The following is a 230,686-nucleotide window of genomic DNA, read 5'->3' on the forward strand; positions in this document are numbered from 1 at the left end:
GGGGTTCCTGGTACCGGCTGAGTTCAGCCGGGCATTCCGGGCGGCGTACGGCCTGACGCCCACGGAATTCCGTTACCAGGCCGCACGCGAGCAAAGTCTGCGCTGAGCCACAAGTGACCTTGCACTGGTCCACAAGCTGCCCTCAGCACCCGGAGCCATGATGTAAGCGCACGACGCGATGACCCCGAACGACGAAGGAGGGACCGAGATGTCCATCAGGCAATGTGTTGCCACGGCTGCCGCCGCGTTGGCTTTCGGAGCGGGCGGGCTGCTCGTCACGGCCGGCCCGGCTTCCGCTTCCACCTCGGCCGTGTATACGTGCAATCCGCCGACGTACATGACGGGCAGCGGTGGGCATGCCGGCGCCTCGCTCCAGTGCTTCGGAACCAGCTCCAACGACCTGTTCAACGTCGCTGTCACCTGCCGGAAGCCCGACGGATACGAGTACCGGCACGACGGGCCCATCGTCCGGAGCGGTGAGACCTCGACCGTGTGGTGTGACCTCAACGCCAGAATCGTCCATCTCGCCTATGTGCGCTGGTAAGGCCCGGCCACGATTCCTGGAGCTGACGGTGGCAGGGCAGCGGGGCTTCCGTCCGCATGGATGCTGCACAATCTGTGTCTCGACTGCCCGGCATGTCGATGCGGGAGCTTGAGCGCAAGTACGGCGTGACGTGGCGGACGGTGCGGAAGGCGTTGGACTCGGCCTGGCCGGAGCCGCGCAAGAAGCTCCCGCCCCGGGCCTCCTCCCTGGATCCGTTCAAACCGATGATCGACGAGATCCTGCGATCGGATCTGGATGCGCCGCCGAACGCGAGGAGAAGAACAGCGTCGCCATTGCCTCCAACGAGTCCTTCGGCGGTCGGACCAAGACGTTCACTGACCCCCGCCTTTGCGCGGCCATCGTCGACCGCCTCACCTTCAACGGCACCATCATCGAGACCGGCACCGACTCCTATCGCCTTGCCACTACCCGGGCACGAGTCGAGGCATCGGCCGGCTGACTACCTGATCCGGGCCACGAGCATGGAGACTCTGACATCTTCGATGAACCGCTGGTCCGGCGGAAGTGACTGCCGGATGCCCTCGGCGAATGCCGGCCGGTCGTCCGCTCCGGGCAGCTCATCTGCGGGGACAGCAGAGTAAACCCCGCCGATGAGCTCGTCGAAGCTCAGCTCATCGCGATATTCGATCACGACCTCCCGCACACCTTCGAAGCCGGCGGACTCCAGCGCCTGCGCATAGCGAAGCCGGTCTCGCGCGGCGGTGCCGCAGGACGCCTCCAGCTTGGTGTCGAAATGGTGTTCCAGAAAGCCCCGCAGTGAGCGTGACCAATCGCTGTCCTGCAAACCACAGCGGCGTCCCGTTAGAGACCACGGCGACACCTCCCCCGGAGCGGAACAGCGGCGACAGCGCACGGAAGAGTGCCTCGTGTTGCATCCAGTGGAGCGCCTGCCCAATGACCGCCATCGCCAACGACCGCTGTCCCATCAGCTCGCCGAGCGCAGGAACGTCGGTGTCCGCGCCGAGGATCCACGTCGCGTTTTGGACGCCCTGTCTCACGGCTGCTTCCCTCGCGAGCCGAAGCATGTCCGGCTCGGGATCCATGCCGATGACCGAGCGGACCCGGGAGGCAAGCGGGACGGCCAGCTGACCAGTGCCGCACCCTAGGTCGAGCACGATGTCGTCCCTGTTCAGTGCGAATGCCGTTTGCAGCGCGTCGAGAGCCTGAGGCGGATAACCACGCCGGAACTTCGCGTAGTACTCGGCAACGTCACCGCTGAACCCCACAGTCATGGCATCACCTTGCCCAAGCGCGGGCACCGGAGACAGGCTCCCGGCGCACCGATCGCTACCGGCTGAAACCAGAGGTGAACCGCGGGATTGCCGACACAACCACCGTCCGCCGGATCCAGGCGCCGTCACATCTCATCGACATCTCACCGCGTCAAGATCAAGAAATGCCGCTCAAACCCATCAACAAACGCTGTCCGAAGCAATCCACGAAGCCAGACACCTCAGCGTCCGCAGCAGAACAGCTCTGAGCCTCGCGCTGGAGACCGTCGTGCCGGCCAGGCTTCACCGACGGCACGGCTGCGGGCCCTGATACAGGGACAGGCCAAGGTGTGACGTAATCGAGCCTGACGTCCTGCTGTCCGCTGATGGGCCCGGCAGCCACTGATTCCGCTGGAAGCGTCGCGGTCAGGACCGCCGCTGCCGAGGCAGCGGAAAGCAACAGTTCCCATCCAGTACCAGTCAGAATTTGCACGCGCCCCACACCACGGCGCGTCGACGGACGCACCATTGGGCGGGCTGACTTCGCCGTGCACTGCTGAAGCCCGATGGCGGCTCCCCCGGGGGTACGCAGTGCCCCGATCAAGCCGTGCGGAACGCCCGCCGTTCACTCGCGACCATCAGACTGGCGAATCAGCTGTCCAGCAGGAAGCCCAACACCCCCCGGAGATCGGCAGGTTCGCTGTAGTGCACGCCGGTCATCCCGAGCCCGGCTGCGGCTTCGATGTTCTCAAGCCGATCATCCACAAAGAGGCACCGGTTCATGGGGATACCCGCATGCTTGGCCGCGATCTCGTAGATCTTCTGGTCCGGCTTGGCCACCCCCACCCGCGCACTGCTGACGACGTGGTCTGCGAAATCCGCCAGGCCCAGCGACGCCAGGTCGTCCTCCAGTTCCACGGTCGCGTTGGTCACCAGCACCAAGGGCATGTGCGCCCGCACCTGAAGGAGCAAGCCCACCACAACGTCGTCGGCCCAGAATGGCGCCTTGGCGAGCGCCGTACCCAGCTCGCGCGCCTGGGCCTCCGGCACCTGTCCCGCGAGGCCGGCCACGATGGACTCCACCCACTGCTGCTTGGTGATCGCGCCGAGGAGCAGCGGCAGGTCTGTCTCCGGTGCAAAGGCCACCCTCTCGGTGGTGCCCTCCGCCAGCCCCGCACCACGCTCCAGGCTTGCCAGCTCCGTCGTGTCGTAGAAGCGGATCACGTTGTCGAGGTCGCACAGCACTGCATCGAAGGGCCTGCTGGAGATCTTGGAAGTCGTCACTGCCTCTGGATAACACAGCGACAAGTAGGCAGTCGTGGTCCCAGGTGATTGTCCCTGATTTGCGAACCGGAGCACGTCAGATGCGACGGAGGCGAAAGCCGCGTGAGGCGGGAGGCGAGGTAAAGCGGCTGCTGTCCCGTGTCATCGAACATTGATCTTTTGCCATCGAAGATTGATCAGATGCCTTCGGGGCAACGCGCACTGTGCGGGAGCCCCCACTGGACGACCGGTGGGAGCTCCCGCCACGGGTGGGAGCCCAAGAGGGCTCGTCAGCCGATCGGCACCACATGCTCGGCCTGCGGTCCCTTGGGTCCCTGGGTGACTTGGAAGTCGACCCTGGCGCCCTCGGCCAGCTCCTTGAAGCCGGTCGGAACCCTGCCCAGCTGAGTCCGTCCGCCCCCGGCGCGGATGCCCGGCGCATGCGTTCCCGGGCGGCTCGCTTCAGGTGTACCGGCGCGATCAGGAACGGCATCAGAGAATGGGGCGCGACAGAGCGGGAGTTGGGCGCTACAGTGAAGGAAGCCTGGGTGGCTGGAACGATCCCGCCCTTCCTTTGAGAGCCGCTTCCCAACACGCGCGGCTCGGGGGAGCTGGAACGACGGCCTCACCCAGGCGTTGTCATGTCAGCGGCCACGTTTGTCCTCCCACAGCTCCACGTGCAGCCGAGGGCTGAGATTCCAGCCGCAGGCCAGGGCCTCTTCCGCGATCGTCCGCATCCCCTGTCGCACCATGTCGGCCGAGGTCCCCTCGGGCATCACCCAGATCTCGTCCATCGCGAACCGCTCGGGGAGGTCGGCGATCTCCTTGAACTCCGCCAGCTCACTCACGACGAATGTGAACCGGGCCTTGCCGGAGCTAGCGAACGCTGCCAGGGCCGCAGGGACGACCCGCTGAATCTCCCGGCCGCCGGCGGCGACCAGCTTCGGAGAGACGTTGAAGGCGGTCACGGTCGCCACGAGGTCCTCGCTCGGGATCAGAGTGCCGTTCGTCTCGATCTCGATCTCGTAGCCCTCCGCGTGCAGCATGGCCACCAAACGCTCCAGTCCGAGCCGCTGGAGCAGCGGCTCGCCGCCCGTGATCACGACGAGCCGGACCGTGTGGGCCTTCACCCACGCCATCAGGTCGTCCAGCAAGACCCGGCGCCGGATCTTTGGATCCTGCGGGTCGTGCATCTTGAAGTCCCAGGTGTAGGCGGTGTCACAGGCCCACCGAGCCCCGGGGCCTTGGCCGCAGGACAGGTTGCAGTGGCTGAGGCGGATGAACAGGGCCTGTCGGCCGAGCGAGGGCCCCTCGCCCTGGAACGTCGGCCCGAACGTGTCAGCGATGAACAGCCCGCGATCGTCCACGGCCTGGTGGTCGAGTAAGTGGAGCACTCCCCCGTTCACGGCCGGATCACCTCGAATTCCGCCCACGACGACGGGGTTTCCGACACGCGCACCTTCTCCAGGCGCCCCTCGATCTCCGGCTCGATGTGCTCCACAAACCACTCGGCGAGGTGCTGCGCGAGGTTCTCCGACGTCGGCTCGACCGGCAGCACTTCGTTGAGCGACCGGTGATCCAGATGACTGTGCGCGACCGCGAGCCTTGCGATCTGCGGCGCGATGGGGCGACTGGAAGTGAGGAACTGCGGGACGAGCGTGAGATGGACCGAGGCCGCCTTCGGATTGAGGACGTTGGACCATAGTCCCTGCCCGAAGCCCCAAGGCGTGCCCACGGCAAGCGCCATCGCACCTGTCTCGTTACTTCGATGCCGCGACGCGCTGAACGCCAGGTGGTCACGCCCAACCAGATATCCCGGCCAACGGCCCAAGAACCCACCCCGCGCCCTTTAAAAGATCACATCATAAGCCGACTGGTGATTCGAGGCGGAACCGCGGGTCGACGCCAGGTGGCAGGCCGGTCGACGAGGGCTGCCGGTGTCCACCCTCCCACCTCGATAAACTGCCCGCGAAACCGCCCCGCCCCGGCGTCGTCCAGCAGAGGAGACCACACATGCCGGCAGACGAGCCGCCCGTCTCCGCTGGCCCTGCGAGAAGCGCTCCGCCGCCTGCCCGCCAGGTCCTCTCCGACAGCGTCTACGAGGACATCAAGACCATGGTCATGGACCATGAGATCGCCCCCGGCGCCCGGGTCAGCATCGAGGCCCTGGCCCGTGCGCTCGACGTGTCCCCGACCCCGGTCCGCGAGGCGCTGGCCAGGCTGGAGGCCGACGGCCTTGTCGTCAAGCGCTCCCTGTCCGGCTACCGGGCGACGGAGCTGCTGACCCGGCAGGGCGTCGAGGAGCTGTTCGAGATGCGGCTGCTCCTGGAACCGCGTGCCGCGGCGCTGGCCGCCCTGCACGCCGACGAGTCGCAACTGGACGCCTTGGAGGAGATCCAGGAGGCCATGCAGTCCCAGCCGGGGCCCGCCGGACCCTACGCTGCCTACCGCGAATTCGCCGTACTGGATCAGAGGTTCCATGACGCGGTCGCCCAGGCCGCGCACCGGCCCCTGCTCGCGGACGCGGTCGAGCGTCTCCACGCCCACCTGCACATCTTCCGCCTGAGCAGTCTGCCCCAGGCCGACGACCCCACCGCGGCGGAGCATGATCGGGTCGTTCGGGCGATACTGCGCCGCAGCGCCGACCGGGCCGCCGAAGCCATGGCGGACCATCTGAACCACAGCCTCCGGCGCCAGCTCGACCGGTTCACACAGCAGTGACCGGCCGGCCGGCGCCGCGGGCGGTCAGCGGGAGTCCGGCAACCGGTACACCCGCCGCGCGGTCCCGGACCAGACGGCGTCCCGTTCAGACGCGGTGAGGGCCGCCGTAAGCTCCCCGGTGAGGGCGACCACCTCGCCGTAGCCGGCGGCGAGTTCGCACACGGGCCAGTCCGAGCCGAACATCAGGCGCCGCGGGCCGAAGGCGTTGAGCACTGTGTCGGCGTACGGCCGGAGGCCGGCGACAGTCCACGCACTCCAGTCGGCCTCCGTCACCATGCCGGACAGCTTGCAGACGGTGTTCGGCAGCTCGGCGAGCTCCCGCACGTGATCCGCCCACGGTGAGAGCTCTCCCGACGCGATCGGCGGCTTGCCGAGATGGTCCAGAACAAAGGTCAGCTCGGGCACGGCCGCTGCCGCGCGCGTCGCTGCCGGCAGCTGGTGCTCCAGCACGACCAGGTCGTACACGAGCCCGGCCGCCGCCACCGCGCGCAGCCCGCGCAGCACCTCCGGACGGGTCAGCCACTCGGTGTCCGTCTCCGCCTGGACCTGATGGCGGACACCGCGGAGGAACTCCCCGCCGGGCAGCGAACGCAGCCGGGCCAGTTCATCGGCCACGCCGACCGAGGTCAGATCGGTCCACCCGACCACCGCCCCGATCAGCTCGCTGTCCGACGCGAGAGCGAGGAACTCCGGGGTCTCCTCGGCAAGGGTGACGGTCTGGACGAGGACCGTCGAGGTCACGCCGACCGCACGGGCACGCGCCTCCAGCTCCGGCAGGAGGAACGAGCGCCGCAGTGGAGCGAGGTCCGGGCCAGTGATCCACGCCTGGTCGCGTACGCCGAGGTCCCATAGGTGATGGTGGGCGTCGACGAGGGTCATGATGTTCTCCTCTCGGGGACCGGCACGCCGGCCGCCAGCAGCCCCTGGCGTCGCAGAGCCTCCCACACACCGTCCGGCAGAAAGCGATGGAACTGCTCGGCCGCGTCGCGGACTTGGCCGGCCGAGCGTGCGCCGACGAGAACGGACGCGACCGCCGGGTGCCCGAAGGGGAAGCGGAGAGCCGCCGCCCGCAGCGGTACTCCCTGTGACTCCGTGACGTCCTGCATCCGCAGCGCCCGGCGCACCACGCTGTCCGGGGCTTCGGCATAGTCGTAGGTGGCACCGGGCACGGGGGCCGCCAGCAGACCGGAGTTGAACACACCGCCGACGATCACGCTCGTGCCGGCTGTCGACGCGGCGGGCAGCAGCTCATCGAGCGCGCCCTGATCGAGCAGGGTGTACCGCCCGGCGCACAGCACGGCGTCGACATCGGTGTCCCTGACGAAACGTGCCAGCATCCGGGTCTGGTTCATGCCGACACCGATAGCCCTCACGACACCCTGAGCGCGTAGGTCCTCCAGCGCCGGGTATGCCTCGCGGAACGCCTGCTCCTCGTGGTCGTCGGGGTCGTGGAGGAGGACCAGGTCGACCCGGTCGAGGCCAAGGCGGGTGAGGCTGTCCGCAAGGGACCGGCGGACACCGTCGGCGCTGAAGTCCCAGCGGCGGCGGTGGGTGGCCGGGACCGCGAAGCCGTGGGACCGGTCGTCTCCGCCGCCGTCGTACGGTTCGAGTACCCGACCCACCTTGGTGGACAGCGTGTAGCTGTCCCGGGGCTTCGAACGCAGTACCGCGCCGAGCCGGCGCTCCGACAGGCCCAGGCCGTAGTGCGGGGCTGTGTCGAAGTACCGGATGCCGGCATCCCAGGCGGCCTCCACCGCGGCCGCCGCCTCCTCCTCGCCCACGTCCTCGTACAGGCCGGCCACAGCGGCGCCGCCGAAGCCGAGGGCCGTGACGAACACGGCGCCGCGGCCGAGGGTGTGGCCTGGCAGCACCGGACCGCCGGCCCCGGAACCGACGCTCATCACCGGGCCTCCGGGCGCAGCCGCAGCCCTTGCATCCCGCCGTCGACCGCCAGGGCGGTGCCGGTGACGGACGCCGCGGCGGGGCTCGCCAGGTAGACGATCGCGGCGGCGATCTCGTCGGCCGTGACGAGCCGCCCCATGGGCTGGCGCGCGTTGAGCGCCGCGCGCTCGGCGGCCGGGTCCGCCGCCTGGTCGAGGAGGCGGCCGACCCATGGCGTGTCCGCGGTACCGGGATTGACGCAGTTGACCCGGATGCCCTCTCGGACATGGTCCGCCGCCATGGCCAGGGTCAGGGACAGGACCGCTCCCTTGCTCGCGCTGTACAGGGCCCGCTGCGGCAGTCCGGCCGTCGCCGCGATCGAACAGGTGTTGACGACGGCGGCATGTACGGAGGCGCGCAGATGCGGCAGGGCCGCCCGGGTGGTGCGGACCATGCCGAGGACGTTGGTGTCGAGGACCCTGTGCCACTGGGCATCGTCGTTGTCCTCGACCGTCCCCACCGCGCCGATGCCGGCGTTGTTGACCAGGATGTCGATGCCGCGGAGGTCCGTGGCCGCCGCGGCCACCGCGGACCGTACGGACGCGTCGTCGGAGACGTCGGCGGTGTACGCGCGCAGTGGCTTGTCGATCGTGGACGGGTCGAGGTCCAGCACGGCGACGTCGGCGCCGCGTGCGGCCAGCAGGTCCGCGGTGGCCCGGCCGATGCCCGACGCGCCACCGGTGACCAGAGCCCTGAATCCGGACAGGTCGCTCATCGGTGTATCTCCATTCGCCCGCTGACGGCTCGCGCGGCACGATCCGTGGTCCGGAAGCCGCCGTCCGGGTATCGGTAGGTGTCGATCGACGCGGCACGCATCTCCGACGAGAAGCCGGGGAGAGTGGGGGCCGCGTTGTGCCCGTCCTTCATGATCACGGGGTCTGTGACGTGCTCGTGCAGGTGGTCCACATTCTCGATCACCCGGTCCTCCGTTGTCCCGGACAGCGCCACGACGTCGAACATGGACGGGGGACGGACGAGTTCGCACAGCCGACCCGCCGACGTTGATGCGCGGGGCCCGGTTCGTGATCACGTGTGCCCTCACGCGTCCGCGAATATCTGCCGCTGTCGGCCGAGACCGTCGATCTCGAGTACGACCGTGTCACCGGCCCGCAGATAGGGGGTGTCCGGCAGACCGAGGGCCACGCCGGCAGGCGTTCCCGTGTTGATGACGTCACCGGGTTCCAGCACCATGTACTGGCTCAGGTACCAGACGAGGTACGCCACCGGGAAGATCATGTTCTTGGTGGTGCCGTCCTGCCGCGGTATGCCGTTGACGCTCAGGCGCAGACCGAGGCCCTGCGGGTCGGGCACCTCGTCGGCCGTCACCAGCCACGGGCCGAGCGGGTTGAAGGTCTCGCAGGACTTGCCGAGGTCCCACTGCGGGGACAGCTCCAACTGGAAGGCGCGCTCGGAGACGTCGTGGCTGACCGCGTAGCCGGCGATGATGTCCGCGGCATCGGCGGGGCCGTCCAGGTAGCGGGCGCGGCGACCGATCACCACCGCGAGCTCCACCTCCCAGTCGGTCTTCCGCGAACCGCGCGGGACGAGAACGGTGTCGTAGGGGCCGACGACCGTGCCGGGGTCCTTCATGAAGACCACCGGCCGCTCCGGGACGACGGCCCCGGTCTCCTCGGCGTGGTCGCGGTAGTTGAGGCCGACGCAGACCACCTTCCCAGGGCGGGCGACGGGCGCGCCGACACGCGCCTCCGTCGTGTCCTTGGCGGGCAGCGTGCCGGCCCGCAGGGCCGCGGCGACCCGGTCGACGCCGCCGGCGGCCAGGAACGGGCCGTCGATGTCATCGGTGAGCCCGGTGAGGTCGTAGGTGTGTTGGTCGTGGAGGACGGCCGGGCGCTCCTCGCCCGGCGCGCCCAGGCGCAGCAGTTTCACGTGGTTCTCCTTGCGGTCGCGGCGCGCGGGTCTGTAGGGGATCGCGGCAGGGGGCGAGGGGGCATGAGCTCACTTCATGAGGAAGACCTGTTCCATGGAGGCCCACCACTCGCCGGGCGCTGCCTCCTCGACCGGCTCCTGGCAGGGAGAGGTGAGCCGCCACCACTCCTGGGTGGCCGGGTCCCCGGCCATCAGGGCGAGGTCAGCCGCGAGGTCCTCCCCGTGGTACTCGAAGTAGCCGAACAGCCGGTCGCCGAGCAGGTGGATCGAGTAGTTGGCGATGTGACACCGCCGCAGCCGGTCGAGGACGGCCTCCGGCACGGCGCGGTGCAGCCGCCGGTACTCGTCCGCCTTCTCGGGCCGGATCCGGACGACCTGCGCGACGCGCATCATGAGGAGGCCCCTTCGGCGGGGACCACCGCGTCGTCGTGGTCGTGGATGATGCGGATGATCCGGCCGCTCATCCGGTCGTAGTCGTGGTCGTTGTCCACCTCGCCGCGGATGCGGTGGTCGGCCATCACCACGACCCGGTCTGCCAGCGTGACCATCTCGGCCAGATCGCTGCTGATCAGCAGAATGGGGAGACCGCCGCGGGCCAGCTCCCAGATCAGTTCGTGGAAGGCGTGCTTGGTGCGCACGTCCACGCCGACGGTCGGTTCGTCGACGACCAGGAGCCGGGTGTCGGCCGCGAGCCATTTCGACAGGCTGACCTTCTGCTGGTTGCCGCCGGACAGTTCGCCCGCGTTCTGCGCGAGGCCGGAGATCCGGATGCCGAGGCGTTCGACGAGGTCCTGCGCGACGTCCCGTTCGCGGCGGGAGGAGATGTACCCAAGCGCCTTTGCCAGCTTCTGCCACACCGTCACGGTGATGTTGCGGAGAATGGGCTGCTCCAGGAAGACGCCCTCCTCCTTGCGGTTCTCGGTCAGATAGCCGATGCCGTACTGGTGCAGCGCCTGGCGGGGCGAACCGATCTTCGCGCGCTTGCCGTGCACCCGGACGTGGCCGCCGGTGATCCGGTCGAGGCCGAGGACTGCCTTGACCAGTTCGCTGCGGCCCGCGCCGACGAGACCATACAGGCCGACGATCTCGCCAGGCCGTACGTCGAGCGAGATGTCCCGGTGGCCCGAGGCCGTCGAAACTCCGGTCAGGGAGAGCGCCGGCATCGCGGACGTGTCCACGGGGCGCGGGGGCATGGCGGTCACCGCGTGGGCGCGGCCGACCATGAGGGTGACCACGTCGTCCTGGGTGTACTCGGCGAGCGGTGCCGACTCCAGCACCGAGCGGCCGTCGCGCAGGACGGTGACGGTGTCACAGATTGTGAAGACCTCTTCCAGCTTGTGACTGACGAAGACGACGCAGGTGCCGCGCGCCGTGAGCCGCCGGACGACGTCGAAGAGGCGTTCGGCCTCCTGTGGTGAGAGGGACGCGGTCGGCTCGTCGAGCAGGAGGACCCGGCTCTCGGTGTGGAGAGCCTTGGCGATCTCGACCAACTGCTGCTGAGCCACCGACAGTTCCCGCACCGGGCGGTGCGGATCGATGTCGAGGCCGAGTTCGGCCAGGCAGCGCCGGGCGGGAGCGGTCATCGCCTCCCGGTCGACGAGCCCGCGGCGCGAGGGCGGGTTCTGCAGGGTGATGTTCTCCGCGACGGAGAAGCCCGGGATCAGGTTGCGCTCCTGGTGGACGACACCGATGCCGGCGTGGGCGGCGTCGAGCGGGGAGTGAAGGCGGAGCTCCCGGCCGGCCTGGAGGAGCCTGCCGCCGTCGGGGGCGTGCACACCGGTGATCACCTTGATGAGGGTCGACTTGCCGGCCCCGTTCTCACCCAGCAGGGCGTGTACGGACCCTGCCGTCAGCCGCAGGCCGACGCCGTCGAGGGCGCGTACGCCGGGGAAGACCTTGACGATGTCGTCGCATTCCAGCAGGACGTCGTTCATCGTGCTCCTCCCGTCGGCGCGAGCGCGGTGGCGGGTCCGGTGCCGTCCGCCGGTGGTGCGGGGGGCGGGCCGCCGGTCGCCTTGCCCTTCTTCTCGAGGTGGCTCTGGTGGATGCGGCCGCCCACGACGGTGCCGAGGACGACCACGCCGATGAGGAAGTTGACCCAGCTCGGGTCGAGGGAGAACTGGGCGCGGGCGGTGTCGATGAGGCGCATGACGAAGGCGGCGAGCACGGTGCCGAATACCGCCACGGAGCCGCCGGTCAGCGCCACGCCGCCGATGATGGGCGCCGCGAAGCTGGGCAGGAGCCAGTCGCCGCCCACACTGCGGTTGACGCCGGGCAGCGAGGCGGTGGCGGTCAGCGCGGCGATGCCGATGAGCAGTCCGGACAGGGTATGGGCGAGCACGATCTGCCGGTCGGTGGAGATGCCCGACAGCCGGGCAGCGAGCGGGTTGCCGCCGGCCGCCAGCAGGCGTCGTCCCACGACGGTACGGCGTATGAACGCCGCGAGCAGTGCGGCGGCGGCGAGGGCCGTCACGAAGACGAGCGGGATGTTGAGCGGTGCCGCGCGGCCGAGGTCTCGCAGCGCGGCGGAGTACTCGTCGATGGTGCGGGTGCCGGACAGCCGGTACTGGGCGCCCAGCAGGATCGTCATGGTGCCGAGCGTGACGATGAAGCCGTTGATCCGGGTGGCGATGATGAACACGCCCGTGAGCAGGCCGATCAGGGTGGCGGTCAGGACACCGATCAGGACGGCGAGTCCGGCGGGTACGCCGGTGTCGGCCATGAGGACGCCCATCAGGCAGGCGCTGAAGCCACCGAGCGCGCCGACCGAAAGATTGAGCTGCCCCACACACAGAGCGACCATCTGAGCGAGCCCGATGAGGATGGGGGTAGCAACGTACTGCAGGAACGTACGGACGGAGGGGCCTTCGAAGAAGGACCCGGACGATGCGATGCCGAGGACGACGCAGCCCGCGACGACCACGCCCAGCAGGGTCGCTGTCGTGGAGCGGGAGTAGCGGCGCAGTGCGGGCAGAGCCGCCGCTCTCCGGTCCTGGAGCCTGGTCATGTGGAACGCACCACCTTGCGGTAGGACACGACGGTGCGTACCCGGTCGGCGGACAGGGCCAGGAGCAGGACGCAGCCGAGGTAGATGTTCAGGCTTTCGAGGCCGACACCGAGCAGGTCGAGGCCCTTGCGGATGACACCGACCAGCGCGGTGCCCAGCAGGGCGCCGACGACGGAGACGACGCCGCCGGTGAGCAGGGTCCCGCCGAGGACCGCTCCGAGGAACGAGGGGAGCATGAAGTCCTCGCCGATGGAGGCGCGGAACGTTCCGGTGCCGACGGCCGCCATGAATCCGGCCAGCGCCGCGAGCAGACCCGACAGGGCGTGCGCGAGGATGATCCTGCGGCCGGTGGGGATTCCGGACAGCTCGGCGGCGTTCGGGTTGGCGCCGGTGAGCAGCAGTTCACGTCCCATGCGGGTACGGGTGTAGAGGAAGCCGAGGCCGATGACGGCGAGCAGGGTGAACTGGGCGATCTGGGGGACGGCCGGCGAGCCGCAGACCGGCCCGAGGCAGATATCGGCGAGCGAGGCCGACCGGAGTTCCGTGAGCCCGTCGGGACGGGTGGTGAACGCCGCGTTCTCGGTGAGCGCGGAGTACAGCAGGGAGACCAGTCCGAGGAGGGCGAAGTCCATCGCCAGGGTCACCACAAACGAACTCACCCCGGCCCGGGCGATGATCCACCCGGTCAGCGCGCCGATGGCGCAGCCCGCCAGCAGGCACAGCACCAGGCCCATCGGCAGCGACAGCCCGAGCCGGTCGTAGCCGAAGCCGGCGAACAACGCGCCGAAGGCGGCCATGCGCCCGACGGCGAGGTTCATATGTCCGACGGACAGCACCACCATCTGCGCCAGGGCCACCACGGTCAGGGTGGCGATGTCCCGGAGCAGCGGGAAGAGTACGAGGCGCTCGTCGAAGAACGCGGGCCGGAGCAGACCGAATACGGCCGCGAGCGCGACGATCAGCACGAGCAGCCCCAGCCGCTGGTTGACCCAGAACGGCAGCCGGTGCGGGGGGCGCGCGCCGTCGGTGGGGCGGTCGGTCTCGCTCGCACGCGGAGCGGAAGCCGTCTTCATGACACCCTCCGGTCGTCGATGGCGTCCATGTCCCAGTCGACGCCGATGCCCGGCTCGTCCGGGGCCACGGCCAGGCCGTCTCGTACGGTCATCTCGGTACGGGTGACCGCGCGCAGCTGCGGGATGTACTCCACGTATGCGCCGTTGGCGACCGCCGCTACCAGGCTGACGTGCAGTTCCATCAGGAAGTGCGGACAGATCTGCACGTTGAAGGTCTCCGCGAGGTGGGCGACCTTCAGCCACGGGGTGATCCCTCCGACGCGCGCCACATCCACCTGCACCACGGAGGCGGCCCCGGATTCCAGGTAGGAACGGAACTGCATCGGCGCGTACATCGACTCGCCGACCGCGATGGGGATCCCGGTCGACCGGGCGAGCCGGGCGTGGCCGCTGATGTCGTCCGCGGGCATGGGTTCCTCGAACCAGTACGGGTCGTACGGTTCGAGGGCGGCGGCCAGCCGCACCGCGGAGGGCAGCGACTGAGACTGGTTGGCGTCGGTCATGATGTGCAGGTGCGGCCCGACGGCCTCCCGTACCGCCCGCAGGCGTTCGGCGTCCTCGGCGACGTGCGGCTTGCCCACCTTGATCTTGACGCCGGAGAACCGGGCCTGCTGCGCGGCGCGGGCCGACTCGACCAGTTCCTCGGTGGACAGGTGGAGCCAGCCGCCCTCGGTGTCGTACACCGGTATCTCCTGGCGGTGGCCGCCGGCGAGCCGCCATAGCGGCTCGCCCGCCCGCTTGCAGCGCAGGTCCCACAGGGCCGTGTCGATCGCGGCGAGCGCGAGCGAGGTGATCGCTCCCGTGCTCGTAGCGCGGGTGGCGCCGAACAGCTCCCGCCACAGCCCCTCCACGTTGCGCGCGTCCTTGCCGGCGAGAAGCGGCAGGAGGTGGTCGCGCAGCAGGGCCAGTACGGAGCTGCCGCCGGTGCCGATCGTGTAGGCGTAGCCGGTTCCTTCGACGCCGTCCGTCGTCGTCAGGGTGACGAGGACCGTCTCCTGTTTGACAAACGACTGCACCGCGTCCGTGCGGTCGGTCTCCACAGCGATGTCGGCCAGCAGGGCCGTCGCTCTCGTGATGATGGTCATGGGGCGTGTGCTGACTTTCTGTCAGGGTGCCGCGGACGCGGTCAGCCGCAGGAGAGGTACTCGTCGGCGAACTTCTTCTTCAGCTGCGCGGTCTTGGCCTTGCGCGCGTCGTCGTAGTCGGCGACGTTCTTCTTCGTGACAACGAAGGAGCCGGAGTCGATGGTCACTCCCGGCTGCTTCATCGTGCACTGCTTGCTCTGCAACAGGGCCAGTACCCAGGCGCCGATGTCGGCCTGACCCACGGGGTTCTGCACCACCGTGGCGCTGACGGAGCCGTTCTTGACCGAAGAGAGGATCTTGGCGTCGTCGTCGATCGCCACGACCTTGGCCTTCGACCCGGACTCGCGGACGGCCTCGGCCGCGGCGACCGCCGGGTTGTAGGAGGTGCTGACGATGCCCTGGATCTGCGGCCCCTTGGAGGCGATCAGATCGGAGACGGCCTTCTGCGCGGTCTGGAGGTCCTTGTCGATGTCGGTGATGGTCTGCAGCAAGGTCACCTTGCCGCCGGTCTCCTGCACCGCCTTCTTGACGCCCTTGATGCGGCGCTGCGTGTTGGCGTCGACGTTGTTGCCCGTCAGGTGGACGAGCCGGCCCTGTCCGCCCATCGCGTCGATGGTGGCCCTGGCCGCCTTGTAGGCGGCCAGCTCCACGTCCGTGGAGAGGCAGAAGTCGGCCGCGTTCTTGCCGCCGGCGGGACAGGAGGCAAGGGAGGCCACCGCGAAGCCCTGGGACTTGAGGTCGGCGAAGGTGGTGTTGATGTCGGTCGGAGAGACGCCGAAGATGCCGAAGGCGTTGTAGCCGCGCGCGGCGAGGGTCGACAGCAGGTCGTTCTGCTTCTGCTGGTCCCACTCGGCGGTCTCGTCGAAGGTGACGTCGCCCAGTCCCAGCCTCTTCTTCGCGTCGGCGCCCGCCCGCTTCCAGGGCTGGAAGTAGGGGTGCGCGCCGCCAGGGACGAGGGCGATCTTGACGCCGGAGCCGTCGGCGAGCTCGGCGGTGCCCCCGCCCCGCTTGGCGGGGGCGTTGCCGGCCGGGCCGGTGTCGCCCGAGTTCTTCACGGTGCACGCGGAAGCGGCGACGAGGACGAGGAAGGTGGCGGCGGCCGTGAGGACGGATCTGTGCTGAGTCATGAGGTACTGCCCCACTCGAATCAAATAGGATTCCGTTGGTTGGAGATGCTGAGGGAGGTACGGGCGGCTCGTCAAGGGGTGGGGGACGACCATCGAGATAAGTTGTTTACCTGGGATGATCGTGGGCGATCACATGGGTGCCACTCCTCGTGACACCAAGATATTGAATCGTAAAGTTGCGATCACATAGGATTTTGCCCTACGAGGGGAGATCACACCATGCCGCTGGATACCGGTACGGACGGCGGAACCGCGCCCCCTGACGTGCCGCGTGGTGCCGCGCCCACGCGGCGGGAAGTGCTGACCGACGGCGTCTACGAGGCAGTGAAGACCATGGTGATGGACCATGCCATCCAGCCGGGCGCCAGAGTCGGCATCGAAGCCCTGTCCCGTTCCCTCGGTGTCTCGCCGACACCGGTGCGCGAGGCCCTGGCCCGCCTGGAATCGGACGGGCTGGTCGTCAAACGCTCACTCTCGGGCTACCGCGCCACCGAACTCCTCGACCGCCGGGGCGTGGAGGAGCTGTTCGAGATGCGGCTGTTGCTGGAGCCGAGAGCGGCGGCCCTCGCGGCCGAACGCGTCGGAGACAGCGACCTGGACCGGATCGAAGCGCTGGTGGAGGAGATGCAGGGCTTGCCCGACAAGGGCGAGAGCTACGCCGTCTACGGCCGCTTCGCGGCGCTCGACCAGCGATTCCACGACGCACTCGCCGCGGCGTCCGGCCACACGATGCTCGCGGCCGCCGTGGAACGGCTCCACACGCACCTGCACCTGTTCCGGCTGAGCCCGGTCACCGGTGGCAGCCCCGCCACGGTCGTGGAGCACGGCAGGATCCTGCGAGCGCTGCTCCGGCACCATCCCGAGCGCGCCGCACAAGCCATGCGGCAGCACCTCGAGCTCAGCCTCGAGCGGCACCTCGGCCGTTACCGGACGGACGGCTCCTGAGCGGCTCCTCGCCCGCCGGCCCCGGTTCATGCCGTCGACGACCGGGACACGTTCATCCGGCGGCCACAGAGCCGCTCCACGCGCCGGCACGCGCGCCCTCTCCGTCGACCGGAAGCCGTCGGATGGTGCGAAGTCGTGGGCAACCGCCGGACACGGCCCTTACCTTGAGGCCATGGCAGACGATCAGCACCATGTGGCCGTGGACCACGGCGTCGAGATTCCCGCCCCTGCCGATGGCGAGGTCTGGGCAGTCGGAGCGGTCATCCTCAACCAGGACGGCAAAGCCTTCGCCCAGAAACGCAGCCCCGATCGGCGGCTCTTCCCTGACTGCTGGGACATCGTCGGCGGCCACGTCGAGCCCGGCGAGTCCCTGATGGACACCCTCGCCCGGGAAGTCGAAGAGGAGACCGGCTGGCGCCTGCGCCGGGTACGACGCCTGCTCGGGATCGCCACCTGGACCGGCGACGACGGGGACGGCACACGCCGGGAGGCCGACTACCTCGTCGAAGTCGACGGCGACCTGGACCACCCCGCCCTGGAATGGTCCAAGCACACCGCCTACGGCTGGTTCGGGCCTGAGGACCTCTCCCGGCTCAAGGAGAACCGAGCCCCCGGTGAATACCTCATCCACGACCTGATCGCGAAGGCTCACACGTAGACCGGTGGGCAGCCTCACGTTCGGACAGATCCGGGCAGTCGGACCTCCGTGCTCGCTCAGCCGGCGTGAAGGATCCGAAAGCGATCGGGTTCCGCCGGATCTCGATCAACGACCTGGATGGGCGCCCAAGCCCATTGCCACACGGCCTCGCCGCCCACTGCCGCCGGCACCCCACCCTCGAGGCTCTCGGCCGCGCCGTGCTCGCCGATGCCGCCGACCCCTCACCCCGCGACGACATCGCCCTCCTGCTCGTCAGCACGCGCGCCCTGGCACCAGACGCCATCGCCACGTGGGAATTCCCCGCAGAACCCACCGCCGTTGCCCGCGCCCGCGACGCCGCCACTCGCCAACTGACCTCCTGGGGGCTCGATGAGGCTGCCTTCGCCACCGAACTCATCGTCAGCGAACTGGTCACCAACGCCATCCGCTACGCCGGCGGCCCGATCGGCCTGCGCCTCATCCATGACGAGGTACTCGTCTGCGAGGTGACCGACCCCAGCAACTCCCAGCCCCGCCTGCGTCGCGCCCACACTACCGACGAAGGCGGTCGCGGCCTGTTCCTCGTCGCCCAGCTCGCCCAACGCTGGGGCAGCCGTTACGGCCAGTCCGGCAAGACGATCTGGGCCGAACAACGGCTGGCCGGGCGGGCGTGAAAGCCGCAAGCGCTGATCGCCACACCGAGAGAAGTGCTGCCGAGCCGCGGACCGCGCCGCGCTGTCATCAGATCCCTTCCCGGTGGTTCGCGACGAATGACGTAGAGGCGGTGGGACATGCCTCCGGGCGAGCCCGGTCATTAGCGAGATACACGGGATCTCACCGCTCTGTAGCGTCGAACGCGTCGCCATCGCGGACGTGCGGTGGCCATGAGTGGCGCTGGGAGGAGATGATCGACGTGGCGTCGAGGTGGCGGCCCCCTCCACGGGAAGCGGCCGAACTGCTCTTCAATACCAGGGTGAAGTAGTCGTTCTGGCCCGGCACTCTGCGGTCAGGACGACAATGCCACGTCGACGAGCGGATCCAGATCGCCGGCCACCGTACATATTTCTCCGTGCTGGACTCCTCGCCCTGTCTGTGCTTGGGCGGCGGCATCAGGATCACACCCTCACTGCCGGTCATCGCCCGGGTGCGCCCGCAGGGGCGCCGACTGGTTCCCCAGGCTCTTCGAATCCCGCTTCGCTCTCTCCCCCGGCGGCGGCAGGACCGCCGAGAAAGGTCAGGACAGCAGCAATGGCTGACGACAAGCATCCTTCTGTTGTGGTGATCAGCGCCCACTCCGGCGACTTCGTATGGCGCGCCGGCGGCGCGCTGGCTCTCTACGCCGAACGCGGCCACGACGTGCGGATCGTATGCCTGAGCTACGGCGAGCGCGGCGAATCACAAGGCCTGTGGAAGCAGGAGGGCATGACCCTGGAGAAGGCCAAGGAGAGCCGGCGCGCGGAGGCCGAGGCTGCCGCCGCTGCCCTCGGGGCGTCTATCACCTTCCTCGACCTGGGCGACTATCCGCTGCGGATCGATGACGCCGCGCTGGACCGGATCGTCGCCGAGATGCGCGCGGCACAGCCCGAGGTGCTGCTCACCCACGTCGCCTCCGACCCCTACAACCGCGACCACAACGCCGCACACGAGGCCACGCTGCTTGCCCGGCAGGTCGCGCAGGCTGCCGGGCACGACCGCACCACCGACCCGATCGGCGCCCCCCAGATCCTGCAATTCGAGCCGCACCAGCCCGAGCAGTGCGGCTTCGTGCCGAACTTGCTCCTGGACATCACGCCGGTCTTCGACCGCAAGCGCAAGGCCATGGAGTGCATGCGCGCCCAGTCACACCTCGTGCGGTACTACACCGACCTCGGTCTGCGCCGCGGTGTGCAGGCGGTCCGTAACGGCGGCGCGAAGTCGATCGTGCAGGCCGAGGCATATCAGCGGGTCTTTCCCATCGTCGGGGACGAACTCCGGTGAGCCGGCGCACCAGCGGGCACGTCATCGTCCGCACGAGCCGGGGACCGTCCAGCGAGGTCGTGGCGTCCCTGGCCAAAAGCGGCGTTGCCACCGCCCACGAGGCGTACGGCAGACGGGGGTTGCTCGGACCAGAGCTGCGGCCGATCTATCCTGGCGCGCGCATCGCGGGCCGCGCCGTAACCGTGCTCTCACACCCGGGCGACAACCTGATGATCCACGCCTCCATCGAGCAGTGCCGTGCCGGCGATGTCTTGGTGGTCGCCACCACTTCGCGGTCGACCGACGGCATGTTCGGGGAACTGTTCGCCACCCAACTCCACCACCGCGGAGTCCTCGGCCTGGTCACCGACGCCGGGGTCCGCGACGTCGCCGACCTCACCGCGATGGGCTTCCCCGTCTGGTCCCGCGCGGTGCACGCACAAGGCACTGCGAAGGCTGTTCCGGGCTCGGTGAACGTGCCAGTGGTGGTCGCCGGGCACCTGGTCAACCCCGGCGACATCATCCTCGCCGACGACGACGGCGTGCTGTGCATCCCGCTCGCCGATGGCGAGGCGGTCGTCGAGGCAAGCGCCCGCCGCGAGGCGAACGAGGAGGCCAAGCGCCGCCGCTTCCGCCAAGGGGAGTTGGGACTCGACATCTACCACATGCGACCGCTCCTTGAGCAGCTCGGTGTGCGCTACGTCGACGCCGACGACGAGCCCGACCCCGACACCGCCCCCACGGAGGATTGCTGATGAGCACGTTCGTCCTCGTCCATGGTGCCTGGCACGGCGGCTGGGTCTGGCAGCGGGTGGTCCCCGCACTGCGAGCCGCCGGGCACGAGGTGTACACCCCCACCCTGACGGGTCTGTCCGACCGCGCCCACCTGCTCAACCCACAGGTCGGGCTGTCCACCCACGTCCAGGACATCGTCGCCCTTCTCGAGACGCACGACGCCCGCGATGTCGTCCTGGTCGGGCACAGCTATGCCGGACAGGTGATCACCGGCGTGGCCGACCGCGTCCCCGAGCGGCTGGCCAAGCGCATCCATCTCGACGCCTTCGTCGGCGACGACGGCGACGCCGCCATCGACTTGCTGCCCACCACAGTCGCCGGCCACTACCGCGAGTCCGTCGCGGGCCCCGGGTACGGCTGGCTGATACCCGTCCGCTCTCTGGAGAAGCTCGGCGTCACCGATGAAGCGGACGTCGACTGGCTCACCCCGCGGCTGACCCCGCACCCGTGGCTGACCTACACCGAGCCACTGCGGCTGACGGGGAAAGGTGAGCACGTCCCGGCCGCGTTCATCGAATGCGTGGACTGGATGCGCGTGTTCACACCGCAAGCGGAGAAGGCCGCTGCCCGAGGCTGGCCGACCCACGAAGTCGCCACCGGCCACGAGGCCATGGTCACCGCTCCCGACGAGTTGGCTGCCGTGCTGCTCGACGTCGCCGCTGCCTGATCCGAGAGGGATGAAACACATGGAGTTTCTGGTCCGCGCGGAGAATCTGCTCCCGAACGACACCCCGGACGACGTCCGCGACCAGCTCAAGAAGGCTGAGCGAGCGAGGGCGATGGAACTACGCGAGGGGGGCGTCCTCAAGCGGCTCTGGCGAGTGCCCGGCCGCAACGCCACCATCGGGCTCTACGCGGCCGAGGATCCGGCCGCCCTGCACGACGCGCTCACTTCGTTGCCGATGTGGAAGTGGATGGACGTGTCCGTCGAGGCGCTGGCGACCCATCCCCAGGAGAAGAAGGAGTGAGCACCCTCGTACATCGCCGCACATGCACGGATCGTCACGTGACGGTCCCCGGATGGTCCGCGAGCTGGGCGAGCACCGGATCACAGTCAACGCGGTGATGCCACCGCCCCTCGGTGCCGGTCCGGTCTTTCCGGGACCGGCATCCGCGGTTTCGGAGGCCGCAGCTGCCGCGGGCCGGCAGCTGCGCCGTGATGGCTGTCATGGCTCACCGCGCACAGGGCGTGGCCTCACGTCAAGGCCGCACGCACCGAGCGCTCCACTGCGGCGGCACGCTCGGTGAGGGGATCGACCTGTTCCAGCACACCAAGGAGGTCGGAGCGGACCTTCTCGTCGCGGATGCCGCCGAGGTTGATCTCGACGTTGAGCCGGGCCGTGGTGGCGGCGGCCCGCGCCGCCTCGCCGGCCGCGGCAACGTCGGTGATGACGTTGGGGTTCGCAACCGGCAGCAGGGCCTCGGCGAGCGACACCAGCGAGCGGGCGACTCGGATCACCTCGGCCGGCGGGCCCGCGGCCGCGGCCAGCGCGGCGGCGATCGCCGTGGACCGTCGTTCCTTGTCCTGCGGGGTAGCACGCGGCATTCCGTATGCCCCGGTCACCGCGGTGAACGCCGTGGCATCTTCGGAGGCGAGTCGCAACGCAGCGGCGCGTTCGGCCTCCGCCACGTCGATGATGCCGGCAACGAGGTCCGCGTCATCGGAGTACTTTTTGCCCGTGGTGTACCGGGCCACCATGCTGAGCAGCGCCGCGGCCTGTGCTGCGTGCAGGGCCGCGGTGGCCCCGCCGCCCGGGGCCGGAACCCGGGCGGCGAGGGCGTCGAGGAACTGTCCGATCGGCTGCCGGGCGAAATCGCCGGTCTTGGCGTCGTGTGCGGTCATGAGAAGACGACAGTCCGGTTAGCGACGACCATGATGCGGTTCTCGCTGTGCCAGCGGACGGCGCGTGCCAGCGCGCGGCTCTCCGCCTCGCGGCCGCGCGCCGCGAGCTGGTCGGGGCTGAGCGAGTGGTCGACGCGGATGAGTTCCTGCTCGATGATCGGCCCCTCGTCCAGGTCGGCAGTGACGTAGTGCGCGGTTGCCCCGATGAACTTGACGCCGCGCGCGTGAGCCTGGTGGTAGGGCTTGGCGCCCTTGAAGCTCGGCAGCATCGAGTGGTGGATGTTGATGGCCCGGCCCTCCAGCTGCCTGCACAGGCCATCGGAAAGAATCTGCATGTAGCGGGCCAGGACGACGAGATCGACGTGCTCGTCCCGCACCAGGTCCAGGAGGGCGGCCTCGGCCTGCGGTCTGGTCTCCTTCGTCATCGGAATGTGCCGGAACGGCACTCCGAAGCTGTCGGCGATGCGGCCGAGATCGGGGTGGTTGGACACGACAGCGACGATGTCGAGGTTCAACTCACCAATGGAGTTGCGGAAGAGCAGGTCGTTCAGGCAGTGGGCGAACTTGCTCACCATGATGACCGTGCGCAGGCGCCGTGTGGCGTCGGTCAGTTGCCAGGTCATGCCGAACCTGTCGGCGAGAACCTGGACCCCATGGCCGAGATCGTCGAAGTCCAGCGGGGAGCCGTCGATGTGCGCGAACTCCACCCGCATGAAGAAGGAGCCGCTGATAGCACTGCCGAACTGCTGGCTCTGCACGATCGTGCACTTCTCCCGCACCAGCAGTTCGGTGACCGCGTGGACGATGCCCGGGGTATCGGGGCAGGAGAGCAGCAGGACGCCGTGCTGGGCGCCGGTGGGTGAATTCATGACGCCTCCACGAGTGAATCGGTCGGTTCGGGCAAGGCCGACGTGTCGCCGGCCGGGTGCTGGGCGAGGAGTCGGGCGGCAAGCACCGTGTTGCGCATCAGCCACACGTCGGTCACGGGACCTACACCTCCGGGAACGGGGGTGATGGCTCGGACCCGCGGTGCCACAGAGGCGTAGTCGACGTCTCCGACCATGTGCACCCGCCCGTCAGGGCCGGTCTGCGGGTTGATCCCGACGTCGATCACCACCGCGTTCTCGCTGACATGCTCGGCCTTGATCAGTCCGGCCTTGCCCGCGGCGACGATCAGGACGTCGGCCCGACGTGTGTGCCGCCCGATTCCGGTTGTCCGGTCGGCCCACTCGTCGATGGACTCGACGGTGGCCTGTCGCTCGTAGCCCAGTGAGATGGCCGGCTTGCCCACATTGTTGGAGCGCCCGACGACCACGATCAGCGAACGGTGGTAGAAGTCGGCACGGTCCTCCCCGGCCAGGTCCAGCCAGGTGTCAAGCAGGTGGAAGACCGAGGCTGCCGTGGAGGGGACGAATCGCGGCACGCCGAGGGCGAGAAGGCCCGCGTTTTCCGGGTGCACTGCCTCAATGTCGTTGCGCGGGTCGATCGCCTGGAACACTGCGGCCTCGTCGATGTGAGCCGGCAGTGGGCGCAGAATGAGGATGCCGGACACCGCGGGGTCGTCGTTCAACACCTCGACCAGGGCGATCAGTTCGTCCTGCGAGGTGCCGGTGGGCAGCGGATGCGGCTGGTAGGGCACGCCGAGTCCGTCGGCGAGACGACGGAGCCGGCGTTCGTAGGCGGCCGATCCGTAGTCGTCGCCAACGAGGATGGTGGCCAGTCCGAAGGCCGCTCCCTCCTCCCTCAGACACGACACGTCCGCCGACAGGCTCTCCTTGAGTACGCGGGCGCAGGCACGCCCGTCGATCACCTGGGCACTCATGGGTGGTGCAACTCCTCGATATGGAAGCCCACGGGCCGGTCGGTGGGTGTTGCGGTGGCACGACCGGCCCATGGGACGAGGGGGAACGCCGGACACCGGCGTGATGTCAGGGCAGGCGGGCGAGCCAGGCCTGACGCCAGGCTTCGGTGCTGTCCAGGTCGTTGAAGGTGAACACGTGGAAGCCCTGCAGGTTGTTGTCGCCCTGCACGAACGCCGGTGTCAGCTTCTCGATCAGCTTGTTCGGGCTGTAGCCGCCGGGCAGGAAGAAGCGCCAGAACATGTTCTGTTGCTTCTTCAGGAACCGTGCGGACTGTCCGAGCCCGAGACTCGCCGACACCCGGATCAGCTTCTGCCGGCTGATGGCCCCGGGGATGCCGACCCGGATCGGCAGCGTGATGCCGCGAGAGCGCACCGAGCGGGCCCACCGGATCGTGGTGTCGGCGTCGAAGCAGAGTTGGGTGATGGCCTGCGTGGCATACGGCTCCTTGTCCTTCAGAGCCTGCTCGATCAGTTCGTCACCGATCAGGCCGTGCCCTTCGGGGTAGCCACCGATACCGACCCACGAGAAGGAATGGCCGGCGGCCCGCAGTCCCCGGAGCAGACTCAGCGCATCCGGGAAATCCCCGGTCGGCTCGGCGGCGTCGCCACCGATGCAGAAGAGGCGGTCGATACCGCTGTCGCTCAACTGCTCCACGATGTCCACCAGGTGCGCCTGGTCGCGCACCAGCCGCGCGGCGATATGGGGCGCGGCTTGGTACCCCTGCTTGGTCAGCGAGGCGGCCAGGGCTATGGTCGGCCCGAGTCCCTTCGCCTCGGTGGTCGTCACCGTGAGCGCCACGTCCGTAGGTACGTGGGCGAGAACCTTCTCCTCCGCGCTCTTGAAGGGCAGGACCTCGTAGGTGGCGGTGCGCAGCGCATGGGCCAGGGCCGCCTTGGCGTTCCTCGGGAGAGCGCTCTTCTCCGTTGCCAGCGTCATGTCACTTGCCCCGGTAGCTGGTGCGAGCGAACTGGACGTAGGGGACGGGGGCGACGGTGGCCCGGATCTCCCAGAGCCGGTGTTCTTCGACCTGTGGCTTCGCCGAGTTCGGCTGCTCGCCCCAGACGACGGTGACCTCGGTCCCGGGCGTGGCGTGCTCCTTGGCGATGGTGGCCAGGGAGACCATGGCCCGCTCGTTGGCGAGGTAGCCGCAGTCCAGTGAAATGCCGATCTGCTCGCCGTTCAGCAGAACCTTGTCCTCCTGATGCAGCGCGTAGCGGATCTTGGGCAGGTCGAAGTACTTGGCTCCCGGGCCCTCGCCGAGCAGCGACCCCATCGCGGCGGTGACGTCGTCATTGTTCCAGACGAGGGTGACCTTCGTGCGCGGCGGATTCTCGGCCAGCTCCTCAAGTGCCGCGCGGCCGATGAAGTCGTGGTCGAACTTGACGTTGCGGTCGTAGCCGATGTCGTAGGGGGTCAGGTAGTAGTCGGCGATGTCGTCCGAGTCCATGCTGCCGCCGATGGCGCCAACGGCGCCGGCCGACAGCCACTCCCGGTACTCCTTGAGCAGCGGGTCGTCGCCGAAGATCGCGGGGATCGGCGCCGGGACCCAGCCCGATTCGAGATTGGCAACCGAGTACGCCTTCGCTCCCGCACGGACAAGGCCGTGGGCCTTCCCGGCCTCCAACAGGGCATCGAGGACGGCCTCACCCTCCTCCCAGGGCCCGAACAACTCGAAGCCCGGTTGGCCGGCCATGCCATGGCGCAGGCCGCGGACGGTACGGCCGGCGATGGAGAAATCAGCCATGTTGAAGAACTTGGTCGGCGGCAGCGGCCGTCCGGTGGCCAGTTCGAGGACCGCCGCAGCGGTGGGACCCTGAAGTTCGTAGCGGTAGAACTTCGGCGGGCCGGAGGGCCGGACGGCGGAGTTGTCGTCGCGCTCGGCAGTGACCTCGTAGTCCCCGCGCTCGACGTGGAACTCTACCCAGTCGATCACCATCGGGTGCCCGACGAGGTCGAACAGCTCCTCCTCGAGGTGGAACAGGATCGCATCGCCGATCAACTGACCGTCTGGGTTCACTGCCACGAACTGCTTGGCCTTGTTCACCCCGAAGTTGGCGAAGCTGTTCACGCCCAGGTCGCTGAGCAGCTTCAGCGCGTCGGGGCCCCCGAGGAACAGGTCGGTCATATGGTGCGACTGATCAAGGAGCGCGCAGGACTCCACCCAGGCACGCTGCTCGGAGCGCCAGTTGGTGAACTCAGGCGCGACGGGGAAGGTGTGGGCGCGCGCGGCGGTGTTGCGCAGCAGCTCGACCGGATTCCCGACGCGGGCGATGGCCGCCGCCAGACTCTCAACAGTCATGATGCAGAAGAACCTTTCCTCGGGGTGGTGTGGGTCGGGGCGCACCGCCTGCGAGCCGCCGCAGCAGCGTCGCCGGGCTTGGCTCCGGGCCTACTACGACGCTAGGAACGCGGCCTTGATCAGAGATCACGCGGATGACCGGACATGCCCTCGGCGAGCGTCGCGCCCCCAGCAGGACAAGTGACGTAGTCGCGCACCCGAGAGGCCGGACTACGACAGATGACTCGCCCCGACGCCGACGGAAGACGGTGTGCCACTGCGCGATACGCCGATCCAAAGGGGTCTGGGGAACAGGCAGCATCGAATGCGCGGCGACGCCGCATCCGGCCTTGTGAGAAGGCGGATCCCGACGGTGGAAGGCGGCCCGATGCCACACGTCTCCAGCTCGTGGGCCCGGTTCGACGACCTGGTCTCGGGTACCGCCCAGCTCTTCGGACCGGTCGAACAGGAACTCGTCGCGATGCGCTCCGAAGAAGTCATCGAGGTGCTCGACGCCGTCGGGCGCCTGGCGGCAGCAGGCCGGTGGGCCTTCGGATTCGTCGCCTACGAGGCCGCGCCGGGCCTGGATGCGGGGCTTGTCGTGCGCGAACCCGTCGAGGGCCTGCCGCTCGCCTGGTTCGGCATCACCGATGCCCCTCGGAAAGTTCCGGTCGTGGACCACGAGGCCGGGCCGGCCGCCATGGCCGGACCGTGGCAGCCGGCGTGGGACGAGCCCACGCACGCGCGGGCCGTTCAGCAGGTCAAGGCTCACATCGCGGCGGGCGAGACCTACCAGTGCAACCTGACGACCCGGCTGACCGGCCCCGTACGGGGCGAGCCGGTGCAGCTGTACCGGAACCTCGCGCTCGGGCAGCGTGGCGCGTACAACGCCTATCTGGACACCGGCCGCTTCGTGGTGGCCAGCGCGAGTCCCGAGCTGTTCTTCGAGACACGAGGCACCCGGATCCTGATGCGCCCCATGAAGGGAACCGCCGCCCGGGGACGGACCACTGGTGAGGACACCAACGTCGTGGAACGGCTGCTGTCAAGCCCCAAGGAACGGGCCGAGAACGTCATGATCGTCGACCTCGTCCGGAACGACCTCGCCCGCATCGCCGTACCGGGCTCGGTGACGGTTCCCTCTCTGGTGCGCGCCGAGCGCTATGAGACCGTCCACCAGCTCACCTCCGACGTCACCGCTGAACTTGGCGCTGATGTCGGGCTGACCGACGTCTTCCGTGCCCTGTTCCCGTGCGGATCGGTCACCGGGGCACCGAAGGCGCGGACCATGGACCTCATCGCCGAGGTCGAGGACAGCCCGCGCGGGGTCTACTGCGGGGCGATCGGCGTCGTCGCACCCCCGGACCAACCCGGTGCGCGCTTCTCGGCCCGGTTCTCTGTAGCGATCCGCACCCTGCTGCTCGACCGTAGGACTGGCGTCACGGGTTACGGAACGGGTGGCGGCATCACGTGGGGCTCCGAGCCCGCCGCGGAGTACAGCGAACTGCTGGCGAAGGCCCACGTACTCGATGCCCGCCCGGAGGAGTTCCATCTGATCGAGACGTTCCGCCACCGGGCCGGAAGCGGTCCACGGTCGTTCGACAGGCATCTCGCGCGCGCGGCGGACTCGGCTGCGTACTTCGGGTTCGCCTTCGATGCGGCGGCGGTGCGCGAAGCAGTGGCCGAACGCCTGGCCGGAGAGGGGGACGCGCGGGTACGGCTGATGCTGTTCCGCGATGGCGGTGCTGTCGTCGACGTCGCGGACCTGCCCGCCGCGGACCGCCACCCGGTCCGGCTCGCCATCGATTCGGAGCCCGTGGACTCGACGCGGTGCTGGCCACATCACAAGACGAGCCGGCGACAGCCCTACACCTCCCGGCTCGCGCGTCATCCGCGGGCCGACGACGTGGTGCTGGTCAATGAACGGGGTGAGCTCACCGAGGCGTGCACGGCCAACCTCGTGGTCCGGCTCGACAACGCCTGGTGGACTCCCCCGCTCGGCGGCGGCTGCCTCCCTGGAGTCGAACGCGGACGACTGGTCGAGACGGGCTGCCTGCGCGAACGGACTCTCCATCCGGCCGACCTGTTCCGAGCCGAAGGGATAGCCCTGGTCAGCTCCCTGCGCGGGTGGCGGCCCGCAACGGTCCTGTCCGGCGGCGTCCTGCTCGCCGACCCACCCCGGCACAGGAGACTCGCATGACCGATCGCGGGCACCTCGCACGACCGGACCGCCGTGCTGCTCACGGGCAGCGTCGGCACATCCGGTCAGGCACGCTCGCTGCCGGCCGACCGGGCTTGCCACAGGACGGAGACCACACGAACCGCGTCGGCTGAGGCGGCCACGTCATGCACGCGGACCCCCCATGCGCCGGCCCGCGCAGCGACCACGCTCGTGGCGAGCGTCGCGGCATCCCGATCGAGCACAGGCCGACCGGGTCCGTCACCGTACAGGGCGTCGCTCAGAAAGCGCTTCCTGGATGCGCCGACGAGCACGGGGAAGCCCAGACGGAGCAGGTCGTCGAGGTGGGCGAGCAGGAGCCAGTTCTGCTCGCCCCGCTTTGCGAAACCGAGCCCCGGATCAAGAATCAGCCGGTCCGGGCGAACTCCGGCCTCGACGGCATCGTCCACCCGCAGGAGCAGCTCGGCCGCGACCTCGCGCACGACGTCGTCGTACATGGCCGTCGCGTACATGTCCCGGCTCGGTCCACGTGAGTGATTGAGCACCCACGGCACCTCGGCGGCCGCCACGACCCGGGCCATGGCGGGATCGGCCAGGCCGCCGCTGACGTCGTTGACCAGCACCGCACCCGCGGCCACGGCTGCCTCGGCGACCGCGGCCCGCGTGGTGTCGATGCTGACCGGCACCCTGGCCGCCGCCAGTTCACGCACGACGGGAATCACCCGCCGCAGTTCGTCCGCGGCATCCACGCGGCCGGCTCCCGGGCGAGTGGACTCCCCGCCGACGTCGACGTAGTCGGCGCCGGCGTCCCGGAGCGCAAGCCCGTGCGTCACCGCCGAATCCGTCGTGGTGTACAAGCCACCGTCGGAGAACGAATCCGGGGTGACGTTGACGACCCCCATCACTCGGCACCGTTCGGTGGGGACGTCCCCTTCTCCGGCGGTGCCCCGCAGCCGCTCAAGACTTTCCATGGACATCGGCCGACTTCCTTCATGCATCGGGGCGAGGTGGAGATGTGGCCGATCAGGTCGGCTGTGCGGTCCGGTTGTCGAACAGCGCGAGACCGGCCGCGGTGTTGGACGCGGGCACGTGGTAGGCCGAATGGACCTTGCGGACCTCGGCGTTCAGCGCTCCGCGCATGACCAGCCACATGATCAGCTCGATACCCTCCGAGCCGGCCTGGCGGATGTACTCCTCGCGGCTCAGCGCGGCCAGCTTCTCCGGATCCTTCTCGATCGCCTCGAGGAACATATGGTCGAAGGTGGGGTTGATGAACCCGGACCGTGCGCCCGCGAGTTGGTGCGACATCCCACCGGTGCCGAGGATGCCGACCGTCCTCGCGCCGTCGTAGCCCGCGATCGCACGGCCGAGGGCCTTGCCGAGCGCGTAACAGCGCGCAGCGGTCGGCTGCGGGTAGCGGATGACGTTCACCATGATCGGGATGACCGGGCAGGGCCACGCCTCGCCGGGCTCCGGCGTCCAGACCGACAGAGGCACCGTGAAGCCGTGGTCGACGTCGAGTTCCGAGAAGACCGTCAGGTCGAAGCCCTCGTCCATCAGCTGCTGCAGAATGTGGAAGGAGAACTCGGGATCCCCGACGACGTCCGGCACCGAACGACGGCCGAAGCCCTCGTCCGCCACCCGGTACCTCTCGGCCGTGCCGATGGCGAACGTCGGGACGATGTCGAGGTCGACTGCGTTGGCGTGGTCGTTGTAGACCAGGATCGCGATGTCCGGCGTGTGCTCCGCGAGCCACTCCCTCGCCGGCTGGTACCCCTCGAACAGCGGCTCCCACACCGGGTCCGCGGTCATGCCCCGATCCATCGCGGCGCCGATGGACGGCACATGCGACGTCGCCAGCCCCCAGATCACCTCAGACATCGGTCCGCCCTCCCGCCAGCATCGCGGCCTTGAACTCCGCCTCGGACATCCCGCTGAACACACCGCCGAGGTACTGCAGCGACAGCCCGTCCATCATGGCGAGCTTGTAGATGTAGAAGATGCTCCCGCCGAGGTCGAGCATGGCCTGCCAGTCACGACCGAGAATCGCGGTGGTCTGCGCTTCGGAGAGTCCGAACTTCCGGCAGTACGCGGCTTCGTCCGCGCGGAATTCCCGACGGGCGTTCCCTTCCCGAAGGGACATGAACAGCTTGTTCATGTGGTGCCCTCGGCGGCTCGTTGGACCGTCGAAGACGTAGGTCCCCGGCAGGTCCGGCCTGATCCGGCTCGTCATGTGGTGTGCTCCCTGGCTCGGGCCTCGCGACACGTCGTCGGCGGTCTGCTCCGACGGTAGAGCGTTCGACCCCACCGTCCATGGCACAGTTGTCGCGACTTCCAGGCGGCGAGCTGGCGAAGGCTGTGCGGGACAAATGACGTACGGCGGCCCCCCCCTACGTCAAATGACCCGCAGACACTGACCGTCCTGGCTGTTCCGCTTGCGCCATTTCTCGCTGCCGACGCAGCGGATTGCTCCCTAGCGTCGAATTTCGGAAGAACCGCCACTTCAGAACGGGTAGCCCAATGAGTGCCAAAAACCTTCAGGACGTGTTGGACCAGGCAGGCAACACCGTAGAGCTGCTCCGAAACTCTCAGCTCGGGACCTACATCTACCCGGTCGTGCCCGCCGAGTTCAGCAATTTCCGCCGGGAAGCGATCGCCTGGCAGAAGACCGCGGTGCTGTTCGACCAGTCGCACCACATGGTCAACCTGTGGGTGTCCGGCCCCGACGCGCTGAGGTTGTTCACCGACACCGGCATCAACAGCACCGCGAAGTTCCCGGTCGACTCGGCCAAGCAGTTCGTCCCGGTCTCCCCCGAGGGCGGCGTGATCGGCGACGGCATCCTGTTCCGGCTGGCCGAGGAGGAGTTCGTCTTCGTCGGACGGGCTCCCGTCGCCAACTGGCTGAGGTTCACCGCAGAACGGGGCTACAACGTCGACATCGGATACGACGACCGCTCCCCGTCGCGTCCCTACGGCAAGCAGGTCACCCGTGACGTCTGGCGTTTCCAGATTCAGGGTCCTCGCGCCTGGGACGTGATCGAGAAGGTCAACGGCGGCCCCGTCGAGCAGGTCAAATTCTTCAAGATGGGCTACATGAACATCGCCGGTGAGCGCATCCGCACTCTGCGCCACGGCATGGCCGGAGCGCCCGGACTGGAGATCTGGGGACCGTACAAGACGTACGACAAGGTCCGCGACGCCATCCTCGAGGCCGGACGGGAGTTCGGCCTGGAGCCGGCCGGATGCCGGGCCTACTCCTGCAACACGCTCGAGTCGGGCTGGATCCCCTCGCCGCTGCCCGCGATCTATACCTCGGAGGAACTGCGTCCGTTCCGCGAGTGGCTCGGTGCCGACAGCTACGAAGCGTTCAACGCACTCGCCGGCAGCTTCGTCTCCGACAACATCGAGGACTACTACCTCAACCCGTGGGAGCTCGGCTACGGCGGGTTCGTCAAGTTCGACCACGACTTCGTGGGCCGCAGCGCGCTCGAGGCCATCGACCCGAGCACCCAGCGCCGCAAGGTCACCCTCGCCTGGAACGCCGAGGACGTCGCCAAGCTCCTCGCCTCCCCGGTCGACCCCGAAGGCCCCGGCTACCAGTTCTTCGACCTGCCCAACGCCAACTACGGCTCGTCCAACTTCGACGCGGTGCAGGACGCCGACGGCAACAACATCGGTCTGTCGCTGTTCACCGGCTACAGCCCCAACGAGCGCAAGGCCCTGTCGCTGGCCACGGTCAACCCCGATGTCCCGCTGGGCGCCGAGGTCAAGGTCATCTGGGGCGAGCCGAACGGCGGCTCGAAGAAGACCACCGTTCAGCCGCACCAGCAGTTCCCGGTCCGCGCCATCGTGAGCCCGGCCCCCTACGCGGCGATGGCCCGCGAGACCTACCAGCCGGGATGGCGCACCTCCGGCTCCGTCTGAGCCGCATCAGCAGCCACGGTGCCGGTCTCCCCGCTGGGGGAGGCCGGACCGTCGTTGGGGTGGTTGGGACGTCGGCCAGACCGGGCGCCACGATGCCGGGACCCCGATGGGGTCCGCCGTGGCCACCGCGGCCGGCATCGACAAGGCCACCCTCGCCGCCGTCCTGCTACGCCTGGAACAGCGCGGCCTGATCACCCGCGCCATCGACCCCGACGACCGGCGCCGCCGCCTCGTCCACCTCACCGACGAAGGCGACCAAGAGATCCGCAACATCTTCCCCGTGGCCGGCGAAGTGGACGCCCTCCTGCTGGACCGCCTCACACCGCAAGAGCGCAAGCAGCTTCAACAACTGCTGACCAAACTCACCAATACGCCGTGAACCGCTGCCCCCAACCGCGGGATCAGCAGCGCCGATCGGGTGCGGAACGCGGATCCGGCAGCCCGGCGGCAAGGAGGTCGAATGCCTCCGCGACCAGGGCTTGGAGGACCTCGTGATCGGAGCCGGGCGCCCAGGACAGCAAGGCCGCACGGAGGGCCGTCATCGCGGCGCCCGAGAGCAGTTGCGGGAAGATGCTGTCGACCGGCATCCCGAGGCGTCGGGCCAGTTCCTCGCAGAGTGACTGCTCGATGCGGCGGATGCAGTCGGCGAGCTTGATGTTCAGCTCAGGATGGGCCGCGAGCAGCTCGGTACGCGCGGCCCAGTTGGCGTCCGCGCCGAAGCTGGGCAGGGTTTCGAGCATGGCCAGGCGTAGCGCGGCGAGCGCCGGAACGGTGCCTGGCTGTCGGGAGAGCCGTGCCACCAACTCCCTGGTGAGCTGCTGATCCCAGGCGAAGAGCGCCTCCTCCTTGCTCTCGAAGTAGTTGAAGAACGTGCGAGGGGACACGTTGGCGGCTGTGCAGATCTCATTGACCGTCACGGCCGACGGGCCGTGCTCTAGGGACAGCTGGATGGCGGCCCTGCGCAGGGCCGCGCGGGTCTCCAGCTTCTTGCGCTCCCGGAGTCCGGGTGACGTGTGCTGCAGATCCATGAGCCGTCTCTTCTCGCGTCGTTCACCTCGTATGCCCTTCGCAGGGTATCGCTGAGGCATTATTGCGTTACTGTATTCTTGCAGAACTGCAAAAACCTGAATCGCTCTGCTGATTCCTCCACCGAACCCTCCGAGGAAGACGCCAGGCCATGGCACACGCTTTCCGAACCCCCGCCATCCCACGGCGGCGATCATCCCTGGCACCCACCGCACGGACGCTCGCCGAGAACCTCTGGCTGCCCGCGCTCTTCCTGGCCGGACTGCTCTTCAGCTACCTGGTCGCCTTCCACCAGCCCGCCCCGCACCACATCAAGGTTGCGGTGGCCGCGTCGCCACAGTCGACCGCACAGCTGCAGGACGACCTCGACCGGGCGACGCCCGGAGCGTTCGACCTCGTGCCGGTCGGCACGCTGCGGGACGCCAAGTCCGCGGTGGCCCACCAGGACGCGGTGGCCGCACTGGAGCCGCAGGGGAACTCGTTCCAGCTCTACGGGGCCAAGGCCGACGGAGCAGCGCTGGAGTCGGTCGTGCTGAACGCATTCACCGGAGCCGCCCAGCACGCAGGCAAGGCGCTGCATTTCCACGAACTGGTGCCGACCCTGCCAGGAGACGGCCTGGGATCCACCGGCACCTACGCGGCGTTGGCCTGCACGCTGCCCTGCTACTTCGTGGTGATCGGCATGCAGCGGGCGGTGGGCTTCAACCGGCGTCGGCAGTGCCTCACCTTCCTGGGCTGCGGCGTACTGATCGCGGGCCTGTCCTACGTGTTCAGCGTCTACGGGCTGCATGCACTGCCGGAGCACCCGCTGCTCCTGCTCTACCTCTTCCTCCTCACTCAGGCGATATCGCTCACCGCCTACGGACTGGTGCCGTTCTTCGGACGCTTCTTCCCCGGGGTGGCAGCGACCCTCTTCATGCTGCTCGGCATGCCGTCCAGCGGAGGGATGGTGCCCGTGGCCCTGGTTCCGGAATTCTTCCGATTCCTGCATCCGATCCTGCCGCTGGGCAATGCGGTCGATGCCGTGCGCTCGGTTGCCTACCTGGATCACACCAAGCTCGCCAGGCCCACGCTGGCGCTGGCCGGGTGGGCCGTGGGCGGTCTGGTGCTCATCCTGCTGGGCTGTGTGAAGCAGCGCCGGAAACTGCGCGCACAGGAAGCACCGGACGAAGCATCGACCCTGCAGCCCGCTCCGGTGGACGATCCCTCGATGGAGTTGCCGGCGCCGACCAGCCTGACTCCGCATCATCACCATTTCGGAGAGCAGCAGCCGCTGCTCGTCGGCCGCGTCGTCGATGACTCCGACTTCCCGGTGGCCGGCGCCGTGCTCACGGTGACCACCGGTCATGGTCGCGAGCTGCTCCGCGCCCGAACGGACGCCAACGGCGAGTACGCAGCGACCGGCTTGCCCGACGGGTACGTACTCGCCCTCGTCAGCAGGCCTGAGCACATGCCCTCGGCGAGGCGGGTTCTGATCGACGCATCCCGCACGACGACCCAGGACTTCCAACTGGCCGCGCCTCTCAGGAAGCCCGGGTTACCCGTTAACGGGGGGGCAGTGGGCATCACGCCCACCCAAGAGCGACCAGAAAGACATTGAAAAAGCTTTTCTGAATGCTATTCCCGACTGGGACGGCTCGACGGACCGCGCCACACGTGGTCAGTGAGCGAGATGCGGCGCTGTCGTTCGATCGCTCAAGCTCCGCCTCGGTGCGTCACCGAGGTTCCCGCCGAGCTGAAGAGATTCGCTGCGAAACCACCAGAAAGAAGTGAGGAAATGCTACCCAAAATCGCCTTCGAAGAGGCCTGCTACTACCCCCACGACTCAAGCGGATTCCTGCCGACCGACCCCCAGGAGATCTCAAGCAAGCAAGGCGTGTCGGAGGAGTATCTGGCATCGAGGTGGCCGAAGCTCGTTGACCTCGGACAGCCGCGGATTGACGACATGCTCGCCGGAGATGTCGTCTATTCGCTGGTGTCGCAGAATGCGCCGGGCCTTCAAGGCGTTGCCGACGCGACCACCGCCGTCGCGCTCGCCCGGGACATGAACGACTTCGTCGCCGATCAGGTGGGCAAGCATCCGGATCGGCTCGGCGCGTTCGCGTCACTCCCTACTCAGAACCCGGACGCCGCAGCCGAGGAACTGCGCCGCACCGTCCACGCCCACGGGTTCGCCGGTGCGATGATCAACGGATATACCGACACTGCGGACGGGGTCCGCTACCTCGACGACCCGATGTACGAGCCCCTCTGGGCCGCAGCCGAGGACCTCCAGGTCCCCGTGTACCTGCACCCGCGGCCCTCCGTGCCCAACGCCATGCTCGCCGGCCACCCCGAACTGGCTGGCGCGACCTGGGGATTCGCCCCCGAGACGGCAACGCACGTCCTGCGTATCGTCTTCTCCGGCGTGTTTGACCGGTACCCCGGCGCACGGTTGATAATCGGACACCTCGGCGAGGGTTTGCCCTCCTACATCCGACGTATCCAGCACTACTTCGCGGTGAATCCGTTCGGTCGCTCCGTCGAGCGCACCCTCCCGGAATATTTCGGCACGAACATCCACGTCACCACCAGCGGCAACTTCGACGACCATGCCCTGCACGCGGCCCTGCTCTCCGTCGGCGCGGATGCCATCCTCTACTCCGTCGACTACCCCTTCGCCGACCCGCGAGCCGGGGCGGACTGGCTCGACCGCGCGCCCATCTCGGAAGCGGACCGCGCGAAGATCGCGCACGGCAACGCACAGAGGATGTTCAGGATCCCCGACAGCGCCTTCGTGCGGTGACCCTTGTTCCTGCGAAACGGGCCGTGAGTGGTCGGGCTTGGCAGCTGGCCCGAGCCTCGGCCGCCACCCGCGGCTTGGGCCTCAGCCCAGCACCGAAGGGCACCTCAGCCGACGCTCAGCTGGCGTCACGGCCGGGCCGACCGTCGGTGGCGACGGGAACCCGCGCTCGCTGCGGCACAGGCGGTTCAAGGTCTCCGAGGCAGACGAGAATCTGACGGAGCGCGTCCGAGGCGGTCCTGCTCGCGTCAGCCTGCACATCCCGGAAGAAGTCGCGCTGGGCCTGAGTCCACGACGCGACGACCTCCTCGGCCAAGTGCAGCCCGGTGTCGCTCAGGCGACACCGGGCTGCTCCGGCCGTCGGAAGCGTCCTGCTGGCGCGTGAGCAGACCTGCCTTGACCAGACGATTGAGTACGTTGCTGGTCCCGCCGGAGGTGAGCAAGAGGCGCTCACGCAGATCCATCGGCCTCAGCTCGTAGGGCTCGCCAGCAGAGAGCAGAGCGTTGAGGGCCCCATAATCCGCTCGGAGACAGAAAGCTATAAATATAGCTAGCCGTATAGCATTTCACTGGGATGCGGTGAGGAGAAGGCGGCTTCGGCCGTGCCGAGAGTGGAATACACGACTGACTGTCGGGGGCTGCGGCATCACGGCCGCGGTTCAGGCAACGACTGCGTCCTGGCTGTGCAGGGTGGGACGTTTATCGCCACGCGCAGTGGAAGGTCCCTGCCAGCGCACCACGCGTTGACTGTCGAGGCCGAACTGGTCCATGACACGGGCAACCAGGTGATCCACGATGTCGTCTACCGATTCGGGCTTGTTATAGAAGGCCGGCATGGGCGGCAGGATCGTCACTCCCATCTTGGAGAGGGCCAGCATGTTTTCCAGGTGAATGGCCGACAGCGGGGTCTCCCGCACCCCGAGCACCAGGGGACGCCGCTCTTTGAGAACGACGTCTGCCGCCCGTGACACGAGGTCACTTCCGTAACCGGCCCGGATCGCAGCGAGTGTCTTGGCACTACACGGCAGAATCACCATGCCGTCGGTACGGAACGAGCCGCTGGAGATAGAGGCCGCTTGGTCCTCGGAGCCGTGGACCGCATCCGCCAGTTTCGCGACCTCCCGCGCCGTCCACGAGGTCTCCAGCTCAATGGTCGCCCGTGCCCAGCGACTCATGACCAGGTGTGTCTCCACGTCCGGCTGCCGACGTAGTTCCTCCAGCAATCGGATGCCCAGAATCGCGCCCGTGGCGCCTGTCATCCCGACGACCAACCGCATGTACGTACCTTTCGCTTGAACTTGAACCCTCATAGGGCTTTCCGACGGGGGCGGTTGCCGGGCGCCGTGGCGTGGGACGCAGGGCGGCCGGGCTCAGCCTGGGCGGGCCCGGCCGCCCTGCGTCCCATCGGAGTCAACGCTGGTGCCGGGCCAGCACCTTGGCCCGCACTTCGGCGGGGTAGGCGTGCTCGAAGTTGGAGATCACCTGACGCTCTCCGGGTGCGGGGAGCAGTGCCTCGTGTATCACCTTGGTGCCATGCGCGGCGTGCCGCTCTTCGTCGGTGTAGCAGGCGAGCAGCGGCAGGATCGGGCCGCCTTCGAAGTAGACCTTGCGGTCCACGGGGTGGACCCGGGTGGCCAGTGCCCACATCAAGCCATGCTCGTCGGCGGGATCGATGTCGTCGTCGAGCAGGAACACCTGCGGCAGGCAGTGGCCGAACTTGGTCGAGAAGACGGTCTCGCCGACCCGGCGGGCGAACTCCTCGGGCGTGGTGCCGGGCAGTTGGTCACGCCAGTCGGAGGGCACGGTCACCGCATACCAGTGGCCGGCGCTGTACATCGAGCCCCAGACGGTGGTGACCGGAAGGCCCGCTGCGCGCAGCGCGGCCAGTGCGCCGACGGCCATGCCGATGGTCTGCGAGGTGTGGCACTCGTCGACGGGTGTGCCTTCCGCGACCATGGGCCAGATCGGGTCATCGCGGTAGGTGATCGCCTCAACGCTGTAGACCGGCTGGAGGCTCGTTTCGGTCGGAATGTAGCCTGCGTATTCGCCGAACGGCCCCTCGACGCCGGAGCGTTCGATGGAGAGGTGTCCCTCGATGACGATCTCGGCACTGGCGGGGACCAGGAGATCCGACAGTTCGGCCTTGACCACCTTGAGCGGTTCATCGATCAGTGCGCCGATGTAGTCGGCCTCGTTGACATTGTCGGGCAGCGGGACACCGCCGATGAACGGAATGGCCGGGTCGCCGCCCTGCACCAGGGCGTACGGCATGGGCTTGCCGAGGTCGACCCACTGCTGCCAGACCTGGGCGATGTGCTGAGGGTGCATGACGAGGCCGGTCATGTGCTTGCCGTCGACCATCATGATCCGGGCGATGGACCAGTTGGTCCACGAACCGTCCGGGGTCTGGGCGATGATCACGCCGTAGGTGTTGGCGTAGCGGTTGCCGTCCCCCTGGTGCACGAACGGCACCGGGAAACGGGTCAGGTCCGCGTCATCGCCAAGCAGCACGTTCTGCTTGACTTCGGCCTCCTCGCGGCTGACTGTCTTCGGGGGGATGCCGGGGCGGTGCCAGGTGTCGACCAGGCGGTCCACCACATCCCGACCGGTGGCCTCCGGCGGAAGGCCAACGCTCAGCGCGACGCGGGCGAAGGGCTTGTCCGGGGCAGCGCTCAGCGCGGCCGGCGAGCCCAACAGGCGGAAGCCGTCCTCGACGCCGCTCACCTTCTGAAACAGCGGTGCGGGAAGGCGGCGCTCAACGCTGTAGCGCGTATGCGCGGCGGCTTCCAGGTTCCAGTCGACCTCCGTATCGATTCGATCGAGGTCGCCCATACCTTCCAGTGCCGCAATGTGTTCGCGCAGATCCGAAGGGTGACGCATATTGAGTCCTCCTAAATATCAGCACACGTAATGTTGGTGTGCTGAATGTCAGCGTACGTCGAATGGTTGCCTTGGGCAACCCGATGTCGTGTGTCAGGATCTTCATCCCGCCCCTGGAACGGAGTCCGTAGACCATGCGCGTCCAGCCGCTCGACGACACCCCCATGCACCTGCTGCGCCGTGCGCTTCAGAGGGCCACAGCGGCATGGCAGACGGAGGTGCCCGAGCTCACTGCCCCGCAGTACGCGACGCTCAGCGTGCTCGCGGAGCATCCCGGGATCGACCAGTCCGCGCTCGCTCAGGCAACGGCCATTGACCGCTCCACCATGACGGCCCTGCTGGACCGGCTTTCCTCGCGCGGCTGGCTGGTCCGCGAAACCGACCCGGCCAACCGAAGGCGCCATATTGTCCGTATCACCCCGGAAGGCCGTGCACTCCTGGATGATCTGGAGCCCGCGGTCAGGCGTGTGAACCAGTGGACCTTCGATCAAATCGACAAGGAGAGGGTTCCCGCACTGCTCCCGCTGCTCCGCGACCTGGCCGGCATCAAGCCTTGAGAGCGTGTCCTACCCGGTCAGTTTGAGGTAGCGCCCCTAGCGGCAGAGGGTTGCGGCGAGGCCGAGAAAGGCCGTTACGCGGGTGGCGCTCGTAGCGAGATGGCAGGCCGCCCTGCGGGCGCACCCGTGCCGGCGGCAGCAGAGGTCTGGCAATCTCGCCGGTCGTCCGGGCGTCACGTCAGTGCAACAGACCTCCTCCGTCGCACACAAGTGACTGGCCAGTGACCAACTTGGCGTCCGGCGAGGCGAGGTAGGCGACCAGACCAGCGAAGTCCTCAGGAGTGACGAACTCGCCGATCGCCTGTTGAGCCATCGTCCGTTGGAACACGTCGTCACCGGAATGCGCGCGGGTGCCTGGGGTGGCCACCTGGGCAGGCAGTACGGCGTTGACGGTGATGCGGTACTCGCCGAGCTCCCGCGCCATCACCCGGGTCATGCCCAGTAGGGCGCCCTTGCTGGCGACATAGCCGATCTGGCCCGGGGAGCCGGTGAAGAAGGTGCGGGAGGCGATGTTGATGATGCGGCCGCGATGCGAGCTTTCCCGCAGATAGGGGAAGCATGCCTGAACCAGCAAGAGCGCACCAACGGCGTTGACGTCGTAGAAGCGGTGCAACTCCTCGGGGGTGGCGTCAAGGAGACTCGCCCGGCCCGAGAGGAGTCCGGCGTTGTTGACCAGGATGTCGACGCCGCCCAGGGCGCCGACGATGTCGGTGATGGCTGCACGGATCGCAACGGGGTTGGTGACGTCGCAGGTCCATGGGGTGACCGAGCCCGGGAGGTTGTCGTTGGCGGGCGCGGTGCCGTTGGGGGTTTCCTTGATGTCGAGGGCGGCGACTGCGCAGCCGTCCGCAGCGAGACGGCGCCCGATCGCCTTGCCAAGCCCGTCGGCCGCACCGGTGACGACGGCGACCGTGTCGGCCAGGGGCAGGGTGTTCACTACTTCCGCTCCTGTGGGTGGGTGGCGAGCGCTGCGACGGAGATGTCCGTCCACCTCCATATCGGCAGCGAGGCCAGAACTTCGTGTACACGGTCGGAACGTCGGGATGAGACAGCCCGGTCACCGCCCGGCCGGCGATCCGGGCGCCCGGATAGATCGGGCACAGCTCCGGTCCGAGCAGGCCGCGCCGGCCATGGCCTCATACGCGGGGGCTACCCGCTCTTGGCCGGCACGGCGACGTCTGGTCACAAGTCCAAGACCAACCGACTACCTTTCACGCGGGAAACGCAGATCATCATGGTGTCGTTCGCGGCGCGTTCTTCCGCGGTGAGCAGGGAGTCCCGGTTGTCGACTTCGCCCTCGAGCACCTCGGTCTCGCAGGAGCCGCAGATCCCCTCCTGGCACGAGGAGAGAACCCACAGGCCGGCGTCCTCCACCGCCTTCAGAATCGAGACATCCGCCGGCACGGTCAGGGTGATGCCGGACCTGCGGCATTCGACCTCGATCGGCTGGTCGGCGCCCGTTGCCGCGGCTGGTACGGCGTCAGCGAACCGCTCCACGTGCAAAGATCCGGACGGCCAGGCGGCGCAGCCTGACTCGACGGCTTCGATCAGTCCCACCGAACCGCAGCAATACACCAGCGTCGACGGCGTCGGCTCCCCAAGGATGGCCGCCAGGTCGAGCGTGCCCGGTTCGTCGCTGGGCTGGACTGTCACTCGGTCGCCGTAGGCCTTGAGTTCGTCGAGGAAGGCCATCGAACCGCGCGAACGGCCGCTGTAGTACAGGGCCCAGTCGGCTCCTTCGGCGTCCGCCTCGGCGATCATCGGGAGCAATGGGCTGATCCCGATGCCTCCCGCGATGAACACATACCGCGGTACGGAATGCAGCGGGAAATTGTTCCGGGGGCCACGGATCCGCAGCTCGGCACCCTCGTGGGCGTGATCATGAATCCACTCGGACCCACCACGGCTCCGCGGCTCGCGCAGCACGCCGATGCGCCACGTCGTGCGGTCATCGACCGGACCGCAGAGCGAATACTGCCGTACCAGGCCGTTGGGCAGCACGACGTCGATGTGGGCGCCGGGGGCCCACGCGGGCAGCGGCTCACCCGAAGCCAGTCCGAATTCCAGCGAGAGAACCCCATCCGATTCCGCACGCCGCGATCGGACGATGACATCGCCGTCGAATTCAACTCGCATACGGGACACGGTCGATATGCCTGCGGGTGCGGTCGCGGTGGCGGCGGGCGGCCCCGTCACGTCGGTCATTTCCTCTCCCAGCAATCAGGCGGCCGCAATGGCGACACACCGTCATCTGCGGCAACGAAAATGACATTAGTGATCTGGGAAAGGCGCGATAACTCGCGGATGACGGCACTTCGGTCTGCGATGAGTCGCGGCCTGCGTACGTCATGTGTCGCACGAGCTCTCACCGCGGGCCGCGCCGCCCGCTGTTGGCTCGTCGGCGTACGATCGGCTCCCCCACTGCTGCGCAGCGAAACTGGGTAATCAACATACAGGCAGCGCCACAGCACCCGAGCCGGCCCTCCATAGCGCGGGCATTTCCTCTGCGTCATTTGACCTGCCCTAAAACCGGTCATGCCGCCGAGAGAGCTCAGTCATTGGACGGTGTTCCGCTCCGCAGCCTTTCCCTACCGTTGCCCCACTGAGTCGGTAGGGCGTGAGTAAGCCCAACAAGGCCCGAATCAGTGAACCGCGTCCATCAGGCCGAGGACCCGGGACATGCCGACCCCGGGTAAGAAGCGGCATGGCCACCACGCGCACGACCGCTGTCGACCTTCCGACACACACCCTCTGCCGGTACTGGCCGGGTAGTCCCCGCTCGACGAGGAGTGACGTATGACCGCTCGCAAGCTCACCACAGAACCCCCGCCCCCCATACGGAGGAAGGCCGGCCGGGTGGCCCTGGCCAGCTACATCGGCACCACCATCGAGTGGTACGACTTCTTCATCTACGGAATCGCCGCCACGCTGGTGTTCCCCACCCAGTTCTTTCCCGGGCTCTCCGGATTCGGCGGCACACTGGCTTCACTCGGCACCTTCGCCGTGGGCTTTGTCGCCCGCCCTCTCGGCGGCGTGATCATGGGCCACTTCGGCGACCGCGTCGGCCGCAAATCGATGCTCGTGGTCTCCCTCCTCATCATGGGACTGGCCACCACGCTCATCGGGCTGGTGCCCACCTACGCCTCCATCGGCATCTGGGCGCCGATCCTGCTCATAGTCTTCCGACTCGCGCAGGGCGCCGGAGTCGGCGGCGAGTGGGCCGGTGCGGTCCTCATGTCCGTGGAAAACGCACCACCCAAGCGACGCTCGCTCTACGGCTGTTTCCCGCAGCTGGGACTGCCAACGGGCATCTTGCTCTCCCAGCTCGCGTTTCTCATTCTCACCAGCGCCATGTCTCCCGAATCTTTCGTGACGTGGGGGTGGCGGATCGCCTTCTTGGCCAGTGCCGTGCTCATCATCGTCGGACTCGTCATCCGCCTGTCGATCGAGGAGAGCGCCGAATTCCAGCGTGTCAGGGACGCGGGCGAGATCGCGCGCATGCCCGTGGTCGAGGTCTTCCGCCACACTCCCCTGCAACTGCTCGTTGGCGGCCTCGCCTCGATTGCCGGTCCGGCCTTGGGGTACCTGGTGTCGGTTTACATGGTCCAGTACGGAACGACCCAACTGAAGCTGCCGACCACGACGATGCTGACAATCCTCGTGGGAGTCAGCGTGGCCTGGATCCTGATGATGCTTGCTGCCGGCCTTTCCGGCGACATCTTCGGCCGCAAAGCCACGTTCCTCACCGGCACCGTCCTGGCCGTGCTCTGGGCATTTCCCTTGTTCGCACTCGTCAACACGGGAAGTGTGCCGCTGATCGTCGTCGCCCTCTTGGTGATCACCGCCGCAAACGCGATCATGGCCGGCCCGCAGCCGGCACTGATCACCGAGATGTTCCCGATCCGACTCCGCTACAGCGGCGCCACGATCTGCTACACGGTGGGCTCCATCGTCGGTGGCGGTGTCACTCCTCTCCTCGCCACCGCCTGGTTCGCCAAGTTCGGCACGTCCCACGCCGTCTCGCTGCTCATAGCCGGAGTTGCTGTGATCAGTATGCTGGCCATCCTGCCCGCAAAGCACCGGCTACTGCGCGCCGAGGAGAACCCTCCCGCACCCGCTGCCTCGGTACCGAGCGGAGCGGGCGCGGACCAGCCTTCCGCCGGGGGCCCCGTCACCAACAGCAGCACTGCCTGATCCACTGGCCGAGCCCGGCCTCCGGCATCAGCCGGAGGCCGGGCTCAGGGTTTCTCCTACACGTACTGGCGGATCAGGACCGTCGCGACGCAGGCAGGCTTCGGCTCGTTCTCGACGGTGAACGTCATAGTGATGGTGAGCTGGACACCACCCTTGATCTCGGCGACCTCGTCCAGGACCGCGCCGGCGCGCAGGCGACTGCCGACGGGTACCGGGGACGGGAACCGAACCCGCTGGCACCCGTAATTGACACCCATACCGAACCCGGAGAGCTCGATGATCTCGGGGAGCAACCGGGGCACGAGCGACAGCGTGAGGTACCCGTGCGCAATGGGGCCACCGAAGGGCCCCTCCGCGGCCCGCTCGGGATCCACATGGATCCACTGATGGTCGCCGGTGGCGTCGGCGAACTGGTTCACCGCCTCCTGGGTGACCTCGTACCAGTCGCTGTGCCCCAGCTCCTCGCCGAGGGGAAGGTCACGGACACCCTCAACGCCCTTGACAGCAATGGCGGCAGGCATGGTCACACCCCCTCGATCTCGAGCGGTGCGGGCTTGAAGTCCTGAAGCCGACCGGCATATGCACCGGCGAACAGCTCGCCGACCGACTTCGTCGTCCATCCCCCGGAGCGGAACTGCTCGGCGACTTCGGTCGGATGCGTCCACAGCGCTATACGGTCGCCACCGGCGGCGATGGCCTGTCCGGTCACGTGGCTCGATTCCTGCGAGGCCAGATACACAATCACCGGTGCGACGTCGTCGGTCGTACCGAGACCGCGTCGGCGCGCGGGCTCCGGGACCGGCTCTCCGGCTTCGGCCTTCGCCACCAGTTCGCCAAGCCCCGGAATGGTGGCGACCATGCGGGTCAGAGCCGTGGGCACGATCGCATTGACGGTCACCCCCAGCTTGGCCGTCTCAACGGCCCACGTACGCATCATGGCGACGATGGCGCCCTTCGATGCCGAGTACGCGGTCTGCCCGAAACTCGCCCGCTGCCCGGCGGGGGAACCCACCAGGATCAGTCGGCCTCCGTCTCCCTGCTCGCGGAAGCGGGCCACAGCTGCCCTCCCGCAGGTAAAGGTGCCCCGAAGGTGACTGTTGACCACGAGGTCGAAGTCCTCGTCAGTGGTGTTGCGCAGCGTCTTGTCCCGGAGAGCGCCGGCGTTGGTGACCATGACATCGAGTCGGCCGAAGTCCTCGACCGCCCGCTGCACGAGCGCATCGGCGACGTCCGAGCCGCCCACGGCGCCGATGTGCGTCACGGCAGCGCCACCGGCGTCCGTGATCGACTGCGCTGTCTCCTCGGCGGCATCGCCGTCCAGATCGTTGACCACCACGGCGGCACCTGCCGCAGCGAGTGCTCGGGCGTACGCCCGGCCCAGACCGCGACCGGAACCCGTGACTACGGCAACCCTGCCGTCGAGCATGTTGTGCCTCCTCGGATGAGCTGTGCGGATCCTTCCTGACGCTACGAGGCCGCTGGTGGGAGGAGGTATCTACTGATGACGGCACCTGTGTTCGCTTCCGTCGTATGCGACGTAGGACATTTGTCGTGTCCCCTGCACTGATCGGTGCTAGGAGCGAACGAGTCCCTGGCGCACCGCGACAAGCGCGGCCTGGGTCCGGGAGGTCAGCTGAAGCTTGCGCAACACATTGCTCACGTGCGTGCGCGCGGTGCGTTCGCTGATCACTAGTTCGTCGGCGATCTCCTGGTTGGATCGGCCCTCCGCGACGAGGATGAGTACATCGCGCTCACGGCTGGTGAGAGAGTTCAGCCCGGTGGGAGGCAGAACCACCTCCTGGGCGAGTTGCCGGGCCACGACGGGGTCGAGAAACACCTCGCCGTTGACGGCCGCTCTGACGGCAGCAACGACCTCACTGGCCTCGGCGTCCTTGAGGAGGTACCCCGAGGCGCCTTTGCCGAGGGCGGCATGCACGCGCTCCATTTCTCCGAAGCTGGTCAGTACGACGACCCGGACTCCGGGGTAGCGGCTGGTGATGTGTGCCGTGGCCGCCACACCGTCCATCTTGGGCATGACGAGGTCGATCAGGACGACATCCGGCAGTTCGCAGTGAGCGGAGGCAGCACCAAGCTTGTCGAGGGCGTCTTGACCATTGACGGCTTCACCCACCACTTCGATGTCGCCGAGGACCTCGAGGTAGGCGCGGATGCCCCGCCGAACGACAGCGTGGTCGTCCACGATCAGCACCCGGGTACGCGTAGTCAGGGTGTCGGGGCTCATGAGCTCTCCGCAGGATGTGAGACCGGGGCCGGGGATATCCTCATGACGCGTTGGTGCTCCCGGATTCGTTCAGCAGCGGGACCACGACCCGTACCGTGGTGCCGACTGTCGGCCGTGACGTCATGGTGAGCGTTCCGCCCCATCGTTCCGCCCTTTCCTTCATCGTCGTCAACCCGTATCCGTGATGCTCACGGGGTTGGCTGTCACCGGCGGCATCGAGTCCGTGACCGTCGTCGGACACACTGGCGGTCAGCCTCTGGCGCCGCACCGCCAGCCGGATCACGACTCCCGTAGCCTCTGCGTGTTTGACCACGTTGTGGACCGCTTCCGCGACGATCCGGTACACGTCCTCGACCACGTCAGGCGCGAGTTGGTCGAGGCCCCTTCCCATGCTGAGGCTGAAATGCAGTCCCGTGCGGTTCGTCGTGCTCTTCACGAGTGCGCGGACTGCGTCCTCCAGTCTGAGATCCAAGGAAGCCAAGGGCCGCAGCTCGTGCACCATGGCCCGGAGATCGGCAAGAACAGTCTGGGAAAGACTGCCGACTTCGGCGGCGACGCGGCGGGCGACCTCGGCAGGCACGGGAGAGCCCCGCTCGCCCAACACCCTCATCACCTCGGCCTGCATGCCGATGGAGAAGACCTGCTGAACGATCGAGTCATGCAGGTCGCGCGCAAGGCGCTGTCGCTCCCTCTTCCGTGCTTCTTCGCGCTCCCTCTGCAGCAGAGCCGCATAATCCACGGCCACGGCAGCCTGGTCTGCCATGGCGACCAGGAATTCGAGTGCCGTCGGTCCGACCACCTGCCCCGGCGCGCAGAATGCGTTGAGTATGCCCGCGACCCGTCCACGCACCATGAGCGGAACGCTGACGAACCAGTCCCACCGCAGCTCACCCAGATATGGGCGCAGTGGCTGCCATGCGGGATCGTCCTGAATGGCTGACCACCGATGTGGGACCACGACCGGTTGAGCCGTTTCAAAGGCGTCGAGCATGCGAAGAGAGGCGCCTCGTTCATGGCACTGCATAAGGCGCTCGAAAAAGTCCGGCCACCGTTGAAAGCCCGCGGACCCCATGATGCGCAGCCCCCGCACTGGGGCATCAGCTGTGAAGATCTGGACGCCCGCGAGAGCATCGGCCTGGAGAACCTCGTGGGCGAGGGCGTCGAGCGTCGCGCTCAGGGACCCCTCGGACGCCAGCTTTACAGAGGACCTGGCGATTGCGGCTATGCGGCGCCCCCGGTGACGTTCGTCCGTCACATCACGGAATGCGACCACAGCCAGCGGCTGGTCGGTGGAGAGGCGCTGGGCGCGGTAGGCGAACTCCCGGCATATCCCCGGACCCGGCTCCCATGTCGTCACGTGCTCCGCGGACGCGGCATCGAACAGGGAGGACGAGCTTTCCGAGCCATCAGGCAGGGCGAAGGGCGCTCCTTTGCCGATCAAATCTGCCTCATCATGGCCGCACAGAGCGGCAGCAGCCGCGTTGAGCTGCACGAACAGCCCATCGCCGTCCACCACGGCCAACCCCTCCGGGACAGCTGCTACCGGCACCGCCCAGCCAATGCGCTGCCCTTGAGCGGCAGGCAGCAAGGAGTGGGAGAGTGAACCAGACATGGCACTAGCTCCTCAGCGACGTTCATGACCAGTGGCGGCAAAATGGCCAGTGGCTCACAGCATGACCTCTGTGAGCGTAAAATGCCATCCCCTCTTAACAGGGGTAATTGCGCTCTACGTCATTTGTCCTGACCGAGGTCAGTCATGTCGCCGACAGGGCTGGGGTCATTGACCGGTGTTCCGCCATGGTGCGTTTCCCTAGCGTTTCACCACGAGCTCGGCCGGGTCTCCGAGCCTGAAGGCATGCCGACGGAGCGCTCCCAGCCCGCCCGAAGAGGGAATTGCGGGAGACGCCGCCCGATATGCCGCACCGATGTGAGGAGCCGCATGGACATCACGCGATTGACCGCCATCGACGTGCACACGCACGCCCTTGCCTCTGTTACGGAGAAGAACCGGCCGGCTACCGGATCAGATCTCTTGGCCGGGGTGTTCGGAACGATTCCCGAGCTGACCGTACCCGAGCTCGCCGCCTACTACCGCGAGCGCTCGATGGCCGCCGTGGTCTTCACTGTCGACAGCATCACCCGGACGGGAAAGCCGCCCCGGGTCTCCAACGAGGAGATCGCCGACCAGGCGGAAGCGCATGCCGATGTGCTGATCCCGTTCGCGAGCGTCGACCCCGGGCGCGGGGCCGCCGCCATCCGGATGGCCAAGCGCCTGATCCGGGACCACGGTGTGCGGGGCTTCAAGTTCCACCCGAGTGACCAGGGCTTCTTCCCGAACGACCCGACGGTTTACCCGCTCTACGATGTCATTCAGGAGGCTGGGTTGCCAGCGCTCTTCCACAGTGGTCAGACCGGCGTCGGCGCAGGTCAGCGGGCAGGCGGCGGGATCCGGCTGAAGTACTCCAACCCGTTGCACCTCGACGACGTCGCCGTCGACTTTCCCGACATGCCGATCATCATCGCTCACCCGTCCGTACCGTGGCAGGACGAGGCACTCTCCATCGCCGCGCACAAGCCGCAGGTGTACATCGATCTGTCCGGCTGGTCGCCCAAATACTTTCCGCCGCAGCTCGTCGCACAGGCGAATTCGCTACTCAAAAGAAAGGTTCTTTTCGGTTCCGATTTCCCGGCGCTTACTCCAGAACGCTGGTTCGCGGATTTCGAGAAACTGCCGATCAAGGATGAGGTCCGACCGTTGATCCTCAAGGAGAACGCCGCCCGGTTGTTCGGGCTGTCCGGCTCCGCTCAGGAGAAGGGCGAATGATCGGCATGGACATGTCCTTCAGCACCATGTGGGAAGCGGTGGCCCGGACCCTGCCCGGCGCGGTGGCGATCTCCGAACCCGGCCGCGACTACACCTATGCCGAGTTCGACGATCGCGCGGCACGTCTGGCAGCCGCCCTCGAGACTGCCGGAGTCGGTCCCGGCCATACCGTCGCCTGCTATCTGTACAACAGCGCCGCCTACCTGGAAACGGTGTTCGCCGCGCTGAAACTCGGCGCCATCCCCGTCAACGCCAATTACCGCTACACCGAGCAGGAACTGTCCTCCCTCCTCGAGGACGCGGATGCCGCCGCGCTCGTCTACAGCGGAGCCCTCGCCGGAAACGTGGCACACGCCGCCGAGCACGTCTCCACACTCCGGCTGCTCGTGCGCGTCGGAGACCTGCCCGCCGGCGGACCCTCTGGGCCGCAGGCGCCGACCCTGGAGGACATCCTCGCTCTCACCGCGCCCAGGCCGGCCGCCCCTCGCCCCGGAACGGACCGCCTGTTCATGTACACCGGCGGCACCACAGGGAAACCGAAGGGAGTGATCTGGCAGCAGGCCGATCTCCTGCACTCCCTGGCCGTACCCATATACCGCCCCCTCGGCCGGAACACCCTGCCGGCCACCCTTGATGAAGCCGTGGAGATCGCCTCGACAGCCCACCGGGACGGCACAGCTCCCACCACCATGCCCGTCGTCCCGCTGATGCACGCCACGGGGCTGTTCAACACGATGGGCGCGTTGCTGGTCGGCGGCAGAGCAGTGCTGGCACGGCAGGGTGGACTCGATCCGGCGCATGTGTGGCAGACGGTGGCCGAACGTACCGTCGACACGATCATCGTGGCCGGGAACGCCGTCTGCCAACCACTCGTCGATGAACTGCTACGCGCCGAGCAGACCGGGACCCCCCACGACATCGGGTCGCTGAGGTCCATAATCAGCTCCGGGACAGCGCTGAGCGACGGACTCAAGCGTGAGCTGCACGACCGCGCGGACGTAACGATCATCGACGCGATCGCCTCCAGTGAGGGTGGGCCCTTCGCCTTTGCGATCACCACCTCCGCCAAGGACCTCCCCGCCCGCTTCTTCCCCTCCCCTGCCACAAAGGTGTTCAACGAAGCGGATGCCGAAGTACGGCCCGGCACCGGCGAAGTCGGGGCCCTCGCCTACAGCGGACCGATGCCTCTGGGCTACTACAAGGACACCGCCAAGAGCCAAACGACGTTCCGGCACATCGACGGCACTCGCTACGCCATCCCCGGCGATCTCGCCGAGGTACAGGCTGACGGAGCGATCCGATTCCTCGGCCGCGGCTCGGGGGTGATCAACACCGGAGGGGAGAAGGTGCACCCCCAGGAGGTCGAGGTTGCGCTGCTCGCCCACCCCGCGGTGACCGACTGCATAGTGGTGGGAGTCCCCGACGAGACCTGGGGCCAGCGGGTCTCGGCCGTCGTGGCTACACGAAGCAGCTCCGCGGTATCCGAGGAGGAACTGCAGGACTGGGTCCGGCGGAGGCTCGCCGGATACAAGGTGCCCCGCTTCCTCGTGCTGACGGATGAGCTGCCCCGCACACCGACCGGCAAGCTCGAAGTCTCCTGGGCGCAGAAGGCAGTGCTCAGCGCCCAACGCAGCGCACAGGCATAAACGCCGTACGAGAGTCGTGAATGATTCAGCACTCGAACACAGAGCCTGCAGCCCATCACCAAGAGTAAGCATAGTGTGACCGCGATCGAGTGATTGCGACGTAATGTGCCTATAGAGACAATTGGGTGGTGGTAGGCCGAGGAGCGCGATGAGGCCTCATGCGGATGCGGTCGGTGACAGGGCGATGCTCCAACACCACTTCGCGGTCAGTCGGGCATTCATGGCTCGGGAGGATGCGGGCCTGGTGATCACCGACACGGATTTGCGGGTGCTGGAGTCCAACGTCCGGCCAACCATGTTCGGTGGCGTCGGTGTTCCGGTCGGCAGCCTGTTCCACGAGTTCTTCAACGCTCAGCACGCCCCGGAGGTGGAGCGCCGATTGCGTCAGGTCGTCGACGGGAATGCCGCGCTGTCCGGCATGGAGATTCCCTTCGTTTCTGCGATCGGGCCCTCGGGCAATCCGTGCATGCTGTCCCTCACGGCCGCGCGGCTGGAGGTCGAGGACGGGCAAACGATCGGGCTGGTGGTGGATCTCAGGGACGTCTCCGAGCAGCACCGCTCGCGGCACCGACTGGAACTGCTCCACAGGGCGGCAGACCAGATCGGCACATCGCTCGATGTCGACCGAACCACCCAGGACCTCGCAGACCTGCTGGTCCCCTCGCTCGGCGATCTCGCCCAAGTGTTCTTGGCCGAATCCGTTCTCGTCGGAGACGAGCCCCCGGAATTGGCCGCCGGGGTGGGCAGGCATCACCTGCGGTGCGCTGCGGTGCGGGCCCTGGGTCCTTGGCCCAGTGGCATGATTTCGCCAGGAGAGCAGCTTCCTTCTCTCCCCGGCAAACGGAGTATTCTCAACGTGCTTCGCGGCAACGCCGTAGTGACCAACCCTCGCGAGCTCGCGAAACTCTACGGTGCGCGATCTCCACTCATCACGCAGCTGATCCCGCCCAGTGGGCATTCGTCAGTGGTGGCTCCTTTGTTCGCCCGCGGGCTGGCTCTGGGGAGTGTGGTGGTCTGGCGAGTGCAGAACGACTCCCCGTTCGACGAAGGAGACTCCCAGCTCCTGCTCGAGATCGCCTCCCGGGCAGCACTGAGTGTCGACAACGCCCGGCGCTTCACCAGGGAGCACCGCGCGGCCGTCACCCTGCAGCGCAGTCTGCTTCCGCTTTCCTCCGCCCACATCACAGCCGCGCAGACGGCCGGCATCTACCGGCCTGCCAGTAGCGCAGCCGGCGTAGGCGGTGACTGGTTCGATGTCGTCCCTCTGTCCTCGCTGCGGGTGGCCTTCGTCGTGGGAGACGTCGTCGGGCACGGCTTGCACGCCGCGGCAACAATGGGGAGACTGCGCGCTGCCATTCGGACCATTGCCTCCTTGGACCTCCCACCTGATGAGGTCCTCATGCAGCTCGACGACCTGGTCCAGGAGCTCGCCACCGACGCCGAGGGCAGCGACAACGGTTCCGACAGCACCGGAGCGACGTGCCTGTACGCCCTCTACGATCCCGTAACCCGCCGCTGCGCGATCGCGAGCGCCGGCCACCCGCCCCCTGCGCTGGTAAGCCCCAACGGCACAGCTGACTTCATCGAGCTGGACCCCGGCCCCCCACTCGGTGTCGGCGGCATGCCCTTCGACGTGACCGAGATCGACATTGAGCCCGCCAGCATCCTCGCCCTGTACACCGACGGATTGGTCGAGCAGCCGCACATCAGCCTGGGCATGGAGCGGCTCAAGTCCGCACTCGCCCGAGCGTGCCGATCAGGATGCAACTTGCGGGAAGAGGGCGACCGGCTGCTCACACAACTGTGTGGCTCAACTGCCCGTAATGATGCGGCGCTGTTGCTGGCTCGCACCCATTCCGTGCTCGGCGAGAACACGAGGTCTTGGGAATTTCCGCGCGCCCCCGAGATCGTCGCGCAGGCGCGCAACGTCACCTCGAAGCAGCTCCATGCGTGGGGGCTCGAGGACCTGACGTTCACCACCGAACTCATCGTCAGCGAGCTGGTCACCAACGCGGTCCGCTACGCCGTCGATCCTGTGCGACTGCGCCTCACCCGCGACCGCATACTGGTCTGCGAAGTGTCCGACGGCAGCAACACCCAGCCCCGGCTGCGCCGAGCCCGGTCCACCGACGAAGGAGGCCGCGGCCTGTTCCTCGTCGCCCAACTGACCAATCGCTGGGGCTGCCGCTACGGCCCTCGCGGAAAGACCATTTGGGTCGAGATCAGCAAACCCTCAGAGCAGTGAGGGGAACCTCGCGGCAGAGCCACTTTCGGTGAGCGCCGGGCGTCTCGCTGGACGAGAACTCCCATGTCGCGCACGGTGACCGCGACGCCCTTGGCGCGGCGTCGTGGATCGTGGTCCGTGCTGGCCCAGGCGATGCGCGCGTCCGGTCGGATCAGGACGCTGGTGATGTCGCGCCACGGCTCGGCAGCGACCTCGCGGTCGACGGCAGCGGCATGGTGCGCGAAGTCGTCGGAGTCCGCGGATGCGGTCTGCGGCGTGTGTTTGCCGTCGAGGTCGAGCAGCACCATCTTGCCGTCGTGCAGCAACGTGTGAGGGGCGGTTCCCGCAGTCGTGTCGGAGCGCAGCGCGAGTCCGGCAAGCCGTGTTCCTGCCATGGGGTGAGCAGAGGTGCCGTCGGCTTCGGCAGCGACGGCGTAGGGCGGGTCGCCGAAGCCGGCTACGCGCCGGGCCCACAACAGGTTGGTCTCCGGCTGCGCCAAGGCCGCGGAGAAGGCGTCGCGCAGGGCGACCTCCTCCGGTGTCTCGGCGCAGAACAGTGCAGCTTGGGCGCGGGTGTTTGCCACGACCGCTGCCCCCGCCGGGCGCCGTTCGGTGTCGTAACTGTCGAGAAGGGTGGCCGCGGCGCGTCCGCGCACCGTCGCGGCGAGCTTCCAGCCGAGGTTGGCGGCGTCCTGGATGCCGAGGTTCATCCCCTGACCGCCGGCGGGGAAGAACATGTGGGCCGCGTCTCCGGCGAGCAGCACGCGTCCCGAGCATGAACGGCTCCTCGGGCCGATCCTCCAGGACGACATCGGCCAGCCAGCCGGTCAACGTGGTGTCGGAGCCGGGAAAGCCGATACCGGCGGCCCCGCGGACCGCGCTACGGGTTCCGTCGCATCCCACCACCCAGCTGGTGTGCAGTGTGACGTGCCGGCCTTCGGAACGGACGATGAGTTCGACGCCTTCGTCGTCCTGTGTCAGCGAGACCAGCTCCTGCCCGTGAGGCACCTCGGCCCCCATCGACGTGGCGCGCTCTTCCAGCAGTTGCTCGGTGTCGAACTGATTGAGCGCCAGCGAGAACGGGTGGAACCGGCGTCCCGCGCTCGATGAAGCGCTCGGCGACGCCACGCGTGGCGAAGGTGTCCAACGTACCGGCCTGCATGCCCACGGCGCGTGAGCGGGAATCCCGCACCGCGGCCTTCTCCAGGACGAGCACCGAAACATCGCGCAGGCGCAGTTCGGCGGCGAGCCATAGCCCGACAGGTCCGGCTCCCACCACGACCACGTCGGCGTCTGCCCGGGCCGTGGTGCGTATGTCGTGCCTCATCGCGTCTCACCAGTCGCCCCATGGCGCGGGTGGCGACGTGCGTCAGCCGTATCGCGTCCGCCCCGGCCGGGATGTACGAACTTCCGCCGGTACAGGGGGACGTTTGACGCCTGGTCAGACGCATACCTTGGATTGCTGATTCGGTGGACCGCCAAAGGGATCGTCCACTCATTCATGGGCGTTGATGAGTGGCGCGCGACCGTTGCTCGTCGTCCGCTCCCACTGGCGCACCGCACACGCGGTCAAGGAGAGCACCACAGCCCGGTTCAGTCGGGCGCGTTGAGCAGGGATCGGAGGCCGAAGGTGAATCGCTCGTCGAAGTCGGCCGCCATCAGGTGCGTTGATGTCTCGGCGGCGGAAAGGCTCGGATACGGGCCTGAGGCGAGGGCGGCCCGCAAGGAGTCGACCTGGACGGGTTCGTGAGCCTGCTGCTCAATGGTCAGGCCGAGAACGAAATAGAAGACGGACCAGTGCAGCCAGACGGCCTTCTGCGGGTCTCTGCCGAGTTCTTTCAGGGCACCGATGGAGGCATCGGCGAAGGCCAGCGTATGCGGCCCCGTGGTGACGAGACCGCTGATGAGGCGGGCGCCATCGCGATGCGCCAGCAGGGCTTGACGCAGGCGCCCCCAGAGCACGGTCAGCCGCTCATAGGGCTCGGTCGCCACGTGCCCGTCGGCACTGGAGCCGATGATGCGCTCGGCGAGCAGCTCAAGAAGCCCCTGCTTGTTGCCGACGTGCCACCGCACGGAGTTGTGCTGGACGCCCAGGCGGTCGGCGACGGCTCGCAGGGTCAACGCCTCCAGGCCATCGTCGTGGAGTACGGCCAAGGCGGCGTCGGCGATCGTTTCCCTGGTGACGGCCATGCACTCGGCTCCCCGCAGAGCACGACCAGTCTCAGGCCCCACATCAACTCTTCGGCGCGTTGACTATCTTCCCGTCCTTGTCGATGGTGTGGCTCTGCCAGTAGGTGTCCCACTTGTCACCCACGTTCTCCGGTACCTTGCTCTTCGGGTAGCGGGTGTAGCCCTTGGGCGGCTCGTTGCCGTTGGAAACGCAGGTGCGGCCAGTGGAACCCACGTTCAGTGCCGGATACTCACCGCCCCCGCAGATCGCGTCCTGCTGTGAGCAGCCCGTGATCGAAAGTGCCGCCGCGGAGGCCAGTGCGAGGATCGACACGGTACGGCGGAGGCAACGGCGGCGCGTGCTGGACGAGGCCGTGCGGGCACCCATATTGCTGCGCATGGTGAACTCCTGGTGGATCGATAGGGAAGTAAATCCGTCCCGGTCACGCCTTCCCCGAGGCGAGCCGACCGGCTCATGACCAAGCCGGTGTGTCGTGGTTACCGTCGGGTGGACTCGGCGCGCCGCTTGCGCAGCAGGTAAGCGGTGAAAAGCGCCAGCTCCGTTGCCAGGGCGACCGCGGCCAGCACGGTCTGCCAGGCCGGCCCGCCTGAGGCGAGGTTGGCCACCAGGTAGCCGACGAGGATGACAGCGGATACCACCGCCTGAACGTCCTTACGCATCCACCACCGCGTACTGGGGACGCTCTGCCCCTCGGCGAGCTTCAGCGCATACAGCTCGACGGGCCCGAATTCCTCCCGGGGAGAACGCCGGGTGGCGGTGAGGTGATCGGCGGCCTCCCTGGTGAGTTCGGCCGCCCGGGCGCGGGACAGTCCGTGCCGTTCCTCAAGCAGCCGGGGCAGATCAACCAGCCAGTTCTCGGGCTTGGTCTGAGACTTCATGGTGAGTTCCTCGTGGTCAGGGGTCGGCTCGTAACGCGCGGCCGACCAGAGCAGCAGAACACCCAGCACACACAGGGCCGGGGCGGGAAGCCGACCGAGAGAGGCCGTCGGCAGGGAGGTGAAGGCCAGAGCGGACAGCAGCAACGCGGCAAGGGCGACCGCTCCCCAGCCGACGGCACCCCGGCGCCTGGAACTCGCAAGGGTCGCCATCAGGCAGGCGCTCGGTATCACAACGCCGAGGAACGCGCCGCCGGCCAGTCCGGCCGGGGTCACGGTCAGCATGGTTCCGTCCCAGACCCACACACCAACGCCGGCCACAAGGGCGGCCACCCCCGTCTGAGCGAGAGCGGCGAAGACATGGTCCGCGCGGGTCAGGCCGTCCCAGTGCCGGCCGGTGCGCCCCTCGGGCGGTATGCGATCTCGGGCCACGGCGGCGGCGTACTCCTCCGGCGCACCGAAGGCGTCCTCGGGCGTCTCACCGCTCTCCGCGCAGTGCAGCTCCACCTCGTCGAGAACCGTGTCGGCGGTGGCTCTGTCCACCGACTGCGCCGCCAGCGCCAGCCGCGCCCGAGCGTTCCATCGGGAAGTCCCGTCCGTCACTCCCCCTCCTTCGTTACGTGGTCCAACAGGTGGTCCATCGAGTCGGAGAACCGCTGCCATGCCGCGGTCTCCTCGATCAGTCGGGTCCGTCCGGCGTCGCTGAGCCGGTACACCTTGCGGCCCGGCCCGCCTTCCCCGGGCTCCCAGCGGGCTTCCACCAGCCCTTCGGTTTCCATCCGACCGAGCACCGGGTACAGCGCGCCGCCGCGGATGGTGCCGAATCCGTGCGCGGCCAACTGCTGCACCAGCGCGTATCCGTGCTGATCGCCCTGCGCCAGCACGGCGGCGAGCGCCAGGGGCAGTACACCCCGCAGCCAGCCCGACGAGGGTTCATTCACCGGCATCCCGTAGTCAGTCCCGCGTTCTACTCTAAAATCTCGACTAGTTCGATTTCAGAGTAGTGGGTTCTCCGACGCTGTGTCCAGGCAGCAGTCGCTCCGGCCATCGCGAGGTGGAGGTGAGGCATGAGCAGCCATCGAGGAGCGGCGGCGGGCGGCATCGCCCGGCGGCACACACGGTGCCGCGGTTGAACGCAGATTGTTCCGGCCTGGGTCCAACTGTGTCGGACATCCGGCGATGGGAGACGATGCCACCCGCACCAGCGCACGAAAGCGAGCAATGACATGACGGAACCCGCTCCGAAGGACCTGATCCATCTCTCCGATCAGGAGGGGAATCGCTGCATCGTGCGCGTCACGGGACGATCCAGACCGGGCGTGCTGACGGGCCACGACATTCTGCGCGCGGACGTGATCGCCTCTGCGAGCTTCGTCGACGCCCGGCTCGACCTCGACATCTTCCCGCATGAGCTGGACTCCTGGGAGCAGGAGCTGTCCAGCCTGGAACCAGGCCGGACAGCCGGCATCGGCGGAGACCGCGGTCTGAACGTCGACATCCACATGCACGAGGACGGCCGGCTGTCGATCCTGGTCAACGATCCGGACCGCCTTACGGCGGCCCTGGGAATCCGACCCCAAGGGGACTGGATCGCTGAGCACCGCGAGCACCTGGCACAGGTCAGGCTGACCTGGCCGCGCGAGGTCATCGAGACGGCCCCAGGAGCCTACGAGTGGAGCCCCAACCGGGGGCGGTGACCACGTGATTCAAGCGGCCGACAGCACGCTTCGTCGGTCCGTCTACGGGCAGGGGCGGCATGCTGTCGGGATGCACCGGCCTGCGTGCTTCAGCGCACGCTCCATGCGCTGACCGCGGACAGCGGCACCCGGAAGAACTGGCCCAGCGCGGCCGGAAGGCTGCTGGAGCCGGAGATCAGCTGGACGCCATGGATGTGGAGGAACGCCGGCGGATAGGTCAGGGGTTCGGCCGCTTCCCGTGTGAAGTCCTCGGCGAAGCGTTCGTCCGGCAGACCTGCCTCACCGAGCCGACTGGCGACGTGCGTTGCCCAGTGCCGGTGCGCCGCGAGACGACCGGTGATCACCGCGCCCTGCGCCACGACCGTGATGCGAGGACCCTCGCCCTCCATCTCCGTACGGTTGATCAGGTCGATGAGGAGTTCGTCGCGTATGGCCATGCCCAGACTGTAGTGATCACTTCATGCTGTCGCAGGCTGCATCGCAAGGACCTGGGCGCGGGCGATGTCCACGGCCTGGTGCTCGGTGCCGCAGGCGTCAGCTCCCACTCCCCCGCCGCCATCGCGTCGAACATCTCGGTGCGCACCGAACGGTCAGCGGCGGCACGGGCGTTGGCGTACACGACGGCCCAACGGCCCTCCGCGCCAGGGGAACAGGCAGCCATCAGCGCCTCGGTGGTGTCGGCGAGGACCCGGAGGGCCTGCGCATCCACCGATCAGCAGGACTCACGGGCCCAGCAGGTCGGCAGTCACTCCCACGTGGGACACAAGACCCGTTTCGGCGTATGCGCCCCCATCCTCAACCGGACAATGCCTCCATGGGCATGAGCGGGCGGACTCGGCGGGACGGTGTCATCTTCCTCCTGCTGGCAGTCGGCGGGACGGCCGCCGCCGTATGGGTGGCGTACCGCCTTGACCTCCAGCCGGCCGGGGTCGTCACGGCTTTCCTGCCGTCTCTGGGGAGCCTGTACCTGACCTGGGCGGCCTTCCGCGCCGAGCGCGCCGAGGGCGAAGCGGGCCGGGAAGCACCGCAGGTCGCCGACCAGTTGGCGATTGCGGTGCGTGGACAGTGGGAGGCCGAGGCGAAAGTACGGCGAATCAGTGACCCCTATCCGCTGCCGGTTTCCTGGCACGCTGCCGACCCGGATCTGGCCGAATCGTGGCCGCTGTTACGGGAGATGGCCTCGCAGTGGCCGTCGGGACAGCCTTCCGACCCTTCCGGCTGGGCGGACGGCCCGGCCGGGCTGGCGGGCGCGGGGGAACAGATCGCCGATGTGTTCCTGCGCCGTACGCCCACCCGTCGGCTGCTGGTCCTGGGGCAACCGGGCACCGGTAAGACGGTGCTGCTCATCCGCCTGCTCCTGGCCCTGCTCGGAGAGCGTGCGGAGGGCGGCGCCGTCCCCGTTCTGTTCCCTCTGGCGTCCTGGAGCCCCACCGAGCAGTCGCTTGACGCCTGGATGGCGGAACGGCTCGCCCGGGACTACGCGGGCCTGGGCGGCCCCGCCCGGGGCTCCCGCGCGGATCGGTCGAGTCACGCCCGGACCCTGCTGGAGCGCGGACTGATCCTGCCGATCCTGGACGGCTTCGACGAAATTCCCCAACCCGTACGCGGCCAGGCACTCGCCGTGATCAATGCCTCGCTGCCGCCGGGACAGGCGCTCGTACTGTCCAGCCGCGTGGCGGAATACCGCGACGCCCTGACCCCCGCCACCGGAGTACCGATCCGGCTGGTGGGCGCCGCCGCGGTAGAGCTGCGGCCGCTCGCCGCCGCGGACATCACCGGCTACATACGACGGGACGCGGGCGGATCAGGCACCGCGGCGGCTCGTTGGGATCCGGTGATCAGACGCCTGGGCACACCGGCCCCCGTGGCGGGAGCCCTGAACACACCGCTGATGCTGTTCCTGGCCAGGACGGTGTACAACCCGCGGCCCGGTGAGCACGACGCCACGCTCCCCGACCCCGCCCAGCTGTGTGACCGCATACGTTTCCCCGACAGCGCGGCCGTACGGACCCACCTGTTCGACGCGTTCCTCACCGCGGCCTACCGCCCGCACCCTCGGTATCCGTGCCGGTGGTCCCCAGAGCGGGCCCGGCAGGCTCACGCCTGTCTCGCGCGGCTTCTGACCCGCACCCTCGGGGGAACGACCGACCTGGCGTGGTGGCAACTGCACCGGGTTCTGCCGCCCCGTGCTCCTCAACTGGCTGCCGGAGCGGCCGTCGGCGCCCTGGCGTGGTTCACCGCCGGAGTGATGGGCCGGCTCATCGCCAGGGTGGCCGGCCTGGACAGCGGATGGCTCACCGGGCCACCTGCCGGGATCGTGGCCGGGCTGGCGGGCGGGATCGCGGGTGGCATCGGCTGCGGGCTCGCCGCGGGGCTCACCGCAGGCGTCGCGGAAGGGCTGACGAACGCGCTCGCCACCGGGCACTCGCAATGGCTCATGACCACAACCGCGAACGGACTCGCATACGGATTCGCAGGCGGAGTCGTCGGCGCCCTGTCCGGCAGGCTGACGGCTCGACGCACCGGACCCGCCCCGCCCTCCCGGCCCCGCTGGTCCTGGGACTGGCGCGGCTTCGCCGTGGGCCTTGCCTCCGGCGGTGCCCTCTGGTTCTCCTTCCGGCCCGTTTTCGGCCCCGTGGCCGCAGGCATCGGTGCCTTGGTGAACGCGGCCGTGTACGGCCTGGCCGGCGGAGCCGTCGGCGCCGCCGCGAGCACGCTCTCCGCGGGCCGCCCCCATCCGGCACCGGCGATCCGGACGCAGTGGTCCTGGGACTGGCGTGGTTTCATCGTGGGCATCGTCAGCGGCCCGACCGTGGGTGTCACCCACTGGGCCGTCCTGGAGATCCAGGCCAGGATCACCGGCGAACCCGCCTATACCTACTCGGACATGCTCGCGTTCGTGTGCGCCTACGGCCTTGCCGTCGGCCTCGCCCGCGGCCTGCGGGGCAAACCTGCCGACCTGGCCACGGCCGTCGGTCCCGCCGCGCTCCTCGCCCAGGACCGGTGCACCTTCCGAAAGCTGTGGGTCACGGTCGGGCTCGCCGTGGGAGTTGCGTTCCTTCTCTGCTACGGCGCCACCTATCTACTCAACGGCGGACTCTCTTACGGCATCACCCGCGGCACCGCACACGCGGAGGGGCTGGCACTCAACCCTGCGCACATTCTCGTCCGCGGCCTGGCCTACGGGGCGACGATCGGCTTCGCCGCGGCACTCAGCCAGACCGCATGGTGGAATTACAGCCTCGCACGCCACTGTCTGGCACTGCACCGGTCCCTGCCCCGCGATCTGACGGCCTTCTTGGCAGACGCACACGAACGACGCGGGGTACTACGGCAGGTGGGGGCAGTTCACCAGTTCCGCCATCTCGATCTCCAGCACCATCTGGCCACGCCGACACGACCGGACGAACCCCCGGCAGCAACCCCGGGTGTCCCTCGGCCACGGTGGTTCGGACACACTCGCCACCAGCCCGGGCCCTGACGTCGGTGGAGGTGTGTCACGACGAGGTACGGCACCGAACCGGTTGCCCGGCGATGCGGTGATCCCCCGCACCGCGAGCGTGACCAGCGCGGATGTCTCATCCGCGACCGGCACCCACAGCATCGGGCCAGCCGGTTCACAGCTGCCCGCAGTGGCTGTCATGGATGTCACCTGTCGTTCTGCAACTCTGGACGGACTCGTCCGCCTCCCCACGTAGGACGTCGGATGAGTCGGCGCGCCACGGGCGGCAGCGCGAGAAGGAAGCCGAGCGCTGCGGCCAGCACGTGCCCTACGGTGGTGAAGTCGGGCAGCGGCCCGGCCCATTCCGCGCCGGCGATGGGCCAGCCGACCACGAAGGCCGCCCACGGAAGCCGGGCCCATCGCGGCACTGCCGCCGTGGTGGCGGCCATGACGGTCTGGGTACCGTAGCTGATGCCGTAGTCGAGCGTGTCGCGGACCTCGGCGGGATACCAGCCATGTCGCAGGGCCAGGGTGATGACGCCCGCGGTGAGTAGCGTGGTGCCGATGTGCCCGGTGAGGAACACCACGAACGCCCGTAGCGGGCCCCACCGTTGTTCGGCCCAGGCCAGGCAGCAACAGACGCCGAATCCCAGGGTGATGACGGTGGCGGGGAAGAGCAGTGACGTGACGTCGGTCAGCGTGCCGTTGAAGAACAGCGCACTGCCGAGCAGTGCGACCCCCGGGCGGTCGGCCAGGTTGTCGAGGTCGGTGCTGACGTAATGCAGCAGGGTCTGGGCGCGATCCGCCGTCAGGCCCCACGTGATCCAGGCATGGGTGAGCAGCAGGAGACAGAGGTATGCGAAGGTGACCGGCGAGCGGCTCGGGTAGGCCCGGAGGGCATCGAGCAGGCGTTTGCGCATCAGTGGGTGCCGAGCTGAGCGGTGATCTCCGAGGAGAAGGTGCTGACACGGGTGTAAAGGCCGGGGTGGCCCGGCTTGCCGCAGCCGACACCCCAGGAGGTGATGCCGGCGAGGACTCCGTCGACCACCAGCGGGGTGCCGCTGTCGTAGTCGCAGGTGTCGACACCGCCCTGAGCGAAGTCACCCGCGCACGTGTACTGGTCGGAGTCGTACGCATCGCCGTAGGAACTGGCGCTCGCGCAGGAGGAGTCGGCGATCACCGGGGCGGTCGCGGTGCGCAGGACGCCGCCGTCGAGGGCACCGGAGGAGGTGGTGCCCCAGCCGAGGATCCGAGCCTTCCGGCCAGGCTGGTAGAGGTCGCTCGCGTCCGGACGGGCGAGGGGCAGGGTCGGCGCGTCGATCGGCGACTTGAGGGTGAGCACGGCAACGTCGTTGCGGTAGCCGGTCTCGCCCTGGTAGTCGAAGGTGGCGTAGTCCGGATGGCGCCAGATGCGGGCGACGCCGACCTTGGTGCCGTCCGAGGACAACATTTTGTCGCGGCCGGAGACCACCTGAAGAAGTCCTGGGACCTTCTGGAAGGCGTCGACACAGTGCCCTGCGGTGAGGACCTTGGTCGGGGCGATCAGCGTGCCGCCGCAGAAGGAGAACGGGATCGCCACAGGCTTGACCGCCACGGCCCAGGGGTAGTCCGCCGCCCGGGCCGGCTGCCCGCCCTGGACTGCCGCGGCGGGACCGGCGGCACTGAACAGCGCGGCGTACACCACGGCCGTGGCAGAAACTGCCCTCACGGCCCGCTTCCGTATGGCGGTGATCCTCACGAGAGATTCTCCTTGCATGCGCTGAAGTTCGTCGAGTCGCCTTGCCCTTCTCGTCAGGAAAGGGCGCACCGAAGTATCTACGGCGTTGGCGGGCAGCGCCGTCCGCAGCGTGCGCCAACCACCCAACTCTGGGTGTTTGTACAGTCCGCCAGGTCACCAAGCGGGGCCCACCGGGCGGGGCGGCTCTGTTGGCTCACGGTCGCCACACGTCAGGACCGGTAGAACCGTTCGGTCGGCCGCCATGGTTCGGGTCGTGGGGGCAGCTTGCTGAACGCCGGGAGAGGAACCTTCGGCCCGGGAGGTCGTGTCATCGCCGGTCTCGCCCGCGGCAGCTGTGAAGTCCTCGCCAACCCCGGCCGGGTCCACTGGTGCCCGTCCCCCTCCTGGATGCCGCGCGGCGCGTCGGCGGCGAGGTGCGCCGCGCGTTCGCCCTACGAGGGGCCCGGGCCGCCTCCTTCGGAGCGAGGGAGGCGGCACACGTCAGGAGAAAATCGCGTGCACCTGATCGACCGCTTCGGGCCCATAGCCAACCACGCCCACGGGGACCGCGCCGTCGATCGCCTCGATGACACGCCCAGCCCATACCGGGCCGAACCCCCCGCACAATTCGATAAGTTGCACACCCTCGCCCACCAGGCGGCGCGCGACCTCGATGCCCTCTTCGGGCTTCTCCACCCCGACGAACACACTGCGGCACGTACCCGTGTCCACGGTGCTGACATCACCACCTGCCGCGCTGCCGTCCGCCGTGTAGATGAACCCCCAGTGCGTGAGCGCCATGCGTATCGACCTCCTGTGATCGTCAGAGCCACCAGCCAAGCAGAATGAGGGCGGGAATGGCCTGGATCGGAGATGATTCGTGAGTGATCCGCGCCGCACTCCGGATACCCGCACCGTCCGCGCACAACAACGCCGACCGCACTCGCGCATGACCCGTCGGACACGCCCTAGAGGTACAGCCCGCCGCTCCCCCTGTGCCGGGCGACCTTGATCACGACGCGCTGCCCATTCCTCCAGGGGCTCTTCGTCCATGCCCGGCCCCCCTGCTCGTCGACTACGCCCAGTCTGCCGAGTGCAGGCCGTCGGGGAAACCGGCCCCGGCTCACAGCGTCGCCGTCCACCCCCCGCGCGACAGGGTGGTCTCGCCGTCATGGGTGATGGTCACCTTCGCCCCGTAGACGGGGAGTTCGGCGTGCTCCAACCACCGCCAGCGGATCTGATCGAGCAGCTCGTACAGGCGGCGGGGGCCGCCCTGGTGCACGGTCGCGGTGTGTTCGCCCTGCTTGGTGGAGGCTCGGGCCCACGAGCCGTCGGCGTGCAGCATCCACGCCATGCGGCTGCCGTCGTCTCCCGTTCCCATACGGTGCTCGATGCTCCAATCCATCAGGTGACTCCTTGTAGCTCATCAGCGATCGGTGGGGAGATCGTGTCGGTAGTGCCTTGAATCCAGTCCCATTGCCCACAGGGATTGACCTGGAGGAGGTCATCGGGCCGGCTCTCCGACCACGCACAGGGCGACGACGGCGGCCGGCACGCCGAGCATCGCGGCGGGGATGACCCCGGCCCGCGCCGCGCGGAAGCACCACGGGACGGCCCGGTCGGCAGGCGTCAGACGGCGGTGGCTCATGCCGCACCACCTGCTGACCGTGCCTCCTGTGTGGCCTCGGTGTACGCGGTGAGCAGGGTCTCGCCCGTCTCGCATACGTCGCCCGGCGTCCGGCAGGCGAGGCAGTCCGCGGCGTGCTCGATGGCTGCCCGCCACTTCTGGTCGACCTTGGCGGCGGGCTCGGCTTGCTGGGTCTCGGCCATCACGCCCCCGCCTGTTCTCGGCCACGCCGCAGGACGTCGATCAGCTTCTCCGCCTCGACGACCGGGTAGCCGCGGGCGTGCCGGGGGCAGGCGTAGATGATGCCGCCGCCGAGGCTGCCGCCGTGCTCGTCGGCGATGATGACCGGCTCGTCGGTGGGCAGTTGGCAGTAGCGGCAGAACTGGCGGCCCTCGACCCTGGCACCGAACTCGGCGTGGTCCGCGGCGGCGAGCACTTCCCAGAGCCGCTCGGCATTCGTGAGGTACTGGCCGGGCGCGAGCGGCACACGCCAGTACGTACGGGCCTTGGCGGTGGAGTCGGTCCAGGTGATCGGCGGGACGCCGAGAACGGTGCTCTCCGCCGCCCGTTCGGTGAGCACGCGGACCTGGCGGAGACGCCAATCGCCGCGGGCGGTCCCCTTCGCGATCAGCCAGTACAAGGTGCCGTAGGTGTCCTGGATTACGGCTCCGGACGCGTCCCCGAGCATGGCCAGGGCGCGGTCACCGACAGGGGCTTCGACGCGTACGGCGTCCCACCGCTTCCCTACGGGTAACGGCGCTACGTCCACGGCGGGCGGCGGTGTCCACGGCAAGGCTCTGGTCGTCATATGTGCCCCTGTTGTCGAACGGATGCGGCGCCTATTTGCCCTGGCGGAGGTCGGGCGATCAGCGCAGCTGTCCAGTGGGGCGCAACTTAAGGACGTCGGACGCGGTCAGACAGTGAAGGGCCGTCCTACTTTCTCACCCAGGTAGGACGCAATGCCCTACCCGTCCAGGTGGAGCCGATCCGCGAGATTCGTCACCGGAGAAGTACGGCGCCGCTCCCTGCTACGGAGTTCTGCCACAAGCTGCCGTGCGGTGCCGTGGTACCTCATCCATTCGGGCGCGTCCTCCTCAGCCTTCAGCAGAGCGCAGGTGGCTGACTCATCCCGGTGGAGCTCGGAGTACGCCAGGGCACGATCCACATGGAATCGAGCCCGCCATGTTGGTGGAAGCGAGCCGACGCGCTGCACCGTACGGGCCGTAGTTACTGCCTCTGCACTCCTTCCCATCTCAACCTGGAAATTCACTTTCGCTACACCCACATTGGTGGGGCCGAACGGAGTGGCGTAGTCGAGTCGATCGACCCCGATGCTCGCTGCGGCACCCGTCGACAGCCTGAGCAACTCCTCCACCCTGTCGTACTTGCTCTCCCCCTGGCGCACGGTCGCCGTGGCCGCGCGGAGCAGCAGAATTCCCCAAAGGGAGAGGTCAACTGGCTTAGAGCGGAAGCCGGGGTTGATCTGGTCGGCATACGTCAGCGCTACGCGCTCGGCGTCCTCCAGTCGTCCCTGCTTCGTGAAGATCCATGCCAGGGTAGAGGCGCCGATAGGTTCGAGGTGCGGGTCATCCGAGCGCCTGGCCGCCTCCGTTGCACGCTCCATGGCAGTGAACGCCGCATCTTCCTTGCCCAACGCGGTAAGAGTGGTCGCCGCCACCTGGTACGCCTCAGCCAGGACAGCGTGCGCTGCTGCCTGGTCACTGCCGTGATGGGCACGAGCCGCAACGCGGGCGTCACGGATGAGCTGGGGCAGCAGAGAGCCGATCGCGCCCATGCGTCCCTCACGACGGATGACCTCCGTCGATCGAAGCGAAGCACGCAGTGCTCCCACGGATGGCGGATCCTCCGCGTCAGGGTCCTCGCCGAGCAGGTCGGACAGCGGTGATACCGCCTGCCTCAGTGCGAGCACGGAAGGGGCGTCACCATCGGAGCGCACTTCAAAAGTAGTTGGCTGCCCCAGTAGCGTGGACGTCTCGACGTCCAGCGCACGGGCCAGCTGGTTCAGCGTGGAAAGCCGCGCCGTCAACCGCCGGTTCTGCTCAAGCTTCCGCACGGTGTCCACCGATACGTTCGCGTGCTCGGCGAGCTGCTCTTGGGTCAGCTCGCGTCGCTCGCGCAGTCGACCGACCCGATCGCCGATGGTCTCGTTTTCGTACGGCATGATCACCCCCGCCAGGTGGATGGTCCGTCAACGCTACGCCGCTGGGGGCGCCGTATACGAGTCTGTCCACCTGGCGGGTGATGACATCACGAAATCCCCTCGCCCGGCCCGAAGGCCAGACGAGGGGGCGAGGCTGAGGGGTTAGCGGGCCAGCACGACCGTGATCTCTGAATCCGGGCAGCCGGTCGCGACCCGCTGGAGCCATGTCCTGATCAGCCTTCTGACGTGTACGACAGACGGAACAAGGCGCGGCTCAGGCAGCGGCCTCGGTGGCGAGGTGCCGGTCGAGGGCGCGGGTCAGACTCTCAGCGGAGGAGACAGGGCCGCCGAGACGGTCGATGCCGGTTTCTGTGTGGAGCAGGAGCGTCGGGTAGCTGTCCGTGCCCAGACGGCGCACCTCGAGGAAGTCAGCCTCGGCCTCGGCGCGGGTGGCAGGGTCGGCGTACGCAGCAGCCACGGCATCAGCGTCCACACCGAGCTGGACAGCGACGTCCCGGTGGACCGCCGGGTCGGAGAGGCTGCGACCAGCCCTGTACCAGGCGCGCTGGAGCGCCGCGGACGCGTCCAGGTCGGTCACGCCGGGTTGCGAGCGCAGGGCGACAAGCGCGGTGGCCGCGTCGGCGGAGTCCATGACGGTCGTACCCTCTGCCAGCATCTTCTCGTACGCCGCCCCGAAGGTGACGCCGGTCAGCTCGGTGATACGGGCGTTCGCGCCGGGGATGTGTGGATAGAACGCGACCGCGCGGGCCGCGTGGCCGGTGAACAGCCCGCCGGACAGCACCCGCAACTCGATCCGCTCGGCGTTGGCCTCGGCGAAGGCGTGCAGTGCGGGGCCGAAGCCGTAGCACCAGCCGCAGTAGGCGTCGAAGGCGTATGTCAGACGCGTTCGGGCAGATGTGGCAGACATCGGAGAGCCTTTCCCTTTTCTGTTCTCCGCGCCATCCGCGGGGAGAACGGTACGTCTTAAGCTAGGAGGTCAAGGAGATGCACGTCGGATACATTGGTGACTGATGATGGTGAAAAACCGACACGAACAGATCGCGGACGTAGGCTTTGCAGCACCGGTCGGCACACCGACCGGGGTGGAGGTCATGTCACTCGCCGACCTGCGGGCGCGGGTGCCGGTACGTCTGGGCGAGGACAGGTTCATGGCGCCGCAGCGCCTCGCCTTCCACCAACTGCTCACGCTCACCAGCGGCGCCCTGTGGCACACGGTCGACTTCACCGGCTACGCGCTCGAGCCCGGTGCCTGGCTTTGGGTGCGCCCAGGTCAGGTGCAGCAGTGGGGGGACATCACACGGGCCGAGGGCACCCTGATCCTCTTCGAGAACGGTTTCCTGGACCCGGCCAGCGCGGCCGCGGCCGACCTGGACGAGCCGCATACCCGAGCCCTCCATATCCCCGACACAGAGGACCGCCAGGCGCTACAGACGGCACTGGCCCACCTGGAACTGGAGTTCCGGTCTCTGGGCCGCCTCCCTCTCGACGTCCATGTGACCGTCCTGCGCCACGTGCTGGCGGCTCTCGTCCTGCGCCTCACCCACCTCACCGCGCAGGTGGGCAGCCCTGCCCCGGAACCCGACGACACGTTCGTGCGCTTCCGTAACGCCGTCGAACGGGACTTCACCCGCACCCGCACCCTCGACGACTACGCCCGCGCCCTCGGCTACTCGCCCCGGACCCTGTCGCGCGCCACCCTCACGGCCGCGGGCGTCAACGCGAAGGAGTTCATCGACCGTCGTGTGATCCTGGAGGCCAAGCGCCTGCTGGCTCATGGAGACGATCCCGCTACCCGGATCGCGGCGCACCTGGGCTTCTCCAGCGCGACAAACTTCAGCAAGTACTTCCACCAGCGCACAGGGCAGAGCCCGATCGCGTTCCGGGTGAACGTGCGCGGCAAGAGCTAAGCCGGTCGGTCGGCGCAGGTCGTGACCGGGGCATCGGCCAGGACACGTGGAGCGCTCCTCCCAGCACCGATCGCGAGAATGTCAGTTTTTCACCATGCGAGGTCGTTGATGTATCCCGGGACGCCTGCCCACTGACCTTAGCTTTGCAGGTGTCGGCCGGACCGAGTCGTGAGGGCCCGCTGACGGAATAGGGAAATCCCTGTCGTGGGGACCATCCATCTCGAAAGGCACCCGCATGTCCTCCGAACTGACCTACACGGTGCACACTGCCGGTGATACCGGCCTGCACAAGTCGTCCGTCCTCATCACCGGTGAACGCGAAGCCCTCCTGGTCGACGGCCAGTTCACGCTGGCCGAGCAGCACAGGGTCCTCGCGGACATCGTCGACAGCGGCAAGGAGCTGACCACCGTCGTGGTCACTACCTCTGACCCGGACTACTACTTCGGCCTCCAGGTGATCCGTGCAGCGTTCCCCCAGGCCCGGATCGTGGCCACGGCGACCACCGTCGAGCGCATCAATGCCAGTTGGGAGGCCAAGCTCGAAACCTGGGCACACCTCGGCAAGAACCTCCCCACGGACATCGTCATCCCTGAGGTCCTGAACGAGAACCGCGTCACCCTCGAGGGCCACACCTTCGAGATCCGCGGCGGACACCCGGACCTGGTCTGGCGAACCGAGTACCTGTGGCAGCCCGAGGACCGAGCCGTCGTCGGCGGAGTCCTGCTCTTCTCCGACCTGCACGTGTGGACCGCCGACACCGCCACCTCGCGTGAGCGCGCCGCCTGGGACGAGGCCCTGGCCGAGATGCAGCGGCTCGCCCCCGGCTACGTCGTGGCCGGGCACCGCTCCGTGCACTCTGCCACCGACGCGTCCGTGATCGCCTTCACCCGTGACTACCTGGCCGCCTTCGAGGAAGAGCTGGCCAGCAACAGTGACGATCCCGAGGCCCTGCGAGCCGCGATACTCCGGCGCTACCCGAACCTCGGCCTGCTGGTCGCCCTCGACCTGGGCTCCAAGGTGGCCACCGGCAAGATGCCCTGGGGCTGACGTTGTTCAGCGGCACCCGTGGCCACAGCCACCGCAAGATCGCCTCACCATCCAGTGACAACCCGCGTCCCACGGCCAGGTACCACTGGGCCGCGGCTGCCGTGGAGTTCGCCCTCACGGGAGTGCTGCTGTTCGTCGTGGTCACCGCCGTGCGCTGGGTGATGGCCTCCCCTCTCGGCGCGCACCTGCCGGACCTGCGTCTCCAGCTCACTGTCGTGGCAGGCATCGTGGCGTTGGCGCTCTGGCTCGCTCTGCGCTCCCTGTGGGGACGGTACTCGGGCGGACACCTCAACCCGGCCGTCACCCTCGCACTATGGGTGACCGGCGCGTTTCCTGGCCGTGACGTCCTGCCCTACGCCGTCGCCCAGCTCGCCGGATCGCTGGTCGGCACCGGCCTGGCCCGACTCGTGTGGGGGACGGTTGTCTCGGGGCCGATGGCGTACGCCGCCGTCGGCCCCGCCCCCGGGTGGACGGCCCCGGCCTTGTTCGCAGCAGAGGCTGGAGCCACGGCCTTGATCATGGGACTGGCCCTGCTCCTCCTGGCCCTGCCGCAGGGAACCCGATGGATCCCGATGGCCCTCCCCCTGGCCGTCGCCGCGGCCATTGTTGCCCTCGGGCCGAGCACCGGCGGCTCCGCCAATCCCGCCCGGCAGCTGGGCCCGGCCTTGTGGGCCGGTCGGACGGACTCCCTGTGGATCTATCTCCTGGCTCCTCCGACCGGCGCCTCCCTCGTTGCCCTGATCGCTCGCTGGAGCACGCTCAACAAGAGGGCCCGGTCCGCCAGTCCACCCACGCATTGAGGTAAAAACCCCTACTCGCTCTGCCGTCCGCATAGGTTGACGGCCCGACGCCGCCCCGGCGATCACCGGGGCGGTGCGTCACTCCGGAAGAAAGTGAGCGTTGCCTGATGCGGCATGAGATGTGGACGAACGTGACCGCTTTGCCGCGGGGCGCGCGATGATGGAGCCATGCGGCCTCAGCCAGTACTCGTCTTCGATGGAGATTGCGGCTTCTGCACCACCTCGGTGCACTTCGCTGAACGACGTCTCCGACCACACTGCGCGTTCGTCCCATGGCAATGCGCGGACCTGCAAACGCTCGGCGTCACCCAAGAACGGGCCGAGCATGAGGTGTTGTGGGTGACTCCAACGGGGACCGTCTATGGAGGAGCTCAGGCTGTCGCGAAGTTGCTGTTGAGTGCGGGCCGAGGATGGTCACTACTGGGTGCGTTGCTCATGCTGCCTCCCGCGCGGTGGGTAGCCCAGGGGGTCTACCGGCTGATCGCGGCCAACCGTCACCGGATGCCGGGAGGGACAGCAGCGTGTGCTCTGCCGAACCATCGGCCCCAGAGCCCGTAGCAGTGGCCCAAGAAGCACCTGCCTGCGTGTGAAGGCACCGGCCGCCGTCCACCGCGGATTCACCGCTCGGCAGGACGACTGCTGGAGCCGGATATCAGCTGGCAGCCCTGAGGGTTGAGGAACGCCGGCGGACAGGCCGGCGGAACGGTGCCGTGACCGGCTGAAGCAAGGGTGCGGAACGCCACCCGATACCACAGGACCGCCAGCCCTCGCATCCCCACTGATGTGGACGCGACATCCGAGGACAAGCCCGAGGTGGCTCGGAACGCACCCCCGGCCACAGCGCGAGCGCGACGCTCAGCGGGCCGCTCGACGCGTCGGCGTTCACCGCACTCGGTCGCCCACGTCGCAGGCGTGACCTCCTGACCCGGACGGCAGGCCGGGCAGTGCGCCCATGCCGTAGGCGGAGAGCGGGCATCTCGAGAGCCGCCGGTTCCATCAGTGCCATCGCCGTGGCGGCCCAGGCTGTCACCGCCCCGCTGTACAGCGTCCTGGGGCCGCAATCACCAGGCAGATCACCACTCTGCTGGTGCTCTCATTGACTTGATCATCACGCTGGCGAAAAATCCTCCCCCGAACGGCTTCGTGATCTCCAATCCAAGACCTTGGATCGTGATTCCAAGCCGCCGGTGAGCATGTTCCGGCCCGGCGCGTCGTCCGCTGGGCGCCTGCCGATTCGCAGTACCCGGCTTCCGCATGTTTCCGGCTCCACGAGTGGAAAGGGCTGCTCTCGTCGATGACATCGTTGCCAAGTTCCGCCTCTTCGGCCGAGGCGGCCCCGGTTTCGCAGCCCTCGTCGGCCCCGTCCAACAGCGAAGCTCGGCTGGCCGATCGGCCACCGCTCTCTTTCGGACAGCGTCGGCTGTGGGCGCTTTCACAGCGGGAGGGGGCCAGTGCCGCGTACAACGAGCCGATGGCCTTCCGGCTGCGGGGGCCACTGGACCGGACGGTGCTGGGTCGGGCGCTGGACACGCTGACCACCCGGCATGAGGCGTTGCGCACCCGGCTGGTGCCGTTCGAGGGCGAGGCATACCAACAGGTCGATCCGGCGGACATCGGCTTCGCGCTGACGGTGGACGACCTGACGGGCTGCCCTGATGCCGAGGAACGGCTGGCCGACCTGTTGTACCGGGAGACGGTGGTGCCGTTCGACATGGCCGCCGAACCGCTGGCCCGTGGCCGGCTGGTGGTGCTCGGCCCGGACCACCACGTGATCGTGCTGACCGTGCATCATGCGATGTTCGACGGTTGGTCCCGGAGCATGATGCTGCGCGAGACCGGCGCGCTCTACTCTGCCCTGCTGCGTGGCGAGCCGGACCCGCTGCCGCCGGCACGGTGGCAGTACACCGACTTCACCCGCTGGCAGCGGACGTGGATGGCCGGTGAGGAACCCGTCGCGCAGGAGGAGTACTGGGCCGGGAAGCTGGCCGGTGTGCCGCCGCTGCTGGAGTTGCCGACCGACCGGCCGCGCCCGGCCGAGCAGGACCACACCGGCGACCGGGTGCACCTGGAGATCGGTCCGGAGTTGACCTCGGCGCTCAAGGCGGTCACCAAGGAGCACCAGGGTTCGCTCTTCTCGACCCTGCTGACCGGCTGGTCGATCGTACTGTCCCGGCTGTCCGGGCAGCAGGACCTGGTGGTGGGCGCTCCTACCGCCAATCGTCGGCGCGGCGACGTCGGCGGCATCATGGGCTTCGTCGTCAACACCCTGGCGCTGAGGGTCGAGTTGGCGGACGCGCCGACCGGCTCGGCACTGCTGCGGCAGGTACGGGCCACGGTCCGGGCCGGGGTGCAGAACGTCGACCTGCCGTTCGAGCGGGTGGTGGAGCTGGTGAACCCGCCGCGCAGCGCCGCGCACACCCCGCTGTTCCAGACCATGCTCGCCTGGGTTCCGCCCATGGAGAAGATGATGGAGCTGCCGGGGGTGACGGTACGGCTGTTGCCGATGCCCTTCGCCCCGGCCAAGTTCGACCTGGTCCTCGCCCTGGAGGAGGCGGACGGACGGATCGTCGGTGATCTGGACTATGCCACCGCGCTCTTCGACCGGGAGGCCGTCGAGCGCCACGTGCGCTACCTGGTCCGGGTGCTGGAGCAACTCGCCCGGGAGCCCGGACGGCCGGTCACCGAGTACGCGCTGCTGGACGAGGCGGAGACCGCCGAGCTGCTGGCCGACTGGGACGCCACCGGTGCCCCGGCGGACGCAAACGCAACGGTGCCCGGCGTCGCCCGGAGGACGGAGCGGACCGCCGAACCGGCCGGGCTGGTCCAGCGGTTCGAGGCGCGGGTGCGATCCGCCCCGGCGGCCACAGCGGTGGTGGACGGCGACCGTCGGCTGACCTACGCCGAGCTCGACCGGCGGGCCAACCGGCTGGCGCACTCCCTGATCGCCCGCGGGGTGCGCCCGGACCAGGTGGTCGCCCTGCACGTCGGCCGGTCGGCCGAGCTGGTGGTCGGTGTCCTCGGCATCCTCAAGGCCGGCGCCGGCTGGCTTCCTCTGGACCCGGGCCAGCCGGCCGAACGGCTGGCCGCGATGGTGGCCGACGCACAGCCGGCCCTGGTCCTCACCGACCGGCAGGGCACGCCGGACGACTGGCACCCGCTGACGGCCGTCGAGGCCGAGGGCGAGCGGGACAGCACACCGGGCATCGCCGTCCCGTCCGCGCATCTGGCGTACGTGATCTACACCTCCGGCTCCACCGGCCGGCCCAAAGGTGTCGCGGTGACCCACGGCAATGTGGTCAACCTCTTCGATCAGTGGCTGGCCCGGTTCGGCGCCACCCCGGGCGAGGCGACCTCGGCCTGGTCCAGCATCGGATTCGACGCCTCGGTGCACGAGCTGCTGCTGCCCCTCACCACGGGCGCCGAAGTCCACCTGGTGCCCGAGGAGTTGCGCGGCGACCCGGCCGCGCTGATGCGCTGGCTCGGCGAACACCGGGTGGTGCAAGCCTTCCTGCCGCCGGCCTACGTGCGGTGGATCGACGAGGACCCGAAGGTCCGGCTGGCCGGGCTGGCGCTTCGCCAGGTGTTGACCGGGGTGGAGCCACTGCCCGAGGCGGCACTGCACCGGATGGCTTCGGCCCTGCCCGGGCTGCGGATCTGCTTCGGCTACGGACCGACGGAAACCACGCTGTACAGCACCGCCTACGTCGACCCGCGGCCGCTGGACCGGCCGTGCCCGATCGGCCGGCCGCTGCCCGGAACCCGGCTCTACCTGCTCGACGAACGGATGCGGCCGGTGCCGCCCGGTGTGGTGGGCGAGGTGTACATCGGCGGGGCGAGCGTGGCCCGCGGCTACCTCAACCAGCCGGAGCTGACCGCCGAGCGGTTCCGCAGCGACCCGTTCGTCACCGGCGGCCGGATCTACCGCACCGGCGATCTGGCCCGCCGACTGCCCGATGGCAACGCCGAGTTCGTCGGCCGCCGCGATGACCAGATCAAGCTGCGCGGCTTCCGGATCGAGCCCGGTGAGGTCGAGGCGGCCCTGCTGGCGCTGTCCGGGGTGCGGGAGGCCGCGATCCTGGTCGACCGCGACCCGGCCGGCGAACCACGGCTGGTGGCCGGCATCGGACGCGGCGAGGCGCAGTCCCGGCAACCGCACGAGTGGCGGGCCGCCCTGGCCGAGCGGCTGCCGGACTACATGATCCCCGCAGTCTTCGTGGAGCTGCCCGCTCTGCCGCTGAACCGCAGTGGCAAGCTGGACCGGGCGGCCCTGCTGGAGCGGGCACGGGCGGCGCTGCCGGCACAGGTCAACACCACGACCCCACGCGACCATGTGGAGATGAGACTGCGCCGGATCTGGTCCCGGCTGCTGCTCCATCCCGACATCGGCATAGCGGACAACTTCTTCGACGTCGGCGGCACCTCCATCTCGGCCATCAAGATGGCTCACGCGATCGGCGAGGAGTTCGGCGAGACGCCGCCGATCCGGGAGGTGATCCGGCATCCGACCATCGAGGCACTCGCCGAACGGCTGCGCCGGGGCGCCTCCGGGGCGCCGGATACCAACCTGATCGAGTTCCGGGCCGGCGCCGGCCGGCGGCGGCTGATCTGCGTCCATCCGGCCGGCGGTACCGCCTTCTGCTATCTGCCGCTGGCCGGCGCGCTCCCGGAGGACATCGGGGTCTGGGGCATCCAGGCCCCGGGCATCAACGCGCATGAGGCGCCGCTTCCCACCGTCGAGGCGATGGCGCAGGCGTACGTGGAACTGATCGACCCCCGCCCGGACGAGTCGTTGCTGCTGTGCGGGCTGTCCTATGGCGGCCTGATCGCGCATGAGATGGGCCGACGGCTGGCGCCGGCCGGCCACTCCCGGTTGAGCGTGGTGCTGCTCGACACCCAAGCCTCCGACGACCCGGCCGAGCGGGCAGCGATCCAGCCGGTGGCGTACGAGGAGTTCACCGAGAAGCTGGTGCGGTTCAACGGCATGTACCCGGGCATCAAGGCCGACCAGCTCTCCCGGTACTTCGAGACCTACAACCACAGCCGGATGACCGCCCGCGCACACCAGCCGCGGCCGACCACCGCCCGGCTGACCCTGATCGAGGCCGCCACGGACGGGCGGGGCGCGTCGGGCCCGCACCCGACCCGCGAGTTCTGGCAGCGGCGGGCCGGCGCGGGACTCGCGGTGGTGCCGCTCGACTGCGGCCACTGGGAGCTGCTGGAGGGAGCGCAGGTGTCGGCGGTGGCCGAGGTGATCGTCGCGGAACTGGCCCGGCTGGACACCGCGGCGCCGGCCCGCCCCGCCGTGCCGTCCGTGGCGCTGGAGCTGTGATGACGACGGCGAGCCCCGGCCCGGCCCCCGCCGAGCGGCCGAGCCCCGGAAGGCCGCCGACCCCGGCCGGGACACCGGCGGACGGGATACCGGCCATGGTGGCGACCGGTCTGGCACACGGCGTTCACCTCCAGGCACGGCTCACCCCTCACGCGATCGCGCTGGTGGACCAAGGCCGCCGATTCAGTTACGCGGCGCTGGACACCGCGGGCGCCGACGTGGCCGCGGCGCTGCGCCGCCACGGGGCGCACCCCGGCGATGCGGTCGCGGTCGGCCTGCCTCGCTCCTGGCAACTGGTCGTGGTGGTGCTCGGCGCGCTGCGGCTGGGCGCCCGGGTGGTACCGCTCGACACGCAGAGCCCACCGGAGCGACAGGCGCACATCCTGACGGACTCGGGCAGCGTCGTGCTGGTGCACGGCACCACAACACCGGAGAATCCACCGGCCACCGTGCGTCCACTGTCGGCGGAGCGGCTGCTGACCGCCGTATCGGACCAGGCCGAGCCGGGCGACGGCCCCGGCCCGGCCACATCGGATCCCCAACCTCGGCAGAGCGGACCGGAGTCCGGGCGGGAACCGGTCACAGAGGGCGCCGTCATCGACGGGTTCCCGGAGCGTCCGGCCGGGCTGATCCTCTACACCTCCGGCACCACCGGGCGGCCCAAGGGTGTGGAGCTGCCGGAGGCCGGCGTGATGCGGATGGCCCTGCCCGGCTGGCTGCGGCTGGAGGCGGGGGCACGCTTCTCCTGCCTGTCCAACCCGGCCTTCGACGCGCTCAACTTCGAGATATGGACACCGCTGCTGACCGGCGGTTGCTGCGTGGTGCTCCAGGACGAGGACGTACAGTCGCCGCACCGGCTCGCCACCGCGCTGCTGCGTGAGCGGATCGACACGGTGCTGGTCACCACCGCGCTCTTCCACGCTGTGGTGGACACCGTGCCCTCCTGCTTCGCCGGCGCGCGACAGGTGCTGGTCGGTGGCGAACAGCTCAACCCGGCCGTGGTGCGGCGCTGGTACGAGCACAACACCGGCGGTTCCACCGTGCTGCGCAACGCCTACGGCCCCACTGAGGTGTGCACCATCGCCCTCAGTCACCCACTCCCCCGGGACTTCGACGCGGACGTGGTGCCGGTCGGCCGGCCGATACCGGACACCGGGGCGCTGCTGGTGGTACCGGGCTCCGAACGCGTCGCCGACCCGGGCGAGGTGGCCGAGCTGCTGCTGTCCGGGCCCGGCGTGGCGAGGGGCTACCGCAACCTGCCGGACGAGACCGCCCGGCAGTTCGTCCGGCTGACCTGGTACGACGGCGGCCGGGAACGCTACTACCGTACCGGTGACCTGGTGCGGGCCGACCCCGACGGGGTGATCACCTATCTGGGCCGGGTGGACCGGCAGGTGAAGGTGCGCGGCTTCCGGATCGAGCCGGCCGAGGTGGAACGGCGGATCGCGGCGCACCCGGCAGTCCGGCAGGCGTATGTCTGCACCCGGGAGCATCCGGAGACCGCCGGACACGAGCTGCTGGCCTACCTGGTGGTCGGCCCGGAACTGGATTTCGAGGAATTCGACCGGCACCTGACGTCCGCCGTACCGGCCTACATGAGGCCGCACCGGATGCACCGGGTCGACGCACTGCCCCTGACCGGCAACGGCAAGGTGGACCGGGCCGCGCTGTTGCGTCGTCCGGACCGCCCGTGGCAGCGCTCCGCCGACGCGAGCCCGGCCGCTCCCGTCACCGCCCGCCAACGCGAGGTGCTGGAGCTGGCCGAGGCAGTGCTCGGCACCTCGGGGCTGCGCCCCATGGACCGATGGATCTCCAGCGGGGGCGACTCCCTGCGGGCTCTGCGGTTCCGCTTCGAGATCCGCCGCCGCTGGGGGCACGAGCTGAGCCAAGCGGCGGTGCTGCACGCCGACTTCGCCACCATCGCCGAGGCGATCGATCAGGCCGGCTCAGGAGCGGAACCGCGCTACCCGGTGCCCGCCCCGCCGTCCGGTGCCACCCGTGGTCCGGCCACCAGCGAGCAGCAGCGGCTCTGGCTGCACCACCAGCGCTTCCCCGGTTCCCGTAGCTACACGGTGGGCCAGACGCTCCGGCTGGACGGCGCGGTGGACCAGGCCGCGCTGCGCCGGGCCCTGTGCGGCCTGGTGGTTCGGCATCCGGCACTGCGTACCGGGTTCGAGACGTCGCCGGACGGTCTGCTGCAAGTGGTGGGTGAGCCGTACGACCCGTGGACCGAGCCGGAGGCCGCGGCGCTCACCGGTGAGGAGGCCACCTCCGCCTTCGCCGACCGGTTCTTCGCCGAGCCGCACGATCTGGCGCGTCCCCGGATGCTGGCCGCTTGCTGGCTGCCGCACGCGAACGGCGGCACACTGCTGCTGCGGCTGCACCACATCGCGGTGGACGGCTGGTCGTTGACCGTGCTCTTCCGCGACCTGTCGGCCGCTTACGCCCAGGCGCTCGGCGCACCGGACACCGCGCTGCCGGAGCTCTCCGCGGCACCCACCCCGCTGGACCACGCCGCCTGGCAGGCCGACTGGCTCGCCGGGGCCGGGTACCAGGCGCTCCGCGCCGAGCTGCGCGAGCGCTGGACCACCGAGGAGGAGCCGGACGAACCGCTGCGGCCTGCCCGCCACCGGGCCGGCCCCGAGGGCCGACTCGTGCACACCGTACTGGGCCCGGACCACCGTGCCGCGGTGGACCGGCTCTGCGGCGAACTGGAGCTGAGCCGCTTCGAGTTGCTGCTCGGCGTGTTCGCCTGGAGCCTGTACGCGGTCACCGGCCGGACCCGGCCGCGCATCGCCACCCCGGTCACCGGCCGTCCTGTGCAGGAGTTCGAGTCGAGTGTCGGGATGTTCGCCAACACCGTGCTGCTCCCCGTGGCGGTCGCCCCGCGCGGCGAGCTGCGCGCCGAACTGCTGCGGCTGGGCGCGGCGGTGCGCGAAATCCTGGAGTGGCAGGATGTGTCGCTCGCCGACGTGCTGGACGACCGTGACCATCCGGCCGGCCGGCCCCCGTTCGACGTGCTGTTCGTCCTGGAGAACACCGACTTCGGCGCGCTGGAGCTGCCCGGGGTCACCGCCCGGCCGGTGTGGCGGGCACCGGCCGAGGCCAAGGTGCCGCTGACCGTCTCGCTGGTGGAACACCCGGACGGCTTCGACTGCCTGTGGGAGTACGCGGCCGACCACTTCACGGCTGCCGAGATCGAAGCCATGGACCGGCTGTGCCGGACCGGACTCGACCTGCTCGCCACCAACGGGTCGGGTACCCCCGTCGAGCTGGCGGCCCCGTACCGGCGCGCGCTGCCGGAGTTCGGGCGCGGCGCCGAGCCGGCCGGCGGCCGGCCCACGGTGGCCGACGGCTTCGCCACCCAGGTCGCCCGGACTCCGGGCGCGTCCGCCCTGATGACTGCGGACGGCCCGGTCACCTACGCACAGCTGGACGTGTGGGCGGCGGGGCTCGCCGGGGAATTGCGCGCCGGTCACCCGCTGGCAACCGGTGGTGAGCGGCAGCGGCATGTGGCGCTGTACATGGAGCCGTCGGTGGAGCACGTGGTGGCGCTGCTGGCGCTCGCCCGGCTCAACTGGACCGCGGTGCCGCTCGACCCGGCCTACCCGGCCGGGCTGCTGCGGCAGATCCTGCGCCAGGTCGACCCGGTGTGCGTGCTCCTCGCGGCGGGCGGCGAGCCGGCGTTCGACGTGGTGGACCCGGGTGACACACCACGCCGGACGGTCACCCTGACGGAGGGCGAGCCGCCCGCCGTACCACTTCCGCCGCACGCCGGCCGTCCGCTGTACACGCTCTTCACCTCCGGCTCCACCGGAGTACCCAAGGGCGTCCAGGTCTTCGACCACACGCTGGCCAACCTGCTGCACTGGCAGGCGGCCGAGGGCGGCCTGGACGCACCGGCCGTGACCCAGCAGTTCTCCATGCTGTCCTTCGACGTCTCGTTCCAGGAGATCTTCACCACCCTGTGCGGTGGTGGCTGCCTGCACCTCGTACAGCGCGGTTGGCGGCAGGACGCCCCGGCCCTGCTCGACCAGCTGGAGTCGGCCGGCGTGGAGCGCATCTTCATGCCGTACGTGGCACTGCAACTGCTTGCCGAACACGCCGTCCACCTGGGCCGCTACCCGTCCCGGTTGCGGGAGGTGGTCACCGCGGGCGAGCAGCTGGTGTGCACCGACGCCATCCGCCACTGGTTCGCCGGTCTGCCGGGGGCCCGGTTGTTCAACCACTACGGGCCGACCGAGACGCACGTGGTCAGCGCACTGTGCCTGGACGGTGACCCGGCACGCTGGCCGGAGCGACCGGCCATCGGCGTCCCGGTGACGGGCGCGCTGCTGCGGGTGGTGGACCCGACCGGCGAGCCGCTGCCCCCCGGTTGCGTCGGTGACCTGCTGATCGGCGGCACCATGGTGTCCCGCTGCTATCTGGGCGACGGCGCGCTGAATCGGGAGCGCTTCGTCGAACTGCCCGGAGCGGGCCTGTTCTACCGCAGCGGCGACCGGGCATCCTTCGGCCACGACGGGCTGCTGCACCACCACGGCCGGGACGACCAGCAGATCAAGCTGAGCGGCCACCGGCTGGAGCTGGGACAGGTGGAGGCGGCGCTGCTGCGCCACCCGAGGGTGGTGGGCGCGGTGGTGGTCCCGGAGGACGGCGGGCTGACCGCCTGCCTGGAGTGCCGCGATGACACCCCGTCAGCCGAGGAGCTGGCCGACCACCTGGTGCCGCTGCTCCCGCCGCACGTGCGCATCGACCGGTTCCGTCGTCTTCCATCGCTGCCGCGTACCCCGAGCGGCAAAGTGGACCGCCGGACAGCGCTGCGCACCCCCGGCGAGGAGCTGCGGCGCGCCCCGTCCGACGGGCAGCACTCGCAGCGAGAGAGCGAACTGGCCGCCACGTATCAGACGGTGACCGGTGTGCCCATCGGCCCGGACCAGACATTCTTCGAAGCCGGCGCGTCAAGCCTGGCGCTGATGCGCTTCCATCTGCGGTGCACCACCGCCCTCGGCCTGCGGTTCCAGATCGCCGACCTCTTCGAGCATGTAACGGTGCGTGCACTGGCCCGCTTCCTGGACGGCACGGGGCCGGGCCGCTCCGGCAAAGGCGCCGCGGAGCTCACCGCACAGGCTCCCGGGACGCATGCCGACCGGGCTCCGCTCGAGTACGCCGGGCCCGGCGCGTCATCGGCCGAGGCGGCGGGCCAGGAGCCGATCGCGGTGGTCGGGATGGCGGTGCGGCTGGCCGGTGCCCCGGACCTGCGGTCCTTCTGGGAGCTGGTCCGGAACGGCGGCCGTGGCATCGAGTACTTCGAAGCCCCGGACGGGCTGGTGGGGGCACGCAGTCAGATGGACGGGCTGCTCGACTTCGACCCGGAGCACTTCGGTATCAGCCGGCAGGACGCCCGGCTGATGGACCCACAGCAGCGGCACACGCTGATGACCTGCGTCGAAGCGCTGGCGCACGCCGGCATCGCCGACACCTCGGCTCTTCGGGTCGGGCTGGTGGCCAGTGCGGGCGAGAACACCTACTTCCAGTCCATGCTCCGGCAGACCGACCCGGACCGGCTGCCGGACGGTTTCCAGCTCGCGCTCCACCACGAGAAGGACTTTCTGGCCACCAAGGCCGCCTACCACCTCAACCTGACCGGCCCCGCGTTCACCGTCCAAGCGGCGTGCGCCAGTTCGCTCTTCGCGGTGCACGTGGCCACCGGGATGCTGCGGCAGGGCGACGCCGACGTGATGCTGGCCGGCGGGGTGCTGGTGGACACCGGGCTGAGCGACGGTTACCGCTACCGGCCGCAGCACATCTACTCCGTGGATGGTCACTGCCGGTCCTTCAGCGATGACGCCACCGGCACCGTCGGCTCCTGCGGGGTCGGCATGCTGGTACTCAAGCCGCTGAGCCTGGCCCGAAGAGCCGGCGATACGGTCTATGCGCTGGTCACCGGGTCGGCGGTGAACAACGACGGCTCGGACAAGCTCGGTTACAGCGCCCCCTCGCTCGCCGGCCAGCGCGAGGTGATCCGAACCGCCCTGCGCCGCGGCGGACGTACCGGCGCCGACCTCGGCTACGTCGAGGCGCACGGCACCGGCACCCGGCTCGGCGATCCGGTCGAAGTCGGGGCGCTGCGCCAGGCGTTCGAGGTACCGGACTCCGGCCGTACCGCGCTGAGCTCGGTCAAGAGCCAGATCGGGCACCTGGGCGCGGCAGCCGGCGTGGTCGGGCTGATCCGGGCGGCACTGTCCGTCCACCATGGACTGATACCACCCACCGTGGACTTCCGCGCCCTCAACCCGCAGCTCGGCCCCGACCCGACACCGTTCTACATACCGACCACGGCACGGCCCTGGCCTGCCGACCGGCCACGGGTGGCGGCGGTCAGCAGCTTCGGCATCGGGGGCGCCAACGCGCACGCGCTGATCGAAGCGGGCGAGCCGGGACGGCCGGTCGACGCACCACCGCCCTGCCTGCTGCTCTCCGCCTCCAGCGAAGTGGCGCTGGGCGCCGACGCGGACCGGATCGCCGCATACCTCGCGGAGCGCCCGGAGGCGTACCCGACGGTTCTGCGGCATCTCCAGGCCGGCCGGCCCGCCCGCCGCTGGCGGATCGCGGCGGTCTGCCCGGACCCGGCCTCGGCGGTGCGGTGGCTGCGCACCGCTACCGCCATCGCGGTACAGCCGGGCGCCGAGCCGGTCCAGGCGGCGGACCGCAGCGCACCGAGTCTGGTCGCCGACTGGCTGGCCGGCCGACCGATCGACTGGCCGACGGGGCCGGCACAGGCGCCATGGGACTTCCCTCCCCCTGCCTTTTCCCGGGCGGAGTACGGCATCGAACGGGCAGCGTCCGCACCGGTGTTGACCGGTACCACCTGGCCGACACGGCTGGCCGAGGAACAGTGGCTGCACCAGCCGCACTGGGTCCGGTTCCGCCGGGCGGCGGCCACCGCCTCGGCGGCTGCCTCCTACCCGCTGGTACTGGTCACGGACGGCCCGGCCGACCCCGGGGAGGTGCGAGCGCTGCGCTCGGTCCGTTCGCGGGTGGTCCTGGTGGCCGCGGCGAGCGGGTTCGCCCGGCTCGGCAACGACTCCTACTCGGTGGACCCGGCCGACCCGGCCTCGCTCGGCGCACTGCTGGACGCGCTGGGCGACCTGGGCGCCGTGGACTGGCTGCACGCGTTGCCGCTGAGCGTGACCGGCCCGGTCGACGCCGACCGACTGCACCGGGCCCGCCGGGCCTGCCTGGACGCTCCGGCCGCACTGGTCCGGGCGGCGGCGGGCCGGACCGGTCTCACCCTGCGCCCGGTGTGGCTGTCGTACCGGGCCCGACCGGTGGACGGTCCGGTGGACCGGCCCGAGTTGGCGCTGCTCGCCGGTGTCACCGAGGTGGCGCCACAGGAAGGCGCCACCGCCGGGCACTGGATCGACCTCCCGGCCGCCGCGCCGACCGACTGGGCGGCGCCACTGGCGGTGCTGCTGGCCGCCGACGGGCACCTGCCCGCGCACCTGGCGCTGCGCCACGGCTACTGGTGGCGGCAGGACACGGTGCCGGTACCGGCACCGTGTGACCACGTGGTGGTGCCGACCGAGGCGGACACGACCCACCTGGTATTGGGCGGCACCGGCGGAATCGGCGCCACGGTCGCCGGCTGGCTGCTGGAACGGACCCCCGGCCGGGTGCTGCTGCTGGCCCGGCGGCCGGAACTGCCGGACTCACTGGTGCCATGGGCCGACCGGATCGAGCTGGTCGAGGCCGACCTGGCCACCGACTCCCCGGATCGGCTCGCCTCGCTCGTCGCCGGCCGTACCGAACGGCTGGACACCGTGGTGCACGCGGCCGGCGCAGGCACCGGAGGGCTGATCGCGCGCCGCGATGCCGCCGCGGCGCACACCGGCTCTGCTGCCAAGCTGAACGGCGCGCTGCTGGTGGAGCGCCTGGTCGAGCGATTCCGGCCGCAGCTGGCCGTCTACTGCTCCTCCATGGCCGGGACGCTGGGCGGGGTCGGCCAGCTCGACTACGCCGCGGCGGCCGGGGTGCTGGACGCCTTCGCCCACCACCAGCCGGACGGCGGTGGGACGACGCTCCGGCTGGCCATCGGCTGGGACGTGTGGCGGGAGGCCGGGATGGCGCTGCGTGCCCCGGCCGCGGATGTCCGCCACCAGGCTCATCTGGCGGTCGGGTTGACGGTGGCGGAGGGCCGTCGGACCCTCACCCGGGCGCTGGCCGCGCAACTGCCGCAGGTGCTGGTCTCCACCACCGAACTGACGGCGTCCCGCGCCTTCTACGCCGGGCCCCCGCCCGCCCCGGCCCCCACCGCGGCCACACCGGACACCACCACGGCGCCGGACACCGGCGGTTCACGGCAGAGTCCCACGGAGAGCCGCGGTGAACCCGCCGGGCTGTTGGGCGACTGGCTGTGCGAGTGGCTGGGGCTGGACACCCTCGACCCGGACGCCTCGCTCTACGACCTGGGCGCCGACTCGCTGACTCTGCTGGACCTCATCGGCGAGATGAAGCGCCACTTCGACGTAGAGCTCGATCTGGCCGAGCTGAGTCACCAGGTTTCCCTGACCGAGGTCCTGACCTTGCTGGACCGGGCCCGCTCCGCGGCGTCCGCCTCCTGCGCCACGACCGGGGCAGCCGATGACGTCCCGGCGGCCGGATCGCAGGTCACGCTCGAGGTGTGGCAGCAGGGCACCGGAACCGAGGTGCTGTGCCTGGTGCACCCGGTCGGCGGAGACATCCAGGCCTACCGCGCGCTGGCCGCGGGGCTCGACCCGCGGCTGACCGTGACATTGATCGCCGACCCGGCGTTGCACCGGTCCGGCGGCCCGGAGTGGACCATCGCCGAGCGGGCCCGCCAGTACCACGCGGCACTGGAGACGCGCTTCCCGGCCGCCGGCTGGCACCGGCAGCTGGCCGGGTGGTCGTTCGGCGCCTGGGTGGCCGTCGGCATGGCCGCCGAGGCGGAAGCGGTCGGCCGACCCGTGGCCGCAGTCCATCTGCTGGACCCGCCGCCGCCCGGTTCCGGCCGGCTCTACCAGACGTACGGCGAAGGGGAGTTGCAAGCACTCTTCGCGCACGAGCTGGGAGTCGGCAGCGGCGGCCGGGACGGCGAGGCGGCCCGGGAGTACGCCGACCGGCTCACCCGGCGCTGCCTGGCCAACCTTCGTGCCATGGCAGAGCACCGGCTTCCGCTGCTGACCACCACCCCGGCCCGGGTGTGGCTGGCCCGGCTCCCGGTGCCGGGCCTGCCGTCGCTCGGCTCGCCCGCGGAGCAGCGCGAGCTGTGGCGGCCTCACCTCACCGCACCGAGCGACTGGGAGGAACGGGAGACCACCCACTACGGCCTGGTCCGACCGCCCCACGTAGCGGCGGTGACGACCGCGGTCAACGCTGTCCACCGCGATGTGGAGGGTCAGCTCTGACGTGCGCACCGGCCACCCGCCCGTCCATCCGGCGTCCCACCCGGAGGCCCCTCATCGCATCCCTGCCAGGCGTTGTCGGCACGTTCGGCCCGGCGCTGCCGGACCCACGGCATGAACCGGTACGAGTCCGAGCCCGCGCCACCCGGTCCATGCCGCGATGCATGCCGGACACGGGCTACGGGGTACTCCCGTCGCCCACCGGTGACATCCGCACCGCCGCGGTGCCGCGCCCGTGGCCGTCCTGGGCGTACGGCCGCAGCGTGCCTCCGGAGGAGGCACGGCGGGACGGAACGGCTTCCACGATCCGTACCGGCCGCCCGCCGGTCCGGACGCCCGTCGGCCCGGACGGCCGCCCTACGGCCGGGACAGACGCCCGCCACCGGGACCACTGGAATCCCGCCACCAGCCGGACCGTCCTGTCCGAACCGCTCGACACCAGTCCGTGACCGCACTGCCACGACCGACCGCAACCATCCGACCGCCCCACCCACCATCCGCCGGACTCCGGCCGGGCGACCGCCCGGAAACGGCAGGGAGAGCCATGGAAGAGTACGAACTCGACGCCATCAAGCGGATCACCACCCGGCCACAGGCCGAGTACCGGACCATCGAGGTCGCGCCGATCACCCCGATCATCGGTGCCGAGGTCTCCGGTCTGGACCTCACCCGGAAGCTGACCGAGGAGCAGCTGACCGAGGTCCGCCGCGCGTTCCTCGACCACCACGTGCTGGTCTTCCGCCAACAGGACATCACCTTCGATGACCACAAGCGGTTCGCCGGCCACTTCGGCGAACTGCGTCCGGTCAACCCGCCGCCGGAGGGCGACCCGTACATGCTGGAGATCCGCACCAGCCCCGAGGCGAACAACGTGGCCGGCAACGGCTGGCACACCGACGGCAGCGCGGACCCGGAGCCATCGCTCGGCTCGATGCTGCACATCATCCAGACACCCGAGCCGGGCTGCGGCGGCGACACCATGTTCGCCAACATGTACCTGGCCTACGACATGCTCTCCCCCACGATGCGCGGGCTGCTGGACGGGCTGACCGCCGTGCACGACGGCGGGCTGCCGTTCAAGCAATACACCCTGCCCCCGGACTACGTGGTACCGAAGTCCGAGCACCCGCTGGTGGTCCGGCACCCGGAGACCGACCGCCGGGTCCTCTACGTCAACCCCGCCTACACCGACCGCATCCCGCAACTGTCGGCCGACGAGAGCCGAGCGGTGCTGGACCTGCTCTTCAAGGTGGTCGCCCAACGCCCGTTGCTCTGCTGCCGGGTGCGCTGGGAGCCCAACACCCTCGTCTTCTGGGACAACCGCTGCGTCCAGCACCACGCGCTCTACGACTACCACCCGCACACCCGCTACGGCCGCCGGGTGGCGATCAACGGCGGCCCGCTCAAGAGCTGAGCCGACGGCAGATCAGGCTTCGGCTCCCCGCGGGGTGCCGAAGCCGTTCCTTTTCCCAGACCTCCGCGGTCCAGGACGCCGACGCCCCCCGCCACGCCCCCTCTTCACCTCTTCCCCCTGAGAGATTTCCTGCCATGCCCAGAGCCGAGTCCGGCTTCAGCGTCCTGTCCGACGACTTCGCCGCCACCCCCTACCGGTACTTCCCCGGGCTGAGGGAACGTGCACCGGTGCACTACGAGCCGACGATCGACAGCTACTTCCTCTCCCGCTACCAGGACGTGAAGCGGGTGCTGACCGACCATCAGGCATTCAGCACCGAGACGCTCCAGGTACGCGCCGAGCCGGTGATGCGCGGACCGGTCCTCGCCCAGATGACCGGGGCCGAGCACACCGCCAAAAGAAAGATCGTCGTCCGGGGCTTCACCGGGCAGGTCCTGCACGACCAGATACGCGCCGTCCACGCCAACGCCGCCGAGCTCATCGCGCCTTTCCTTCCCCGGGGCCGGGTGGACCTCGTCAACGACTTCGGCAAGCCCCTCGCCATCTACGTGACGGTCGACATCCTCGGCCTGGACAAGAAGGACTGGCAGCAGATCGCCGCCTGGCACAGCGGGGTCGCCGAGTTCATCACCAGCATCACCCTCACCCCTGAACGCCGTCGGCACTGCCTCGACTGCGCCGAGCAGTTGGAGGCCTACCTCGTCCCGCTCATCGAACAGCGGCGCCGCCACCCCGGCGAAGACCTCATATCGAAGCTGTGCACCGCCGAGTTCGACGGCATCACCATGAGCAATCGCGACGTCACCGCGCTGATCATCAACGTTCTGGCTGCCGCCACCGAGCCCGCCGACAAGACCCTCGCCCTGCTCATCAAGCACCTGATCGACCACCCCGAGCAGATGGCGCAGGTCCGCCAGGACCCGAGCCTGCTGCCCGCCGCGATCGCCGAGACCCTGCGGTACACACCGCCGGTCCAGCTCATTCCCCGCCGGTCGGAGAAGGACGCCGTGTTCGCCGGCGCCACCGTCCCGGCAGGTGCCACCGTCTTCTGCATGATCGGCGCGGCCAACCGCGACCCCGAAGCCTTCACCGCCCCGGACACCTTCGACATCCACCGCCCGGACCTGGGCACCGCCCGCTCCTTCACCGCCGCCGCCCAGCATCTGGCCTTCGGCACCGGACTCCACCAGTGCGTCGGTGCGGCCTTCGCGCGCGCCGAGATCGAAACCGTCGCCGCGATGCTCCTCCCCATACTGGATCAGGTCCGCTACAGCCCCGGCTTCCGCTACCGGGAGACCGGCCTGTACACCCGCGGTCCCGCCTCCCTGTCGCTGGACTTCACCCCTGTCCACGAAGGCGTCCCGGACCGCGACTGGCAGGTCTGATCGGAGAGGTGACGGCGGCCCACAGCCGGGCCCTGCCGCCGACCTGCGCCGACAAGCACCGCCGCAGCGGCGGAGAAGGGGGAGACCGGGCCGTGCTGTCGTGCGAGTGCGTGGGTGATGCCGCGCGTGGATCCGGAGCCGTAGAGGGCTAGGGCTGAGCACCGGTGGCAGGCTCCTCGTGGACAGGTGCGGACAGGGCTGGACAGTCAACGCCCCTGCTGGGCATGGAAAGTGGACACCGCCCGACACGAGGCTGTGCGCCATGAACCTTGGCCGCACGAAGGACGAGGCACGCGCCACCAACGAGGACGACGGTTACCTGCTCACGTCCTCTCCGACCTCAAGTAGGACGCCTCGCAGCTGCTGGTCCTGGACGCCGCCGGCCTCGACCGGATCGTCACGGTCCCTCTCCCCCGCCGCATGACCGCTGGAATCCACGGCTCCTGGATCCCCGACAGTGCCCTGGGACACCGGCGAGGACCGACCCACACCGTGCCGGAGCGCGGCACAGCCGGGGACGACCGTCGGCAAGCGGCTCGCTCCGGGCTGATCTCCCGGAGCCGCCCACCCCCCTTCGGGGACGGTGACTCTCGGTCAGGTCCCCGCCCCCGCACGGCCCGGCTGCCGCACACCGGCCCGAGCCGCCCGTGCTGTTCCCGAACCCCTCACTCACATCCCCAAGCCACCCTGGAGGATTCCCCCATGTCCATCGCAGCCCCCGACTCTCCGGTCGCTGCCAGTGCCACCCCGAGTCGTCTCGTGAACGAGGTCGACAACCGCGCGGCCTACGTCAGCTTCGGACTCGCCTACCTGCTCGGACACGGCGCCGCCGCAGTCTCCCAGGGCGACAGCCCCTTGCTCGGCCTGCCCGGCTGGCTGCCCACCACACTCCTCGGAATCGGGCTGGCAACCGGCATCACCCAGGCCACCGTCGCCGCCCTGCGAGCCCAACGCGGGGCTTCCGGGCCGGACGTCCTTTCCGGCAAATTGCTCGGTGCCTCCTGGATCGCCGCCTTCACCGCCCTGTTCCTCGCCATCACCGGCCTGACGTCCGCCCTCGACATGCCAGAACTGCAGTCCATCCTCTGGCCCGCCGGCTCCGGTCTCATCGTCGGCCTGCTCTACCTCGCCGAAGGCGCCGCACGCCGCAACCTGCTGCACTACAGCCTTGGCGTCTGGCTGGCTCTGACCTCCACCGCGGCGCTCTTCCTCGGCACCCCTGGCCTCTACTGGGTCCTCGCCATCGCAGTCGGCGGCGCCTACGCCCTCGCCGCGGCCCTCGAACGCCGCCGCCTCGTACAGCACGCAGGGCATCCCCAGCACTGACCTGCGCCGCTACTGCGGGATCAGCCTGCCACGCGCCATCCCGAACGTTCTGGCGGCCCCACGACGCGAACGCGCCCGCATCCGCAGCGAGAGGCACATCCGCTGAGGCGCCCGGCCAAGCACGTCCTGCCCGGCTGTGGGCACCTGCTGCCACTGGAGGCCCCCGCCGAGGTTGCGGCGCGGCTGGAGAGCTTTCTCGCCAACCTCGACACATGATCCTCGGCCAAAGCACCGGCATGAGGACGCAGCCTCCGCCCTGGTCGGCAAGGGACGCAATGCCTACCCACTGGCGCTCGGGTGCAGAGGGCTCGGGCCTGCCTCCGACAACGTCATCCCGCTGCCCCGACCGATAACTTGCTCAGAACTGCATGCCACCGCTCAGGTCACCCCGAAGAAAGGCCAAAAGTTTGAGGGATTGATTCAGCTCGTAGGAGTGGGCTTCGGGCCGTTCTCTGGCCAGTTCGAGGCGGATCCTCACGGCTTCGCTGATCACGGCCAGTGCCTCATCCCGCCGCCGGGAAGCGTTCAGGCATACGGAGAGGTTGTGCAGGCTCTTGGCGAGACTGGGCCGGAACGCGGAGGGCAGCGCCGTCACCAGCTCGCGCTGGATCTCCACGGCCTCGCCAGCCGCTGCCAGCGCCTCGTCCCACCGACCGAAGGCGGCCAAGTCACTGGCGAGGTTGGTCAGGCTGGACGCAAGCCCGGGACGATGCGCATCAGGCTGTACCGCCGCCAGCTTCCGGTACATCTCCACGGCCTCCCTGGTCGCGGCCAGCGCCTCGTCCTGCCGGCCAAAGTTGGCCAAGGTACTGGAGAGGTTGACCAGGCAAACGGCAAGCTCGTGCCTGAATGCGTCGGGCCGTGTCGCCACCAACTCCCGGTAGATATCCACCGCTTCGCTGATCGCCGTCAGCGCCTCCTGCCGCTTCCCCCGGCGCTGCAGAATGGCGGCCAGGTTGTTCAGACTTCCAGCGAGGCCTCCCCGAAACTGGTCGGGCCGCCTCGCGACCAGCTCTCGGTAGATATCCACCGCTTCGCTGATCTGCGCAAGCCCTTTCTCCCACTGCCTGAGGGCCGCCAGGTCTCCGCCATGGTTGTCCAGGCTCGTGGCGAGGTGGCACAGCACGATGTCATCGGGCTGCTGTGCGGCGACTTTCCGCTGGATTTCCACTGCCTCGCTGACCGCGGCCAGTGCTTCCTTGGTCTGCCCGTGGATGCTCAGTAGAGCAGACAGGTTGTTCAGACTTGAGGAAAGGTCCGGCAGGAACGTGGCGGGTTGTTTCGCGGCCAGTTTTCGGCGGATCTCCACCGCTTCCCGCAAGGCGGCCAGAGCCTTGTCCCACTGCCCCAACCTCTCCAGCCGACTGGACAGATCGTGCAGAGCACCGGCCAGGGCCGGCTGGGCTTCGGGGTCACCGTGGCTGCGGGCTTGGTAGTGGTCAGCGATGAGCCGGCTGAGGTGGGTGGACCAGGAGCTGAGGCTGTAGCTGGTGGCGGGCAGCCGCCGGGCGAGCTGTTCCAAGTCCGCGAACGTGGTGCGGGATGAGTCGGTGATCTGCTCGAGGGCATCCAGGAGGGGTCGGGGTGCCTCTGCCTGGGTGGCGACGTCGACGGCCGGGCCGGCGAGTACGGCGGAGTGCCGCACGCACAGCGCGGTCAGGTGCTGGTCGAGCTGGTGGTCGAAGACGGGGTGGGCGGCGGCCCGGGTACAGATGGTGAGCAGATGGGTGGCCTGGCGGTCGGTGGCACCGGGAACGACGTGGTCGGGCAGGCCGGGGCTGTCCAGCAGATGCCGGCCGAGGAATCGCTCAGCCAGCCGGTCCGGCTGCGGGCTGCCCCAGGGCGCGCCAGGTGCCGGTGGGTAAAGTGCGGCGATCCAACCGAGTACGGCACCCAGCCGGTCGCCTGGCTGGTCGGCCAGTCCGGGGACCCTGCGCAGGAGACCTTCACCCTGAAGGTGCGTTTCCGCGCCGAGGAAAAAGGCGGCGGCCAGGGCGTCGGTGAGCGTGGCCATGGTCAAGTTCGGGTGCAGTCCGCGTGCAGTGGCGGCGTTGGTCCAGTAGCGGCGCTCATGAGCCAGCAGCCGGTCCTCCACACCCCGACCGTCGGCCGGTGGCGCCTCGTTCCCCGGGCCGTCGGCCCGCATCTGGCCGGCAGCGTCCAGGAGGTCGGCCAGAGCGGTCATGTGCAGGGTCAGCGCGATCTCCATGCCGGGGCCTTCCAGAACCGACGGCTGGCCATCCGGGTACGTTCCGCCTGCGGTGAGGCGGGCGGCCAAGCCCGGCCAGTCGTGGTCCTGCCAGCCGCGCACCCGAGGCAGCTGTCCCGCGTAGCCGCGCACGGCTTCCCGGTAAGCCTCAGTGCGGGAGGCTCCGGGCTCGGCTTCCAGCGCGGGCAGTCGCACCGCCGCGGCGCCGTCCAACAGTTCCTCAGCGACCGGGGTGGCGGCCTGCAGTGCCTGCCACCAGTCACCGGCGGTGCGCGCCAGCAGAAGCAGCTTGAATGGTTGGCCGCCCCTGTGCCGGGCGGCAGCTTCCACAAGCGCGGTCAGTTGTGCAGTGCGGGTTTCGGCGTAGTCGACCACGACAAGGAGCGGCACGGCAGCGGCCGCCAGTGCGGCCAGGGATCCGCCGTCCGCGTCGGCACGCAGCCACAGTGTGGTCCATCCTTCGGTGGCCAGCACATCGGCCACGTGCTGGGCCAGCCGGGTCTTGCCCTGCCCGCCGGGGCCGTGCAGCAGCCGGGCGCCGAAACCCCCCTCCTCGCAGAAGGCGCGCAGATCCCCCAGCACGGCGGTTCGGCCGCGGAAAGGCACTACCTGGCGGCGGGCCCGCAGTAGGGCGGCCGGCGAAGCGAGCAGGCCTTGGGCTGCCGGTTCCGATGGCTCCACCAGCTGTTGCCACTCCACCGGTTCGAGCGCCACGCCGGTCTCCGGCCCGTACTCCGCCAGGACGGTACGAAAGGCCGCGTCCCGCATCAGCACCCACACCGGGACCGCCTCCAGGTGGGCGTGGTCACGGTCGGCCGGGTCGCAGGCGATGACGCCGGTCAGCAGATCACCGCAGAACAGCGCAGCGCCCGACATCCCGGCCCACGGCGAGCCCCCGTCACCGGCCGGTACCGGGGGATGCTGGGTCAGGCTCATCACGTACCGGTTCCCGACGTAGCGGTCGCCAGGGCTGAGCGTGCCCGAGGGTTGAAGCGTGTCCACGGCACGGCCGGGGCGCTGCACCACCTCCGGAATTCCCCATGCCTCACACGGGGTGGCGGGCCGGTGGGTGACCAGACGGCCCCAGCGGTCCCACGCGCCCGGCGGAGGCGCCCAGGACGGGTCATCGATACGCACCAGAGCGGCGTCGTCGCGCCCACGCGGGGTACCACGCCAGACCACGGTCCCGTGCCAGGACAGCTCCTTGCCGGGCCGGAACAACGATACGGCGCCGTCGCGCTCGGGCGTCGCATGAGCGGACGTCAGCGCAAGCCGCGGCCCAACCACGTACCCCGAACCGCGACTTCCACCGTGTTCGACCGCTAGCACTCGCATCCGGTCCATCCAACGTCCCCCTGGTATCTGTGCCGCACCGTGCTCAGTCCTCAAGGTGCCCGGAGACGTCTCCTGGCCCCGGCTCCTGGCCGGCGCCGCCGTGGACGAACAGGTCGCCGCCGTCAGGCCGCTGCGGGGTAAGCGTGACCATCACCCGATGCGTGCGGCCCCGGGCCAGCGCCGTTTCTGCGTCGCCGCTCAGCACCCATGCCTTGAAACCCGCCTTCGCTTTGGCGTCCGCCCGCAGCTCCACTGCGAACTCCAGCTCCACCGGCCCGACACGGAACGCCAGATCCGCACCCGCCCCACGCGCCGCGGCAGCCAGCAGCTCGTCCCGCACCGCCGCCACCGCATCCGCCAATTCGATCTCCTTCACACCACGCCCCCTTGTTCCCGCGTTTAGGCACCCCGCGCCCATCTTCCGGGCTGTGACGCTCTCACAACTCACCGTACCCACGCTCGCCTCTTGCGAAAGTCACTTCATGGACCAGCGGCGTGAGTCGACCGCGCCGGCCCTCGGGCAGCGCGCAAGACACCGCCACGGTTCTCTGATGGGCCGACGGACCCGGTGTCTGCGGCGCCCCTGACGCCGCCGGGAACTCGCCCGGCGATCGCCACGCGCGGTACGGCGATTCGGCGCTCTGCGGGGTTGGCCTCGGCTTAGGCTCCGGGCGCGGGGGCGGTTGGGGCGGCAGGAGCAGCGGCCTTCGCTGCCTGGGCCGACGCACGCAACAGGGCCTCGGGAGACATGTATGGAGTGGTTGATCTCGCTGGCAGGGGTGACCCTGGTCATGGCCGCCCTGCGAGATCTGTTCCATACGCTCTGGCATCCCAGCCGCCACGGCGGCCTGAGCCGACTCGTCATGACGGCGCTGTGGAAACTGGCCCGGCATGTGCGTGCGCGCGGGCGTGTGGTCGGGCTGGTCGGGCCACTGGCCATGGTGACGGTGGTCGGCATGTGGGCGGTCATCATCATCCTGGGCTGGGCCATCATCTACTGGCCCCACATGCCAGGGGCGTTCACCTTCGCCCCTGGTTCCAGGGCGGCGGAGCAACCGGCGCTGCTGGACTCCGTGTACCTGTCGCTCGTCACGGTTGCCACCCTGGGGCTGGGGGACGTCGTCCCCGCCGACGGCTGGCTGCGTTTGGTCTCGCCGCTGGAGGCCCTGGTCGGCTTCGTCCTCCTGACGGCCACGGTCTCCTGGGTCCTTGAGATCTACCCGGCCCTGACCCGCAGGAGGGCCCTGGCGGTCCGACTGGCGCTCCTGCGCGATACAGATCCGACGACTGGGCAGCTCGACTGCGTTGTGGGGGCCTTGCTGCTGGACAGCCTGGCCACTGAGGTCGTGCGCGTCCGTATCGACTTCACCCAGTACGCGGAGGCCTACTACTTCCACGACGGGGAAGACCACTCCTCCTTGGCGGCCACGGTCGGCTATGCCGCTGACCTTGCCCAGCGTGGGCAGGCAGCCCGGCGGCCGGATGTGCTCCTGGCCGGCGACCTGCTCGCCGACGCGCTGAAGGACCTGGCTGCCATCCTTGACCAGCGTTTTCTCCACACCGGCGGCACACCGCAGGACGTTTTCGCCGCGTACGCCGCCGACCACGGCCGCGGCCCGACGCAGTCCTGACGCCTTTCTCCGGGTCTACGCGAACGTGCGCCGGTTCCTGTGGATCAACCTGCTCACCCACGGCCTGCCCGGTGTCGCTCTCGGTGCCGAGCCCGTCGCCCCGGACACGATGCGCCACTCGCCCCGGCCTCCCGAGGGGAGCGTGCTGGGTGCCGGCCTGTGGCCGAGGATCCTCGTCATGGGAGCCTTCGTGGCCACGGTGACCCTCGCGGCCGGCGTCCGGGCCCGGGAAACCGGTCGCCCCTGGCAGTCCAGGATGTTCCTGGTCCTCTGCGCCACGCAGCTCGGCGTGGCGCTCGGCTCCCGGGCTCGCCCGGGCAGCCTGGCCAACCCGTCTCTGCTGGTCACGGTTGCCATGGCACTGAGCCTCCAGGCAGCCGGTGTCTCTCTGCCCGCCTTGCGGCACCTCCTGGGTACGGAGCCACTCCCGCCCACCGACCTGGCCATCGCCTGCGCGCACGGCTTCGCACCACGGCGGTGCCGTGGCACCCGGTTCCCCGGCATGCGTACAGGATGCGAAGAATCCACACTGGCCTGAAGGAGTACCGGTCGGGGCCGGGGCCAGGCCTTACGGGGCTCTCCCTGAGCACATCGCGACGCTCGAAGGAGACGACCATGACCACAGCACGGGAAATCATGCACGTCGGTGCCACCTGCATCCAGGAGAACGAGACGCTGGAAGCCGCGGCGCGCACGATGAATGAGCTGGACGTCGGAGTCCTCCCGATCTGCGGACCGGACGACCGGCTCCACGGAATCATCACTGACCGCGACATCGTGGTGAAGTGTCTCGCCAAGGGCAAGGACCCCAAGACGATGCCCGCGGGCCAGCTCGAGCAGGGCAAGCCCATCACGATTGACGCCGATGCCGACGCCGGCCAAGTCCTCCGGACCATGGAGGAGCACAAGATCCGGCGCCTGCCGGTCATCGACAACCATCGCCTGGTCGGCATGATCAGCGAAGCGGATCTCGCACGTCGCCTGCCGGATGAGCAGGTGGGCCACTTCGTCGAGGCCGTCTGCGCGACTGCCTGAGCACTCGGCCGAGCGCCGGTTCGTCACGGGAAGGCGGCGTGCCGCGACCCGCGGCTCGGGCGATCCGTCCAGACGTGGCCGTTGGTCGGTGCCATCGTCCCGACGGCACCAACATGGTCCCCGGCGTACCCCCGGTGTTTTTCATCCCTTGACGACGCCGAGCGGCACCAGGCGGACGACAAGCCGGGCCAGTCCCGCGCCCTCGGTGGCGGCGGCCACGGTGTCGATGTCCTTGTAGGCGTCCGGGGTTTCTTCGGCGAGCCCGCGCCAGGAGGACGGTCGGACGGCGATGCCGTGGGCCTCCATCTCGCCGCGCAGTTGCTCGCCCCGGACCCGGCGCAGTGCCTGGTGGCGGCTCCATACGCGTCCCGCGCCGTGGCAGGCGGACAGGAACGCGTCGTTCTCCGGCGTGCCGACCATCACGTACGAGGCTGTGCCCATGGTGCCGGGGACCAGCACGGGCTGCCCGGCCTCGGTGAGGTCTTCCGGCAGGTTCGGGTGGCCGGGGGGCAGGGCCAGGGTGGCGCCCTTGCGATGCACGCACAGCCGACGCGGTACGCCGTCCACGTCATGGGTCTCGATCTTGGCGGTGTTGTGGGATACGTCGTACACCAGGTCCAGGCCCACCCCGGCAGCGGTGGCGAACGCGTGGCGCGCGGCCTGGGTGAGCAGCTGCCGGTTGGCGCGGCCGTAGTTGGCCGCCGCTGCCATCGCTCCCAGATAGTCGCGGCCCGGCGGGGAGACGACCGGGGCGCAGGCCAGCTGCCGGTCCGGGACGGAGATGCCGTAGGCGCGCAGCGAGTGGTCCATGACCCGGACGTGGTCGGTGCACACCTGGTGGCCCAGACCGCGTGAGCCACAGTGGATCATCACGCACACCTGGCCGGGGCGCAGACCGAAGGCGGCCGCGGTGTCCGTGTCGTACACCTCGTCCACGGCCTGCACCTCCAGGAAGTGGTTGCCCGCGCCCAGGCTGCCCACCTGCTGGAGCCCCCGGTCCACGGCCCGCTGCCCGACCTGCGACGGATCGGCCTCCGGAAGCGCTCCGTGGTCCTCGCAGCGCACCAGGTCGCGTGGCACGCCGTGACCGCGTTCGACCGCGTACTCGGCACCGCCGGTCAGCAGCTTCTCCATCTGCGAGCGTCCGGCCAGCTTCCACAGGCCGCCGCGTCCCACGCCGCGTGGGATGGTGTCCCCGAGGATGTCCATGAGCGTCCGCAGCCGGGGGGAGAACCGTCCGCGGTCGGTGTCGGCGGCGAGCAGGCGTACACCGCAGGAAATGTCGAATCCGACGCCGCCGGGCGAGATCACTCCGCCGGCGTCGACGTCAGTGGCCGCCACGCCTCCGATCGGGAAGCCGTACCCCCAGTGCACATCGGGCATGGCGTACGAGGCGCGGACGATACCGGGCAGGGCCGCTACGTTCGCGACCTGCTCCAGAGCCATGTCCCCGGCCGCTTGCGGCAGAAGCTCCCGGGTCGCGAAGACGACCCCGGGCACCCGCATCACACCCCGCCGCTCGATACGGAAGCGGAAGGGGGTCTGCTCCACCGGCGTGATGTCCATGCCCGTCACCCTCTCTCCGGGGCTCTCCCGCCAACGCGCCACCGCCCGCCCACACCGTTCCCGGGGCGAGCCAGCACGCCTGCGCTGCACCGGCTGCCTCCTCCGGGCCACAGGTGGTGCATGACACGGATACCCGGAGTGGTCAGGAGATTCAGGAAGTGGGGGAATCGTGAGCGGCCGCCGCTTCGAAGGCGCGACCGTGGGAAGAGGCTTGCTGCCCGCGCATACTCCTCGGTACGGACTCCTCGATGTCCCAGCCCCGTGGCATCCATGCTATTGCGGATGGAAGCCGGCTGCCGGAACACCAGCGGTCCGGCGCGGTCGGCAGGGCTCAGCAGGGGAAGCCGTAGCGTCCTCGCAAGCGGACGAGACGAAATAGGCGGGGGTGAGTATCCGCCGACGCTTCAGCCCCGCCGCGGTGCGCAGCAAGGACACGACCTGGTCCTGGCCACCCGGCCCGACGGGCTGTACGAGGCGACCACCGGAGCCCAGTTCTCCGGTCAGCGGCGCAGGGACCTCCGGGAACGCGGCGGACACGATGACCGCGTCATACGGAGCGCGGTCCGGCACGCCGCCGCTGCCGAGCCCGGTACCGATCTCAAGGACGTGTTCATCCGGGTGGATGGGCGGATTCGGCCATCGCCAAGGCTCACACGTCGAGCGTCACCGAGCACGTCCAGCCCTCCGGCCCGCGGATGAAGGCCAGGTTGTGCCACGTGACGGCCTTCGGCGCGGCCCCCGTCACCGGAAGCGCCCCGGCATCAGCCATGTGAAGGCCGCACCGCAAGCCGCCAGTGACGGGCGTCAGTTCCACGTCGACCGGGACCTCACCTTCGGTGTCGAGCCAGTACACGACCTCTTCCAGCAGGGCGACCAGTACGTCCTCGTCCCGGTCCGCCCCCACCACCACGTCCCGCCTGCGGACACCGGCTGCCCCTGCCAGGTCCAGGAACGACTCGCAGACACCCCGCACCGCCTGCGCCAGGCACTCCTCGCGCGTGGGGGCCCATGCCTCCACCCGCAGGTCCGCGGTGTGCGGCACACTGCGATGCCCGGCGCGCCGCGCGGATCTCTCCGGCCTCATCACCCCTGCTTTCCCCTCACGCATCCACACGAACGGTCCGTGCCTCCATCGTCGTGCTGCGGGCTCGTACACGCGCGTCGGCCTCGTTGGCGGGCCAGGCACCGGGAGTGGGATGGCGCTCGGGTGTGCCGGTCAGGGAGCGGGGACGGGGCCGCCGGGTCGGAATCGCTCCACCCCGACGATGTGCCGCACCTTGACCGGGCTCACGATCACCGCGACCCGCTGCTCTCCCGGCATGATCCACTCGAAGCGCTCGCTGCCCAGATACTTGCGGGCCAGCCGGTCCATCCGGTGGTGCGCCTCCTCGCCCTCGATGAAGCGGGTCACCACACCACTGATCTGCACGCGGTCGAAGGGATCGGTGGCGTCCGCGTGCGAGAGGTAGACGCGGGGGTCACGGCGGAGGTTTTCCTCCTTCACCCGGCCCACCGAGGTGTTGAACATCAGCTCCCCCTCTCCCTCCAGATCCACCCACATCGGGCTGACCTGTGGTGCTCCATCGGCGAACACGGTGCCGACGTACCAGATTGTGGGGGCTTGCAGCCGGGCGCGGACGGCTTCGTCGAAAGTCGCAGTCATCCCGGGAGGCTACCAACCATGATCGACGTGACGGCTCGGGAGGAGCAGCGCTCCATCCTGCGACCGGCGCGCGCCGCACAGGCGTGCGTGTGCCGGTCGCCGACTGGCCGCGGCCATACCGGCCGACGAGTTCGTCAGCTGCCACCGTCGCGTCCGAGTCACCGTCCGGATCCGTGCCGGCACGGTGACGGGCGGCGTGGCTCGTGGCTTCAGGATGCGGAGTGCCGCGCCTCGGGGACATCCCGCAGTTCCCTCTTGAGGATCTTCCCGGTGGCGTTCACGGGCAGGGAGTCGAGGAACTCCACCAGCCGGGGGTACTTGTAGCCCGCCATCTCCTCCTTGCACCAGGCGATCAGTTTGTCCTCGGTGAGGGCGGCGCCGGGGTTGAGGACGACGCAGGCCTTGACCTCCTCGCCGTGGCTCGAGTGGGGCACGGCGATGACGGCGGCCATGCTCACCGCCGGGTGGGTGTGCAGCACTTCCTCGATCTCCCGCGGGTACACGTTGAACCCACCGCGGATGATCACGTCCTTCGCGCGGTCGACGATGTAGAGCCAGCCGTCCTCGTCGCGGCGCGCAAGGTCACCGGTGCGGAACCAGCCGTTACGCATGACCTCGGCGGTGGCCTCGGGGCGGGCGTGGTAGCCCTTCATGACGTTGTGTCCCCGGATGGCGATCTCGCCGACCACATCGGCGCCCTGAACCGGCGTCCAGTCCTCGCCGACCAGCTCCACCTCCACGCCCCAGACGGGTCGTCCGATCGAGCCGGGGCGCGGCACCTCGCCGACCGGAGCGAAGGTGGCGACGGGGCTGGTCTCGGACAGTCCGTACCCCTCCTGGATGGTGACTCCGAAACGCTCGGCGAAGCGGCGGTGGATCTCCAGCGGCAGCGCGGCGCCCCCCGCGGCCGCTATCCGCAGGTTCTTGGCAATCTGCGGCAACCCGATGCCGGAGGAGGCGCCCGATGCCTCCTCGCCGAGCAGTGCCCAGTACATGGTGGGCACACCGGCAAAGAAGGTGACTCGGTGGCGCTGCATGAGCGCGAGAGCGGCCGCGGCGTCGAAGCGCGGTTGCAGCACGAGCGTTGAGCGGCCGGCCAGCCCGGCGTTCATCTGCACGGTCTGGCCGAAGGAGTGGAACAGCGGCAGGGCGACGAGGTGGACGTCGTGCTCGACCTCGCCGAACAGCTTGTGACAGGTGAGGGCGTTGAGCGTCATGTTGGCGTGGGTGAGCTCCGCGCCCTTGGGACGGCCGGTGGTGCCGGACGTGTAGAGGATGACCGCGGTGTCGCCCGCCTCGGTGGGGAGGGTGTCGAACTCCGCGTCCTGATCGGCGAGGGCCGTGGTCAGCGTCTGTGCGCCCTCGATCGGGGAGTCGTCGGTGGGCCGGGCGGTCATCACGAAGAAGTGCTCGCAGCTCTCGGTGTCGCCGAAGCCGGCCCAGCCCTCCTGCCCGAGCGGCAGTTCGGGCGTGCCCTCGAAGCAGAAGTAGGCCTTCGCGCCGGAGTCGGCCAGGTGGTAGGCGATCTCGCGGCTCTTGAGCAGCACGTTGAGCGGGACGACGACCGCACCGGCCTTGAGGATGCCGTAGTAGACGACGGGGAACCAGGGCAGGTTCGGACAGGAGAGCGCGACCTTGTCGCCGGCCTCGATGCCCCGTGAGCGGAGCAGGTTCGCCACCTGCCGTGCGGCGCGATCCAGTTGGGCGTACGTCAGCTGCTGGTCGCCGAAAACCACCGCGGTGCGGTCGGGCACGGCGCGTGCGCTGTCTTCGAGCATGGTGACGAGGTTGAGCATCGGACCTCCGTAAGGGGTGGGTGGGCCGGAGGGCGGCCGGGTTCAGAGGGTCGCGGCCGGCTGGGCGCGGTCGGCCTGACGGCGCAGGTCCTCGGCGTAGGTCCGTGAGGCGTACCAGAGGACCGCGGCGGCTCCGGCGCAACACAGGGGCGTAACGGCGAGTGCCGCGGGCAGCCCGTGGTTGTCCGAGAGCCAGCCGGTGAGCAGCGGTCCCACGGCCAGCCCGAAGAGGTTGTTGACCAGGGCGACCATGCCGATGGCGCTGGCGCGCACGCCGGGGTCCACCACATCGATGACCACCGCGGGGACCGGTCCGACCGCGGACGCCACGCAGAAGGCGCCGGCGACGATCAGGGACAGTTGCAGGGGCCCCGCCGGCACCCAGGCGAAGGCAGGGGTCAGCAGGGCGAGAGCGAGCAGGGCGAGCACGGCAGGGAGCAGCAGCTTGTTGCGGCTGCGGACGGCGCCCGCGCGGTCCGCCAGGTTGCCGAGCACGACCGTCCCCAGCGCGCTCGCGATGATCGCCACCGCGGCGACCGCGCCCGCCCGGGTGTGGGTGTAACCGTACGCCTGCGCCAGGTAGCTGGGCAGCCAGGCGAACAGGGTGGAGAGCACCACGAGTTGCAGCGCGCCACCGAGGTAGGTGGCTACGGCGGTACGCGAGCGGAAGAGTTCCGCGGTGACGGCGCGCAGACCGACCGGCGGGGCAGCTCCGTCCCCGGCGTCCGCGCCGGTTGCCCGGGCCCGCGACGGCGCGTGGGGGTCGCGCACCCGCAGAAACATCAGCGCGAGCAGCAGACCGGGGGCGGCGAACACGGCGAGCGTCATCCGCCAGCTGAAGTGGCTCATCATCAGGCTGCCGCAGACGACCCCGATCACGGCGCCGAGCGGCCCCGCGGCCTGGAGTGCACCGATGATCGTGGCCCGCAGCCGCTGCGGGAACATGCCCGCGAGCAAGGCACCGCCTGCCGGGCCGTACCCCGCCTCGCCGACTCCCAGTGCTGCCCGGGCGGCGAAGAGCTGGGCGTAGCTGGTGCTGACAGCGCAGCCGAGCGCGGCGAGACTCCAGACCGACCCCATGAGGCTGATGGACTTCACCCGGCTCCAGCGGTCCGCCAGCCGCGCAAGCGGGAGCGCGCCGAGGGCAACGGTCACCGAGACCACGGAGACCAGGGCGCCCAACTGGGTGTCCGAGAGATCCCATTCGGACTTCAGGTAGGGAAAGGCGGAGACGATGATCTGACGGTCGATGAAGTCCGTGAGCGCCAGCGCGAAGGCGAGCGTGAAGACGTACCACGCGTAACGCCGGGAGACCGGCGGCGTCGACGGGCCGGATGCCTCGACGTCCGGATCCGGTTCCTGGTGGAGCGATGGCGTACCCATGGGGGACCTCCGTGAGGTGTGGCGTGGCCCCGGAGGGCCCGATGCGGTTGCCGGGTCTGCCGCAGCTGTTGTGTCCCTGGGGCGGTCGGCCCCTCCGGGGCCATGAGGGTGCGGGGCCGGGGGTGTGCGCGGCGCAGCGCCCCGGCCGCGCGTGGGTCAGCCGACGCGGCGGATGCCGGGCATGCGCCAGGTGCCGTCGAGGGCCTCCGGCCGGGGGAGGTACAGGCGCATGATGAGGTTGAAGGATCCCTCCGGCGCGGGCAGCCAGTTGGCCTGCCGGGCCTCGCCCGGGGAGTCGTGCTGGATCAGCAGCGTCAGGGAGCCGTCGGGGTTGAACTCCAGGGCGTCCCGGTCTCCGATGGCGTACCGGTTCAGCGGGTTGTCCACGAAGAACTGCCGGTCGTTGTACAGGGTCAGCGACCAGAAGGCGCCGACCGGGGGCAGCACGTCGGCCTCGAAGTGCAGGGTGTAGGCGTTGCTGCCATGGAGCGGCCGGCCGTCGGCGTCCACCCGGCTCAGCGGGTAGAGCGCGTCCGCCGCGAGGTTGGCGCCCAGGCCGACCCAGGCGACCGAGGCCCGGTGCAGGTAGTCGGTGCCGTACTCGCCGAGGTCGTAGGCGGTCAGCCAGCCGTTGCGGAATTCGGCGCGCGGCGCGCGACCTGCCTCCACGACCAGCGCCAGTCCGGCCGCCGCACCGCGGGCGATGTCTTTCCGGTCCTGCGGGGTGAGAGCGTCCCAGTCGAACGGCCGGCCGGGGATGACGCCGAGCCGCTCCAGCGCCTTCATCATCGGGGCGTCGTCGGGCCGCCCGGGGTTGGCCGCCAGCACATGGGCGGTCATGGCGAAGAAGGTGGCGGGGTCGAGGGCGGCGACCTGGTCGACCGGCGCAGTGGCCAGGTCCACCGGCCCGGGCCCGTGCTCCGCGGAGGGGCCAGTGGCGCCGTCGAACGGCGTCAGCCGGTAGCCGGCCTGGACGGCGTGGACGGCCGGGTAGTCGGCCACACCGTTGGCCTGCGTCCGCCCGATGATCCAGACGGTGGAGGTAGGGGCGTCCATGCGCTGCACGCCGACCGGCAGTTGTCCGTCCCAGCCCGGGCCGACCAGGGCGAACTCGCCCGTCCCGTTGCCGGTGGTGCGGGTGCCGGGGCAGGCGAAGACGTTGGTCCAGGCATCGAGCATCTCCAGCAGGTAGTAGCGGCTGCCTGTCTCGGGGACGGAGAGCAGCACAGGGCCCGAGGACAGGTCCAGCCAGGCCGTCGAGTACAGGGTGTCGGCATTGGGGCTGACGACCGCCTCGAAGGAGGCGTCCGGGGCCACCGGTATGTGGGCGAAGGTGTTCACCGGTGCGCAGCCGGGGCCGGTGGCTCCCGGGGCGACGAACTGCCGCTTCGTCAGTTCCATGAGGATCAGCGGGTAGGCGAAGACGTATGCCTCGGCGGCCAGTGCGGCGAGTTCCGTGGTGGTCTCGCTCTTCACGTCGGTCATGGAGCTCTCCATGTAGAGGGAGGACGGGGAATCGGTGGTCAGGCGGCGTGGTGCTGCTGCCAATAGCGGATGTGGGGCAGGTCGTCGTCGAGCCAGTAGGCGTCGTCCTCGGTGACCACGAGCAACTCCTCCCACTTGACGCCGATCTCGCCCTTGCCGATGTGGGGTTCGACGGCCCACAGACCCGGCTCGCAGGGCTGGTCGGACGACTCGCCCCACAGCGGGGTCCGGTTCAGCCGGGGACGGATCGCGGACTCGAGCAGGTGACCGCTCAGGTAGGCGAGGGCCTGCGGGCTGAACCCCTGGATCCGGAAGGTGGGCAGCCGGGTTCCCGGGATCTTGCCGACCTTGTGCGCGATGACCGAGCCGGGGTAGTAGCTGTGGATGTTCTCGTAACCCTGGTCGGAGATCACCGCGTCGACCTCCCGGTAGATCCGGGACTGGGTGGCGCCGCGCCGGACGAGGTCGAGGATGAGGGCGCGGTAGGGCTCCAGCGCCATCCGGGCGGCATGGAACTCCTCGTCGTCTCCACCGCCGAGGCTGCACGAGTAGCCCATGTCGCAGGCGAAGCGGTTGACCACCGGGCCGACGTCGAGGATGACCGCGTCACCGCGTCGCAGCGGGCGTTCGGTGGGCTGAAACTGCTTGCCGAAGTGGGCGATCTTCGGGTTGAGGAGGCTGGAGAGCGCCGCGCCCTTCGGCTTCTCGAAGTTCTTGAACCGGGTGCGGTCCCCGAACCAGGCGAAGCCATAGTGGAAGAAGCGGCGCACCCCGTGCGCGCGCAGCCAGTCCTCGATGGCCTTTGCGGCCTGCTTCTCGGTGATCCCCTCGTACAGCTGCGCCTCGACGGCGGCCACCGCGTCGTAGGCCAGCCGCTGGGCCGCCTTGACCTCGGCCAGTTCCTGCTCGGTGAAGTGTTCCTTGGACATCGGTCAACCTCTCGGGGCGTGTGCCGTCCGTTGATCGTGCGGGTGGGCAGGGGGTGCAGGGTGGGCGGTTACTCGGCCATCGCGGCCAGGCGGCCGGAGAACCACCGTCCTGCCGGCGGCACCATGCGCGAGAGCCAGTAGCTGAGGTGGGCTTCGGCGGCGATCGGGGCGACGGGCTTGTTCCGGTCCACGGCGCGCAGGATGTTGCGGGCGACCCGGTCGGGTGTGTAGCCGCGCTTGCTGTAGACCGCCGTCAGGTGCTCGCGGCGCTTGTCGACGTCTCCGCCGCCGCGGATCGGGGTCGACCTGGTGATGTTGGTGTTGATCACGCCGGGGCAGACGGCGGTGACGCCGATGCCGTGCGGGCGCATCTCCAGGCGCATCGCCTCCGAGAGGCCGAACACCGCGAACTTCGTCGCGCTGTACGCCGACAGCTGCGCATTGGCAAGGATGCCGGCGGTGGAGGAGAGGTTGACGACATGGCCGCCCCTGCCTCGTTCGATCATGGCGGGGAGGAACGCGGAGCAGCCGTGGACGACGCCCATCAGGTTGATCGACACCAGCCGGTCCCAGTCCTCGGCGCCGGTGTCGAGGAACCCGCCGAGCAGCCCGACCCCGGCGTTGTTGACCAGCAGGTCCGCGGGCCCGAAGCGGTCGAGGGCGCCCGCGGCGAAGGCGTCCATGTCCGCGGCCCGTGCCACGTCGACACGCTGGGTGAAGACCTCGCGGCCCATGGCCCGGATGCGGCCGGCGGCCTCCGCCAGCCCCTGCTCGTCGATGTCGCACAGGGCAAGACCGGCACCGCGGCGGGCGGACAGCAGGGCCAGTTCACGGCCGATGCCGCTGCCGGCTCCGGTGACGACCACTGTGCGGCCGGTCAGGTCCGAGGTCGTGATGCGTGGTGTGGGCATGCGCGGAAGGTAGTCCGCGCATGCCTCTGCGGGCTTGTACTGGGCCGCCAACTTTGCCGTCGTTCTTGGCACCGGGTCACAAGGGGCCGATCGCCCCCGGGGAGCCCGACCTCGTTAGAGTCGCGTCGTGGAGTTCGAATGGGCGCCTCTGCGCAGGCCCGCCGCGCAGCAGGCCTGGCAGGAGGTGTTGGGCCCGGTCGCGGTCGAGTTCGCCGCGGAAGCGGTGACGCTCTCGGAGCAGATGACCGCGGCCCTGCGGGCCGAGGATCCCACGTGGTTCCCGGACGCGGAGTCGGCCGTCGAGTACGCCAAGAGCAATGAGGCCCACTTCCGGCTGATCGCCCGGGCGCTCGAGCGGGGTGACGACCCGCGTCTGGTGGATCTCCCGGCGGAGACCGTCGAGGCGACCCGGTCGGGGGTGCACCGGCAGCTGACACTCGCCGCCATCCTGCGTTCCTACCGGCTCGGCCACGCGACGGTGTGGCAGTGGATGTTCGACCGGATCACCGCCCGCGCGTCCGGCGCGCCCCAGCAGGCGGTGGCCCTCGAACTGGCCTCGACCTGGCTGTTCGCGTACCACGACGCGGCGGTCACGCAGACCGAGCGCCAGTACACGGCCGAGCGGGAGGCGTGGATGCGCAGCGCCGTCGCGGCCCGCGCGGAGGCGATCGAGGCGATCCTGGCCGGCCGCGAGCGCGACCAGCGTCGGGCGGCCGTCCGGCTGCGCTACGACCTCAACCGCCACCACGTCGGACTCATCGCCTGGGGGATCGAGGCCGCGTCCGACATAGGTGCGCACTCAGCCGTCGAGCAGGTGGTGGCGGCGACCGCCAAGGCCGTCGGCGCGGACACCACCCTGACGCACCCGCTCGGACCGCAGACCCACGCCGCATGGCTGAGCCGCGCCACACCGTTCACCGACACGGACCTCGACCCGGCCCGGCTCGCCACCCCGGCCGGGGTCCGGATCGCTCTCGGCGACCCGGCGCAGGGGCTCGACGGCTTCCGCCGGACACACATCGAGGCCACGCACACCCGCAGGGTGGTGATGCTGGCCGAACCCAACGGTGCGCCGGTCACCCGCTACCGGAACGTGGCCGTCGCCGCACTCGGCACCGTGGACCCCGAGCAGGCCCGCACCTTCGTCATCCGCGTGCTCGGGCGTCTGGCCGACGACGACGAGGGCACCTTCCGGCTGGCGATGACCCTGGCGAGCTACCTCGACGAGAACTGCAGCCGCACGCGGACCGCGGAACGGCTCACGATCCACCCCAACACGGTCACCTACCGGGTCCAGCAGGCAAAGCGCATCCTCGGTCGCGGAATCGACAGCGACACCCTGGACCTCCAGGTGGCGTTGGCGCTGCTTCCCACGCTGCGCGGCCTGCCGCCCGCCCGGTGAGCGGGTCCAGCGCCTTCCGCCCACGACAGTGTGACCGGTCGGTGACTATCTCCATGACCGGACGTTCGCCGGGCGTCACCTCGCGCGGCACCCACCGCCTCGTCACGCCGCGCGGCAGACGATCCGATCATCAGCGGCACGTTGCACCGCTCAGAGGCACGGCCGCCTCCAAGGGGTGACACGCGTACGGCTCGACGTGCCTTACCTCCCGTTCGCCCAGGCCGGCCGCAAGACTCACCGCCATGGATCCTTTCGCCGGTGAGGTGGGTGCGCCATGACAGTCAGCAGACGACAGGTACTCCAAGGAAGTGCAGTGGCCGCCACAACAGTCGCCGGAGGAGCCTTCGCCGGCTTCGGCGGCCTGGTCCACGCCGCGCCGCGCGGCACGCTTCCCGATCTCGCGTGGAACGAACTCGCCCGCAGCCTCGACGGCACATTGATCCGGCCCGAGGACGACGGCTACCGCGAGTGGGGCCACCCGCAGAACCTCCGGTACGACGCCAGACGCCCCGCGGGAGTCGTCGTCTGCCACACCGCCCGCGATGTGCGCACCGCGATCCTCTTCGCGCAGCGGACCGGCATCCATCTGGTCGCCCGGTCCGGCGGGCACAGCTACGGCGGATACTCCGCCACCCGGGGACTGCTGGTGGATCTGGGCCAGCTGAACGAGGTGCGGCCGGACCGCGAGGCGGGCACGGTCACCGTGGGCGCGGGCGCACGGAACAGCGGCATCTACACCGCCCTCCAGCCTCACAACCTGGCCATCTCCGCAGGGCGCTGCCCCACGGTCGGCATCAGCGGACTGACCCTGGGCGGCGGATTCGGCTTCAGCTCGCGGAAGCTGGGCCTGACCGCCGACGCTCTGGAGCGCACCACGGTGGTGACGGCCGCGGGCAACTCCCTGGTGTGCGACGACAGACAGCACCCGGACCTGTTCTGGGCCTGCCGGGGCGGCGGCGGAGGCAATTTCGGCATCAACACCGAGTTCACCTTCCGCACCACACCCGTGGACACGGTGGCGGTCTACCAGCTCGACTGGGACTGGCAGGACACACCCGCGGCGTTCGCAGCCGTCCAGGCCCTGGTCACACAGGCGCCGAGCGCGTTCTCCTGCCGCATCGGCGGGGGCAGCGCCGGCCGGACCCGTCCGGAGATCGATGGGGCGCGGAAGGTCTCGGCCATCGGGCAGTTCTTCGGGACTGCGGACGATCTGCGGGACCTGCTCGCGCCCGTCCTGCGGGCCGCGCGGCCGGAGCGGACGCTCATCGAGAACCAGACGTTCTGGCAGGCCAAGGACTTCCTCTACCACAGCGTCCCCAGCGACCGGTATGCGGTGACCTCCAGGTACCTGGACCGCCCACTGCCCGAACGCGGGGTAGCGGCGTTCATGGAGGCGATCGACGCCTGGCCCGGCAGCTCCAACCCGGACGGCGCGGGCATCGCCCTGTTCGCGTGGGGCGGCGCGATCGCCGAAGTCGGGCCGCGGGAGACCGCGTTCATCCACCGCACCGCTTGCTTCCTGCTGGCCTCCGAGACCACCTGGGCCGTGCAGGACGACGCCGCGCTCGTCACGGCGAACCTCCGCTGGCTCCAGGAGCTGAGCCGCACTCTGGACACGTACGGCAACGGCCAGGCGTACCAGAACTTCATCGACCCCGACCTGCGCGACTGGAGACGGGCCTACTACGGCGCCGACTACCCACGGCTCACGCAAGTCAAGCGGACGTACGACCCGGAGAACTTCTTCCACTTCGCCCAGAGCATCACCGGCTGACAGCACAACCTGATCGCACCGGACCGCCTGTCCGCCAGGTCCGCGGCATGAGCCCCGTACTCGACCATCGCCCACCATGCCGATCCGCAGTACGCACCTGGCGGCGCAATGGGTACGCGACGTCGAGTCCTGACGAGGCGGCGCGGATCATGACGCCGTAGGCATCGGTGAGTTGGTGAACCACCACCGGTGCGGGCTGGGGGTCAGCGGGCGCTGCCGAGGTTCCGGTCGGCTTCGGCGCCCTGGAGCATGAGGGTGGTTTCCTCGATGCGGTGGAAGCGTCCGTCGGGGGCGAATTCTCCGAAGAGGTAGACCTCCATGGTGACGGTGGTTCCATCGGTCTTGGTGACGTTGACGGTATGACGGTCGGCGTAGAGGTGGCCGTTGACGAGCTCTTCGTGGACGTGGACGGAGCCGTCTGCGACGACGGTGCGGAGGTGGGCGATGTGAGCGAGGAACGCGGTGCGGTCGTCCCAGCGGCCGTCGGTGCGTTGGCGGTAGTCGGGGGTGAAGTGGCGGTCGACGGCTTCGTTCAGGTCGAGTTCGGGGGTGAAGAGGAGATCGGTGAGGGCGGTGGTGATGTCGGTGTGGTGCATGGGTGTTTTTCCTTCGGGGAGTTCGTTGGGGCAGAGCCTGAAGGAGCTGACGACCGGCGCCGGGCAAAGGTGCTCCGCGCCGTAGCGGCGCACCACAGCAGGCGGCTGCATCATCCACCCCCCTCTTGCCACGAACTGTCCGGCGGCGGGAATGGTTCCGGGGCGGCGCGGTCCCGTGGTCCCGCGCCGCCCACCGCCTTCTGACGGAAGTGGTGGTCAGCCCTCGCTGCCGTCCAGGGTGCTGTCGGGGATCCAGGAGCCGTGGAGTCCGGAGCTCACCCGCTGCGGCAGGTGGACGGTGGCGATCCGGCCGAGGCCGGAGGCGTCGAGGACCAGCAGTTGGGAGGCGTCCTGCTTGATGTCGGAGATGACGGCCAGGAGGTAGCCGTCGTCTTCGTTGGTGGCTCCGGCCGCGGGGACGAATACCGCTTCGCTGGGCATGCGGGCGTCGCCGACCTGGTGGATGCGGCGGGCGCCGGTGGTGCGGTCGTACTTGACGACCCCGTAGCCACCGAAGCCCTTCTCGTCGGGGAAGGAGATGGCGTACTGGTAGCGGTTCTCGGCGCCCAGGTAGTCCTCGTTGAGGGTCGGGAACTCCACCGCGAGATCGTCGATGATCTGCTCGTCGACGGTGCCGGCGGCCATGTCGACCACCCAGCGGCGAGTGTAGGAGCGGGCGACGGGCTCGGTGCCGCGCCCGGGAGCGCCGATCCACCAGTTCCAGGAGAGGTGGAATCCCTCGCGGTCCACGGTGGGGCCCTCCAGGACGATGCGGCCCTGGCCGTCCTCGTAGGCGTTGGAGACGTGCAGCATGTTGCCCGGTTCGATGGAGAACCAGCGGATGTGGCGGTCGCCGTCGGCTCCTCGCGGCATGACACCGATACGGGAGAGCTGCTGGTCACTCCAGCCATAGGGGATGCCGGACTGCTCACTCGGGTCGAAGGTGACGTTGCCCTCGGCGAAGACCACGTGGTGGCGGGTGATGGCGAAGTCGTGCTTGAGGGAGGCGGTCGCTCCCAGGATCTCTGCGCTGTGGACGATCTCGCCCTTGGCATCGGCGACGTAGTACGTCAGGAAGGGCGGGAACGGCGAGGACCCGAAGAAGTGGAGTTCGCCCGTCACCGGGTCCTCCTTGGGGTGCGCGGTCATCGCGGTGCGCAGCTTGCCGCGGAAGTCGTGGACGCCGACCGTCTCGAGTTCCGGGGTGAGTTCGAAGGGGAGGTTTGCCTCGCACAGGGCGAGGAGGCGTCCGGCGTGTTCGATGATGTGGGTGCCGGCGGTGCTGGCGGTCAGGTCCGGGCCCTTCTCGGTCATGTAGGGGGCGCCGTCGAGGGCGGGGGTGTGCACCCAGCGGTTGCGGTACCACTCGGCGCGGCCCTCGCGGAGACGGATGCCGTGGACCATGCCGCTGCCCTTGAACCAGTGCGTCGGGGTGACGCCGGGCTTGGGGTTGTGGCCGTTGCGGAGCAGCCGGCCGGTCAGCTCGGGGGGCAGGGTGCCCTCGACGGTGAGTTCGGTGGCGGTGATCTCGTCGGCGACGGGGGTGTAGTGGCCGGTCAGGTACGGCTTCTTCTCAGCACTCATGGCAGGAACCTCGTTTTGATGGATGTAGATGTGATGCTTTGTCAGGCTGACTGTTCGGCACGGGCCTTGAGGTGAGTGAGCCAGCTCTCCAGGGAGTCCTGGAGAGCCTTGCCCAGCTGGTCGACCGCGGCCTCGACCGGGGCGCCGCTCCAGGACTCCTCGGTGCGGACGGTGACGTGGTCGCCGTTCTGCTCGAAGGTCCATACGTGAATCCCGGTGATGCCGTCGACGTCACCGCCCCACACGATCCGCTCGCCGGGGACCAGTTCATGCACGGTGGAGGTGATGTCCATGCCGTGGGTTCGCCAGCGGAAGGAAGTGCCGGGCATCAGCGGCCCGTCGAGCTCAGCCTGGTCGATGTCCGTGTTCCAGGTGGGCCAGGCCGCGATGTCGGTGTGCAGTTCCCACACCGTCGTGACCGGGGCGTCGATCACGGTGTCCAGGCGGACGATGACGGGGGCGGTCTCGTCGATGGTGGTCATGGCTGTGTCTCTCCTCGTGATGGGCATCTGTCGGTGGTCCGGCTGACTCTTTGTTCAGCCGATTCAGGGAATTCGGGTGGATTGCAGGCCGGAAGTGGGGAGGGGGAGCCGGTCACCATGTGTGGGCCGGTCCGGCGGGCGAGGAACATCGCGAGGAGTGCGGTGGCGGCCAGGACCGCGGCCGAGACCGTGAAGGCGACGCGGTAGCCCGCGGTGAGCGCCTCCAGGTGCGGCTGGTCGACCTCGGCGTGCGTGGTGACGGAGCCGGCAAGCGTGGCCAGGGCGGCGAGGCCGATCGCACCTCCGACCTGGCGGGTGGTGTTCACCAGGCCACCGGCCAGTCCCGCGTCCTGCGGCGGGACACCGTCCACGGCGAGTGCGGTGAGCTGGACGAAGGCGACGCTCAGGCCGAGCCCGACCAGGATGCTCGGACCGAGGATGTCCGCGAGGTAACTCCCGTCGGCGCTGATCCGCGACAGCCACAGCAGCCCGCCGGCCTCGGTGAACAAGGCCGCGGTCACCGTCGTAGTGGCGCCGATGCGCCGGGAGATGCGGGGCGCCAAGGCCGCGCCGAGCATATTGGCTCCGGCGAGCGGGAGTTGGCCCGCTCCGGTGGCCAGGGGATCCGACCCGAGGACCTGTTGCTGGTAGAGCGGCAGGAAGAAGAACAGCGCGATCCACACCGACCCCAGCAGTGCCATCAGCAGGTTGCCCGCGGCAACCCGGCCGGTGGTGAACAGGCGCGGCGGTAGCAGCGCGTTCGGCCGGCGAAGGTCGATCGCGGCGAAGGCCGCGAGCAGCGTGGCGGCGCCGACGAGGGCGCTCAGCACCCGGGCGTCTGTCCAGCCGGTGCCGCGTGCGGTGGTCAGTCCCCAGACCAGGCAGGTCAGGGCGAGGGTCACGGTGACGGTGCCCAGCAGATCGAACCGCCCGGTCTGCCGTCCGGTCGCCTGTGGCACGAGCGCCGTTACGGCCACCAGGACCAGTGCCGCGCCGAGCGCCACGGAGTGGAAGATCCAGGGCCGGCCCCACGCCTGGGTCAGCACACCTCCCAGCAGGACGCCGCCCGCCCCTCCCGCACCGGAGACCGCGCCCCACACCCCCAGTGCCCTGCCGCGCCCTGGGCCGGACGGGAACAGACCCATCGCCAGGGCGAGCGCGGCCGGGGCGATGGCGGCGGCCGCCACGCCTTGAACGGCACGGGCGGCGATCAGCACGCCGGCGGAGGCGGCCAGTCCTGCTGCCAGCGAGGAACCCGCGAACAGCGCAAGGCCGGCGATCAGCACCCGACGGCGGCCGAGGAGATCGGCCGCCCGCCCTCCCGCCAGGAGCAACGCCCCGAACGCCAGGCCGTAGGCGTTGACCACCCAGGTGGTTCCCGTGTCCGACAGGCCCACCCCGGCGCGGATCTGCGGGAGGGCCACGTTCACGATCGACGTGGCGAGCATGACCGTGAACTGAGCCGCGGCCAGCGCCGCGAGCGCGACGCCCGGCCGACGAGCTCGGGCTGCTGCCGAATCCGTCTGCGTACGTGCAACGTTCATGCCGCACAGACTCGTGTCGAACGGTGTCCACTTTCCACACCGGACAGGGGCGGAAACTGTCCACTCCTGTCCACGCCTGTCCACGTGGAGCCGGAGCCATGCGACGCCGGTGTCGGCCCGTCAGCCCCGGCGTCCGCCGCATGGCGAATGCCGGGGCCGGGCACGAGCCGTCTGCGCGGGCGGGCCGCCGGAGGTGTCAGGAAAGCACCACGGGCCGCCCTTCGGCCGGCACCGTTCGCCTCCTACCGTGTGCCGTGCGACTCCTGCTGCCACAGGGCCTCGCACAGCAGGTCCAGACCCTGGCGCAGATGGCGCCGGTAGGTGCCGTACGGGAGGCTGAGGCGGCGGGCGGCGGCCTCCTGCGTGGGCGCACCGGAGAAGTAACTCGCCGTCAGGGCGTCACGGGCGCGCACTCCGCGCGGGTCACGGGCGAGGTCGTCGACGGCCTGGCGCAGCAGGGCACGCAGTTCCTCGGCAGGATCGATGAGGTCGGCCGCCAAGCGGGCGCGCATCAGGGCGCAGGCCGCGAAGGTGGCCGGGTCGCGCCAGTGCGCCAGGGCTTCGCGCACGGCCTGGCCGAACTCTGCGCGCGAGACGGCTGACGGCCCCGGCTCAGCAGGGACGTCGGGCGCCGACATGAAGCGGCCGAGCCAGGTCTCGACAGGCACCTGACGCCAGTCGACGCCGAACAGCCCGTAGGTGTACGCACCGACCCGCGGTCGCGCACCGGTGTCACTCAGGGTTCCCTTGACACGCTCGGCCCACGTCTCGGCGTCCCGGAAGACGGCGAAGCCATAGGCACGGCCGCGGGCACGGGCGGACTCCGCCTGGGCACGGGAGCTGCTCAGGTCGATGACGCGCGAGGGGACCTGGTACCGCTCGGGGTAGATCGAAAATCGGCTGATGCCGATGTGCTCGCCGGGGCCCACCGGTGCGGTGGCGTTGGTGTACTCCCACGCCGCGGCGACGACGGGATCGGTGGCCAGATCCTGGGGGTCGGGAGGAGCCGGCAGGGCGAGCCGGGCCGTGAACGCCACAGTCTCGCCCGTGCTCACCAGACGGTAGACGCTGAAGGCCTGCGGCTGGCGCCGCACCCAGTAGCGGACCAGATCCGCAGAAGCGGAGCCTTCACTCTCCTCCGCCATGCGCAGCACGGCGTCGATATCGTCCGGATGCAGGGGGCAGTCGTGCACCTCGTCCTCGCGGGACCAGGTGCGCAGTCGGGCCACGGTCTTCCCCTCACGGAAGAGGTAGAAGAGCTCGTCCGTGACCGTCCACACCCGTTCCTCGGGCGCCTCGCGCAGCAGGCGCAGGTACTCCTCCGCCAGGCGCCGGCGCATCGCCACGAAGGCGTTGGGAGCTCGCCAGCGCAGATCGGCAGCCAGCGTCTCGCGTGCGGCGTCGTGCGGGTAGAGCCCCCGGGAGGTGGTCTCCATGAACGGCAAGTCCCTCAGCCAGGCGAACAGCACATGGGCGTCCTCCTCGGGCAGGACCGCGTGGAGCAGTTCCTCGGACGTCGCATGCGCCTGCGCGGCCACCTCCAGAGCGCGACGGTGGGCCGCCGTCGGCACCTCCCCGATCAACCCCGCCAGCAGGGTTCGCAGAACGTCGGCCGAAGGCGTCCACATCTCCTCACTGCTCCAGCCCGTCGGCCCCGCGGCCGCCGCCAGGGACAGCGCCAGCGGATTGCCTCCGGCGAAGCGGAGCACCCGCTCCCGCCACTCGGGCCGCAGCCGCGCCGCGGCCAACAGACTGCGGCACTGCTCCTCGGAGAACGGCTCCAGTTCACGAACGTGCAGGAGCCCGGCCCAGGCGGGATCAGCGGTCCACTGCGCCTGCGGAGCGAGACGGCCCGCCAGAACGGCCAGGGCGCCGTCCGCGGCCCGGGGCAGGAACCGCTGCCACAGCCAGCTCTCCAGCCACTGGCAATGCTCGAAGGAGTCCACGAACAGGACCGCGCCGGCAACGTCCAGGAAAGGAGCCGCCGCACGCTCGAAGTCGGCCGGGTCCCGGCTGACGAAACGGCCGTCCAGTTCGAGGAGCGGCCGGCCCGTCGCACGGGCCTGATCCGCCAGAGACCGCAGCAGCGTCGACTTCCCGATGCCGCCCGGCCCGTACAGGTAGAACGCGAACGGTGCCTGCGGATCTCCGTCCATGGCCGCCTCGAAGCGGCCGAGTTCCTCCTCCCGGCCGATGAAGGCCCGCTCCCGCGCTCTGCTCAGTCTCTCTCCCACGGACACCATGCCCGCTCCCCTCCCACGTCCCGGCAGGGGCCGACCATGCCCGGACGCCCCCTCCGAGCCCCGCGGCGACAGGCACCCGAGTCCAGCCCTCGGCGGAGAGCCGGTCTGCTTTCACCGCCCTGCTCGAACCGAACGGTAGCCGAACACACCACCAATTGACTCGAGGGAAACAACTGGAGTATCAGACGTCCTCAGGCGAGACAGCACACCGGGCGCGACGCCGGCCTGGCTCAGCGCACGCTCGTCGAGCCGCTGCCGCGGTCGGGCTGAGGTCCGCATGAGCGTGCTTCCGATCAACCCCAGGTCTTGCCGCTGACGAGGGCGGGGACGGCGGTGGGGCGCGACATGACGGAACGGCCCCCGCGGGGGAGCCGGGGGCCGTCGGTCAGCGGGCAGCCGCAGGGGAGTCGGCTGCCCGGGTCTTCCGGGTGCGAACGTGACCCGTTGCCTAATCAGTTGAGCGCGTCGGAGATGTCGCTCTGCCAGTACGTGACCTTCGCGCTGTCGTCGATGTACACCGAGCCGCCGGGCAGCGAGACGGAGGTGGCGGTGTCGGAGCCCTCGAGGTACACCTCCAGCTTGGTGACCTTGGTGCCATTCGTGCCGGAACCATCGGCGCTGGAGGTGAGGATGCCCGCGTAGCCGGACTTGCCGGGCGCGAGGGTGACGACGGCCTGCGGCTTCGTGGCCTCCACGACCGGGGTGGCCGCCTGCCCGTCGTCGAACCGCAGCGCGGGGGCGCCCGGGAGGGAGCAGGTGGCACCGGACTTGTTGGTGGCCTGGAGCAGCAGGTAGTTGACCGGCCGGGGGGCCTTGGTGACGCTCATGGACACCTTGTCCGGATCACAAGTGCCGACCTTGGAGCCGCCCCCTTGAGCGCCGCCCTGGGCACCGGCGTCGGCGCCGCCTCCCGCGTTCGTGTCCTGCTTCCCGCCGCCCTTGGAGTCGGAGCCCGTGGCAGCGGCCGAACTCTCCGCGGAACCGGACCGCTTGACCCCGTCCGCGTCATCGCTGTTGCACGCGGCCAGGGTGAGGGCGGCGGCCACGAGGGTCACGCTGGCGACAGCGGTGCGGATGGTACGGGCGTTGGTGGCGGTGATCGACATGGTGGTTCCCCCCAGTGGGATGTGGTCGTCTTGCGGTACGTCTCAAGACTGTCCGGCCCCGCTGGCGTACGGCTGCTGTACCGCTGCCGCACCGCTAACGTCTCACTAACGCGCACCGTCGCGTGGCGGGGCGTCGACCATGACTACCTCCGCTGTCTCCAACGGGCAGCGCTGGACGGTCCGTTCCGGCCCGGAGCACGGCACCGTCGGCGGCACGCCGTCCACCATCGGGATGTCCGGCTCCGCGCCATGACACGCAACCTCCTCTCGCCCCGTGCCCTCTTCCATGTCGGCCATGACCGTACGCACAGGCGTGCGCGGTCCCGGCCGTACACCGGCTGACCTACCTCACGAGGACACACCGCCGTGACACCCGACGAACACTTCGACCGCACCTCCGACGGTCTCATCGACCGTCGGCGCGCAGCCCCTTGCGTTCCTCGGGAAACGCACGGCTCGGTTCACGGGGAATCGGCTCACCATGCGTCGGCGACACCGGACAGGTGCGTAGCCGCCCCCGCTGCCGACCGTTCCGAGGACACCGGTCGTCGGCGTTCCGGCCCTCGCCGGCCGGCGGACGGCCCACCGAGGAACCGGGGCACATACGGGCCGGTGGTGGTGCGCCGCCTCGCGCCCCGGACCGTATGACGCTCGCCGGCACCCGGGCCGTCCGGGCGCACGCCGGAATCGCAGGAGCCGTCCGAGCCGCCGTCTGTCCTGGCACAGACGGCCTCGATGCACACGACCGACTTGGGGCAGACGTGCCGGAACTTGTACTGCATGCCAATGGACGCACCTGGACCCTGGACGCGTCCCGTAGCTACACCATCGGGCGCGACCATCAGGCCGACATCTCGTGCATCGACCGCCGAGTCTCCCGGCGGCACGTCACGATCCGCTGCGACAGCGGGACGTGGGTCATCGAGGACCTCGGCAGCGCGAATGGCACGTTCGCGGAGGGACGCCGCATCCAGCGGATCGAGATCGGCCACGGTTCGATCGTCCGGCTGGGGGACGTCTCCAGCGGCATGCGGCTGGACTTCACCGGGGCCCCCGGCGCCTCACCGGCGGTGGGTGGCGACCACGCGGGTGCTGCCGCGCAGGTCCGCGCGGCGGTGCACCAGGGCGAGGCCCGTGAGGAGGCCCGAGGTGCCACGGGTCGGGGTACGTCGGCGGCCCCCGCCGCACCCCCGGTGGCGCCCGGTGCCCGGGAGGGGACGGCTCCGGGAGCCCCGGCGGGCGCGGCAGCTTCAGCGTGGCCGGCGGCCCCGACCGGTAGGGCTGCCCCCACCGGCGCGGCGGCGGGTTCCGCCCCCTCCGGCCCGCCCGCCTCGGACCCGTCGATTTCCGGCCCGTCGGCCGCGTCGGCACGACCGGCGACCGCGTCGGCTCCGGCCCCGGCCCCCGCCCCGTCGTCCTCCGCTGCCCGGCCGCCTCGCGAGCCGAAGCCCGCCAGGGTCACCGAACCGAGGCCCGAGTACGAGGCTGCCCCGGCCGACGGCCCCTTCCGGCCCCTCCCCCACCGCGGCGCATCCGGCCCCGTCAATGCCCCCCTGTCTGGGGCCACCGCACGCGCGGGCGACGCCCGGGACCCCCATCACCCCACCCGGCCCGACGGAGACAGAGACGGGCCCCGTGGAGCGGCCGCGGCACTCTTCATCGACCGGGACCCGTCGGGCGTCCACCCGATCGTCCTGGGACAGCAGCTGCGCATCGGCCGCGCGCAGGACAACGAACTCGTGGTGGAGAGCCCGCACGTCTCCCGCCACCACGCGGAGTTCCGGCCCTTGCCCGATGGCCGCTTCGAGATCGTCGACCTCGGCAGCCACAACGGCACCTATGTCAACGGGCAGCCCGTGGACCGCCGGATCATCGGCCCGTACGACATCGTCGGTGTCGGCCACTCCACCTTCCGCCTCGCCGGGGACCGGCTGGAGGAGTTCGTCGACACCGGTGAAGTCTCCTTCGCGGCCCGGAACTTGACGGTGACGGTGGGGCGTGGCAAGACCATCCTGGACGACGTCTCCTTCGGTGTCCCGGAGAAGTCGCTGGTGGCGGTGATCGGGCCGTCCGGCTCCGGGAAGTCCACGCTCCTGCGCGCGCTCACCGGCTACCGGCCCGCCGACCGCGGCCAGGTCCTCTATGACCACCGCGATCTCTACACCCAGTTCGCCGAGCTACGACGCCGTATCGGCCTCGTTCCGCAGGACGACATCCTGCACAAGGAGCTGACCGTCGACACCGCTCTGACGTACGCAGCCAGGCTCCGCTTCCCCGGTGACACCAAGGCCGCCGAGCGCAAGGCCCGTATCGACGAGGTGCTTCAGGAGCTGAGACTCGACGTCCACCGGGACAAGAAGGTCGCCTCGCTCTCCGGCGGTCAGCGCAAGCGGGTGTCCGTCGCCCTGGAACTGCTGACCAAGCCCTCTCTGCTCTTCCTCGACGAGCCCACCTCAGGTCTGGACCCGGGCCTGGACCGCGACGTCATGAAGTTGCTGCGGGGGCTCGCCGACGACGGCCGCACCGTCCTGGTGGTAACGCACTCCGTCGCCGAACTGGCCCTGTGCGACCGCGTGTTGGTGCTGGCTCCCGGTGGCTCCATGGCCTACTTCGGTGCCCCGGACGAGGCCCTGGACTTCTTCGGCCACGACAGCTGGGCTGATGTCTTTTCCGCCTTCGAGAACCATCGCGACGACAACTGGGGCGGGCGCTGGCGGGCTTCCCCGCAGTACGAGCGATGCGCCGCGGAGACCGCCTCGGCCGTACCGCCGCAGGAGCCGGGCACCCTTCCGGCGCAGCCGCCCGCGCGAGCCGCGCAGCCCAAACCACAGCGCTGGACCGGGCAGTTGTGGACCCTGATCCGCCGCTATGTGTCGGTCATCGCCTCCGACAAGGGCTTCATGGCGCTGATGCTGCTGCTCCCGGCCGTACTGGGCGGAGTCAGCTGTCTGATTCCGGCGACGTACGGACTCGCCCCGCCACCGCCCGACAGCCGATTCCGCTACAACCAGGAGGCCGGAACCATTTTGCTGGTGCTGGTCGTCGGCATGTGTTTCTCCGGCGCGGCCAACTCCGTACGCGAATTGATCAAGGAACGGGTGATCTACGAACGGGAGAGAGCCACAGGTCTGTCCCGGTCCGCGTATCTGATGTCGAAGGTGGTCGTCCTCGGTCTGATCACCGCGATGCAGGGTGTTGTCATCTGCGCGATCGGCTTCTCCGTCCGGCAACTGCCCGCCCAGGGACTGCTCATGCCCACGGCGGTCGAGGTCTGTGTGGTGATCGGTGCGCTGGGCTTCACGTCCATGATGTTCGGCCTGGTCATCTCCGCGCTGGTGAGGACCTCCGAGAAGACCATGCCGCTGCTGGTGATGTTCGCCGTCGTCCAGGTCGTCTTCACCGGCGTCCTCTTCAAGCTGTTCAACTCTCCGGGCATCGAACAAGTCGGCTGGCTGATGCCCGCCCGCTGGGCGGTCGCGGGCGCCGGGACCACACTCGACCTGGCGCACACGATGCCGCCCTGGAATCTCGACAAGCCGGACGATCTCGACCCGCTGTGGGCCCACACCGCCACCCAGTGGGGCATCGACCTCGGCGTGCTCCTGGCGATCAGTCTGGTCTGCGGCTTCACCGTGGCCCGCCTGCTACGTCGGCACGAACCCGAGGTCATGCGCGACGAGTAGTGCTTCGTCAGGTGCTGGATCCGTGGTACACGGCCGGATAGTTGATGTTAATGATCTGTTCTGCGTGGAACTCTGTTCGCCGCGGGTCGGAACCGACCGGCGCAAGCATCAACCGGGCGGACAGCGGTTTCCCCCACCGTGCGGACAGTGCTGCCATATCCCTGATCATGGCGACGATCTCGTGCTCGGGAACCGAGCCGGGCAAGGGGATCGTGTCCAGACCCGCACCGCAGACCGACGAATACGCGAGCACCGAGTCGGCGTCGATCCGGCCCTCCTGCCAGGCGTGTGCGAGCACCCTGTCTTCGAGTATGGGGAGCATCAGACCCGCGTATCCGACGGTGGGTTGGCTGACCGTCCGGATACCGGCCGTCACAGCAGCGCAGGTCGCGATGGTGCCAGGCGAACCGAACCGGATACCGCCGACGCGTTCGAGGAACTCTCCGATGCTGGCATCGGGTGCGCAGGCCGGCGACGGATCGAAACCATGGAACAGCAGACCGCGTCGTTCGCACGACGGTCTCAGCAGGCCTTCGATGGCGGCGAGTTGTTCCTCCAGACATGTCCTGGTCAGTTGTGTCGCCTCCGCGAGGTCACGGGGGCGATCCGCTCGGGCGCGGGCGAGCAGCGTGCCGGTCGACTGCAACCCCACGCTCACGCCTGCACGAAGGCCGTCGCTGAAGGATCCCGGGAACAACGGAGCGTTGGCGTTCAGGTTGGCGGCTGCCGCGAAGCGGAAGTTGGCATCTCCGTCACGGCTCGCCAACTCGCGGATGACGGACCCGCTGAAATCGACGGCAGCGTGGTCCACGGTGGCACCGTCGGCGACCATAACAGCCATGAACAGCGATGGGTACGCGGTCAACACATCCGCGACGTCAGAAGGCTCGAGATCCACCAGCGCACCAGGCCGCAATGCGGTCAACGAGGCGCTGCCCACGCCCGCACGTCGGCAGCCGTCCACCAGATCAGCTGCGCGCGCGAGGAGTCGGTCGTGGTCCAGCGGCTCGTCGAGTGCCGGGCTGGACAGGCGGACCGTCTGGACGTCGAACCCGGCCCGCGCGATCTCGTCACCGATCTCCCGTGCCTTCTCACCGTATTCGCTGATGCCGGTGACACTGACTCGCCCGTCCTGGAACACTTCGTCAGGGAGGCAGAGGGTCACGGCGCGTATATGAGAAGAGGGCGTAGTATCCATCACTTGTGGAGCACCACCGGAAGTTCGTTCAAGCCCCACGTGAAATTCGACCCGTTGTAACGGGGCGCACCCTCGAGTGTCAGCGACCTCACCATGCTGCGCAGCGTCCGGAGATACGCCGCGATTTCCAGCCTCGCGAGCCGGCTCCCCAGACATATATGGCGGCCCGCACCGAAGCTCAGATGCCGGTTGCCGGTCCGTCCGACGTCGAACGTGTCCGGGTTGTCGAATATCTCTTCGTCTCGGTTGGCTGAGCCGATCCAGGTCACGACGCGTTGGCCGGGCGCGATCTCGACCGCACCGATCCGGACTGCCTCGGTCGCGGTCCGCAGCACATGCATTCCGGGCACCGACCAGCGCAGTCCTTCCTCGGTGGCGATGGCCGGGTCGACATCCCCTCGGGCGATTCGACGCCACTGGTCCGGGTGCTCCGCCAGCTGATGCGTAAGCGCTGCCAGCGTGTACCGGGTCGTTTCGTTCCCACCGGCCAGAATGCCGCTGAAGTTGAAGACCAGTTCCTCGTCGGTCAGTTGCGGACTGCTGTGAGTCCGAGCGGTGATCCCGCTGATGAAGTCGTTCGTGGCGGTTCTGCGGTTCTCCTTCACCATGTCGGTGAAATACTTGAAAATCTCACCGTTTGCCGCGATACGGCGAACTTCCGAGGGAGATTCGAAGGCCTCGGTGGTCTGTTTCCCTATCCATTCCCAGTCTGAACGGGGTAACCCCATGATCGCGCAGATGACATCGGTCGGGATGCGTTCCAGATGCTTGATCAGATCCGGTTCCGGGTACTGAAGGGCCGTGGCCACGACATCGGCGACGACTTTCTCCACATACGCTTCGGCCCTGCCGAGAATCTCATGCGAGAACGGCTGGATGAGCACGCGCTTCATCCGCGTGTGATCGGGCGGGTCGGACACGATGAGCATCTTGTTCGCGACGGCGTCGACGGCGGAGTCCGCCGAGCCCAGCCGCATCCCTTTCACCGAGCTCATCCTCGTGGTGTCTCTGTGAACGGACACCACGTCGTGGTACTTGGTGACGCTCCAGAACCCCTCCGGCTCCCCGGCCGGATGCTGCCAGGACACTGGATCGTTTGCCCGGTACCAGGCGAAGACCTCGTAGAACGTGGTTCCCTGGAACAGACCTGGCTCGAACAGGTCCGGCGCCGTGCGCTGGTTCATCCGCGCACCGCCTGCCCTGGAGCGGTCTCGACCACAGTGTCCGAGAGAAGCCCGATGAGGACGTCGCGGTCCATGAATTCGTGATGATCCGCATCGATCACGTGATGGCCTTGATGGTCCGTCGTTCTCTCCTGCCACCCGGACATCTGCTCGGTGGTGACGATACTGTCGCGGCGTCCCGACACCGATCGGAGCGATGTACGCGTCAGCGGTGCGGACGGTACTCGATAGTCGGCCATGAGACGCAGGTCGGAGCGCATCGTCGCGACGGCGTAACCGGCGGACTCGGACTCACGGACCCAGGGAGGCAGCAGGGCCGTCAACTCCGCCAGGGGCGGGTTCGCCGCGGGGAAGGTGCTCCAGTACTCCGGCGATCGGGCCGCGGCCACCACCAGCGAACCAGGCGCCGCCCCTTCGGCTTCGAGCTTTCTCGCAACCTCATAGGCGATGACCGCACCGAGGCTGATGCCGAGGAAAACCATCGGTCCGCTTCGGCTCGGATCGCGTAATTCGGAGCTGAGGCAATCGACAACCTCGGACAGGTTGCTCGGCGAGGGCTCCCGCAATCGATCCTCGCGCCCCGGCAGCTGCACCCCCATCAGGTTCAGTCCCGGGGGACACGCCGACGCGATCGATCGCAGGCGCAGGCAACCCGCGCCCGACTGCGGGAACACCACCACTGTCGTGGCGGCGCTCACGTCGGCCGCGGTGAAGGATCGCAGATAGGTCACGCCGGCCTCGTCTCGTCGATCAGGGTGGCCAGTGCCCGAGGAGTCCTGGCCGTGAGGACATCGGTGATCGAGACGGTGACCTCGAGCTCCGCTTCTATCCGAGAGGCCAGTTGAGCGGCAAGCAGTGAATGTCCACCGACGGCGAAGAAGTCGGAGTCCGCGGAGACGCTGTGTCCGAACACTCCGCTCCAGGCACTGAGGACGCTGTCGAGGACGTGACCGTCATGCACGGGCTGGGCGTCGTCCGCACCCCCATCATCCTGGCGGGACCGTTCGGCATCGCCGAGCGCGGCCACCTCGCGACGCGAAACCTTACCGGTCGGCTCGAGGGGAACGTCGACGATGCCATGCAGGAACGTCGGGCACAGCTGTCGTGGCAACCGGGCGGCAAACCGGGAGGTGAGCTGCTCTCGCAGGCCATGGTCCAGTGGGGCGCCGGATACCGTTTGGAGACCGATGGCGAGTGTGTGCGGATCGCCTCGCAGATAGGCCACCGCCCTTGCGATGTCCGGTATTTCGCAGGCAATGCTCTCGATCTCTTCAAGCTCGATGCGAAAGCCCCCGACTTTGACCTGATCGTCGATCCTGCCGAGGCAATTCAGCTGCCCATCGGCGCGCAGTACCCCAAGGTCACCCGTACGGAAATATCGGGCCCCGTTCCAGTCGATGAACCGATCCGCGCCCGCCGCGCTCGTGCTGACGTATCCGAGGGCGACTCCGGTGCCACCGATGAGGATCTCACCGGTGACGCCGGCGGGGACCTCGTTCAGGTGGGCATCGACGACGGTGACGGTGTAGCCCGACAACGGACGACCGGTCGAGCGGGGGTCGTCGCCGCGAGCGGTATCGGCCATGGTGGCGGCGATGGTGGTTTCGGTCGGGCCGTAGACGTTGATCACTCGGTCGGCGATCTCCTGGAGCCGAACGACGAGGGAGTCCGGGCAGTGCTCTCCGGCCACCACGGCAACCTCGACCGGCGGGAGCTTCTCGATCGCCGCGTAGAGCGAGGGGGTCATGCAGAGGTTGTCGATCTGCCGTGCGGCCAGGGCCTGTGCCACGTTCCCGAGCGTGGGGTCGATCGCGACGCAGGTGACGCCGTTGACGAAGGGAGTGAGTATCGACCACAGCCAGCCGTCGAAACCAGGAGAGACAACCGAAACGGCTCGACTGCCCGGCCGGTATCCCAGCGATTCGGCATTGTCCAGGAGGTTCTCCAAGGCGGCGCATCCGACGCGAACGCCCTTCGGGCGACCGGTGGTACCTGAGGTGTAGACGACGTACGCCTCCGCTCCGCGCTCCCTTCCGGTCGCGTCGCCGTAACCGAGCTCGGCGAGGGTAGGGCCGGTGGACTGGGTCTCGGAGTGGGACGTCTCGATGACCATGAGGCCCAGGTCTGCGGCATTCGGTTCCGATGACACGAGCGCCGAGCAACCGGCATCCTGCGTTGTCCAGCGCAGCCGCTCGACCGGGTGCCGTTCGTCGAGCAGCACCGCCGACGAACCGTTTGCCCAGATCGCCAGCAGGCTGCTCAGCGCGTAGCGCGACCGGCCGGCCATCACGGCGACTCGATCGCCCGCCTCGACTCCAGCCCGCTCAAGTCGCCCGGCCAGCGTCCGCGTCGAAGTGGCGATTTCTCCCCAGGTCAGCTCGCCGTCGTCGATCCCGATGGACCCGATCCCGCCGGGGTACTCGGATGCCCAGCGTTCCAGCGCCTTCATCGCGCGCGATACATGAGGAATGGCTGGAGTGCTGGTTAAAGCAGGTCTACTCACGACATCTCCCCCGTAGGTTCATCAGGAAGCTCCCGGCGCGTCGACTAGTTCGGCACGCCGCCTCCATCATCGCGGCTTGGTGGCCCACAGAATGACATTCGTGCCGAAGAACTTCTTTCGCCAGCCAATTCCTTTGAAACCAAGTCCACTCAGAATTTCGGCGATATGTCGTGGCGACTCGAAGGCGAGCGTACTGGATTCCAGATAGCTGTAGGACGATCGGTCACGGGCCACAACCTGCCCCAGCAGCGGAACGACGGTGCGCACTCCCCACTTCACGACCGGCTTCGCGAGGCCGCTCGGGGGGCACGTTTCGAGAATCACCACCCGGCCACCGGGCTTGAGAACTCGGTACTGCTCGCGAAGCACTCCGTCCAGGTCTTCGACGTTCCTGAGGAGATAGCCCTGGGTGATTCCGTCGATTGACTCGTTTTCGAAGGGCAGGCAGGCTGCGTCCGCCTGCCGCCATCGGACCGCGTCTGCCCCGGACTTGGTCCTCGCACGTCGTAGCATCTCCTCCGAGAAATCGACGCCCGTCACAGTGGCGGCAGGGTACTTGCGTGCCGCCGCCAAGGCGATCACACCGGTCCCGGTGGCCAGGTCCACGAGCTGTCCGCCGGCGGGCGGTGCGACACGTGCGGCCACCTCACGACACCATGCGTCATGACGGCCGAGCGTCATGACAAAGTTCATCCGATCGTAGTACCCGGCGATCTTCTCGAAGATCCCATGCACTTCGGAGCCTTTGCCACGGGGCGTGCGGTCATTGGTCACCGTTGGGGCCTCCTCCAACTGGAATGCTCACCTCTGACTCCGTGCGGTCCAGATGGCGACTGGCCCTGGAGTCCCTTCCGGACACATCCGTCCAGACCATGACCGCAAGAGCGAGGAGCCCGATCAGCGCTGAGCCCACCGACGGTCGCCACGCGAAGAGCAGGAGGCCGAGGAACACCACGGACACATACATGTCGCGTTGGCCGACCAGGTTGTACTCGAGCTGCGTTCGGGCCCGGACCATGGAGATCATGTTAGCCACGGCCGGCAGTGTCATGAGGCCCACATAAGCCAGGCGATCGGGCAGCCCGGTGACCAGAACGAGCACCGGGAACGCGGCATAGACCAGTGTGGTCGCTATCGCGGCGGCCCAGGCGGCGGAGCGCTGTGATGACATGAGCGCTGGAATCGTCCTGAGTCCGGCCGCCTTGTCTCCGGCGTAGTCGGGAACATTTTTCATGATTCCCTTCGCGAAGTACCAGAAGAACAGGAACGCCCCAAGGGCAACTGGCTGGTAGGAGTCGTACTGAGGAATCTCCCACCACGAGTCTCCCAGAAGCGCGCCCGCGATGAACGGTTCGGTGACTGCCATCGCGAACACGGCCATACCTGTGACCGGACGGCCCTTGAGCCGGAATCTCGGTGAGGAGTAGCCGAGAACGAGGAACACGCTGAACACCCAGATGATGCTCTGGGCGAGCGACATCATCAGCGAGAGCACGAGCATGAGGCCCAGGCTTGCGTACACAATCCTCTGGAGCAGCTGCTCGCCTGCTGTTTCGACCAGCTTCAAGCGGCCGGGTACGTTCTTCCCGTCCTCCACCAGGTCCGTCACGGCGTTGTGCGCATTGGCGGCCAGAGGGGCGAGAACATGAAACACGATGCCGAGCACCACCACGAGGTCGAAGCCGTGATCAGCCACGGATACACCCACGCAGTATGAGAGTGGGGTGACCAGAAGTGTACGAGGACGCACGAGCTCAACTATCGCGTTGAAACGTGCCACGCGGCGCATTGGCCACCTCTCATGATGTCGTGCGTTCCAGAAGACATGTACCAGCGGCAGGTACCAGCGGCGGGAGTTCAGATTCTTGTGAGGGTCAGTCCGAACCCGTCACGAGGCCTGAGGGTGATGAGCGCCATGGGTTCTGGCCCTGTGGAGTCCCGCAACGATATCTCGAACTTGTCGACCACATTCATCACCAGCAGACTCATCTCCATCATGGCAAACCCCTTGCCGATGCACATATGGGCACCGGCACCGAAGGGCATATACGTTCCCTTACCGGGTGTGCCGTTCATGAAGCGCTCCGGAATAAATTCGTCAGGCCGTTCCCAGACGGTCGGATCCCTCTGGATAGCTGCGACGTTGAGCATCACAAGCGCTCCTTCGGGAGCCTCGGCCGAGCCGATGAGCGCATCCTTCTTTGCATGCCGTGGAATGGTCGGAGACGGCGGGAACAGCCGCATACTCTCATTGATGACGCATTCCAGAAATGCGCCGCTTCGCAGCTCCTTGTGCCCCCGTGGAGCACCCTCGTGATCCATCGATGCAGACGAACGCACCTCCTGGCGAACGCGCTGCTGAATGTCCGGGTAACACGCGAGCAGATACAGGATCCACGTCAGTGCACTGGCCGTGGTCTCGTACGCGGCCAAGAACGTGGTCAGAACTTCGTCCCGCACCTCGAGATCGGTCAATGGTTCCGCGGCGTCGCCGACTCTGGCCTCCAGCAGAAGATCCAGAAGGTCGCCGTGCTGTTCGTCGGATCTGCGTCGTTCCTGTATGAGCCGATAGACGAGATCATCGAGATTGTGCAAGGTCGAGGTGAATTGACGGTTACGCCGACTCGGCACGCTCACCGGTAAGGAGAACGGCCCCCGGAGCCGACGTTCGACGAAGTCGAGCAGGAACGAGGCCGTTGCCGGCGTGATGATGTCGGACACTGTGTCGCCGTACCGGCTGAACATGCAGATCGACACGCTGTCGAGGGCGACGGCCAGCATTTCCTCGTGAACATTCAGGTCTGTTCGGTCCTGATGTTCCCATCGCCTGGTGCGTTCGGCCATCACGGTGGCCATCTTCCGCTGCATGCCCGCAAGGCTGGAGCGGCTGTACATGGGCTGAAGCGCCCTCCGCCGCTTCAACCAGTTGTCATGGTTCGGATTACTGATCAACCCGTCCCCGAGCACCAGCCTCAGCGGATTCTTGCCGTCCGGCTTGCCGAAGGTATGAATGTCCGAGAGGACAATGTCCGCCGCAGTGCTTCGATTGACGAAAAGTATGCTCTTGGGGCCGACATGGAAAGACGACACTTCACTGCCGTCCGAAGCGGCGTACTGGATGGCATTCAGCAGGTTCGCCCGCAGTCGCAGAGCATCTCCGAGCACCGGAACGCGCACCCCTGGTGCTGTCGGCGACGAGAGAACACCACTGTTATGCCGTATCTGCCTCGTGGGCAATGCGCTGCTTGCAGTTCCCGCCATCCCCGATCCCTCTGGTCAGCCGATGTGTCTCGCAGAGCGCTGGATATGGAGTCCAAATCGAGTACACGGGGAAGACAGTTGCTTCCGCCTACCGCAGGCATACCGAGATCCCCCGTTGTCACGAAGATCTTTCCTACCCCGAAAAGGTCAAGTGGCACAACAATCTGACAGGAAGCTGCCACCCGGTCCAGGGCTTTGTACTTCCTATGAGCCCGTAGCACGATCATGGCTGGTATGCAGTCCAACGGGACGAAGCTGTCGTGGAGTTCGAGACGTCTTTCCCCGCGGATGGCAAGGCGTTGACGTGGTGCAGGGGAACGAGCGTGTGCGCCGACTCTTGGACGCCGGTCTTCAAAGCTCCCTTCGCATGAGAACGCACATCGTCTCGTGGCGACGCATCGATCCGTCAGGACCTTCCTCGTCCCAGGCATCGGGTTCGCGGCCGAACGCGCTGTAGCCCAGGCGCTCGTACAAGGCGCGAGCCCGAGGGTTGTTCTCCTCCACGGCGAGTTCGGCCCTGCGCAGGCCGCGGCTCCTGATCCTCTGCTCGGCGGCTCGGATCAGCAGCGTTCCCAGACCGCGGGACTGGAGTGCCGGAATCACAGCGAGCTGCCACAAGGTCCCGGCTCCGTTGGAAACCTGATAGTCGATACCGCCGATCGCGACCGGCAGATCCGGGTGCGGCCCCCTCGTTCATGCTCCCCTCGGGCCGGTCAGGAATACACCGGCACCGGCAGTGAGCAGATGTTGTACCTGTTGCCTACACAGCAGGCGGTCAGGGCGAGGCGGATCACGCCTTCACCGGGCTTCGGCGACGACGTTTCCGTTGCGGTCCTTGGCCCAGATCGCGCCGTCGCCGAGCTGATCGCCACGGGATCCGCGTCTCTCCAGCGTGCCGGAATGTGGTCGGTACGTCGTTAGCGCTGAGTACACAACTGCGTTGATAATGAGTGCACTTGTGGCTGATACAGGGGGCACCCCACAGCGCGTCGGCTGCCTGGGCCGGCCGGACCACCGCCCCGCCTCTCTCCGCACCGCCCCCCACCGGCCGGGATCAGCAGATGTCGCGGTACGGGACCTCAGGGATGTACGTGGACCAGTCGGCGCGCGACAGGCCGCCGCCCGCGCGTTCGCAGACGGCGGCGGTGGCGCGGGCGGGGTCGACGGGGTAGGCCCTGAGGGGGGTCCGGGCCCCGGCCACGAGCAGGGTCCGGTCGTCGGGGCTGAACGCGATCGCCAGGACGGGGTCGGCAGCGGTGCTGAGCGTGGTCCCCAGCGGGCGCCCCGAGGCGGCGTCCCACAGCTGGACCGTGCCTTTCGTGCCCGCCACGGCCAGTGTCGCGCCGTCGTGCGAGTAGGCGAGGGCGGCCACCGGCTCCTCCTTCCGGGCTTGGCCCGAGTACGTTCCGGAGAGCGAGCCCAGGGAGCGCACCCCGTCGCCGTCGTACACGGTCACCCGGTCGTAGGGGCCGCCCAGGGCGAGCCGTTCGCCGTCGGGGCTGTAGGCGAGCGCGTGGGCGTCCATCTGCCCGATGGCACCCGGGGCCCGGTGGGCCGAGGGCAGGGTGAAGCCGATCCCGTGCGTGGTCGCCAGCTGTCGCCCGTCGGGGCGCACCGCCATGGCCCCGGCCGGAGGAACAAACCAGGTGCCTGTTCTGCCAGGGGCCTTCTCGGTATGCCGCGCCGCCTTTGTGCGGCGCTGTGCATCCCACTGCTCCAGGAAGGCTCCGGGGTCCGGCCGGAGGGCGAAGAGAGAGGAGCCGTCCGGGCTCAGCGCGATGGCATCAGCGCTCTCCGTCTCCTTGATGTCCGTCGCGAGCACCAGCTCCGCCCGCTTGCGGTTCTCCCGCAGATCCCACACCGTGATCCGTTCCGGGCGCGCCCCGGTCCGTGCCCGGTCCCCCGGGGCGTCCCGTACCTGCTGCGCGCCGACCCCATAGGCCAGAGTCCGCCCGTCGCCGCTGAACGCCAGGTGCGCCCAGCACTGCTCGCTCTTCCTCAGCGGCCGGTCGGCCGTGCCGCAGTCGACCGGCGGCAGCGAGGCCGCCCGGCTGCCGCCGTCGGTACGCCGCGCCTCGAACCGCATCCGCCTCCCGTGGAGGCGAGCCGTGACGACCAACCGCCCGTCGGGGCTGAACGCGGCCTTCTGGGCTGGTTCCCGGCGCCGGGGGGAGGCGGTGGCATCGCCCAGGAACAGCGTCCGCACGGCGTCGGTGCCGTCGCCGATCCCCTCCTGGTACCGGATCACGCCCCGGTCCAGATCGAGCCAGTGGCCCGGGGCGTACTCGCTGGCCAGCCGGTGCGAGTAGACCGCCTTGGCGGAATCCGCGGAGATCCGCCACAGCGTGATCTTCTGGTCGCCCACCGTGGAGACGAACCGCCCGTCGCGGCTGAATCGGACGCCGTCCAGCGTGTCGGCGTCGTAGGGGATCCGCAGTGTCTTCCCGGACCTCAGGTCCCAGATGACCGGCTTCTCGCTGCCGACCACCAGCCTGCGGCCCTGCGGATCGAACTCCCACGCCTTGCCGCTGTCGGGGATCTTGCCGCTACCGCAGACGGCGCGCGACAGCGCCGCCGCGCGGGGCGGGCGCACCTGACGCCGCGCGGCGATGTCCCAGAGCTCCAGGGAATGCCCCACGCACAGCGTCACGAGCCGGTCGTCCGGACTTGCGACCGCTGGGTAGATGTCCTTGCCCGTACGCTGGAACACCAAGCGCCCGCGCCGCACATCCCACAGCCCGACCGAGTGGTCGTCGGCAAGGAGCACCGTGCGCCCGCTCGGGGCGTACACGGCGTTCGTGTCCTCGGTGTAGGGAGCAGGGCGCGGGCCGACCGGCTTCCCGGTGTCGAGGTCACGGGTTGTCAACCGACCGCCCGCCGCCACCAGCAACCGCCGTCCGTCCGGGGACAGGTCCACCACCTGCTCCTCGCCGGCCAGGCGGAGTCCGCCAGTCCGGCGGTGGCCGGCGACATCCCAGCGCTCTGCCCGGCCGGCCGCGACGCGCACCAGCGTCCGCCCGTCCGCGCTGAAGTATTCGTCCCCGTCGACGTCCGCGCCGGGCACGGTGAAGGAGTCCTGCTCCTGCTGCGTCACCGCCCCCAGCAGCGCCGCTCGCGCCTCGTCCGTGTGGCTGATCCGCCACGCGGCGGCGCTCAGCCGCAGCGCCGTCACCGGGTCGGCGGAGCGCATGGTCTCCGCGATCGACGCGACGCGGCGCGAGGTGGCCTCCGCGCGGCGCCGGTCGCCCTCGCGGTTCTGCTGCCAGGCCACCGTGCCCGCCACCATCGCCAGGACGAGCAGCAGGGACAGCGTGCCGACCACGGCCCGGACCCGGCGGCGCTCGCGTTGGCGCCCGCCGCTGCTCGCGGTGAGGAACGCCCGCTCCAGAGAGGTGAGGGCGGCTCGCTCCCGGTCCGAGCCGAACGCCTCCTCCGCCTCCACCAGCCGCGCCCCGCGGTACAGCGCGCCCGGTTCCCGGTGCAGCTCCTGCCATGCCCGCGCGGCTTCCATCAGTTTCCGCTGGACGCGCAGCCGTCCGCGATCCTCCTCGATCCAGCCCCGCAGCCGCGGCCAGGCGGTGATCAGCGCCTCGTGGGCGAGGTCGACCACCCCGTCGTCCACGGTCACCAGGCGGGCCCGGACCAGGCGCTCCAGCACCACCGACGTGTCGTCCGACGCATCCCCCGGTGTTCCGTCCGCGTCCAGCTCCGCCCGGTCCGCCGGGCGCCTGGTGTCTTGTGCGCCCTCGCCCGGGGTGATCAGCCGCAGCAGGATCCGGCGGGCCAGCTCCGCCTGGCGCGCGGACAGTTCGCCGTGGACCCGCTCCGCCGTCGCGGCGATCGCGCCGTGGACCCCGCCCACGGACTCGTACGCCTCCTCCGTCAGCGTCCGTCCGCGCCGTCGGCGCCAAGTCTCCAGCAGGGCATGGGACATCAACGGCAGACCGCCCGGCTCGTCGGCGACCTCGGCCACGATCCGGGCGGTCAGCGACCGCTCCACGATCAGGCCCGCCGCGGCGGCAGGCCGCACGATCGCCTCGCGCAACTCGGCCGGTCCCATCGGGCCGACGAGCAGCGTGGCGCCCCGCAGCGCGGCGGCCAGCCCGCGGTGTTCGGCGCAGCGGCCGAAGAAGTCGGCCCGTACGGCGACGACGACGCGCAGCCGACTCTCCGGTTCACGCGCCGAGAGCAACCCATCGATGAACTCGCCCCGCTCCGCTGAATCCTGACAGAGCGTGAACACCTCCTCGAACTGATCGACGATCAGCCAGGTGTCGCCGCCCCCCGCCTTCGGGATCAGCGCCGCGCGGTGCGTACGGACCGGGTGCTCACCCGGCGTCAGGACCCGGATGACGACGGGCGGCGGTGCCGCCGACGGGGCGCCACCGCCGTTCCCGGGGTTCCGGAGCGCGGGGATGAGGCCCGCCCGCAGGAGCGAGGACTTGCCGCTTCCCGAGGGGCCGAAGACGGCAGTGAACCGATTGCTCCGCGCCAGCTCCACAACGTCGGCCACGAGCCTGTCACGGCCGAAGAAGCGCTCGTGATCGCCCGGTTCGAAGCGGGTCAGGCCACGATAGGGCGGGTCGACGGCGGCGGCGTCCTCGGCCCGCTCCCCGACCGCCGCCTCCGCCGCCTCCGTGGCCGCCTCCCGCCAGCGCTCCTCCCACTCCGCCCGGTCCCCGCCACAGACCTCCACGTACGCCAGCGCCACCGGCAGCGAGGGCAGTTGCTCGCCCGCCGCCGCCTGGGACAGGGCCGTGACCGAGTACCGCACCCGCTGCGCCATCGCACGGTAGGTCGGCCCTCCGGCCTCCTGACGCAGCTTGCGCAACTCGTAAGCGAAGCGCTGAACCGGACCCGCGCTCGGGTCCACCGGCCTCTCACGACGGCCCACCCGTTCTCCCCTTGTTGCCCTGCTCCCCGTCGCCCCCCAACCACCAGCGCTTTCGCCATTGTTCAGTGCTTCGGAAGAGGGCTGCTGAACAACCGTACAGCCGTTGGAATGGCGGAGCGGTCGCGCGCCGAGCCCCAGGGGGAGAGAGCGCACGGGCCGTCCGCTGATGTCTACGTGAAAGGCAGCAATGTTGAAAAAGTTGCTCAGTACCCGGGGTGTCCGCGGTGCGATGGTGCCGTGGGCCGCGCTGACGCTGGCCGCGAGCACGATGCCGGCGATGGCCGCTGCCTCCGCGACCGAGTCCACTCCGTCCGTGGGCTCGCCGCATGCCTCCGGGTGGAGCGAGTCGAGGGTGACGCCGGGCAACGCCCCGCTCTTCGCCTCCACGCGGCCTGACGCGCAGACGACGTGGGTGGCGGGGACGCGGTTCGTCCCCAAGGAGGACAACAACTTCCAGATGGTACCCACCCTGTGGGAGCGCGACGAACGCAAGGGCTCCGGCTGGAAGCGGGTGAAGACGCCGCCCGTGCCAGGGTCCGACGACATCCGGTACAACGACGTCGACACCTCTTCGCCGCGCAACGGCCTCGTGGTCGGTGACTACGCCGAACAGCTCGGCGGCGTGGTCACGCAGCGCTGGAACGGCAAGGCGTGGAAGTCCGCTGTCGCTCCGGTGCCCCGGGGGACCACAGGCGCCGGCTTGACCTCCGTCGACACCCGCGCTCCCGGCGATGCCCGGGGAGCGGGCGCGGCGCAGGTACCTGTCTCCGGAGGCGGCTCCCACATTGTCGGAATGCTCCAGCACTGGGACGGCACCCGCTGGAAGGCGCAGAAGCTGCCGGACGTCGGTGCGGGGGCCAGGGACCACTGGCAGCTGTCGAGCGTCACCGCGCTCGCCGCCGACGACGTGTGGGCCGTGGGCGGCACGGGCTTCATCAAGCCCGGGAAGCCGGTGCTGCTGCACTACGACGGCGCACGCTGGAGCAAGGTCGCCGTTCCCGGCGTCGGTGCCGCGCGCGCAGGGCTGAACGCGGTCGTCGCCGGGCCGGGCGGGCAGGTGTGGGCCGTGGGGCAAACCCAGGCGCCTGACGGCTCCTGGCAGGCGCTGGCGCTGCGCTACGACGGCAAGAAGTGGACCAACGTCCCGCTGCCGAAGGGGACCAAGGAGCTGGCCTCGGTCGCGATCAGTCAGGGTGCCCCTGTCGTCGTGGAGTGGAAGACGGAGGACACCAGCGCAGCGCTCCGCTGCCATGCCGCCATCCAAGCAGACCCGCTCCCACCCGACCACGCGGTTCGCCCCGCACCAGAGGCGGCATCCAAACGACCTCCTCTACGGCCATGCGCTCGAGGGAAGCCGGCGTGTCTGCCGACGACCGTTCTCGCACTTCTTGCTGTTGCCGATGTCCGGCGCGTTCAGGACACCCAGTCTCCATGTCGGTGGTCAGTGCCATGATGCCCGGCACGTTCGACAGCACAGGAGCAGAGCATGGTGGAGCAGGCGGTACGACCGATAGTCGAGGCGATCGTCGCCAGGGCCCCGAAGGGCTGGACGCATGCGGTGCTGCACGGCCGGGCAGGGCGGGGTGGCACCGGAGTGACCGGCGGCTACAGCCGACAGCAGGAGCGCTGGAACACGGGCCTGCCCAATCCCTACGAGGAACTCATGGCGCTGGCGGAGAGAGTGCGCGAGGACCGCGGCTGGGAGCCCATCAGCCTGGAGATTCAGTGCCGGCCGTCCGGCGAGTACCGGCTCGTCGCCTTCAGCGACGCCATCAGCAGGGTGACCGGAATGAGCAGCGGCTTCCAGGTGGTCCTGGACCCCGACTACCAGTTGCCGCAGCCCGGCCAACATCAGCAGCCCGGCACCGCCGCGCCGACGGGCGACCCCGAGTTGGCCGTGGCCCGCTTCCGCGCCTACCTCGAGCGGCGTGCCGCGATCCTGGGACACCCCGAGGAACTGCCCCCGCCCGCCACCGCCGCCGCGATCGAGGAGGCCGAACGCCGCCTGGGCCACCGCCTGCCCGCCGACCTGCGGGCGCTCTACCTGATAGCCGACGGCGACGGCCTTGGCCACCACCACCGCTACCTGTTCCAGGGCAACGCCTGGCTGTCGCTGGAGAGCATGGTCGCCGAGCACACCGAGTGGGGCGCGGGCGAACGGCCCTGGTACGGCTGGGATCTGGAATGGGACGCCGTCGTCTTCGACACCACACCCACCGACACCGTCCGCCGATGTGGAGGCCACCCCGGCTGGTTGCGCTTCGGCACCAGTGAGGACGGCAACTTCCTGGCCGCGGACACCGCTCCGGCCCGCGACGGCCGCCCCGGCCAGATCATCCGGACCGGCCGCGACTACGACGAGGGACCCACCTACGTCGCCGATTCGATCACCTCACTCCTGGGCCACTACCTGGAACTGATGGACCAGGGTGCCTACGAGAAGGACGGCGACCACATCTCCCTGCTCGAGCCCGACCACGATCCCGCTCCCCAGCAGATCATCGGCGGCGATATCCCCGACGAGGTCCCGCCCACCCTCCAGGCGATGCACATCAACAACGTCACCGGCCTCGTCGACCTCGCCCCGCTCACCGCCGCCCCCAGGCTCCGGCGCCTACACCTCAACCACTCCGCCACGGCCGACCTGACGCCCGTGCGCGAACTGCCTGTCGAATCCCTGCGCATCAGCCTCACCGAAGGCGACCTGACTCCCCTCGAAGCCCACCCCCACCTCACCTCCATCGACCTGACCACCACCGCCCCGGCCGACATCACCTCCCTGCGCACCGTCCCCCACCTGCGGGGCCTCGACCTCTCGGGAGCCGACGTCGCCAACCTCCCCGTCCTGGCCGACCTTCCGGATCTCCGCTACCTCTCCCTCACTGCCCGCCAGTGGACCACCCTCCTCGACGAGGCCAAGGTGCCACCCACCCTCACCGCAGCCCTCCTGGCCGACACAAACGCCACCTTCGACGACGCCCTCGCCTGGGCTGCCCGCCTCGGCCTCAGCACGGACAACGCCCTCCGCGTCACCGGCACCCTCACCACCGTCGGCGGTTGAAAAGCGCCCCGGGTCGGGGCCCCTTCACCGGTCCCCACCGTCGTCCGGGCGTCAGCGCCCGGTTCTGCGGCGGTGGGGGCCGCGGCGGGAGCGGCAATGGCCAGCACCGTGTTGCGCCACGGCAGCATGGGATGCGGCGCGCATACGAAGACCGCGGCGAAGACGACCCCGTCGACGTAGCAGCACCTGGTGACCGTCGGAACCGAAGCGCCAGAACGCAGGTCCGCCCGTGCCCGCGTGCGGTCGATCAGTCGAAAACACGCAGCATGAACCGCGCCGCTCCCGCAATCCCCCGTCCAATCCACCCGAACAAACCGAACTCCGCAACGACTTCCCCAGCGTCAGCGGCCATGTCTGCCTGGTCCAACCTGGAACGGCACCGGGAACAAGACCGAGGCCACCGGCGCCGCTGGCCGCCGCACTTCCTACACGTCGTCATGACCACCATTCTCCACTGGCCGAAGGGTGGTCGGCGAAGTCCTACGCGGGCGCCTCCCGCACACCGGGCTGATGCGGCTGGGATGCCTGGCATCCGCTCACCGGCGCGGCATCACCGGGCTGAACACCCGGCCCCTGCACCGCGTTGAACTCCCCTGCCGTTGCGGTGTAGTTCAACGCGGGACTGGCAGCTGATGTCGGTCGGCCCGCCGGTGCGTGCGAACCTCAGCAGACCTGATCTCGGCTGGTGGGCTGTGTGGCCGTCCCCGCCATCTCCGCGGTGATGGCCCAGCGCTCGTGGTCTCGCCACTCGCCGTTGATGAACTGGAAGGCGGTCGAGTAGCCCTCCCGTTGGAAGCCGAGGCGTTTGACGAGGTTCAGCGAGGGGGTGTTGTCCGGCTGGATGTTCGCCTCCAGCCGATGCAGTCCGAGATCACCGAAGGCATGTTGGACGACCAGCCCGAGCCCCTCGGTCATGTAGCCGCGGCCGGTCGTGGAGGCGTAGGCGGTGTACCCCAGAGTTCCGCTCTGGAGGGCGCCCCGGACGATGTTGTTGATGTTGACACCCCCCAGGATCGCGCCGTTGCCGTGCAGGCAGATCACGAAGCCCTCGTGGGTGGGCTCCTCGAAACGCCCGAGCCGACTCTCGAACGCCTCGACCGTGTGCTCGGCGACGCCCAGCCGGCGGCGGAGCATCTCGGCGCTGTCCTGGGCCAGCGCTGTGAGCTCGTCATAGTCCTGATGACAGATGTGTCGAACGGCCACTCGCGGGCCTCGCAGGAGGTATCTCGTGCTTGCCATCCGAGGATCCTAGAGTCAGCGGCTTCGGCACCTGCGGTCGCGTACACACGAGCCACCGCTGATGTCCGTGGCCGCTGTCGCAGGCCACTGCCGACGCCATGTTCGTGATCGCGCACATCCGACGCTCTCGTGCGGGTTCGTGGGTGTCACGGCGCGGGGCGGGCGCCCCGTGGCCAGAGAGAGGCCGCTGCGACGAGTTGACCCTGACGCAGGGTCAACCTCTCAGCATGCTTGGCATGACGACACGAAGCAAAACGATCGAGGTCTCCGGACTGCACGCGTCGTTGCCGACAGGCGACAGGACCCTACGGCACTTCACGGTCCACCACGATGGCGTCACGATCCCGGTATCCCGCGGCGGGCAGGGACGACCGCTGGTCCTGTGCCCTGGACTGAACTCGACACAGGCCGATCTGCACGAGCTGACCGAGCTCCTTCGACGCGACCACGACGTGGTGACCTTCGATCTCAGGGGCCATGGCCTCGCCTCGGCCGCCGACCGCTACTCCTTCGACGCGTTCCTGAGCGATCTCGTCGCCGTGCTCGCGGAGCTGGGACGCCTCGGCCTGCCCTCGGAGCCCGTGCTCGTGGGCTACTCGCTGGGCGCGGACCTGGCCGTGCACTACGCCTCCGAGCGTCCTGACACCGTCGCAGAGCTTGTCCTCATCGATGGGGCGAACCCGCTGCCCGAACCGTTCATCACCGAGGCCGACCTGGCGGAATTCCGCGCAATGGCGGAGGACCTGGCGACGCGGCAAGGGGTCCAGCGGGTCAAGGGCAGCACGCGTCAGGTCTCACTCACCGCCCAGGACATCTTCGACCTGAACCTCGAAATCGATGTGGTTCGGTCCGCCCTCCTCGACCGGTACCGGAAGATCGAACACCCCATCAGCATGATCATGTCGACCGCGATCGCCGGCGACAGCACCGAAGGACGTGTGCCGCGGCACAACCAGCTCTGGCGTGCCGGCGTCGAACGGCTCGTTCACGAGCGGCCGCACATCTCCACCTCCTGGGTCGACACCGGCCACCGGCTGGTCTTCACCCACGCCCCGGACGTCGCCCAGATCATCCGCAGTGCACTCCACCCAGCCGGCAGGCCGACTTCTTGAGCAGTTCCCAGGAGACTGGTCCGATGCTGACGATCGGCGAACTGGCGTCGTACGCCGGAGTGACGGTGCGCGCGGTGAGGCACTATCACGCCAAGGGGCTGCTGCCGGAGCCGGAGCGGGATCACTCCGGCTATCGGAGGTACGGCGCCGACGCCATGGTCGAGCTGATCAAGATCCGGACCCTCGCCGGGGCCGGGGTCCCGCTGGCGCGCGTGCGGGAGTTGCTACAGGCCGACGAGGAGGAGTTCGCCGCGGCGGTCGCGGACATCGACAGGCGGCTTCGGGCGGAGATCGGGGAGCGGCAGCGGCACCGCGAGCGGATCGCCCGCCTCGCCGCCGGGGACAATCTGGCGCTGCCCCCGGAGGTGGTCGACTTCCTCGACCGACTGCGGGCGCTGGGGGTCGACGAGCGGATCATCCAGGTCGAACGCGACGGCTGGATCCCGCTGGCCGCGCACTCCCCCGAGCGAGTCCCGGAGTGGATGGCGCGCAAGCGGGAGCAGATGGCCGACCCGCGGCTCATCGACTTCTATCTCACCCTGGGCCAGGCTCTCGACCGGTCCGACGACGATCCACGGCTGGTCGAGCTGGCCGACGAACTGGCCGCCTACGTCACGCAGATGGCCGATGAGCGGGGCGAGGACTACGTCGACGACACCGACATCGAGCCACCGTTCGTCACGCTGATGGACACGCTGGCTTTCGACGCCTTGCCCCCGGCCCGCCGACTGATCGAGCTGCTGAAGAAGCGAGGCTGGACCGGCTGGACCAAGCTCGAGCGCGTGGACCCAACACGAGGTGCGGCCGGAACACGGCAGGAAGACACCGGGTCTGATGCCGATCCAGGAACGGCGTAGCCCCCTTGGAGAGCGGGAATCCTCGTGCAACGCGAGTCCGCGCGTGTCAGGTCTGTTTCGTCCTTGGGTGAGCCCTTGAACTGCTTGGTCACCATCAGGTTCCCCAGTCACCAAGAAGTGCGTTCTTCCATGTCAGCGACCACTCTCCTACGGTTCCTCAGTAACGACAGGAGACCAAAGACGGCTCCCACGACATGGAGGCAGGCAGCATGGCCATCACCCTGGTGAACCCCGGCGGATTGCCCGAAGTCGACGTCTACCGGCAGGTGTCGATCGCATCCGGGGCCAAACTGGTCTTCATCGCCGGGCAGGTCGCCTGGAATGCCGAGGGTGTCACGGTCGGCGAAGGCGACCTCGCCGCGCAGGTCGAGCAGTGCTACCTCAACATCGCCACCGCTCTGGCCGAGGCCGGTGGTTCCTTCGACGACGTGGCGAAGCTGACCGTGTACGTCGTCGACTGGACCCCCGACAAGATGCCCCTGCTCCTGGAGGGGATCTCCCGGGCGGCCGCACAACTGGGGGTCACCCCGGTCCCGCCGGCCTCGCTGCTGGGCGTAGCCGCACTGGACGTCCCCGACCATCTGGTCGAGATCGAAGCCACCGCGGTCCTCGACTGAGCAGTGCTCCAGGCAGCGCGGAAGGCCCCGGACGACGCTGGCAACCCGTGAATCGCCACCAGTTGCCGGGCAAGGAGTTCCATCTTCCGCTAGATGTCCTCCCCCTCCAGCCGGAGGCTCCCTGGCAGCAACGACATCAGCAGCGACGGATGGTCGCAGTGCTCGGCTGTCGCATCAACAGCGTGAAAGCGGTCACTTCGCCTCCGGCGCCAGTTCGCGCAGGACGGCCGTGGCGAGTGCTGCGTCGAGTGCGCCCACGCCGGTGAGGTCCGCGATCGTAATCGCCCCGTCCGGCCGATCGATGGGGCTTGCGAGCAAGAGGCCGACGGGCGTATCGCTGGTGTCGGTGGTGGACCCTGCGCGCACGGCACGGCCGAAGTCGCCGTGGTCCAGGCACTGCTGGTGGTCGTCCACTGCGATCAGCGCCGCGCGGGCGAAGAGCGCCGGTGGCAGTTCGTTCTTGTGTGGCATGTCGGTGCCGATGCCGGTCACGTGCGCGCCCTCGCGGACCTGACCGGCTTGCAGGACCGGGGCCGTGGCCGGTGTAGTGGTGATCAGACCAGGCCATGGTTGGTGGGCAGGCCGACCGCGGTGTTGCGGTAGAAGCCGGTGGCGATCTTGATGGTGAAGTCGGGCGTGCCGGTGACCCAGCCGGCCTTGACGTGGCAGTCACCGTCGTCCTCGGGAAACTGAAGGTGCAGCGGTGGTGGGACGCTGGTGCGGCTGTGGGCGTGGGCGATCAGCGCGTCACGGACGGCGGCAAGGACCAGCTCCGGGGTGGTGACGCGCTTGATCTCGGCGGTGCCGAGGATGAGCGGGGTCATCGGTTGGCTCGCAGCCACTGAGTGAAGGCGTCCAGGCCCGCTTCGGGGTTGGCGCGGCCGACGCCGATACGGAATCGGTCGGTGGGGGTGGGGGTGAGCTCGGAACGGTAGATGCTCGCGGGCAGCAGCAGGACGCCGGCCTCCTCGACCAGGCGGGTGCAGAACTCCTCCACCCCTTCGGGGCCGAGGTAGCGGGGGTAGGCCACGCAGCCGCCGTCCGGGGACTGCCACTCGAAGAGGTCGGCGAACTCGGCGAAGAACGCGTCGAAGAGCGGCAGGTTGGCCTCGATGAGCGCCCGGTTGCGGTCCAGGATCGTCGTGCGGGCCTTGAGCGCGATACGGGCCAGGACCTCACTGGGGGCGGAGTTGCAGATGGTGGTGTAGTGCTTGGCCCGCTCCAGCCTGGACAGCAACTCCCGATCACGGCAGGCGATCCAGCCGATCCGCAAGCCGGGCAGGCCGAGCGACTTGGAGGTCACGTTCAGGGACAGGGCGCGCTCGGACAGGTCGGCGGCCTGCGGCAGGGTGCGGGACGGGTCGCGCTCCAGGCCGCGGTAGACCTCGTCGCTGAACAGGTGAATGCCGCGCTCGTCGCACATGCGTGCCAGCTCGGTGAAGTCGGCGGCGCTGATGACCTTGCCGGTGGGGTTGTTGGGGAAGTTCACCGAAACGACCCGGGTGTTGGGGCGGATCGCCGCTTTCACCTGGTCGAGGTCCAGAGCCCAGTCACGGCCGGCGTCCAGGGCGACACCGGTCACCTCGCACAGGGCGAGTGGCACAGTCTCGGCCGCCTGGTAATTCGGGGTCACCACCACCGCGTGGTCGTCCGCGTCCAGCAGGACGTTCATCGCCAGGTACAGGGCCTCCTCGGCGCCGGCGAAGCAGATGACGTCTGTCGCGTCCGCACGCTCGTACATGCCGGAGATCGTCTCGCGCAGGGCCGGGTCGCCGAAGGTCTCGGTGTAGCCCAGGGAGAGGTTCTGGAACGCTGCGCGGTCCTGGTCGTCGGCCAGGTCGAGCAACTCGCCGAGGTGCATGGTCTGGACGTCGGAGGCGGTCAGGTGGTGGCGTGCGGTGAACTCCCACCGGGAGAAGTAGGTTTCCAGGCGGAAGTCGGGCAGTCGGGTCATTCTGTGTGGTCCTTTGTGCTGGGTGCTCGGAGTTCGGCCAGCAGGCCGTAGAGAGTGGATCGGGAGACCCGCAGGGCACTGGTGACGACGGGGGCGGCACGGCGCACTGCGAAGACCCTGGCCTCGTCCAGCCGGGCGAGGACGGCCAGGCGGTCGGCGCGGGTCAGCCGCTCGACCGGGCGGCCGCACTCGCGTACGTACGCGCCGACGATGTGCTGGACGCGCTCGGTCCAGTCCTGCTCGAACAGTGGCTCCGGCCGGGGCGCGGTCGGGGCGCCGAACGCGGACAGCACGGCCGCGGCCTGCTCCAGTGGCGTGCGGTCGAGATTGACGCACAGCACCGCGCGGGCCTTGCCGTCCGCGTCGCGCAGGACAGCGCTGACCGACGACAGGCGCCGACCGTCCGCGAGCAGCTTCTCGTACGGCCCGAACACATCCCGCGCCGACGGGTCCAGCCCGTCCAGTTCGCCCAGCAGTGAGGAATCCCCCGGACTGCGGGAACTCATCGGATTCCAGATCGCCAGGATCCGGTCGGCATCCGGGTCGTGCAGCACCACCTCGGCGTACGGGCCGAGCAACAGGGCGACGGCCTGACCCACGGGGGCCCACAGCCGCACTCGAGGATCCGTGCTCTCTTCGACTGCCTCCATGGATGGACTATAAGTCCACGCTGGACGAAGTGTCCATGCACGACGCTCCCGAGAAAGCGCGCATGGGCCTGACCAGCCGATCAGGCGGCATTTGCGATAGAACGCAACGATTAATACCGAAATGCGAAGGCCCAGCAGGAGTGCTGGTGTGTGACGTCGCCGGCGGGTCTCACGTGTCCGCTCGTCGGATTGACTCGTGGTGGTCGCAGCGACGATGGAATCTCGCGCGGTACTCCCTCGGCCGCTGGCCCGTGTGTCTGGCAAAGAGGCCGCTGAACGCCCCGGGGTCGCGGTATCCGACGTCGGCGGCGATGCGTGCGACGCTCCTGTCGGTCGTCTCCAGCAGGTGTCTGGCTCGGCGCACCCGGGCCGTTTGCAGGTACGCAAGTGGCGTCTCACCCGCTTCGTCGCCGAAGCGGCGGAGCATGGTTCTGGTGCTGACGTGGAACTCCTGGGCGAGGGTGGCCAGGTCATAGCGAGCACTGAGGTTCTGGTCGAGCCACCGCTTGACGCTGAGCGAGAACTCCCTGCCCACCGTGGGTATGAGCCCCGAGTCGACATAGGGAGCCTGTGTGGAACGTGCATCGTCAACAAGCGCGATACGCGCGGTGCTACGGGCGACGCGGGGGCCGTCGTGCTCGCGGATGAAGTGCAGCGCGAAGTCGTACATGGCACTGAAGGCCGCTGTAGTCGTCACCCCCCGGTCGGTCACGACCAAACTCTCCGGGCGGAGACGCACATCGGCGTACCGGCGGGCGAACCGATCCGCGAACAACCAGGACGTGGTCGCTTCGCGCCCGCCGAGCAGCCCGGCTTCAGCGACCAGGAAAGCGCCCACGCAGATCGATACAACAGCGGTCCCCGAGGCCGCCAGCGATCGAATCGACGCTACTTCCGGTCCCAGGTGTGCGAGTGTCGCGTCGAGATCGAGGGTGGGCGAAAGCTCGAAGCCCGGCACGATCAGGACGTCTACCGGGCGAACCGGCGAGACGTCGAGGGCCCAGCCGCCGGACGCGCTCACACGCCCCCGGGGTGAGATGACCGACGCCTCGTAGGCCGGCTGACCCGGCCCTTGCGCCGCGGCGACGTGCGTTGCCATGGCCAGGAGGTCGGGGACTCCGAACACCTCCGACGCGAAGCAACCGGGGTAGGCCAGCACACCGACTCGCAGCGGACTCATGCGGCTCCTCCGGCGCCTGTGAACAGGTGGCGATATTACCGGGATACGTGGCGATGCCGCCGCTTCTCCAGGAGGGCGGCCACTCATCATCATCTCGGTTCATGACAACCATGCGAGGAAAGCGCGACCCCTTGGACGACTTCGCGCGGAGAGCCATCAGCGTCGATGACGTCGACAAGACCGTGTACGTTGCCGGGTCAGGACCGGCAGTCATCCTCATGCCCGAGATGCCGGGTATCAGCCCCGACGTCGCGCGGTTCGCGCGGTGGGTGCGTGATGCCGGCTTCTCCGTGTACCTGCCCTCGCTTTTCGGTGTCGACGGTGCCTATCCGCTCGCCGAGGCACGCGAGACCGTCGTTCGGCGCGCGTGCGTCAGCGCCGAGTTCCGAGCGTTCGCCGGTGGCGGCACCAGCCCCGTGGTCGCATGGCTGCGCGGCCTCGCTCGTCTGGCGCACGCCGAACGGGGCGGGCCCGGCGTCGGCGCCGTCGGTCTGTGTTTCACCGGCAACTTCGCCTTGACCATGGCGCTCGAACCCGCTGTCATCGCACCCGTGGTCAACCATCCCTCGCTCCCGCTCGACGACCCCGGCGGTCTGGAGATCAGCGATGACGACGCTGCCGCCGTGGCTGAACGCGTAGCGCGAGATGGACTGAAGGTTCTCGGCTACCGCTTCGACGACGACAGGTGGTGCACCGGCCGGCGGTTCGCGGCCTACCGAGCACTGCTCGGGGACGCATTCGACGGCCGCGTGCTCAAAGCCGAGACCGCGAACACCAACCCTCCGCCCTTCTTCCGTGACGTCGTCGGCTGCGCCCACAGCGTCGTCACGGCACACCTTGTCGACCAGGACGGTCACCCCACCATGGAGGCCCGGAACGAGATCATCGCCTTCCTGGCCGAGCAACTCGGGACACAGCATGAATGAGCCTTCACCCACTGACCCACTCATCAGACGGTGTCAACTCGTGCCAAACGGCTCGGTGTTCGGGGCTTCGAGCTGATGGTCGGCCCAGACGTAGCTTTCGGGCAGCAATTCAGTGATGAGGACGGTTCGAGCGCGGTCGTCTTTGCCGACGATGACCTTGAGGGAGGGGAAGTAGTCGAGCAGGACCTGGCGGCACCGGCCGCATGGGGGAACAACCCCCCGGTCGCGGTCCCCCACGGCAACGATCGTGTCCAGCTCATAGGCGCCCTGAGCCGCTGCCGCGCCGATGAGGACCAGCTCGGCGCAGGGTCCTCCCGTGAAGTGGTAGGCATTCACCGCGGTGACGATCCGGCCGTCCCGGGCACGGGCCGCGGCTGCCATGGTGTGGTTGTCGCCCCGGCAGCGTGTGCGGGCGACGTCCGTTGCGGCCTGGATGAGTTCATGGTCGACGTGGTGGGTCTGCGCGGTCATCTTCTCCGCCTTCGTCAGGTGTCGGGCGACGTTGACCCGAGTGGCGATGATGTGCAACCGAATTTTGGCATCGAGATCCACGTCGGCCGGCGTATCGACACAATGAATGGTTGTGCGTCCCCGGCGGTCGGTTGTTTGATCAGGCGGCCTGCTACTCGCTTTGATGCCGATGGTCAGCGTGTGGTTGTTCCGTACGAGGCGAGGTGCGTTGGGTATGCCGGGCAGACGGGCGCTGGGGCGGCAGTTCGGGCGGTTGTGGGCCGCGTATGCCGTCAGCGCATACGGCACGTCGCTCGGGTTCGGTGCGTTTCCCCTGATCGCGGTCCTCGTACTGGACTCCGGACCGGCCCAGGTGGCGGCGCTGTCTGCCGCGGGGCGGGCTGTGGGGGCCGTGGTCGCGGTACCGCTCGGCCCATGGGTGGAGTTCCGCCGTAAACGGCCGGTCATGGTGGCGATGGACCTGACCCGGTTCGCTGCGTTGATGAGCGTCCCCGCCGCGTTCGCTCTCGGCCGGCTCAGCTTCGCCCAACTCCTCGTCGTATCTGTTGTCGTCGCCGCGGCCGACATCGCCTTCAAGGCGGCGAGCGGGGCGTATCTGAAGACACTTGTGCCACCGGAGGACCTGCTCCTCGCGAACAGCCGTTTCGAGTCCACGACATGGACCGCGACCACGGTCGGACCACCGCTCGGCGGCGCCGCGATCGGGGTGTTCGGCCCGGTGACGACCGTGGTCGCCGATGCGGTCAGCTACCTGCTCTCGGCGCTGGGCATCCGCGCCATCGGCGGAACGGAACCGCGCCCCGCGCGGACCGGTGGACCACGGCTGCGAGCACGCGATCTGCTCGAAGGATGGCGCCACATCCTCAACCACCCCGTGCTGCGCCCGCTGTTCCTCAACACCATCCTGGTCAACGGCCTGATCATGGCACCTCAGCCGCTGCTCGCCGTACTCCTGCTGCTCGGTCTCGGGTTCGCACCCTGGCAGTACGGTCTGGTGTTCGCGGCCCCGTGCGTCGGTGGCCTCATCGGCTCACGCCTCGCGCACCGACTCGTGGCGCGGTTCGGGCAGCACAAGGTGCTCCTCACCACCGGAACGCTGCGCGCATGCTGGCCGTTCGGACTGGCGTTCGTCCAGCCCGGCGTCCCCGGGATCGTCCTCATGATCACGATCCAATTCGGGCTGGTGACCTTCTGCGGCCTGTTCAACCCGGTGCTGGCCACCTATCGGCTCAACCACACCGACCCCGACCGGGTCGCCCGCACCCTGACCGCGTGGTCGGTCAGCACCAGCGCCACCACCGCGGTTCTGACCGCCGGGTGGGGTCTGCTGGCCGCCATCACCAGCCCCCGCACCGCCATCGCGGGCGCCGGAGTCCTCCTCCTGGCCACCCCGCTGCTGCTCCCCCGCCGCGAAAACACGCCCCAGAACACCGGGGAACAGGCCACGAGCCGCCTCAATCCGCTGGTGGATCGGGGATCGTTGTAGACGAACGTCAGGAGTCCGCTCGATCCGCCGCCAGGTCCAGGGCGACGTCGGTGATCATGTCCTCCTGACGGCCTCGATCCACTCCCAGTCGGTGTGTGCGCCGATGCCGAACGGCGTGCATACCGTCGCGCAGGGTGACGCCCTGGATGAGGAGCAGGCCGGGCCATGCGGTGTCGGAGGTGGTCATCGGAGCTCCCCCTGAGCGGTGCGGTGGGCGGCTCGACGGCCATGACGCGCTCCGGCTGCCCTCCCGTATCAGCGGCAGCCTGCCGCTGAGCTGCACCGGGGTGGGCAAGGCGCTGCTCGCCTTCTCCGGGTGTCCCAGCCGCTGCGGAGCCTCACGCCCCGCTCGATCACCGACCCGGCACTGTTGCGCTCGGCACGCCGCGCCGGTGTTCGCCCGGGGGGCGGTGGTGGCCGCGCTCTGGGTGGCGGTGCCCCGGGAGCGGTTCAGCGCGGCCCGGCTCGCCTCCGCCGTACGCACGGCCGCCCTCGGCCTCTCCCGGGTGCTGCGCGACGGCCCCGTCGGCTGACCGTCGGCGATCGGCCGGAAGGCACCCCGGGGAGTCGGCTACTGTCGTGGCGTGGAGATGCCCCGCCTGTTCGACGGCCGGCTCAAGATGCGCCATCTGCTGCTGGTGGACGCCCTCTCGCGGCAGGGCACGGTCGTCAGCGCCGCCGCCGAACTCCATGTGGCCCAGCCCGCCGCCACCCGCAGCCTGCAGGAGGTGGAGGACATCCTCGGCGTCGAGCTGTACGAGCGCGGCCCACGCGGGGTGACCCCGACCGTCTTCGGCGAAGCGTTCACCCAGCACGCCCGGGCGGTGCTGGCGCAGCTCACCCAGGCCGGGCGGCATGTGGTGGAGCTGGCCGAGGCGGACCGGGGGACGGTGGTGGTCGGCACCCATCTCGCCGGGTCGAACATCCTGCTGCCGCGGGCCATCGCCGCGCTGAAGCGCGACCACCCCTACCTGACCGTGATCGTGCGCGAATCCTCCCCCGAGGAATTGCTGCTGGAGCTGGAGGCGGGCCGTATCGACCTGGTGGTGGGCCGGCTGACCGCGCCTTCCGGGGAAGGGCTGATACGGCGGCCGCTCTACGAGGAGTCGATCGAGCTGACGGTGCGGTCCTGCCATCCGCTCGTCGGGACCTCCGGGATCCGTTTCGCCGACCTGGTGGCCTACCCGTGGATCCTGCCCGGGCCGCAGACCACGCTGCGACGTGAGGTGGAGGGGCTGTTCGCCCGCCACGGGCTCGGACTGCCGGAGAACCGGGTGGAGACCACCTCCTTCCTGACGGTCCGCCAACTCCTTCTGGACACCGACGTGGTGGCCGTACTGCCCGCTCTCCTGGTACGTGACGACAGCAGGCTGGCACGGCTGCCGGTTCCACTGGAGGCCGTCGGGCACAGCGTGGGGGTGACCGCCTCGGCCACCCGCACACTGAGCCCGTCGGCACGAGCGATGATCCGGACCCTGAAGGAGGTCGCCGCGCAGATGTCCAGCACCGGCCGCACACCGGAGCAGGAGGCGGACGACCCGGACGGTACGGGGCACAGCGGGCCGGGGAGACCCAGGTAAAGCTCGGCGTTGCCGCGCTCGATCTTGCGCCGGGCCCGCTCGGTGAGGAAGCCGCTCTTGCCGATCAGCCGGACACCGCCCGCCGGGCGGCCGTCACGGCGCGGTCCACCAGCGGCGCACCGGCCTCGTAGGCGCGGGCGTGGACGAGGCCGGTGGCCGGGTCGATGGCGCCGAAGCCCTGGCGTTCGTCGGGCCCGACGAAGTGTCCGTCGACGACGTTGCGAATCCAGCGCGGGGGGTGCCGTCATGGCTCCCACTCTCGAACCCCCACCATGCCTGACAAATGACCTTCTCGCGGCCCGCTATACCGAAACCGCTATGGCGGCGCCCCGGTTCGGTATTTGTGCGCCATGTCCCGTGCCAAGAGGATCCAGCGATACACACCCCACCCCCAACACACCCCACCGTCTGCCGCCACCAGCGAGAGGTCTCCGCCATGAGCACCGCAGCACGGCCCACAGGGGGCGTCGTGAGCAGAACGGCGATCGCCACCCTCGTCGGCACCACACTGGAGTGGTACGACTTCTTCCTCTACGGAACCGCCGCCGCTCTCATCTTCAACCAGCAGTTCTTCCCCTCCCTCAGTGCCACCGCCGGCACCCTCGCCTCCTTCGCCACGCTCGCCGTCGGGTTCGTCGCCCGGCCACTGGGCGGGCTCGTCTTCGGACACTTCGGCGACCGGGTCGGCCGCCGGGCGACCCTCGTCGTCTCCCTGCTCCTGATGGGCCTGGGCTCCACCCTCATCGGTCTGGTCCCCACCTACGACACCATCGGGCTGTGGGCCCCCGTCTTCCTCGTCGTCCTGCGCGTGATGCAGGGCATCGGGCTCGGTGGCGAGGGGGCCGGCGCCACTCTGATGTCGATGGAGCACGCCCCCGCCGGACGGCGCAACCTGTACGCGGGCTTCCCGCAGATGGGCACCCCGGCCGGCCTGGTCATCGCCAACCTCGCCTTCCTCGGCACCAGCACCCTCGCCGGGGATGCCACGTTCACCGCGTGGGCGTGGCGGATCCCGTTCCTGCTCAGCATCGTGCTCGTGGCGGCCGGCCTGGTGATACGCCTGCGCATCGAGGAGTCACCCTCCTTCGACCGAGTGCGGGAGCAGGGCGAAGTGGCCCGTTTCCCGCTCGCCGCCGCCTTCCAGGTGGGCCTGCCCCGGCTCGCGCTGACCCTGCTCGCGGTGGTCGCCAACTCCGCCGTAGCCTACGTGTTCATGGTGTTCACGCTCTCCTACGGCACCCAGCACGCGGGCTACGACAAGCAGTTCCTGGTGCTCGGGGTGAGCGGGGCCGCGGTGCTGTGGTTCGCCACCATCCCGGTATGGACCGCCGTCGCCGACCGGCACGGACGGCGAACCATGTTCCTCGCCGGGTCCGCGGCCATCCTGGTGTGGTGCGGGGCCTTCTTCCCACTGCTCGACACCGGGAATCCGGCACTCGCCCTGGTCGCCCTCGCGGGCATGGGTCTGATCATCCCGGTGACGCACTGTGTGCAGGGCGCCATCATCGCGGACACCTTCCCGGCGCGGGTCCGCTACTCCGGCTCGTCCCTGATCCTCCAGGCGGGTGCCGTCCTCGGCGGCGGACTCGCCCCGATGATCTCCACAGCGCTGCTCGGCTCATCTGCCTCCTCAACCGGCGTCACCTGGTACCTCGTGGCCATCTGCGCAGCGAGCCTGATCGGCGCGACGGCGCTGTTCCGTACGGTCCCGGAGCCACAACCGGGAGTCGGGGCCACCCGGCTCCCCGAATTCGCCGGAGAGGCGTGAAGAACGCCCCGGTCCTGCGCAGCGGTCCGCTCCGCTACGCCACCGCCCGCCGGTTCGGCCTCCCCCGGCCGGTGACCGCGCGGGAGCGGACCCCGCCGCGCGCCCTGGCCTGCCCCCAACTCCCCTCCCGGCTCGACGCGGTGATGGGCAAGCCCCGCGACCGGATCGCCCAGGGCGAGGACTGCCTCCAGCTCACCGTCACCGCGCCGGGGACCGGCGGCAGGGGGCGCCCGGTGGTGGTCTGGTTCCACGGCGGAGGCTTCAGCAGCGGCTCCGGCCTGCGCGCCTGGTACGACGCCGGGGACCTCGCCGCCGAGGGCGGGGTGGTGGTCGTCAGCGTCAACTACCGGCTGGGCGCGCTGGGTTACCTGGTCCTCGACGGCGTGTCCGAGGGCAACCTCGGCCTGCACGACCAAGTGGCGGCGCTGCGCTGGGTCCAGGACCACATCGCCGCGTACGGCGGTGACCCGGAGAACGTCACCGTCGTCGGGCAGTCGGCGGGCGCCCTCTCCGCCGTACTGCTGATGCGGATGCCCACGGCGCGGGGCCTGTTCCACCGCGCGGTGCTCCAGAGCGCGCCGCTCGACATCGCGGCGCGCCCCGTACGGGACGCGGCGGAGACCGGCCGGTCCTTCGCCGAGCACCTGCGCCGCCTCTGCGCCGCCGACCCCCGCACAGCGCCCGCCGCGGCCCTGCTGGCAGTGCAGGCACGCACCGCCGCCGACCACCGACAGCACACCGGCAGCGCCCTGGAACCACCGTTCACCCCGGTCACCGGGGTTCCGGCGCTGCCCGGCACCGGACTCGACCCGGGGGTGCGCGGCACGGACGTGTTCTACGGCTGGAACGCCGACGACATGTCCGCCTTCCCGCCGGGCCGCGGCGAACCCGCCGACATCGGCGAACGCACGGGGCTCCGCTACCGGGAACCTCTGGCGCGCCTCGCCGCCGAGCTGCGGCGGGCGGGCGCCCGCACCCACGCCTACCGGCTCGACTGGCGCCCGCCCGGCACACAGCTGGGCGCCACACACTGTGTCGAACTCCCGCTGCTGCTCGGGCCCGAGAGGGCCTGGCGACACGCGCCCATGCTCGGCTCCACGCCCTGGAGGGAGGTCACCGCCCTCGGCCGGGCGGTCCGCGGTGCCTGGATCTCCTTCATCCGCACCGGCACCCCCGGCCCCCTCCCCCGCCCGCTCACTGACCCGTACGCCTGACCCGCCTCCGCCTGCCCTCGGGCGGCCATCGGCTGGACGGTCTTCTACCGGCCGTACCGCTCAGCCATCCCGGCGGGCCTGAGCGGCAGCGCGGCAGGCCGGCCGAGCTCTGGCACTCGCGGCTGGGTCCGCCCTGTGCGAGCGCATGTCGATCGTCTCTGATCTCCGTCCGATCCGGCGTTAGGCGTCTCGGTCGGCGTCCTGAGCCGCACGCTCCAGTCGGCTTCGATAGTTTTCCCACCACGACGAGTCGCCGGGCACCATGCTGTCGTTGCCCTTGTTCATCCCAACGGCGCCGTCGATGAGTTCCCGGACGATATCGGCGTGCCCGGCATGCCGGTGCGTATCGGCAACCACGCGCACTACGGCATGATGCAACGTCACCTCATCCCTTTCCTTCGGCCACCAGGGCACCTTGCCGATCGTGTCCAGCGCCAGTGCGTCGATCGTCGCGTCCGCGTGCGCCCACGCCCGGCGGTAAAGCTCCACGATGTCCTCGCGTGACTCGTCGGCGGTGGCCCACATGTCCGCGTTGGGCTCAGCACCGTCCTCCAGCCAGGGCAACGGCTCGCCCGACGGCCGTCCGAAGGTGTCGCCGAGGTAGCCCAGCTCCACGCCGGCCACGTGTTTCACCAGGCCAAGGAGGTTGGTACCGGTCGGCGTCAGCGGGCGGCGGATGTTGTACTCCGAGAGTCCCTCAAGCTTCCACAGCAGGGCGTCGCGGGCGGACTGGAGGTAAAAGTGAAGGTCGGCCTTGGGATCCGATGCGGTCATGGGGCCAGTCTGCCGCTCGGGTCGTCTCTGTCCACCACTTTTGCGCACCGCTCGCGGCAGACCAGATGACCGACACGGGACATGCCCGCCTCAGGCACTGAGCGGGCCTGGTTCGATCGCTTGCGATACCGCAGCGAGGAGGGTCTCCACCTCGGCGCCCCAGCGAGAGCTGATCACCAGGTCTCGGGCAGGGTCGACCCACAGCAGATGGCCGCCGCCGTTGCCACGGGCGCAGCGTCCGGTTGCCGGGGCGGCCGGCCATACGGTGCAAGTGTCGTTGAGCCACCAGGACAGACCGTAGTTGGGCTTGACCCGGCACGGTGTCCACATCTGCTCGATCCAACGGGCGGAGATGACCTGGGTGTGCCCCCATCGACCGCCGCGCAGGCACAGGTGTCCGATGCGGGCCAGATCGAGCGCGTTGATCCACAGCCCTCCGCCCCAGTGGGCGCCGCCGGAGACCACCGGTACAGGGGCGCCGTCGATGTCCGCGAGGGAGTTGGTGTAGCCGTGCCAGGACCAGGACGATGACGCTCCGATCGGAGTCATGACGCGGTCCCGCAGGATGTCCGGCAGCGCGCGGCGGAGCAGAGTGGTGAGCGCGAGGGCGGTCAGGTTCACGCGGACGTCGTTGTATGCCCAGCCCTCACCGGGCGGCCCGCCGACCGACTCGGTGCCCTCCCGGGTGCTTTGCGCGTCGACCGATGTCGGCTTGCCCCACAGCTCGCCCTCCCACTGGCTCGTCTGGTCCAGCAGGTGGCGCCAGGTGATCGCTTGCCCATGGGCGTCGGCCAACTGCGGCAGCCCGACGCGGGCTGAGACCGGTTCGTCGAGGATCAACGTCCCGTCGTCATGGGCGATACCGGCCACCAGTGCCAGCACGCTTTTCGTCGCGCTGTACGCCATCTCCACGCGCGTCGGGTCCCCCCAGGACGCGATCACCGTGCCACGCCGGACGATCACGCCGCTCGCGCCCTGACCGTCCAGCAGCGGGCCGATCACCTCCCGGTGGGAGTCGTCGGCCACCTGGGCAGCGAGATACGACGCCATGTCCTCGACACCGGGCACCGGGCGCTCGGCCTGCTGCCGGGCAGCCAGAGCCACCTTCTCCGCGTCCACACCCTCCCAGGGATCCCCGCAGCCGACCCCCTCGTCCAGGCCCGCAAGAACCTTGTCCACGCCCAGCCTCCCCACGACCGTCCATCGCCCGCCGCGCCAGTGAAGCGACGGCACCTTCCGGCTCAGCTTGCCACCGCCCGGGGCGCTGCCGTCACCGGGCCGACGCAGCGCAGCGGGGCCTTTGCCTACCCTCGTGCTGTCGGTGCCCGGCGCTAGCGCCCGTCACCTACGAGGAGGGCCCGCAGGACATCTGCGACGACGACCGGGCCGTCTCGTACGTCACCCCGATCGGTGCATCGCCAATGTGTTCTTTCGCGAGTCCCACGGATTCGACTGGTCGGACTCCACGGTGTATACGGCGGGGCCGGGGACGACTCTGTACGAGGAGTTCCGTCGGATGGATCAGGAGGAAGACGAGGACGATGGCTGACTGGGCTCAACCCCACCGTCGCCGTGGCTGCCGTTCGCGGTGAATCCGCCCAGGCCGACCGGTCACCACGACCGCGGCCCCTTCGCGCGCGAAGCGCTCCGCGATCGCCGCCCCGTTGCCACGTGTCGACCCCCGGGTTGTCACGGCCGTTGCCCCCACCGCCACCGAGTGAGGGACCGGTTGCGAGACTGCCGGGATGACTATGCATCTCATCTCTGTCATCGGGAGCAGCCCTGGCGTCGGCAAGTCCACCCTGTGCCGTGCGGTGGCCGAATGGCTTTCCAGCACCGGCGCATCGGTCGACCACTTCGAGGAGGCCGACATTCTCACACGGGCCGCCTTCCGGCCCGTGGCCGAAGAGTTCGCTGGTGGAGCCCGCTCCGTCCAGCCCACGACCTTAGTCGAGTGCACTCGCGCCTACGTCTCGGAGTCACTCGCGGCGGGCAGGGACTACCTGGTGACGGACGCCCTTCTGCCGTTCATCCCGTCCCTCGTGGCATGGGGCCACGAAGAGAACACTCTTGTCCACGTCATGGGAGAGCTGGCCCGGGTCGTGGAACCAGCCCGGGTCACCGTGGTGTACGTCCACGACGATCCGCAGACGGCGCTGCGACGCGCGGTCAAGCGGGAAGGCGCTGCCTGGGAAGACTGGTACGTGCGGAAACTTGCCGACTCCCCTGGCACCCGGGCTGTTCATGACCTCGCGTCGGCCGCCGTCCATCTCCGTTTCGAGGCTGACCTGACCCATCGCCTCCTCGCACAGACCCCCTGGCACGTTCTGACCGTGGATGGAGGAGCGTTCAACGCTCAGGAGGCATACGCCCACACCCAGCGCCAGTTGATGGATGTGCTGGGGCTGCCAGGGCACGCCGTCCCGAGCGGGCGACGCCGTGGTGGCGAAGAAACGAGCTAGCTGTGCTGTCCGGGGACGTTGGTGACAGGCGACTCGCCGTGAGTGGTGCTTGAACAGGGCGAGGGCCTTCTGGTTTCGGTGTGGATTGCGAGATCTACTGCCGACGCCAGGAGGCCCTCGTTGATCCACCGTAACGCCCCGCTGACCCCGACCGGCAGGCTGCGTCTGGCCCAGTGCGTCGTCGAGGACGGATGGCCACTGCGGCGGGCAGCTGAACGGTTCCAGGTCAGCCACACCACCGCAGCCCGCTGGGCGCACGGGTGGGAGCTGGGCGTCCGCTCCGGCTATCTGCCGCACGGCATGCTGGGTTCCCCGGAGGCGTTGCTGCGCGCGTCCGACGACAATGACCTGGGCGGTTGGACCGCCAAGTAGTCGATGCCGACAGCCCTCGGTCCTGAAGCGCCTCGATGGTGGTCGCGGCCACTCCCCTGACCCCATCTGTCCTGAAGAACGATGCGTGCTCGGCGGGCACACAGCTCCCTCCCGCCCGAGGGTGAGCGGGAGGGAGTGTGAGAGAACACCGTCGTGCGCCAAGCGAACCCGTCGCACAAGGCTCAGTTGAGCTCGCGGAGGAACTCCTGCGCCCGTGGCCATTCGCCATAGCCAGAAGCAGGATTGAGATGTCCGACCGGGCCGAGGTTCTCGAGGCGGCTCCCCCATGCTCGGGCGAGATCGGCGAGGCGATCGAACGCGGCCAGGGGGTCGTTAGTGCTCGCCGCGACGATGCTGGGGAACGGCAGGAGTGTCCGCGGGGTCGGCGTCCAGCCGTTTTCGCGCAGGACATCCGGGCTGGGGAAACCCTCCGGCAGCGGGGTGTCGAAGTCCGGCGGGGCCGCCAGCAGCGCGCCCTTGACGGGACGCCGGTGTCGCTGCGCCCAGTGCACGGTGGTCATCACCCCGGCGCTGTGCGCGACCAGGAGGACCGGCCCGGAGATGTCCGACAGCACCTCATCCAGGGCGGCAACCTGGGCGTCGCAGCTGAGTCTGTCGTGGGTCAGTGGCGCAATGGTACGGGCATCGGCGATCTTGTTGGCGAGGATGGTCTGCCAGTGGTCCGGCACGTGATCGCGCAGTCCGGGGACGATCACGACCGTCGGCTGTGCGGTGAGGCTCATGACGGCAACTCCGGGGTTGTGGGCGCCACATCGGGGAGCAGCCCCAGGCGGCGCAGATCTTTCTCGTAGTTCAGCTTGCCGATGGCGAAGGCCGCACCGGCCGCGATCGCGACCAGGGGCACCATCTGTAGTGCGCCGAGCAGGCCGATGCGGTCCGCGAGCACGCCCGTCACCGCTGGGCCGGGGGCAAGCCCGAGCAGGCTGTTGGCCAGAGTGAGCGTGGCCATCGCTGTCGCCGCGATGGCAGCAGGTGTCAGATTCGCCACCATGGCGGTCGCAGGTCCGGCCGTGGCATTGGACAGCAGGGTCCCGGCGCCGATCAGCACGAGTGGCAGCGGGCCGGAGGGCAGTTGGAATCCGGCCGTCAGCAAGGCGAGTGACCCGAGACTACAGGTGATCGCCACGGTCCACTTCCGGGCACCGTCTCTCCGGCTGAGGCGGTCCGCGACCATACCGCCGCCGATCATGCCGATGCCGGTGATCAGGGCGAAGACCCCGGCGACCAGACCGGCCTTCCCGGGAGGCATGTCGTAGTAGCGGTTGAGGAAGCTGGGCATCCAGCCGAGCAGGGCCATCGCGATGAACATCTGCAACCCGCTGCCGATGTAGGCGCACACCACGGAAACCGAGGAGAACAGCCGCGGCAGCAGGGTCCGGATAGCTGCGCGTTCATCGGACGGGCAGCCATCCGGGCGTACACCGGAGGCGCCCCTGCCACCGCCGGAGACCGTACCCAGCCTCTTCTCCGTGACCACGATGCCGTAGATCACGGCAAGGGCCATTCCGAAGATCCCCATGACGCCGAACGCCCAGCGCCAGCCCAGGTGCTGGGCGACAGCGCCGCCGATCGACACCCCCAGTACGGATCCGAAGGCGCCTCCCGCGATGAACGCGCCGGAGAGCGTGGCCCGCAGGCTGATGGGGAAGACACTGAGCACCACCGCGATACCGACGCTCCCGTACGCCGCCTCTCCGACGCCCACCATGAACCGGCCCAGGAACATCTGACCGTAGCTCGCGGCCATCGCGCAGCCCAGGGTCGCAAGACTCCACACCATGGCGGCGATCACCAGGCTCCTCACCCGACCCCAGCGGTCCGCGAGCAGTGACAGCGGGACGGTGAGCACCCCGACCATCAGGGCCACGATGCCGCTCAGCGAACCCAACTGGGTGTCGGACAGCAGCCATTCCGCTTTGAGCAGCGGAAAAACCGCATTGAGGACCTGCCGTGACATGTAGTCGGACAGCAGAAGCCCGAAACTCAACCCGAACACCAGCCAGGCGTACCTGCGGGATACGGCAGCCGGTGTGGCAGGAGACGTCCCCGGCACGGCTGTGCCGGCAGTGTGAAGTCCCATCGGCGTCACCCTTCTCGTCTCTCCGGGGGGCGGGCTCAGAAGGGTTGGTCGCCGACGATTCCGGCGCGTTCCATCTTGCGGACGGCAGGCCAGTAGTCCTGGACGGCGTAGTGCTGCGTGGAGCGGTTGTCCCAGATGGCCACGCTGTTCTTCTGCCAGCGCCAGCGCACCTGGTACTCGGGGACGGCCGCCTGGCTGATCAGGTAGTTCAGGAGGTTGCTTGCCCCGGGGGCGTGGTCCTGGCCGAATCGCACGTTCTCGGGCGTGTGGTAATTGACGAAGTGGGTGGTGAAGGCATTGACGAAGAGGATCTGCTCACCGGTCTCGGGATGGGTGCGCACCACCGGGTGCTCCGCGTCCGGGTACCGTGCCTTCAGCTGGTGTCGCTGCTCTGTGGACATCACGGCGCCGAAGCTCGCCTCGATGCTGTGCCGTGCGCGCAGACCCGAGATCTGGACCTTGATGTGCTCCGGCAGCCTGCGATAGGCCTCCGCCATGTTGACCCAGATCGTGTCACCCCCCACGTCGGGCGTTTCCACGCAGCGCAGTACGGCACCCATGGGCGGGCACTCACGCCACGTTCCGTCGCAGTGGAGCGCGTTCTCGTAGTGCTCGGGCTCGCTGTCCAGGTCCTTGTAGATACGGACCAGCCCCGCGTGCTCCGGGTCGCTGCCGAGCACCGGGTGGTCCTCCAGCGGTCCGAAGCGCCTGGCGAAGGCGACATGCTCGGCGCGGGTGATGTCCTGGTCCCGCAGGAAGAGGACCTTGTACTCCATCAGCAGTTGCTGGATCTCGGCGAACAGGTCGTCGTCGCGCGCGGCGTCGCCGAGGTTCACGCCGACGAGTTCGGCGCCGATGGTGCAGGTCAGCTCCTCAACCCTGAGGGAGGTGCGGCGGACGCCGGGACGCACCAGGGCGGGTGTGATGTCCCTCGGGTGGACGGTCTGAGGCATGGTGCTCACTCCTCGGTGATGAGACGGGATGTGTGGGCGCGTTGTACTCAGAGGACGAAGAGGGAAGAACCCGTGGTCCGCCCCGCTTCGAGATCGCGATGCGCTTGAATCGCGTCGGGAAGGGCGTAGCGCTGGTTGATCTCGATCTTGATGCGTCCGGACGCGACATGGCCGAACAGCTCACCGGCCAGGGCCTCCCGCTCGGCGGGCTCGGCGATGTAGTCGGCCAGCGCGGGCCGGGTCACGAACAGCGAGCCATGGATGGCCAGTTGCATGGCGTCGAGCGGCGGCACTCCGGAGGATGTGCCGAAGCACACCAGCAGACCGCGGCGCTGTAGCGAGGCCATTGATCCGGCTACGGTGTCCTTGCCGATGCTGTCGAAGACGACCGGGACACCTGTGCCATGGGTCAGCTCGCGTACCCGCTGGGCCACGTCTTCGCGCCGGTAATAGATGATGTGCTCGCAGCCGTGGGCACGGGCGATCTCGGCCTTCTCCTCGCTCGAGACCGTGCCGATCACGGTGATGCCGTTCAGCTTCGCCCACTGGGAGAAGATCAGACCGACGCCGCCGGCCGCCGCGTGGAGCAGCACGGTGTCGCCGGACTTCAGCGGGTGGATCCGGCGCAGCAGATAGGCCGAGGTGAGGCCGCGCATGGTCATCGCCGCGGCGGTTTCGCAGCTGATCTCCTCCGGCAGCTTGATCAGCGAATCCGCGGGCATGACCCGCTCCGTGCTGTAGGCACCCAGCGGGCTCCCGGTGTAGGTCACCCGGTCGCCTTCGGCGACATGCGTAACGCCCTCGCCCACGGCCTCGATCACACCCGAGGCCTCCACACCGAGCCCCGCGGGCAGCGGAGCCGGATACAGGCCGGTGCGGAAGTAGGTGTCGGCGAAGTTGAGTCCTACGGCGATGTGCCGGATCCGTACCTCGCCCGGGCGCGGGTCGCCGACAGTGACCTCTTCCCACCGCATGACGTCGGGGCCACCGGGTTCGTGGAAGCGAACGGCGTGTGCCACAAGATGCTCCGTTTACTCGTGTGTGTTGGGGCGGCGGTCGCGGGCCGACCCCGATCGGCGGGGATGGATGCCACGATTCGGTCCCGCGACCGCCGCTCGTGGGGTCTGGGTCAGCTCTTGGTGTCGCGCAGCATGAAGCCTCGCTGACCGGGACGGCGGTTGGGCACCATGCCGAGCTGGGCCAGAGTCTCGTCGGCGCCCGAGTACCATGCGCCGATCTGGTAGATCCGCTTCGCCTCCTGCCCGGTGGCGACCTCACGACCGAGCGCGTTGGCGATCTGGACCATCTGCTCGACCTGCTCCACGGAGGACATCCGCTCGCCCTTGTGCCGCCACAGGTTGTCCTCGTTGCCCACCCGCACATGCGTGCCCAGGGCGATACCGATCGCGTTCATCGGCGCCACCGCGCGCATGGACGCCTCGATGGTGAGCACGGCGCCGTCCGGGACGCGACGGATGAACTCGACGAGGTCGGCCGGGTGGCGGCCGGCGAACCCACCGCCGATGGCCACGTAGTTGAGCACCAGCGGCCCGCTGTAGATGCCCTTGCGGATCAGCCGCTCCACGGTCTCCAGCTGCGCCAGGTTGGCGAGCTGGAAGTGCGGCTGGATGCCATGGTCACGGAGCCGCGTGAGGTGCTCGAGGTAGAAGTCCGGCCCGGCCTCGACCACCATGTCCCGATAGGCCTTGTAGTACGCCTCTTTGGCGATCGACGTGCCCTCGATGTCCTCGTCGTCGAAGAGCTCGACGATGTTCATCTGGTTGGTGTTGATCGCGATCGTCACCTGGTCCGGCGCAGGGGTGATCTCGGCCAGCATGTGGCGAGTGTCGTAGCTGAGCCACTTGGCGTCGGAGCCCTCATCCTCGGGAGCGAAGGAGATCGACCCGCCGATCTGAAGGACCATGTCCGGCACGGCCTCGCGCAGCCGGGCCATCAGCTCGTTGAACATGGACATGCGCTTGGAGCCGCGGCCGTCCAGCTCACGCACGTGGATGTGCAGCACGGTGGCGCCGGCGTTGTAGCAGTCGACCGCCGCCTGCACATGCTCGTCCATGGTGAGCGGAAGGTCGTCGGCGTCACCGGGCAACCACTCCGGCCCGTAGGGCGCGGCCTGGATGACCAGCTTCTCCTGGTTCTCCGGATACAGGGAGTCGTCGAAGAAGTGCACGGTCCGTCTCCTTTGAGAAGGGGTCTTCACTCGCTGCGCGCATCGCTGTCTGCGATACGAGGCCCGAGGGCTTGGCGAGGAGCGGAGTGGGATGGCAGGCGGATTCCGGGGCCCGTGGGCAGCCCGGACACGTTCAGCGGGTGCGGGAGGGAGGTACGGCTGCGGACAGGGTCGGTTCGACCCTGTGTGGCCGACGGTCTCCCTTGCGGTAATGCAACGTTAAGGGCCGGTTACATCGGCTGCTTCACCACAGGTGACATCTGACGTATCACTTGGGGACTTGGAAACACGGCCGTCCATGGGCCGGGGTCATACCGGCAGCCGGTGACCGCTGGTGGTCATCCCTCGGCGACGGGCTGCTGCCTGGTCCGCCGGACGCGCCACTCCCTGGGGCTGCAACCGAACTGCTGGCGGAACCAGCGCGAGAAAGCACTCGGTGCGGAGAATCCCAGCAGCTCTGAGATCTCCGTCAATGAGCGGCGCGGGTTCGTCACGAGTTGACCCGCGAGCTGGGTGCGCGTCGTGTTGAGGAGGGAGGAGAACGTCTCGTCCGAGGCCGCCAGGTGCCGGTGGACGGTTCTCCGGTCGACACCGAGGCTGCGTGCCACCTGCTCGATCGAACAGCGCCCCGTCGGCAGCAGGACTTCGATCAGCTCGCGCACGCGGTCCAGCATGGTCGTGTCCCTCGAGACCGCGATGGACTCGAAATACTGCCGCGCGTAGGTCCGGAGCAACGGGTCGGCCATGAGGTTGGGCGCGTTGAGGTCGTCGGCGTAGAAGACGATTCCGTTGAATTCCCGGTCGAATTCCACCACGGGGCCGAAAACGCGTCGGTGGGTCGCGGTGTCCGCCGGAGCCCGGTGCGTGAAACACACGGAGACCGGCTGCCACCGCATACCGAAACTGCGGAGGATCCCGTGGAAAGCACCCACAGCCAGCTCGGTGGCCTGGCGCGCCGCCATGTGCTCACCCAGCTCCAGGCTCACCTTGAGGGTGGCAAAGCCCCTCGCCTCGGAGAGCCGACTGTGGAGCATTTCATTGTACATATGTCCATAACGAACAAGAAGCTCGAGTGCGCTGCGGACATCCGGCTCCTCACGTATGACCAAGCTGATGGGGCCGAGGTTGGAGAAGCGACGGCGCTCAGCGAGAAGCAGGCCGAAGTCCTCGCGGTGTGAGGCCGCCGCCGAGAGCTCGAGCAGCTGGGTCACGGCCGCACCGGATATCCATCTGTCCTGGAGCGCGAGGCCGACGGGGTCCAGGCCGACGCGCTTCATCAGGGCTCGCGGGTCGATGCCGAGCGACTGGCTGACCTCGACGTAGCTGCTCAGCGCCGCGTTGCGGACAAGGGGCTTCATGGGCGCACTCCAGGGCTCTGTCCCCAATGGTTAAGTCAGCTGCCACGCCAGGTCAAGCGATGAGCCGAGGGCTGACCTAGCGTTGCACCACTGCGATGGAGCGAGCCGTCCGGTTTCGGTGTCCCCGCCGACCGGAAATCCAACGGAGCCCACCATGACAAACAGTCCGACCTTTGACCAGCCCTGGAACGCGGTACGGAATCCCCTGCCGATCCCTACCGATCGATGGCCTCTGATGGAATTCCGTGCCGAATCCGTCTGCCCGCGCCGCGGAACTCCGCGGGACTCGGCGGCTGCTGCCGCCATCCGTGACCGGCCACCAGCACAGATCAGAGGGGAAGCCGAATGAACAACCTCGTCGCGCTCCTGGCGGAATCCGCCCGCACGGACGGTGGCCGCGTCGCCATCCGCCAGGACGATATCGTCCTCACCTATGCCCAATTGAACGACGCCAGCGCCCGGCTCACCACGCTGTTGCAGACCAAGGGCGTCCGCGCCGGCGATCGCGTTGCGTTGGTCATGCCCAACGTCCCCCACTTCCCGGTCGCGTATTACGGCATCCTCCGTGCCGGCGGCGTGGTGGTGCCGATGAATCCGTTGTTCAAGGCTCGTGAAATCGCCTTCACCCTCCGGGATTCCGGGGCCCGGATCGTGTTGGCCTCCTCGCACGTCGCGGACGAGGTTGCCTCGGCCGCGGCGGCGGCTGGGGTCGAATGCCTGGTCACGGAGCCGACCTCCTTCGACACCCTGGTGCAGGCAAGCGATCCGATACTCGGGGTCGTCGACCGGGCGGACGACGACACCGCCGTCATTCTCTACACCTCGGGCACAACAGGTACCCCGAAGGGCGCCGAGCTGACCCATCGCAATTTGATGACCAACGCAGCCACCACGGCCGAGACGCTGCTCCACGTCGGCCCGAACGACGTGCTGTTCGGGGGCCTGCCGCTGTTCCATGCCTTCGGGCAGACCTGCGCCCTCAACACCGCCATCGCCGCCGGCGCCACTCTCACCTTGCTGCCGCGGTTCGAGCCCGGCAGGGCGTTGGAGATCATGCGCCGGGACAGGGTCACCGTTTTCCTGGGTGTCCCCACGATGTACACGGCTCTGCTCCATCACGGGATCCCCGACGGCTACGGCCCCTCACGGCTGCGCTTGGCCGTCTCCGGTGGAGCCTCCCTGCCGGTCGAGGTACTCCACGGCTTCGAGCGGGAATTCGACGTCACTGTGCTGGAGGGCTACGGGCTCTCGGAGACCTCACCGGTCGCCGCGTTCAACCCTCCGGACCGGCCGCGCAAGGCAGGCTCGATCGGTCTCCCCATCCGCGGAGTCGAACTCGGACTCATCGCGGACGATGGCACCACAGTGGGCCCGGACGAGGTCGGGGAAATCACGATCCGCGGTGAAAACGTCATGAAGGGCTATTGGAACCGGCCTGACGCGACCGCGGAAGCCATCCGGGATGGGTGGTTTCACAGCGGTGATCTCGCCCGTGTCGACGAGGATGGCTACTACTTCATCGTCGACCGTAAGAAGGACCTCATCATCCGTGGCGGGTACAACGTCTATCCGCGGGAGATCGAGGAGGTGCTCTACGAACACCCCGCCGTCGCCGAAGCCGCTGTCGTGGGCGTGCCGCACGAGATCCACGGGGAGGAGGTGGCCGCCGTAGTGACGCTCCGGGACGGTGCACAGACCACCACCGGTCAGATACGTGACTACGTCAAACAGCGGGTTGCCGCCTACAAGTACCCACGGATCGTCACGTTCACCGACGGACTCCCCAAGGGAGCAACGGGCAAGATCCTCAAGCGGGAGATCATTGTCCAGCAGTAGGTGTCCAAAGCCTGAAATGGTCAGGATTCCGTAGTGGCCTTCGCATCAGGGGGTGGGTTCACTGGGGCATGGATGCCCAGGCAGAGGACGGACCAGTCATCCCCGATGCGGGGCAGCATGGCGAGACCACCACGGGGCTCACGTGGTGAAGACCGCCCGCGCAATCTCATCGGGGGCGGCGCTCGTCTCGTCGACCAACTCCCCATCGGCGGACCAGATTCCCGAACGGCCGGATGTGCGGTCGAAACCGCCACCGGTCGGACCCGCGAAGGCGGCCGTGGCGACCCACACACCGTGGTCGGCGGCGACCCGGCGGGCGCGCTCACCGTGGACCTCAGCCTCGTGATCGGCGTGGACAACCCCGGCTACGTAGCCGTCGATGCCCAACGCGAGTGTCCTCGCGGCGTGTTCGGGGATACCTGTGTCGCGGCAGACGGCGAGCCCCAGCCGCCACCCGTCCACGTCGATCGCAGCGGGCTCGCCGGGCACGAAGTGGACGGCCTCGCTGCTGTGCAGGTAGACCTTCCCATAAGCCACTCGCGCGCCGTCTCCGGTCACAGCCAGGATGCCGATGTGCGGACCCGGTACAGGCGCGCCGACCAGGGCGAGTGTCCCGGTCTCGGCGCACGCGGCGACGATCGGAGCCAGCCGTTCATCGTCCGGGAACACCGGCGGTGCGTCCAGCTGGTATCCCGTCAGCGACATCTCGGGGAACACCACCACCCGTGCGTCCGCTGCCCGAACCGCCTCCGCATGGGCCACCGCGTTGGCCGTCACGTCGTAAGCCGCGCACCTCGGCTGCGCCACCGCGATGCTCATCGGTCGCTCCACCCTGAACTCCCCTCGCCGAATCGCACGATCACCCTATACAGCGGTCACACGGCCGAGCCGTTGCGCATCTGCCCCAGCAACCCTTCCGGCGTTCCACCAGCACACCACCGCCTGCCCGGACTCAATGGCCCTCAGCCTGTTGCCCGACGGCCTGGTGCCGGTGGGGGGCTGAGCGAGGCTGAGATCTGGCAGTCGATCGCCGACTTCACCGACGCGGCCCACAACGCGCTCCTGGTCGCAGCACCGCTCAGGCGAAATCCGGAGCCGCCCGGAGGTTCACCGCTCACCGTCGGCGGGGCACCGCCCCCGCCGGGACGCTGTGCGGCAAGGATGGCGAGTCATGACGATCGTGTTCCGGATTCCGGCCAGTGGTGCGGAGCGGGTGGGGTTCGCCTACTCGCCGGCGATGGAAGCCGTGCTGAGTCTTCATGTGCTGGTGGAGCCCAAGCACCATCCTGTCCAGCACGGGTGGGTGCGCGCGATGCGCAGGTTGTCACCGGGGCTGAAGCGGGAGATCGAGGCTTTCTCCTTCGCGGTGCGCTCGTACTTTCCCGAGTTCCTCTTTCCTCAGCCGACAGGCGGGTTGCCGGGCTTCGAGGCTGAGCTGGCCGGTCTGCGGGCGGCGGATCCGGAGCTGGTCCGTCTGGAGTTCGCCGTCCCGTTGCTCACCCCGTGGCCGGGCGGCGGCAAAGGCAGGGATCCGCGGGTTCTGGACCGACCGGAAATGCGCCGCCAGCTGCGCGAGCGAGCCGTGCGGGAAAGCGATGACACGATGGCCGCGATGCTCCTGGACGCCCCTCAGTCGCTGTTGGAGCGGTTCCTGACCATGCTGGAGCGCTACTGGCGGGAGGCGTTCGAGGGGGAATGGGCACGGCTTGAGCCTGACTTGGCCGCCGGTGTCAGCGAGGCGGGGCACCAGATCGCCGAGCGCGGCCTGTACGGGATGCTCCGTGGTCTGTGGCCAGAAGTACGCAGTGATGCGCGGGCCGAGAAGTTCTGGCTCGAGAGACCTCATGATCACGACGTCGTCATCGGACCGGACGACAGGCTGGTGCTCGCCCCCAGCGCCTATGTGTGGCCGCATGTGCGGGTCAATTGCGACGGTCCCTGGCCCCTCGGACTCGTCTTCCCCGTCTCCTCGATCGCCCGGGAAGCCCGCCCGAGGATTCCGCCCGCTCGGCTCGTCGGCATTCTCCGGGCGCTCGCCGACGACACCCGGCTGCGCGCCCTGCGGCTGATCGCCGAACGTCCGCGCAGCACCCAGGAACTCGCTCCGCTCGTCGGCGTCAGCGAGGCGGCGCTGTCCAAGCACTTGCGTGTGATGGCGGACGCGGGCCTGCTCGAGCGCCGCCGCGAGGGCTATTACGTCCTGTACTGGCTCGTGCCCGGACAGGTGGCGGGCCTCGCCCCCAGCCTGGAGAGCTTCCTGCACAGCGATGATGCGGGCGATCGAGCGACTGATTAGCTGTTTGCCGAATTAGTTGATCACGTGTGCGAGCGGAACCGACAGTGGCGGCATGTCACTGCTGAGGGACCGCAACTTCCTGCTTCTCTTCGTCGGCCAGGGCGTCTCGCGCTTCGGCGACGGCCTGTACACCGCCGCGACCGCGTGGCTGGCCTGGACACTGACGAAGGATCCGGCCGCTGTGGCTCTGGTCAGCGTGTCCGCGTTCGCGCCCGCATTCGTGGCCACGTTCATCGGCGCCTCGTACGCCGATCGCTACGACCGCCGGAAGCTGATGATCGCCACCGACCTGGCCCGGGTCGCCGTGCTGGTGGTGGCCCTGGTGCTGATGTCCCTCGGCCTGCTGGATCTGCCTCTGCTGGTGGCGGGAACCGCGTTGCTCGCCTTGATCGGCGCCCCGTTCGCACCGGCCCGCAACGCCATCGTCACGCAGATCGTGCCGGACGACCGACTGCAACAGGCCAACGGGCTTCTACAGGTGGCCTTCAGGGCCGCCTTCTTCGTCGGTCCGCTGATGCTCGCGCCGCTGCTCATGCACGGCTCGCTGCAATGGGTGCTGGTGGTCAACGGGCTGACGTTCGTGGTCTCGGCGGGCGCTGTGGCCGCCATCCGCGTCACACGCCCTGCCCCGACCGGCGGCCGAGCGGGGCTGTGGTCCGATCTCGCGGCCGGGCTGAGGGCCGTGCGTGCCGCCCCCGATGTGCTGGTGGTCATCACTACGTTCGTGCTCGCACTTGCCCTCACCAGCGGCTTCTTGACGGTCGGGTTGGTCGCTGTGGTGGGAAAGGGCAGCCAGTACGGCCTGCTGCTGGGCCTCTCCGGGGTTGCCGAGGTGGTCGGGGCGCTGCTGATCGCCGGACTGCACATCCGCGGGCCGGCCTTGGCCGCGGTGCTGGCATGGGCCCTGCTCGGGATCTTCCGTGCGCCGCTGGGAACGGTCACCTCCGGTGCCGTGGCAGCGGTTCTGCTGACCGCCACCGGGCTGGCTTCGGCACTCACTGACATCCCGCTGATCTCACTGGTGCAGCAGCGCATTCCGGAACACCATCTCGCGAAGGCGCTGGGCCTGTGGGAGGCCGGGGTCGCCGGAGCCCTGGCGGTCTCACCCTTCGTGGCCTCGACCGTCATCACACTCGCCGGAGTGGAGAGGGCCTTCATGCTCTCGGGGGCCGCCCTCGTCGTGCTCGCCGCGACCGCCGCCCTCGTTCTCGCCCGCCTCAGCGCGAAGCAGTCCCCGCGACGCTGGAACGGCGCTGCCGGTAAGGAGGCCCGGGCAGGAGGCAGTTGCTCACAAGCCTGCCCGGTGGCGTGTGTAACGCACGATGGTCCTGCCACTGACCGCTGAGCGGGGCCGCGGCAGCCAGACGTGCTCATCCCGTGTGCGGCTTCCCCTCGTTGTCGGCTGAGGTGTCGGCATGCGCGGTCGATGCGGGGGCATCTGCCCGGGGAGTGTGTGCGGCGGCGCGAGCGAGGCCGGCTTCGACGCGTCGCAGGGCATCCAGCGTTTCGGCTTGCTGATCAGGGGTGAGATCGCCGGTCGAGGCATGTTCGAGTTCGGCCCAGATGCGTTCGACTTCGCGGCGCAGCGCCTGGCTGGCGACAGTCGGTTCGATGATGACGGCGCGCTTGTCGTCGGGGCAAGGGCGGCGGCGGACGAAGCCGGCGTTTTCCAGGCGTTTGATGCTGCGGGTCATGGTGGGGGCGTCGGAGTCGAGCAGACGTACCAGATCGGTCTGCCGCTGAGGGCCGAGTTCCCACAGATGCATCATGACCAGTTCCTGGCCGAGGTGGAGGCCGAGGGGACGCAGCAGCTGTCCGGCGATCATGCGGTGCAGGCGGGCGACGCGAAAGATCGCGTGGCTGACGGGCCCCGCGTGGGCGGAGGCCGGCACCGTCACCGTGGGGGGACCTGCTTCGAGTGACTGGTTTTGCGCCTCCCGGCTCATCAGTACCGCCCTCTCTCGATCGAACACTGTGCAGACAACTATGAGGTTACCCCGCCCTCAGCTTCGCGTGAAATCCATGTGCTGACCGCACACAGCGGGGTATGTGGCGCGGCTCACATGGTGACTCAGGAAGCGTCATTCGCATTTACTTGTTCGGACAGGTAATGATGGGGTGCCCGCACACCGACCGGGGTGCTGCCGGACGAGCAGCCCCCTCTCTCCCGACCAAAGGAATGATCATGACGACTGCGTTCGACCCGATCGAGCTGGGCGGCAAGCGTCTGGCCAACCGCATAGCCATGGCGCCGATGACCCGTAGCCGTGCCTACGGGCCGGGTGCCACGGCGACGGAGCTGATGGCGACCTACTACGCGCAGCGGGCCGGCGCCGGCCTGATCGTCACCGAGGGCGTCCAGCCGTCGGTGGTCGGCCAGGGCTACCCCGACACACCGGGCCTGCACACCACGGAGCAGATCGCCGCATGGCGGCGGGTGACCGACGCGGTCCACCGTGAGGGCGGGGTGATCTTCGCGCAGCTGATGCACACGGGTCGCATCGGCCACCCCAGCCTGTTGCCCGACGGCCTGATCCCGGTGGGCCCCTCCGCCGTCATGGCGAAGGGGCAGGTGTACACCCACGAGGGCCCCCAGGACTTCGTCACGCCCAAGGAGCTGGACCACGACGAGATCGTCCGGACGATCGCCGACTTCGCCGACGCGGCGCGCAACGCGATCGCCGCCGGCTTCGACGGGGTGGAGCTCCACGGGGCGAACGGCTACCTGATCCACCAATTCCTCGCCCCCAACGCCAATCAGCGCATCGACACCTGGGGAGGAGATGCCGCGGGCCGGGTGCGCTTCGGCATCGAGGTCGCCACCGCCGTCGCCGAGGCGATCGGCGCCCACCGGACCGGAATCCGCATCTCCCCCGGCACCCCCTTCAACGACATCGCCGAGACGGACCCGGCTGATCTGGAGGAGACCTACACGGCCCTGGTGGCCGGTCTCGCCCCGCTGGGCCTGGCCTATCTGCACGTACTCGAAGGCCCCGACCGCAGTCTGACCGAGCGCCTGCGCAAGGACTGGCCCGGCACGTTCGTCCTCAACCCGTTCACCCACCCCGCGCCCACCGGTCAGGACTCCCTCGACCTCATCGAGGACGGCGCCGCGGACATGATCGCCTTCGGCGCGCTGTTCCTGGCCAACCCCGACCTGCCCCGTCGCCTCGCGGCCGCCGGTCCCTACAACGAGCCCGACCGGGCCACCTTCTACGGCGGCGACGAGCGCGGCTACACCGACTACCCGGCCCTCCCCGCCTGACCTGCGCCACCCCAACCGGCCGGACACGGCGAACCCGGCCCGCCCAGGGCGCGTTGTCGCCGCCCCGGCCCCTCGAAACCATGCACACCCGACCGAAGGATCGATTCCCCATGGCCCCCATCGCCCGCAGACTCCAGCATGCCGCCTACGGCGACCCCGAGGTACTCGAAGTGGCCGAGGTACCGCTGCCCGAGCCCGGACCCGGCCAGGTCCGCGTCCGTGTCCACGCCGCCGGCGCCAACGCCCTGGATTCCAAGAAGCGCCGGGGCCTGTTCGCTCCCGGTCAGGACGCCCCCGCCGAACCCCAGCCTCTGGGCCTGGAGATGGCCGGTGTCATCGACGCACTCGGTCCCGGTGTCACGCGGTGGAAGACCGGCCAGCCGGTACTGGGACTCACCGCCCAGCAGAACGCCGTCGCCACCCACGCCCTGGCCGACGCCGACAACATCGTCGCCAAGCCCGACGTCCTCACCTTCGAGCAGGCCGCGGCCCTGCCGGTCGCCGCGGAGACCGCCCATCGCACCCTGCGCCGGCTCGGCCTGGGCGCCGGCCAGACCCTGCTGGTCCACGCCGCCGCCGGTGGCGTCGGCCTCATGGCCGTCCAGTTCGCCCGCGCCTGGGGTGCCACCGTCATCGGCACCGCAAGCGAAGCCAACCACCCCTTCCTCCGTGACCTCGGCGCCACCCCCGTCACCTACGGCGACGGCCTGGCCGAACGCATACGCGCCGCGGCCCCGCAAGGGATCGACGTGGTCCTCGACGCCTCCGGACGCGGCGTGCTGCCGCTGTCCGTCGAACTGACCGGAGACCCGGAGAAGGTCATCACCATTGCCGACCTCGACGCCGCCCGGCACGGCGTGCGCTTCTCGAGCGGGATGCTCCCCATAGCGCAGGCCATGACGGAGATCCTGCCCATGATCGAGGACGGCAGCCTCCGCATACCCATCGAAGCGGTCTTCCCACTGGAGCGGGCGGCCGACGCCTACCGCCGCCTCGACAACGGCCATCTGCGAGGGAAGGTCGTCATCACTGCCCGAACGCCCCTCGACCCGGCGGCGCGGGCGGTGCTCGACATGGCCATGCAGCCCGGCGTTCCCCAGCTGCACGAACTGTCCGCGCCCGAGGCCCGTGCGGCGATGGACGGGATGTGGGCCGACCTCGGGGGTGAACCGGCCGCGGTCGCCCGGGCCGAGGACGCGGTGGCCAACGGCGTTCCCGTCAAGCTGTACTGGCCGGAGGGCGAGGGCCCACACCCCGTACTGATCTGGATCCACGGCGGCGGGTGGACACTGGGAAGCGCCGCCGCGTCCGATGCCACGGCCCGGGATCTGTGCCGTCTCGCCGGATACCTGGTGGTCAGCGTCGACTACCGGCTCGCTCCGGAGCACCCCTTCCCGGCCGCAGTCGAGGATGTCCGGGCAGTGGCACAGTGGGTGTCCAGCCAGATCGGGGCGCTCGGTGGCGACACCACCAGGATGGCCGTCGGCGGGGACTCGGCGGGAGCCAACCTGAGTGCCGTGCTCGCCAACGAACTGCCGGGCACCTTCGCCCTTCAGGTCCTGGTGTACCCGGCGACCGACCTCACCCACCCCTTCCCCTCGTACGAGGAGAACGGCGAGGGCCTGATGCTGACCAAGGACGCCCTCGCGTGGTTCCAGGGCCACTACCTCGGAGACGACGTCGACCCGAAGGACCCGCGTATCTCGCCTCTGTACACGGACGCCGCCACCCTGGCCACCGCCCCTCCGGCTCTGGTGATCACCGCCGGGTACGACCCGCTGCGGGACGAGGGCGAGGCGTATGCGCAGCGGCTGCGCGAAGCCGGCGTCACGGTGGAGCAGGTGAGCTATGAGGGCCAGATCCACGGGTTCTTCAGCATGCCGGCCGCCATCCCCGCGGCCAGGGAGGCCCTCGAACGCGTCACCGCGACGCTGCGGCGGGCCTGGGCGTGATGCGGCGCTGACGGGCCCGGCCGATCCGGCCGGGCCCGCCTCTGCCAACACACCGGTCTTCAGCCCACGGCCCCACCGAAACCGCGGTCGCGCACACGCGCTCCGCACTTCCCTGAGACAAGGAAACAACGTCCATGAGCACTCCCCCCTCCCCCGTCACACCGAGTGACGCACCACTCGAAGGCAAGGTCGTTGTTGTGCCCGGCGGCACGGGCAACGTCGGGGAGGGCATCGTCCGCGCCTTCCTCCACGCCGGTGCCACCGTTGTTGTGCCCAGCCGGAGCCAGGAACGTCTGGATCACCTCGCCGAGTTGATCGACCCCCAGCTGGGCAATCGCCTCATCCGGCTCCAGGCGGGATATGGCACCTTCGCCGAGGCGACGGAACTGGCAGAAAAGATCGTCGCTGACCATGGGCGCATGGACCACGCCGTCCCCTCCATCGGCGGGTGGTGGATGGGCAAGGCCCTGTGGCAGGTCAGCGAGAACGACTGGCAGCAGCATTTCGTGGAGACCACCACGTCGCATTTTGCGGTTGCCCGGGCCTTTGTGCCCAGGCTCGATGCAGCCGGAAGCTACACACTCATCGCCGGATTCGCCGCGCGCGAGCCCTACCCGCAGGCGGGAATCATCAGCATGCACGGAGCAGCGATGTTGATGATGCGTGAGGCACTGAGTGTCGACCTGGGTGGCCGACGCCGCGTCAACAACCTGCTGCTCGGCCCGATCATCAACCGCAGCCGTCCGAACGGCGACCCGTCGTGGCTCACCGCCGATCAGGTGGGAGAGGCTGCCGTGGCCGTGGCCCTCGCCCCCTCCGTTCAGGACGAGAGCATCACCCTCGGCACCGTGGAGGAGCTGAGAAACGAACTGGCCCGCATGCGAGCCTGAGAACCTCGTCAAGGGCGTTTCGTACGGAGGGATATCCCCGAAGGGAGTGCGTGGGTGGCAATCCCCGACCGTGTGGAACCGCTGGCCACGGACCCCGCATTGATCAGCGCGTTCGAGGTGCTGGGCCAGAAATGGAGCGGAATCATCCTCCACACACTGGCCCAGCGGCCGGCCCGCTTCAGCGAACTCCGCGGCGCGGTCTCCGGCATCAGCGACAAGATGCTCAGTGACCGGCTACGGGAACTCGTCAACAGGGGACTCGTCACGCACACCCGACTTCCGCCAGGTCCGGTCGCATACGCCCTCACATCTGACGGGCACGCTCTGACGCCTGTACTTGACCAGGTCGCGAGCTGGTGGAAGCACCGTGCCGGGTGATCGCGGCGTGGTGCGGAGGACAGGCAGGACTGCCGATGGTGGCACTAGCTCTGCGGGACGTCCTTGAGGAACACGATCCCGTCGTTCTCGGCCAGGTGTGCCGGGTCGAGTGGGAAGTAGCCGAAGTACGGCGACACGCGGGGGGCGGGTCGCGTGTCGCCGAGGACGGTGGCCAGCCGGGGCGCGTCGATGACATAGCGGTCTTCCGGGAGCGCGTACAGGACCCCTTCGACCGTGTCCGGTGGCGGGGTGTCCACTCCCTGGTGCCGCATCGTGCCGAGGGCCATGGCCACGAAGGCATACCCCTCCCCCAGGTGGGCGCTCACGAGCGCGCCGGCGCTCCACCACTCCAGTGGCAGGTCACCCATCCGCATCGAGCTCTTGTCCCGCTGGAGATGGGCGTTGTGGGCGTGGACCAGTGCCGGGCCCCGTTCGGCGACGGCGAGGAGGTTGTCGGCCATCATCCGGTCCCGCAGGCTCACCAGCCACGTCATGCGGGCCGGTGAGGTGTCGGCCATCCAGAAGTGATAGCGCAGCAGGCCGGTGGCGGTGCGCCCGTACAGGTGCGCCCGGTCCCAGTCGGCCCGCGAGGTCGCCGTGATCAGGTGCGGCGTCTGCGCGTCGAGCACTGCCACCAGATCGTCGGCGAGCAGCCGCAGCTCCCTGGCCTCGGCCGACTGCCCCACGGACTGGGCCGGGTCCATCATCACGGCGGGGTTGGTCCACCGGTCGTCGGCGCCGAGCAGACGGTCGAGCGTTTCCGCGGTGCAGGGAAGCAGATCCGCGTCCACACAGGCAGAGAGGTAGCCGTGGAGTGCGGTGAGGACCTGCCGGGGGCTCGCGGCACCCGTGATTTCCAGCGGGCCGTCGAAACCGGCGAAGCGGAGCCACTCGGACGCGGGTCGGCCGTCGTTGTAGGCGCGCATCCAGCGCACAAGCTCTCGGTTGGCCGCGGACGCGCCGAACCCGTGGCTGAATCCGTGCTCCATGACCTCGTCGAGCGTGCCCGTGCCCCCGGTGACGTAGTCGTCCACGACCAGGCCCATCATGCAGTCGCTCTCGATCACGATCGTCCGGTAGCCCTCCTGCTCGACGAGCTGGCGGAAGAGCTCGTTGCGCAGGTCGAGCGGAGTGTCCACGCCGTGGGTGGGCTCGCCCAGGGCGAGCAGCCGCGGGCGGGCCGGGAGCAGGCTCATCACGGCGGCGGCGTCCACGGCATGGGCGGTGTCCTTGATCTCTGTAGCCATGCCCTCAACGGTATCGTTGAACTTTCCTTTGAAACTTCTCCGCAATATCAGCAGGACCATGGGCCAAAACCTTCAAAGCGGTGAGCGACTCAGGCCGGTTGATCTGGCACGCGAGCACGGACGTCAATCATGCGGATGGTGAACGAGGGTGTGGCCGAGGAGGCGTACTGCGCGCAGGGGAGCGTGCCTGGCGGGTGCGGCCGCGCCGCGACCCACTGACCGGGTACCGTGGCTACGACGAGGCCGATGTGCGGGACGCCCGGCGGGCCCACCAACTCGGGCGGAACGGCTACCTGTTGGAGCAGATCGCCCCGCTGATCGCCCAGGTGCGGGCGACCGGCGGGCTGGAGGCCGCACTCTGCGACGGGCGCGGCCGACTGTCCGCCCGCGGGCGGGCGATGCTGACCGGGGCCGCCGAGCTGGAGTCGTTCCTCCGCGAGCGCGGATGAGACGTCGGGCGCCGATCGAGGGTTGTTGCCGTGCTTGCCGATCGATGGGGAAGGTAAAGGCGTTGCACGGCGAACTCCGATCGGGCATGACTAGGGACATGGAGTTCTTCTGCTACCACCGCGACCGGCCCGATTCCCTGGCATTGCGCGAGGAGTTGCTGGAAGAGCACTGGTCCTACATGGACCGGTACGCCAAGGAGATGGTCGCCCGGGGCCCGACCTTCACCGACGACGGCGACACTCCCTCCGGCAGTGTGCATATCGTCGACCTGCCCGATCCCGCCGCCGCCCGCGCGTTCGCCTTCGACGAGCCCGGCTACCAGGCGGGTGTGTACCGGGACGTGATGCTACGACGGTGGCGCAACACTCTGGGGCGCACCATGTGGGACTTCCCCGGCGGCCGGACCGGCGGCAGCCGGTACCTCGTGCTCGGACTCGGCACCGGGCGGGCAGCCGACCTTGCCGGGCAACCCGCCCGGGACGAGCTCATCGCCTACGGGCCGCTGCTGTCCGACGACGGCACCACCTGGTTGGGCACGGCGGTGCTGCTCCGGGCGCCGGACCCGGAGACGGCACGCACCGTACTGACCCCGGAGCGATACGCCGACATCGAAGTGCACACCTGGGAGTTCGGCGGTCGTCGGTGATGAGGCGTCGTGGGCCGGGACAGCGCGTCCCGGTCCACACCCCTTGGAGGAGAGAGGGGTCCAAGCGCACCAACCGTCGCCCGGCGACCACCCTGTCGTAGCACGGCCAAGCCGTCACAAAACATCGGCGAGACGGTCCACCTGGTCCGGGTCGAGGCCGTAGCAGTAGCGCATGACCTCGTCGGCGCCCTTCAGGCGGTTTGACCTGTACGAATCAACCTGGGCAAGATCGCCTGACTCAGTCAGGGCGTGAGCATCACGCAGAGCGGGAGGACCAGCGTTGAAGACGGATGCGAAGGCCGGGAGCGCCCTGGGGAAGGTCGGGTCGGGCGGGCCCGGCACGGGGCCGGCTGGTGCGAGGCGGAGCGTGGGCAGCCGCATCGGGGCCGGTGTGCTGGGCGTTCTGTTCCTGCTCTTCGGCCTGGTCCTGGTGGCCGTCGGTTACGAGCAGGGCCCCGGGAAGGTGGCCGGCAGCACCCCCGGGACGATCACCATCGAACGCTGCGGCAAGGACACCAGCCAGGACGATGTGGAGTGCTCCGGTACCTTCCGCTCCGACACCGGCAAACTCCGTTACGACGTGGAGGACTTCGAGCCCGGCACAGACTACGACAAGGGTGAGAAGGTTCAGGCGATGGCGTCCAGCCCGGTGTCGTTCGACCGTGGCACCTCCACGTCGTTCTACGTCGAGGGTGCGCGCGCCTGGTGCGTCGCCGTGGCGATGTTCGGTGTGGCGACGTTCCCGCTGATCTCCGCCTTCCGGTCCGGCGCACGCCCCATGCGGCGCGGGATGGTGATTACGGGCCTCAGCCTGCTCTTCGGCGGCCTGCTGGGCTGCGGCCTCTGCACCCTGGTGAACTCCATGCTCCTGTAGGCCGGTTCCAGCGAACTCATACGCCACCCTGGGTTTCCACAAAGATGTGATCGCTGAGTTCGTGCGGGAACGTCGCCCGCTCGTCACCGGTCACCCTCACTCCGCCCTCGGTGGCCACGACCGTGACCGTGTGATCGGGCTGTATCCCGGCGCGCTTCAGACGCAGCAGGACCGAGGGATCGTTCTGGAGCAGTTCGCTGATCCGGACGACCAACACCGTGCTCTCCGCAGCAGTGGCCGCATCCGTCATGGTGAGGACGGACTCAAGGACGGCGCCGTTCTGCTCCCATGCGGGAATGGGGCTGCCGTGCGGGCACGTGGCGGGATAGCCGAGGATCTCCGTCAATCGGTTCGCCACCGCGTCGGACATCACGTGCTGCCATCGGGAGGCCTCGACATGAACGTCCTCCCATTGGAGACCGATCACGTCCACCAGAAGGCACTCGGCCAGGCGATGCTTGCGCATCACCCGCACGGCCCGCCGACGGCCCGACTCCGTCATCACCAGGCGCCGATCACCGGCCACCCGCACCAGACCATCGCGCTGCATCCGGGCCACCGTCTGTGAGACGGTCGGCCCGCTCTGCTGAAGTCTTTCGGCGATCCGCGCCCGAAGTGGCACCACCCTCTCCTCCTCCAGCTCGAATATGGTCCGGAGATACATCTCCGTCGGATCGACCAGGCTATGAGTTGTCAACGTTCTCTCCCCTCCTCGCACACCCGCCTGTCGGCATCGCCCGAGCCGCCCGTCCGGTCAGTCCCGTGCGGGGAGTGGTTCGCGGTCATCGGTCTGCTCAGCTCGTGACGGTGGGCTGGTTCGCCGCAGAACGGTGAGGGCGATGAGGACGGCGGCGGCCAGGAGCGCGGCGCCCAGGCTCATGCCGAGCGCGTATCCGTCGTTGAGGGTCTCGGGTGTGGCGGTCCGTCCGGTGCGGTGATGGGCCGCGGTGCCGAGGGCGGCGAGTCCGAGTGAGGCGCCCATTTGGCGTGAGCTGTTGAGCAGACCTGAGGCGGTGCCGGTCTCGCTGGGCGCGACACCGGCGGTGGCGAGGGAGACGACCGGTCCGAGGCAGAGCCCGAAGCCGACGCTGGTGACGATCGAGGGCCCGAGGACGTCGCTGGTGAAGGAGCCGTCGGGGCTGATCAGGCCGAACCAGGCGAGCCCGGTCGCGGTGAGGAGTCCGCCGATGACCAGAAGGGTGCGCGGAGCGAGACGGTAGCCGAGTTTGATGGCGAGCACGGAGCCGGTGACCACTCCGAGGGCGAACGGCAGGAACATGGCCCCGGTCGGCGCAGGCCCCGTCCCGAGGACTCGTTGGAGATAGAGGGACATGAAGTAGAAGGCCGAGGCCATGGCCGCACCGACCAACAGGTTGAAGGCGTTCGCGCCGGCGACCGAGCGGCGGGCGAACAGGCCGAGCCGGACCAGCGGTTCACGGGCGGTGGTCCGCTCGACGTAGAGGAACGTGGCCAGCAGCGTGGCGGCGACCGCCAGAGTCGTCAGGGTGACCGGCGAGGTCCACGCATACCGATCGGTGCGGACGACGCCGAACACCAGCAACGTCATGCCCGCCGTGGCCAGGACGGCACCGAGAACGTCCGGACGACCCCCGCGAGCGGTCGGCGGACCGGCGGCGACGCCCCGCCGGGCCAGGGCCAGAGCGCAAGCGGCCATCGGCACGTTCACGAACATCACCCAGCGCCAGCTGGCGTACTCGGTGAGCAGGCCGCCTATCAGGACGCCGAAGGCGCCCCCGGCGGCGTTCACCGCGCTCCACACCCCGAAGGCCCGGACGCGGGCCCTGCCCGTGGGGAACGTCGCGGTCAGCAGCGCCAGTGCGGCCGGAGCCAGCGCGGCGGCGCCGATGCCCTGTGCGGCTCGGGCGGCGACAAGATGGCCCGGTTCCTGGGCGAGGCCACCGACGAGCGAGGCGAGGCCGAACAGTCCGAGCCCGAGCAGCAGGACCCGCTTGCGGCCGTACCGGTCGGCGGCCTTGCCGCCCAGGAGGAGCAGCCCGCCGAAGGTGAGGGCGTAAGCGTGGATCACCCAGGTCACGCCCACCTCACTGAAGCCGAGACCGGCAGCGATCTGTGGGAGTCCGACATTCACGACCGAGAGGTCCAGCGACACCATGAACTGCACGACGGCCACCGCGGCGAGCGTGCGCCCTGGCCGGGCACCCGAACCATGCGTCATCGCGGATCGAGTCCGCGGCGTTGACTCTGACTTTCGGAACATGTTCCGAAAGTAACATTGAGACCGGCCGCTGTGAAACAGGAAAGGCCGAACCGGCACCAGCGTCACGACGGAGGGCGGCGGGACGGCATGATGGGGCAATGCCCCGACCACCCGCACCGCACGGTCGCACCGGCCGACCGCCCCTGACCTCCCGTGCGCAGATCGTGACTGCGGCCCGCCGGCTCATCGACGAGGGCGGCTGGGAGAAACTGACCATCCGCCGGCTGGCCGCCGAGATGGGTATCGGGGCGACGACCCTGTACCACCACATTCGGGGCAAGGACGACCTGCTGGTCCTGCTGCTCAATCACTACATCGACGAGATCGAACGCCCCCGACTGCCCAGGGATCCACGGGACCGCATCGTCGTGGCCGCCACCGCGATGCACGACGCCCTCGCGGCCTGGCCATGGGCGGCCGAAATCCTCACCGCCGACGGTTTTGTCGGTCTTCTCGACGAATCCGCACTGTGGATGGTCGAAGCCATCGTGGCCGCGGCCGACGACCACGGATGCACACCCGCACAATCCGTCGATGTCTTCCGCAACATCTGGTACTACACCGTCGGCGAGATCCTCGTCCGCGCCCGCTCCCCCCACCGGCGGACGGACAACGAACTGCCCGCCTTCCGCGACACCTTCGACGCGTCCCACGTGCCACACCTGGCCGCAATCGGCGACCAATGGGCCGCACTGGCCGCTCGGGACATCTACCCTCAGGGACTCCGTACGTTCGTCGACGGGCTGCTCGCAGAAGCCACGCCGACAACTCCGCGTGGCGCTGGCTGAGCAGAAGCGTCGAGGTGGGCTGGGCCGGGCCGACGGAGTCTCACGTACAAGGGAGCCGGGGATGGGCGCGGCGAGGCTGTAGCGCACACCAGGACGTTGAGGTTGCGGTGCTCGAGCGGGCCGGGGATCCCCGACGGCAGCAGCCACCCGGGCTGTGAGGGTGTGGGCCGCAGCCGGCTGCGGCCCACACCGCGGTCAGTCCCACGTCTGCCACCCAACGGATGAGCAGGGGCCCTGACCGAATGGGCGTCAGTTGCCCGTAGAGCGGACGGTGCTCATGATCTTCTTGATCTCGGCGGAGGTCAGCGCATTCGGCACTCCCTGGTCCGCGTAGATGACCCAGCCGTGCATGGTGCCGTCAGGGAGCTTCTGCGCGATGCTGTACACGACGGCCTTCGCCGGGACACACGGGCTCGGGCGGTTGGTGACGGTCACCTGGGCGGTCGCGGTGTAGCCGTCGATACCGCCCTGCTTCCACGGCTTGGCCTCACTGACCTTGATCTTGGGCTTGTGGTCCCCACCCCCGTACGCGGCGAAGCCCCAGTTGCCCGCCCAGTTACGGGCGTTCTCCTGGAGGGTGCCGTCCTTGCCGCCGCCCGTGGTGCCGACGGTGGCCAGCTGCCCCTTGCCCGCCTCACCCATTGCCTTGGGATTGGGGCTCGACTCGCAGCCACCCTGACGGTAGTTGGCCGCACTCGTCATGACGACGATCGGCTTGCCGTCCTTGTCCGTGTAGGAGAGGGACACGTCCTTGTCGAGGACCTTCCACTTCTTGGCCTTGGCGGGCACGTCGTAGGCGAAGTGGTGCTTCTGCGCGGTCTGGGTCTGCCATCCCGCGACCGACGGCTGATCACCCGAGGGACTCGCCGGGGCAGAGGACTGGGACGCCCCCGCCGAGGGTGCCTTCGATGCCGCGGCGTCGGTGTTCTTGTCCGTGGCACTGCCGGCGTCGTCGTTGCACCCGCTCAAAGCGACGGCCATGCCGATGCCCATGGCCGCGATCAGGGTCTTCTTCTGTCGTCGGGACGGCATCCGGGTGGACTGCCGGTGCTGAGCGATGTGCTCGAGGATCTTTGACTGAGACATGATCGGCACTCTATGTGAACCGCGCTCCCCCTCAATCACCAGGAGGACGCCCGCTGCGAGACGTATACCTGCTCGTGACACGCCCAGCACATAAGCCGATTCGCCTCCCGTGCCCGGCAGGCCTCCCATCCGTCACTACCCGCACGGTGCCAGCTCGCGCCCGTCTCGCGCGATCCCATACCTGGAGGATGAAGTGCGGGCCGTGTTGGGCGCAATCGCGCTCAGCACGGACCGCACGATGTCCGTACCCGAGGGCTGTTCCCCCGGTCTCTCCCCCGTGGGCGGCCGTCAGACGCCGGGCTGGTCAATCCCGAACGACCGCTGACCGCCAGTGCCGGACCGACCGGGATCCTCCGGTGACCGGCATCATCTGCCGTGTTGCCAGTGGGTCACCCCTACTTGGCGAACACCGCTTTGCCGCCGGCTTCGCAGGACGCCTTTTCCGCCTCGGTCATCGGTCGGCTCCGGACCACAACGGCGCTGTTCTTGCCGCCCGTTCCGTTTTCCGCCGGGCTGGAAATGGTGTCCGGGACGAACCAGAAGTAGTGATCCCACTTCGGGCTGTCATAATGCGTCTGCCACGTACCGGAGACATCACGCATCAGCTGAGCACGGGAGATCCACGCGACTTCCCCGGGCTTTGCCGTCACGTTCTGCTCGTCCGACTCCGTGGACTCCCTGGTCCAGGTGTGACCGTAGCTCGCCGTGACGCTGAGGTCGACGATGTCCATGATCTTTCCGCCGACGGTGATGGAGACTCCGACGGAGTCGGTCGAACCGACCTTCTGCGTCCAGCTGAGCTTCTTGGTGCTGTCGGAGGTGCTGCAGTTGTAGAGCGTGTCCGAGACCTGCTGGAAATTACCGAGGTACGGCTCACCGATCTGAGGGTCGTTGAAAGTGCACTTGCCCTCCCCGGATTCACAGTCCGCCAGGAGCTGCTCACGCGTCGGCTCGTCAGCCGCGGACGCGGCAGCCGTACCCGCCGCCGCGAGTCCGCACGTCGCTAGGGATATCACCAGGATCCGGCTTGCGTTCCGCCTGATACGGCGCAGGGCCATATGAACGCACCTTTCTCTCTTGCCATCTGACGGCACGCCCACGGAGCACCCCAACGAACCGGGTGGGAGGGCCGTACCACCTCAGATGAAAGACGGAGACCGCGGAAGAAGTCCCTCCGCGCGAAAAGAGTTTCTACCATAAACTGCCCAACCGCGGGAGCAGGGACCATAGCTGACGTGACGTCAACTCGCGGCGCGCGGAGCACTTGAATGAGCATTCAACGATGCATGCACCTGAAGGATTGAAAAGAGAACATCAGAGCCTCGACCCCGGGCGCGTGCCGCCGCTCAAACTGCCGGGGCAAACGCATCCCAGCGCGCTTCAGAGCCCGCGGCGGTGCGCTTGTCGCGTACCTGGTGGACGCTGGCCGCCTCGAGGACGCGCACTGGGGCGAGGTGATCGGGAAGTAAGCGTCGGCCTCGACCTCCGTGAGGCCCACCTCGCGCAGCAGCCGCGGCAGCTTGCGTCCATAGGCGAGGTCGGCGCCGCGCTGCTGCGACAGCTGACGGAAGCCGTGGCGCAGTCCTCGCCCATGAGCCGATCACGCCACGGTCGCATGACCGCGATGGTGCCGTCGTGCCATCGCGGTGAGAGTCAGATCCCTGTCCCGGAAACGCAGGGCACCTCACGACCCAGGCACTGGTGACGGATCACCTGCACATCGCTCGATCCATGTCAGCGCGTCAGCCTGAGCGGCAGCTCCTGTAGGCCGCGGAAGCTGACGTTCGGTCGCCAGGCCAGGTTCTCGCCGGCCAGCTCGATCTTGGAGTAGCGTCGCAGCAGCTCCGTCAGCACCATGGCGGTCTCCAGCTTTCCGAGCGCGGCGCCGATGCAGTAGTGGGGGCCGCCGCTGAAGGCCAGCGTTCTGATGCCCGTTCGCGTCAAGTCGAGGCGGTCGGGGTCGGCATAGCGTGCCGGATCGCGACTGGCCGCCCCGAAGAGCAGCATCACCTTGGCCCCCTCGGGGAGCGTGACGTCCTGAAGTGCGACATTGTCGGTCAGGAGTCTGGAGACGATCTGCACGGGTGGGTCGTATCGAGTGATCTCGTCCATGGAGTCAGTGATCATCTTGGGGTTCTCACGCAGCATCCGCAACTGGTCGGGATGCCGGAGCAAGGCCAGCAGACCGTTTCCGATCAGATTCACCGTTGTCTCATGGCCTGCGACGAAGAGGAACAGAACATTGGCGATGATCTCGTGATCGGTCAGCCGGACGCCGTCGACCTCGGTGTGCAGGAGAAGGGACAGGATGTCATCTCGCGGTGCGGCCCTGCGCTGCTCGAGTTGGTCGGTGACATATTCTCGAAATTCCACTTCTGCGGTATTCATGTCGGCCGTGTCCTCGATGGTGATCGAGGGATCGATCACCCGGCTTATGTGTTCCGTCCAGCGGCGGCACTGGTCTCGGTCATGCGTGGGGAAGCCCAGAAGTTCACAGGTCACGGTGACAGGCAGGGGTAACGCGAGACTGTCGATCAGGTCGGTCTCGCCGTCACCCACGGCGTCGAGCAGGCGGTGGGTTTCAGCGGCTATGCGCGGCCGAAGTCGCTCTACGGAGGCACGGGTGAAAACCTTGCTGATCACGCTGCGGATCCGCCGGTGCGCGGGTCCGTCAAGCATGAGCATCCAGCTGCGCACGCTCCGGACGAGCGGACTGTCCAGACCACCGCGGCGGTCGGCCCATGTCGTGTTCCGGTAGAACTCGCTCGAAACCCCTGGTGCGCGCAGTACGGCATCGACATCGTCATAGCGCGAAAGAACCCAGTACCCGAAGTGTGACCGGTGAATCGGGTCGGTCTCCATCAGGCGTCGATAGATGGGGTAGGGGTCCGTACGGATCGCTGGATCTCGTGGATCGAAAATAATCGTCATGTCCATCCTGTCCTCTGGCCGTGTGCTTCCACCACACCCCGGCGGCGCAAGCGGACGTGCCGGTCAGATCCCGCGAATGCGGTCCACGAACTCGGCCAGGTCTTCGGCTGACGCATTGCCTCGCGAGGTGGCGAAGTCGTTGACGAGGCGGACCAGCGCTTCGTATGCCTCGGTGTGGTCGTAGGACGTGGCGTCGATGACGTTCAGGGACCAGCGCCAGTACCCGTTCAACGTGTCCGCCAGTGGCATGCGAAAGGTGGACAGCACGTCTTTGAGATCCGGTACGGTCGCCGCGAGCCCGTGCCGCTTGATGTAGGCGCCGACGAGCTCGGTGTAGAAGGCGAAATGCCGCGCCTCGTCCCTGGCCAGCCGGTGCAGCAGGTCACGCAGCACCGGCTCCGTGGCCACCGCTTTGAACCGTTGGTAGAAGAGCTGTGTGGCCTTCTCCTGGACCAGCGTGTAGGTGAAGGCCTGCACCGGGTTCTCGTAGGGCAGTGCGAACTTCTTGCGGCCCTCCTCGGCCAGCTCCCGCATCAGCGCCTCGGGGCTGCTGATGCCGGCCTCGATCTGGTACCTGGTCAGCACCGAGGCATGCCGTTCCTCCTCGTTCGCCCAGGAGATCAGGAACCGGAAGTACTCCCGGTTGAAACAGAACTCCTCGATCGCCAGATCCTCGCCGGACACGGGGAAGGCGTCCAGGAAGTAGGTGAGATACCCGGGGATGTGGTCCTCGATGAAGGTGATGAACCGGACCACCGACCGGTCGGTTTCGGTGAGTTCCTCCGGCCGCAGCGTCGCCCAGGGCAGCTCGTCGATGGACCACTGCCGCGCCTCGGCACGGCTCACCGCTTTCCGGGTCAGCGCGCCGATTTCCTCGGGGGCGATGAACCGTCCCGGCCGCTGCGCAGCAGACTCGGGCAGGTTTTCGGTCACGGGACCTCCGTCCGGCCCATCCGCGATTTCACCGCACTCAGCGCGTAGTGCTTGGTGGTGTAGCCCCAGCCGGCGTTGGCCGTTTGGAGATAGCGGATGAGTGGCTCGCTCATACCCGGTGCCACCAGTTCGACGCGGTCACGCGCGGCCTCGACCCGCCGTTCCCACTCCTCGATGGTGCGGTGGTAATGCGCGGTGAGGTCGGTGAACGCCGTGAGACTGAACTTGGCTGATTCCACCGCCTCCACCAGCACCGAGAACGGCACCATGTCGGCGAACCCGAAAATGCCCTCGGTGACGTGTCTGGTACCCGGCCGCCGCGAGAACTCCCCGTAGGCGGCGTGGTCCCGGAAGCAGCTTTCCGACAGGTACAGCGAACCGCCGCGCCGCAACAGCCCGTACACCTTGCGCAGCACGGCCGTCCGGTTCGGCATGTGGACGATCGAGCCGAGCATGGTGGCCGCGTCGAACGGTCCGGCCGGCTCGACGTCGGAGAACGAACCGAGCTCCAGCGTGATCAACTCGGCCACGCCCGTCTTCTCCGCCTGCGCCCGGATGTACTCGGCCTGGGGCAGCGACGGGGTGACTCCGGTGGCGTGGCAGCCGTATTCCTGCGCCATGAACAGGATCAGGCTGCCCCAGCCGCATCCGACGTCGAGCAGTCGCTCACCGCCGGTGATGCCGAGCTGCCGTGCGACGAAGTGCAGCTTGTCCGTCTGCGCCTGGTCGAGATCGGTGTGCTCATCGGTGAACAGCCCGGAGCTGTACTTGAGCCGCTGGTCGAGGTAGATGGCGAACAGTTCGGCGGGCAGCTCGTAGTGCTGGTTGGTGGCCTGGACCGCCTCCTGCGGGGGCAGCGCGCTCATGACCCCGCCAGTTCCCCGCTGACGTACTTCTCGATCAGGGTGACCAGGTCGTCGACGGTTATGGCGGCGAAGACGGCCTCGTCGCTTAACTCGATGTCCCACCGGCGCTCGAGTTTGGCCACCACGCGCACCAGCTTCAGCGAGTCGGCGGCGGGCAGGTTCTTGAGCACGTCGTCGCCATGGATCTCGGCGGCGGAGATGTTCAGCTCGGTGGCGAGCAACTCGGTGGTGACCGCGGCGATTTCTTCGCGGGTGGCGGACTCGGTGGTCATGATTCTCCTGTTCCGTGGTCGAAGTAGTGCCGGACACGACCGAAGGCGGTGTCGTCCAGCTTCATCAGTCGTCGTGCCTGCTCGGAGCGGATCGGCTGATAGGTGCCGGTGGCCATGACGTGCAACTCGCCGCCGGGGCCGGTGATCTCCGCCTCGGTGAGCAGCACCCCGTTGCCCCGGCCGCTGATCCGCGCGGACGTCAGATACGGCGTTCCCACCACGAGAGGGAGCAGCATCTTGCTGCGCAGGGTCACGGTGAACGCGAGCATGCCGTGGACCAGCGCGAGGGTGTCGCCCATCACCTCGTCCAACAGCACGTTCACGATGCCGCCGTGCACGATCCCCGGGTAGGAGGCGTAGTCCTCCGAGAACGTCGTCTCGGTGGCGTAGTCACCGTTCGGCAGCCGCCGCATGCGCAGCTTGAGCCCGATCGGATTGCGCGGGGAGCAACCGAAGCAGTTGAAGGAGGGCTCCGAGTTCCAGGGGAATTCGATATCGTCGCCGACGCCCTGCTGAGTGGCGCTCATAGGGAGGCCGCTTCCTTCGACGACTCCTCGGCGATCGCCCGTCGCACGTCGGACATCTTGGTGAGCTGGTAGCCGGTGAGCGTGGAGAAGTACTTGAACAGCTGCTCACAGCACTTCGCCCATTCTGTGCCGCCTTCGTCCACCTCGGCGAAGTAGGCGAACATCTCGTCGATGGTCTCGTGGTTCTGCAACTCGGGCAGGTTTCCCTTGAACCGGCTGACCGGATGGCGGTACAGATCGCGTGTGGTGCCCATGTAGATGTACAGGGTTTCCAGTACCGACAGGCATTCCTCCGGCCGCTCGGCCAGTTGCCGCCCGGTGTAGTGGGCGAACTCACGTGCGTGCCGCGCTTCATCGCCGCTGGCCTTCTTCAGAATCGCGGCGAGCACCGGCTCCTGCATGCTGCGGGCGACGCATTTGTAGGCGTGTGTGGCCAGTACCTCGCAGATGACGTTGGTGGCCAGGGTGGCCGCCCTGGTCACCCCCGGCGGGTACGCCTCGCGCATCGAGGCGATCGTGCGGTGGTCGATGCTGTGTCCCGCCAGTTGCAGCCAGGTCTGGAAGGCGAGGTGGTGCTGGATCTCCTGGTAACCCCAGATGCACGCGAACTGCGAGAAATCGTAGTCCGTGTCGAACTCGTTGAGCAGGCCGTGGGTGGCGGCGATGACGTTGGACTCGCCCACGATGGCGCCCTTGGCGAACACGATGTGCTCGGGCAGCACCAGGTCGGCCCGGAATTCACCCCACGGTATGTGGTGCATTTCCCAGGTCGCGTGCTGATACCCGGCGAAGACCTGGGCGCTGTGCAGCTGATCGTCGTCGAGCAGGGGCACACCGGCAGGCGATGTCGTTCTGACCTTCACACCCGTTCTCCTCGGTCTGGGCTGTCGATGGCGGGTAACACCCCGTCGGCGTCATCGGCGGTGACGCGTCGAGCGGCCAGTACGCGTTGCCACTTGCCGCTGGTGGTCCGGGGGATCCAGTGGGGTTTGACCGCGTAGACCTCCACCGTGGACAGGTCCAGCTCGGCCGCCACCCGCCTGCGGACTTCCTCGCGCACCGAGGCGGCGTCCGCACCGGTCTCCACGATGACGCCGATCCGCTCACCGCCCTCGGTGTCGGTGTCGGAGAAGGCGACGCAGCGGCGGCGGTACACGCCCGGCACGGTGCGAGCGACCTCCTCGACGTCGTCGGGGAAGAAGTTCTGGCCGTGCACCACGATCATCTCTTTGTGTCGACCGGTGACGTACAGCTCGCCGTCGAGAAGGAAGCCGAGGTCGCCGGTGCGCAGCCAGCCGTTGTCGAGCGCCGCCGCTGTCGCCTCGGGATCGCGGAAGTACCCGGTGGTCACCGGCTCCCCGGAGATCTGAATCTCCCCGAGCGTGCCGTCGGCGGCCACCTCCCCGTCCTTGCCGACGATCCGGAGTCCGATGCCGTGCACGGCGCGGCCCACCGCGACGACCGGCTTGGCCGCGGGCGCGGACTCCTCGACCGTGCGCACGTCACCGGTCCTGGCCAGTTCGTCGCGGTCCACCGCGCGGATCCTCGCGGTGTCGCCAGGGGTGGGGTAACTGATCGACAGGGTGGCCTCGGCCATGCCGTACACCGGGTACATCACCGATGGGGCGACGCCGCTGGGCGCCAGTGCCTCGGTGAAGCGCCGGACGGTGGCCGCGCTGACCGGTTCGGCGCCGTTGAACGCCAGCCGCCAGCTGGACAGGTCCAGTGTGGCCAGGCGTTCCGCGGGTACCTTGTCGAGCAGGTAGTCGTAGGAGAAGTTGGGGCCGGTCATCACGGTTCCGCCGTGTGCGGCGAAGTGTTCGAGCACCGTGCCCGGCCGGCGGAGGAAGGTGGTCGGGGGGAAGACGTGGACGTCGGCGCCGTTGAGCCAGTGCGACATCAGGCCGATCAGGCCCATGTCGTGGAAGGTCGGCACCCACTGGACGAACACGTCATCCGGGCTGAAGGCGCCCGAGACCGCACAGGCTTGCAGACCGGCCATGGTGGTCCGATGGGGCAGCATCACGCCCTTGGGCAGGCTCGTGCTGCCGGAGGTGAACTGGACGATGGCCAGTGCCTCGGGATCGATGGTGGGCAGCGTGAGTGCGCTGCCGGTGCCGCCGGACGAAGGCGGGGCCAGCAGGGCCAGATCGGGGTGCACCGCGGCGAGTTCACGGCCGAGGTCGTCGTGGCCAGGGTCCAGGACGAGGTGGCGCATGCCCGCGACGGCGGCGATGCGCGCGATCCTGCGCGCGGTGCCCCGCACATCACCGAAACCGGCCTGGACCGGCAGCACGCTGATTGCCGCCCCGGCCCGCCAGAGCCCGAAGACCGTGGTCAGGAACCTGGCGGCGGTGGGCACCAACACGCCCACGATGTCACCGGGTTGCACCCCGGCGCCTAATAACTCGTGCGCGGCCACCGTTGCAGCGGAGTCGAGTTCCGCCGCGGTGATCTCGTCTCCCGCGGTCGGGAATCGTGCACGGGAATCCGGTGATGCCTTCGCCGACCGGGCCAGGCTTTCCCCCAGGGTCTCCCCGTCCAGCAGGGCAGGTCGCATGAGTCGCTGCACTTGATTCCCTTCGGTGGTCAACCCTTGTCAGGCGGGTAAGGCGACTTCAGGTGCTCAACACTGGACTTGAGCCAGTCAACTCCAAATCCGGAGATCGCACCGTAGCGTGGACATCTCATGTGATTCAAGGAATCCCCGCCGAAAGCTAGGTGACTCCATAGCTAATCCCCTGTGGGGGTTGACGGCGCTTGCCCGGCGCTGAATACGCTGATCTGCCCAGCTGACTCTCCTGGGCAGGTCAGCCTATTCGGCGCCGGTGGCCCAGGGGAATATGTATACAGCCTGCGTTCGGAACGATTCCCGTCGACCATGACAGGACAGGGGTCAAATGGAGCCCAGCAGCACTGTTCGTCCGGCGGCAGTCGCCGTCATCGGCTTGTCGCGCAGTTCCTCGGCAATTCCGCCGGATGAAGCAGCACTACGGGCACTGGAAAATTCGGCCATTGTTCCGGAGAGGCTGCGGAACACGGTGGCCGGTGTGTTCGCCACGGCGGAGGCCGGCCTCGTCGCCACCCGACTGGGTGTTCTCGGGCCTGCCCTGACCCTGGACATCCTGCCCGCCGGAGTGGTGCACGTGGCCTGCCAGAGCATCCACGCCGGTGAGTCCGCGCTCGCGCTCGCGTGGATGGCCTCACCCGACGGAAGCAGCGGATTTCTCGTCCTGAAACCGCTTCCGGCCGCGATGGCCGACGGCGACCCGATCCACTGCGTGATCGGCGGCAGCGCACTGGGCAGGGGGGAGGTCGTACGGCAGGCTTGTGCGCGAGCCGAAGTGGACCGCGACGGCATTCAGTTCCTGTGGCGGCGCGGGTACCACGCGGACGAGGCCGCGCGGGACGGCCTGTTCGACGGCGCCGAGCCGGGCGGCGAGGACGACGCGGTGACGGCTCTGCTGGACATGCCCGTGCTGCTCAGCCGGAGGCAGGTTCCGATCGCCGACGCTCCGCTCGACCCGGACCGCCGGTTGACGGCCGTGCTCAGCTCCGCGGACGACGCCGGAACGGCCTGCGCGTTGGTGCTGTCGGAACCACCGGCGCGCCCGCGGTCGTCAACGGGTGCCGTGCCCCGGACGCTGCCGTTACTGCTGTCGGCCGACAGCGAAGAGACCTTACGCGGCAAGGCGGAGGGCCTCCGCGTCCACCTGACCGGGCTTGACGGCCCGGACCTGCTGGACGCCGCGCACACCCTGGCGCTCGCACGGCCGCACCTGACGCACCGGGCCGTGGTCCTCGCCGGTGACCGCGCGGAGTTCACCGACGGGCTCGGTGAACTCGCGGCCGGCGCGGGCGGCGCGGCGAAGGCCGGTACCGGGCGCAAGGTGGCTTTCCTCTTTCCCGGCGAAGGCGGGCAACGGCCCGGCATGGGACGCGCGTTGTACCCGCTGTTCGACGTGTTCGCCGACGCTCTCGACGAGGTGTGCCACCACCTGGACGCGGTGTCCACCTGGTCGGTGCGTGATCTGCTGCTCGGCGACGGGCCCCGCACCGAGGTCGCGCCCGTCGACGAGGCGATGTACACCCAGGACGCGCTGTTCGCCCTCCAGGTGGCGCTGTTCCGGCAGTTCGAGGACTGGGGTGTGCGCCCGGACTTCGTGGTCGGGCACTCGGTCGGCGAACTGGCCGCGGCCACCGTGGCCGGGGTCTACTCCCTGCCCGACGTATGCGCGTTGCTGGCCGAGCGGATCAGGCTGTTCCGGGAGAAGACACCCGTCGGCGGAGCGATGATCGCGATGCGTGTGTCCGAGGCCGAGGCGCTGGAGTCGCTGGCCGGGCTCGAGCACCTGGCCGGAATCTCCGCTGTGAACGCCCCCAACTCCGTGGTCGTCTCCGGGGACCGCGAAACCGTGCTGCGCATCGCCCGGCTGTGGTCGGACCGTGGCCGGAAGGTGAAGCAGCTGCCGGTCGACCGGGCTTTCCACTCCCCCCACATGGCCGCGATGGCAACTGACTTCGAGCAGTTCGCCCGTGGCCTGTCGCCCCGACCACCGCGCATTCCGCTCATCCCGGTGCACACATCGCTCGGATCGGACCCCGGTGTGGTCTGTCTGCCCGAGTACTGGGGCGCGCAGGTGCGCGGCACCGGGCACTTCCTCAACTGTGTGAACAGCCTCGACGCGGCCGGCGTGGACACGTACGTGGACATCAGCGCGAACGGAGTGCTCGCCGCGCTGACCGAGGAAACACTGCCCGCGTCCGCCGCCGAGAACGCACTCGTCACCACCGCACTGCGCGGCGGCGCATCCGATCTGCACGCCATGATCGGCACATTGGGCGAGTTGCACACCCATGGCATCCCGGTGGACTGGCCCACGGTCTTCCGCGGCTGGGGCGGTGCGCGCACACATCTGCCCACCGAAGTGGTCCGGCCCGCCCGTGCCGTCTCCCGGCCGACGGATCTGCCGCGGTTGATCCGGACCGAGGTCGAGGCGGCGATCAACGGCGGCTACGGGCCCGACCGGTCGTTCTTCGAACTCGGACTGGACTCCCTGGCGGCCGTGGCACTGGTGAACCGATTACGCAAGCGGACCGGGATGAAGATCCCCACTGCCGCGCTGTTCGACCACCCGACCCCGAACCGGCTGGCCGCATACCTGGAGAACCGCGCACCGCAGCCGGTTGCCGTCGTCCCGCGCCGCAGCGGTTCGGACGAGCCGATCGCCATCGTGGCGATGAGCTGCCGCTTCCCCGGTGGGGTGCGGTCGCCGGAGGACCTGTGGCAGTTGACCGCCGCGGGGCGTGACGTCATTTCATCGATGCCGGAAGACCGCGGCTGGGACCTGGCCGCCCTGTACGACCCGCAGCGGCAGCGACCGGGTACGAGCTATGTGCGCAAGGGCGGATTCCTCCACGACGCCGCCGAGTTCGATCCCGCGTTCTTCAACATCGGCGGGCACGAGGCCCTCGAAATGGACCCGCAGCAGCGGCTCCTGCTCGAACTGTCCTGGGAAGCGTTCGAACGGGCGGGCATCGACCCGGTCGCCCTGCGTGGCAGCGACACCGGCGTCTACGCCGGGTTGACCCACACCGAGTACGGCACCGGCCCCGGGTACACGGACGCCGCTGAGACCGAGCGACCGCACTTGGCGGTCGGGACCGCGGTCAGCGTGGCCTCCGGCCGGATCTCGTACACCTTCGGGTTGCAGGGGCCCACCGTGTCCATCGACACCGCGTGCTCCTCGTCGCTGGTCGGGCTGCACCTCGCCGCCGGCGCGCTGCGCCGTGGCGAGTGTTCGCTGGCCCTGGCAGGCGCGGTGACCGTGCTGTCCTCACCGCTGGTCTTCGTGGAGTTCAGCCGCCAGGGCGGGCTCGCGCCGGACGCACGGGCGAAACCGTTCGCCGAAGGCGCCGACGGCACCGTCTGGGGCGAGGGCGGTGGGATGTTCGTCCTGGAGCGGTACTCCGACGCGCGCCGCAACGGCCATCCGGTGCTCGCTCTGATCAGGGGGTCGGCCGTCAACTCGGACGGCGCGAGCAACGGGCTCATCGCGCCCAATGGCGCGGCACAGCACCGGCTGCTGCTCTCCGCGCTCGCCGATGCCCGGCTGCGACCGTCGGACGTGGACGTCGTGGAGGCGCACGGCACGGGCACGAAGCTCGGTGACCCGATCGAGGCAGGCGCACTGCTGGAGGCCTACGGGGCGCACCGGCCGCCGGACCGGCCGCTGCTGGTGGGCTCGGTGAAGTCCAACCTGGGCCACCCCCAGGCCGCGGCCGGCGCGGCAGGGGTGATCAAGATGGCCATGGCCATGCGGCACGGATGGGTACCTGCCACCCTGAACGTCGACCGGCCCAGCTCCCACGTGGATTGGGACGGGGGGCTGCGCTTGGTGACCGAGCGGACGCCGTGGCCCGATCACGGCCCTCTCCGGCGGGCAGGGGTGTCGTCGTTCGGGATCGGCGGGACCAATGCCCACATGATCCTCGAGCAGCCGCCTGCCGAGGCGGAGACTCCGCCGGAGCCCGAGGAGTCCGTCCCGCCGCTGTGGACGGTCTCGGGCGACTCGCAAGCGGCTCTGCGCGCCCAGGCCGGACGGCTGGCCGCGCACTGGGACGCCCACCCCCGTCTCAGCGAGCGCGACATCGGCTTCTCGCTGGCCACGACGCGGTCGGCGCTGGCGCACCGGGCCGTGCTCACCGGCGGTGACCGGGATCGGCTACGGCGGTCGCTGACCGCGCTGGCAGCGGACAGATCCGACCCCGACCTCACGGTCGGCGCGGTGGCCGAGGGCGGTATGGCCTTCCTGCTGACCGGTCAGGGCAGCCAGCGCGTGGGCATGGGACGCAAGCTGTACACCGCGTACCCCGTCTTCGCCGCCGCGTTCGACGAGGTGTGCGCCGGGCTGGGGCTGCCGGTGAAGGAGACGGTGTTCGGAGCGGATCAGCAACGCCTCGACCGGACCGAGTTCGCCCAGACCGGTCTGTTCGCCCTGGAGGTGGCGCTGTTCCGGCTGTTCGAGAGCTGGGGTGTCCGCCCGGACCTGCTGCTCGGGCATTCCATCGGTGGCCTGACCGCCGCCCATCTGGCCGGGGTGCTGTCCCTGAAGGACGCGTGCGCACTGGTCGCCGCGCGGGCCTCGTTCATGCAGGCATTGCCCGAGGAAGGCGCGATGTACGCGGTGGCGACGTCGGAGGAGGACGTCGCGCAGCTCCCTCCGGGCGTGTCCCTGGCGGCGGTGAACGGACCCCGGTCGATGGTGATCTCCGGGGCCGAGGACGCGGTGGTCGCGCTGGCCGAGCGGTTGCGTACCCGAGGACGCAAGACCAAGCGCCTGCGGGTCAGCCACGCCTTCCATTCCTCGTTGATGGATCCGGTACTCGAGGAGTTCCGCGCGATCGCGGAGAGCCTGAGCTACCACCCACCCGAGATCCCCGTCGTGTCCGACCTGACAGGGCGCCTGGCCACCACCGGGGAGCTGTGCTCCCCCGACTACTGGGTCCGCCACGTACGGGGCACGGTCAGGTTCTCCGACGGGATGCGGACGCTCCAGGACGAGGGCGTCACCACGTTCCTGGAACTGGGACCCGAGACGACGCTCACCGAGATGGCCGCCGACTGCCTCACCGAAACCGGTGACGCGGCAGTGATCCCCGTCCTGCGCCACGACGACGTGCTCGGCGCCGTCGCGGCGCTGCATGTCCGCGGCCACGGGCCCAACTGGTCGGCGTGGTACGCCGGGAGCGGGGCGCGACGAGTGGACCTGCCCACGTACGCCTTCCAGCGCAAGCGGTTCTGGCTGATGCCCGACGCGGTCGGGGAAGCCTCCCAGCGGACGGACTCGGCGTTCTGGGAGGCCGTGGAGCGCGGAGACCTCTCGTACCTGAACGATCTGCTGGGCACCAGCACCGACGGGCAGTTCAGTGAGTTGCTGCCCGCGATGGCGCGGTGGCGGCGCAGCCACGACCGGGAAGCCGCGATGGACCGGCTGCGGTACCGAGCAGCCTGGCAACCTGTCGCGGACCAGGTCGCCCGGGGGCGGACCTGGCTGATCGCCCACTGCGAGGACGTACCCGTGCCGGAACCGCTCGGCGATACGCTCGGCGCCCGGACGCTGCCCATCCGTATCGGCGCGAGCCGCGCCGAGATCGCCGAGCGCCTTGCGTCCGTAACGGACGGCGAACCGATCGACGGGGTGTTGTCCCTGCTGGGCCTGGACGAGCGGGAGCATCCGGGAACGGCCGGGGTACCCGCCGGGCTCGCGCTGACCACCGCGCTCATCCAGGCCCTGGGGGATGCCGGGGTGGACGTGCCGTTGTGGTGCGCGACGCAGGGAGCGGTGTCCACGGGCCACGACGACCGGCTCAACAGCCCGGTGCAGGCCATGGTGTGGGGACTCGGCCGAGTCGCGGCGCTGGAGCACCCGGGGCGGTGGGGCGGATTGGTCGACCTTCCACCCGCGGTGGACTCCCTGGCGGCCGAACGACTCGCCGGTGTGCTCGTCTCGGAGGAGGACCAGGTCGCCGTACGCACCAGCGGAGTGTTCGTCCGGCGCCTGCTGCACGCGCCCGTCGGACCCGGCCCCCGACGCGACTGGCCCCTCCGCGGGACCACACTCATCACCGGAGCGTTCGGCGCGCTGGGCAGGCACCTTGCCCGCCGGCTGGCCGCCGAGGGCGTCGAACGACTGCTCCTGACCGGCAGACATGCGAACGATCCCGAACTGGTCGCCGAACTGACCGCGCTCGGAGCCGACGTCGACGTCGCCGCCTGCGATGTGGCCGACCGCGACGCGGTGGCCGCCCTGCTCGCCACCATCCCCGACGACCGCCCGCTGACCGCGGTTGCGCACGCGGCCGGTGTGCTCGACGACGGCGTGATCGGCTCCCTGGACCACGGGCGGCTCGCCCGGGTCCTGCGGGCCAAGGTCGCAGGCGCGAAGAACCTCCACGAACTCGCGGGGGAGCTCGAGGTGTTCGTACTGTTCTCCTCCGCCACCGGTGCGGTCGGCAACGCGGGCCAGGCCAACTACGCGGCAGCCAATACCTATCTCGACGCACTGGCCGAACAACGACGCGCCGACGGGCTCACGGCCACATCGGTGGCCTGGGGGCCCTGGGGGGCGGGCGGCATGGCGGTGGACGGCGCGAACGCGCAGATCGTGACCGCACGACTGCACCGCAACGGCATGACGGTACTCGACCCGGACCTGGCGATCGACGCGCTGACCCTGGCCTTCGCCAAGGACGAGTCCGGGCTGGTCATCGCGGACGTCGACTGGGCGCGGTTCCTTTCGGTGTTCGCCACTACCCGGTACAGCCCCTTGCTCGCGGACCTGCCCGAAGCACGGCGGAGCATGGCCGCCGCGCCGTCCGAGGATGTCTCCTCGCTCGTACGACGACTGGCCGGAATGCCGCGGGCCGAACGTGTCCGTACCCTGCGCGATCTGGTGTGCGGGCACACCGCTCAGGTGCTCGGACACGACACGGTCGGCTCGGTGCGGCCCGGGAAGCCCTTCCATGAGCAGGGGCTCTCTTCCCTGGGTGTGGTGGAGTTGCGCAACCAGCTGAGTGCGGTGACGGGACTGAGGGTGTCTGCGAGCACGTTGTTCGACCATCCCACGCCCAGCGCGCTGGCCGACTGGCTCGACGCCGAACTCGCCCCGGCCCCGGCCCCGGCCGCAGCATCACCAGAACTCCCGGCGGAAGCCGAGACCGGGGCGGCGGATCTCGACACCGTGCTCAGGCTCGCCGAGCAAGAACTCGCTTTGGAGGCGGAGGGCGGCCTCGATGACTGACGACAGCAAGATGCTCGAGACCGTGCGGCGCCTCACCACCGCGCTGAAGAACACCAGGCAACGGCTGCGGGAAGCCGAGGCCGACGCCCACGAGCCGATCGCCATTGTGGGCATGGGCTGCCGGTTCCCCGGCGGGGTGACCGACCCGGACGGGTTCTGGCAGCTGATCGACGCAGGCCGCGACACGGTCACGCCGTTTCCCACCGACCGCGGCTGGTCGGACGAGTTCACCGGCACGGGGTCGTTCCTCTCCGACCCGGCCTGGTTCGACGCGGGCTTCTTCGGGATCGGTCCCCGTGAGGCCCTGTCGATGGACCCGCAACAGCGACTGATGCTGGAGGTGTCCTGGGAGGCTGTGGAGCGGGCCGGAATCGACCCGGTGTCCCTGCGCTCCACCCGCACCGGCGTGTTCACCGGGACCAGCCAGCAGGATTACACCAGGCTGCTGGGCGAGATCAGCAGCCACAACGAGCACCGGGACCACCTGGCAACCGCCACCGCGGCGAGCGTGCTGTCAGGGCGGATCTCCTACCTGTTCGGACTGGAGGGCCCGTCGGCCTCGGTCGACACCGCCTGCTCGTCCTCCCTGGTGACCCTGCACCTGGCGGTCCGGTCGCTGCGTGCGAGGGAATGCGATCTCGCGCTGGCCGGAGGGGTGACCGTGCTCTCCACTCCCACCCTGTTCACCATCTTCCAACACCAGGGCGCGCTGGCCGCGGACGGCCGCTGCAAGGCGTTCGCCGAATCAGCGGACGGCCTGGGCTGGGGTGAAGGTGCCGGGGTCGTGGTCGTCGAGCGGCTCAAGGACGCCCTCGACCACGGCCACCCGGTACTGGCCGTGATTCGGGGCACCGCCGTCAACTCCGACGGCGCCTCCAACGGGCTGACCGCACCGAACGGGCTCGCGCAGCAGCGGGTCATCCGCGACGCGCTGGCCGACGCACAGCTGCGCGCCCAGGACGTGGACGCCGTCGAGGCACACGGCACCGGTACCCGGCTCGGCGACCCGATCGAGGCGTCCGCGGTGCAGACGGTGTACGGCCGCGACCGGAGCACCCCACTGGCGCTCGGGTCGGTGAAGTCGAACATCGGGCACACGCAGGCAGCGGCCGGTATCGCCGGGGTGCTGAAGACGGTGCTGGCGCTGAGGTACCGGACCCTCCCGAGGACGCTGCACGTGGACAGCCCGTCATCGCATGTGGACTGGAGCGCGGGCGCGGTGGAGCTGCTCACCGAAAGCCGCCACTGGCGGGCGAGCGCGGACCGGCCCCGGCGTGCGGGGGTGTCCTCGTTCGGTATCAGTGGCACCAACGCCCATGTGATCCTGGAGGAGGCGCCACCCGTCGAAGCCCCGACGGCCGGCGCGGCACAGCCGCTGCCGTGGGTGCTCTCGGCACGGACCGATTCCGCGCTGCGGGCCAGGGCGGCACAGCTTCTGCCGTTTGCCGACGGCAGCGATACGGCACCTGTCGCGCACGCGCTGGTCACCTCCCGCAGTACCTTCGACCATCGTGCCGCCGTGCTCGACGCGGATCCCCGGCCCGCGCTGAACGCATTGAGCCGGGGCAGCGCCGTACCGGGCCTGGTCACGGGTACGGCCGACCTCTCGGGCAAGGTGGTGTTCGTCTTCCCCGGCCAAGGTGGTCAGTGGGCGGGAATGGCCGGCGACCTGCTGGCGGAGTCGCCGGTGTTCGGCGAGTCCATCCACCGCTGCGCGCAGGCGCTGGCGCCACATATCGACTGGGACCTGCTCGCGGTGCTGCGACAGCAGCCGGACGCACCCTCGCTGGAGCGCGTGGACGTGGTGCAGCCGGTGTTGTTCGCGGTCATGGTCTCGCTCGCCCGCCTCTGGCAATCCTGCGGCATCGAGCCGGATGCCGTCGTGGGGCACAGCCAGGGGGAGATCGCCGCCGCCCATGTCGCCGGTGCGCTCTCCCTCGACGACGCGGTGTTGGTGGCCGCCCGGCGCGCGAAGGCGCTGACGGCGCTGTCCGGCCGTGGCGGCATGGCTTCGGTGGGCATGTCCGCGGATGACCTGCGGCCCCGACTGGGCGAGCGGCTGTCGATCGCGACGGTCAACGGACCCGGGTCAGCGGTGATCGCCGGAGATACCGACGCGCTCGACGTCCTGCTGGCGGACTTGGCCGAGTCAGGTGTCCGGGTACGGAAGCTGGCCGTGGACTACGCCTCCCATTCGCCTCAGGTGGAGAGCGTCCGCGACCGCATCCTCGCCGAGTTGGCGCCGGTGTCACCGAAGCCCACCGGCATCCCCTTCCATTCCGCGGTCACCGGCACCGTGCTCGCCGGGACCGAGTTGGACGCCGGGTACTGGTACCGGAACCTGCGCATGCCGGTGAGGTTCGACGAGGCCGTCGCCGGGCTCCCGGTGCCGGAACACTCGTTCTTCGTGGAGGTCGGCCCGCATCCCGTGCTCGTCCCGGCGTTGCTCGAGACCGTCGGCGACAAGGCCGTGGTCGTCGGATCGCTGCGCCGCGCGGAGAACGGGCGCGAAGCGCTCCTCGCCTCGCTCGCCGAACTGTATGTGCGTGGTCTGCACCCGCACTGGACGGCCTGGGCAGGACCGGACGCGCCCGGATTCACCGAGCTGCCGACCTATCCGTTCGAACGCAAGCGGTTCTGGCCGACACCGGGTGAGCCCAGACACGGCAGCCATCCTGTCCTGGATACGGCGGTGGAGCTGGCGGACAGCGGCGAACTGGTGCTGACCGGACGCCTGTCGACGGCGTCGCATCCATGGCTGGCCGATCACCGGGTGCTGGGCGAGGTGATCCTCCCCGGAACCGCCTGGCTGGAGTTCGCGCTGCACGCCGGCGCCGCGGCGAGCTGCCCCACGGTGGAGGAACTCACTCTGGAACGGCCGCTGGTGCTGCCGGACGACGGTGCCGCGACCGTGCAGCTACGCGTCGGCGCACCGGACGACGCCATGCGGCGCAGACTGATCCTCCATGCACAGGTGGAGGGTGCGGGCTGGATCCGTCATGGTGAAGGCGTGCTCGGCCCCGAGCACACCGAGCCCGAGACGCTCGAGGAGTGGCCACCCGTCGGCGCCGAGGCGGTCCCGCACACCGGCCTCTACTCCGCGCTGGTCGGCCGCGGGCTGGGTTACGGCCCCACGTTCCAGGGTCTGCGGACCGTGTGGCGGCGCGGCGACGAGATCTTCGCCGACGTGCGCTGCCCGGTGGACCCGCGCGGCTACGTGGTCCATCCGGCGCTGCTGGATTCCGCTCTGCACGCCATCGGCCTCGGTGGCGAGACCTCGGGGACCCAAGGACCCGAAGGACCTGTGCTCCCGTTCGCATGGACAGGGGTGACCGCGCACACGGCCCAGTCGGCAACGCTGCGCGTACGGCTGCGCGGCACCGTGCACGACGGTGTACGACTGACCGTGACCGACGGCCAGGGCACGCCGATGTTGTCGGTGGACTCGCTGGTGCTGCGACCGGCTGCCGCACACAGCGATGTTCCACCGGACGCGCTCTTCCGGGACAAGTGGCGGGAGGTACGGCCGGCGAGCAGTGTCGTACCGCACACCATCGCGGCCGTGGGTCTGGAGACGGACCACTTCCCCGTTCTTCCGGATCTGGCGGCACTGGAGGATGCGGTCCGTGCGGGACTGCCCGCCCCGGGCGCGGTCCTTGTCGCCGGCTCCAGCGGTTCGGTGCGGGAATCCGCGCACCGCGCACTGCGGCTGGTCCAGCGGTGGAGCACGAGTCCGCAGTTCGCCGGGTCCAGACTGGTGTTCCTCACCTCGGGCGCGGTGGCGGCCAGGACCGGCGATGAGGTCAACGACCTGGCCGGCGCGGCCGTCATCGGCTTGGTCCGGTCCGCGCAGACCGAGGAACCCGGCCGGTTCGTCCTCCTGGACGCCGACGAGATCACTCCGCTGACCATCAACGCAGCCCTGGCAGCGGATGAACCGGAGCTCGCCTTGCGGGGCGGACGGGTGCTGGCGCGCCGCCTGCTGCGGGCCTTCCCGCGGGGATCGGCGACGTTCGCCGGGGCCGAGGACACCGTGCTGATCACCGGTGGCACCGGCACGCTCGGGGGGCTGCTGGCCCGTCACCTGGTCACCGCGCACGGGGTGCGACGGCTGATCCTGGCCGGCCGCCGGGGCCATGCCCCCCGGCTGCGGGACGAACTCACTGCGCTGGGAGCCACCGTCACGGTGGCCGCCTGTGATGTCGCGGACCGGGCAGACGCAGCCGCGCTGCTCGACGCACACCAGCCGACGATCGTCGTCCACGCGGCCGGGGTGCTTGACGACGGCGTGGTGATGGCCATGACCGAGGACCGCCTCGATGCCGTCCTGCGACCGAAGGCGGAGGCCGCGCTCGTCCTGCACGAGCTGACGCAGGACCTGCCGCTGAAGTCGTTCGTGCTGTTCTCCTCGGCTGCCGCCACCGCGGGCAGCGCGGGCCAGTCGAACTACGCTGCCGCGAACGCCGTGCTCGACGCGCTGGCCCAGCACCGGCGCGCGCGAGGACTTCCCGCGCTCTCGCTCGCCTGGGGCCAGTGGGCGGAACGCAGTGACATGACCCGCCATCTCGACTCGACGACCGAATCGCTGTCCACGCAGGAGGCGCTGGCGCTGTTCGACGCCGCGGTCGCGCTCCCCGACCCGGTCCTGGTGCCCACCCGGCTCGACCTGCACGGACAGAGCAGGCCCCTGCTGCGGGAGCTGGCTGACCGGCCGCAGGCCCCGAAGGGGAATCCGCGTCAGCGGCTCGACCTCCTGGGCGAGCCGGAGCGCGAACGGGCACTGCTCGAGCTGATCCTCGAGAAGACCGCGGTGACCCTCGGGCACGACGGGACGGGCGAGCTCAGCCCGCACGCCGGGTTCCTGGAGATGGGGGTGGATTCACTGGCCGCGGTCCGTATCCGCAACCATCTCGCCGAAGCACTCGGCCTACGGCTGCGGCCGACCGTCATCTTCGACCATCCGACACCGTTGTTGCTGCGTCGGCATCTGGGGGAGCTGCTGTCCCGGGGCGAGGACGAAGCGGCCCCGCAGGAGGGCACCCGGACCGTCCGCCAACTCGTCGTCGAGGCGAGGGTCAACGAGTGGGAGAAGGAACGCGCCTCCTTCAGCTCACTGGATGAGCTGCCGCAGATCCCCCAGCCGGTCCGGCTGGCCCGTGGCCCGCAAGGACCGGCCCTGGTGTGCGTCACCGCGGTCGTGGCCATGTCCGATCCGGTGCACTACGCACGCCTGGCGAAGCCGTTCCAGGGCGAACGGGACGTCTGGGCACTCCGACAGCCGGGTTTCCGTCAGCACGAGGCCCTCCCCACCACGCGGGATGTGCTGCTTCAGACGCATGCAGCCGGTCTGCGCGCGGCACTCGGGAACCAGCCCTTCGTCCTCGCCGGCTCCTCCTCCGGCGGCCTGGTCGCTCATGCGCTCGCCCGGCACCTCGGCGAGCAGGGCACCCCACCGGCCGGTGTTGTCCTGCTGGACAGCTATGCCCCCAGCCAGTACGGACGGCTGAAGCAGCTGATGCCCGCTCTGACCGGGGAAGTGCAGCAACGGCTGGGCGACACGGAGTACGCGACGCCCGGTGACGACGGCTGGATTACCGCCATGACGCACTACGGGCAATTCGACTGGACACCCACTGATCTGCCGGTCCCTGAGCTGTTCGTGCGCGCGGGGATGCCACTGGAGGGCTGGCCGACGGACTGGGAACCCATCTGGCCGTTCGACCACACTGCCGTCACCACCCGCGGCAACCACTTCACCATGCTGGAGGAGCACGCCCCGCACACCGCGGCCCTGATACGGGACTGGATGCGCGCGACCTTCGGCTGAACAACGTCTGTCCGGTCGATCGTGGTGGCGAAGAGCTTCGGACGGCCCTGTCGATCCCGTGGATCACTCGTCCGAGCCGTTAGCGTGCGATCCGGCCGTCAGACGCCAGTCGGTCCGCTGGACCGGACCGGAATGGAGCGCACCATGTCTTCTTCGTCCACGACCCGAAACCGAATCCGGACCTCCCTTCTTCTGCTCGCGGCGCTGGGCCTCACCGTGGCTGGAGGCTCCGCGCAGGTGGGCGCCACGACACCGGCCGAGAAACCCGCACCTCGCAGCCCGTTCCTCGCCGAGGTCGCCGAACAGATCGCCCTGCCGAAGCGGACCTGGACGGTGTGGGGAACCCACACCGCCAAGGGATATACGACCGAGGCGGCGGAGACCACCAACGTCGAGGGCATGAAGGCAGACTGCGAGAACATCAACCTCAACAAGAAACTGGCCGCCGATTTCCGCAGCGATGTGTTCGGTCCTGGTGTGAAGGGGTTCTTCTACCGATGCCAGCGGATTGCCCGGGACACCAACAAGTACTGGTTCACCATCAGTTCGGCTGATCGAGCCCAGATCGAGAAACTCTGCGACCCGAATACGCGGTACCCGATCGTCTACGACGAGCAGCACGACACCTACTGGATCGACGAACCATTCATGTGCACGAAGCTTGCCGCGCCTGCGTAAGAACTCCGTCTCGGCTGACCGCGTCGAGCAACGCGGCCACCGTGCGGCACACCGGCTCGAAATTTAGCTTAGGCTTACCTTGCTTTCCGGTCGCAAGCTGAGGTCGAATGGCACCTATGGAGGCTCTGACCCCGATCCGCGACCAGCTGTACCGGATAGCGCTCATCCAACTCTGGCGTGAGACGGGTCAGATGAGCATCGAGGAGATCGCGACGGTGCTGGCCGCCGACGGCCCGGAGTGGCGGGACACCGTCGCCGCGCGCATCGCCGCTGTGGAGGAGCAGCAGGCGAGGCTCGACGGCGCCCGCGACTACCTCAGCCATCTGCTCACCTGCCGCCGCGGTGGCACCGACCTGGAGCGGTGCCCGGAGTTCCGCGGGCAGGTGGACATCCCGGGCCGCCGCGCCCCGGTGGCGCGGGCGCGGCAGCCTTGAGGCTCAGGCTCGTTCGGCCGCGGCGGCCGCGTCCGTGTCCTGGCCGGTGGCGCCCGCGCCCCTGGACGACGGGGGCGCCGCCGGAGGAGCCGGAGTCGACCCCGAGGGCGGCCGTGGCATCGTCAGCGCCGCCACCAGTGCCGCGGCCGCGATCCACGCGGACGAGACCGCGAACGCAACGGTGTATCCATGGGCCAGCGCATGCGGCGCCTGGCTGCCCCCGGAGTGCGGATGGTCCTCGGCCCACGACCGGGCCGCGGCGGCCGACAGCGTCGTGAGGACGGCCAGGCCGATCGCGCCGCTCGTCTGCCGCACCGTGTTGAGCAGCCCGGCGGCCAGCCCGCCCTGCTCCGGGGGCACCCCGCCCGTCGCGGCGACCGTGATCGGGGTGAACGCCGCCGCCGTACCGAACCCGAACACCGCCCCCGGCACCACCACCGACACCGCATACGAGCTGTCCGCACCGATCAGCGCCGTCATCGCGAAGCAGCCCAGCGCGCCCACCAGACAGCACAGCACCGCCGCCCGGCGGGCGCCCAGCCGCACCGTCAGCGGCCCCGCCACCTGCGCGCCGACGAACATCGCCAGCCCCACCGGCAGATATCCCAGCCCGGCGCGCAGTGGCGCATAGCCGTGCACGTCCTGGAGGTACAGCGACAGCAGGACCGGGCTGGCGAAGAAACCCAGGCCGAGCAGCAGCATCACCACATTGCCGCTGCTGACCGTACGCAGCCGCAGCACACTGAGCGCCACCAGCGGCGCACGCGCCCACCTCCCCTGGTGCACCACGAACACCGCGAGCAGCACGAGCCCGCCGCCCAGCGATCCGAGCACCTCCGGGCTGGTCCAGCCGACGGCGGATGAGCGCATCACCGCGTACACGACGCCGACGAGCCCGGCCGTGGACATCCCCGCACCCGCCAGGTCCAACCGGGCCCGTACGGCCGGTCGTTCGCGCGGCGGCAGGACGGACAGGGCGGCGGCGACCGTCACCACCCCGATCGGCACGCTGATGAAGAACACCCAGCGCCAGCCCGCCCACTGGGTCAGCAGACCGCCGATCACCGGCCCGGCCGTCGCACCGGCCGCGCCGACCGCGCTCCACAGGCCCAGCGCGCGGGTGCGGCGTTTCGGCACGGTGAACGTGGTGATCAGCAGCGACAGCGTCACCGGGACCAGCAACGCACCGCCGAAGCCCTGCACCGCCCGTGCCGCCAGCAGCAGTTCGGGCGAGCCGACGAAGCCGCACACCAGGCGCGCCACCGTGAACAGTCCCATCCCCGCCACAAAGACCCGCCGCTGGCCGAAGACATCGGACAGCCGGCCGCCCAGCAGCAGGAATCCGGCGAACGCGAGTGTGAACGCGTTGACCACCCACGGCAGCAGGGCCGCCGAGAAGCCCAGCCCGGACCGGATGTCCGGCAGCGCGACGGACACGATGGTGGCGTCCATGATCACCACGAATGTCCCCGCGCACGCGAGTGCGAGCACTCGCCGTTCCTGCCCGGTCATGACGCCCTCACCCATGTTTTCTCTCCGACCTCCGCTCGACTGCATCGCAGCCAAGCTCTCCGCTCAACCGCGGTTGAGTGCAAGTCGGTGTGGGCGGCGACGGTTCAGGGCCGGGTCAGTCGTACGCCCTCATGCACAGCAGCGTCGAGCCGCCGCCCACCTTCCAGGACCAGTACGTGTTCGAGTCGTACTGTCCGGCGGAACAGTTGGAAGAGCCGGAGTAGATGGCCGTGATGACGAAGATGTCGTTGTACCCGCTGGGAACCTTCCGGTCCGTGCAGTTCACGGACGACAGCAGCGCCACGGAGGCGGTGTCGCCCTGGCGGTTGGCGAGCACGCAGTCTCCCACGTGGTACTCGCCGGTGAGGCAGAGCTCGGTGCGCTCACCGCTGCTGGTGGAGTAGTAGGACCACGACGTCTGGTCGTTGCGCTTCGTGCAATCCCCGGTCGTGCTGGTGACCCTCACGCGCGCGATGCTGCACGAAGTGGTGTTCGGCTCCTCCTCGCTCCAGTCGTACGTGGACTGGCCGCCGTACCCGGTGTCGACGACGTCCAGGCACTCTCCGTGCGAGACCGCCTTGAACGCCTCTTCGGTGGGATCGGGCTCGGGTGAGCTGGTTTCCGGGTCGGGCTCGGAGCCACCGCCGGAGGAGCTGGACGAGCCTGAGGAAGTGTCGCTGTCACCGGCGCCGAGGCTTTCGTCGTCATCGAGCCCACCGGTGCCGCCGTCGCTGCTGGACAAGGGCTGGCTGAAGCTCGGGGTAGGGCTGGTGGACGGTTTGTTGTCGTCCTTCTTGTTCCACGGCTGCCAGATCAGGAGCCCGATGACGAGCGCCCCCACGAGGAGGCCGCCCCAGCTCTCCATGGGGTCCGACTTCTTCGCGGGAGGCTTCTTGGCCGCGCCGGACGCCGTCGACGTGGGGGCGGAGGTCGTACCGGCGCTCTTGCCGGCGGTCGCGGTCTTCTCCCGCGCCAGGCGCTCGCGTTCCTTGCGCTGCTTCTCCTTGAGCTCCGCTTCCTTCCGCGCCTTCTCCTTGCGTTCGGCTTCCTTGCGCTCCCGTTCCAGCCGGGCCTGTTCCTTCCGCTCCCGCTCCCTCCGCTCCGCCTCCTCCTTCCTCGCCCGTTCCCGGCGCTTGAGCTCCTCTTCCTCTTCGCGCGCCCGATCCCTCGCCTCGGCCTCCGCCCGCTCCTCGGCCTGCGCTCGCACCAGGGCGTCCCGCTGCGACCGCAGGGCCTCCAGCTGCTCGCGCATCTCACTGAGCGCCTCGTCCGCGCCCTCCTCGCCAGCCTCGGACCGCACCTCCGTCAACGCCTCGGCGGCGGCCAAGTCCAGTGAGCCGTCGACGAGTTGTCGCCCCTGATCCGCGTACGCGCCGATGAGCTCCGTCCACCGCTCGGGCAGCCACCGCCCCGCGTCGCGGTCCGCCCTCTCCCGGTCGAGCCTGTCGAAGCGGTCGAGGCCGTCAAGGCGGTCGAGGCAGTCCCGCAGTACCTTGGACGGGGCGGGCCGCCGCTCGGGGTCGGGTTCAAGGAGCGGCAGGATCAGCGGCGCCAGCTCCGGCGGGAGCCCGCTCGTGTCGGTCTCGCCGCGCTGGACGAGGGCGAGGACCCCGATGGAGTGGTCGGTCTGCTCGTACGGCGGGCGGCCGACCGCGAGGAAGAAGAGCGTGGCGCCCAGCGAGTACATATCGGAGGCGGCGGTGGACTTCCTGCCGCTCGCCTGCTCCGGCGAGGTGAACGCGAAGGTGCCGATGGTCGTCGTCGAACTGGTGTGATCGTGGGCGTGCGAGATGCCGAAGTCGATGAGGCGGGGGCCCTCGTGGGGCAGCAGGATGTTCAGGGGTTTGATGTCCCGGTGCACAACCCCCAGGGCATGCAGCTCGACCAGCGCCCGCGCGGCCCCGGCCGCGACCCACCGCACCCCGTCCGCAGGCAACGTCCCGGCGGCGTCGACGAGGTCGGCCAGACTGGGCGCGGGAATGAACTCGATGGCGAGCCACGGCCGCTCGGCTTTCGCGTCGGCTTCGAGCACCGTGGCGGTGTACTCACTGTCGACCCGCCCCGCCAACTCCACCTCGCGGGCGAACCGAGCCCGGTCCGGCCTGCTCACAAAGCCTTGGGCAAGCAGCGTCTTGACCGCGACGATCCCGGGGTCCACCACCGTCCCGGTGGGCCCGGCAGCGCTCGCGGGACTCCCCGGTGCCTCCCGCCGCGCGAGATAGATCCGGCCCATGCCGCCGGTGGCGATGCGTCGCAGCAGCCGGTAAGGGCCGAGCTGCCTGGGATCACCGGAGTCCAGCGAATAGAGCTTCATCCCGGCCATGCGGCATCACTACTCCCCCTGTGCGTCCCCCGTCGCCCACAGTGTGGCGCTTCACCGTCACACTGTGTCACAGCAAGGGGAGTTGCGGAAGAAGAATCGAGTGAGGCACGGAGGCGACCGGACATGCGGTCCGTCGACGATTCAGGCCGCCGGGGTCTCCGCGAGGAAGTCGAGGAGATCCCGTACCGCCGGGGTGCCCGTGTGGGAGGTGAAGGCGCCGCGGCAGCGGCCGAGGATGCCGGCGGGGACCCGGTCGAACTGGGACACGGCCCGGCGGGCGCTGTCCACGGCCGCGTCGACATCCCGGAGCGCCAACTGCGCGTCGGCCACGGCCAGCAGATCGCGGGCGACCAGCAGCGGCGGCTGCTCCGGGTCGCCGCCGTCCCGTGGCGGCGTCCACCGCGCGCCCGGCAGTAAAGGGGTGAAGTGCTCCAGGGCCCGTTTGGGCTGGCCCGCGTCGAGCCAGGCACGGGCGGTGGCTATGGACAGCCATGCGTCCCCGACGTTCCGGTAGGGGTCCGCGGCGCCGGAGCCGCCTTGCGTGCTTCGGGCCAGGAGGCCGGTGGTGCGGTCCAGGGCCCGGGCGCTGGAGATGAGCTCACCGCGCCGGGCGTGGGCACGGGCTTCTCTGCTGTGCAGGACGACGGTGACCGAAGGCGGGGGCTCGGGGGTGAGTGAGCGTGCGGCCCTGACGAGGGAGAGCACATCGGCGGGGTCGCCCGCTTCGATATGGCACCAGGCCAAGTCCGCCAGACAGACGGCTGTCGTCAGGCGGTCACCCGCGCGGGCGGCGGCGCGGACGGCGGCGAGGTAGTAGCGCTCGGCCCGCGCGTCGTCTCCGGTGGCCTTACCGACGAGCCCGCACAGGTGTCCGAGGCGGGCGACCACGAGGAGGATGCGTGATCCGGTCGCGGGCTCGTATCCGCTGTCCGTCAGCAATGTTCGGGTTAAATCGAATTCGGCGCGGGCCACCCGGTACAGGGTGACGGGATTGATGGCCGAAACCAATGTGTTGAGCGAGGCCGTGCGCCTCTCTAACAGGGCAGCGGTTTCCGGAGTGACCCTGTGGGCACGTATACTGCCCGGCGCCGTGGGTGTGGAGACCATCGCCAGCGTTTCCCGTACGAAGGAATCGAGCGCCGTTCCGGAGACGGCCATAGCGGACCGGCCCGGATAACCGCCCGACCGTTTCGCGTTGCCGCTCGCGCCGCCCGCCCCTCCGCCGTTTTCCTCACGTAAACCCGCGCGCGTGGCGCGCGGCGCGGCGGGTTTGCCGAGACGCAGCCAGTGGGGCCATCCCAGGCGCTGCACCTCTTCCTCGGGAACGTGGTGGATATGGGCGATGGCGAGCTGGGTGCTGCGGTCGGGCGGAATGCCCTGCGTTTCCCAGCGGGACACCTTCTCCCGGCGCCTTTGCAGTTTCCCGAATCCCATGGCCTCGTGGGTGTCGGCCACCAGTTCCGCGTAGGAGAGCTGGGTGTCACCGGTCATGGCGCGCAGCAGGGTCAGGGGATGCCGGGGCCGTGCCATGGAGCGACTCTCCTTCTCGCCTAATGATCATGAGTATGGTGTCTGCTGCCCTAGTGAAAACTGTAGATAACATCTCGTATCGTCCGTGTAAGACCGGACGGTCAGGCGGACCGCTGGTGCCAGGCGTCCTGGAAATGCCGGCGGGCGCGGTACAGCCGGGACCGGACGGTGCCGACCGGCACCGAGAGCGTGTCCGCCATCTCCTGTTCGTTCAGGCCGTAGACGGCGCGCAGGGTGAGGATCTGGCGGTGCTGGTTGGGCAGCCGGTCCATCACATCGGAGATGTGCACGACCGCCAACGGGTTGCCGTCCTGGGCGAGTTCGGGCAGCTCACCAGCCGGGCCCTGGCCCAGCCGCTTGGATGTGCGCACCGCCTCCCGCACCGTGACGGCCCGTACCCAACCGTAGAACGCGGACGGCTCGCGCAGCCCCGCGACGCCGCGGTATATGGCTAGCATCGCCTCCTGCGCGGCGTCGGAACCGTGCCGCCGGGAGATCGAAAAGCACAGCCGGCGGACGAAGGGCGCGATGTGCAGGAGAAGGTCGTTCATGGCCCGGCGGTCACCGGCCTGGGCGCGCGGCAGCAGAGCCGAAACGGTGGGAAGGCAGGGTTCGTTCCTTGTTCTCACGGTGTTGGCACTCCTGTAGTCGGAGGGCCGTGATGCCGGTGTGCTGCGGATTCGAACTGAGTCATGCACCCTGCTCGGACGGATCGGGGGTGGCCAAAAACCATGGACGCGCCGGAGGACCGGCACCGCATTGAAGCGGAATCGCGCTTTCAGTGAAGCCGGAATGATGCGTGCTTTCAAGAGGAACCCGGTGTGCCTCGGACGTGCTTCGGCGGGCGGCTTGGATTCCAGTTGCATTCCAGGAAGTTGGCGCACTGTAAGGGCGCGCGGCGATCAAGTTTGCGCTTGACTGCCCGAGTTCCCCTCATGCAGGGTTAGCCGTGGACGGACCACCCCGTCACGGCGGCACTCGTGAAGCCGCCCTTGAAAAACCTCTCCCGACTTCCTTTGTGCTTCTCCGGCTCTCGTTCGAACCGGAGTTTGATGTGAACATTTCCCCGCCTATTGAGGGTTGGTGACATGTCTGTTCCCGAAGACTCCGTCCGTCCGCTGTCGGGCGCGCAGGAGGGCATCTGGTTCGCCCAGCGGCTCGACCCCGCGAACGCGGCCTACAACACCGGTGAGTACACGGAGATACACGGTCCCGTGGACACCGCGCTGTTCGAGACCGCACTGCGGCGCGCGATAGCGGAGGCGGAGACCTTCGGTCTGCGCTTCACCGAGACCGAGGACGGGCCCCGCGCCCACCTCGCCCCCGCGAGCGACCGCGGCACGGGCGCGGACGGTCACACCTGGCCACTGCACCGCGTGGACGTCAGCGCCGAACCGGACCCCCGCGCCGCGGCCGAGGCGTGGATGCGCGCCGATCTCACCACCCCCATCGGTCTCACCGAGGAACCATTGTTCACCGAGGCCCTCTTCACCGTTGCGCCCGACCGGTTCCTGTGGTACCAGCGGGCGCACCACATCCTGCTCGACGGCTACGGCTACACCCTCATCGCCCGGCGCGTCGCCGAGATCTACAGCGCGCTGGAGGCCGGGCAGGACCCCGGGCGCGGATTCCCCTCCCTGACACGGCTGTTGGACGAGGAGACCGCCTACCGCGACTCCGGGCGACTCGCGGAGGACCGTGCCTTCTGGACCGCTCGGTTCGCGGACGCCCCCCGGCCCGTGAGCCTGGCCGAGGGCACCGCGCCGCCGTCGGCCGCCGCCCTGCGCGGCGCCACCACCCTCTCCGCGGCCGACGCCGAACGGCTCACTGCCACCGCGGCCCAACTGGGCGCCGGCCGGGCCGAGCTGTTCCTCGCGGCGGCCGCCGCGTATGTCCACCGGGTCACCGGTGCCGAGGACATCGTGCTCGGCGTGCCCTGCATGAACCGGTCCGGCTCGGCCGCGCTGCGGACCCCCGGCGTGGTCTCCAACGTGCTGCCCCTGCGCGTGACCGTGCGGCCCGGTACCAGCCCCGCGCGGCTCATCGGGGAGGTGGCCGCCGAGTTGCGCGCCGTCCGCGCGCACCAGCGCTACCGGGCGGAGGAACTGCGTCGCGACCTGAATCTGCTGAGGGGCGACCGGCGGCTGTACGGGCCCGTCGTCAACCTCGTGCCGTTCGACAACGAACCGCACTTCGGCGCGTACCGCTCGACCTTCCACCACCTGTCGGGCGGCCCGGTCGAGGACCTGACCGTCACCCTGCGGCCGGGCAGCGGTGGCAGCGGACTGCACATCGCCTTCGCCGCGAACCCGAGGCTCTACACCGAGGAGGAACTCGCCGGGCACCAGGACCGTTTCCTGTCCCTGCTGGGGCAGTTCACCGAGGCGGCGAGCACGGCCCAGGACGCTGAACACACGGGCCTCGAGCCCGACGTCGCCGGTCTCTCCCTGCTGCTGCCCGGCGAGGACCCGGGGTACGCCGCCGCCCCGGACCCCTCCCCCGCGCGCGACGCGACCCTCCCCGCACGGTTCGAGGCCCAGGCGGCCCGGACGCCCGGCGCGACCGCCGTCACATACGAGGGCACCGCCCTGACGTACGCCGAGCTCAACGCCCGCGCCAACCGCATCGCCCGGCTTCTGGTGGCGCGCGGTGCCGGGCCGGGCGGTGTGGTGGCCCTGGCCCTGCCGCGCTCCGCCGAGCTGGTCACCGCCCTGCTGGCCGTCCTCAAGTCAGGTGCCGCCTACCTGCCGTTGGACCCCGGCTACCCCGCCGAGCGGATCCGCACCGTGACCGAGGACGCGCGGCCGACGCTGCTGGTGACGGACGCCGGGACCGCGTCCGCGCTGCCGGACACCGGTGCCGACACGATCGTCCTCGGCGACCCCGACGCCGAACGGGACCTCGCCGGCCACTCCCCCGCCGATCTCGCCGACGGCGACCTCCGCGCCCCACTGACCCCGCACAACACCGCGTACATCATCCACACCTCGGGCTCCACCGGCCGCCCGAAGGGCGTGGTGATCCCGCATGCCAATGTCGTCCGGCTCTTCGAGACCTCCGCCGGGCTGTTCTCTTTCGGCCCGGACGATGTGTGGACGCTGTTCCACTCCTACGCCTTCGACTTCTCCGTCTGGGAGATCTGGGGCCCGCTGCTGCACGGCGGCCGTTTGGTCGTCGTCCCGCAGCCGGTCACCCGCGCGCCGGACGAGTTCCGCTCGCTGCTGCGCCGTGAGCGTGTCACCGTCCTCAACCAGACGCCGTCCGCCTTCCAGCAGCTGATCCAGGCCGACCGCGAGGCCCCGGGTGAACCCCTCGCCCTGCGGTATGTCGTCTTCGGCGGCGAGGCACTGGAGCCCGCCCAACTGCGCCCGTGGGCCGAGCGGTACGGCGACGAGGCGCCGGTGCTGGTCAACATGTACGGCATCACCGAGACGACCGTGCATGTCACCTTCCAGCGCGTCACCCTCGCGCTCATCGGGGAGGACCGGCCGCGCAGCATCATCGGCACCCCCCTGCCGGATCTGCGCGTCTACCTCCTCGACCACTCTCTGCGGCCGGTCCCGCCCGGCTGGACGGGCGAGATGTACGTCTCCGGGCCCGGTCTGGCGGACGGCTATCTGGGCCGGCCGGATCTGACGGACGAGCGGTTCGTGACCGACCCGTTCGGCCCGGACGGCATCCGCATGTACCGCACCGGCGACCTGGCCCGGCGGCTGCCGGACGGCACGCTGGAATACGCCGGGCGCGCCGACCAGCAGGTGAAGATCCGCGGTTTCCGGATCGAGCCGGGCGAGATCGAGGCGGCGCTGACCGGGCACGGGGATGTCGCCCGGGCCGCCGTCGTCGCCCGGCCCGCCGGTGACGGTGACGGTGAGCGGATGCTCGTCGCCTACGCCGTGGCCGCACCGGGCAGCGCCCCGGATCCGTCGGACCTGCGCGGGTATCTGGCCGAGCGGCTGCCCGCGCACATGGTGCCCGGTGCCTGCGTCCTCCTGGACGCCCTGCCGCTGACCGCCAACGGCAAGCTGGACGCCGAGGCACTGCCCGCACCGGACTTCGCCGCCGCCGCGCACGGCCACGCCCCGGTGACCGAGGCCCAGGCCCTCCTGTGCCGGCTCTACGAGGAGGTGCTGCGGCTGCCGGAGGGGACGGTCGGCGCCCACGACGACTTCTTCGCTCTCGGCGGGCACTCGCTGCTCGCCACCCGGCTGCTGACCCGGCTGCGCGCGGCCACCGGCACCGATGTGCCGATGGCCGCCGTCTTCACCACGCCCACCCCGGCGGAGATCGCCGCGCTCCTGCCGGAGAGCGCCCCGGGGACGGCGGACCGCCCGCCGCTGGTGCCGACCGTCCGGCCAGAGCACGTCCCCCTCTCCCACGCCCAGGCCGGCCTGTGGTTCCTCAGCCGTCTGGAGGGGCCGAGCGCCACCTACAACGTCCCGCTCGTCATGCGCTTCGACGGTCCGGTGGACGCGGACGCGCTGCGTGCGGCACTCGCCGACGTCACCGCCCGGCACGAGGCCCTGCGCACCGTCTTCCCGGACCACGACGGCAGCCCGTACCAGTGGATCCTGCCGGCGGACCACCCGGCGGCCCGGCCGGAGTTGCGCGTCCACGGCCCGGCGGACGAGGAGCAGGCCGCCGCGGTGCGCCTGGCGGCCGTCCGCCACGCGTTCGATCTGGGCGCCGAGCCGCCGCTCCGCGCCGACCTGCTGCGCACCGTTGACGGCTGTGTTCTGGTGCTCGTCGTGCACCACATCGTGGCCGACGGCTGGTCGCTGGGCCCACTGGCCCGCGACCTCGTCGCCGGCTACGAGGCGCGCAGCGCCGGGCGGGCCCCGGACTGGGAGCCGCTGCCGGTGCAGTACGCCGACTACGCGCTCTGGCAGCGCGCCCTGCTGGGCGACGAGCAGGACCCGGCAAGCCCTGCCGGCCATCAGCTCGCCTTCTGGCGGCGGACCCTGGCCGGGCTGCCGGAGGAGTTGGACCTGCCCTTCGACCGGGCCCGGCCGGGGCAGCCCGCGAACTCCGGCGACACCGTGGAGCTGCGGATCGATCCCGCCCTGCACCGGTCCGTCGCGGATCTCTCCCGGGCGCACCGGTGCACGCCATTCATGGTGTTCCAGGCGGCTCTGGCGGCCGTCCTGACCCGCTGCGGCGCCGGGACGGACATCCCCCTGGGCACGCCCGCTGCGGGCCGTGGCGACGAGGCGCTGGAGCACCTGGTCGGATACTTCGTCAACACGCTGGTGCTGCGCACCGACACCTCCGGCGACCCGACATTCGGGGAGCTGCTGGAGCGGGTCCGGGCGGCTGACCTGGCCGCGCACGACCACGGGGACGTGCCGTTCGAGCGGGTGGTGGAGCACCTCAACCCGGCGCGTGCCGTGGGGCGTCATCCGCTGTTCCAGGTGATGCTCGCGCTCCAGAACGCCGAGGACGCGCACACCGAGGTGGAGATGGCGGGCAGCCGGGTGCGGCTGGATCCGGCGGGCATGGGCACGGCCCGCTTCGACCTCATGGTCTCCCTGTCCGAGCGCTGGGCCCCCGACGGGACGGCCGACGGTGTCGAGGGCACGCTCGAGTACAGCACCGAGCTGTTCGACCGGCGGACCGTGGAGCGGATGGCCGCGCGGCTGGTGCGGCTGCTGACGGGGGCCGTCGCCGACCCGCGGCTGCCGTTGTCCACGCTGCCGCTGCTGGATGCTGCGGAGGAGGCCGAATGGGATGGGTGCGCGGCCGCCTGCGAGCAGGCGCTGCTCGCCGCCGACGGGGTGCGCGAGTGCCTGGTGACGGTGCGCCATTCCACGGCCGGCGCCCTGGAGGCCATCGCCCATGTGGTGCCGGGGGCGCCGGTGGACCGGGCGCGGATCGCGGCGGCCGCCTGGCCGACACTGCCCGCCGGCGCCGGACCGCTGCGTGTCGTCCTCGTCTCGGCGCTGCCGCGGACGCCGGACGGCGCCCTGGACCGCGCGGCCCTGGACGCGCTGCCGGTGCTGGACGACGCCCTGGCCGCCACCTGGCAACGGGTCCTCGCGGAGACACCAGGCACGCGGACGGCCGCCGTCGTGGTGTGCGACAGCACACCAGAGCCCGCGGGGCATCTGCACCTCGGCGGGCTGCCCGGCGCCCCCGGCGCGGTGGCCGACGCGGACGAGACCCTCGCCGCGCAGGACACACATGACGACGCCGCGGTCGGGGACGCCGTACTCTCCCTGAGCCACGGTCCCCAGCCGGAGCCGTCCCCCCATGCCCACCTCGGGCAGGCGCTGCGCGCGGCCGCTCGGGGCGGCGGCGAGGTCGTGTACCTGCGCGCCGACGGCTCCGAGGCCCGGCAGAGCTACGCCGAGCTGATGGCGGAGGCCTCCCGCATGCTCGGCGCGCTGCGGGCGCGCGGGGTGCGGCCCGGTGAGACGGTCATCTTCCAGTTCGACGACAACGAGGACTTTCTGCCCGCGTTCTGGGCGTGCGTCGCGGGCGGCGTGACCGTGCTGCCGATGGGCGTACCCGAGTCGTACCAGGCACCCTCGCCGCAGCTGCGCAAGGTGGAGGGCATCTGGCAGACGCTCGGCCGGCCGCGGTTCCTCGCCGGGACGCTTCCGGCCGCCGGGCTGCGCGAGCGGGCGGAACGGCAGGGCTGGACGGACTTGGAGGTGCTGACCGCCGACGAGCTGCGCACCGGGACGTCGGTCGGCGACTGGCATGAGGCGCGCCCGGAAGAGGCGGCGCTGCTGCTGCTCACCTCCGGCAGCACCGGCCTGCCCAAGGCCGTCACCGTCACGCACCGCATGGTGCTGAGCCGTACCGCCGCGACCCGCCAGTGCAACGGGCTCACCGAGCGGGAGACCACGTTCAACTGGATCCCGATGGACCACGTCACGGGCGTGGTGATGTTCCACATCCGCGACATCGTCCTCGGCTGCCGTCAGATTCACGCGCCCACCGGGTGGATCACCGAGGAGCCGCTGCGCTGGCTCGACGTGATCGACCGCTGGAAGGCGACCGTCACCTGGGCGCCCAACTTCGCCTTCGGTCTCGTCAACGAGCACGTGGCGGCCGAGCCGGGGCGCGCCTGGGACCTGGCGTCGCTGAAGCTGGTGATGAACGCCGGAGAAGTCGTCGTCCCCCGCGTGGTGCGCCAGTGGCTGCTCCAGCTGAAGCCGTTCGGCCTGGACCAGACGGTGATGCACCCCGGCTGGGGCATGTCCGAGACGTCCTCTGTCGTCACGGACACCTCCTACTCCCCCACCGGCCCGGGCGCCGAGGACGTCTACGTCAGCTGCGGCAAGCCGTACCCGGGGTTCTCCATGCGCGTCGTCGACGACCGGGACCGGCTGCTGCCGGAGGGCAGGGGGGGCCACCTCCAGGTCCGCGGTCCGTCGGTGACACCCGGCTACCACGACAACCCGGAGAAGAACGCCGAATCGTTCACGGAGGACGGCTGGTTCCGCACCGGCGACCTGGCCTTCCTGCGCGACGGTGAGCTGTATCTGACGGGGCGTGCCAAGGACGTCATCATCGTCAACGGCGTCAACCACGCCAGCCACGAGATCGAGGCGGTGGTGGAGGAGACCGAGGGGGTGCTGCGCTCGTACACCGCGGCCGTCGCGGTCCGCGCGTCGGCGGCGGCCGGCACGGACGACCTCGCGGTGATCTTCTGCCCGGCCCCGGGCGCCGACGAGCGGCAGCTCCTCACGGAGATCGCGGGGCGGGTGACACGCGAGTTCGGCACCGCCCCCGCCTTCGTTCTGCCGGTCGCCCCCGCCGAGATCCCCAAGACCGAGATCGGCAAGGTGCAGCGGACGCTGCTGCGGCAGCGGCTGGAGGAAGGGCAGTTCAACGACGTCATCCGCCGCACCGATCTGCTGCTGGGCGGCGACCGCACCATCCCGGACTGGTTCCACCGGCCGGTCTGGCGGCGGGAGGACGCCGTCCACGCCGCCGCGCCCCCTGCGGGCGGGCACACCGTGGTCCTGGCCGACGCGGACGGCACCGTGGCCAAGGCACTGGAGGCGCTGCTCACCGCGGACGGCTGCCACGTCACCGTGGCCGCCGGGCCGGAGGACCTCGGCGCCGGGCAGCCGGACCGGGTGGTCGACCGGGTCATCGACCTGAGCCTGCTCGACGTCCCGGCCGACGGCGGTGAACTGCCGCGTCCCGACGGGACAATGGCGGTCGTCTCCCGCCTGGCGGGGATCGTCGCGGCGCTCGCTCCCCGCGCCGACGAGGAGCGGCGGGTGTCCGTCGAGGTCGTCGCCCGGCACAGCGCCGCGGTCCACGACGGCGAGCCGGTGCGTCCGGAGCGGGGGGCGGCGCTCGCCGTGCTCAAGAGCGCGGTGCAGGAGCTGCCGTGGCTCGACGGGCGCTGGACCGACCTCGGCCCCGCGGACGACGCGGCGGACGGCCCGGAGGACGCCGCCCGGACGGCCCGGAGCCTGTACGCCGAGATCGCCCGCCCGGCCACCGACCCGGAAGTGGCCCTGCGGGACGGGGCGCGCTGGATCCGCCGGCTCGCCCCGCTGCCCGCGCCCGAGGCCGGGGACGGCCCGGACGCGCCGGTGTTCACCCCGGGCGGCCACTATCTGCTGACGGGTGGTCTGGGGGGTGTCGGCACCGAGATGGCTCGCCATCTGCTGGGCGAGTGCGGTGCCCGGCTCACCCTGCTCGGCCGTACGCCGGTGGCGGACGACCCCGCCCGCGCCGCCGTGATGCGCGAACTGGGCGCGCTCGGGGACGTGCGGTACGCCGTCGCCGACATCACCGACCCGGAGGCCGTACGCCGTGCGCTGGACGGGGCGCGGACGGTGTACGGCGAACTCGCGGGTGTCCTGCACCTGGCCGGGCACTTCATCGAGAGCCCGCTCACGGAGACGACACAGCGGCAGTGGGCGGAGGTGCTCGCCGCCAAGACCACCGGTGCCACCGTCCTCACCGACGCTCTCCGCGACCGACCCGGCACCCTCTTCATCACCTTCTCCTCCGTCAACGGACACTTCGGCGGCGCCATGGCCGCCGCCTACTCCGCCGCCAACGCCTACCTCGACACCCTCACCACCCACCAACGCCAACTCGGCCTCCACGCCCACACCATCGCCTGGAGCATGTGGGACAACACCGGCATCAGCCACAACTACCCGCACAAGGCCCTCACCCGCGCCCGGGGCTTCCGGATCCTGGGCCGCCGGCACGGGGTGCGCTCGCTGGCGGTCGCGCTGCGCCACGGGCTGCCGCACGTGCTGGTCGGTCTTGACCCCACCGCGCCCTGGGTGCGCAGCCACCTCGCCGCCCCGGCCGAGCCTCTCCAGCAGCTGACCGGCTACCACGTGACCGCCGGTACGCCGGACACGGGTGGTACGCCGGACATGCCCCTGCCGGACGCTCTGCCGGACCGCTTCGGCACACCGGTGCCCTGCGCCGTGGAGACCCTGGACGCGCTGCCGCTCACCCCGGACGGACGGCCCGACCGGGAACGGCTCGCGGGCCGCTCCCGGTCCGGTGCCGGTACCGGTGAGCGCCCCGCGACGGAAACCGAGCAGGCGATCGCCGGTGTCTGGTGCGAGGTCCTCGGCGTCGACGGCGTCGGCCGCGACAACGACTTCTTCGCCCTGGGCGGCCACTCGCTGCTGGCCACCCGGCTCGTGGGCCGGCTGCGCTCCGTCCTCGGCCTGGAGCTCGCCGTCTCGGACCTGTTCACCGCGCCGACGGTGGCCGGTCTGGCCGCACGCGCCGAACGGCAGGGCGCACAGGCCGCGAACGACGTCCCCGCACGGCCGCCGCTGGTGCCCGTCGAGCGGCCGGAGTCCGTTCCGCTGTCCCTGGCCCAGTCCCGGATGTGGTTCCTCAACCGGATGGAGGGGCCGAGCCCCACCTACAACATCCCGCTGGTGCTCCGTTTCGAGGGGCGGCTCGACGCGGAGGTGCTGCGCGCGGCGCTCGCCGACGTCGCCGCCCGGCATGAGGCACTGCGCACCCTCTTCCCCGACGACGAGGGCCGTCCGCGCCAGCAGGTGCTGGCGGCCGGACAGGCCCGGCCGGACCTGCTCACCTCCGAGATCCCGGCCCGCTGGCTGGAGGAGCAGATCCGCTCGGCCTCCCGCATCGGGTTCGACCTGGGCGCGGAACTGCCGCTGCGCGCCCACCTGTTCCACCTCACCGACGCCGGTAGCGTGCTCGTCCTGGTCGTCCACCACATCGCCGCCGACGGCTGGTCCCTCACCCCCCTCGGCCGCGACCTCGCCCACGCCTACACCACCCGCACAGACGGCCACACCCCCAACTGGACCCCACTCCCCGTCCAATACCCCGACTACACCCTCTGGCAGCACACCCTCCTCGGCGACGAAAACGACCCCACCAGCACCGCCGCCCGCCAACTCCACTACTGGCACACCACCCTCACCGGCTCCCCCGACCAACTCCCCCTTCCCTACGACCACCCCCGCCCCACCCAGCCCAGCGGCGAGGGACGGCTGGTGCACCGCCGGCTCGGCGCCGATACGCACCGGGCGCTGACCGATCTGGCGCGGCAGCGCGGCGCGACGCTGTTCATGGCGCTCCAGGCCGCCTGGGCCGCGGCGCTGACCCGGGCCGGGGCCGGTACGGACATCCCGCTCGGCACCCCCTGGGCGGGCCGGGACGACGAGGCCCTGGCGGATCTGGTCGGCTTCTTCGTCAACACCCTGGTGCTGCGCACCGACACCTCCGGCGACCCCGCCTTCGCCGAACTGCTCGACAGCGTCCGGGAGACGGACGTCGCCGCCCAGGCCCACCAGGACGTGCCGTTCGACCGGGTCGTGGAGCACCTCAACCCGCCCCGGGCCGCGGGCCGTCACCCGCTGTTCCAGGTGGCGATGGCCCTCCAGGGTGCGGCGGGCGCGGCGGTGCGGATGGGCGGCGAGGAGGTGCTGCCCGAGCGGCCGCACGCCGGCGCCGCCAAGTTCGACCTGATCCTCAACGTCTCCGAGCGGCAGGAGCCGGACGGCGCTCCCGGCGGGCTGGACGTCGCCCTGGAGTACAGCACGGACCTGTTCGACGCGGGGACCGCGGAGGATCTCGCCGATCTGATGTGCCGGATCGCCGAATCCGCGGCGGACGGCCCGGATCTGCGGCTGTCCGCCCTGGGCGGCGGTGCCGCCCGGACCGGGCAGGCGGCGGCGCGTGCCGAGACGGCGGTACGGGCGCTGGGCTCGGTGCACGACTGCGCCGTGCTCGTCCGTGACAGCGGTCTGATGGTGTGTGCCGTGCCCGAGGGGCGGTTGACGGACCGGCAGGTGACGGAGGCGGCGCGGCGGGCCGTCCCGGCCGCGCTGCCGGTGCGCACCGTGCTGGTGTCCGCCCTGCCGCGCACGGCCGAGGGCGCGGTGGACACGGCCGTCCTGGAGTCCCTTCCGGTGCTCGACGAGGAGGCCGCGGCCGCCTGGCAGGCCCGGCTCGCGGCCGATCCGCGGGTGGGAGAGGCGGCCGTGCGGATCGAGGACACCCCGGCCCCGGCACCGCGCCGGGTGCACCTGGGCAACATCCCCGGCGGGCCGGCCGCCGGTTCGGTGCCCGCCGGGGCGTCCGGGACGGACGCGGCGGCGGACACCGGCCAACCGGCCGCGGGCACGCCCTCGGTCGTGCACGGGCCCGAGCTCGTCCCCCTGGACGTGACCGACCTGGTGACCGCCATGCGGCGGGCCGCCGCCGGACCGGGCGACGTGCTGCACCTGCGGGCCGACGGCTCCGAGGACCGGCAGACCTACGCGGAGCTGGCCCGCGAGGCCTCGCGCGGCCTGCACGGGCTGCGGGCCCTGGGCCTGGGCCCGGGCGACAAGGTCGTCCTGCAACTGGCCTCCATCCGGGACTTCGTGACCGGATTCTGGGCCTGCGCGCTGGGCGGCATGGTCGCGGTGCCGCTCGCCGTGCCACCGGGCGGCCACACCCCGGGCAGCGCCCAGGCCACCCGGCTCGCCGGAGCCTGGGAGGCCCTCGGCCGGCCGCTGGTGCTGGGCTCCGCCGGGTCCGGCGACGCCATCGCCGGGCTGCTCGGCGCGGACCGGGTCGTCGAGTTGGGCACGCTGCTGGACGGCCCGGCCGACGAGGACTGGCACACCGCCGACCCGGACGAGCTGGTACTGCTCATGCTCACCTCCGGCAGCACCGGGCAGCCCAAGGCCGTCGAGCTCCGGCACCGCAACATCCTGGCCCGCACCGCCGGGGTGATCGACCTCAACGGGCTCACGGCGGAAGACCCGTCGTTCAACTGGATGCCCCTGGACCACGTCGGCGGCGTGGTGCACGTGCACATCCGGGACCTGGTACTGGGCGCCCGTCAGGTGCACGCTCCGACGCCCTGGGTCCTGGAGGACCCGCTGCGCTGGCTCGACGCCCTCTCCCGCTACCGCGCGGCCTCCACCTGGGCGCCGAACTTCGCCTACGGGCTGGTCGTGGACCACCTCGCCACCGCGGCCCCGGACCGCGCCTGGGACCTGTCACGGCTGCGGATGTGCCTCAACGCGGGAGAGGCCGTGGTGCCGCGCGTCGTGCGGCGCTTCCTGACGGCCCTCGCACCGCACGGACTCCACGGCGACGCCGTGCAGCCGGTGTGGGGAGCGGCGGAGACCTGCTCCGGTCAGACCCACGCCGTCCTGACGCTGGAGAACACCACGGACGACGACACCCTGGTCAACCTCGGCCGCCCCTACCCCGGCTGCTCCATCCGGATCACCGGCGAGGACGGCCGGGTCGTACCCGAGGGCACGGTCGGCCATTTCCAGCTGCGGGGCCCCGCCGTCACCGACGGCTACCACCGCGCTCCCGAGCACAACGCGGAGGCGTTCACCGAGGACGGCTGGTACGACTCCGGCGATCTGGGCTTCCTGCGCGGCGGCGAGCTGACGCTGACCGGGCGGGCCAAGGACACCATCATCGTCAATGGCCACAATCTGCACCCGCACGACATCGAGGCGGTGGTCGAGGAACACCCCGCCGTGGAGCGCTCGTTCACCGCCGCCGTAGCGGTGCGCACCCCGGCCGACACCACCGACCGGCTCGCGATCTTCCTCTCGCTGCGGCCCGGCACCGACCGGGCCGGGACCCTGGCGGAGATCGCGGGGAAGGTCACCGCGCAGACCGGAGTGCGGCCCGGCCATCTCGTGCCGGTGGCCTCCGGCGACATCCCCAAGACCGAGATCGGCAAGATCCAGCGGGCGGCGCTGCGTTCCCGCTTCGCCGCCGGGGCGTACGCGGAGGTGATCCGGGAGACGGATCTGCTGCTGGGCAACGAGCGGACGGTGCCCCACTGGTTCCACCGGCCGGTCTGGCAGCGGGCCGGCGCCCCGGCCGGGGACCCGGACCGGTTCGCCGAGGGTCACACCCTGGTGCTCGCCGACCCCGGCCGCTCCGTGGCGGGCCGGCTCGCCGCCCTGATCACCGGGGCCGGCGGCCGGTGCACGGTCCTGGAGGACCCCGCGCTGTTCGCGGCGGCCGCCGGCGCGGCGCGCCGGGTCGTCGACCTCACCCGGGTCGGTGCCGCACCTACGGATCCGCTGGACGCCGGGGCTGCGCTCCGTCAAGTCCGCGCCGTGGGCGACCTGGTGAGCGCGCTGGCCACCCGGCACGAAACCAACAGCCCGGTGGAGCTGGAGATCGCCGCGACCGGCAGCGCGGCCCTGTCCGGAGAGGAGCCCGCCGCCCCGTGCGGCGCCGCGGCCGCCGCGGTGCTGCGCAGCGCGGCCCAGGAACTCCCCTGGCTGACCACGCGATGGACGGACGTGGAGTCCGGCGACGGCACGGCCGAGGCGCTGTTCCGGGAGCTGTCCACGGTGTCGGCGGAGTCCGACGTCGTGCTGCGCGGCGGTGAGCGCCACGTCCGCCGCCTGGCGGAGGCGGAGCCTCCCGCGCGGGGCGACGCGGCGGTCGAACCGCCCGTACGCGAGGGCGGGCACCATCTGGTCACCGGCGGTCTGGGCGGGGTCGGCGCCGAGCTGGCCCGGCATCTGCTCACCCGTCACCGGGCCCGGCTCACCCTGTTCGGCCGGACGCCGGTGGCGGACGACCCCGCCCGCGCCGCGGTGCTCCGGGAGCTGGGGGCACTGGGCGAGGTGCGGTACCGCGTCGTGGACGTCACCGACCCGGAAGCGGTGCGCGGCGCGCTGGCGGAGGCGGGGCCGGTGGACGGCGTCTGGCATCTGGCGGGGCGCACCGCCGACCTGCCGGTGGCCGGGACGACGGAGCGGCAGTGGGCGGAGGTGCTCGCCGCCAAGACCACCGGCGCCACCGTCCTCACCGACGCCCTCCGCGACCGACCCGGCACCCTCTTCATCACCTTCTCCTCCGTCAACGGACACTTCGGCGGCGCCATGGCCGCCGCCTACTCCGCCGCCAACGCCTACCTCGACACCCTCACCACCCACCAACGCCAACTCGGCCTCCACGCCCACACCATCGCCTGGAGCATGTGGGACAACACCGGCATCAGCCACAACTACCCCCTCAAGGCCCTCACCGCCGCGAAGGGCTACCGCCCGCTCGCACCGCGCGAGGCCCTCGGCTCCCTGCCGGTGGCGCTCAGTCTCGGCGGACCGCATACGCTCGTCGGCCTGGACCCGACGGCGCCCTTCGTCCGGGCCCGGCTGGCCGCCCCCGCCCGGCCGCTGCTGCGGCTCACGGGCTACACCACACCGCGCGAGGCCGCCGCACCGCATCCGGCCGGGACCCGGCCGGACAGCGTGCCGGACCACTTCGGCACCCCCGTACCCTGCACGGTCGTACCCGTGGAGGCGCTGCCCGGCGACGGCGCGGAGACGGCCGCGGGCGCCACCGCGGCGGCGCCCGGCGATGCGGACGGAACACGGCCCGGCGGGGCCGGAGCAGAGCTCGTACCCCCGCTCGTCGCCCTGTGGGGCGAGGTGCTGGAGACCGACGGCGTCGGACCGCACGACGACTTCTTCGCGCGCGGCGGGCACTCCATCCTCCTGGTCACCCTGCGCACCCTCATCGAACGCCGGCTGGGCCACCAGCCGGAGATCGCCGACCTGTTCACCCACCCCACCCCCGCCGCCCTGGCCGCCCATCTGGCGGGCCGGGAGCGCACCACGGCCACCTCATCGGAAGCCGATCAGCGCACCCGGCAGCGGCGCGTGCACCAGGCCCGCCGCCGGGCCGCCTCGATCCGGAAGGACACCCCTGACCATGGCTGAGCCCATCGACCCGCAGACCCCCGGCGCGGCGGACGAGTTCGGCAGCATAGCGATCGTCGGCATGGCCGGGCGGTGGCCCGACGCGCCCGACATCGAGACGTTCTGGCGCAATGTGGCCGCCGGGCACCGCAGCACCAAAACCATCCCGGACGACAAGTACCGCGCGGCGGGCGGCGACGAGGCCGGGCTGACCGACCCGAACCGCATCCGCCTCGCGTCCACCATCGACGACATCGAGCTGTTCGACGCGGACTTCTTCGGCTATGTGCCGAGCGAGGCCCAGCTCGTCGACCCCCAGCAGCGCATGTTCCTGGAGGTGTGCCACCACGCCCTGGAGAACGCCGGTTACGACCCGGCGCGCGGCGGCGGGCAGATCGGTGTGTACGCGGGCGTCAGCCAGAGCGAGTACTTCCTCGACCACATCCACCCCCGCTACGGCGACACCCCCGGCTCCCTGGAACTGCTCGCCGCCAAGGCCGGCAACGTGCCCGACGCGCTGACCATGCGCGTGTCGTACAAGCTGGGCCTGACCGGGCCGAGCGTATGTGTGCAGACCACCTGCTCCACCTCGCTGGTGGCCGTGCACATGGCCTGCCAGGAGCTGCTGAACTTCCGCTGCGACACTGCCCTGGCGGGCGGTTCCTCCCTCAACCCGGTGGCGTACCGCGGCTATCGCTACGTCGAGCAGGGCATCCTCTCCCCCGACGGTCACACCCGCGCGTTCGACGCGGACGCCCGGGGCACCATCCGCGGCGACGCCGTCGCGGCCGTCGTGCTGCGCCGCCTGGAGGACGCGCTCGCCGACGGCGACCGGATCTGGGCCGTCATCAAGGGCTCGGCGATCAACAACGACGGCACGCGCAAACCGGCGTTCAGCGCCCCCAGCCCGCAGGGCCAGACGGAGGTCATCAGGGAGGCGATCGCGGCCGCGGACGTCCCCGCGGACACCATCACCTATGTGGAGGCCCACGGCACCGGCACACCGGTCGGCGACCCCATCGAGGTCGCGGCGCTGACGGCCGCCTTCCGGGAGAAGACCGACCGCACCGGGTTCTGCGCCCTGGGCTCGGTGAAGTCGAACGTGGGCCACACCGACACGGCCGCCGGTGTCACCGGGCTGATCAAGGTGGTGCTGTCGATGCGGAACCGCCGGATACCGGGCACCGTGGGGTTCCGTACGCCCAACCCCGCCATCGACTTCCCCGCCACGCCGTTCCGTGTGCACGGCGAGACCATCGACTGGGAGCCGCCCCAGGACGCCCCGCTGCGCGCCGGGATCAGCGCCTTCGGGGTGGGCGGCACCAACGCCCATGTGATCGTCGAGGAACCGCCGCGGCCCGCGCCGCGCGCCGGGGACGACGGCTCCTGGCAGCTGCTGCGGTTGTCGGCCCGGACCCCCGAGGCGCTGGACCAGCTCTCCGCCGGTCTGGCGGGCCAGTTGGCCGCCGAGCAGGCGCCGCCGCTCGCCGACGTCGCGCACACGCTGCGGACCGGACGCCGTGAACTTCCCTACCGCCGCACCGTGGTGTGCCGCGAGGCGGCCGAGGCCGCCGAGGCGCTGCGGCACCCGGGCGGGGTCGCGGGCCCGGTCCCGGCCGGGGGCCGGCAGCTTGCCTTCCTGCTGCCCGGCGGCGGTGCGCAGTACCCCGGCATGGGCGCGGGGCTCTACCGCTCGGAGCCGGTGTTCCGGGACGCCATGGACCGCGCCTCCGCCGGTGTGCGGCCCCTGCTCGGTCATGAACTGACCGATCTGCTCTACCACCGGGACCCGGCGGACCTCCCGAGCGACGTCCCCTTCGACTTCCCCGCGCTGGTCGCGGTCGAACACGCGCTGGCCGCGCTCCTCGCCGAGCGGGGCGTACGGCCCTCCGCGCTGCTCGGGTTCTCACTCGGCGAGTACACCGCCGCCGTACTGGCCGGAGTGATGTCTCTGGAGGACGCGCTCGGCCTGGTGAACCTGCGCGAGCGGCTGATGCTGCGGGCCGGTGGCGCCACGCTGAGCGTCTGGCTCGGCGAGGCCGCGCTGCGCCCGTATCTCGCCGACGGGCTCGCCCTGGACCTGGCGACGGTCAACTCCCCCGGCGCGTGCACGGTGTCCGGCACCGAGGACGCCGTGGGCGAGATGGAACGGCGGCTGACCGCCGACGGTGTGGAGTGCTCCCGGGTCCGGCTGGCCGCCGCACCGCATTCGCGTCTGCTCGACCCGGTGCTGGAGGAGTTCGCCACGGCGGTCCGCGCGGTCACCCTCAACGCCCCCGCCATCCCGTACGTCTCCAACCTCACCGGCACCTGGATCACCGCGGAGCAGGCGACCGACCCCGCCTACTGGGTGCGGCACATGCGCGGCACCGTCCGGTTCACCGACGGTCTGGCCGCCCTCGCCGAGGCGGGCGACCCCGTGCTGCTCGAATGCGGCCCCGGCCGTACCCTGGCCGGCTACGCGGTGGCCCGGCCCGGCGCTCCCGCCACCGCCGTGCCCGCGATGCGGCATGCCAAGGCGGCCCAAGTGGACGATGAGCAAGCACTGTTGGAGGCGGTCGGCGGACTGTGGGCACTCGGCGTCGCGGCCGCGCCGGGCACCTCCCCGGGCGACGCCCGTCGGGTGCCGCTGCCCGGCTACCCCTTCGCCCGCACCCGGCACTGGATCGAGCGCGCGGCCCGGGGCACGGGCGAGCCCGTGGCCGCACCGCCGGCCCCGCGGGTCTTCCCCGTGAACCTCGCGGCCGAGGACGCCCAGCTGCGCGCCGCCGAGGAGCGCCTGCGTGCGAGCATGCCGGTCGACGAGGTGCCCGTGGACCTCCGCGAACTCCTCGACCGGCTGTGCGCCCTGCATGTGACGGACTATCTGCGCTCGCAAGGTGTCTCCACCGAGCCCGACGCCGTCCATGAGCGCGCCGATATCCATCGGACGCTGCGGACAGTGCCCGCCTACCGCAAGTTCGTCGACGCCCTGCTGCACATCCTCGAGGTGGACGGCATCGCCGAGAGCGAGGACGACCGGCTGCGCTTCACCGGTGACGCGGGCGACGACGAGGAGATCGCCAAGGTCGAGCGGACGATCCGCGAGAACCACCCCGACTACCTCGCCGAACTGGACCTGATCGAGCACTGCCGGGCCCGTTACGGACAGGTGGTCAGCGGGCAGATCGCGGGCACCGAGGTGCTGCTGCCCGACGGTCGCTCCGACATCAGCCGACCGGTCGCCGAGAAGTGGGTGGAGGCCAGCGACATCGGGGTCTACCGCGATCTGATCGCCGAGACCGTCGCGCGGCTCGCCGCGCGGGTCTCCGGCCGTCCGGTGCGGATCCTGGAAGTCGGCGGCGGGCAGGGCGGCGTCACCTGGACCGTGGCCGGAGCGCTGCGGGACGTGCCACAGGTCGAGTACCGCTTCACCGACCTCGGCCGCGCCTTCGTCCTGGGCGCGCAGCGCCGCGCCGAGCAGGAAGGGCTGCACCACATGTCCTTCTCCACCCTGGACATCTCCCGGGACCCCGCCGGGCAGGACATCGAGACCGGCGCCTGGGACATGGTGATCGCCTACAACGTGCTGCATGCCACGCCTGAGCTGCGGGCGACGCTGCGGAACGTACACGGGCTGCTCGCGCCGGGTGGCGCGCTGTTCCTGCTGGAGGCCAGCCGCGAACCCCGGTTCGCGGTGGCCACGGCGGGCCTGTTCGAGGGCTGGTGGTACTTCGAGGACGGGCTGCGCGAGCACACCCCGCTCGTCACGCCCGACGTCTGGCGCGGCCTGCTGGCCGAGACCGGATTCGGCAACGTCGCCTCCTACCCCGAGGTGCCGCAGGAGAAGTCCTTCACGGCGCACGCCCTGATCGTCGGCCAGCGGCCCGCCGATCAGGTCCCGGTCCCGGCGAGCCCGGCTCCGGCCGCCGGGACCGGGTCCGGGTCCGCCGGGAAGACGTTCAACCGCCGCCCGGCGCTGGCCAAGCCGTACGTCGAGCCGCGCACCGACCTGGAGCGGCGGGTCGCCGAGCACTGGCAGGAGGTGCTGGGCGTCGAACCGGTGGGCGCCGAGGACGGCTTCTTCGACCTCGGCGGCGACTCGCTGCTGGCTCTGCAACTGGTCACCCGGCTGCGCGACGAGCTGAAGGTGGAGCTGTCGGTCAAGCGGCTGCTGGAGCGGCTGACCGTGGCCGCCGTCGCGCAGGACATCGAGGCCGGGGCGTCCCGGTCCGACGACGGCCCGGCCGTGATCCGCCGCAGCGCGCGCCGCGACGCTGCCCGCCAGCAGGGCTGAACCCCCCGTCCGGCGGTGCGGGCGGCCCAGGGCCCCATTTGACAACGGACCCCAGCCGCCCGCACCGCCCTGTCCAGGAGTCCCGTATGCCCGCAACCGCCGCGGACGGTCCCGCCTCCGCGACCACTGTCGAGACCTCTCCCGCGCCCGGCTCCGAGGAGCCCGGCCGGCTGGCCTTCCCCGCCTCCTCCGCCCAGGAGCAGATGTGGTTCCTCCAGCAACTCGCCCCGGACAACCCGTATTACAACGTCCCGCTGTCCCTGCGGCTGACCGGCACACTGGACCGGGACGCGCTCGCGGCGGCCGTCGCGGACCTGGTGGACCGGCACGAGACGCTGCGGACGGTCTTCGACGACTCCGGCGACGAGCTGCGTCAGGTCGTCCTGGACCGCGCCGACGTGCCGCTCACCATGACCGCACTGCCCGGCGAGGACGCCCCGGAGCACGATGAGGCCCTGCGCGCGGCACTCGACGCCCTGGCCCGGCGCCCCTTCGATCTGACGGCAGAACCGCCGGTCCGCGCGGGGCTGCTGCGGCTGGCCGAGGACGAGCACATCCTCGTCCTGTGCGTCCATCACATCGTCGTCGACGGCTGGGCGCTCGGCATCCTGGTGCGCGAACTGGGCGTCGCATACGCGGCCCGGTGCGTGGGCCGCGCCCCCGAACTGCCCGAGCTGTCCATCCAGTACGCCGACTGGTCCGAGTGGCAGCGCGAGCGGCAGGACACCGAGGACGCGCGGGCCGGGCTCGCCTACTGGCGGGAACGCCTCTCGGGCGAGCTGCCGGTCCTGGACCTGCCCGCCGACCGCCCGCGCCCGGCCCGGCCTTCGTACGCGGGCGCGCAGTGGGAGCTCCAGCTGCCCGCGCCGCTCACCTCGGCGCTGCGCGCGTTCTGCCGGGAGCGCGGCGTGACGCTCTACACCGCACTCCTGGCCGGGTACGCCGCGTTCCTGTCCCGGCACACCGGCGGCGACGACATCATCGTGGGCACCCCGTTCGCCAACCGGGACGAGCCCCAAGTGCAGCCGGTCGTCGGCTACTTCGCGAACGTCCTGCCCATGCGGCTGTCGCTGACCGGCGCCCCGTCGTTCACCGAACTCGTCGCGCGGGCCGGGGAGACCGTGCTCGGCGGCCGCGCCCACGACCGGACGCGGCTGGAGCAGATCGTCGCGGAGGTCGCCCCGGAGCGGACGGGCGACCGCGCCACTCTCGTCCAGGCGGTCTTCGCGCTACAGGACTTCGCCCTCCCTGAGCCGGAGCTGGCCGGGCTGAAGGCCGCGCACTTCCTCGTCGACGCCCAGTCCACCCGGCACGACCTGGAGTTCCATGTCCAGGACGACGGCGGCGCGCTGCGAGTCCTGGTCGTCTACGGCACAGATCTGTTCGACGAGCCGACCGTGCGGCGGATGGCACAGCGCTGGGTCCGCCTGCTCCAGGCGGCGGTGGCGGCCCCGCTCACTCCGGTGACCGCCCTGGACCTGCTCACCGAGGAGGAACACACCGCGCTGGCTGTCGAGTTGGCGCGGCAGGGCCGCCCGGCGGAGGCCGTGGAGGAGACGGAGCCGGTCGCACTGCCGGAGCGTTTCGCGCGGGTGGTCGCCGAACGTCCCGGTGACGTGGCCGTCGCCACCGGCGCGGACGAGTTGACCTGGCGGGAGCTGGACGGCAGGGCCGCGCGGCTGACGGCGCGGCTCGCGGCCGCCGGTACGGGCCCGGGCAGCCGACTGGCCGTCGCGGCCGGAGCGGACGCGTCCGGCGTGACGGCGCTGCTCGCCGCCCTGCGCACCGGGGCGGCGGTGGTCGTTCTTGACCCGGCCGACCCGCCGGAGCGCAACCGGGACCTCGTCCGCCGCGGCGGGGCGCACGCCGTGCTCACCGACGCCGAGGGCGCGTGGGGCGTGCCCCGTGTCCCGCTCGGGGACACCGCACCGGACGCGGAGGACGTTCCCGCCGCGTCCGGAGGCGACGGCGGCCCGGTGCTGCTGGAGTGGTCGGACCACGGCCTGCTGGGCGTCGGTTCCCCCGCTCTCGCCGCCCAGACCGCACTGCTGGCCGACGCCGCGGGACTGCGCCCGGACGACCGGGTGGCCGTGGCCGCGCCGCCCGGCTCCCCGGCCTTCGTGCGGGGCGTGCTGGCCGCGCTCGCCTCGGGCGCCCGCCTGCTCCTCGGCGGCAACGACGAACGGGGCGGCCAGGACGAACAGGGCGGCCGGATGGCCTCACCCACCGTGGTACTCGCCGCCGACCGGCCGCCGTCCCGGCCCGGTGCGCGGACCGTGCTGCTCGCCCCGCCCGCACCGGGCCCGCGGGGCGCGGCCGACCGGGTCGCGCTGGCCCCGGGCGTCGGCCCGTACGCCCTGGCGCCCGAAGGGCGGGCGGACTTCGGCCCGCTGCTTCCCGTGTGCGTGCTGGACGGGGAGGGGCCGCACGCCCCGTGGGGGGTGCCGGGCGGCGTCTGGGCCGCCCCACGCGGCGGTACCGTCGCCGGACTCCCCGAGCGCAAGGACCCGTTCGGCGCGGGGCTGCTCCTCCAGCCCGTCGGCCACACCGGCCGGATCGACCCCGGCGGACGTCTGACGGCGGACGGCGGTGGCTCGGAGGGCGCCGTGCTGGGCGGGCAGTGGGTGGACCCGGCCTGCGTCGAGCGGGCGCTGCTGGCGCTCGACGCCGTCCGCGACTGCCGGGTGACGTTCCGCCGACGGCCAGTATCCGCCGGACAGGGCTTGGACGGCGCCTTGGAGGCGGTCGCGTTCGTGGTGCCGTCCGCCGCCGTGGACCGGGAGCGGCTCACCGCCGCCGCGCGTACCGCGCTGCCTGCCGGTGCCCCGCCCGCGCGGGTGGTGGCCGTCTCCGTCCTGCCGCGCACTGCCGACGGGGGCGTGGACGTCGCGGTCCTGGACCGGCTGCCGGTGGTGGACGAGGAGCTCGCCGCCGCCTGGGAGCGGCACCTCACAGCCGAGGCCGACGGCGGGCCCGCCATCGTGCTGGTCACCGACGATCCACCTCCGGAGCCCGACCGGCTGCACCTCGGCACACGCGACCTCGGCCCCCGCGGGTCCGGCCACGGCACCGAACAGGCCGGTACGGACCGGGAATCCGCGCGGTCCTCGGAACCCGCGAAGGCCGACGCCCCGCCCTCCGTCTCCACCGGCCCCGAGCTGCACCCGCTGCCCGTGGCGGACCTGGCGGCCGCGCTGCGCCGTACCGCGGCCGGGGACGGCGGCATGACACATCTGCGGGCCGACGGCCCGCAGGAGCAGCAGTCGTACGCCGCGCTCGCCGAGGACGCCTCCCGGGTGCTGGGCGGTCTGCGGCGGCTGGGCGCGCGGCCGGGCGACCCGGTGCTCCTCCAACTGCCGGACACCCGGGACTTCGTGACCGGTTTCTGGGCCTGTGTCATCGGCGGGTTCGCCGCCGTGCCACTGGCGTCCCCGCCCGGCGGCTACGGCGTGGACAGCGCCCAGGCGGCACGGCTGGCCGACGCCTGGGACACCCTCGGCGAGCCGTGGATCCTCGCACCGTCCACGGCCCGTGCCGGGATCACGGGGCTGCTGGCCCGGCAGGGGCGCGGCACTCCCCGCGTGGCCTGTGTCGACGAGCTGCTGACGGGCGGCCAGGACCAGGACTGGTACCGGCCCTCGCCCGACAGCCTCGTCCTGCTGCTGCTCACCTCGGGCAGCACCGGACGCCCCAAGGCCGTCGAGCAGCGGCACCGCAATATCCTCACCCAGGTCGCCGCGGTCCATCAGCGGCACGGCATCGGCCCGGCCGACCGGTCGTACAACTGGATGCCGCTGGACCACGTCGGCGGCCTCCTCATGACGCATGTGCGCGATCTGGTGGCGGGCGCCTCGCAGGTGATCGCGCCCACGTCCTGGGTGCTGGAAGACCCGCTGCGCTGGCTGGACGGCATCGACCGGTACCGCGCCACCACCACCTGGGCGCCGAACTTCGCCTACGGGCTGGTGGGCGAGCGGCTCGCCGAGGAACCCGGCCGCGGCTGGGACCTCTCCTGTCTGCGGTTCGCGATCAACGGCGGCGAGGCGGTGATCGCCCGGGTGGTGCGCCGCTTCCTGGCCGCGCTCGCGCCGTACGGGCTCTCCGGCACCGCCGTGCACCCGGCCTGGGGCATGTCGGAGACCTGCTCCCTCGAGGCCGACAGCGTGCTGACGCTGGAGAACAGCACGGACGACGACACGTTCGTCAGCTGCGGCCGCCCGCTCCCCGGGTTCTCCGTCCGGGTGGCGGGCGAGGACGGACTGCCGGTGCCGGAGGGCGCCGTCGGCCGGCTCCAGGTGCACGGCGCCGCCGTGACCTACGGCTACCACCGGGAACCGGCGAAGAACGCCGAATCCTTCACCGCGGACGGCTGGTTCGAAACCGGCGATCTGGCGTTCCTGCGCGATGGCGAGCTGTATCTCGCCGGGCGGGCCAAGGACACGATCATCGTCAACGGCGTCAATCTCCAGTCCCACGACATCGAGGCCGTGGCCGAGGACGTCCCCGGCGTGGAGCGCTCCTACACCGCCGCCGTCGCGGCCCGCGCGCCGGGGGACACCACCGACCGGCTCGCTCTCTTCTGCTGTCCGCAGCCCGGTGCCGACGAACGGCGGCTGGCCGTCGAGATCACCGGCCGGGTCACCCGTGAGACGGGGGTGTCCCCCTCGTTCCTGGTGTTCACCGAGCCCGCCGCCATTCCCAAGACGGAGATCGGCAAGATCCAGCGATCGGCGCTGCAACAGCGCCTGGCGGCAGGCGAGTTCGACGCGGCGCTGCGCCGGACCGATCTGCTGCTGGGCAACGAGCGGACGATCGTCAACCGGTTCCACCGGCCCGTCTGGCAGCGCGCCGAGGCCCCGCGCACCCCGCTCGCCGCCGTCGACCGGGCCCACACGGTGGTACTCGCCGACCCC

The 230,686-nt window shown here is 69.7% G+C and carries 173 protein-coding genes and 15 pseudogenes (2 of these 188 only partly in view); 71 read left to right on the plus strand and 117 right to left on the minus strand.

Annotation, left to right across the window (positions count from 1 at the left end):
• The 3 genes and pseudogenes from JK363_RS17060 to JK363_RS17070 all read left to right on the plus strand — a co-directional run.
• A protein-coding gene (locus JK363_RS17060; protein WP_201875767.1) for a helix-turn-helix domain-containing protein crosses the window boundary here: on the plus strand, positions 1 to 106 show its 3' end. The gene continues 887 nt to the left of window position 1, outside the view; the window shows 106 of its 993 coding nt (coding positions 888–993); its start codon lies off the left edge, out of view; it ends in the stop codon at positions 104 to 106.
• Positions 107 to 208: 102 nt separating this feature from the next.
• Positions 209 to 544 (plus strand): hypothetical protein, encoded by a 336-nt coding sequence (locus JK363_RS17065; RefSeq protein ID WP_201875768.1) that lies wholly within the window; start codon positions 209 to 211, stop codon positions 542 to 544.
• Between the two features lie 262 nt (positions 545 to 806).
• Positions 807 to 1,004 (plus strand): annotated as a pseudogene (locus JK363_RS17070) (ATP-binding protein); the annotation flags it as partial.
• On the opposite strand, the gene JK363_RS42470 reads toward JK363_RS17070, so the two are convergent.
• The 6 genes and pseudogenes from JK363_RS42470 to JK363_RS17095 form a co-directional block, all read right to left on the minus strand.
• Positions 1,005 to 1,349: a hypothetical protein gene (locus JK363_RS42470; RefSeq protein ID WP_236075930.1), complete on the minus strand. Its 345-nt coding sequence runs from the start codon at positions 1,347 to 1,349 to the stop codon at positions 1,005 to 1,007. It lies immediately after the preceding pseudogene.
• Positions 1,350 to 1,440: 91 nt separating this feature from the next.
• A pseudogene (locus JK363_RS42475) lies at positions 1,441 to 1,797 on the minus strand (class I SAM-dependent methyltransferase); the annotation flags it as partial.
• A 630-nt stretch (positions 1,798 to 2,427) separates the two neighbouring features.
• Entirely contained in the window at positions 2,428 to 3,060 is a 633-nt protein-coding gene (locus JK363_RS17080) for an HAD family hydrolase (protein ID WP_307821748.1), read from the minus strand.
• Positions 3,061 to 3,329: 269 nt separating this feature from the next.
• Positions 3,330 to 3,425, minus strand: a pseudogene (locus JK363_RS17085) (cold-shock protein); the annotation flags it as partial.
• A gap of 258 nt (positions 3,426 to 3,683) precedes the next feature.
• Entirely contained in the window at positions 3,684 to 4,445 is a 762-nt protein-coding gene (locus JK363_RS17090; RefSeq protein WP_307821749.1) for a 7-carboxy-7-deazaguanine synthase QueE, read from the minus strand.
• On the minus strand, positions 4,442 to 4,786 hold the full coding sequence (locus JK363_RS17095; RefSeq protein ID WP_201875769.1) for a 6-carboxytetrahydropterin synthase: 345 nt from the start codon (positions 4,784 to 4,786) through the stop codon (positions 4,442 to 4,444). Before JK363_RS17095 ends, JK363_RS17090 begins: the two co-directional genes overlap by 4 nt.
• 266 nt (positions 4,787 to 5,052) lie before the next feature.
• Here JK363_RS17095 and JK363_RS17100 point away from each other — a divergent pair, with 266 nt between their 5' ends.
• The gene (locus JK363_RS17100) at positions 5,053 to 5,760 is read left to right on the plus strand and encodes a GntR family transcriptional regulator (protein WP_201875770.1); all 708 of its coding nucleotides are present in this window, start codon (positions 5,053 to 5,055) and stop codon (positions 5,758 to 5,760) included.
• Between the two features lie 24 nt (positions 5,761 to 5,784).
• Here the strand turns inward: JK363_RS17100 and JK363_RS17105 are convergent, their stop codons facing one another.
• From JK363_RS17105 to JK363_RS17155, 11 genes are all read right to left on the minus strand, one after another.
• Positions 5,785 to 6,639 (minus strand): amidohydrolase family protein, encoded by an 855-nt coding sequence (locus tag JK363_RS17105; RefSeq protein ID WP_201875771.1) that lies wholly within the window; start codon positions 6,637 to 6,639, stop codon positions 5,785 to 5,787.
• Positions 6,636 to 7,661, minus strand: coding sequence for an aldo/keto reductase (locus JK363_RS17110; RefSeq protein ID WP_201875772.1), 1,026 nt, complete (start codon positions 7,659 to 7,661; stop codon positions 6,636 to 6,638). Before JK363_RS17110 ends, JK363_RS17105 begins: the two co-directional genes overlap by 4 nt.
• On the minus strand, positions 7,661 to 8,416 hold the full coding sequence (locus JK363_RS17115) for an SDR family NAD(P)-dependent oxidoreductase (protein WP_201875773.1): 756 nt from the start codon (positions 8,414 to 8,416) through the stop codon (positions 7,661 to 7,663). The genes JK363_RS17110 and JK363_RS17115 overlap by 1 nt, the downstream gene beginning before the upstream one ends.
• On the minus strand, positions 8,413 to 8,661 hold the full coding sequence (locus tag JK363_RS17120; protein ID WP_201875774.1) for a hypothetical protein: 249 nt from the start codon (positions 8,659 to 8,661) through the stop codon (positions 8,413 to 8,415). Before JK363_RS17120 ends, JK363_RS17115 begins: the two co-directional genes overlap by 4 nt.
• Positions 8,662 to 8,739: 78 nt before the next feature.
• Positions 8,740 to 9,588 carry a fumarylacetoacetate hydrolase family protein gene (locus JK363_RS17125; protein WP_201875775.1) on the minus strand — a complete coding sequence of 283 codons (849 nt, stop codon included), beginning with the start codon at positions 9,586 to 9,588 and terminating at the stop codon, positions 8,740 to 8,742.
• A gap of 69 nt (positions 9,589 to 9,657) precedes the next feature.
• A complete protein-coding gene (locus tag JK363_RS17130; RefSeq protein WP_201875776.1) occupies positions 9,658 to 9,981 on the minus strand; it encodes an L-rhamnose mutarotase in 324 nt (107 codons plus the stop codon).
• Complete coding sequence (locus tag JK363_RS17135) at positions 9,978 to 11,522, minus strand: sugar ABC transporter ATP-binding protein (protein ID WP_201875777.1); 1,545 nt, start codon at positions 11,520 to 11,522, stop codon at positions 9,978 to 9,980. The genes JK363_RS17130 and JK363_RS17135 overlap by 4 nt, the downstream gene beginning before the upstream one ends.
• Positions 11,519 to 12,595 (minus strand): ABC transporter permease, encoded by a 1,077-nt coding sequence (locus tag JK363_RS17140; RefSeq protein ID WP_201875778.1) that lies wholly within the window; start codon positions 12,593 to 12,595, stop codon positions 11,519 to 11,521. Before JK363_RS17140 ends, JK363_RS17135 begins: the two co-directional genes overlap by 4 nt.
• The gene (locus JK363_RS17145) at positions 12,592 to 13,668 is read right to left on the minus strand and encodes an ABC transporter permease (RefSeq protein WP_201875779.1); all 1,077 of its coding nucleotides are present in this window, start codon (positions 13,666 to 13,668) and stop codon (positions 12,592 to 12,594) included. The genes JK363_RS17140 and JK363_RS17145 overlap by 4 nt, the downstream gene beginning before the upstream one ends.
• Entirely contained in the window at positions 13,665 to 14,753 is a 1,089-nt protein-coding gene (locus JK363_RS17150; RefSeq protein ID WP_201875780.1) for a mandelate racemase/muconate lactonizing enzyme family protein, read from the minus strand. The genes JK363_RS17145 and JK363_RS17150 overlap by 4 nt, the downstream gene beginning before the upstream one ends.
• Before the next feature lie 41 nt (positions 14,754 to 14,794).
• Positions 14,795 to 15,880, minus strand: a complete 1,086-nt coding sequence (locus JK363_RS17155; protein WP_201875781.1) for a sugar ABC transporter substrate-binding protein — start codon at positions 15,878 to 15,880, stop codon at positions 14,795 to 14,797.
• 219 nt (positions 15,881 to 16,099) lie between these two features.
• Here JK363_RS17155 and JK363_RS17160 point away from each other — a divergent pair, with 219 nt between their 5' ends.
• The 7 genes and pseudogenes from JK363_RS17160 to JK363_RS17190 all read left to right on the plus strand — a co-directional run bounded on the left by JK363_RS17160 (position 16,100) and on the right by JK363_RS17190 (position 21,181).
• Positions 16,100 to 16,825 carry a GntR family transcriptional regulator gene (locus tag JK363_RS17160; RefSeq protein WP_201875782.1) on the plus strand — a complete coding sequence of 242 codons (726 nt, stop codon included), beginning with the start codon at positions 16,100 to 16,102 and terminating at the stop codon, positions 16,823 to 16,825.
• Positions 16,826 to 16,997: 172 nt separating this feature from the next.
• Complete coding sequence (locus JK363_RS17165; protein ID WP_201875783.1) at positions 16,998 to 17,483, plus strand: NUDIX hydrolase; 486 nt, start codon at positions 16,998 to 17,000, stop codon at positions 17,481 to 17,483.
• 110 nt (positions 17,484 to 17,593) lie between these two features.
• Positions 17,594 to 18,136 (plus strand): annotated as a pseudogene (locus tag JK363_RS17170) (ATP-binding protein); the annotation flags it as partial.
• A 574-nt stretch (positions 18,137 to 18,710) separates the two neighbouring features.
• Positions 18,711 to 19,439, plus strand: a complete 729-nt coding sequence (locus JK363_RS17175; RefSeq protein ID WP_201875784.1) for a PIG-L deacetylase family protein — start codon at positions 18,711 to 18,713, stop codon at positions 19,437 to 19,439.
• A complete protein-coding gene (locus JK363_RS17180) occupies positions 19,436 to 20,173 on the plus strand; it encodes a 4-carboxy-4-hydroxy-2-oxoadipate aldolase/oxaloacetate decarboxylase (RefSeq protein WP_201875785.1) in 738 nt (245 codons plus the stop codon). The genes JK363_RS17175 and JK363_RS17180 overlap by 4 nt, the downstream gene beginning before the upstream one ends.
• Positions 20,173 to 20,880, plus strand: a complete 708-nt coding sequence (locus tag JK363_RS17185) for an alpha/beta hydrolase (RefSeq protein WP_201875786.1) — start codon at positions 20,173 to 20,175, stop codon at positions 20,878 to 20,880. The genes JK363_RS17180 and JK363_RS17185 overlap by 1 nt, the downstream gene beginning before the upstream one ends.
• A 19-nt stretch (positions 20,881 to 20,899) precedes the next feature.
• Positions 20,900 to 21,181 carry a muconolactone Delta-isomerase family protein gene (locus JK363_RS17190; protein ID WP_201875787.1) on the plus strand — a complete coding sequence of 94 codons (282 nt, stop codon included), beginning with the start codon at positions 20,900 to 20,902 and terminating at the stop codon, positions 21,179 to 21,181.
• A 227-nt stretch (positions 21,182 to 21,408) separates the two neighbouring features.
• Here JK363_RS17190 and JK363_RS17195 read toward each other — a convergent pair whose 3' ends face one another.
• From JK363_RS17195 to JK363_RS17215, 5 genes are all read right to left on the minus strand, one after another.
• Entirely contained in the window at positions 21,409 to 22,056 is a 648-nt protein-coding gene (locus JK363_RS17195) for a cyclodeaminase/cyclohydrolase family protein (protein WP_201875788.1), read from the minus strand.
• Entirely contained in the window at positions 22,053 to 22,925 is an 873-nt protein-coding gene (gene purU, locus JK363_RS17200; RefSeq protein WP_201875789.1) for a formyltetrahydrofolate deformylase, read from the minus strand. Before purU ends, JK363_RS17195 begins: the two co-directional genes overlap by 4 nt.
• Positions 22,922 to 23,878 (minus strand): bifunctional 5,10-methylenetetrahydrofolate dehydrogenase/5,10-methenyltetrahydrofolate cyclohydrolase, encoded by a 957-nt coding sequence (locus JK363_RS17205; protein ID WP_201875790.1) that lies wholly within the window; start codon positions 23,876 to 23,878, stop codon positions 22,922 to 22,924. The genes purU and JK363_RS17205 overlap by 4 nt, the downstream gene beginning before the upstream one ends.
• A gap of 106 nt (positions 23,879 to 23,984) precedes the next feature.
• Positions 23,985 to 24,854 (minus strand): methylenetetrahydrofolate reductase, encoded by an 870-nt coding sequence (locus tag JK363_RS17210; protein ID WP_201875791.1) that lies wholly within the window; start codon positions 24,852 to 24,854, stop codon positions 23,985 to 23,987.
• Between the two features lies 1 nt (position 24,855).
• Positions 24,856 to 26,217: an aminomethyltransferase family protein gene (locus tag JK363_RS17215; RefSeq protein WP_201875792.1), complete on the minus strand. Its 1,362-nt coding sequence runs from the start codon at positions 26,215 to 26,217 to the stop codon at positions 24,856 to 24,858.
• 367 nt (positions 26,218 to 26,584) lie between these two features.
• Here JK363_RS17215 and pabB point away from each other — a divergent pair, with 367 nt between their 5' ends.
• Positions 26,585 to 28,396 (plus strand): aminodeoxychorismate synthase component I, encoded by a 1,812-nt coding sequence (pabB, locus tag JK363_RS17220; protein WP_201875793.1) that lies wholly within the window; start codon positions 26,585 to 26,587, stop codon positions 28,394 to 28,396.
• Between the two features lie 65 nt (positions 28,397 to 28,461).
• Here pabB and folP read toward each other — a convergent pair whose 3' ends face one another.
• The 3 genes from folP to JK363_RS17235 all read right to left on the minus strand — a co-directional run bounded on the left by folP (position 28,462) and on the right by JK363_RS17235 (position 30,608).
• Positions 28,462 to 29,277 carry a dihydropteroate synthase gene (gene folP / locus JK363_RS17225; protein ID WP_372444798.1) on the minus strand — a complete coding sequence of 272 codons (816 nt, stop codon included), beginning with the start codon at positions 29,275 to 29,277 and terminating at the stop codon, positions 28,462 to 28,464.
• A gap of 121 nt (positions 29,278 to 29,398) precedes the next feature.
• Positions 29,399 to 30,256, minus strand: a complete 858-nt coding sequence (locus tag JK363_RS17230; RefSeq protein WP_201875794.1) for a class III extradiol dioxygenase subunit beta — start codon at positions 30,254 to 30,256, stop codon at positions 29,399 to 29,401.
• A complete protein-coding gene (locus JK363_RS17235; RefSeq protein WP_201875795.1) occupies positions 30,249 to 30,608 on the minus strand; it encodes a protocatechuate 3,4-dioxygenase in 360 nt (119 codons plus the stop codon). Before JK363_RS17235 ends, JK363_RS17230 begins: the two co-directional genes overlap by 8 nt.
• Before the next feature lie 311 nt (positions 30,609 to 30,919).
• On the opposite strand from JK363_RS17235, the gene ligM reads away from it, so the two are divergent.
• Both ligM and JK363_RS17245 read left to right on the plus strand, forming a co-directional pair.
• Entirely contained in the window at positions 30,920 to 32,299 is a 1,380-nt protein-coding gene (ligM, locus tag JK363_RS17240) for a vanillate/3-O-methylgallate O-demethylase (RefSeq protein WP_307821750.1), read from the plus strand.
• A 118-nt stretch (positions 32,300 to 32,417) separates the two neighbouring features.
• Positions 32,418 to 32,678, plus strand: coding sequence for a MarR family winged helix-turn-helix transcriptional regulator (locus JK363_RS17245; RefSeq protein ID WP_201875797.1), 261 nt, complete (start codon positions 32,418 to 32,420; stop codon positions 32,676 to 32,678).
• A gap of 22 nt (positions 32,679 to 32,700) precedes the next feature.
• Here the strand turns inward: JK363_RS17245 and JK363_RS17250 are convergent, their stop codons facing one another.
• A complete protein-coding gene (locus JK363_RS17250) occupies positions 32,701 to 33,327 on the minus strand; it encodes a TetR/AcrR family transcriptional regulator (RefSeq protein WP_201875798.1) in 627 nt (208 codons plus the stop codon).
• Between the two features lie 149 nt (positions 33,328 to 33,476).
• Between JK363_RS17250 and JK363_RS17255 the strand changes: the two genes are divergently transcribed.
• Together JK363_RS17255 and JK363_RS17260 are read left to right on the plus strand one after the other, a co-directional pair.
• On the plus strand, positions 33,477 to 34,925 hold the full coding sequence (locus JK363_RS17255; protein WP_201875799.1) for a carboxypeptidase regulatory-like domain-containing protein: 1,449 nt from the start codon (positions 33,477 to 33,479) through the stop codon (positions 34,923 to 34,925).
• A gap of 177 nt (positions 34,926 to 35,102) precedes the next feature.
• Positions 35,103 to 36,110, plus strand: coding sequence for an amidohydrolase family protein (locus JK363_RS17260; RefSeq protein WP_201875800.1), 1,008 nt, complete (start codon positions 35,103 to 35,105; stop codon positions 36,108 to 36,110).
• 245 nt (positions 36,111 to 36,355) lie between these two features.
• Here the strand turns inward: JK363_RS17260 and JK363_RS44675 are convergent, their stop codons facing one another.
• From JK363_RS44675 to JK363_RS17275, 3 genes are all read right to left on the minus strand, one after another.
• On the minus strand, positions 36,356 to 36,667 hold the full coding sequence (locus tag JK363_RS44675; RefSeq protein ID WP_201876034.1) for a MarR family transcriptional regulator: 312 nt from the start codon (positions 36,665 to 36,667) through the stop codon (positions 36,356 to 36,358).
• Between the two features lie 99 nt (positions 36,668 to 36,766).
• On the minus strand, positions 36,767 to 37,384 hold the full coding sequence (locus tag JK363_RS17270) for a non-oxidative hydroxyarylic acid decarboxylases subunit B (RefSeq protein ID WP_201875801.1): 618 nt from the start codon (positions 37,382 to 37,384) through the stop codon (positions 36,767 to 36,769).
• A 133-nt stretch (positions 37,385 to 37,517) separates the two neighbouring features.
• Complete coding sequence (locus tag JK363_RS17275; protein ID WP_201875802.1) at positions 37,518 to 38,987, minus strand: UbiD family decarboxylase; 1,470 nt, start codon at positions 38,985 to 38,987, stop codon at positions 37,518 to 37,520.
• Between the two features lie 134 nt (positions 38,988 to 39,121).
• Here JK363_RS17275 and JK363_RS17280 point away from each other — a divergent pair, with 134 nt between their 5' ends.
• A complete protein-coding gene (locus JK363_RS17280; RefSeq protein ID WP_201875803.1) occupies positions 39,122 to 39,544 on the plus strand; it encodes a MarR family winged helix-turn-helix transcriptional regulator in 423 nt (140 codons plus the stop codon).
• Positions 39,545 to 39,722: 178 nt separating this feature from the next.
• Here JK363_RS17280 and JK363_RS17285 read toward each other — a convergent pair whose 3' ends face one another.
• From JK363_RS17285 to JK363_RS17295, 3 genes are read right to left on the minus strand one after another with little or no spacing between them, the layout of a single operon-like run.
• Positions 39,723 to 40,481, minus strand: coding sequence for an SDR family NAD(P)-dependent oxidoreductase (locus JK363_RS17285; RefSeq protein ID WP_307821751.1), 759 nt, complete (start codon positions 40,479 to 40,481; stop codon positions 39,723 to 39,725).
• Positions 40,481 to 40,684 (minus strand): muconolactone Delta-isomerase family protein, encoded by a 204-nt coding sequence (locus tag JK363_RS44680; RefSeq protein ID WP_372444799.1) that lies wholly within the window; start codon positions 40,682 to 40,684, stop codon positions 40,481 to 40,483. Before JK363_RS44680 ends, JK363_RS17285 begins: the two co-directional genes overlap by 1 nt.
• 42 nt (positions 40,685 to 40,726) lie before the next feature.
• Complete coding sequence (locus JK363_RS17295) at positions 40,727 to 41,749, minus strand: PDR/VanB family oxidoreductase (RefSeq protein ID WP_372444800.1); 1,023 nt, start codon at positions 41,747 to 41,749, stop codon at positions 40,727 to 40,729.
• Positions 41,750 to 42,340: 591 nt separating this feature from the next.
• On the opposite strand from JK363_RS17295, the gene JK363_RS17300 reads away from it, so the two are divergent.
• On the plus strand, positions 42,341 to 43,738 hold the full coding sequence (locus JK363_RS17300) for an MFS transporter (RefSeq protein ID WP_201875806.1): 1,398 nt from the start codon (positions 42,341 to 42,343) through the stop codon (positions 43,736 to 43,738).
• A gap of 56 nt (positions 43,739 to 43,794) precedes the next feature.
• Here the strand turns inward: JK363_RS17300 and JK363_RS17305 are convergent, their stop codons facing one another.
• From JK363_RS17305 to JK363_RS17320, 4 genes are all read right to left on the minus strand, one after another.
• Positions 43,795 to 44,259, minus strand: a complete 465-nt coding sequence (locus JK363_RS17305; protein WP_201875807.1) for a MaoC family dehydratase — start codon at positions 44,257 to 44,259, stop codon at positions 43,795 to 43,797.
• Between the two features lie 2 nt (positions 44,260 to 44,261).
• On the minus strand, positions 44,262 to 45,164 hold the full coding sequence (locus JK363_RS17310) for an SDR family NAD(P)-dependent oxidoreductase (protein ID WP_201875808.1): 903 nt from the start codon (positions 45,162 to 45,164) through the stop codon (positions 44,262 to 44,264).
• A gap of 147 nt (positions 45,165 to 45,311) precedes the next feature.
• Positions 45,312 to 45,980: a response regulator gene (locus JK363_RS17315; RefSeq protein WP_201875809.1), complete on the minus strand. Its 669-nt coding sequence runs from the start codon at positions 45,978 to 45,980 to the stop codon at positions 45,312 to 45,314.
• A 40-nt stretch (positions 45,981 to 46,020) separates the two neighbouring features.
• Positions 46,021 to 47,592 (minus strand): sensor histidine kinase, encoded by a 1,572-nt coding sequence (locus JK363_RS17320; RefSeq protein WP_201875810.1) that lies wholly within the window; start codon positions 47,590 to 47,592, stop codon positions 46,021 to 46,023.
• A 327-nt stretch (positions 47,593 to 47,919) separates the two neighbouring features.
• Between JK363_RS17320 and JK363_RS17325 the strand changes: the two genes are divergently transcribed.
• The 3 genes from JK363_RS17325 (at position 47,920) to JK363_RS17335 (ending at position 52,695) form a co-directional block, all read left to right on the plus strand.
• Complete coding sequence (locus JK363_RS17325; RefSeq protein WP_201875811.1) at positions 47,920 to 48,804, plus strand: amidohydrolase family protein; 885 nt, start codon at positions 47,920 to 47,922, stop codon at positions 48,802 to 48,804.
• Positions 48,801 to 50,450 (plus strand): AMP-binding protein, encoded by a 1,650-nt coding sequence (locus tag JK363_RS17330; RefSeq protein ID WP_236075867.1) that lies wholly within the window; start codon positions 48,801 to 48,803, stop codon positions 50,448 to 50,450. Before JK363_RS17325 ends, JK363_RS17330 begins: the two co-directional genes overlap by 4 nt.
• Positions 50,451 to 50,694: 244 nt before the next feature.
• Positions 50,695 to 52,695, plus strand: a complete 2,001-nt coding sequence (locus tag JK363_RS17335) for a SpoIIE family protein phosphatase (protein WP_201875812.1) — start codon at positions 50,695 to 50,697, stop codon at positions 52,693 to 52,695.
• Here JK363_RS17335 and JK363_RS44210 read toward each other — a convergent pair.
• The 7 genes and pseudogenes from JK363_RS44210 to JK363_RS17365 form a co-directional block, all read right to left on the minus strand.
• Positions 52,638 to 53,438: an FAD-dependent monooxygenase gene (locus tag JK363_RS44210; protein WP_307821752.1), complete on the minus strand. Its 801-nt coding sequence runs from the start codon at positions 53,436 to 53,438 to the stop codon at positions 52,638 to 52,640. The two genes, JK363_RS17335 and JK363_RS44210, sit on opposite strands and share 58 nt — an antisense overlap.
• A 7-nt stretch (positions 53,439 to 53,445) precedes the next feature.
• A pseudogene (locus JK363_RS44215) lies at positions 53,446 to 53,898 on the minus strand (FAD-dependent monooxygenase); the annotation flags it as partial.
• Positions 53,822 to 54,001: pseudogene (locus JK363_RS43835) on the minus strand (FAD-dependent oxidoreductase); the annotation flags it as partial. The pseudogenes JK363_RS44215 and JK363_RS43835, both read right to left, overlap by 77 nt.
• A gap of 266 nt (positions 54,002 to 54,267) precedes the next feature.
• A complete protein-coding gene (locus JK363_RS17350) occupies positions 54,268 to 54,864 on the minus strand; it encodes a TetR/AcrR family transcriptional regulator C-terminal domain-containing protein (protein WP_201875815.1) in 597 nt (198 codons plus the stop codon).
• 43 nt (positions 54,865 to 54,907) lie between these two features.
• Entirely contained in the window at positions 54,908 to 55,243 is a 336-nt protein-coding gene (locus JK363_RS17355; RefSeq protein WP_201875816.1) for an SCO0607 family lipoprotein, read from the minus strand.
• Between the two features lie 98 nt (positions 55,244 to 55,341).
• Positions 55,342 to 56,343, minus strand: a complete 1,002-nt coding sequence (locus JK363_RS17360) for a hypothetical protein (protein WP_201875817.1) — start codon at positions 56,341 to 56,343, stop codon at positions 55,342 to 55,344.
• On the minus strand, positions 56,340 to 56,681 hold the full coding sequence (locus JK363_RS17365) for a PadR family transcriptional regulator (RefSeq protein ID WP_372444801.1): 342 nt from the start codon (positions 56,679 to 56,681) through the stop codon (positions 56,340 to 56,342). The genes JK363_RS17360 and JK363_RS17365 overlap by 4 nt, the downstream gene beginning before the upstream one ends.
• A 285-nt stretch (positions 56,682 to 56,966) precedes the next feature.
• Between JK363_RS17365 and JK363_RS17370 the strand changes: the two genes are divergently transcribed.
• Positions 56,967 to 57,437, plus strand: coding sequence for a DUF5959 family protein (locus tag JK363_RS17370; RefSeq protein WP_201875819.1), 471 nt, complete (start codon positions 56,967 to 56,969; stop codon positions 57,435 to 57,437).
• Positions 57,438 to 57,526: 89 nt separating this feature from the next.
• Here JK363_RS17370 and JK363_RS17375 read toward each other — a convergent pair whose 3' ends face one another.
• Positions 57,527 to 57,874, minus strand: coding sequence for a GvpU-like protein (locus JK363_RS17375; protein WP_201875820.1), 348 nt, complete (start codon positions 57,872 to 57,874; stop codon positions 57,527 to 57,529).
• A 377-nt stretch (positions 57,875 to 58,251) separates the two neighbouring features.
• Here JK363_RS17375 and JK363_RS17380 point away from each other — a divergent pair, with 377 nt between their 5' ends.
• Complete coding sequence (locus JK363_RS17380; protein WP_201875821.1) at positions 58,252 to 60,918, plus strand: NACHT domain-containing protein; 2,667 nt, start codon at positions 58,252 to 58,254, stop codon at positions 60,916 to 60,918.
• 167 nt (positions 60,919 to 61,085) lie between these two features.
• On the opposite strand, the gene JK363_RS17385 is transcribed toward JK363_RS17380, so the two are convergent.
• The 11 genes and pseudogenes from JK363_RS17385 to JK363_RS17425 all read right to left on the minus strand — a co-directional run bounded on the left by JK363_RS17385 (position 61,086) and on the right by JK363_RS17425 (position 67,312).
• Complete coding sequence (locus JK363_RS17385; protein ID WP_201875822.1) at positions 61,086 to 61,799, minus strand: rhomboid-like protein; 714 nt, start codon at positions 61,797 to 61,799, stop codon at positions 61,086 to 61,088.
• Positions 61,799 to 62,587, minus strand: a complete 789-nt coding sequence (locus JK363_RS17390) for a S1 family peptidase (protein WP_201875823.1) — start codon at positions 62,585 to 62,587, stop codon at positions 61,799 to 61,801. The genes JK363_RS17385 and JK363_RS17390 overlap by 1 nt, the downstream gene beginning before the upstream one ends.
• Positions 62,588 to 62,826: 239 nt before the next feature.
• A pseudogene (locus JK363_RS44685) lies at positions 62,827 to 63,033 on the minus strand (DUF6087 family protein); the annotation flags it as partial.
• 64 nt (positions 63,034 to 63,097) lie between these two features.
• A complete protein-coding gene (locus JK363_RS17395; protein WP_201875824.1) occupies positions 63,098 to 63,397 on the minus strand; it encodes a DUF6506 family protein in 300 nt (99 codons plus the stop codon).
• Between the two features lie 168 nt (positions 63,398 to 63,565).
• A pseudogene (locus JK363_RS44690) lies at positions 63,566 to 63,769 on the minus strand (DUF6087 family protein); the annotation flags it as partial.
• Complete coding sequence (locus JK363_RS17400) at positions 63,720 to 64,001, minus strand: hypothetical protein (RefSeq protein WP_201875825.1); 282 nt, start codon at positions 63,999 to 64,001, stop codon at positions 63,720 to 63,722. The pseudogene JK363_RS44690 and the gene JK363_RS17400, both read right to left, overlap by 50 nt.
• 99 nt (positions 64,002 to 64,100) lie before the next feature.
• Positions 64,101 to 64,244, minus strand: a complete 144-nt coding sequence (locus tag JK363_RS17405) for a hypothetical protein (protein ID WP_201875826.1) — start codon at positions 64,242 to 64,244, stop codon at positions 64,101 to 64,103.
• On the minus strand, positions 64,241 to 64,426 hold the full coding sequence (locus JK363_RS17410) for a hypothetical protein (protein ID WP_201875827.1): 186 nt from the start codon (positions 64,424 to 64,426) through the stop codon (positions 64,241 to 64,243). Before JK363_RS17410 ends, JK363_RS17405 begins: the two co-directional genes overlap by 4 nt.
• A complete protein-coding gene (locus JK363_RS17415; RefSeq protein ID WP_201875828.1) occupies positions 64,426 to 65,031 on the minus strand; it encodes a hypothetical protein in 606 nt (201 codons plus the stop codon). The genes JK363_RS17410 and JK363_RS17415 overlap by 1 nt, the downstream gene beginning before the upstream one ends.
• Before the next feature lie 156 nt (positions 65,032 to 65,187).
• Positions 65,188 to 66,405 carry a helix-turn-helix domain-containing protein gene (locus JK363_RS17420; RefSeq protein ID WP_201875829.1) on the minus strand — a complete coding sequence of 406 codons (1,218 nt, stop codon included), beginning with the start codon at positions 66,403 to 66,405 and terminating at the stop codon, positions 65,188 to 65,190.
• Positions 66,406 to 66,658: 253 nt separating this feature from the next.
• Positions 66,659 to 67,312, minus strand: coding sequence for a DsbA family protein (locus tag JK363_RS17425; protein WP_201875830.1), 654 nt, complete (start codon positions 67,310 to 67,312; stop codon positions 66,659 to 66,661).
• A 103-nt stretch (positions 67,313 to 67,415) separates the two neighbouring features.
• Here JK363_RS17425 and JK363_RS17430 point away from each other — a divergent pair, with 103 nt between their 5' ends.
• From JK363_RS17430 to JK363_RS17475, 10 genes are all read left to right on the plus strand, one after another.
• Positions 67,416 to 68,312 carry a helix-turn-helix transcriptional regulator gene (locus JK363_RS17430; RefSeq protein WP_372444803.1) on the plus strand — a complete coding sequence of 299 codons (897 nt, stop codon included), beginning with the start codon at positions 67,416 to 67,418 and terminating at the stop codon, positions 68,310 to 68,312.
• A gap of 235 nt (positions 68,313 to 68,547) precedes the next feature.
• Positions 68,548 to 69,360: an MBL fold metallo-hydrolase gene (locus JK363_RS17435; RefSeq protein WP_201875831.1), complete on the plus strand. Its 813-nt coding sequence runs from the start codon at positions 68,548 to 68,550 to the stop codon at positions 69,358 to 69,360.
• A gap of 2 nt (positions 69,361 to 69,362) precedes the next feature.
• Positions 69,363 to 70,160: an MIP/aquaporin family protein gene (locus JK363_RS17440; protein WP_201875832.1), complete on the plus strand. Its 798-nt coding sequence runs from the start codon at positions 69,363 to 69,365 to the stop codon at positions 70,158 to 70,160.
• Between the two features lie 168 nt (positions 70,161 to 70,328).
• Positions 70,329 to 70,718: a thiol-disulfide oxidoreductase DCC family protein gene (locus JK363_RS17445; RefSeq protein WP_201875833.1), complete on the plus strand. Its 390-nt coding sequence runs from the start codon at positions 70,329 to 70,331 to the stop codon at positions 70,716 to 70,718.
• A 736-nt stretch (positions 70,719 to 71,454) separates the two neighbouring features.
• A complete protein-coding gene (locus tag JK363_RS17450; RefSeq protein ID WP_201875834.1) occupies positions 71,455 to 75,489 on the plus strand; it encodes a non-ribosomal peptide synthetase in 4,035 nt (1,344 codons plus the stop codon).
• Positions 75,489 to 84,914, plus strand: a complete 9,426-nt coding sequence (locus JK363_RS17455; protein WP_307821753.1) for a non-ribosomal peptide synthetase — start codon at positions 75,489 to 75,491, stop codon at positions 84,912 to 84,914. The genes JK363_RS17450 and JK363_RS17455 overlap by 1 nt, the downstream gene beginning before the upstream one ends.
• Positions 84,915 to 85,075: 161 nt before the next feature.
• Positions 85,076 to 85,360 (plus strand): hypothetical protein, encoded by a 285-nt coding sequence (locus JK363_RS17460; RefSeq protein ID WP_201875835.1) that lies wholly within the window; start codon positions 85,076 to 85,078, stop codon positions 85,358 to 85,360.
• Positions 85,361 to 85,455: 95 nt separating this feature from the next.
• Entirely contained in the window at positions 85,456 to 86,325 is an 870-nt protein-coding gene (locus JK363_RS17465; protein ID WP_201875836.1) for a TauD/TfdA dioxygenase family protein, read from the plus strand.
• Positions 86,326 to 86,459: 134 nt separating this feature from the next.
• Positions 86,460 to 87,710, plus strand: a complete 1,251-nt coding sequence (locus JK363_RS17470) for a cytochrome P450, cyclodipeptide synthase-associated (protein ID WP_201875837.1) — start codon at positions 86,460 to 86,462, stop codon at positions 87,708 to 87,710.
• Between the two features lie 702 nt (positions 87,711 to 88,412).
• Positions 88,413 to 89,036: an ABC transporter permease gene (locus tag JK363_RS17475; protein WP_201875838.1), complete on the plus strand. Its 624-nt coding sequence runs from the start codon at positions 88,413 to 88,415 to the stop codon at positions 89,034 to 89,036.
• A gap of 358 nt (positions 89,037 to 89,394) precedes the next feature.
• On the opposite strand, the gene JK363_RS17480 is transcribed toward JK363_RS17475, so the two are convergent.
• Positions 89,395 to 92,025, minus strand: a complete 2,631-nt coding sequence (locus tag JK363_RS17480) for a tetratricopeptide repeat protein (protein ID WP_307821754.1) — start codon at positions 92,023 to 92,025, stop codon at positions 89,395 to 89,397.
• 598 nt (positions 92,026 to 92,623) lie between these two features.
• Positions 92,624 to 92,956, minus strand: a complete 333-nt coding sequence (locus JK363_RS17485) for a trypco2 family protein (protein WP_307821755.1) — start codon at positions 92,954 to 92,956, stop codon at positions 92,624 to 92,626.
• A gap of 376 nt (positions 92,957 to 93,332) precedes the next feature.
• On the opposite strand from JK363_RS17485, the gene JK363_RS17490 reads away from it, so the two are divergent.
• The 3 genes from JK363_RS17490 (at position 93,333) to JK363_RS17500 (ending at position 95,246) form a co-directional block, all read left to right on the plus strand.
• Positions 93,333 to 94,211, plus strand: a complete 879-nt coding sequence (locus tag JK363_RS17490) for a potassium channel family protein (RefSeq protein ID WP_201875840.1) — start codon at positions 93,333 to 93,335, stop codon at positions 94,209 to 94,211.
• 25 nt (positions 94,212 to 94,236) lie between these two features.
• The gene (locus JK363_RS17495; protein ID WP_307821756.1) at positions 94,237 to 94,749 is read left to right on the plus strand and encodes a cation transporting ATPase C-terminal domain-containing protein; all 513 of its coding nucleotides are present in this window, start codon (positions 94,237 to 94,239) and stop codon (positions 94,747 to 94,749) included.
• A gap of 77 nt (positions 94,750 to 94,826) precedes the next feature.
• On the plus strand, positions 94,827 to 95,246 hold the full coding sequence (locus tag JK363_RS17500) for a CBS domain-containing protein (RefSeq protein ID WP_201875841.1): 420 nt from the start codon (positions 94,827 to 94,829) through the stop codon (positions 95,244 to 95,246).
• A 141-nt stretch (positions 95,247 to 95,387) separates the two neighbouring features.
• Here the strand turns inward: JK363_RS17500 and JK363_RS17505 are convergent, their stop codons facing one another.
• The 9 genes from JK363_RS17505 to JK363_RS17545 form a co-directional block, all read right to left on the minus strand.
• A complete protein-coding gene (locus JK363_RS17505) occupies positions 95,388 to 96,812 on the minus strand; it encodes an RtcB family protein (RefSeq protein ID WP_215911021.1) in 1,425 nt (474 codons plus the stop codon).
• 273 nt (positions 96,813 to 97,085) lie between these two features.
• Complete coding sequence (locus tag JK363_RS17510) at positions 97,086 to 97,382, minus strand: hypothetical protein (protein ID WP_307821757.1); 297 nt, start codon at positions 97,380 to 97,382, stop codon at positions 97,086 to 97,088.
• A 79-nt stretch (positions 97,383 to 97,461) separates the two neighbouring features.
• The gene (locus JK363_RS17515) at positions 97,462 to 97,896 is read right to left on the minus strand and encodes an archease (RefSeq protein ID WP_201875842.1); all 435 of its coding nucleotides are present in this window, start codon (positions 97,894 to 97,896) and stop codon (positions 97,462 to 97,464) included.
• A 132-nt stretch (positions 97,897 to 98,028) separates the two neighbouring features.
• Entirely contained in the window at positions 98,029 to 98,475 is a 447-nt protein-coding gene (locus JK363_RS17520) for a TIGR03618 family F420-dependent PPOX class oxidoreductase (RefSeq protein ID WP_201875843.1), read from the minus strand.
• 209 nt (positions 98,476 to 98,684) lie between these two features.
• Positions 98,685 to 100,271, minus strand: coding sequence for a long-chain-fatty-acid--CoA ligase (locus JK363_RS17525; protein ID WP_201875844.1), 1,587 nt, complete (start codon positions 100,269 to 100,271; stop codon positions 98,685 to 98,687).
• Positions 100,272 to 100,313: 42 nt separating this feature from the next.
• Positions 100,314 to 101,654, minus strand: coding sequence for an MFS transporter (locus JK363_RS17530; RefSeq protein ID WP_201875845.1), 1,341 nt, complete (start codon positions 101,652 to 101,654; stop codon positions 100,314 to 100,316).
• A 156-nt stretch (positions 101,655 to 101,810) separates the two neighbouring features.
• Positions 101,811 to 103,139, minus strand: coding sequence for a DUF1254 domain-containing protein (locus JK363_RS17535; protein WP_201875846.1), 1,329 nt, complete (start codon positions 103,137 to 103,139; stop codon positions 101,811 to 101,813).
• Between the two features lie 38 nt (positions 103,140 to 103,177).
• Positions 103,178 to 104,068 carry a M24 family metallopeptidase gene (locus tag JK363_RS17540; RefSeq protein WP_201875847.1) on the minus strand — a complete coding sequence of 297 codons (891 nt, stop codon included), beginning with the start codon at positions 104,066 to 104,068 and terminating at the stop codon, positions 103,178 to 103,180.
• Positions 104,069 to 104,136: 68 nt separating this feature from the next.
• Complete coding sequence (locus tag JK363_RS17545) at positions 104,137 to 104,979, minus strand: SDR family NAD(P)-dependent oxidoreductase (RefSeq protein ID WP_201875848.1); 843 nt, start codon at positions 104,977 to 104,979, stop codon at positions 104,137 to 104,139.
• 127 nt (positions 104,980 to 105,106) lie between these two features.
• Between JK363_RS17545 and JK363_RS44220 the strand changes: the two genes are divergently transcribed.
• Positions 105,107 to 106,381, plus strand: a complete 1,275-nt coding sequence (locus tag JK363_RS44220; protein ID WP_201875849.1) for a PucR family transcriptional regulator — start codon at positions 105,107 to 105,109, stop codon at positions 106,379 to 106,381.
• A 313-nt stretch (positions 106,382 to 106,694) separates the two neighbouring features.
• Positions 106,695 to 108,155 (plus strand): FAD-binding oxidoreductase, encoded by a 1,461-nt coding sequence (locus tag JK363_RS17555; RefSeq protein ID WP_201875850.1) that lies wholly within the window; start codon positions 106,695 to 106,697, stop codon positions 108,153 to 108,155.
• Between the two features lie 203 nt (positions 108,156 to 108,358).
• On the opposite strand, the gene JK363_RS17560 is transcribed toward JK363_RS17555, so the two are convergent.
• The 6 genes from JK363_RS17560 to JK363_RS17585 form a co-directional block, all read right to left on the minus strand.
• Positions 108,359 to 108,751, minus strand: coding sequence for a nuclear transport factor 2 family protein (locus JK363_RS17560; protein ID WP_201875851.1), 393 nt, complete (start codon positions 108,749 to 108,751; stop codon positions 108,359 to 108,361).
• Positions 108,752 to 108,967: 216 nt separating this feature from the next.
• On the minus strand, positions 108,968 to 110,335 hold the full coding sequence (locus JK363_RS17565) for a carotenoid oxygenase family protein (RefSeq protein WP_201875852.1): 1,368 nt from the start codon (positions 110,333 to 110,335) through the stop codon (positions 108,968 to 108,970).
• Between the two features lie 41 nt (positions 110,336 to 110,376).
• Entirely contained in the window at positions 110,377 to 110,817 is a 441-nt protein-coding gene (locus tag JK363_RS17570; RefSeq protein ID WP_201875853.1) for an SRPBCC family protein, read from the minus strand.
• Positions 110,814 to 112,361 carry an MFS transporter gene (locus JK363_RS17575; protein ID WP_201875854.1) on the minus strand — a complete coding sequence of 516 codons (1,548 nt, stop codon included), beginning with the start codon at positions 112,359 to 112,361 and terminating at the stop codon, positions 110,814 to 110,816. The genes JK363_RS17570 and JK363_RS17575 overlap by 4 nt, the downstream gene beginning before the upstream one ends.
• Positions 112,362 to 112,603: 242 nt before the next feature.
• On the minus strand, positions 112,604 to 114,604 hold the full coding sequence (locus JK363_RS17580) for an ATP-binding protein (RefSeq protein WP_201875855.1): 2,001 nt from the start codon (positions 114,602 to 114,604) through the stop codon (positions 112,604 to 112,606).
• Between the two features lie 452 nt (positions 114,605 to 115,056).
• Positions 115,057 to 115,710: a DUF4232 domain-containing protein gene (locus JK363_RS17585; protein WP_201875856.1), complete on the minus strand. Its 654-nt coding sequence runs from the start codon at positions 115,708 to 115,710 to the stop codon at positions 115,057 to 115,059.
• Positions 115,711 to 116,471: 761 nt separating this feature from the next.
• Between JK363_RS17585 and JK363_RS17590 the strand changes: the two genes are divergently transcribed.
• The gene (locus JK363_RS17590) at positions 116,472 to 119,393 is read left to right on the plus strand and encodes an FHA domain-containing protein (protein ID WP_201875857.1); all 2,922 of its coding nucleotides are present in this window, start codon (positions 116,472 to 116,474) and stop codon (positions 119,391 to 119,393) included.
• A gap of 7 nt (positions 119,394 to 119,400) precedes the next feature.
• On the opposite strand, the gene JK363_RS17595 is transcribed toward JK363_RS17590, so the two are convergent.
• The 9 genes and pseudogenes from JK363_RS17595 to JK363_RS17635 form a co-directional block, all read right to left on the minus strand.
• Positions 119,401 to 120,558, minus strand: coding sequence for a DUF711 family protein (locus JK363_RS17595; protein ID WP_201875858.1), 1,158 nt, complete (start codon positions 120,556 to 120,558; stop codon positions 119,401 to 119,403).
• Positions 120,559 to 120,590: 32 nt separating this feature from the next.
• On the minus strand, positions 120,591 to 121,775 hold the full coding sequence (locus JK363_RS17600) for a cytochrome P450 (RefSeq protein WP_201875859.1): 1,185 nt from the start codon (positions 121,773 to 121,775) through the stop codon (positions 120,591 to 120,593).
• The gene (locus JK363_RS17605; RefSeq protein WP_201875860.1) at positions 121,772 to 122,506 is read right to left on the minus strand and encodes a thioesterase II family protein; all 735 of its coding nucleotides are present in this window, start codon (positions 122,504 to 122,506) and stop codon (positions 121,772 to 121,774) included. Before JK363_RS17605 ends, JK363_RS17600 begins: the two co-directional genes overlap by 4 nt.
• Positions 122,503 to 124,278: a non-ribosomal peptide synthetase gene (locus JK363_RS17610; protein ID WP_201875861.1), complete on the minus strand. Its 1,776-nt coding sequence runs from the start codon at positions 124,276 to 124,278 to the stop codon at positions 122,503 to 122,505. The genes JK363_RS17605 and JK363_RS17610 overlap by 4 nt, the downstream gene beginning before the upstream one ends.
• Positions 124,279 to 124,344: 66 nt before the next feature.
• Positions 124,345 to 125,052: a ubiquinone/menaquinone biosynthesis methyltransferase gene (locus JK363_RS17615; protein ID WP_201875862.1), complete on the minus strand. Its 708-nt coding sequence runs from the start codon at positions 125,050 to 125,052 to the stop codon at positions 124,345 to 124,347.
• On the minus strand, positions 125,042 to 126,067 hold the full coding sequence (locus tag JK363_RS17620; RefSeq protein WP_236075872.1) for a UbiA family prenyltransferase: 1,026 nt from the start codon (positions 126,065 to 126,067) through the stop codon (positions 125,042 to 125,044). The genes JK363_RS17615 and JK363_RS17620 overlap by 11 nt, the downstream gene beginning before the upstream one ends.
• A 68-nt stretch (positions 126,068 to 126,135) precedes the next feature.
• The gene (locus JK363_RS17625; protein ID WP_201875864.1) at positions 126,136 to 127,455 is read right to left on the minus strand and encodes a cytochrome P450; all 1,320 of its coding nucleotides are present in this window, start codon (positions 127,453 to 127,455) and stop codon (positions 126,136 to 126,138) included.
• A gap of 435 nt (positions 127,456 to 127,890) precedes the next feature.
• Positions 127,891 to 128,214: pseudogene (locus JK363_RS17630) on the minus strand (GNAT family N-acetyltransferase); the annotation flags it as partial.
• Between the two features lie 379 nt (positions 128,215 to 128,593).
• The gene (locus tag JK363_RS17635; RefSeq protein WP_201875865.1) at positions 128,594 to 132,433 is read right to left on the minus strand and encodes an nSTAND1 domain-containing NTPase; all 3,840 of its coding nucleotides are present in this window, start codon (positions 132,431 to 132,433) and stop codon (positions 128,594 to 128,596) included.
• Between the two features lie 199 nt (positions 132,434 to 132,632).
• Between JK363_RS17635 and JK363_RS17640 the strand changes: the two genes are divergently transcribed.
• Positions 132,633 to 133,886: a hypothetical protein gene (locus tag JK363_RS17640; protein WP_201875866.1), complete on the plus strand. Its 1,254-nt coding sequence runs from the start codon at positions 132,633 to 132,635 to the stop codon at positions 133,884 to 133,886.
• A 33-nt stretch (positions 133,887 to 133,919) separates the two neighbouring features.
• Positions 133,920 to 135,494 (plus strand): SMI1/KNR4 family protein, encoded by a 1,575-nt coding sequence (locus tag JK363_RS17645; RefSeq protein WP_201875867.1) that lies wholly within the window; start codon positions 133,920 to 133,922, stop codon positions 135,492 to 135,494.
• Positions 135,495 to 136,157: 663 nt separating this feature from the next.
• On the opposite strand, the gene JK363_RS17650 is transcribed toward JK363_RS17645, so the two are convergent.
• Entirely contained in the window at positions 136,158 to 136,733 is a 576-nt protein-coding gene (locus JK363_RS17650) for a GNAT family N-acetyltransferase (RefSeq protein WP_201875868.1), read from the minus strand.
• 197 nt (positions 136,734 to 136,930) lie between these two features.
• Between JK363_RS17650 and JK363_RS17655 the strand changes: the two genes are divergently transcribed.
• The 3 genes from JK363_RS17655 to JK363_RS17665 all read left to right on the plus strand — a co-directional run bounded on the left by JK363_RS17655 (position 136,931) and on the right by JK363_RS17665 (position 139,319).
• Positions 136,931 to 137,845 (plus strand): alpha/beta fold hydrolase, encoded by a 915-nt coding sequence (locus JK363_RS17655; protein WP_236075874.1) that lies wholly within the window; start codon positions 136,931 to 136,933, stop codon positions 137,843 to 137,845.
• 23 nt (positions 137,846 to 137,868) lie between these two features.
• Entirely contained in the window at positions 137,869 to 138,702 is an 834-nt protein-coding gene (locus JK363_RS17660; protein WP_201875869.1) for a MerR family transcriptional regulator, read from the plus strand.
• A 209-nt stretch (positions 138,703 to 138,911) separates the two neighbouring features.
• Positions 138,912 to 139,319, plus strand: a complete 408-nt coding sequence (locus JK363_RS17665) for a RidA family protein (RefSeq protein WP_201875870.1) — start codon at positions 138,912 to 138,914, stop codon at positions 139,317 to 139,319.
• Positions 139,320 to 139,511: 192 nt separating this feature from the next.
• Here JK363_RS17665 and JK363_RS42490 read toward each other — a convergent pair whose 3' ends face one another.
• The 5 genes from JK363_RS42490 to JK363_RS17685 form a co-directional block, all read right to left on the minus strand.
• The gene (locus JK363_RS42490) at positions 139,512 to 139,988 is read right to left on the minus strand and encodes a Rossmann-fold NAD(P)-binding domain-containing protein (protein ID WP_307821776.1); all 477 of its coding nucleotides are present in this window, start codon (positions 139,986 to 139,988) and stop codon (positions 139,512 to 139,514) included.
• The gene (locus JK363_RS42495; RefSeq protein ID WP_236075875.1) at positions 139,874 to 140,143 is read right to left on the minus strand and encodes a hypothetical protein; all 270 of its coding nucleotides are present in this window, start codon (positions 140,141 to 140,143) and stop codon (positions 139,874 to 139,876) included. The genes JK363_RS42490 and JK363_RS42495 overlap by 115 nt, the downstream gene beginning before the upstream one ends.
• A complete protein-coding gene (locus tag JK363_RS17675) occupies positions 140,140 to 141,273 on the minus strand; it encodes an aminotransferase class I/II-fold pyridoxal phosphate-dependent enzyme (protein WP_201875871.1) in 1,134 nt (377 codons plus the stop codon). Before JK363_RS17675 ends, JK363_RS42495 begins: the two co-directional genes overlap by 4 nt.
• Complete coding sequence (locus JK363_RS17680; RefSeq protein ID WP_201875872.1) at positions 141,270 to 141,923, minus strand: helix-turn-helix transcriptional regulator; 654 nt, start codon at positions 141,921 to 141,923, stop codon at positions 141,270 to 141,272. Before JK363_RS17680 ends, JK363_RS17675 begins: the two co-directional genes overlap by 4 nt.
• A gap of 169 nt (positions 141,924 to 142,092) precedes the next feature.
• A complete protein-coding gene (locus JK363_RS17685; RefSeq protein ID WP_201875873.1) occupies positions 142,093 to 143,103 on the minus strand; it encodes a GlxA family transcriptional regulator in 1,011 nt (336 codons plus the stop codon).
• A gap of 53 nt (positions 143,104 to 143,156) precedes the next feature.
• Between JK363_RS17685 and JK363_RS17690 the strand changes: the two genes are divergently transcribed.
• Positions 143,157 to 144,029, plus strand: coding sequence for a dienelactone hydrolase family protein (locus JK363_RS17690; protein WP_236075906.1), 873 nt, complete (start codon positions 143,157 to 143,159; stop codon positions 144,027 to 144,029).
• Positions 144,030 to 144,062: 33 nt separating this feature from the next.
• Here JK363_RS17690 and JK363_RS17695 read toward each other — a convergent pair whose 3' ends face one another.
• Positions 144,063 to 144,500 (minus strand): cytidine/deoxycytidylate deaminase family protein, encoded by a 438-nt coding sequence (locus tag JK363_RS17695; RefSeq protein ID WP_201876043.1) that lies wholly within the window; start codon positions 144,498 to 144,500, stop codon positions 144,063 to 144,065.
• A gap of 214 nt (positions 144,501 to 144,714) precedes the next feature.
• Between JK363_RS17695 and JK363_RS17700 the strand changes: the two genes are divergently transcribed.
• Positions 144,715 to 145,986 carry an MFS transporter gene (locus JK363_RS17700; RefSeq protein ID WP_201875874.1) on the plus strand — a complete coding sequence of 424 codons (1,272 nt, stop codon included), beginning with the start codon at positions 144,715 to 144,717 and terminating at the stop codon, positions 145,984 to 145,986.
• Positions 145,987 to 145,993: 7 nt separating this feature from the next.
• On the opposite strand, the gene JK363_RS17705 is transcribed toward JK363_RS17700, so the two are convergent.
• On the minus strand, positions 145,994 to 146,173 hold the full coding sequence (locus tag JK363_RS17705; protein WP_201875875.1) for a hypothetical protein: 180 nt from the start codon (positions 146,171 to 146,173) through the stop codon (positions 145,994 to 145,996).
• A 28-nt stretch (positions 146,174 to 146,201) separates the two neighbouring features.
• On the opposite strand from JK363_RS17705, the pseudogene JK363_RS17710 reads away from it, so the two are divergent.
• From JK363_RS17710 to JK363_RS17725, 4 genes and pseudogenes are all read left to right on the plus strand, one after another.
• A pseudogene (locus JK363_RS17710) lies at positions 146,202 to 146,519 on the plus strand (IclR family transcriptional regulator); the annotation flags it as partial.
• A gap of 51 nt (positions 146,520 to 146,570) precedes the next feature.
• Entirely contained in the window at positions 146,571 to 147,566 is a 996-nt protein-coding gene (locus tag JK363_RS17715) for a LysR substrate-binding domain-containing protein (RefSeq protein WP_201875876.1), read from the plus strand.
• 436 nt (positions 147,567 to 148,002) lie between these two features.
• A complete protein-coding gene (locus tag JK363_RS17720) occupies positions 148,003 to 149,334 on the plus strand; it encodes an MFS transporter (protein WP_201875877.1) in 1,332 nt (443 codons plus the stop codon).
• Positions 149,331 to 150,548, plus strand: coding sequence for a carboxylesterase family protein (locus JK363_RS17725; RefSeq protein WP_201875878.1), 1,218 nt, complete (start codon positions 149,331 to 149,333; stop codon positions 150,546 to 150,548). The genes JK363_RS17720 and JK363_RS17725 overlap by 4 nt, the downstream gene beginning before the upstream one ends.
• 180 nt (positions 150,549 to 150,728) lie before the next feature.
• Here JK363_RS17725 and JK363_RS17730 read toward each other — a convergent pair whose 3' ends face one another.
• Together JK363_RS17730 and JK363_RS17735 are read right to left on the minus strand one after the other, a co-directional pair.
• A complete protein-coding gene (locus tag JK363_RS17730) occupies positions 150,729 to 151,322 on the minus strand; it encodes a DinB family protein (protein ID WP_201875879.1) in 594 nt (197 codons plus the stop codon).
• Positions 151,323 to 151,412: 90 nt separating this feature from the next.
• Positions 151,413 to 152,501 (minus strand): serine hydrolase domain-containing protein, encoded by a 1,089-nt coding sequence (locus tag JK363_RS17735; RefSeq protein WP_201875880.1) that lies wholly within the window; start codon positions 152,499 to 152,501, stop codon positions 151,413 to 151,415.
• A gap of 566 nt (positions 152,502 to 153,067) precedes the next feature.
• Here JK363_RS17735 and JK363_RS17740 point away from each other — a divergent pair.
• Both JK363_RS17740 and JK363_RS17745 read left to right on the plus strand, forming a co-directional pair.
• Positions 153,068 to 153,784 (plus strand): nucleoside/nucleotide kinase family protein, encoded by a 717-nt coding sequence (locus JK363_RS17740; protein WP_201875881.1) that lies wholly within the window; start codon positions 153,068 to 153,070, stop codon positions 153,782 to 153,784.
• Between the two features lie 120 nt (positions 153,785 to 153,904).
• Positions 153,905 to 154,057: pseudogene (locus tag JK363_RS17745) on the plus strand (helix-turn-helix domain-containing protein); the annotation flags it as partial.
• 281 nt (positions 154,058 to 154,338) lie between these two features.
• On the opposite strand, the gene JK363_RS17750 reads toward JK363_RS17745, so the two are convergent.
• The 6 genes from JK363_RS17750 to JK363_RS17775 form a co-directional block, all read right to left on the minus strand.
• Positions 154,339 to 154,899: an RBBP9/YdeN family alpha/beta hydrolase gene (locus JK363_RS17750; RefSeq protein ID WP_201875882.1), complete on the minus strand. Its 561-nt coding sequence runs from the start codon at positions 154,897 to 154,899 to the stop codon at positions 154,339 to 154,341.
• Positions 154,896 to 156,173, minus strand: coding sequence for an MFS transporter (locus JK363_RS17755; RefSeq protein ID WP_307821758.1), 1,278 nt, complete (start codon positions 156,171 to 156,173; stop codon positions 154,896 to 154,898). The genes JK363_RS17750 and JK363_RS17755 overlap by 4 nt, the downstream gene beginning before the upstream one ends.
• Positions 156,174 to 156,292: 119 nt before the next feature.
• Positions 156,293 to 157,210, minus strand: coding sequence for a TauD/TfdA dioxygenase family protein (locus tag JK363_RS17760; RefSeq protein ID WP_201875884.1), 918 nt, complete (start codon positions 157,208 to 157,210; stop codon positions 156,293 to 156,295).
• Between the two features lie 47 nt (positions 157,211 to 157,257).
• Complete coding sequence (locus JK363_RS17765) at positions 157,258 to 158,229, minus strand: quinone oxidoreductase family protein (RefSeq protein ID WP_201875885.1); 972 nt, start codon at positions 158,227 to 158,229, stop codon at positions 157,258 to 157,260.
• Between the two features lie 110 nt (positions 158,230 to 158,339).
• A complete protein-coding gene (locus JK363_RS17770) occupies positions 158,340 to 159,398 on the minus strand; it encodes a beta-keto acid cleavage family enzyme (protein ID WP_201875886.1) in 1,059 nt (352 codons plus the stop codon).
• Between the two features lie 338 nt (positions 159,399 to 159,736).
• The gene (locus tag JK363_RS17775) at positions 159,737 to 160,756 is read right to left on the minus strand and encodes an AraC family transcriptional regulator (protein ID WP_201875887.1); all 1,020 of its coding nucleotides are present in this window, start codon (positions 160,754 to 160,756) and stop codon (positions 159,737 to 159,739) included.
• Positions 160,757 to 161,101: 345 nt separating this feature from the next.
• On the opposite strand from JK363_RS17775, the gene JK363_RS17780 reads away from it, so the two are divergent.
• Positions 161,102 to 162,592, plus strand: a complete 1,491-nt coding sequence (locus JK363_RS17780) for a long-chain-fatty-acid--CoA ligase (RefSeq protein ID WP_201875888.1) — start codon at positions 161,102 to 161,104, stop codon at positions 162,590 to 162,592.
• Positions 162,593 to 162,730: 138 nt separating this feature from the next.
• Here JK363_RS17780 and JK363_RS17785 read toward each other — a convergent pair whose 3' ends face one another.
• A complete protein-coding gene (locus JK363_RS17785) occupies positions 162,731 to 163,411 on the minus strand; it encodes a carbon-nitrogen hydrolase family protein (protein WP_215911025.1) in 681 nt (226 codons plus the stop codon).
• A gap of 352 nt (positions 163,412 to 163,763) precedes the next feature.
• Between JK363_RS17785 and JK363_RS17790 the strand changes: the two genes are divergently transcribed.
• Both JK363_RS17790 and JK363_RS17795 read left to right on the plus strand, forming a co-directional pair.
• A complete protein-coding gene (locus JK363_RS17790) occupies positions 163,764 to 164,888 on the plus strand; it encodes an ArsR/SmtB family transcription factor (protein ID WP_201875890.1) in 1,125 nt (374 codons plus the stop codon).
• A 52-nt stretch (positions 164,889 to 164,940) separates the two neighbouring features.
• Positions 164,941 to 166,233 (plus strand): MFS transporter, encoded by a 1,293-nt coding sequence (locus JK363_RS17795; RefSeq protein WP_201875891.1) that lies wholly within the window; start codon positions 164,941 to 164,943, stop codon positions 166,231 to 166,233.
• A 25-nt stretch (positions 166,234 to 166,258) separates the two neighbouring features.
• Here the strand turns inward: JK363_RS17795 and JK363_RS17800 are convergent, their stop codons facing one another.
• Positions 166,259 to 166,834 (minus strand): MarR family winged helix-turn-helix transcriptional regulator, encoded by a 576-nt coding sequence (locus JK363_RS17800; protein WP_201875892.1) that lies wholly within the window; start codon positions 166,832 to 166,834, stop codon positions 166,259 to 166,261.
• Between the two features lie 239 nt (positions 166,835 to 167,073).
• On the opposite strand from JK363_RS17800, the gene JK363_RS17805 reads away from it, so the two are divergent.
• The 5 genes and pseudogenes from JK363_RS17805 to JK363_RS17820 all read left to right on the plus strand — a co-directional run bounded on the left by JK363_RS17805 (position 167,074) and on the right by JK363_RS17820 (position 171,373).
• A complete protein-coding gene (locus JK363_RS17805) occupies positions 167,074 to 168,153 on the plus strand; it encodes an alkene reductase (protein WP_201875893.1) in 1,080 nt (359 codons plus the stop codon).
• A gap of 110 nt (positions 168,154 to 168,263) precedes the next feature.
• Positions 168,264 to 169,184, plus strand: a pseudogene (locus tag JK363_RS44695) (NADP-dependent oxidoreductase); the annotation flags it as partial.
• Between the two features lie 204 nt (positions 169,185 to 169,388).
• Positions 169,389 to 170,105 (plus strand): annotated as a pseudogene (locus JK363_RS44700) (alpha/beta hydrolase); the annotation flags it as partial.
• A gap of 197 nt (positions 170,106 to 170,302) precedes the next feature.
• A complete protein-coding gene (locus tag JK363_RS17815; protein WP_201875895.1) occupies positions 170,303 to 170,995 on the plus strand; it encodes an SDR family NAD(P)-dependent oxidoreductase in 693 nt (230 codons plus the stop codon).
• A gap of 54 nt (positions 170,996 to 171,049) precedes the next feature.
• Positions 171,050 to 171,373 (plus strand): winged helix-turn-helix transcriptional regulator, encoded by a 324-nt coding sequence (locus JK363_RS17820; RefSeq protein WP_307821759.1) that lies wholly within the window; start codon positions 171,050 to 171,052, stop codon positions 171,371 to 171,373.
• Between the two features lie 44 nt (positions 171,374 to 171,417).
• On the opposite strand, the gene JK363_RS17825 is transcribed toward JK363_RS17820, so the two are convergent.
• Positions 171,418 to 172,620, minus strand: coding sequence for an erythromycin esterase family protein (locus JK363_RS17825; protein WP_201875896.1), 1,203 nt, complete (start codon positions 172,618 to 172,620; stop codon positions 171,418 to 171,420).
• 155 nt (positions 172,621 to 172,775) lie between these two features.
• On the opposite strand from JK363_RS17825, the pseudogene JK363_RS17830 reads away from it, so the two are divergent.
• The 3 genes and pseudogenes from JK363_RS17830 to JK363_RS17840 all read left to right on the plus strand — a co-directional run.
• Positions 172,776 to 173,069: pseudogene (locus JK363_RS17830) on the plus strand (MerR family transcriptional regulator); the annotation flags it as partial.
• 98 nt (positions 173,070 to 173,167) lie between these two features.
• Positions 173,168 to 173,716 carry a YciI family protein gene (locus tag JK363_RS17835; RefSeq protein WP_201876045.1) on the plus strand — a complete coding sequence of 183 codons (549 nt, stop codon included), beginning with the start codon at positions 173,168 to 173,170 and terminating at the stop codon, positions 173,714 to 173,716.
• A 367-nt stretch (positions 173,717 to 174,083) separates the two neighbouring features.
• Complete coding sequence (locus JK363_RS17840) at positions 174,084 to 174,590, plus strand: hypothetical protein (protein WP_201875897.1); 507 nt, start codon at positions 174,084 to 174,086, stop codon at positions 174,588 to 174,590.
• A 16-nt stretch (positions 174,591 to 174,606) separates the two neighbouring features.
• Here the strand turns inward: JK363_RS17840 and JK363_RS17845 are convergent, their stop codons facing one another.
• Together JK363_RS17845 and JK363_RS17850 are read right to left on the minus strand one after the other, a co-directional pair.
• The gene (locus tag JK363_RS17845; protein WP_201875898.1) at positions 174,607 to 175,287 is read right to left on the minus strand and encodes an iron-dependent transcriptional repressor DtxR; all 681 of its coding nucleotides are present in this window, start codon (positions 175,285 to 175,287) and stop codon (positions 174,607 to 174,609) included.
• A gap of 57 nt (positions 175,288 to 175,344) precedes the next feature.
• Positions 175,345 to 176,787: an MFS transporter gene (locus JK363_RS17850; RefSeq protein ID WP_201875899.1), complete on the minus strand. Its 1,443-nt coding sequence runs from the start codon at positions 176,785 to 176,787 to the stop codon at positions 175,345 to 175,347.
• A 140-nt stretch (positions 176,788 to 176,927) separates the two neighbouring features.
• On the opposite strand from JK363_RS17850, the gene JK363_RS17855 reads away from it, so the two are divergent.
• Positions 176,928 to 177,617, plus strand: a complete 690-nt coding sequence (locus JK363_RS17855; protein ID WP_201875900.1) for a TetR/AcrR family transcriptional regulator — start codon at positions 176,928 to 176,930, stop codon at positions 177,615 to 177,617.
• Between the two features lie 249 nt (positions 177,618 to 177,866).
• Here the strand turns inward: JK363_RS17855 and JK363_RS17860 are convergent, their stop codons facing one another.
• The 11 genes and pseudogenes from JK363_RS17860 to JK363_RS17905 form a co-directional block, all read right to left on the minus strand.
• A complete protein-coding gene (locus tag JK363_RS17860; RefSeq protein WP_236075877.1) occupies positions 177,867 to 178,703 on the minus strand; it encodes a DUF8017 domain-containing protein in 837 nt (278 codons plus the stop codon).
• A 395-nt stretch (positions 178,704 to 179,098) separates the two neighbouring features.
• Positions 179,099 to 179,761: a hypothetical protein gene (locus JK363_RS17865; protein ID WP_201875901.1), complete on the minus strand. Its 663-nt coding sequence runs from the start codon at positions 179,759 to 179,761 to the stop codon at positions 179,099 to 179,101.
• Between the two features lie 327 nt (positions 179,762 to 180,088).
• Positions 180,089 to 180,285, minus strand: a pseudogene (locus tag JK363_RS42510) (SAM-dependent methyltransferase); the annotation flags it as partial.
• Positions 180,286 to 180,437: 152 nt separating this feature from the next.
• A complete protein-coding gene (locus tag JK363_RS17870; RefSeq protein ID WP_201875902.1) occupies positions 180,438 to 181,640 on the minus strand; it encodes a cytochrome P450 in 1,203 nt (400 codons plus the stop codon).
• Between the two features lie 57 nt (positions 181,641 to 181,697).
• Entirely contained in the window at positions 181,698 to 182,567 is an 870-nt protein-coding gene (locus tag JK363_RS17875) for an acyl-ACP desaturase (RefSeq protein ID WP_201875903.1), read from the minus strand.
• Positions 182,564 to 183,433, minus strand: a complete 870-nt coding sequence (locus tag JK363_RS17880) for a class I SAM-dependent methyltransferase (RefSeq protein ID WP_201875904.1) — start codon at positions 183,431 to 183,433, stop codon at positions 182,564 to 182,566. Before JK363_RS17880 ends, JK363_RS17875 begins: the two co-directional genes overlap by 4 nt.
• A complete protein-coding gene (locus tag JK363_RS17885; protein WP_201875905.1) occupies positions 183,430 to 183,705 on the minus strand; it encodes an acyl carrier protein in 276 nt (91 codons plus the stop codon). Before JK363_RS17885 ends, JK363_RS17880 begins: the two co-directional genes overlap by 4 nt.
• On the minus strand, positions 183,702 to 184,232 hold the full coding sequence (locus tag JK363_RS17890) for a PaaI family thioesterase (protein ID WP_201875906.1): 531 nt from the start codon (positions 184,230 to 184,232) through the stop codon (positions 183,702 to 183,704). Before JK363_RS17890 ends, JK363_RS17885 begins: the two co-directional genes overlap by 4 nt.
• Entirely contained in the window at positions 184,229 to 185,095 is an 867-nt protein-coding gene (locus JK363_RS17895) for a ferritin-like domain-containing protein (protein WP_201875907.1), read from the minus strand. The genes JK363_RS17890 and JK363_RS17895 overlap by 4 nt, the downstream gene beginning before the upstream one ends.
• On the minus strand, positions 185,092 to 186,804 hold the full coding sequence (locus JK363_RS17900) for an AMP-binding protein (protein WP_307821760.1): 1,713 nt from the start codon (positions 186,802 to 186,804) through the stop codon (positions 185,092 to 185,094). The genes JK363_RS17895 and JK363_RS17900 overlap by 4 nt, the downstream gene beginning before the upstream one ends.
• A 324-nt stretch (positions 186,805 to 187,128) precedes the next feature.
• Positions 187,129 to 187,272, minus strand: a complete 144-nt coding sequence (locus JK363_RS17905) for a hypothetical protein (RefSeq protein ID WP_201875908.1) — start codon at positions 187,270 to 187,272, stop codon at positions 187,129 to 187,131.
• A 10-nt stretch (positions 187,273 to 187,282) separates the two neighbouring features.
• Between JK363_RS17905 and JK363_RS17910 the strand changes: the two genes are divergently transcribed.
• The 4 genes from JK363_RS17910 (at position 187,283) to JK363_RS17925 (ending at position 200,974) form a co-directional block, all read left to right on the plus strand.
• Positions 187,283 to 194,035, plus strand: coding sequence for a type I polyketide synthase (locus JK363_RS17910; RefSeq protein ID WP_201875909.1), 6,753 nt, complete (start codon positions 187,283 to 187,285; stop codon positions 194,033 to 194,035).
• Positions 194,028 to 199,862, plus strand: a complete 5,835-nt coding sequence (locus JK363_RS17915) for a type I polyketide synthase (RefSeq protein WP_201875910.1) — start codon at positions 194,028 to 194,030, stop codon at positions 199,860 to 199,862. The genes JK363_RS17910 and JK363_RS17915 overlap by 8 nt, the downstream gene beginning before the upstream one ends.
• Positions 199,863 to 199,994: 132 nt before the next feature.
• The gene (locus JK363_RS17920; protein WP_201875911.1) at positions 199,995 to 200,540 is read left to right on the plus strand and encodes a hypothetical protein; all 546 of its coding nucleotides are present in this window, start codon (positions 199,995 to 199,997) and stop codon (positions 200,538 to 200,540) included.
• 116 nt (positions 200,541 to 200,656) lie between these two features.
• Complete coding sequence (locus JK363_RS17925) at positions 200,657 to 200,974, plus strand: MerR family DNA-binding protein (RefSeq protein WP_201875912.1); 318 nt, start codon at positions 200,657 to 200,659, stop codon at positions 200,972 to 200,974.
• 3 nt (positions 200,975 to 200,977) lie between these two features.
• Here the strand turns inward: JK363_RS17925 and JK363_RS17930 are convergent, their stop codons facing one another.
• The 4 genes from JK363_RS17930 to JK363_RS17945 form a co-directional block, all read right to left on the minus strand.
• Positions 200,978 to 202,486 carry a DHA2 family efflux MFS transporter permease subunit gene (locus JK363_RS17930; RefSeq protein ID WP_236075878.1) on the minus strand — a complete coding sequence of 503 codons (1,509 nt, stop codon included), beginning with the start codon at positions 202,484 to 202,486 and terminating at the stop codon, positions 200,978 to 200,980.
• A gap of 115 nt (positions 202,487 to 202,601) precedes the next feature.
• Positions 202,602 to 204,809, minus strand: a complete 2,208-nt coding sequence (locus JK363_RS17935; RefSeq protein WP_201875914.1) for a protein kinase domain-containing protein — start codon at positions 204,807 to 204,809, stop codon at positions 202,602 to 202,604.
• A 141-nt stretch (positions 204,810 to 204,950) separates the two neighbouring features.
• Positions 204,951 to 206,339, minus strand: a complete 1,389-nt coding sequence (locus tag JK363_RS17940; protein ID WP_201875915.1) for an NsdA family TPR-like regulatory protein — start codon at positions 206,337 to 206,339, stop codon at positions 204,951 to 204,953.
• A gap of 101 nt (positions 206,340 to 206,440) precedes the next feature.
• Positions 206,441 to 206,968: an RNA polymerase sigma factor gene (locus tag JK363_RS17945; protein WP_372444804.1), complete on the minus strand. Its 528-nt coding sequence runs from the start codon at positions 206,966 to 206,968 to the stop codon at positions 206,441 to 206,443.
• Between the two features lie 459 nt (positions 206,969 to 207,427).
• Here JK363_RS17945 and JK363_RS17950 point away from each other — a divergent pair, with 459 nt between their 5' ends.
• The 3 genes from JK363_RS17950 to JK363_RS17960 form a co-directional block, all read left to right on the plus strand.
• Complete coding sequence (locus JK363_RS17950) at positions 207,428 to 221,518, plus strand: non-ribosomal peptide synthetase (RefSeq protein WP_201875917.1); 14,091 nt, start codon at positions 207,428 to 207,430, stop codon at positions 221,516 to 221,518.
• The gene (locus tag JK363_RS17955; protein WP_201875918.1) at positions 221,511 to 225,773 is read left to right on the plus strand and encodes a type I polyketide synthase; all 4,263 of its coding nucleotides are present in this window, start codon (positions 221,511 to 221,513) and stop codon (positions 225,771 to 225,773) included. The genes JK363_RS17950 and JK363_RS17955 overlap by 8 nt, the downstream gene beginning before the upstream one ends.
• A gap of 86 nt (positions 225,774 to 225,859) precedes the next feature.
• Positions 225,860 to 230,686: the 5' portion of an SDR family NAD(P)-dependent oxidoreductase gene (locus JK363_RS17960; protein WP_201875919.1), read on the plus strand. Its footprint extends 2,559 nt past the window's final position; only the first 4,827 of its 7,386 coding nucleotides appear in the window; its start codon is at positions 225,860 to 225,862; its stop codon lies beyond the right edge, outside the window.

The organism is Streptomyces coffeae (assembly GCF_016741875.1).
In the GTDB taxonomy this organism is placed as follows: Bacteria; Actinomycetota; Actinomycetes; order Streptomycetales; family Streptomycetaceae; genus Streptomyces; species Streptomyces coffeae.

What these genes read in the sequence shown, in the direction of transcription:
- JK363_RS17065 (WP_201875768.1), top strand. Translation starts at nt 209, where the DNA reads ATGTCCATCAGGCAATGTGTTGCCACGGCTGCCGCCGCGTTGGCTTTC.
- JK363_RS17095 (WP_201875769.1), bottom strand. Translation starts at nt 4,786, where the DNA reads ATGGCGCTTGCCGTGGGCACGCCTTGGGGCTTCGGGCAGGGACTATGG.
- JK363_RS17100 (WP_201875770.1), top strand. Translation starts at nt 5,053, where the DNA reads ATGCCGGCAGACGAGCCGCCCGTCTCCGCTGGCCCTGCGAGAAGCGCT.
- JK363_RS17105 (WP_201875771.1), bottom strand. Translation starts at nt 6,639, where the DNA reads ATGACCCTCGTCGACGCCCACCATCACCTATGGGACCTCGGCGTACGC.
- JK363_RS17110 (WP_201875772.1), bottom strand. Translation starts at nt 7,661, where the DNA reads ATGAGCGTCGGTTCCGGGGCCGGCGGTCCGGTGCTGCCAGGCCACACC.
- JK363_RS17115 (WP_201875773.1), bottom strand. Translation starts at nt 8,416, where the DNA reads ATGAGCGACCTGTCCGGATTCAGGGCTCTGGTCACCGGTGGCGCGTCG.
- JK363_RS17120 (WP_201875774.1), bottom strand. Translation starts at nt 8,661, where the DNA reads ATGTTCGACGTCGTGGCGCTGTCCGGGACAACGGAGGACCGGGTGATC.
- JK363_RS17130 (WP_201875776.1), bottom strand. Translation starts at nt 9,981, where the DNA reads ATGATGCGCGTCGCGCAGGTCGTCCGGATCCGGCCCGAGAAGGCGGAC.
- JK363_RS17135 (WP_201875777.1), bottom strand. Translation starts at nt 11,522, where the DNA reads ATGAACGACGTCCTGCTGGAATGCGACGACATCGTCAAGGTCTTCCCC.
- JK363_RS17140 (WP_201875778.1), bottom strand. Translation starts at nt 12,595, where the DNA reads ATGACCAGGCTCCAGGACCGGAGAGCGGCGGCTCTGCCCGCACTGCGC.
- JK363_RS17145 (WP_201875779.1), bottom strand. Translation starts at nt 13,668, where the DNA reads ATGAAGACGGCTTCCGCTCCGCGTGCGAGCGAGACCGACCGCCCCACC.
- JK363_RS17150 (WP_201875780.1), bottom strand. Translation starts at nt 14,753, where the DNA reads ATGACCATCATCACGAGAGCGACGGCCCTGCTGGCCGACATCGCTGTG.
- JK363_RS17155 (WP_201875781.1), bottom strand. Translation starts at nt 15,880, where the DNA reads ATGACTCAGCACAGATCCGTCCTCACGGCCGCCGCCACCTTCCTCGTC.
- JK363_RS17160 (WP_201875782.1), top strand. Translation starts at nt 16,100, where the DNA reads ATGCCGCTGGATACCGGTACGGACGGCGGAACCGCGCCCCCTGACGTG.
- JK363_RS17165 (WP_201875783.1), top strand. Translation starts at nt 16,998, where the DNA reads ATGGCAGACGATCAGCACCATGTGGCCGTGGACCACGGCGTCGAGATT.
- JK363_RS17175 (WP_201875784.1), top strand. Translation starts at nt 18,711, where the DNA reads ATGGCTGACGACAAGCATCCTTCTGTTGTGGTGATCAGCGCCCACTCC.
- JK363_RS17185 (WP_201875786.1), top strand. Translation starts at nt 20,173, where the DNA reads ATGAGCACGTTCGTCCTCGTCCATGGTGCCTGGCACGGCGGCTGGGTC.
- JK363_RS17190 (WP_201875787.1), top strand. Translation starts at nt 20,900, where the DNA reads ATGGAGTTTCTGGTCCGCGCGGAGAATCTGCTCCCGAACGACACCCCG.
- JK363_RS17195 (WP_201875788.1), bottom strand. Translation starts at nt 22,056, where the DNA reads ATGACCGCACACGACGCCAAGACCGGCGATTTCGCCCGGCAGCCGATC.
- purU (WP_201875789.1), bottom strand. Translation starts at nt 22,925, where the DNA reads ATGAATTCACCCACCGGCGCCCAGCACGGCGTCCTGCTGCTCTCCTGC.
- JK363_RS17205 (WP_201875790.1), bottom strand. Translation starts at nt 23,878, where the DNA reads ATGAGTGCCCAGGTGATCGACGGGCGTGCCTGCGCCCGCGTACTCAAG.
- JK363_RS17210 (WP_201875791.1), bottom strand. Translation starts at nt 24,854, where the DNA reads ATGACGCTGGCAACGGAGAAGAGCGCTCTCCCGAGGAACGCCAAGGCG.
- JK363_RS17215 (WP_201875792.1), bottom strand. Translation starts at nt 26,217, where the DNA reads ATGACTGTTGAGAGTCTGGCGGCGGCCATCGCCCGCGTCGGGAATCCG.
- pabB (WP_201875793.1), top strand. Translation starts at nt 26,585, where the DNA reads ATGCCACACGTCTCCAGCTCGTGGGCCCGGTTCGACGACCTGGTCTCG.
- folP (WP_372444798.1), bottom strand. Translation starts at nt 29,277, where the DNA reads ATGGGGGTCGTCAACGTCACCCCGGATTCGTTCTCCGACGGTGGCTTG.
- JK363_RS17230 (WP_201875794.1), bottom strand. Translation starts at nt 30,256, where the DNA reads ATGTCTGAGGTGATCTGGGGGCTGGCGACGTCGCATGTGCCGTCCATC.
- JK363_RS17235 (WP_201875795.1), bottom strand. Translation starts at nt 30,608, where the DNA reads ATGACGAGCCGGATCAGGCCGGACCTGCCGGGGACCTACGTCTTCGAC.
- JK363_RS17250 (WP_201875798.1), bottom strand. Translation starts at nt 33,327, where the DNA reads ATGGATCTGCAGCACACGTCACCCGGACTCCGGGAGCGCAAGAAGCTG.
- JK363_RS17255 (WP_201875799.1), top strand. Translation starts at nt 33,477, where the DNA reads ATGGCACACGCTTTCCGAACCCCCGCCATCCCACGGCGGCGATCATCC.
- JK363_RS17260 (WP_201875800.1), top strand. Translation starts at nt 35,103, where the DNA reads ATGCTACCCAAAATCGCCTTCGAAGAGGCCTGCTACTACCCCCACGAC.
- JK363_RS17270 (WP_201875801.1), bottom strand. Translation starts at nt 37,384, where the DNA reads ATGCGGTTGGTCGTCGGGATGACAGGCGCCACGGGCGCGATTCTGGGC.
- JK363_RS17275 (WP_201875802.1), bottom strand. Translation starts at nt 38,987, where the DNA reads ATGCGTCACCCTTCGGATCTGCGCGAACACATTGCGGCACTGGAAGGT.
- JK363_RS17280 (WP_201875803.1), top strand. Translation starts at nt 39,122, where the DNA reads ATGCGCGTCCAGCCGCTCGACGACACCCCCATGCACCTGCTGCGCCGT.
- JK363_RS44680 (WP_372444799.1), bottom strand. Translation starts at nt 40,684, where the DNA reads ATGAGGCCATGGCCGGCGCGGCCTGCTCGGACCGGAGCTGTGCCCGAT.
- JK363_RS17295 (WP_372444800.1), bottom strand. Translation starts at nt 41,749, where the DNA reads ATGACCGACGTGACGGGGCCGCCCGCCGCCACCGCGACCGCACCCGCA.
- JK363_RS17300 (WP_201875806.1), top strand. Translation starts at nt 42,341, where the DNA reads ATGACCGCTCGCAAGCTCACCACAGAACCCCCGCCCCCCATACGGAGG.
- JK363_RS17305 (WP_201875807.1), bottom strand. Translation starts at nt 44,259, where the DNA reads ATGCCTGCCGCCATTGCTGTCAAGGGCGTTGAGGGTGTCCGTGACCTT.
- JK363_RS17310 (WP_201875808.1), bottom strand. Translation starts at nt 45,164, where the DNA reads ATGCTCGACGGCAGGGTTGCCGTAGTCACGGGTTCCGGTCGCGGTCTG.
- JK363_RS17315 (WP_201875809.1), bottom strand. Translation starts at nt 45,980, where the DNA reads ATGAGCCCCGACACCCTGACTACGCGTACCCGGGTGCTGATCGTGGAC.
- JK363_RS17320 (WP_201875810.1), bottom strand. Translation starts at nt 47,592, where the DNA reads ATGTCTGGTTCACTCTCCCACTCCTTGCTGCCTGCCGCTCAAGGGCAG.
- JK363_RS17325 (WP_201875811.1), top strand. Translation starts at nt 47,920, where the DNA reads ATGGACATCACGCGATTGACCGCCATCGACGTGCACACGCACGCCCTT.
- JK363_RS17330 (WP_236075867.1), top strand. Translation starts at nt 48,801, where the DNA reads ATGATCGGCATGGACATGTCCTTCAGCACCATGTGGGAAGCGGTGGCC.
- JK363_RS17350 (WP_201875815.1), bottom strand. Translation starts at nt 54,864, where the DNA reads ATGGCCGTCACCAGGGAAACGATCGCCGACGCCGCCTTGGCCGTACTC.
- JK363_RS17355 (WP_201875816.1), bottom strand. Translation starts at nt 55,243, where the DNA reads ATGCGCAGCAATATGGGTGCCCGCACGGCCTCGTCCAGCACGCGCCGC.
- JK363_RS17370 (WP_201875819.1), top strand. Translation starts at nt 56,967, where the DNA reads ATGACGGAACCCGCTCCGAAGGACCTGATCCATCTCTCCGATCAGGAG.
- JK363_RS17375 (WP_201875820.1), bottom strand. Translation starts at nt 57,874, where the DNA reads ATGGCCATACGCGACGAACTCCTCATCGACCTGATCAACCGTACGGAG.
- JK363_RS17380 (WP_201875821.1), top strand. Translation starts at nt 58,252, where the DNA reads ATGGGCATGAGCGGGCGGACTCGGCGGGACGGTGTCATCTTCCTCCTG.
- JK363_RS17385 (WP_201875822.1), bottom strand. Translation starts at nt 61,799, where the DNA reads ATGCGCAAACGCCTGCTCGATGCCCTCCGGGCCTACCCGAGCCGCTCG.
- JK363_RS17395 (WP_201875824.1), bottom strand. Translation starts at nt 63,397, where the DNA reads ATGGCGCTCACGCACTGGGGGTTCATCTACACGGCGGACGGCAGCGCG.
- JK363_RS17400 (WP_201875825.1), bottom strand. Translation starts at nt 64,001, where the DNA reads ATGGATTGGAGCATCGAGCACCGTATGGGAACGGGAGACGACGGCAGC.
- JK363_RS17405 (WP_201875826.1), bottom strand. Translation starts at nt 64,244, where the DNA reads ATGAGCCACCGCCGTCTGACGCCTGCCGACCGGGCCGTCCCGTGGTGC.
- JK363_RS17410 (WP_201875827.1), bottom strand. Translation starts at nt 64,426, where the DNA reads ATGGCCGAGACCCAGCAAGCCGAGCCCGCCGCCAAGGTCGACCAGAAG.
- JK363_RS17415 (WP_201875828.1), bottom strand. Translation starts at nt 65,031, where the DNA reads ATGACGACCAGAGCCTTGCCGTGGACACCGCCGCCCGCCGTGGACGTA.
- JK363_RS17420 (WP_201875829.1), bottom strand. Translation starts at nt 66,405, where the DNA reads ATGCCGTACGAAAACGAGACCATCGGCGATCGGGTCGGTCGACTGCGC.
- JK363_RS17425 (WP_201875830.1), bottom strand. Translation starts at nt 67,312, where the DNA reads ATGTCTGCCACATCTGCCCGAACGCGTCTGACATACGCCTTCGACGCC.
- JK363_RS17430 (WP_372444803.1), top strand. Translation starts at nt 67,416, where the DNA reads ATGATGGTGAAAAACCGACACGAACAGATCGCGGACGTAGGCTTTGCA.
- JK363_RS17435 (WP_201875831.1), top strand. Translation starts at nt 68,548, where the DNA reads ATGTCCTCCGAACTGACCTACACGGTGCACACTGCCGGTGATACCGGC.
- JK363_RS17445 (WP_201875833.1), top strand. Translation starts at nt 70,329, where the DNA reads ATGCGGCCTCAGCCAGTACTCGTCTTCGATGGAGATTGCGGCTTCTGC.
- JK363_RS17450 (WP_201875834.1), top strand. Translation starts at nt 71,455, where the DNA reads ATGACATCGTTGCCAAGTTCCGCCTCTTCGGCCGAGGCGGCCCCGGTT.
- JK363_RS17455 (WP_307821753.1), top strand. Translation starts at nt 75,489, where the DNA reads ATGACGACGGCGAGCCCCGGCCCGGCCCCCGCCGAGCGGCCGAGCCCC.
- JK363_RS17460 (WP_201875835.1), top strand. Translation starts at nt 85,076, where the DNA reads ATGCCGGACACGGGCTACGGGGTACTCCCGTCGCCCACCGGTGACATC.
- JK363_RS17465 (WP_201875836.1), top strand. Translation starts at nt 85,456, where the DNA reads ATGGAAGAGTACGAACTCGACGCCATCAAGCGGATCACCACCCGGCCA.
- JK363_RS17470 (WP_201875837.1), top strand. Translation starts at nt 86,460, where the DNA reads ATGCCCAGAGCCGAGTCCGGCTTCAGCGTCCTGTCCGACGACTTCGCC.
- JK363_RS17475 (WP_201875838.1), top strand. Translation starts at nt 88,413, where the DNA reads ATGTCCATCGCAGCCCCCGACTCTCCGGTCGCTGCCAGTGCCACCCCG.
- JK363_RS17490 (WP_201875840.1), top strand. Translation starts at nt 93,333, where the DNA reads ATGGAGTGGTTGATCTCGCTGGCAGGGGTGACCCTGGTCATGGCCGCC.
- JK363_RS17500 (WP_201875841.1), top strand. Translation starts at nt 94,827, where the DNA reads ATGACCACAGCACGGGAAATCATGCACGTCGGTGCCACCTGCATCCAG.
- JK363_RS17505 (WP_215911021.1), bottom strand. Translation starts at nt 96,812, where the DNA reads ATGGACATCACGCCGGTGGAGCAGACCCCCTTCCGCTTCCGTATCGAG.
- JK363_RS17515 (WP_201875842.1), bottom strand. Translation starts at nt 97,896, where the DNA reads ATGAGGCCGGAGAGATCCGCGCGGCGCGCCGGGCATCGCAGTGTGCCG.
- JK363_RS17520 (WP_201875843.1), bottom strand. Translation starts at nt 98,475, where the DNA reads ATGACTGCGACTTTCGACGAAGCCGTCCGCGCCCGGCTGCAAGCCCCC.
- JK363_RS17525 (WP_201875844.1), bottom strand. Translation starts at nt 100,271, where the DNA reads ATGCTCAACCTCGTCACCATGCTCGAAGACAGCGCACGCGCCGTGCCC.
- JK363_RS17530 (WP_201875845.1), bottom strand. Translation starts at nt 101,654, where the DNA reads ATGGGTACGCCATCGCTCCACCAGGAACCGGATCCGGACGTCGAGGCA.
- JK363_RS17535 (WP_201875846.1), bottom strand. Translation starts at nt 103,139, where the DNA reads ATGACCGACGTGAAGAGCGAGACCACCACGGAACTCGCCGCACTGGCC.
- JK363_RS17540 (WP_201875847.1), bottom strand. Translation starts at nt 104,068, where the DNA reads ATGTCCAAGGAACACTTCACCGAGCAGGAACTGGCCGAGGTCAAGGCG.
- JK363_RS17545 (WP_201875848.1), bottom strand. Translation starts at nt 104,979, where the DNA reads ATGCCCACACCACGCATCACGACCTCGGACCTGACCGGCCGCACAGTG.
- JK363_RS17560 (WP_201875851.1), bottom strand. Translation starts at nt 108,751, where the DNA reads ATGCACCACACCGACATCACCACCGCCCTCACCGATCTCCTCTTCACC.
- JK363_RS17565 (WP_201875852.1), bottom strand. Translation starts at nt 110,335, where the DNA reads ATGAGTGCTGAGAAGAAGCCGTACCTGACCGGCCACTACACCCCCGTC.
- JK363_RS17570 (WP_201875853.1), bottom strand. Translation starts at nt 110,817, where the DNA reads ATGACCACCATCGACGAGACCGCCCCCGTCATCGTCCGCCTGGACACC.
- JK363_RS17575 (WP_201875854.1), bottom strand. Translation starts at nt 112,361, where the DNA reads ATGAACGTTGCACGTACGCAGACGGATTCGGCAGCAGCCCGAGCTCGT.
- JK363_RS17580 (WP_201875855.1), bottom strand. Translation starts at nt 114,604, where the DNA reads ATGGTGTCCGTGGGAGAGAGACTGAGCAGAGCGCGGGAGCGGGCCTTC.
- JK363_RS17585 (WP_201875856.1), bottom strand. Translation starts at nt 115,710, where the DNA reads ATGTCGATCACCGCCACCAACGCCCGTACCATCCGCACCGCTGTCGCC.
- JK363_RS17600 (WP_201875859.1), bottom strand. Translation starts at nt 121,775, where the DNA reads ATGAACCAGCGCACGGCGCCGGACCTGTTCGAGCCAGGTCTGTTCCAG.
- JK363_RS17620 (WP_236075872.1), bottom strand. Translation starts at nt 126,067, where the DNA reads ATGCGCCGCGTGGCACGTTTCAACGCGATAGTTGAGCTCGTGCGTCCT.
- JK363_RS17645 (WP_201875867.1), top strand. Translation starts at nt 133,920, where the DNA reads ATGGTGGAGCAGGCGGTACGACCGATAGTCGAGGCGATCGTCGCCAGG.
- JK363_RS17650 (WP_201875868.1), bottom strand. Translation starts at nt 136,733, where the DNA reads ATGGCAAGCACGAGATACCTCCTGCGAGGCCCGCGAGTGGCCGTTCGA.
- JK363_RS17660 (WP_201875869.1), top strand. Translation starts at nt 137,869, where the DNA reads ATGCTGACGATCGGCGAACTGGCGTCGTACGCCGGAGTGACGGTGCGC.
- JK363_RS17665 (WP_201875870.1), top strand. Translation starts at nt 138,912, where the DNA reads ATGGCCATCACCCTGGTGAACCCCGGCGGATTGCCCGAAGTCGACGTC.
- JK363_RS42495 (WP_236075875.1), bottom strand. Translation starts at nt 140,143, where the DNA reads ATGACCCCGCTCATCCTCGGCACCGCCGAGATCAAGCGCGTCACCACC.
- JK363_RS17675 (WP_201875871.1), bottom strand. Translation starts at nt 141,273, where the DNA reads ATGACCCGACTGCCCGACTTCCGCCTGGAAACCTACTTCTCCCGGTGG.
- JK363_RS17680 (WP_201875872.1), bottom strand. Translation starts at nt 141,923, where the DNA reads ATGGAGGCAGTCGAAGAGAGCACGGATCCTCGAGTGCGGCTGTGGGCC.
- JK363_RS17685 (WP_201875873.1), bottom strand. Translation starts at nt 143,103, where the DNA reads ATGAGTCCGCTGCGAGTCGGTGTGCTGGCCTACCCCGGTTGCTTCGCG.
- JK363_RS17690 (WP_236075906.1), top strand. Translation starts at nt 143,157, where the DNA reads ATGCCGCCGCTTCTCCAGGAGGGCGGCCACTCATCATCATCTCGGTTC.
- JK363_RS17695 (WP_201876043.1), bottom strand. Translation starts at nt 144,500, where the DNA reads ATGACCGCGCAGACCCACCACGTCGACCATGAACTCATCCAGGCCGCA.
- JK363_RS17700 (WP_201875874.1), top strand. Translation starts at nt 144,715, where the DNA reads ATGCCGGGCAGACGGGCGCTGGGGCGGCAGTTCGGGCGGTTGTGGGCC.
- JK363_RS17705 (WP_201875875.1), bottom strand. Translation starts at nt 146,173, where the DNA reads ATGACCACCTCCGACACCGCATGGCCCGGCCTGCTCCTCATCCAGGGC.
- JK363_RS17720 (WP_201875877.1), top strand. Translation starts at nt 148,003, where the DNA reads ATGAGCACCGCAGCACGGCCCACAGGGGGCGTCGTGAGCAGAACGGCG.
- JK363_RS17730 (WP_201875879.1), bottom strand. Translation starts at nt 151,322, where the DNA reads ATGACCGCATCGGATCCCAAGGCCGACCTTCACTTTTACCTCCAGTCC.
- JK363_RS17740 (WP_201875881.1), top strand. Translation starts at nt 153,068, where the DNA reads ATGACTATGCATCTCATCTCTGTCATCGGGAGCAGCCCTGGCGTCGGC.
- JK363_RS17750 (WP_201875882.1), bottom strand. Translation starts at nt 154,899, where the DNA reads ATGAGCCTCACCGCACAGCCGACGGTCGTGATCGTCCCCGGACTGCGC.
- JK363_RS17760 (WP_201875884.1), bottom strand. Translation starts at nt 157,210, where the DNA reads ATGCCTCAGACCGTCCACCCGAGGGACATCACACCCGCCCTGGTGCGT.
- JK363_RS17775 (WP_201875887.1), bottom strand. Translation starts at nt 160,756, where the DNA reads ATGAAGCCCCTTGTCCGCAACGCGGCGCTGAGCAGCTACGTCGAGGTC.
- JK363_RS17780 (WP_201875888.1), top strand. Translation starts at nt 161,102, where the DNA reads ATGAACAACCTCGTCGCGCTCCTGGCGGAATCCGCCCGCACGGACGGT.
- JK363_RS17785 (WP_215911025.1), bottom strand. Translation starts at nt 163,411, where the DNA reads ATGAGCATCGCGGTGGCGCAGCCGAGGTGCGCGGCTTACGACGTGACG.
- JK363_RS17790 (WP_201875890.1), top strand. Translation starts at nt 163,764, where the DNA reads ATGACGATCGTGTTCCGGATTCCGGCCAGTGGTGCGGAGCGGGTGGGG.
- JK363_RS17795 (WP_201875891.1), top strand. Translation starts at nt 164,941, where the DNA reads ATGTCACTGCTGAGGGACCGCAACTTCCTGCTTCTCTTCGTCGGCCAG.
- JK363_RS17800 (WP_201875892.1), bottom strand. Translation starts at nt 166,834, where the DNA reads ATGAGCCGGGAGGCGCAAAACCAGTCACTCGAAGCAGGTCCCCCCACG.
- JK363_RS17805 (WP_201875893.1), top strand. Translation starts at nt 167,074, where the DNA reads ATGACGACTGCGTTCGACCCGATCGAGCTGGGCGGCAAGCGTCTGGCC.
- JK363_RS17825 (WP_201875896.1), bottom strand. Translation starts at nt 172,620, where the DNA reads ATGGCTACAGAGATCAAGGACACCGCCCATGCCGTGGACGCCGCCGCC.
- JK363_RS17835 (WP_201876045.1), top strand. Translation starts at nt 173,168, where the DNA reads ATGGAGTTCTTCTGCTACCACCGCGACCGGCCCGATTCCCTGGCATTG.
- JK363_RS17850 (WP_201875899.1), bottom strand. Translation starts at nt 176,787, where the DNA reads ATGACGCATGGTTCGGGTGCCCGGCCAGGGCGCACGCTCGCCGCGGTG.
- JK363_RS17855 (WP_201875900.1), top strand. Translation starts at nt 176,928, where the DNA reads ATGCCCCGACCACCCGCACCGCACGGTCGCACCGGCCGACCGCCCCTG.
- JK363_RS17860 (WP_236075877.1), bottom strand. Translation starts at nt 178,703, where the DNA reads ATGTCTCAGTCAAAGATCCTCGAGCACATCGCTCAGCACCGGCAGTCC.
- JK363_RS17865 (WP_201875901.1), bottom strand. Translation starts at nt 179,761, where the DNA reads ATGGCCCTGCGCCGTATCAGGCGGAACGCAAGCCGGATCCTGGTGATA.
- JK363_RS17870 (WP_201875902.1), bottom strand. Translation starts at nt 181,640, where the DNA reads ATGGACATGACGATTATTTTCGATCCACGAGATCCAGCGATCCGTACG.
- JK363_RS17880 (WP_201875904.1), bottom strand. Translation starts at nt 183,433, where the DNA reads ATGAGCGCGCTGCCCCCGCAGGAGGCGGTCCAGGCCACCAACCAGCAC.
- JK363_RS17885 (WP_201875905.1), bottom strand. Translation starts at nt 183,705, where the DNA reads ATGACCACCGAGTCCGCCACCCGCGAAGAAATCGCCGCGGTCACCACC.
- JK363_RS17890 (WP_201875906.1), bottom strand. Translation starts at nt 184,232, where the DNA reads ATGAGCGCCACTCAGCAGGGCGTCGGCGACGATATCGAATTCCCCTGG.
- JK363_RS17915 (WP_201875910.1), top strand. Translation starts at nt 194,028, where the DNA reads ATGACTGACGACAGCAAGATGCTCGAGACCGTGCGGCGCCTCACCACC.
- JK363_RS17920 (WP_201875911.1), top strand. Translation starts at nt 199,995, where the DNA reads ATGGAGCGCACCATGTCTTCTTCGTCCACGACCCGAAACCGAATCCGG.
- JK363_RS17925 (WP_201875912.1), top strand. Translation starts at nt 200,657, where the DNA reads ATGGAGGCTCTGACCCCGATCCGCGACCAGCTGTACCGGATAGCGCTC.
- JK363_RS17930 (WP_236075878.1), bottom strand. Translation starts at nt 202,486, where the DNA reads ATGACCGGGCAGGAACGGCGAGTGCTCGCACTCGCGTGCGCGGGGACA.
- JK363_RS17935 (WP_201875914.1), bottom strand. Translation starts at nt 204,809, where the DNA reads ATGGCCGGGATGAAGCTCTATTCGCTGGACTCCGGTGATCCCAGGCAG.
- JK363_RS17940 (WP_201875915.1), bottom strand. Translation starts at nt 206,339, where the DNA reads ATGGCACGGCCCCGGCATCCCCTGACCCTGCTGCGCGCCATGACCGGT.
- JK363_RS17950 (WP_201875917.1), top strand. Translation starts at nt 207,428, where the DNA reads ATGTCTGTTCCCGAAGACTCCGTCCGTCCGCTGTCGGGCGCGCAGGAG.
- JK363_RS17955 (WP_201875918.1), top strand. Translation starts at nt 221,511, where the DNA reads ATGGCTGAGCCCATCGACCCGCAGACCCCCGGCGCGGCGGACGAGTTC.